This window comes from Microbacterium tumbae (assembly GCF_054780175.1).
On record NZ_BAAGWV010000001.1, the window covers coordinates 875,763 to 1,104,385 of the forward strand.

The window sequence follows — 228,623 nt, forward strand, 5'->3', positions numbered from 1 at the left end:
CCTGCGCGGATCAGCAGATCGGTGACGCGCTCGGCTTGGGCTTCTTGGGCGATGGTCTCGTACTGATCGGCAAGATGCTTGATTGAGGTCCAGGCGTCCTGCTCCGCGCTGATGGTCTCGTGGGCTGACTTCTCGGCCCCCTCGTGCTGGAGAACTCCGTAGAGGACCGTTCTGGCGGTGACCTCGGTCTCGGTCTGCTGGTGGCGTTCCAAGTGCGCTTCGTCTGTGGCGACGTAGGCGATGTTCGATTGGCGGCCGCGGGTCATGGAGACGTAGAAGGTCTCTCGTGTCATCGAGGAGGAGTGCACGATCGCGTGCGCGGTGTCGACCGTGGAGCCCTGAGCGCGGTGGGCGGTGATCGCGTATCCGAGATCGACGTGCTCGGCAACGTACCCGGCTGGGAGTGTGACGGTTCCGCCGAGGCGTCGTCCTTGCCTGCGTACCGTGAGCGACCCGTCGTCGTGGTGGCGGACGACTTGCCACCGGTCGCCGTTCTTCACCCACGATCGCCCGGTGCTCAGGCGGCGGTCGTTGTCGCGGGTGATGACGAGGTCGCCCGTGCCGGCGAGGTTCCCATCTCGCAGCGCCACTCCGTGGAGGGAGACTGCACCGGCCAGGACCCGGTCGGTGCGCGCGCGACTGTTCAGGCTGGTCACAGTGTCCAGGGTTTCGGCGATGAGGACGCTGGTCTTCCCGTCTGCACGATCGGCCTGCCACGCCCGGTAGGCGGCATCGAGGATGTTCTCGTAGTCGCCGCCGACGATCCTGCCCTGATCGTCGTAGGTGTCGATGACGCTGGTGTGCCCGAGTCGTAGCGCGAGGGATGCGCTCCTCTCCCAGTCATTGTTGAAGCGGCGCACGTCGATGAGTTCGGGGGCATCTCCACGGTCACGGACCAGCATCCCGAACGCGCCGCCCGCATCGACGGCGGCGAGCTGGCCCCAGTCTCCGACCAGGACGATCTTGGCACCCACCTCACTGGCATGAGTCGCGAGCCTGTCCAGCGCGAGGGTGCCCGCCAGGGACGCTTCATCGACCAGGAGCAGTTGGCCGGGTTCGAGGTTCCAGCGGCCCTTGCGGTGCTCGTAGAGCCACTTGGCGGTGTTCTCCGTCGAGATCCCGAGGTCACCGGCGAGGACATCGGCTGCCGCTGCCGAGGGCGCCAGACCGATCACCGATCCGGCCCCGTGCTCGCGTTCCCACGCGCGACGCAACGCCCCCAGCGTGGTCGTCTTCCCGGTCCCGGCCGGGCCGACCATCAAGTCCAGGGTGCGGGCGGACGTGGCGATCTGCTGCACGACGCGGGCTTGATCCTCCGACAGGCTGCGGCCCTCCGGGTCGGGCCGGCGGGTGATGCGCGTGACCGTTGCCAGCGCCAGTGAGGGCGCGGTGTCGGTATGGGACAGCTCGAGAAGCCGGTCCTCGGCGTCCAGCAGCATCGTCGAGGAGAACACGGCGTGGTGCTTGGGCCGGAACACGCTGGACCCGTCCGGGCGCTGGAACATCGCCGGGGCGCTCGTCAACTCCAGCGGCGACAGCCGCAGGGAGGCGTTCTCGGCGGCGTCGACGATGAGCCCGATGACCGCTTCGCGATCCGTGGTGGATGCGAATCGCAGCCCCATCGTCTGGCGGGCTGCCTCGGCGTAGAGATTCCACCGCCGCCAGGTCGACCGCTTCTCACCGACTCGGACGACCACGACGTCTGCGACTTCCCGCAGATGCTCCAACGGAAAGTCGTCCGCCCGGAACACCAGCGGTCGCGGGTTGTCGGCGGTGAGATGCTGCGCCCAGGTCGGTGCGTCCTCGCCCAGCACGGCAGTCGCTCTGGCACGCCAGTCCTCGGTCAGCTCGGCCAGAGACTTGACCTGCTTGTCGGGCCTGGTGGCGAGCGTCGCCTGCTGGCGGAGGCGGATGATCGTCTGTGTCGAGGGTTGCCGGCCGTGCTCGGTGACGTAGGCGTCGATGAGGCGTTCCTTCTCAGCCTCGATGTCCCGCGTGCGTGAGGAGAACTCGGTGATCAGCGCGTCCGAGACGCCGGTGATCTCCCACGCCGGGTTACGGTCCTTGCCGCGCTCGCGTGCCTCCCACCCGACGCCGAACATGCGGGTCAGGTGATCAGCGAGGACCGCGTTGTAGTGCTCCGAGAGCGCCACCACCGCGGCGTGCATCGGCCGGCCGTCCAAGGTTCGCCATTTCCCGTCGGCTGCCTGCACTCGGTTCGCGATCACGACATGCGTGTGCAGCTGAGGGTCGGCCGCGCGGGAGTCGTAGTGATCGAACGCGGTGGCGACAACACCGCGCACATCGACCTGTGCGACACCGCCTGCCCCGGTCCGGGTAGCGGCGACGTCGCGTTCGATCAGGTCGATCACTTCCGCGATCGCCGCGTGGTGCGCCTGCGCGATCAACGCCTGCGTGCCGCCATCGGCGACCGCCCATACCGTCGAGACGGACTTCGGCACGGAGAACGTGAAGTCGAACCCTGCGACCGTGCGCGGTCGGCCACGCTTCGCTTCCTCAGCCCGGATGCGCGCAACCGCGGCAGTACGTTCCTCATCAATGAGTCGCGGGTCCAGTTGAGCGATCCGGATCTCGGTGCGCTCCGCGACGGTCTTGAAGTGCGAGTACGCGCGGCCCAACGGCGCACCCGTGATCGGATCACACCCCTGCCCTAGCAGGCGGCGCAGCTGGTCCTCGGTCACCTCGTCCCCGCTGCCGAGAGCACCACCGCCCATCGCCGTCAGCCCCGAACCGAGCCAGCGACCGGGAGGCGTACCCTTCTCCGCGTAGTACCGAGTCAAGGGCGATGCCATGTCCCGATCACCGTCCCCAGCGGCGACGGACTTGAGCAAGTAGCGGTATCCATCGCCCGCGCTGAGTACCCGCATCGACACCGTCACACAGGACAGGTGCGCGGCGACGATCGCAGGAAGAGTGGAACCGCTAGATCGGCATCCGAGCTAATACCGACGTCACCACGGTCACACGAACGCGCGGTCTTCGGCCAGCACCTCGGCGCGGACTTCACCGACGAGTTGGCGACGGCGTGCGCGGGTCCAGACCTGGCGTGGCGCCCCTTCGTCCAACGCGGCCACACGCGCCTCCGCCTGGATAGCGCGGCGCACGGCCCGGCTCTCCTGCGCGCGGACGATCGGGAGCATGACGGTGGCGTAGAGACCGTGACCGACCAGTTTCAGCGCAGTCCACCAGCACACCGCGACGCCGATGTACCACCAGCCCGGCCCACCGAGCTGGACGGCGCCAACGCAGCCGACTCCGGCGATGAAATACACCAGACCGAGCAGCGCGAGGGGAATACCCCACCGCAATCCACGCCGGGTCAAAACGCGGCGGACGAGGATGTTGCTCGGCAACCAGCGCTGGCACCAGTTAAAGACGGCTGCAGCGGGTCGCATGGCGAGGCGGACGAGGAACATTGGGGACCTCCCGATGTGAGAGCGAACACGCGTGCTCGCTACCTGATCACTGGGTGGCTTGGCCCCACCGCTCCGAACGGAGCGTCCTAGAACTGAAGAAACTGCCCGCCGGGACGCTTCTTATTGTACCTCCGCCACAAGGCCCTGGCCAGACTGGCCTTCCTCCGTCGCACAGCTCCTCAAGGGTGGGGATAGCGAGCACGTGATCTTCTCCGCGCTGCTGACGCACTCCCGGAGCCGTGGACGAGCTGCTAGTCCGTTGCACTTTCACAGACGCCACACTCTGAGACGCATTTTCCGAGGTCCGCGAGACCGACGATCGCGTGTCGGAGGTGCTCGGTCAAACCGGTCGTCATGCCCGGCAAGCTGTTCGCGGATAGCGGCCGAGACTGGCGCACCAGTCACCGGTGGCGAGCACGCCTCATGCGGCGGTTCCTGTGGGGTCACACCGATGAGCTCGTCGAGGCGTGGCATCGGGCTTGCCGGCGAGTGCCAAGAACGCGTCCGGGCAATGTCCGCGCTCAGGGGACGGGGCTGGTGGTGAGCGTGTGCAGCCGCCGTCCAACGCCTTCGGCAAGGGCGTGCCGGCCCTCCCCGTTGTTGAGGTACTGGAGCGTGCGAATCGGGCGAAGGTCGAATGGTACGTCGTCGAGGGCTTGCGTCACGAGGATCACGTCGCGGCCGAGGGTGTGAGCGATGCCGGTCTCGTAGAAGACGTTCGGGTTCTTTCCGCTGAGGTCGGCCACGACGACCCGCGCCCGCCAGATCAAGCTGAGCACGTCGTCCATGATGTGGTCTCGCTCCCAGATGTCGTCCGCCCGGAGGCATCGCATTCCGGCGGCCTCGACGCCTGCCTTGAGTGCGTCGTAGACGGGCTGGAAGGAGGCGCCGAAGGGCATCATGACAGCAACCAGGTCAGGCTCGACGAGCTGATGCGTCGGGAACTTCAACACCTCCGGCCGGGGCCGGGCTATGGACATTTGCTCATCGAGGACACGGTAGAGGTCGACGTCCTTCACGGCCCAGTGGGTCCGGTGGAACTCCCAAGCCGAGATGTCGAGCTCTTCGCGCGCCGCCTCGATTCGTGCGGTCGGGATCGGGCCGATCGCCGGGTTCGGGGTGAAGGTGTATCGATAGTTCCGCCCGCTGGGGACGATGTCGCTGATTCTGCCGACCCGGGCGATCTGCGGGGCCTCGCCGTCCCCGGTCTCCGGCATGACGAGTGTCGGCAGGTTGAGTAAGCGCTCGGTCCGGATTGGGCCGCGCGTGCTGCCGCCGTCGGTCGAGGGCGCGATGTACTGGCGCACCACATCACTGGTGTGCTCCAGCATTCGGTCGGCGCCGGCCTCGCCGACGGTGTAGCCCATGAGCAGGTTGTACACGGAATCGCCCCTTCATCGTTCACGCGAGACCGTCTGGGCCGCGATGAAGGTCTCGTGTTCCTCGGTGCCATCAACCGCGATGCCTTGGAGCGGGATGCAATACCGCCCGGCAACGCCGAGGCGCAACGCAACCCACTCTGAGCCGCGGGCTCGTCACCGCAACGTTACCGCGACGAGAGCGTGGCGCGCCGACACACCCAGGGTGCTAACTACTCTGAACAGCATGACTCAGCCCGTCACGCGATCTTTTCGGAAGTCGCCGCCTCCGGACCAGAACCCGGATCGGCCGCGCGCCCTGGGGTGGGCCGAGTACGCAGACAAGGCGCTCTCGGACTGGTACAAGTTGCTGAGCGAAAACCCGGAAGAGGATGCGGTGCAAGAGTTCCTGGAGCTGCATCCGGCGATGGTGCCAGGCGGCAGCGGCGACATCGGCCCGGGCGGCCATCACGGGTCTGATTTCGGCGCAGTGTTCCGCAGGCCAAAGCTGACCGGCGCCGGCAGGTCGTTCGAGCCAGACTTCCTGTGGGTGACGCGATCCTCGAGCCTCATCACGCCGATCCTCATCGAGATCGAGAAACCATCGTAGCCGTGGTTCACGAAGGCTGGCCGCCCAACGCAGGAGTTCACCGCCGCCCACGATCAACTCAACGACTGGCGGGCATGGTTCGACCTTGACGGCAACTCCGCCATCTTTCGAGAGAAATTCCTCATCGCCGGTGACCGCTTCACCGACCGACCGCTGAAACCGCAGTATGTCCTCGTCTACGGCCGCGAGTCGGAGTTCACCCGCGGAGGTGGGCACCGGGACCCCGACGAGCTCCGACGCAAGCGCAACGGGCTCCGCGCCGAAGACGAGACAATCTTGACGTTCGACGCGCTCCGCCCTAGATACGACCACGGTCGTGCCATCACCTTGACGATGACCTCCTCCGGACCGCGGCTCCACGCCTTCTCGCCTGTGTTCGAGACCGGTCCAAACGTTAGCGCGGCCGCGGTCCGGCTGGATGACCCCACGGAAGCCCTGGCACGATCGGTGCTTATGTCGGCAGAGCGAAGAGCGTATATCGCCGACCGCTGGGCGTTCTGGAAGACTCATGAGCACGAGAAGACCGAGAACCCGGGCACGGTCTATGCCCGCGGGATGGGCGGGGAGTAGCACCGGCGCGACGAAACAGTCCGCCCAGGTGCGTCATTGTCGGCCGACCCCGGAGCCTTTCGTCAGGCAAGTGCAAGACGTGTGTCAAAGCTCAGGGCGGGGTCAGACGAGGGTCTGAGGCGTGGCGCGGTGACCGGTCCGGCGAGAGAACGCGGGAGGCGCTGGTGACGAGTCAATCGGGGCGGGCTGGTCCGGCATGGCACTCGGCAGCAAGGTGGCGCTGTTCGCGGGAGCTGCTGGCTCCGAGGGGCCGGTCCGGCTCGGGATGGTGCGGCTGATCGGGCTCGTTCGGTGTTCGCCCTCTGTCGGCGGACACCGAACCGGCCTTCGGGCTACTCCGCTCGAGTCTTGGGCATGAGAGAAGGCCCGGCCACCTGTGATGGCGACCGGGCCTCACTTCCCCCTGTGGCGGCGGTGGCGCTATTCGGTGTCGGGTTCAGTCAGCGCAAGCACGTCGCGGGCGCTGGTGACTAGCCGCGTCTCGCCGTCTTGGATGAGACGGTGGCAGCCCGCGCTGCTGATGCTTGTGACGGGGCCGGGAACGGCCGCGACGGCGCGTTGCAACGCGATGCCGTGGTGCGCGATGCACAACGCCGATGAGCGGGCCGAAGCCTCCACGATGACGACCGTTGCGCTGAGCGCGGCGAGCAGGCGTGCGCGTTGCAGGAACCTCGTGCGCGTCGGCGCAACGCTCGGCGGCGTTTCGGACACGATGAGTCCCGCCGATGCGACCTGTTGGAGCATGTCGGCGTTGCCGACCGGATACGCCCGGTCGATGCCGGAGGCGAGGACGGCGATGGTCGCTCCCTCTGCCGCGAGCGCGGCCTTGGTAGCGGCGGCGTCGATGCCGTACGCGGCGCCGGTGACGATCACCCGGCCTGACCGTGTGAGGTCGTGGACGATCTCGGATGCCGTGTGGACGCCGTACTGTGTCGCGGCCCGCGCGCCGGTGACCGTGACCCGCTCGGTGAGGTTCCGGGACAGGAGTGTCGCGTCCCCTCTGGCCCACAGGGTGATCGGTGCGGTGTCGCCGAGAGCGTCGAACTCGACCGGCCAGTCCGCGTCGCCGGGGATGAGCACGCGGTGGCCGGGGGCATGAGCGAGGGCGAGCGTCTGGCGGAGTGTCTCCACGGTGACGGCAAGACCGCCCGTCTGTGTGAGGTGGTCGAGCACGGCGGCGGCACTGCTGGTGCGCAGAAGCGGGCTGATGCTGGCGTCTCCGGGCACGAGCGCGTAACTGAGGGCGATTCGCGCGTTGCGCTCGACCTCGCGTGGGTCGTCGGTGGCGATGAGGTCAAGGACAGGGTTGTTCTTCATGATCGGTACTCCTGAGATGTCTGAGACGGGCGTGAGTGGGCCGGTGGCCGGACGCTCAGCAAGGGGCGTCCGGCCACCGGGATGAGGGAGACGGCTACGCGGCTTCCGCGTCGAACTCAGAGGCGTCGTCGTCCGCGCCGCCGGTCGTGTCGTCGGTCGTGTCGTCGTCGGTGTGCTCCACGGATGCCTCGCCGTCGTCGGGTGCCTCGACCGGCTCGCTGTCGGCTTCGCTCGCCTCGGCGGTCGTGGTGTCCCCCGTGTCCTCGCTGGCGGTGTCCTCAGCCACGTCGGCCTCGGCATCCGCCACGTCGGTCTCGGTGGCGTCCTCGTCCTCGGTCGCGTCCTCGTCCTCAGTCACGCCGTCCTCGGTCGCGTCGTCGGTCGGCGCGCCCTCGGTGGCCTCGTCGTCCACGTCGTCCACGTCGTCCACGTCGTTGGTGGTGCCGGTGACGATCTGCTCGACGTCGGAGAGGGTGTAGCCCCACGCGGCCAACTGCTGGAAGTAGCGGCGCGCGCCCGCGCCGGGGTCGCGCCACGTCGCGCGGGACGTGGCTCCCTCCAGCGCGGCCAGCGCGACAGCGAGGGTGACGTGTGCGGCCTTCGTCGGCGTCGCGACGACCTGCGCGGCCAGAGGATGCACGGCCCCGTAGCGGTACTCGGTCGAGAGCAGTTCGCAGGCGAGGGTGTGGTGGTCCTGCACCGCCCGTCCGACCTCGAACGTGGCGGTGGTGAGGGTGATCGCGGCGAACGCGGCGGCGTCACCGGGGAGGCGCTTGCGGCCGAGGAACTTGGTCAGCCACGCGCGGCGCACCTTCTCCGCGCTGTCCCACGCCTTGTTGTTCGCCACGACGCGGCGGCGCTCGGCCTTCTGTTCCTCGGTCATCTTCCCGCCGCTGGGCGTGCCGGTGCTGCTGATCTTGCGCAGGCCGTGGGTCTTCCAATCGACCACGACGTGCCCGACCGAGACGCTTCCCCAACGCTCACCGATCGCCACGGCGTGTCCGGGCTTGCCCGCGTAGTTCTCTTCGGTCAGCCGCTCTCCCTCGGCGTCGGTCAGGTCGCGCAGGAACAGGGTGTCGGTCTCGTCCCACGACGGCCACCCGACGACGGTGAATCCCTGGGCCTCGTAGTCGGCGGTCAGGGCGGCGATTTCCTCCTGCGTGGCCTTGGCGTCCAGGAGCCGCTGGGCGTGGTGGTCGAACCCGTCCGGGTTGCGCTTGGCGGTGTCGCTGAGCGCGGCCAGCGCGTCGGGGTCGTCCTCGAACTCGATGAGCACGAGCGCCTGATCGAGCGTCAACTCGTGCTGAGTGACGGCCTTCTTGGCGATGTCGTGTCCGGCGACGGCCAGCCCGGTCTTGATCTGGTCGCGCTTGGCTCCGGTCTGCTTGGCAATCGCGGTGACGCTCATGCCGTCCAGAGCCAACTGCCGCCACGCCTCAGCCCGGTCGGCGTCAGTCAACTGGTCGCGGTGCTCGTTGGTGATGTACTGCTGGATGATGCGGATGCGCTTCTCGTCCGCCGCGTCCACGACGTAGACGGGGACGGTCGCCGTGCCCGCCTCGCGGGCGGCGAGGGTGCGGCGCTGGCCGTCGCGGACGACGACGTTCCCGTCCATGTCGGGGTGGGCGAGGATCGGCACGATCACGCCGTGTGTGCGGATCGACGCGACGAACTTGCGGTCGATGTTCACCTGCGAGCGGATGTTGTCCTCGACCACGAGCGCGTGCGGGTCGATGTGGCGCACTTCCGCAACCACGCGGGCGGTGTCCTGCACCGCCTCGACGGCCTGCACGTCGGCGTCAGTGGAGTTGTCGATGATGGTCATTTCGGTTCCCTTGCTCGGATCGCCGGGAGGCAGACACACCGGGTGCGTGTCAGTCGTTCCTCCCTGCCATTGCCTTTCGGCAAATGCCGAGAAAAGGGGCCAGGAATGAATCCACAAGGCCGAAGAGTCGAAAAGTTTCCCGCCCACGCCGGGTCAGGAAATGCGGCTCCGGGGAAAGTTTTCGCGTGCCTTGTGGAGAAAGGAATGGCCCCGCATAATCAACAGCCGAAAGGCAATCCGCAGGATTGCCACCGACGAATGCAGTACCGCGAAGCGGTTCCCCTCAGCGTCGAGTTCGAAGGTCAAGCGGCCGTCTCGCGGAAGCACAGTCGCGCGCCGGACAGCGGCACCCCGGCGCGAGCGAGGGAGCTGGCCCGCTGCGTGGGCGTGGCGCCAGGACTACATGCCGGAGCTGCTGCTGGAGAAGTCTGAGCCCGGTGTCGTCCGCGAGGAGTAGTGGAGCTTGCCCCGACGTCGCAGGGAACGTACCCAGCGGCCGAGGATGAGGAGGACGCCCATCACGACGACCAGCCCCGCCAACGGCAGCAGGACCATCAACGCGATCACCGCGGAGCCTCCCATGTTCTGATCCTCGCACCGCAGGTAGCGCGCGTCCCGTCACCGCAAAGGGACGACGCTGCTGGGGTCGCCGTCGCGCACCTGTCTGCATGAACGGCACCGATCCGCCGGTGCCGCAGGCGGGAGGCGGTGCGTCATGGCGAGGGTCAGGCGAACGGCGGCGGAGGCGGCCGAGGCACGCGAGGCGAAGCTCGAGCTGATGGGCGAGAAGCTGGAGGCGGCCGTCGAGGCGCTGACCACCGGCGAGGACTGGACTCGCGCGATGGAGTTCGCCGCCCGGTTCCGGTCACGGTCGTTCCGCAACACGCTGCTGATCTACGTGCAGCATCTCGACGCCTACGAGGCCGGACGGGTGCCGGAGCCGATGCCGACCTATGTGGCCGGGTTCAACCAGTGGAAGGAGCTGGGCCGCTCGGTCGACAAGGGCCAGTCCGGGTACATGATCTATGCTCCCGTGCTGGGACGGTTCGCTTCACCCAACCCGCAAGATCCGATGTCCTGGCGCAGGCTCGCCCCACGCGAGAAGCCCGCCACCGGGGAGGTGGTGCGGTCGAAGATCGTGAACGTCAAGCCCGCCTACGTGTGGGATGCCTCCCAAACCTCCGGCGCGGACCTTCCCGAACGCCCGATGCCGCGCCTGCTGGAGGGACAAGCACCCGAAGGGCTGTGGGACGGACTGGCCGCGCAGGTCGACGACGCCGGGTTCGCTCTGACCCGCGCCGAGTGCGCTGCCGCGATCGGCGGCGCGAACGGCGTCACCTACTACGACACACGCATCGTCACCGTCCGCGGCGACATGGACGAAGCCGCACAGGTCAAGACCCTCGCCCACGAACTCGGGCACGTACGCATGCACGACCCTGCGCAGGACACCCGGGACCATCATCGGGGTGTTCGCGAGGTTGAAGCCGAATCGGTCGCCATGATGATCGGCGCCGCGCACGGCCTGGACACGACCGGCTACACGATCCCGTACGTCGCGTCCTGGGCGAACGCGGTGCCGCACAAGACCCCTGTCGAGGTCGTCCGTGACACTGGCGAACGCGTCCGCAAGATCGCACTGGACATCGTCGACCGACTGCCCGACACCGGTGTCGGTGACGGCTACCCGCCCGGGCTGACCCGCGAGACCGGCCGGGAGGGCGCGACCCGGGATACCCCGCAATCAAGGGAACGCGTCGGGCACCTCGGGACTGCCGAACCGACCTATGCCGCGCCGTCGGCCGAGCCCGTCGCCGTCGCCCGCTGATGGGCGACACCGAAACAGAGGTCGGCCGGTGGGTGGTGCTGTCGGCCGTAACCGGGACGGTGTTGATCGGACTTGGGGCGTTCTGGCTGTCGTTCACCGCCCTCGCCGATCTTGCCCACCGCGCAGGCACCGCAGCGCAATTGAGCTGGGTGTGGCCGCTGATCGTCGACGGCGTCATCGTCGTCGCCACCATCTCCGTCGTCGCCCTCTCCCGCCACGGCGCACGGGCTACGCGGTATCCGTGGCTGCTGCTCGCCGGCGGTGCGGCGGTATCGGTCTCCGCGAACGTCACACACGCTTTGGTCGCCGCTGACACGACCGTCCCACCGCTGCTCGCGGCTCTGGTGGCGTCCGTCCCTCCGGTGGTGCTGCTGGCGATCACGCATCTCACGGTCGTGCTCACCCGCTACCAGGGCACTGTAGGAACCGAGGACCACGCGGCGACCTCGACGTCGGCGACCTCCGCACCCGATGAGGCGCAGGCAGTCCAGAAGCTGGAAGCCTTGCGAGCGCAACCCGGCGTGCCGGCACGGCCGACGCGCCGGCAGATCGACCCCGCGACGCCGGTCGCGTTGCGGCAGGGTGCCGGTGGAGAACGGGAGGCGGCGGCGCGGCAACTCCGTGGGGAGGGGATGTCGAACCGACAGATCGCCGCACAGCTGGCGGTGCATCCCTCCACAGTGGGCCGCTGGCTCACCCCACGAACCGGGACAGCCCTGAACAATGCTCCCGCACCGGGTAAGGGCCAGAGCACCGCCCGGGCCGGCGACAACGAAGGAGAACACGATGTCCACCACCAATGAGGCGCACAACGGCCCTGCCGCCTACGACCACGAGGACTTCGACCACTACGAGCCCGAGCCCACCGGGTTCGAGCCGGACGGGCTGGCGAATGATGAGTTTGACCGCTACGAGGCCGTCTCCGCGCCGGAAGGTCGCCTGGAGCTGCACGGGGCAGGCGTGGAGCCTGTGATCCGCCGGGACACGGCACGGGCACAGGAACATGCACGCACTGATGAGGTGTCGGCGCTGGCGCGGCACAGGGACCCTTCGATGGCGGCCGAGGAGCGCCGTGCCCGGCTGCGTCGGCAAGTCCGTGATCGTGCCGGGGCGCGGTGGGTCCCGGCATCTGAGCTGATCCGACATGGCACGGCTCGAGTCGCCGGCACGAGCATGGATGTTCAGATGCGGGTCCACCGGGGAATCCGGAATGGGATGGGACGGGCTGTCGTCCGTGCTGGGCGGACGGCGCAGGAACGGGCACGGCGGCTCGGGCAGCCCCGCCCGCTGCAGGTGGGCGCCAACCGTTCGGCGGCTCGGACTGCGGCCGGTCTGTAACCGGTGGAGACGGTCAGCTCACCCGATGCGCGTGGATATTGCGGATCGGTACGGGAGCCTCGTCCCATACCGGGTCGGTGAACTCGAGAGTGGCGTCCTGCTCTGCGTAGAAGCGTTGCCCGGCGGCGGTGAAGCCCGTGATGGCGATGGAGTTGACGATCTCACCACCGGGCGCCATGTCGTCGACCGCGAGGACATATGTCGCGACATAGCGCTGCCGGGCACCGGGCTCGAGCACGTCTGGGCTCCCCTCGGCGCGTTGCCACGGGATGTCGTACTCGAGGTGGTCCAGGGAAGAGTTGGTGAAGCCGCGTTGAATCAAGTGGGCACCGTAGAGGGTGGTGGGGGTGTTGTTGCTGAGCGTGACGGTGAACGTCACCAGGTCACCGGACGCGGCAGGATTGTTGCAGTCGGCGATGTGAGTGACGTCGACCGTGCCGCTCTCGGAGAACCAGAGCGGACGCTCGTCGAGGTCGCGAGAGAAGGTTGCTTTGACGCGGTCGCACCAGCCGAACAGCTGCCCTGGCGGCAGACGAAGGACGGTCGCGGCATGTTCGACGCTGGCCAGGCCGGTGAGGACGGCGACGATGAGGTCACCCGTTTGCGAGGGGGTCAAGGTTCGAGACATGTGGGTTGCCTGCTCTTGGGGGGTGGGGTGGCCGGCCATACAGGGAGCCGGTGGCCGAGCCCGTCGAGGAGGTCGAGGCGGGACAGGTCCGAGGAGGGGTCTTGACGGGCCGATGCCGCCTGACAGCCATAGTCAGTGGACGATCCGACGGCGAGCGGGTGGTCCCGGTCATAGATAGTCGGCAGTTCAGGTGGGTCATTGCCGGAATCGAAGGTCAGGCGGGCGATTCGGCGCGCGGCCCTGGCACGCGCCCGACGCAACGAGAAGGCGTAGATGTGGCCGCTGCGGAGGACCTGAGCGGGTTCGAGGACGTACCAGTCGAGGCGGTGGAGCCAGAACGGGCCGACAGCCCACTGCGCGTAGAGCTCGTAGCGGATCAGACGCCGGTGCCCGGCGCTGCCGGAGTCATTCGAAGGCATGGGCGGCGGTGTTCTGCGGGGCGGGCAGGAGACCGAGGCGGTGTGCCTGCAAGAGGGCCGCGGAGCGGTCATGGACGCCGAGCTTGGTGTAGATCGCGATGGTCTGCTTCTTGACCGTGTGGATTGACACTGTGAGAGCTTTCGCGATGTCGGCGAGGGTCGCATGGTCGACCATTTCGTAGAGCACGACCGCTTCACGTGGTGACAGGACCACGAGGTTGCCCGACTCGGGGTAGATGTCACGACAGGCCGTGATCCGGGCGTCATCGGCACTGGGCAACCGCAGCCTGGACAGACTGAACAGGTCTTTCCTGCTCTGCGTCGGGATTCCTAGGTACGGGATGAGCGTGCCGACCTGGAGGGCAAGGGTGTGGGCGCGTGAGAACACGCTGGCGGCAGACTCGTCGTCTCCCATCGCCAACGCGGCAGCGGCTTTGATCATGAGCAACTCCGCCCTGTCGCGTGGCAGCGTGTGACGGTCCCACGCCTGGGTGGAGGCGATGCTGCGGGCCGCGTGATAATCGCCGGAGATGAAGGCGAGTCGTGCCTTGGGCACGGCAAGCAGGAGGTCATCTGTGCCCGCATCGGTGAGGAATCGTTCGGCCCGGTTGAGCTCGCCGAGGGCGAGCATCAGGTCGGTGGTGCACCGATTCAGCAGGCGCGGTGCAACGCCGTGGGAGAACGTGTCGGGGTGAACGGCAACCAGGTGCGTGAGGTGGTTGAGCATCGCGACCGGTTCGCCGAACATGAGGGCGTGCTGGGTGGCTGTCCACGCAACGTGCGGCCAGATCTCTACTGCGTCGGTCCCGTCGCCGGCAGCAGCCAGGTGTTCCTCGGCGGTGCTCTGGTCGAGTCGGTCGAGGGCGAGCAGTGCTTCGGCGAGGCGGGCAGGAAGAGTGACCATGTGATGTAGCCACGTCCCTGTGGTGTCGAACCCATGATGGGCGTCTAGCCAGGCGGCCGTGTCGCTGGTGGCGCCAGAGATCGCATGGATCAGGGCAAGCTGAGAGGCTGCGTGCGAGGAGATGAAGTCAGCCCCGGCTGCCCGTCCGCTGTTGAACGCCCTCGTCGAGAGAGTCAGGGCTTGGGAGCATCTGTTCGCCATGAGGGCGGTTAGCGACCATTGCAGTTCGAACCAGGCGAGGTTTGTCGGGGTGATCGAGCGCCGCTCGGCCGGGGTGTCTGTGTGCAGGACTTCACCGAACCGGTCAGCCAACTCGAGCGCATCCGACGGGTCACCGTCGGCGCGGCGCGCGACGATCGCGGCGGTCAGGCCGAGGAGGCGGGCGTCACGGCTGGCGAACAGGGATGCATCATCCAAGGATGTCCAGCTGGCGTCGACGAAGCTGCGCACGATTGAGAGTTGGTCGGTGTCGCGGTCGTGGTGACGCAGGCACACTACGACCGCTTCGGCGAGCGCGAGTACCGGGTATTCGCGGACGACGATGTCAGGCAGGTGCTCGAACGCGGCGATCACCGCGTCCGGGCACATGAGGTTCAGGTTGAGGCTCTGCTCCGACCAGAGGCTCTGCTCCGACCAGTGCCCACCCGCGCGCGCGTGGCGCAGCACCGCTCCCATCTGGGCGCCCGTAGGTGAGGCAGCGTCGAGGGACGCGGCGATCACCCGATGCACGTGAGCGGCTTCCTCCGGATGCTGCGTGGTAAAGGTCTCGGCCAGCACGCGGCGGACCAGGGTCGGGAACCGCCACTGCGGCGCTTCCTCGTCGGTTGGCGCTGGTTCGAGGAGGCCGTGCCGTTCGAGGTGAGCGAGGAGGTCGGCAGGGCTCAGCGTGCCGAGTAGTCCCAGCGTGTGAGGGTTGTCGATGAACACGGCACGGACGAGGTCGACATCGATGTACTCGGCCGGCGCGAGGTTCATTGCCAGGCGCAGCCCGGCTTCGTCGGTGATCTGGGGAAGGATCACTTCGCGGAAAAACGCGCGGGCACCGGCGGTGCTGAGGGTGTCCTGGCCCGGTGGAGTGTCGTCGAGAACGCGTTGCGCGGCCGACGGCCAGCCGCCCACCGCCTCGTGGATCTGTTGCGCCCGGACGGGCGAGATGCCGTGTCCCCAGGCTGCGGCGAAAGCCGGCAGTTCGTCCGGGCTGATCGTCAGGTCGCGACTAGTAAGCACCGTAACGTCGAGTCCGTGGGAGCGGGCAAGCTCTTTCAGCGGGTGATATACGCGGGTGCACAGCACCAGGTGCAGACTCTGGACACGTAGCAGCAGGTCGCACAGCTCCGTCACGATCTGAGGCGCGATTGTGTGGTGGGCGTCGTCGATGACCACGATGATGCGCTGGTCGATCGACGCCAGGGACTCCGCGATCTCCTCGGCCCAGCCGGTCGCCTCACGCGTCCCACTCAGCAACTCGGACAGAGGCGGGACAAGGCATGCGTCTGCGAGCGCACCCAGAAGATGTGTACCGAACGCCTCCGGGGAAGAGGTGGCCGTGCTGGCGGTGTGCCACACGACATGTGCCCCGTCGTGCCGCTGGCTGCGAGCCCAGTCGGCGACCAGAGTGGTCTTGCCGGTCCCGGTGACGGCGCGGACGACGCTCAACGGTGCGAGCCGGTTCAGGCGGCGTTGCAGAACGGTTCGACTGACAGCGCGGTCAGAGACTCGTGGGATGGACGCAGAGACCTGGCGGTGTCGTCTGGGACTCCTGGGGTCCTGGAGGAACGTCACGTTCGCTGCTCCTTCCCGCCGACCGGGTGGATGAAAGAGGCCGGTGGTGTCCCCGCCGGCCAGACCCCACGGTTGGGGACCCGAATGCCTGACGTGGCGGGGACACCGCCGGGTTGTGAACTCCCACCGACATCCCGGGGCCGTGACGTCGAGGGAGGGGGCGGCCCCGGGTGCCGTCGTGGGGAGCGGCGGCACCCGGGGTTTCATGGGCTAGAACAGGTCGTCGATACCGACGTCTCGCACCTCACGATCACTGATGGCTGCCGTCTTGCGACGACGACCGACGACCACCAATCCGCCGCCTGCACCAAGGAGCAGCAGCGCGGCGAGGATCACCGCAACGGAGATCTGAGCACCCGTGTTGGGCAGGAACCCTCCCGGTCCCGGGGGCGTTCCGGGGGTCGGAGGCTCCGGAACCTCGTGCTCGGTGCACAGCGGCGAGTCCGGCACGCACAGCGGCTCTTCACCGGTGATGGCGACGACGTTGCCGAGCTGATGGTTGCCCTGCGTGTCGTAGGCGTTGACCGTGACGGTGTAGGTGACCGTGTAGATCTGGCCGGTCGGCACGGCTCCGGTGATCCGGATCGTGTCGCCCTCGGCGGTGGCCGTCAGGTTCCCGTTCGAGACCGTGGGTCCGCCGGTGAGAGTCGCGTCGTCGAGCACGTCGGCCATGTGGTCGGTGTAGTCGACAGCCACGTCCGCCGCGTCCGGATTGGTGCCCCGGTTGGTGAAGGTCAACGTGTAGGTGACCTCCTCACCCGGGCTCACCTCGCTGCCGGACTCGGGATCGCTGGACTTCTCCACACTTACGTCGCTGACGTGGTTGTAGGTGCAGTCCGGGCGCTCGCCGTCCGCGGGGACACAGGTCTCCGGAGGCTCTTCCCCGTTCGGCACGAGGAAGTTGTCCAGCCGGTCATCGCCACGCTGCCCGTCGGCCTTCACGGTCACTGTGTAGGTCACCGTGGCCTGCTCACCCGGCTGCAAGGTTCCGGTAATGGTGAACCTGCCGTTCTCGATCGCCGACACCGTCAGCGCGTCGCTGGATGCGACCGGCTGGGCGGTGACGTCGGCATCATCGAGCACCTTCGTGAGGACGTCGTCACGGTTCACCTCGACCGGCGCGTTGCCGGTGTTCTCGAAGTGCAGCGTGTACGTCGCCGTCTCACCCGGGCGCAGCGTCGATCCGGTGGTCGGGTCGACCGTCTTCCAGTCATCCAGCTCTCCCACGGGGTGCTCGGTGCACGAGACACCGTCGTCCCCGCATTGCGGATCTTCGGTGCCGGTCTTGGCGACCACGTTCCGCAGCCGGTTGTCTCCGCGGTCGCCGTCGGGCTTGACGGTGACGGTGTAGGAGACAGTGACCGTCTGGTCCGGCGCGAGCGTCCCAGTCACACGGACCAGACCATCCTCACCTGAGCTCGGCACCAGCGCCGGATCGCTGCTGACCGGTGCCCCGGTCAGGTCGGCGTCATCGAGGACCTGCGCGAGGTTGTCGGTGTAGTCGACCGGACCCGCCGCATCACCGCTGTTGGTGAACGTCAGTGTGTAGGTGACCTCCTGGCCGGCCTGCACATCCGAGCCCGTCTCCGGGTCTGCCGACTTCGACACCTCGACCAACGGCAACGGCGTGACCGTGCAGTTCGGGTCTCCCTCGACGCAATCCTCCGGCGGCTCCTCACCGGTGGGGACCAGGAAGTTGTCGGCCGTGTTGTTCCCCCGATCGGCTTCCTCCTTCACCGTCACCTGATAGGTCACCGTGACCGTCTGGCCCGCGGCCAGCTCACCGGTCACCGTGAACGAACCACTCTCCACCGCCGTCACGCTGAGCGCATCATCTGAGGCGACCGGGTCGCTGGTCAGGTCGGCATCGTCCAGCACATCGGTGAGGATGTCGGTGTGGTCCACCGCGATCGGGCCTTCACCCTGGTTGTCGAAGGTGAGCGTGTACATCAGCACCGTGCCTACATCGACAGGGTCAGAGTCCGCCGAGACGGACTTGCCCGTCAGCAGCATCCCGATCGGGGTGACCGTGCAATCCGGCCGCTCCCCATCTTCGGGCTGGCAGACCGGGTCTGTCGGCGGCTCCTCGTCCGGCGGCAGCAGGAAGTTCGCGGCGATGTCATCGCCCCGCTCCCCGTCGGCCTTGACCGTCACCTGGTACGTGACCGTGTAGGTCTCCCCGGCAGGCACTTCGCCGGTGATCGAGATGCGGTTGCCGTCCCGGGAGACCGTCAGCCCATCGGCACTGGTCGGCTCCGCGGTGACATCAGCGTCGTCGGTGACGTGCGTGAGGTCATCGACCTCATTCACCGTCCCCGCACCCTCTCCCACGTTCTCGAAGTACAGCGTGTAGGTCAGCACCGTGCCGGCCGCGACCGGGGTGGTGTCGACCTCGACGCCCTTCCAGGACTCGAGCTCCGGAACGGGATGCTCGGTGCACGACACACCGTCATCACCGCACTCCGGATCGGTGGTCCCGGTGGGGGCGAGCACGTTGCCCAGGCGGTTGTCACCGCGCTGCCCATCGGGCAGCACCGTCACCGTGTACGACACCGTCACCGTCTGACCGGCACCGAGGACACCCGTCACATGCAGGGTGTCGTCACCGTTCAGGGCGGCGGTGAGCGCCTCATCGCTCGCGGTGGGGCCAGCGGTCAGGGTCGCATCGTCGAACACGCCAGTCAGGTTGTCGGTGTAGTCCACCGTGCCCGAACCATTGCCGTTGTTGACGAAGGTCAGCGTGTAGGTGACCTCCTGACCCGCGGTCACGGTGGTGCCGGACTCCGGGTCGGACGACTTCGACGCGTCGATCTCGGGCAGCGGCGTGACCGTGCAGTCGGGCAGCTGACCTTCTGTTGGCACACACTCCTCTGGAGGCGTCTCGCCGGGCGGGACCAGGAAGTTGGCCGCGGAGTTGTTGCCGCGATCGACTTGCTCGTTGACCGTCACCTCATAGGTGACGACCGCGGTCGCGCCCCCGGCGAGTTCGCCGCCGATCTGGAACCTGCCATCGGTCACGTCGGAGACGGTCACCGAATCGGTGTCCGAGACCGGGTCGCTGATCAGATCGGCGTCGTCGAGCACGTCGGTCAGGACATCCTCACGCGACACCGTGATCGGGCCTTCACCGGTGTTGCGGATCGTGATCGTGTACGTCAGGACCGTGCCCGCTTCCACCGGGTCGGACGAAGCCGAGACAGCCTTCTCGTACGTGGCAGCACCGATCGGCGTGACTGTGCAATCAGGACGCTCACCGTCCGCAGGCTCACACTCCGGGTCCGTCGGCGGCTCCTGATCCGGCGGCAGCAGGAAGTTCGCGGCAATGTCATCGCCCCGCTCCCCATCGGCCTTGACCGTCACCTGGTAGGTGACCGTGAAGGTTTCGCCAGCCGGAACATCGCCTGTGATCGAGATGCGGTTCCCATCCCGGGTGACGGTCAGTCCATCGGCACTGGTCGGCTCCGTAGTGACGTCGGCGTCGTCGGTGACGTGAGTAAGGTCATCGACCTCGTCCACGGTCGCCGCTCCTTGGCCGGTGTTCTCGAAGGAGAGCGTGTAGGTCAGCACCGTCCCGGCCGCAACCGGAGTGGTGTCGGCTTCCACGGCCTTCCACGAGACGAGTTCCGGGATCGGGTGCTCCGTGCAGGACACCCCGTCATCACCGCACTCGGGGTCAGTGATATCACTGTCGGCGAGCACGTTGCCGAGCCGGTTGTTCTTCCGATCCGCGTCCGCGCTCACCGTCACCGTGTACGTCACCGTGACCGTCTGATCCGGGTCCAGCGAACCAGTGATCAGGAGGGCATCGCCATCCTGAGTGACCTCCAGCGCGTCATTCGAAGCGGTCGGCCCAGCAGTGAGGGTGGCGTCGTCGAGGACGTCGGCGAGGTTGTCGGTGTAGTCCACCGGACCGGCCGCCTCACCGCTGTTGGTGAACGTCAGCGTGTAGGTGACCTCCTGGCCCGCGGTCACAACCGAACCGGACTCTGGGTCAGACGACTTCGACGCCTCGATCAGCGGAATCGGGGTGCTCGTGCACGTCGGGTCGTTCTCTTCACAGGGGCCCTCGGGCGTGCCGCCCGGCGGGACCAGGAAGTTGTCCGCCTGGTTGTTTCCCCGCTCCGCGTCGGGTTTGACGGTCACCTGATAGGTGATGAGCGCGGTCTGGCCGGCGGCGAGCTCCCCAGCAATCGAGAACCGACCATCGGTGACCGCCGAGACCGTCACCGAGTCCGTGTCGGACACGGGATCGCTCGTGAGGTCCGCGTCGTCGAGCACGTCGGTCAGGACGTCCTCGCGCGAGACCGGCGACGTCGCCGTGCCGGTGTTCTCCACCGTGACCGTGTACGTCAGGACCGTTCCGGCGACGACCGGGTCAGAGTCGGCCGACACCGACTTGGAGTAGACGACCGCAGCGATCGGCGTTGTGGTGCAATCCGGGAACTGCTCGTCCGAGGGCTCGCACTCCGGGTCCGTCGGCGGCTCCTCATCCGGAGCCAGCAGGAAGTTCGCCGCGGTGTCATCGCCACGCTCCCCATCGGCCTTGACCGTCACCTGGTACGTGACCGTGTAAGTCTCACCCCCCGGCACGGAACCAGAAATCGAGATCCGGTTCCCGTCCCGGCTGACTGCCAAGCCATCCGCGCTGGTGGGCTCGGTGGTGACATCAGCATCGTCAGTGACATGGGTCAGGTCATCGACCGCATCCAGGTCAGCGGCAGCCTCGCCGTCGTTATTGAAGAACAGCGTGTACGTCAGCACAGTCCCCGCAACCGCCGGCGTCGCGGACGCCTGCACCTGCTTCCACTGCGTCAGCCCGGCACCAGGGATCTGCACGAAGTCGCAGCTCTGCTCACCCGGCGCAGTCTCCGAGGTCGGCACGCACGCGAGGTTGCGGAGGTTCTGATCCCCCTCACCGGTGTATGTCACCGTGTAGGTGATTGTCGCCGATTCGTTCGCCTCCAACGCACCCGACCACGACAGCGTCGGCTCGTCATACGACACCGTGCCCGTCGAGGAAGTGGCGTCGTCGTTGAACGTGGCGGCATCCAGCACGTTCAACAGGTCGTCCGTCGCCGTAGCGGGAGCGTCCGCGGTGTAGACACCGGGACCGACGTTCGTGACCGTGACCGTGTATTCGACGGTCTCACCGACGGCCGGAAGCTCCGTGCGGTCTGCGGTCTTCTCAATCGTCAGCCTCGGGAGCGGGAACTCAACCTCGGCGCACGGCTCGCCCGTCACCGGGTCGATGCCATCTTCTGGCGGGTCACACACCGGGGGCTCCGGGTTCTCCGGGTCGTTCGGCGCCCAGGCGACGTTGCGGACCACGCCGTCGCCGCCAGCCTTCAAGGTGACCGTGTACGTGAGCTCCACCGACTCGCCCACGCCCAATGCGCCCGTCCACGACAGCAACGGCGAAGCGTATGACACCGGACCGGGTTGGTTCGCCGATCCGTTGTTGTTGTACGTCGCGTCGTCCAGGACCGCGGAGAGGTCGTCGAAGACCACCGCCGGGAAATCACTGGTGTAGTCGCTCTCACCGGTGTTGGTCGCCGTGACGGTGTAAGTCACCGTGTCGCCGGGGCGGGCGTCTGCGGTGGCGTCCGAGGACTTCTCGATCGACAGCGCCGGCAGCGCCACGTTGAGCGCGTAGTCCTCGACCTCGCCGGAGGTCGTCATGCCTGTGGGTGAAGAGACCGCGACGTCGTCTGCGGCGATCCGAAGGCGAAGGAACGTCTGATCCGCGCCGACAGCAGGCACCGTGTCCGCAGGCACCGTCCAGGTCAGGTCGACAGGCGAACCGGTGCACTGGACGACTCCGGACTGCTCGCCCTCGTCGAACGTGCCGTTGTGGTTCCAGTCGATCCACCCGGTGACGTAGCCGGGTCCCGTGCACTGCACGTCCTCAAGCGTGTACGTCTCGCCGGGTGTAACGGTGATCGTCCCCGGAGGCGAGATCGCATCCTCATCAGCGCCACCATCGGTGTCGTCCGCGCTCGCATCCGGCGACGGGGTGTACACGGATTCAGCATCGACGGTCGCGCCCAGCCGGGTCGCTGGCTGCCCCGGCACACCCAACGCGAAGCCGGGACCGGAGACCGGTGTCGTCCCGACGGACAGCGTGCCGCCCTGCCAAGCTGGCTCGAAGAGGGCACCCGCGGCACCGTAGCTCGCCGGCGCGTCGCCAAAGTCCGTCTGCAGGACCACGCCCAGCGCGATAGCGCTGACGCCACCGCCCTGCAGCGCCACCTGTGCGCTGGTGGCACCCTGCATGAACCCGATCGCCATCGGCCCACCAGCAGTAACAGAAGTGGGACATGGATTCGCACCCGGGGCACTAGGAATGCTGAAGCGCAGCGTGCTGTCTGCCGAGAGAGTCGCATTCGTCTGACTCGTGCAGGCGGAGTCGCGATACCGATCGACCACACGCCAGGTTGCCGGCTGTTCGGGGCGCGCCTGAACGTACTCGACAACGCCGCTACCTGTGACACCACTCTGTTCGGCATCCGCGATGACGAGCCCCTGGAGAGGGACGGGAACGCCGTCGAGGGTGACCGCGCACGAAAAGCGGAAGTTGACCAATGCGCCAAACGTAGTGTTGCGCAGTCCGGCGATCAGTTGATTGGCCGTACCCGTTCCTCCGATGTTGTAGAGGTCGTCAAGCCCGTCACCGCTCCAGTCACCCGAGCGGTAGGCCTGTAGCGCCCCCTGCAGGTTGGAGATCGTGCACGTCGTCGCAAGCGTCTGCCCCGCCACGGTTCGCGTATTCGTCCGGGTGAGACCAGCAGCGGGAATGGCTTCTCCCGCTGCGCCCCACTCGAACCAGTCGATCGACTCTTGGTATAGGCCTTCGCCGCCCGTCGCGTACCGGGCTTGAGCCGGCGAGGCTGTGAGAAGAGGTCCGCCCACAACGACCAGTCCGGCGAGAAGTGCGAACACCGCCGTCATTGCCGGAATCCGTCGCCGTCGCGTCGCCCCCAAACGGATGGTGCCTGTCAAGGCGTTGCCGCGGCGGTGCGACCTCGGCCGCCAAGCGCGGCGACGACGTCCGATGCTTGACCTGCGGTTTGCCGATGATTCGTTCCCCATGATGACCTCTCGTGTCGTGAGACGTGGGCATAGGCAGGTTCACTCCGCCCGCCGACCTCATGGCCTCTACCGAAGCGGGGCGACCGATGGGGCGCCATACCCGCCGGTGATGAGGCGGTGATGAGATTTCTGATCGGTTCGACGCCCGCCGGCGGGCGCACTTCAGCAGCTAGAGAGGCACTGACCTCAGGGGGTCAGACCAGCCCTGCCGCGCGGGCAGCGACGACGGCTTCGTCCCGTGAGTGGGCGCCGAGCTTCTTGTAGACAGCGCGGAGGTGCGTCTTGACGGTCGTCTCGGAGACGAAGCTGGAGCGCGCGATCACGGCGACAGGAAGATCGCGAGCGAGCATCTGCAGCATGGCTAGTTCGCGTTCGGTGAGCGTGATGATCGCGAGCTCATCAGGGAAGAATGGCGACACGTCCGCTTGGTGGAGTGCCAGTCCGATCTCGGCGAGGGCTGGTAGATGCCTGGAGGCCGCCTGGGGTGGAATGAAGAGGCCGGCGGTGTCCCCGCCGACCAGACCCTACGGTAGGGACCCGAGTGCCTGACGTGGCGGTGACGCCGCCGGGTTGTGAACTCCCAACGACGTCCCGGGGCCGTGACGCCGTCGGAGGGGCGGCCCCGGATGCCGTCGTGGGGAGCGGCGACACCCGGGGTTCATGGGCTAGAACAGTTCGTCGATACCGATGTCTTGCACTTCGCGACTAGTCGCGGCTGCCGTCTTGCGACGACGGCCGGCGATCACTAATCCCCCACCAGCGCCCAGGAGCAGCAAGGCGGCGAGGATCACCGATACAGAGATCTCAGCACCCGTGTTGGGCAGGAACCCTCCCGGTCCCGGCGGCGTCCCCGGAGTCGGAGGCTCCGGAACCTCGTGCTCGGTGCACAGCGGCGAGTCAGGCACGCACACCGGCTCCTCCCCGGTGATGGCGACAACGTTGCCAAGTTCGTGGTTGCCCTGCTTGTTGTACGCCTTCACCTTGACGGTGTAGGTGACCGTGTAGGTCGCCCCGGTCGGGACCGCTCCGGTGATCCGGATCGAGTCACCTTCTGCGACGGCCGTCAGGTTCCCGTTCGAGACGGTCGGACCGGCGGTAAGGGTCGCGTCGTCAAGCACATCGACCATGTAGTCGGTGTAGTCGACAGCCACGTCCGCGGCGCCCGGATTGGTACCCCGGTTGGTGAAGGTCAGCGTGTAGGTGACCTCCTCACCCGGATTCACCTTCGAGCCAGACTCCGGATCACTGGACTTCGCTACGGTCACGTCGGAGACGTGGTTGTAGGTGCAGTCCGGGCGCTCGTCGTCCGTAGGCACGCACGGACCCTCCGGCGGAGTCTCCCCGTTTGGCACGAGGAAGTTGTCCAGCCGGTCATCGCCACGCTGCCCGTCGGCCTTCACGGTCACCGTGTAGGTCACCGTGGCCTGCTCACCCGGCTGCAAGGTACCGGTAATGGTGAACCTACCGTTCTCGATCACCGACACCGTCAGCGCGTCGCTGGATGCGACCGGCTGGGCGGTGACGTCGGCATCATCGAGCACCCTGGTGAGGACGTCGTCACGGTTGACCTCGACCGGCGCTTGACCGGTGTTCTCGAAGTGCAGCGTGTACGTCGCGGTCTCACCGGGGCGCAGTGTCGATCCGGTGGCGGGGTCGACCGTCTTCCAATCGTCCAGCTCCCCTGCGGGGTGCTCGGTGCAGGAGACGTTCGCGTCCTCGCAGTCGGGGTCGGTTGTGCCCGTCTTCGCGACTACGTTCCGCAACTGGTTGTCTCCCCGATCGCCGTCGGGCTTGACCGTGACAGTGTAGGAGACCGTGACGATCTGACCCGGCTGCAGGGTGCCGGTCACCCGGACCAGGCCGTCCTCGCCGGAGGTCGGCACCAGAGCGGGATCGCTGCTCGTCGGTGCTCCGGTCAGATCCGCATCGTCCAGCACGGCGGCGAGGTTGTCGGTGTAGTCCACCGGACCGGCCGCTTCACCGCTGTTCGTGAAGGTCAGCGTGTAGGTGACCTCCTGCCCGGCCTGCACGCCCGCGCCGGTGTCCGGGTCGGACGTCTTGTCGACCTCGATCAGCGGCAACGGCGTCACGGTGCAGTTCGGATCGCCGTCCACACACTCCTCCGGCGGTTCCTCACCAGTGGGGACGAGGAAGTTGTCGGCCGTGTTGTTGCCACGGTCGGAATCCTCCTTCACCGTCACCTGGTATGTGACCGTCGCCGTCTGGCCCGCGGCCAGCTCACCAGTCACCGTGAACGAACCACTCTCCACCGCCGTCACGCTGAGCGCATCATCTGAGGCGACCGGGTCGCTGGTCAGATCCGCATCGTCGAGGACATCGGTGAGGAGGTCGGTGTGATCGACCGTGATGGGGCCTTCACCCTGATTGTCGAAGGTCAGCGTGTACATCAGCACCGTGCCCACATCCACCGGGTCAGAGTCCGCCGAGACCGACTTGCCGGTCAGCAAACGCCCGATCGGGGTGACCGTGCAGTCCGGCCGCTCCCCGTCTTCGGGCTGGCAGACCGGGTCCGTCGGCGGCTCCTCGTCCGGCGGCAGGAGGAAGTTCGCGGCAATGTCATCGCCCCGCTCCTCATCCGCCTTGACCGTCACCTGGTACGTGACCGTGAAGGTCTCGCCCGCAGGCACCTCACCGGTGATGCTGATGCGGTTCCCCTCCCTTGTGACGGTCAGGCCGTCCGCCGAGGTCGGCTCCGTGGTGATATCGGCGTCGTCGGTGACGTGCGTGAGGTCATCGACCTCATCCACCGTCGCCGGCGCTTGCCCGGTGTTCTCGAAGTACAGGGTGTAGGTCAGCACCGTGCCAGCCGCAAGCGGTGACTCGTTGGCTTCGACACCCTTCCACGACTCGAGCTCTGGGACCGGATGCTCCGTGCAGGACACACCGTCATCACCGCACTCTGGATCGGTGGTCCCGGTGGGGGCGAGCACGTTGCCCAGGCGGTTGTCACCGCGCTGCCCATCGGGCAGCACCGTCACCGTGTACGTCACCGTCACCGTCTGACCGCCACCGAGCACCCCCGAGACATGCAGGGTGTCATCGCCGTTGAACGCCGCGGTCAGCACCTCATCGCTCACGAAGGGTCCAGCGGTCAGGGTCGCGTCATCGAACACGCCGGTCAGGTTGTCGGTGTAGTCCACCGAACCCGCACCGTCACCACTGTTGACGAAGGTCAGCGTGTACGTCACCTCCTCACCCGCAACCACTGTCGAACCGGACGCCGGGTCGGATGCCTTCGACGAGTCGATCTCAGGCAGCGGCGTCACTGTGCAGTCGGGCAGCTGTCCTTCCGCTGGCTCACACTCCTCCGGAGGAGTCTCACCGGGCGGGACCAGGAAGTTGGCCGCGGAGTTGTTGCCGCGATCGGCTTGCTCCCTGACAGTCACCTGGTAGGTGATGACCGCGGTGGCACCGGCGGCGAGTTCGCCGCCGATCTGGAACCGGCCGTCCTCGACCGCCGAAACAGTCACCGAGTCAGTGTCCGAGACCGGGTCGCTGGTCAGGTCGGCGTCATCAAGCACATCGGTCAGAACGTCCTCCCGAGAGACCGGGGAAGTCGCGGTGCCGGTGTTGTCCACCGTGACCGTGTAAGTCAGCACCACCCCGGCAATGACCGGGGTAGAGTCCGCGGACACCGACTTCGAGTACACGATCGCGGCGATGGGCGTGGTGGTGCAGTCCGGGAACTGCTCGTCGGTCGGCTCGCAGACCGGGTCGGTCGGCGGTTCTTCGTCGGGGTTCAGCAGGAAGTTCGCCGCGGTGTCATCGCCGCGCTCGCCGTCCGGCCTGATCGTGACCTGGTAGGTGACCGTGTAGGTCTCGCCCGCCGGCACGCTGCCAGTGATCGAGATCCGATTGCCGTCCCTCGTGACGGTCAGGCCGTCCGCACTGGTCGGCTCGGTGGTGACGTCGGCGTCGTCGGTCACATGCGTCAGGTCGTCGACCGCGTCCACATCCGCGGCGGCCTCGCCATCGCTGTCGAAGAACAACGTGTAGGTCAGCACCGTCCCCGCAACAGCCGGGGTCGCCGATGCCTGTACCTGCTTCCACTGGGTCAGACCCGCGCCGGGGATCGTGACGAAGTCACAGCTCTGCTCACCCGGAGCAGTCTCCGACACAGGCACACACGCGAGGTTGCGGAGCGTCTGGTCACCCTCACCGGTATAGGTCACCGTGTAGGTGATCGTCGCCGACTCGTTCGCTCCCAGAGCGCCCGACCACGACAGCGTCGGCTCGTCATACGACACGGTGCCAACGGACGCCGAAGCGTCACCGTTGTATGTCGCCGCATCCAGCACGTTCGTGAGGTCATCGCTCGCGGTCGCGGGGGCCTCGGCCGTGTAGACGCCCGGGCCTTCGTTGGTGGCGGTGACGGTGTACTCCACCGTGTCACCGACAGCCGGGAGCTCGGTGCGATCAGCGGACTTTTCGATGGTGAGTTTCGGTAGCAGGTACTCGTTCTCTGCGCAAGACTCACCCGTGGTCGGGTCGACACCATCTTCTGGAGGGTCACATGCCGGGGGTTCCGGGTTCTCAGGGTCGTTCGGCGCCCAGGCAACGTTGCGGACCACGCCGTCACCTCCGCCGTTGAGCGTGACCGTATACGTCAGTTCGACGGATTCGCCAACGGCCAGAGCACCCGTCCAGGACAGCAGGGGCGCGGCGTACGACACCCCGCCGGGTTGGTCAGCGACCCCGTCTCCGTTGTAGTCGGCGTCATCTAGCACTGCAGTTAGGTCGTCGAGGACGACCGCGGGATTCTCGGTCGTGTAGTCCCCGTCTCCGGTGTTGGTAGCCGTGACGCGGTAGGTCACGTTATCACCCGGACGTGCATCCACGGTCGCGTCGGAGGTCTTCGTGATGCTCAGCTCCGGAGTACTGAAGAATTCGACCTCAGCGCAGTTCGGGTCGTCGATGCCGACCTGGTCGCTGATGTTCGCCGCGCAGTTCTCGTACACCTTCGGCGATGGATCCGCCCCCCGCGGGGTTTCCGACGTCACGTCCACCGTGATCGTGCAGGAGACTTCACCGGCAGCCAATACGCCGTTCGTGATCGCGATCGTGTCTCCGCCAGGCGAAGCTGCGGTGTCACCCACACAGGTGCCGCCGAGGTTGGGGTTACCTGCCACGACGAGTCCGTCAGGCAGCGTGTCCGTGAATGCCCAGCCGTTCTTGGCATAGAGGTCGCTAGTGTTCGTGACGGTGAAGGTGAGCGTCGAGACTCCCCCGACCGGCACGGACACAGGGCTGAAAGACTTGTCGAGTTGCGGAGAGACGTCGAGAACTCGGATGTTGTCGAAGGCTCCATCGTTGAGATTCGAGTTCGGTGCTTCGTTGCGCATCACGATCCCGAGCGAGTTGCCGTTCAGCAGAATCGGTGCGTTGGAGATGAAAGACCCGTAGTGGACCGTGATGCCGTTCACTTCCGGGGAGACGTTCTCAATCACATATTGCTGCGCGTCGGGGTCTGCGCAGGGGTTGATCGCACTGTTAGAAACAGCTATCTCGTTCCCGGAGTCGTCACGTAGATAAAAGCGAAGAAGCGGCGGATTGCCGCGCTCGCACTCGCTTGCGGCAGCGTCCACGGAGAACGCGACGAAACGGTTCGCCGTCGATAGCGTGAGCTGGTCCGCAGACGCGAACTGAACCATCCCAGGGGTGATCGGACCGTCAGACGAGACCTGCTCGGTGCTGTCCGCAGCACCCGAGGAGTTGCTGGACACGGCGCGGTTGGCGACGGTGTTCTGCGGCGAGTTCAGGAATCCGAGGGCGAACGTCTTGGCGCGAACCAGATCCCACTGGTACTGCAGGTTGTTGCAGTACTCCTCGCTCGGAAGCGTTGTGATGTTGTAACTGAGGATGAACCCGTTACAGCGGCGGGAGTTCAGCCAGTACGAATCCGCAGTGTACTCCAGTCCAGAATCGGAGACATAGCTCTCGAGTTCCGTCGCACCCGCGCCGTTCTCAAAGTTCTCTTCGTATAGGACTTGAGGGTCGCTGGGGACTCCGGGGTTGCCGGGAGCTGCGAGAGCCGGCACGGATGTGAGCACGCTGCCAGCCATTGTGAAGAGGCCTGCAAGCATTGCGAGCACGGCGATCACGGCAGGGGGCCGGCGAGTCAGCCCAGGAGGCCTAGTTCCTAGACGCCTAACACGCGTGTAAGTGTTGCCGCCGTGACGACGTGCGTTGCCTAGCCTGCGGTTTGCCGATGATTCGTTCCCCATGATGACCTCTCGTGTCGTGAGACGTGGGCATAGGCAGGTTCACTCCGCCCGCCGACCTCATGGCCTCTACCGAAGCGGGGCGACCGATGGGGCGCCATACCCGCCGGTGATGAGGCGGTGATGAGATTTCTGATCGGTTCGACGCCCGCCGGCGGGCGCACTTCGGCAGCTAGAGAGGCACTGACCTCAGGGGGTCAGACCAGCCCTGCCGCGCGGGCAGCGACGACGGCTTCGTCCCGTGAGTGGGCGCCGAGCTTCTTGTAGACAGCGCGGAGGTGCGTCTTGACGGTCGTCTCGGAGACGAAGCTGGAGCGCGCGATCACGGCGACAGGAAGATCGCGAGCGAGCATCTGCAGCATGGCTAGTTCGCGTTCGGTGAGCGTGATGATCGCGAGCTCATCAGGGAAGAATGGCGACACGTCCGCTTGGTGGAGTGCTTGCCTCACTGAGTCCAGTACTGGCAGTACCTCGGCGGCTTCGCAGAGGTACTGGTCTGGTGCGAATGCGAACGGAAAGAGTAAGGAACCTAGGCGCTCGGATGTGTTGCAGGCTTCCTGCCAGCACTCGATTGCAGGGTCGAGTCCCTCTGTGTCGGCGATGCAGATAGCTCGCAAGATGAGTACATCAAGCCGTACTCGATCGGTCAGCGTTCGTGAGCGGAGCAGGTCGCGGGTGATAGCCAACGCTCTTTCCGTGGCGCCAGTGATGTGCGCCAAGCGTGCTCGAGCGAGTTGAAGCCCGGGATGCTTCTTGGGTGCCTGCGCGAGGAGCCTCGATGCCCGAGTTCCTTGGCCCGTAGCAATCAGGATTTCCACTTCCGCGGCGAGCAATAGCGGCCACGCGCCGCTCTCTTCGTTGTGCCAGACCCGATGTCGCACCCTGGAAGCATCCAGACTGCGAAGTGCCCCGGAAGCGTCGGACCACGCGAGATCGTAGCGGGCCTGCGTCCACGCAGATATCGCCCACAGCTCGTCGCGAGCCTCTTGCAGCCTCAGTTCCGCCAGCACGGTCTTAGCCACATCGCGGTCAAGAACATCGACGGAGGCGATAGCGTGCGCGACCTTGTGCGCTGATGCCACGTGGGGAGTGAGCCACATGCGTGCCATTGCCCCGTTGACCTCATCGCGGCGGCTCAGCCAGGTTTCAGTTGCAATCAGGTCACCGTCGACTGCCGCCGAGACAGCGAGCATGCCGAGGATCTGGTTCAGCTCGAACTGATCGACCGTCGAAAGGCGCTCCACCGCAGCCAGCGAGAGCGCGAGCTGTTCCGTTGCCGCTGCGTGCTTGCCGACCAGCTCGTACGTGAGTGCGAGCTGAAGCCGGGCGACAGGGACGAGCGGCAACACCTGCACCGGCAGGCGCGACTCAACGATCTGACCGAGGTGATGCGCGATTCGTCCCAGGCGTGCCGAGTCCTTGAACCATCCCGATCTGCGAAGCGCGATGAACTCGAGAATCGCGATCTCTGCCGCGTTGACGGGACCGATTCTGCGGGCGGAGTCGACGACATCGACCAACGATGGATTCGCCGGAGTCGACACCTCCTCGGGGTCAACGTCAGCGGCGAGGATGATGTGCCGCGCCGCGCGCGCCTTCGGACGGGACACCAGGAACATCTCGGGAATATGCCGGAGGGTGTCAAACAAGAGAGCGTCGTCGATGAAGTACAGTTCGGGCCAAGAGTTCTCGATGACGTCAACGACCAGAGTCCACTCGTCGCTTGCGCGAGCCTGTACCAATGAGAGTTCCGGTCGTCCTTGATCGCCGTACCATCGCGCGAGCGCGGCCCGCTGCGCGTGGAGGGTCGGAGGCAGTTCCCGCCCCATTCCCGCGAGTGCGAGGCGACGGACAACGGCGAGGAACTCGTAGAGCGGTTCGTGGGTTTCGAAGTCGATCGTGCGATTCATCAGGCCTTGGGCAACGAGGTCTTCGAGGACAACACCAATCTGTTCGTGACCGGTCAGGAAACGGGCTGCGCCGATGGTGAGGTGCTCCGCGAGCGCGAGGTGGACCATGAGGTCGATTTGCTCGGGGCTGATGATCTCGTCGAGGAGCCAAGATGTGAGCGTGTCATCTGCGAGCTGTATCGCGGTGAGCAGGCGTTCGGGGGTGACGGGGTGCCTGGCGAGATGGCGGAGGACCTTGTCGATCATCGCGGGCCACGCCCCCATCGCGTCGGCCATGAGCTCGGCATCCTCCTCGCGGACTCGGACACCATGAAGTGCGGCGAGGTCGCGGACCTCCTGCGGCTGGAGCCCAAGGCTCTCGCTGTCGAGTATCCGAGTCTCGACCCTGCTCGCGAGCAGCGTCTCGAAGCCGCGACGCGCACGGGTCGCGACGATCAGCCGAAGATGCGCGTGATCGCGGAGGAGTCTCAGAAGCTGCTGGGGGACGTCACGGTCTCGGATTGTGTGGAAGTCGTCGAGGACGACCGTGACGGGTTCGATCTTCGCCCTAATGATGGCGGCGATTCGGGCCAGGTCCTCATCGTTGTTGATCGGTTCCGCTGGTGCAGATGTCTCGGTGTCGGGTGGTTGTAGCGCGGTGCAGAGGCGTGCCCAGAACGTCGGCGCGGTGCTGAACCGGATGTTGTCGACCTGGACCACGCGTGCCGTGGCTGGGAGGGTCGCGATCCACTGGTTGATGAGCGTGGTCTTGCCCAATCCGTGCGGAGCACGAAGGATAACGACTCTGGCGTCGCTGCTGAAGACATCAAGGAGGCGTGGCCGGGGAATGGCCCGCCGATCGGTCACGGCATCTGGCCGCGGCTTGGCATGAGGCATGCCCTTCCTCCCCTCTTGAACTCTCTGACGTCGGTGTCACGCTCCAGCTGTCGTCGGGTTTGTCCTCCTATTTCGGCAACTGCTATCGGTCGTGCTGGGTTCCGTCTGCATCGGCGAGGCACGCACGACGAGGCAGGACTCTGGATGTCCACTATCTTCGCATCGGCCGGTGGACGCGGGATGATCCCCCATGTTGGTGCGACTTTGGTCCGCTCGTTGGTCCACGAAAGTCTGGAGCGTGCGCGAGGGTAGCTCTCCACAAGAGTGGCTCCGGGAACTCGGTTCAGGATCGCATGGCGCTGCAGGCGGACGGCTGTGGATGGTCCGTGCACGGACCGCGCATGGCTCCAGATTTAGTGCGTAAGGCTGACAGTTACCACTTGCACAGGCTCGTTGAGAAGCGGTAGGCCTGTAGAGACCAGACGAGCATCCCCATCCCGTCGGGGTGGCGCTCGGTAGTCGAATACCCGCAGGGGGGCTGGTCACATGAGCAGGCGCACCGGAGACGAAAGCAAGCCGGTGCTATGTGTGGCGCCGGACCTGTGCCGCCTCAGGGTGGAGAGCCTGGGCGTATCGGTGATGCACGGACTCGGGGTGATCCTGCGGCGGGGAGAGGTCTGGCGGTGCGTGCGGGTCACGCACGGGCAGGGGGTGAGCCTGTGACGAATCACTCTGCTGCCCGCCGGCCCGAGGCGGCGCAGACGCCGCGCCTTGGCACCTGCTGACCGGTTGGCATGAGCGTTTCGACGCCTAGCGATGACCAGGTCCTATTGCCCTCAATGCAGGGCATCAGTTGGAGAGCGCGTCCTCGATGACGTACGCCCACAGTCGGCCTGGGTGATTGGGGTCGCGGCGACATACCTATCGGTTATTCACGAAGGAGTCGCCATGACAACCGCCATTCCCGCATTCGAGGGTTCATCGGACACTGACCGCACGCTCGACGAGGACTTCACCACCAGCGAGGGACTACGCCGCCTTCTCCATCTGCTCGCCGTGGACGGTGAACGTGCCTGGCAGACCAATCCTGTCGCGGCCCGCCTGCTCGCTCACGCGCAGGAGAAGTATCTGCCCGTCGCTCGTGCCTGGCATCGCGACCCGGCCGACGCCATGTTCGAGGCGTTCCTCGCGATGCGCTCGCCCTCTGCTCTCACCGCCGATGATCCGTGGGCGGTGGTTACCCACGCGGTTGAGCTGGGCATCGCGGCCGAGGCGCATGCGGAACGGTTGATGACGTCGGCTGACAAGGCACGTCGCCCGTCGATGCGTCCCGAGCACGAGCCGGTCCGCGCCGGTCACTACGAAGAGTTCTTTTACCACGTGCTCACAGCCGCCGCGGCAGGCGATGAGCCGGGACCGGTGAGGGTGGATCAGGTGGTCCACTCTTCGTCGACGTTCTTAGTAATGACGGGGTGGAGTGCTCGCACCGTAGAGACAGCGGTGGAGTACATCTGCCATCGGCTCACGACGCTGTCGACAGCGCAGTCCGCGTTGGACGTGCTGCGTAAGGACCACGCCATGCGCGTACGTCTCGGGTACAGCGCGCACGCGTGGAACGGACTGCTGCGGCTGCTCATCGGCCCGCGGTCGAAGAAGCCGCCGACGGCAGGTGACTGGTCGAGACTCGGGATCTTCGCGCGCCTGCTACTCGGTGATCGCGCCCGGGATCTGTTGGCGGACAAGCGGCTGTCGGCGGCGTCGCGGAAGATCGTAGGGAGGACCCTATGAGCGGGTCCGGGGGCAGGAGAAACGGCGCGGGGCGTGGACATCTGGTTCTGGAGCACGCGATCGACCAGATCGTCGAGACCCGCTCGTATCGGACGGAGCTTGGTGATCTGAGCGAGCTGCGCGCTTCCATCGAGAAACTGGGCCTGTTATGCCCGATCGTGATCACTGTCGACGGGGTGCTCATCTCCGGACGGCGGCGGCTGGCGGTCATGCGGAAGCTCGGGCGAACGACGGTGCCGGTGTGGGTCGCCGCTGGTGTGTCGGACGAGCTGCGGACGCTGCTGGCAATCCAGGACGACAACCTGCTCCACAAGGAGTTCACGACCACGGAGAAGGCAGCCCTCTACGAGGAGTACAAGGCCGTGCTGGCCGAGGAGAACGCTCGCAGGCAGGAGGCAACCCGGTTCGGTTCCACGGTGCTGCCCGGCACGGGCGAGGACGCCGACGACTCGGCCGTCCCTGGTGACGGCAAAGGCGGTGGGAGCAACGGTGGTTGGGAATCACAACCACCGTCGAAGCGGAAGTCCCGCGTGCAAGCCGCACAGGCAGTAACAGGCAAGGATTCTTCACAGCAGTTGGAAGAGGTGCTCGAGTTGCAGCGCCTCGCCGTCGACGACACCCAGGACGACCGAGTGCGGCAGGCGGCGGCGGAAGCGCTGGTGGAGATCAACGCCGATGGGCCGGTGCATGGCCTGTTCCAGAACCTGAAGATCCTGCAGGTGCAGTGCTGGCTGGAGCGTGTCTCCCTGGACGAAGGCCTCCGAGCCGACGTCCGGGATGCTGCCGCGAGCGAGATCCAAGAACTACAGGCCGTGGAACACCGCGCGGAACGGGCGCGGGCGGCGAACGCCGCAGCGCGCCGGATCGCTGAGCTCCTAGATCGCCCCGCGCACCCGCAGCAGACGCGCGACGACCCGGACAGTGGGGCAGCGCCAGAGACAGACGGGACGCAGCTTCGAGGTGTCTACCAGACACGTCGCCTGGTAGACACCTTCGCCCGTGTGGAGGGCTGGTGGACCACCCACGATCCAGCCCTGATCGGCGTGCATGCGACCGATGAGCAGTGGCGGCAGATCGTCGAACATCGCCGCCGGGCGGCCTCGTTCCTTGATACCGCCGAAGCGGCACGGGCCGAGCTCGCCCAAGGCCAGCAAGCAAGCTAACGAGAATGCTCCCGGGGTCGGGACAGCACACCTGTCAGGTGACCGTGTTCCCGACCTGGAGGGGCGTTCTCCTGATGTCCAAGCGTGCAGACCTCACCCTGACACCGCATGATCCTCACCGGCGGCGCGTGATCATCGCCGCGATCGCCGGAGCCGTCGCACTGGTGGTTCTCGTCGGTGTCGGCCTCTACGGGCTGCACGCCGGCCCAGACGCCAACCGGAGCGATGATGCGCCGGCTCAGCCGGGTAGCCCAACATCACCACCGACGCCCAGCCCGGCGCCGACCACGACGCCCGGCGAGCTTCCGACATTGCCGGTGCTGCCAGTGACGACCGACCCGGACGCCTACTCGCAGGCGGTCGCTGCCGCCGTGTTCACCTGGGACACCGCGGACCGGTTCTCACCGCTCGACTACACCGCCGTGGTCCTGGCCGGAGCGGACCCGTCCGGGGAGGAGTCGGCGGGCCTGGCGGCGGATCTGGCGTTGTATCTTCCGACGACGCAGGTCTGGCGTCAGCTCACCGACTACGCCACCTCTCAGACCCTCACGATCACGCGCTCTTTCGTCCCCGACTCGTGGGCAGGCGCCGTCGAATCCTCCGGTGGACGGATCGTGCCCGGGACCGTGGCGGTCACGATCGAGGGAACCCGCCACCGCTCCGGAGTCTGGAACGGAAGCCCGGTCGTCAGCGAGCGCCCGGTGGCGTTCACGGTGTTCGTGGCCTGCCCGCCCGCCTATGACGCATGCCATGTGCTGCGGCTATCCGAACTCGACAACCCCCTGCGATAGGCGGGAGTTGTCGTGCTCAAGAAGATCCTCGTCGGGCTTGTGGCTGCCGCAATCGGCTTCGGCCCCGCCGTCGTCCTGCTGGGGATGGCCGTGTTGATGAACCCCGCAGCGAACGCGGCCTGCCTGCCCGGTGGGAGCCTCACCGTCGGGACGATCCCGGACTCACTCACGGTCACAACGAGGCAGGGCGTGACGTTTACGTTGAACAAGACTCAGCTGACGCACGCGGCCACGATCATCACGGTCGGCGGGAGCATCGACGGTGTCGGCCGGGACGGTGTGACGATCGCGCTGATGGCCGCGCTGACCGAGTCCACGTTGCGGCAGCTCGCGAACACGGGTACCTACCCCGAATCGGGCTCGTATCCGAACGACGGCAACGGCAGCGACCACGACAGCCTGGGGCTGTTCCAGATGCGCCCGCAATCGGGATGGGGCACCGTCGCGGAGCTGATGGACATCACCTACCAGGCGCGGGCGTTCTACGGCGGCCCGTCTGGCCCGAATTTCCCCAGCCCGCGTGGGCTGCTCGACATCCCGGGCTGGCAGGGCATGGACAAGGGCGAGGCCGCGCAATCGGTGGAGGTCTCCGCCTACCCCGACAGGTATCAGAACTATCAGCCGGTCGCCGAGACCATCCTGTCCACGCTCACCCGGCCCGCCCCCGGCGGAGGAACCGGCAGTGGGGCTGGCAGCGGTGATCCCGTGGTGCCGGAGACATCCGGGGTCGTGTTCCCGCTCCCGTCGGGAACGTGGGTGCGCACTGGCGGCTACGGGATGCGGCTGCATCCGATCACCGGCGAGTACAAGCTGCACACGGGCACCGACCTGGGCGCCCCGGCCGGGACGCCGATCCTCGCCGCCGCCGACGGCGTGGTCGCCTTCGCTGGCATCACCGACGGGTACGGCGGGCTCATCACGATCGAGCACACCGTGGGCGGGCAACGGTTCGCGACCGCTTACGCGCACTCGTGGGAGGACGGCATCCACGTCCACGCCGGGGACACGGTCACCGCAGGCCAGCACATCGGCGACGTCGGCTCGTCGGGCTACTCGACCGGCCCGCATCTGCACTTCGAGGTCCGTCCGGGTGGCGCAAACCAGCCTGCGATCGACGCAGAACCGTGGCTTGCCGAACACGGCGCGCTCGACCTCGACGATCCAACCGGAGGCGGTCCTGCGAGCTGTTCTCCGAGCGGGTCCGGCGCACCGGCGGCGCCGTTCACCGGGGACGATCCGGACGGCATGGTGCCCGACCCGACCGGCACCGGCGGCCAGGTCACAAAGAGGACCGCGCACATGATCGCGCAGGCCCGCGCCGCCTACCCCGACACCGGGTGGGCCTGCTGGTCCCCGCGACCCGGCACGACTTCGGAGCATCCGCTCGGGCGCGCCTGCGACGTGACAGTCGGGAACCAGATCGGCACCCGGCCCACGTCGCCGCAACTGACCTACGGGTGGGAGCTGACGAACTGGCTCAAGGCCAACGCCGACGCGCTCGGCGTCGAGTACCTGATCTGGCAAGGGAAAATCTGGTCGCCCGCGCGTGACGCCGAGGGGTGGCGTCCCTACGACGGCGGCGGGATGCACGACCCCGGCAACGTCACCGGCGGCCACTACGACCACATCCACATCACCGTGAAGGCCGGGTCAGCGCCATGAACTCGACTCTCCTCATCGGCCTCCTCCCGCTGGACACGGGCGTGTTCCCCGACTTCGGCGGCGTCGGCGGCTCCGCCGATCTGAAGTCGATCGTCGGCGCGCTGCTGACGATCGTGCTGATCCTCGCCGTACTGATGCTGCTGATCTGCGCTGTCGTGTGGGCCATCGGATCAGCGAACGGGAACCACCATGCCGCCTCCCGCGCCAAGACGGGGTTGTGGGTCGCGATCGGCGCCGCCGCGCTGGCCGGCGCGGGCTTGACGTGGGTGAACTTCCTCATCGACCTCGGCCAACGGCTCTAGGCCCTACGGCTTGGGGTCGCTCTGTCGGCCAGTACCCACACCGGGTGCTGGCCGACCGCCACGTATGCGGGGTGCGCGAGGCGCACCTGAGTTGTGGCCCGCCGACCGGTGCGGGCCGCAACGCCCCGTCCGCAAGGAGCCCGCATCGTGTCTGCCGTCCTCGACCTGACCACCACTCTCACCGCCGCCGCACCCTCGTTCGCAGGGCTGCTGCCGATGGACATCAACATCAACCCGAACGACTCCGGGCTGCCCGGCATCGCCGCGCTGCGCACCATCGTCGGCGCGGTCATGACCATCGGCCTGATCCTGTCCGTGCTCGCGTTGATCATCTCCGCGATCGTGTGGGGCTTCGGCGCCAACAGCTCCAACCCGCACCTGGCGGGCAGGGGCAAGGTCGGCGTCCTGGTGTCCTGCGGTGCGGCGATCATCTGCGGAGCCGCGGTGACCCTCATCAACTTCTTCTGGAACGTCGGCCAGACCGTCTCCTGACCACACCCAATCTGGAAGGAGGTTCGTTCATGGGTGTCTGCGACGTCCCGGTCATCTCCAGCGTGTGCAACGCCGTCGGCGAGGGCGCGGCCTCCCTCGTGGCTGCCCCATTCGACTGGCTCGCCCAAGCGATCGGCCAAGCCGCCGCGTGGATGTTCGAGGGCGTCTGGGCGATCTTCGACACCACCACCCTCGTCGACGTCCAATCACCGGAGTACGTCGGCGTCTACAACATCCTGTTCGGCGTCGCGATCTTCGTGATGCTGATCTTCTTCTGCTTCCAGCTCATCTCCGGCCTCATACGCCGCGACCCCACCGCCCTGTCACGGGCGGCGCTCGGGCTCGCCAAGAGCATCCTCGGCAGCTTCCTGGTGATCACGCTCACCGCGACCCTGCTCGAGATCGTCGACCAGCTGTGCGTGGGGATCGTGCAAGCCACCGGGAACTCGATGGAAGACATGGGCGACAAGATCGGGCTCATGGCCGCCGGACTGACCGGCATCAACATCGCCGCCCCCGGCGTCGGAGCGATCATCACGATCTTCCTAGCCGGCCTCGCTATCAGTGCCGCCGCGATCGTGTGGTTCTCCCTCCTCATCCGCAAAGCGCTGTTGCTCGTCGCGATCGTGTTCGCACCGATCGCGCTGTCCGGGTCGTCCTGGGATGCGACCAAGGGCTGGTTCCCGAAGTGGGCCGCGTTCGTGCTCGCGCTGATCTTCTCCAAGCTCGTCCTGGTGGTGGTGTTCCTCGTCGCGATCACGCAAGTCTCCCAGCCGATCGACTTCGACCTGGCCTCGATCAGTGACCCGATCGCGGGCATCGTGCTGATGTTCGTCGCGGCGTTCGCGCCATACATGACGTATAAGTTCATCTCGTTCGTGGGCTTCGACATGTACCACGCGATGTCGGCCGAGCAAGAAGCCAAGTCCGCGATGAACCGCCCTCTGCCGACACCGGTGAACCCGGGTGGGGACGCACCCAAGAAGGTTCTCGACGCCAAGAGCGACGGCGGCGGCTCCCAGCCCGGAGGCGGCGGTGGAGGCGGTGGTGGCCCGACTCCCCCGAGCGCAAGCGGTGGGGCGGCCGCGAGCGGAGGCGGCGGAGCCGCGAGCGCTGGGGCTGGTGCGGGCGGCGGGGGCGCTGGGGCCGCCGCTGGCAGTGGCGCAGGGGCCGGTGCGGGAGCGGCGGGTGCGGGAGCGGCCGCTGGGCCGGTGGGTATCGCGGCTGTCGCTGGAGCAAAGGTCGCCGGCACCGCCGCGACGGCTGGCCCGAAGGCGGGTGCCGCGATCGGTGGTGCGGCGGATCAGCACGCGAGCGCCGCGGGCGAGACACAGCAGAACACGCCGCCGACGCCACCGCCGTCCCCGTCACCGACTCAAGCCCCGTCGACGCCGCCAGCGCAGTCGGCACCGCCGGCGCAATCGGCGCAGTCGGCACCGGCCACGCGATCGGCACCAGCTCAGTCCGGGTCTCCCGCGCAGTCGGCGCCGCCTGCGCAGCGCCCGCAGGGCGGATCTGCGTCCGCGCCGCAGCCACCGGCGAGGCAGGACGCCGCGCCGGTGCCGCCCGCCCCCACGAAGCCAAAGGAGTGAACAGGTGAGCACGCACGCGGAGAAGTCGTACCCGTTGACGGCGGTGAAGTTCTCCCGCCTGACCCGGCGGGGAGTGATCCTCGGGCTGTCCTTGCCGCAGGTGGTCACGCTCGCGGTGGCGATCCTTACTTTCGTCGGGTCGCTGTATGCCGGGGGCGGGATGATCCTGGCCTGGAGCGCACCGGTCTGGGCCACCGCGCTCGGACTAACGTGGGTTCCGGTCGCAGGCCGGAAGGCGATCGAGTGGCTGCCGCTGTCGCTGCACTGGCTGTGGCGGGTGACCGTCCGGCAGACGCTCTTCCGCCGCCGGGTCGTGAAGCCGCGTCCCGCCGGGACGCTGTCGCTGCCGGGCGACATGGCAGCGTTGCGGCAGTACGAGGACCCCGAGACGGGTGCGGTGATGGTCCACAACCCGCACGAGCAGACCCTCACGGCGCTGCTGGAGGTCACTCATCCGGCGTTCGTTCTCTTGGACCCGGGCGAGCAGGAACGTCGCGTGTCCTCGTGGGGTCGGGTGCTCGCGACCTGTTGCCGGTCCGGGCGCATCGCCCGCCTGCAAGTCCTCGAACGCACCCTGCCCGACTCCGGCACGGGGCTGGCGCAGTGGTGGGCCGAGCACGGCACGCACGACGACTCGTGGACCTCTCGCACCTACGCCGAGCTCATCGACCGTGCCGGCCCTGCCGGGGAACGGCACGCCACCACCCTGTCGCTTTCCCTGGACATGAAGGCGGCCGGTCGAGCGATCCGCACCTCGGGCGGCGGGATCAAGGGCGCCGCCGCGGTGCTGCGGCAGGAGATGACGACCCTGGTCACCGCGCTGCGGTCCACGGACCTGAAAGCCTCCGACTGGTACACGCCCGGCCAGCTCGCGATCGTGCTCCGCTCCGCCTACGATCCGGCGATCGCCGCCACCCTGGAGCGTGCCGGGGACGTCGGCCAGGATCTCGCCACCGCCGGTCCCGTCGCGGTCGAGGAGACCTGGAACGAACTGCGCTCGGACTCCGCGCACCACGCGGTGCTGTGGATCAGCGGATGGCCCCGTTCGATGGTGTACCCGGGGTTCCTGGCCCCGATCCTTCTCGCGTCCGGGGTGCGGCGGGCGTTCTCGTTGATCTGCACCCCGATCCGCTCCGACCAGGCCGCCCGGGACATCCGCAAGAAGAAGACCGAGTACATCTCCGACGCCGCCCAGCGGGCGAAGATCGGGCAGATCGAGGACGCCCAGCAGTCCGCCGAATACCAAGACGTCCTCCAGCAGGAGGCGGATCTGACCAGCGGGCACGGCATCCTCCGTTACACCGGGCTCATCGCGATCAGCGCCCCGAGCGTGGACGAGCTGGAGGCGGCGGTCTCCGACCTCGAACAGGCCGCGATCCAAGCCTCGTGTGAGACCAGAAGGCTCGTCGGACAGCAAGCACAGGCGTTCACCGCCGCCGCGCTCCCGCTGGCACGGACCGTCTGAGCAGAACGCGACGGCGTCGCCCGCGCCTCCAGGCAAAGAGATGGAGTCGCGGACGATGTCTGCCGTCGTCGGCCGTGATAGGGCGCGTCCTAATCCCACACGAGAAACACGATGCGATGGTGTCCCCTCACTTCGGGAACGTCGCACACGTCGTCGAGCGAATCCGGCCCGGACTCCACGATCCCGTCGCTGTGCAGCCACGCGGTGTCGAGGCGAGCCTCCAGCTCGGCGGCGGAAGCGGTAGCGCAGATCACGACGGACTCGCCGTAGACACGGCCGTCAGGTCTTTCCACTTCGGTGTCGTCGTGCAGTTCGACGCGAACCCACAAGACGTCGGAGAACATCGACAGGGCACGAAGGCGCTCGGCGATCTCGGAGAGTCGCGGGCGACCGTCGCCCCACCGGTTCGGCGCGAAGGAGTCCTCGACGTCGTTGTCGACGAAGAACTCATCAACGCGCAGCAGGGGCAACCTCGTCCCGTCCATCCGGGCGGCGATCTCAGCAGTCGTGATCATGATGGTCCCAGTCTGTCGCGAAGCCGGCAGAGCATGCACGAGCAGGCGTTGGGGCGATCTATCTCAACTCGGGTCTAGTCGATGACCTCCGCTCACTCACGTCTAGCAATGGCCCCACGTAGCACCCAATAGATCGGTCTGGGTGGCCGCGGTGCCCGGCTCTGCGCTGCACCAGGGTCACCACACCCGCACCTTCCCCAACGAGGGCATCGCGTTGGCGCCGATGCCACGGCGACGGGAGACGACTACATGGGTGCGCACAGCCAGAAGAAGCTCTACTCGACGGTGCTGATCGGGCCGGAGGCGGACAAACGACGGCAGCGCCAGGCACGCCGGAAAGCGGCCGCACGCATCCACGCCGAGGACGCCGCCGCGCGGAAGGCCGAAGCACAGGCCCGCTACGACGCGGAACGCGCCGAGCGCCGCGCCACGATCTACCTGCCGCGAGGCGGCGAGCCCGGTCCGGCGGCGCTGCGGTCATACCGGCGCTTCCGGGTGCCCGCGCATCAGGACACCTCCGCCACGTTGGCGGGCGCGTATCCGTTCCTCGCCGAAGGCGGCCTGGGGTCCGCCGGCGTGTTCGTCGGCCAGGATCTCTACTCAGGCGGGTCGTTCGTCTACGACCCCTGGGTGCTATATCAGCGGGGCATCATCACCGCACCGAACATCGTCCTCGCCGGGATCGTGGGGGCGGGCAAGTCGTCGCTGGCGAAGTCGCTGTATACGAGGTCGATTCCGTTCGGACGGCGCGTGTATGTGCCAGGTGATCCGAAAGGTGAGCACACCGCCGTCGCCGAAGCCGTCGGCGGCAGGGCCATCGTGCTGGGCCACGGGCTGTCGAACAGGCTCAACCCTCTCGACGAGGGACACCGCCCCTCCGGCCTGTCGGACGCGGAGTGGGCGTCTTCGGTCACCTCGCGGCGCCGGGACTTGATCGGTGCGCTCGCGGAGACGGTGCTGGATCGGGTGCTCTCCCCGTTGGAGCACACCGCGATCGACCTCGCCCTGACCGCGACCGTCCGTTCCTCAGACGTGCCGATCCTGCCGATGGTCGTCGATCGCATCCTCGCCCCCGACGCCGGTGCCGATGAGCGTCTCGCCGAGGACGGTCGGCTCGTCGGCCACGCCCTGCGCCGCTTGGTCGCCGGTGACCTGCAAGGGCTCTTCGACGGACCGAGCACGGTCCGGTTCGACCCGTCGCTGCCGATGATCTCGTTGGACCTGTCGCGGGTCGCGGAGAACTCCACACTCATCAGCGTGTTGATGACGTGCTCCAGCGCGTGGATGGAATCGGCACTGCTGGACCCGGCCGGCGGGCAACGGTGGGTGATCTACGACGAGGCGTGGCGGCTCATGTCCCACCCGGCCCTGCTGCGACGGATGGATGCGCAGTGGAGACTGGCACGTCACTTCGGGATCGCGAACATGCTGATCTTCCACAAGCTCACCGACCTCGACAACGTCGGGGACTCCGGCACCGCCATGCGCGCTCTGGCCGGGTCGCTGCTGGCGAACGCGGAGACCCGGATCATCTACCGACAAGAGTCTGACCAGCTCGGCACCACCGGGGCCACGCTGGGGTTGACCGGCACCGAGCAGAAGCTGCTTCCCGGTCTGGGGACAGGCCAAGGGCTGTGGCGAATAAAGGACCGCAGCTTCGTCGTGCAGCATCAGCTGCACCCAGACGAGCTGGCCGCGTTCGACACGACGGGCCGGATGATCGGGGGGCAGAAATGAGCCTCCCGCGACCGCGCTACAAGCGCTCTACCGGCAAGGATACGCCGGAGGCGGCGGCGCCACTAGTGGTGCCCGTGGTGCTGCCCCATGTCGTCGCGACCGTCGGTGAGGACGGGCGGCTCAGCGTCGAGATCGACGGCTCTGAACTGACGAAGGCGCCGATCGGCCGGCACGCGTTCGGGAAGCTGCTGGACGAGATCATCCGCAAGCGCCGCACGGCGTTGCGCGTGGACCTCATCGAGGCCGACGGCACCGCCTACACCGACATCCTCACCCCACCGGCCGCCGCCGATCAGGACGAGACGAGCGAGCCAGATCCCGCCCCGGCACACGCAGCCCCGTCAGAGACACAGGGTCCGCGCCTGGTCGAGGTCACCGGCGAGGGGTACGTGCCCGGTGAGGACGTCGCCGTCGCCGTGGTGATCCGGTCCGGCTCGGCCACCGGCACCGGTCATGTCCGGCACCTGGTCGAGCTCGACGAGCTCGGATCTTCCGGTGAGGTCGTGCTGTTCGGTCGGATCTCGGGCACCACGACACTGATCGACCGTCTGACCTGAGCCGGCGGGCGTGCCCGCGCACCTGTCCTTCGAGACCCAACCCTCGAAGGACAGGAGCCCCGCGCCATGTCGACGCCAGCGACCCGATCACCCAACGACGTCTTCCTCAACCTCGGCATCGGCCTGCTCATCGCCGTCACCGCCCTGGGCGGCGTGCTCCGTCTGGCGGGGACGATCGCCGCGTTCCTCACCGGACACGCGCAGCCGACCGGGCCGCTGACCGCTGGCATCGCGGTCCTGGGGAGCCCCGGCGACCCGGGGCGCGTGCTCGGCGCGGCGGGGCTGAACCCGGTCGCCTACTGGGTTGTCGTCGCAGTCCTGCTGGGTGGGCTGACCGCGATCGGTCTGTGGGTGTGGCGGACGGTCGCCGCACATCGCTCGAGTTCGGACCCGCGTCGTCTCGCGGGAACCGCCACCGGGCCGGACATCGCCGCTGTCGCGTCGGCGCGGGCGCTGGTGAAGCGGGCCGGGACGTTCCGCCCGTCGCTGGCGAGCCCGCAGGCATCCGATGTCGGCTACCTGCTGGGCCGGTCGCGCGGCCGGGAGGTGTGGGCGACCGTCGAGGACTCCATCCTGCTGATCGGTCCGCCCCGATCCGGGAAGGGGCTGAACATCGTCATCAACGCGATCGTGGACGCACCCGGCGCGGTCGTGACGACCTCGACCCGCCCGGACAACCTCACCGTCACGCTGCGAGCACGCCAGGAACGAGGGCCGGTGGCGGTGTTCGACCCGCAACGCATCGCCCCTGGCCTCCCGGCCGGGCTGCGGTGGTCACCGGTGCGCGGGTGCGAGGACCCGCTGACGGCGATGATCCGCGCCGCCGGCCTGTCCAGCTCCACGAACTTCGGGTCCGTGTCCGGCGGGGACTTCTGGCAGGGCAAGACCACCTCGGCGATCCAAGGGCTGCTGCACGCCGCTGCGCTCGACCACCGGGACGCGGCGCAGGTGTATCAGTGGGCGTTGAACCCGACCGCCGCCGGCGACGCGGTGCGCATCCTCCAGTCGAACCCGAACGCGGCCGAAGGGTGGGCCGAGTCGCTGGAGTCGATGCTGCAATCCGACCCGCGCACCCGCGACTCGATCTGGCAGGGCGTGTCCTTGTCGTTCTCCGCACTGGCGGACCCGCGTGTCCTCGACGCCGTGTCACCGCGGCCGGGTGAGGAGTTCGACCCCGAGACGTTCCTGACCCAGCACGGCACCCTGTACCTGCTCGCCACCGGCGCGGGGGCCGGCGCGTCCGCTTCGCTGGTGGCCGCGTTCATCGAAGACCTCATCGAGGTCGCCCGCAAGATCGCCGCCCGCTCACCCGGCGCGAGACTCGACCCGCCCCTGTTGCTCGCCCTGGACGAGATCGGCAACCTCGCGCCCCTGCCGAGCCTGCCGACGCTCATGGCCGAGGGCGGCGGCACCGGGATCACCACGCTGCCGGTGCTCCAGTCACTGGCGCAGGCTCGGGAGAAGTGGGGCGAGAACGCGGCGGCGGCGATCTGGGACTCCTCGATCGTGAAGATCGTGCTCGGTGGGGCGTCGAACTCCCGTGACCTGCAAGACCTCTCCACACTCATCGGAGACCGCGACGAAGCGACCGACTCGATCACCTACGGCGACCAAGGCTCCCGGTCTGCGCAGCGCTCCATCCGCAGAGTGCCGATCCTGCCCCCGGATGTGCTGCGCACCATGCCGTTCGGGGTCGGCGTCGTCCTGCTGCGCACCGCGCGCCCGATCATCACCGACCTGCGCCCGTGGACGAAACGGCCCGACGCGAAAGCGCTCACCGAAGGGCGTCGCGCCGTCGAGGCACAACTGCGCCCCTGATCTCCCCGGCCGGTGGGTGCCGTGCGCGAGTGGGGGTGCGGGGCTCGCACCTGTGTCGTGGAGGCAGCCACAGGTGGCGCCTCAACGACAGTTGAAGGAGGTAGCCCGTGGCTATCAAGACATCTGCGGCGATGAACGGCTTCATCTCCGACGATCCGCGCCTGACCTACGGCGAGGACAGGACTCCGCGCTTCTACGCGCGGGTCGGAGTGAAGCACTTCGAGCGCCTCGGCGACGGAAAGTTCAAGCGACTCGCGAACACGTACCACGACCTGATCCAGTTCGGCACCGCGGCAGAGCTGTCCTACGAGCGGTTCAGCAAGGGTGACGAGTTCGTGGCGCAGGGACAGGTCCGTGACTACACCCGCGAGGTGGACGGGCAGGAGCGCACCGACGAGCAGTTCGTCGCGACGCGCATCTCGCACGACCCGAACACCACCACCTACACCGTCGAACGTCGCCCGCCGGCCAGTGAACGCGACGCCACCCAGCGCGAGAGCGTCGACCGTGACAGCGCTGAGCGTGACGGTCCTCAACGTGACGGTGCTGACCGGCAGGCGCGGCTCGGCCCGGCCGAGCCGGTCGCGCAGGAGGCGCCCGGCTCCGAAGCGCTCGCCCGGTAACCCGGCGAGCCACTGACCGCTGACGGTGGCCGGGACACCAGCCGGCCCGTTTCGCCCGCCCCGACTCCGCGGGCCAGACGAACCGGCCACCGTCAGCACCCCTCATCCCTGTTCTCTCGTCGCCTCCGGCGACACGCATCACGAGGAATCCGATCATGGCGAACGACAGCATCAGCACTCCCGGTGAGGAATCGGGCGACGAGACGATCGCGCGGCCCGAGGAGGAGATCCTCCACGACGCACCCGACGCAGACGAGCCCGAGGACGTGACCGTCGAGCCGGACACCGACCTCGACACCGACGAAGAGGGCGACGGATACGCCGACGGCGGGTATCCCGAGCCGCCGCGCCCGGTGAACTGGCGCACCCTGACCGCCGAGGACGCCGAGCACGAATGGCTCGCCCTCAACGAGTGGGTCAACTGGCTGCGCACCGAGTTCGGGCTGCCCGCCGCGATCATCCCGCCGTACTGGCATCGCCACCCTGAGCTGGTGTGGGAGCTGTCCGCGCTGCACCTGCGGTGGCTCGGCGCGTACGACCCCCAGCAGGACGCGGCCGGTCCGCTCGCGTTCATGACCGACTTCCACAACGCCCAGCAGCGTCTCCGTGAGTGGGTCACGATCTCCGGCACCCGACTGGACCGGGACCGTCCGACCCGACAGACGACGTGGCCCGGCGAGGAGGCCGCATCGGAGACGAGCGAGACGCCGATCACCGACCGAGACGCGGACTTCGTCCAGCACGTCCTGGACGACACCGCCCGCCGCGCTGACGCCGAGGCCGCGTTCCTGCGTGGCGAGGTCACCGACCTGTGAGCGGTCAAGACAACCGCTCCGCCGCGCCCCGCCAGAACGGAGGCGGGAGCCTCGGTGTACGGACCGTCGACATCAAACCGCCCGAGGTCCGCGCACTCGCGAAGGCGTTCATCGGCGTCGTCATCGCACGCCGCTACGAGGACCGCGACACGGCGAACACGCAGATGGCGTCCTACCCCTCCCGACACACCCCGACTCCGAGACGGCGCGGCACCGACCCGGTAGAATAGACCCCGAACACACCACCCGAACGTGTGTCGCCGACTCATCAGTTCATGCCCTCGGGCATCGCCCCGGCCGATACCGGCCGGGATCTCTCGTTCTCACCAGGAAACCGCGCGGCACGCGGCGACCACGAGGACGAAACTGATGATGAATCTCCTGATGCCCAGCGCTCTGCTCGGGCCGAACGAGTTCCTGTGCGCGGTCACCTATCTGCGCGTCTCCACCAAGGAGCAAGCCCACCGCGGCGGCCGCGAAGAGGGCTACTCGCTGCCCGACCAGCGCAAGGCCGTCAACCGGAAAGGTGAGGCACTAGGCGCGGTCGTCGTCGCGGAGTTCATCGAACCCGGCGAGTCCGGCAAGTCGCTGAAGAACCGCAAGGCGTTGCAGGAACTGCTCGCCTTCGTCGCCGAGCACAACATCACCTACTGCATCGTGCCCAAGGTCGACCGGCTCGCCCGGAACCGGTTGGACGACGCGCTCATCCACGCCGAGCTCGTCGCTCACGGCGTCACCCTCGTCTCCGCCGCCGAGCACATCGACGACACCCCGGCCGGGACGCTCAACCACGGGATCATGGCCGCGATCGCGGAGTTCTACTCCGCGAACCTCGCCACCGAAGTCACCAAGGGACTGCGCACCAAGGCGACCACCGGCGGCACGATCGGCAGAGCACCCATCGGCTACCGCAACATCCGCGTGCTGACCGAATCCGGCCACGAGCTGCGCACCGTCGAGTTCGACCCCGAACGCGCGCCGCTGATCAAGCTCGCGTTCGAGTCCTACGCCACCGGCGAGTGGACGCTGAACACGCTCCTTGACGAGCTGACCGTGCGCGGACTCACGTCGTCGCCGACCCCGAAGCGACCCGCCAAGCCGATCCACGTCTCGACGCTGCACCGCACGCTGCAGAACCCCTACTACAAGGGCGTCATCGTCTACGACGGACTCGAATACGACGCGGCCCACGAACCCCTCGTCCCCGCCGACGTGTGGGACCAGGTCCAGTCCGTGCTCCGCGCGAACAACCTCGCCGGCGACAAGACCCAAGCGCACGACCACTACCTCAAGGGGTCGCTCTACTGCGACAACTGCGACTCGCGGCTGCTGCTCACCCACGCCAAGAACAAGCGCGGCGTCGTTTACCCCTACTTCATCTGCGCCGGCCGTCACTCGAAACTCACCGACTGCCGACGCAAGGCCATGCACGTCGACCGGATCGAACAGCTCGTCATCGACCACTATGCGCGTGTCCAGCTCGACCCCGCCACGCTCGGCGCGCTCCAGGCGACGATCAGCGAGGAGTTCGCGGTCATCAACGCGCAAGCCAAGTACGAGGCCGAAGACCTGACCCGGCAACAGCGAGACCTACGCAATCAGCGCGACAAGCTCATGCAGGCTCACTACGCCGGGGCGGTGCCCCTCGATCAGCTCAAGACCGAGCAAGAGCGCATCACCGGACAGCTCGACTACATCACCGACAGGCTCGATGCCGCGAACGCGAACTACGCCGCCGCCCAAGCCGAGCTCGGCGACTGCCTCGACCTGCTCACCGACTGCCACACGGTCTACCAGCAGGCACCCGACACTGTCCGGCGCCTGTTCAACCAGGCACTCTTCGCTCGCATCTACATCACGAACACCGACGACGTCCGAACCGAGAAGGCTGGACCCTTCGCCGTGCTCCTCGACGAGGAAAACCAACGAAACGCCCGGCTCCAACAGCGCGACAGCGACCAGCCCGATGTTCAAACACCCGCCCACCTTCTGGCGGACGGGTGTTTGAACATGAAGCGTTGGGTGGAGCCTAGGAGATTCGAACTCCTGACATCCTGCTTGCAAAGCAGGCGCTCTACCAACTGAGCTAAGGCCCCGGGAAGGGTGTTCAGTTGGAGTGGGAGTGGGGCTACCAGGACTTGAACCTGGGACCTCTTCATTATCAGTGAAGCGCTCTAACCGCCTGAGCTATAGCCCCGTCAACCTCCAAGACTTTACCCGATCCGACGGGCGAAAAGCGAATCGAGGCTAACCCTCGGCGACCGCGGTCGCCATCCGGGATTCCACCCTCCACGAGGGCCGGTGCCCGGTGAGCGCCCAGGCCGCCTGCCGCGCCGCGCCGGCGGCGACGTACTCCCCCGGGCTGGGGATCTCGATGTCGCGCGCGAACATCCGCGCGGCGATGCGCGCCACGGCGTCGTTGCGCGCCGCGCCGCCGATCAGGAGCAGGCGCTCGGTCTCGAGGCCGCTCTCCTGGACCGCGGCGAGGCCGTCGACCAGGGAGCGCAGCATCCCCTCGATCGCCGCGCGCGCGAGATGCGTCCGCGTGGTGGTCTGCGGGGTCATCCCGTGCAGCGATGCCGTGGCATCGGGCAGATTCGGGGTGCGCTCGCCGATGAAGTACGGGACGAGGAGCAGTCCGTCGGCTCCGGCGGGCGCACGCAGCGCGAGCTCGCCCAGCTCCTCGTGCGTCACCGAGAGCAGTTCCGCGACGATGTCGAGGATGCGAGCGGCGTTCAGCGTCGTGACGATCGGCAGACGCCCTCCAGCCGCATCCGCGAATCCCGCGACCGTTCCGGACGGATCGGGACGGGACACGGCACTCACGCCGAAAACGGTCCCGCTCGTGCCCAGAGAGATCGCGACATCCCCCGTGCCCAGCCCCAGACCCAGCGCCGCCGCGGCGTTGTCCCCCGCTCCGACGCCGACAAGGAGGCCGCTCGGGACGAGCGCGTCGTCGGGAAGCGGTACCTCCTGCAGGATGCTGCCCACACGCTCTCCCGCGCCGAGGACGCGGGGCACGATCACGGCGGAATCGGGTCGGCCGGACCCACCCGCCTCGCGCAGCGGCCGCCCGAACGCCAGCGCGAACAGCTCGGCGTCGTACTGCCCGCTCTGCGGGTCCCAGTAACCGGTGCCCGAGGCATCCGAGGCATCCGTCGTGAGCGCCTCCAGATCGGGACCCTGCACGCTCTCCCCCGCAGGGCCATAGCCGCGCAGCCGCCAGGTGAGCCAGTCGTGAGGCAGCGCGACCGCCGCCGTGCGCGCCGCGCTCCCCGGTTCGTGCCGCGCGAGCCAGCGCAGCTTCGTCGCCGTGAACGAGGCCACCGGGACGATGCCGGTACGACGCGCCCAGACCTCGGCGCCGAGCTCGTCGACCAGGTCCGCCGCCGCCTGAGCGCTCCGGGTGTCGTTCCAGAGAAGGGCGGGCCGGATCACGCGTCCTTCCTCATCCAGCACGATCAGACCGTGCTGCTGCGCGGCGATCGAGACCGCCTCGACCCCGCCGAGTCCGCCGGCATCCGCGATCGCGGATCCCAGCGCCGCCCACCACGCCTCCGGATCGACCTCCGTGCCGTCCGGGTGGCTGCTCCGCCCCGATCGGACAAGGCGTCCGGTGTCCGCGTCGTGGATGACGACCTTGCAGGACTGCGTCGAGGAGTCGATCCCCGCGACGAGACGGGCGCTCACTTGCCGGCCCCTGCCGTGAGACCCGCGACCAGCTGACGACGGGCGAGCAGATAGAGCACGAGGATCGGCAGCGCGGACAGCACCACCGCTGCGAGCGTGGCGGGCACGTTGATGCTGAACTGGCCCTGGAAGTTCCACAGCGCCAACGGCAGCACGCGCTTGTCGTCGCTCTGCGTCAGCACGAGGGGGAGGAGGAAGCCGTTCCACACCTGGAGCGCGTCGTAGATGGCCACCGTCGCGATCGACGAGCGTGACAGCGGCACGACGAGGCGCCAGAAGGTGGCCCACTGCCCGGCGCCGTCCACCCGCATCGCCTCGAAGAGCTCCCCGGGGACGTCGCGGATGAAGTTGACGAGGATCAGCACCGTGATGGGGATCGCGAAGGCGATCGAGGGCAGGATGATCGCGGCCAGGGTGTCGTAGAGCCCCACGCGGCCCAGCACGAAGAACAGGGGCACGACCGTGGCCTGCAGCGGGATGGCCAGGCCGAGGAGGAACAGCGAGTATGTACTGCGCACGATCCAGCGCCGCGATCGGACGATCGCATAGGCCGCGAGGAGGCAGACCATCACGGTCACGGCCACGGTGACCACCGTGACGATCAGGCTGTTCGCGAAGTACCGCCCGAAGCCGCTGCCGAGCACCAGGCCGTAGCTGTCCAGGGTCGGATCCGCGGGGGGCAGCAGGGGGTTCCGGGTGTAGTAGGAGCCCTGATCGGTGATGCTGGTGATGACCACGTAGTAGACGGGCACCAGGATGACGACCAGCCAGATCCAGGCGGCTGCGCTGCCAAGGACGTTCGGGCGCGGCCTGCCGGTGCGCCGCACGGATCCGCTCCTCCCGATGCCGGCGGGGGCCGGGGCCGTCGTCTCGATCGTCGGCGCGGTCATCACGCACCCTCCTGTTCGCTGGTCATGCGGTTGAACCCGCTGAATCGAGTGAGGGCGAGGGCGATCGCCAGGCCGATGACGACGAGGATCACCGCCAGCACGCTCGCGTTCCCGAAGTCCCCGGCCGAGAACCCGGTGAGATACATGTCGATGGGGAGGATGCGCGTCGCGTATCCAGGGCCGCCCTGGGTGAGCACGTACACGATGTCGAAGTACGTCAGGGAGCCGACGATCATCAGCGTCGAGGAGGTGATGATCGTGTTCTTGAGCTGCGGGACCGTGACGCTGAAGAACTGCCGAATGCGACCGGCGCCGTCCAACTGGGACGCCTCGTACAGCGAGGACGGGATCTGCCGCGCCCCCGCCTGGTAGAGCAGCGCGTGGAAGGGGATGAACTGCCAGGCGATCACGAAGATGACCACGTACAGCGCCAGCGCGGGATTGCCGAGCCAGTCCTGCGACAGGAAGTCCAGCCCGAACGAGTTCCCGATGCCGTAGTTCGGGTCGAGCAGCGCCTTGAACGCGATGCCGATCGCCGCAGACGACAGGATGAGCGGCAGGAAGGACAGCGCGGCGAGGACCGCACGATGGCGCTGGCGTCCGGCGATGAACACTCCGATCAGGAGGCTCATCGGCGTCTGGATCAGCCACGACAGGACGATCACCTGGAACGTCAGCCACAGCGCCTGGTAGGTCAGCGGGTCGCCGAGGCTTTCGACCCAGTTGGAGACCCCGATGAAGACAGGAGCGGCGAGACCGTCCCAGCTCGTGAAGCTCAGGCCGAACGCGACGACCAGAGGGATGATCGCGAAGGCGAGGAACATCACGAGTGCGGGTGCGATGAACCAGCTGCTGGGAGCCGATCGATCGTGGACGGTCCCACCGTTCCGTTTCGTCATCGTGCTCTCGTCACTTCCCGATCGTCTTGTTCATGTTGTCCGCGAACTCCTGCGGCGTGACCGAGCCGTTGAACAGCAGGTCGAGCTGCGTCCAGAACTCCGTGGAGGCCGCCGGCGAGAGCGCGAGGTCCCAGGACTGCTGGAACGCGGGAGCATCCGTGATCATCTGCTCCACCTGCTGCGAGAAGTCGCCCTCCAGCTTGTCCGCGACGCCCTGGACCGGCGGGATCTGCCCCTGCGCGATCATGGTGTCCACGTAGGAGTCGTTCCAGACCTCGGTCGTGATGTAGTCCAGAGCGGCCTCGGCCTGCTCGTCGGAGGCCTTGGCCGAGATCGACCAGTAGACCGAGGGGTTGCCGGCGATGTTCTTCGGGTCGCCCTTCCCGCCTTCGACGGTCGGGAACGGAGCGACCTCGAGCTTCCCGTCCGACACGAACGCCGGATCGATCGACTCGATGCCGGAGTATGCCCACGTCCCCTGGAGGAGGAACGCCGCGCGTCCGGTGACCATCAGCGCCAGGTCGGCGTTGGTGTCGGCGGACACCGACGCGAACCCGTCGGCGAAGCCGCCGGCGTCGATGAGCTCCTGGATCATCGTGGTCGCCTCGATCACGGCAGGATCGGACCACGCCTCGGGCTCGTCGTCGAGGATCGCCTGGAAGACCTCGGGCCCGCCGATGCGGTCGACGAGGTACTCGATCCACATCAGATAGGGCCACTTGCTGCCGCCGCCGAGGGAGATCGGCGCGATGCCCGCGTCCCGCAGCGTGCTGACGTCGTCGAGAAGCTCATCCCAGGTGGCGGGCGCTTCGGCGATGCCGGCCTGCTCGAGCACGTCCTTGTTGACGTAGAGGACGACGGGCGCGGTCGAGCTGTTCGGGATCGCGTACGTCTTCCCGTCGATCTCGCCCGTCTCCGCGATCGACGGCACGATCTTGTCCATGAACTCCGTCTCGTCCGCCAGGTCGTCGGACAGATCGCGGAGGAGTCCGGCCTCGACGTAGGACTTCAGCGTTCCGCCGCCCCAGTTGTAGATGAGGGTGGGCGCCTGCGGGGAGTTGATCGCGGTGCGGATCTTGTCCTTGAAGTCGTTCGTGCCGAAGTACTCGGCGGAGATCGTCTGATCGGGGTTCGCCTCGTTCCAGCTCGCGATCGAGGGCTCGATGTTGGGCTGGTCCGCCGTGGTGCCCCAGGCGGTGACGCCCGAGCCCTGCTCGCCGGCGCCGCTGCACGCGGCGAGGCCGAGCGCGACCGTGGCGGTCAGCACGAGCGCTGCCGCTCGTCGCATCCCTCCCCCGCGCGCGATCGACGGCGACTTTGCGGTGATCTTCATTGCTGCTCCTTGGTGTCGATGAGGTGAATGCTGGATGGATGTCCGGATGCCGGACGATGACCGGTCGTCGCGAGAGGCGCGCCGGAGTGCGAAGGTCAGGGGATGACGACGGCCTTGAGGGTCGCGGGCAGACGCGCCGCCTCGAGGGCGGCCTCGACCTCGTCGAGTCCGAAGCGACCGGTCACGAGCGCATCCACGTCGACCAGCCCGGAGGAGATGAGGGTGATCGCGGTCGGCCACGTGTTCGCATAGCGGAACACGCCCGTCACCTCGAGCTCTCGTCCCTGAATGCGCGCGACGGGGAGGGACACGTCGTCCGCGCCCATCCCGACGAGCACGACGCGGCCGGCGGGTCGGACGGCGTGGATGCCGGCCCGGATCGCCGCCTCCGCGCCGGAGGCGTCGATGAACGCGTCGACCTCGAGGCTCCGTGCGGCGATGTCGGTCGAGATCGGGTCGATCGCCTCGGTGGCGCCGAAGCGCATGACGGTCTCCCGGCGCTCCGCCACGGGATCACTGACGATGATCCTGGTGGCCCCGAATGCCCGCGCCACCTGCGCGATGACGATTCCGATGGGGCCGGCGCCGGCGATCAGGACGGACCCGCCCGGCCCGATGCCAGCCTTGCGGACGGCCCAGATCCCCACGCTGAGCGGTTCGCAGAGCGCTGCAGCTTCGATGGACATGGAGTCCGGGATCGGATGCGCGTAGTCCGCCTGGATCGCGGCGTACTCGGCGAAGGCCCCATCGATCGGAGGAGTCGCATAGAACTCCATGTCCGGACAGAGGTTGTACCGGCCGCTCTTGCACTGATCGCAGCGTCGGCACGCCCGCTGCGGCTCGATCGAGACGCGCTCGCCGACCCGGGAGGCGGGCACCGCCGCGCCCACCGCCACGACGGTGCCGGCGGACTCATGCCCCAGGATCATCGGCTCCTCCACGACGAAGGATCCGATCCTCCCCTCGTGGAAGTAGTGGACATCGGAGCCGCAGACTCCGACCGCCTCCACCCGGACGAGAACCTGGTCGTCCTGCAGGGTGGGCACGGCGACTCTCTCCGTGCGCACGTCGCCTGCGGCATGCAGCACACTGGCCCGCATCATCGGATCGGCCATCGCGTTCATGGGAACCTTCCTGCCGCGTCCTCGCGGTGTCCTTCAGGGCGAGAATACTCGCGTGAAAAGTGGTAACGGTTCCAACTTTGCGTACGAATCGGTCGTTTGTCAACTCCAGCTCTTTGTTTCACTGGATCGTTTGACAGCCTCCAGACGTCCCGTCTATCTTTTGTTTGGAAACGTATCCAAATTGATTCTCTGAAGGAGCCGCCGTGATCGCTCGACGATGCGCCGCCTCCGCCCGTCGGACATCGGCCGAGTCCGGCATCCGCGAGTATCGACATAGCCGTCGACCGGCGATGGCCTCACGGGCAGGAGAATGCAGATGAGCGATCGGAACCCTGTTCCGCACGTCACCATGAAGGATGTCGCCGCCACCGCCGGCGTCGGCATCGGAACCGTCTCCCGGGTGTTCTCGAACGTCGGATCCGTCTCCCCCAGGACCCGTGCGCTCGTCGAGGAGGCTGCGAAGCGACTCGGCTATCGCCCGAGTGCTCTCGGACGCGACCTCAAACGCCGATCGACGAACAACATCGGCCTGATCGTCACGGACATCTCCAACAACTTCTACGGCGAGTTCGCGCAGGGCGTGCTCGCCGGCGCGAAGGAGCTCGGCTGGCATGTGATCCTCTGCGCGAGCGGCGAGGATCCCGCCACCGAACGCGAGTACATCGATCTGCTGGTCGAGCAGCGCGTCGGCGGGATCATCGCCTTCCCGACCGGGGAGAACATCGACGCCTGGCGGGATGCGCGCCGGCTCGGGATCAACGTGCTGTTCGCGGACCGGGAGATCGAGCAGCTCGGATTCCCCTCCATCCTGGTGGACAACCTCACCGGTGCACGGCGCCTGACCGAGTACCTTCTCGCTCTCGGTCACGAACGCATCGGATACCTGGGCGGGCCGGTGCATCTGACCACGGGAGGCATGCGGGAGAAGGGGTTCCGCATCGCGCACGCCGACGCGGGGGCGACGATCGACGAGGATCTGATCGTCCGGACCCGCTTCACCCGGGACACCGCCTATGCCAGCGCCATACGCCTGCTCGAGTCGCGGCGCCCGCCGACCGCCCTGTTCGCCGCCAACAACATCCTCGGCGAGGCGGCGCTCAATGCAATCCGCGATCACGGGCTCGCGATCCCCGGCGACATCTCCGTGGTGATGTTCGACGACGCGCCCTGGGCTCGACTGGTGGATCCGCCGGTGACCACCGCGGCGCAGCCGACGTGGAGCATGGGGCAGTCCGCCCTGCGCCTCGTGCTCGCCATGGATGAGGACACCCGGTCCCAGACTCTCCCGGTCGAGATCATGATCCGCCGCAGCGCTGCGGCGAGGAACGTATAGGCCCCCGGCCCTCCGCGGCAGCATCCGACGCTGCCCTCCGCAGACCCCACCGCGGTGGGAGAAAGAGTGAATCAATGGAACGCGGCGTCTACTTCGACGGGTGGTACCCGAACGAGCACTGCTACCACCCCAGCCTGCCTCCGCGACGCCTGACGATGGCGGACGACATCGTCGAGATGGGGGGAACCATCCTGGTGTGGGCCGGCCTCGGCGGAGGGGTCATCAGCCTCCCCTATCTCGAGGACGAGGCCTTCGGCCGCATCCCGCAGCGCTTCCGCCAGCACGGCTACGTCAACGAATCCGAGTTCATCGCCTACACGAAGCAGCGGGGCATCGATCTGTTCGGGATCGTCTTCGAGGCCCAGGCATGGGAGTTCCCCGCGGAGGTCGCCGACGGCGAGGTGCTCGCGCAGAACCAGCTCCGCGGCGCCGCGTCCCCCACCACCATCGGCCTGCGGGAGTTCTCCACCGACACCGGCCCCGCGGACTGGAAGCCGTTCCGGCACTACTTCCCCGACGGCCTGGTCAACAGCGACGGCGAGCAGGTCACCGATCTCTGGGAAGAGGTCGTCTCCCGCGATCTCGAGGGCCGCCCGCTGCACGCCCACTGGGTCGAGGTGGACGGCAAGGGCCAGTCCTGCTATCTGGCCGACCGCAACAATCCGGTCTGGCGGGAGTATCTCAAGGCGATCGTGCGGATCCAGATCGACGCGGGCGCGCCGGGCGTTCAGCTCGACGAGACCGACGTCCCCTTGCTCTCGCTCCGCTACGGCGGATGCTTCTGCAAGGACTGCATGAAGGGATTCCGGAGCTTCCTGCAGGGGCTTCCCGCGGTTCCGGCCGAGCTGACGGGCATCGACCTCGCCTCCTTCGACTACCGGACATGGCTTCTGGACCAGGGCTTCCGCGCGGGGACGGCGCCCCAGCGGCTGCCGCTCTACCCCGAGTACTGCCGCTTCCTGCAGACGTCGATCACCGAGACGTTCGAGGAGATCGCATCGTATGTGAAGGAGTACGCCGCCTCCCAGGGCAAGGAGGTCCGCGTCGCGGGCAATTTCTACGACTGCGCCCCCTTCTACGAGGCGATGGTCGAGCACGTCGACGTCCTGGTGACCGAGATGCGCGAGACAAAGTACCAGCAGCCCTGGTACTTCCGTCACGGCGTCGGTATGGCGAAGGGCCGTCCGCTCGTCGCGGTCGAGAACCCGTACGGCGGCATCACCGAGGAGCTCCTCGGGCGCATCCGCCGCGGCCGCGGGTACGACCTCTTCCGGCTGTCGATCTTCGAGGCCAGCGCGATGGGCGCCAACATGTCCCTGCCCTACGGATCCTGGCTCGGCACCGAGGTGAAGGACTCCTACTGGGTCCCCAAGGAGCTGGCGGTGGAGACCGGCCAGTTCCTCGTGTCCATCGACGACGTCACCTCCCAGAGATCGGCGCACAGCACCGCGGTCGTCTATTCGATCGCCAGCGTGATGCGCGACATGATGGACTCCGACATGTTCAGCGACGACGGCCGCTGGTTCGAGCCCGTCGTCGCGCAGGACGCCCGGCCCGCCTCCTACTGGGAGACCATCGAGGGCCTCAGCAGGTCCGGACGCACCTTCGACACCATCATCCTGCCCGACGACGGCCTCCGTACGGACGACATCTCCGCGGCCAGCTTCGCCTCGTACTCGACCGTGGTCGTGCCGGACGCCTGGAACGTCAGCCGACGTCAGCACGACGCCCTCGTGGAGTATCTCGCCGGCGGCGGAACGGTCGTCGTCAACGGCGCATACGGCACCGAGCTTCCGGAGGGCGTCGCGGACGAGCTCCTGACGCACGAGCGGACCCGGCGTACCGACGGCGTCGCGTCGATACCCGCCTACGTCCCCCGAGACGTCGAGGGCGACTTCGATGCGAGCATGGCGACCAGCGTGCATCGGCTGGAGGACGGCAGCATCTCGGTTCACGTCGTGAACTTCGCGTACGACGAGGATGCCGATGCCGTGGTACCCCGCGAGGGATTCGCCCTCGGCATCCATGTCGAGCAGCACGTGAGCATCGCCACGGTCTATCGCCCCGGCGAGAGCACCGTGACCGTCCCCGTGCGGTACGAGGACGGCGTGGCCCACGTCGTCGTCGATCGGATCGATCTGTACGCGGTGGTGCATCTTGGCTGAGGCCTCCATGGACCATGCGGTCGTCGCCCCCGACGCTCCTCTTCTTCTCGACGCGAACCAGCCGCTCGAGCGGCCGTACCGCGGCGGCGCGGGCATCGCCCGGTTCCGCGGGACATCGCAGCCCGGCGAGTACGCGCCCGAGGACTTCGTCGGCTCGATCACCGAGGTGCACGGCGGAGGACACGGTCTCACCCGGCTGCCGGACGGACGGCTGCTGCGGGATGCCATCGCCGCCGATCCGATCGGGTTCCTCGGCGAGGATCACACCCGCCGGCACGGTGCGAACACACTCCTGCTCGTGAAGCTGCTCGACACTGCCGAACGACTGTTCGTGCACTTCCACCCGGACGACCGGTTCGCGTCGACGGTGCTGCACGAGCCGCGCGGCAAGACCGAGGCGTGGGCGATCGTCGACGTCGAGGACGGCGTCGACGGCTATGCGGCCGTCGGCTTCTCCCGGCCGGTCTCGCCGATCGAGGTCGGCCGATGGTTCGACGGCCAGGACGTGCCCGACATGCTCGGCGCCATGCACCGGGTGCCCCTGCAGGCGGGCAGCACGCTGCTCGTCCCCGCCGGCATCCCGCATTCGATCGGACCGGGGATCACCCTCGTCGAGCTGCAGCAGCCCGCCGACCTCTCGATCCTACTCGAGTACCGGGGATATCGGGGTCTGGATGCGACCTCCGCCCTCATGGGCCTGAACCTCGACGAGGCGATCGACGCGCTGGACCGCCACGCGTGGTCGGCCGAGGAGATCGCATCGCTCATGACCGCCCCGCGTCTGGACGACTCCGGTCGCGAATGGCTGTTCCCCGAGCAGGCCGATCCCTTCTTCCGTGCGGAGCGGATCGTGGCGGGCGATCGCCGGGAGCTCGAGGCCGCCTTCTCCCTCCTCGTCGTCCTCCGTGGAGAGGGCGCCCTCGAGTGGGCGGGGGGACGCCAGGAAGTGCGCCGAGGCGACACCGTCCTGGTGCCGCACGGCGCCGGTCCCGTCTCGCTCTCCGGGAGCTTCGAGGCGCTCCGCGCCCTTCCGCCGGCGTGAGGGGCTCCCCCCTGCGGGCCGAAGACGCTCAGTCTCCGGCCCGCAGGGTCGCGGAACCCGCCGACACGGTCGCCTCGATGACGTGTCGGGAGTCGCTGGAGGTCTGCAGCCCGTTGTCGAGCGAGCCCGCGCTGACCTCCTGCCGCACGTCGTAGACCTCATCGGGGAGCGTCAGCTCCAGCGAGCCCGCACTGACCTCGAACGTCACCAGGTCGGGCGCGGAGTTGGCGAACTCCGCGGTCAGCCGGCCCGCCGAGATCGTGAGATCCGCCTCGCGCACGGCGAACAGGTCCAGATCCGCCCGTCCGGCGTTGATCTCCGCGTCCACGGATTCCGCCGATCCCTCCAGGGAGAGCGCGCCCGCCCCGACGATGACGTCCACCTCGCCGAACGTGCCCGTCACGTCCAGGCTTCCCGCGTTCAGGTCGATGTCGGCGTCGATGCCCTGAAGGCTCTGCGGAAGCGTCAGCACGACGCGCTCCTCGTCGCCGAACCAGCCGCCGAACCACCAGCCGAAGCCGCGGTTCGGGCTGTTCACGACGAGCTCCTCGCCCTCGCGCTCGAGACTCCACGAACCGCTCCGTCCGCCCTGCACCGCCAGCTCCGCCTGGACGACGTCGGCGAACTCTACCGTGACGTCGCTCGCGTCGACGTCGAGGACCAGGCCGCGGATACCGTCGACGCCGAGGCTCGTCCGCGAATCGTTCTGCGACAGCTGACCGGCGGCGGCGAACGCGGCTGTCGTTCCCGAGACCGCCAGGGCCACCCCGCCGATCGCGGCGAGGACGATCCCGATGGGGCGCCCCGCCCCGGCACCGCGGACGGGTCCCGTCGGGTCAGCGGAAGCGACGACGGGCGGCGAAGGCGCAGCGGGCGGCGGGCCCAGCGGGACGTCGTGTCCTCCGGTGTTCTCGGTGCTCATCGCGTGACTCCTGTCTGTTCGGCGGCGGGACCGCCGGTGTTCTCGATGTGGGCGAGCGCGGCGAGCACCCGCCGGTTCCCCGACTCGTCCGGCTCGAGTCCGAGCTTCTGGAAGATCGAGGTGATGTGCTTCTCGACGCTCGCCTCGGAGAGGAAGAGCAGTCCGGCGATCGCCTGGTTCGACTTGCCCTCGGCGATGAGCGAGAGGACGGTGCGCTCCCGCTCCGTGAGGCGGAGCATCCGGTCGTCCTTGTTGCGCCGCGTCAGCAGCTGCGCGACCACCTCGGGGTCGAGCACGGTCGCACCGCCCGCGATGCGCTGCACCGACTCGACGAACTCCGAGACATCCGCGACCCGATCCTTCAGCAGGTACCCGAGCGGGCCGCCCTGCGCCGCGATCAGATCGCTGGCGTAGCGCTCTTCCACGTACTGCGACAGCACGAGGATCGGCAGCTGCGGGTGGGCGGCTCTGATCCGAAGCGCCGCCCTGATCCCCTCGTCCGTGAAGGTCGGAGGCAGCCGCACGTCCAGGATGCAGAGCTCCGGCCTCTCCTCGGCGATCGCGGTGTCCAGCCCGTCGGTGTCCGCAAGCGCAGCGACCACCTCGTGACCGGCATCGTCCAGAAGCCGGACCAGACCCTCGCGGAGCAGGACCGAGTCCTCGCAGATCAGGATGCGCATGGCACGCTCACCTCCAGGCTCGTCGGACCGCCCTGCGGGCTGTCGAGACGGAACGTGCCGCCTGCGGCGAGCACGCGGTTCGAGATCCCATCGAGTCCGCCGCCGGGCTGCACCTGGGCGCCGCCCATGCCGTTGTCCTCGACCCTCGCCCACAGCACCCCGTTCTCGCGTCGACGCACGATCACGCGGCAGTCGCTCGCACGGGAGTGCTTGGCGGCGTTGGTCAGAGACTCTGCGATCGCGAAGTACACGGCGGCCTCGGCGTCTCTGCTGCATCGTCCATCCATGCGGACGTCGAGATGCACGGGGATATGCGAGCGGCCGGCGAGCGCGGACAGCGCGGCGTCGAGCCCCCTGTCATCCAGAACCGAGGCGTGGATGCCGCGGGCGAGCTGGCGCAGCTCCGTGATCGCCGCCTTCGTGGACGTGTGCGCCTCGGAGATGAGCGCTTTCGCGGCGGCCGGATCGTCGTCGATCTTCTGCTGCGCGAGGCCCAGCGTCATCCCGACGGAGACGAGCCGGGGCTGCACACCGTCGTGGAGGTCGCGCTCGATGCGGGTGCGCTCGACGTCCGCGGCCCGCACCGCTCCCTCCCGCTGGGCGCTCGTGGTGCGCACCTGCTCGGTGAGCTCGGCCTCGCGGCTGGGCACGATCAGCGCCTTGGCGATGACCCGGTGCAGGAGCGCGAGCCCGACGATGGATCCCGCGGAGGCCAGGATGCCGAGCAGGCCGATGACCGGTCCCCACATCGCATCCACGCCTTCGCCGAACGGGCCGAGGACGGTCTCCACCGGGGACAGCGGTGCGAAGGAGATGACCGCCGACCAGATCACCGCCCAGAAGAGCCGGATGACGACGGCGCCGAAGATGCACGCGATCGCGAAGTTCACCAGCGCCCGCCACATCGCTCCGTCGATCGCCTGGCGTCCGACCGATCGGAGCCATCCGCCGAAGCCGGGACGTGCGCGCGCCCGCCACCGCAGCGGGGCCAGGTCGAGACGGTAGAGCCCGCTGATGCGCTGCTGCTCGAACCAGCCGACTCCGTACATCGCGTACACGAGGCCGACGAGGAAGACGAGGCCGAGACCGAAGACGAACAGCAGTCCGAGGCCGGCGCCGAAGAGTCCGCTCAGGACGCCGACGACCCCGCCGCCGAGGACGCCGAGCGCGGCGAGCTGAAGGATCGTGAGGAACAGCCGCACGGGCGGGCGCTGCGTGCCCCCTGCTCCGGCAGAGGCAGTCTGATTCGTCATGCCCCCACGCTACGGCGGCGGCCATCCGCAGGACACCGTGTCATCCGGACGACCGGCTTCGGGTTTTCCCTACCCCGGCGCCTCACGGAACGGTGTCGAACTCGTCTGGCAACGTCCGGCCGGATCCTGTTCGGTCAGAAAACCGAGGAACCATGCGGCTCTCGGCGATCCGTTCGCGGCGTGAATCAACGCCCGATCTGAATCGTTTGTGGGCAAATTGTGGCACGGCTACGGCGCTCCGCAGCACTACCCGCCCGGGACCTCGATCATCATGTCGACCGCTTCGACGAGGCCGTATCGATCTCGCAGGATGTTGAGGATCTCGTCTACCCCGAGTTCTGGCCCGTGGCGACCCGTCCGTCTCGAGATCTCGCGTACAGCGACCATAGCCTGGGCAGGATTGAGCGCCACCGTGTTCTTCGCGAAGTCCCGCGCTCTGAGGATTTGGATGCCGGGTGGAACGTTGCCGAGCGGGAAGTCCTTGACGTTCTCTGTCACGATCGCTCCCGCGCTCGCGATGACCGCCGCGGCGACGACGTGCTCATCTTCGGGATCCGGCAATCCGAACGTGCCCTCTAACGGCTCCCAACCGAAGACCTCCGCGTCAGCGAACTCCCGACGCATAGCGGCGACGAGGCCTGCGGCACGCGTGGCAGCATCTACTTCCGATGACCCGCGTTTGACGAGCTTGGCCGCTTCATGGAACTCGAGCTCTTCAAGGATCACTGAGCTCCATGTCGGGCGATAGGCACCCTCGATTGCCAGTGACAACAGGAAGTCCCGCTGCAGACTCGGCCACAGCACGTTGGTGTCGAGCGTCGCCGTGAACACGAGTTCATGATGGCATGACGAGGAGGCTCAGCTCCGGGCGGCTCGCCTAGCAGCGACGGCCTTCCTCGCGACTTTAAGGTCTTCAAGCGTCTGTGCCACGTTGTCCTCGCCGACCGCGTCGCGTGTAGCGGCCAGCATGTCGTACTGACTCGCACGCTTGCGCTCCCGATAGTCGAGCAGATCTGCGAGCAGCACCCGGCGGTGCGTGCCCGCTCGCTCGAATGGCACCTGTCCGTCGTCCAGGAGCTTGACTACGGTGGGCCGACTCACGTTCAACAAGTCAGCCGCCTGCTGTGTGGTCAGACGCGTCGTCTGCGGCACGACAGAGACCGCCAACCCGCTCCGCATGGCGTCCACCACCTTCCGCAACGCCAGGTAGACCTCCTCAGGCAGCTCGACCTGATCGCCGGGCGTTGTTCCAGCGAGAAAATAGCGGGGCTCCCGAGGAACCCGGCCGGCCGCCTCATGGGCGGCGAGGAAATCGAGGATGGGCGCAAGCTCGTCACCGGGACTCGGCAAGTAAGTCGCTTCGGCAGTCGCGGCGGGGGACATGGAAATCACCTCAATAGGTCAAACGCAAACCATTTTCGTTTGTTTCGTTTAGGATACCACGGCGAGATTTCTTCACCTCACGGCCGTCTCACGGGAAGCCACACGGCATCCGCCTGAGCTCACGCATTGTCGAGTTGACTCGCGCGTCTCGCGTTCGTACGAGCGATGATCTCGTCGGTCACGGAGGATCTCGCGGGGTCATCATCGAGATGCACGAGCCTCAACTCAGGGTCGGCTTGGTCGCCCGTTCCTGCCGATGCGCGGGCCTTCATCAGTGGAAGTGCACCGATGTCCATCGCGGACTTGACCAGCTCATGGAACGTCTCCGAGTGTGCTTCCGGGAGGTATCCCGCAACGGTGCGTTCGCGACCCACGAGGAGATCAACGCGTACCGCGTGGGAGATGAGGGGGTTGAGAGGTTCGGCGACCAGCAGGGCCATCAGCTCCCCGTCCTCGTCCTCCCGCCACGCACGGAGTGCGTCCCGCACCTGCGCTTGATATTCGCTGGTCCGAGCGACGTGCATGTCGGCGCCACCGGTTAGGCCCATCGCCTGCGTTGGCACGATGGGCGCGTATGCCCAACCGCCCAGAGGCGCCATGGGTTCACCCTGGAACTCGAACGCGTCGATCCGTGCGTCAGTCTCCACATCGCTCGTAGGAACGGTGGCAACGGCATGAGCGGCGGCGAACGCGTCCCAGATCTCGCTGGATATCCGACCACGCACACCTACGGTGAACCCATTGGCGAGTGCCCAGGTTCGCACGACGCTCGGCGAGGTCCCGCCAGCCGGGCTTTCTCCATTGGGCTCTGGCTTCACCGACGCGACGGCGGGCCGGGGTCCCGTGGCAACGCGTGGGCGGTCCTCGGCGAGAGTTGCTGGTTGAAGATGTTCGAGCAGGATTGCGAAGGTGTCGGGATGAACGATTCGAGTTCCGACTTCTCGCGCCTTGGCGAGCTTGGTGCCAGCCATCGTCCCATCGGTGACCAGCATCGACGTGAACCGGGAGACGTTGTTCATGACCCGAACGCCGAGTTCGGAAGCGCGTCTTTCCAGCCGCTCTCGCTGTCGGTCGTCGCACCCCGTAAAGGCGACCTTGTCGCCGACATGTAGGGGAACCCCGAGATTCCAGTCGTCGGGGAGCGATCTCAGACCCGCACTCATTCGCGCAGTGCGCGCCGCGACTGCATGGGCGATCAGCCCATTTACGGTTTCGCGGGGCACGTCGAGCGCGTCACAGAGGGTGTGCAGCTCTTCGCGTTCGGCCGGGGAGATATGACCGTCGTCGACGGCCTTGTGCGCGAGCGCAAGGATGAACGCCCGATGTGCGGCGTGGAGGTCGACGTCGTCGAGATCATAGACACCGATCAGTTCGCCCAAATCGCCCGCTTCTTCGTCACTGATGTGGCCATCCTCGAGCGCGTCGAGGAGCGTTTCGAGATACGCAAGAGTGCCTTCCGGTGCTCCCTCTTCTAGGGCCTCGAATAGGCTGACGTCGGTCAGCTGCCGAAGAAGTAGCGGCTGCTTCGGTCTGGCCGGCGTGATCCGCTTCGGACGATCCCGTGATTCATCCGAGGGGTCCGAGAATGCGGTGCGGGGTGCGCGCGAAGGTGCCTGAGGCCAGCGGGCATTGCGAGCGTCGCTGCGAAGGGCGTCCAGGGCATGATTCTGATGGCGCTGCGCCCGGGTGAGGTAGTAGCGAAGAAGTCCGGCCGTCGCACGAGCGTCCCCCAGCGCGGAGTGGGCATTCTCGAGGGGGACGCCCGCCGCCCAACAGCAATCCACTAGCCGACGCCGATCCAGATCAGGAAGATACTCGCGACTGCGGTCCAGCGTGCAGAACGCTGGAAGCCATGGTGCATCCCACCCAGCGCGCTGGAACTCTGCTCGCAAGAAGGCGAGGTCAAACTTCGCATTGTGCGCCGCGATCGGAACACCAGCGATGAACGAAATGAGTTGCGGCGCAATATCCCGAAAAAAGGGGGCGTCTGCGACATCGGCCTCGGTGATTCCATGGATATGCGTCGCACCGACCGGACCCTCAGGATTGAACCGCGTCGACCACTCGTCGAGTACGTTGCCGTCGCTGTCGATACGTACCACCGCGAGTTCGACGACGCGGTCGCGGCGCGGCGAGAGCCCGGTCGTCTCCACATCGACAATGGCAAATTGTGGCATGCGGCGGTGGGGCGGGGTCGCCGGGCGCGCGGGCGCGGCTGTCCGAGTCGCAGGTGCATCCTGCTTGCCCAACAGCCAGTCAAACAACCCCATATGTCCTGATCCGATCCCGATCGAGTTCCGTCCAAAGACAGGGACCCGAAGTCGACCGGGCCCAGCTCGCATCCTGCCCGATGCCAGCGACACTCGGCGTTCTTCCCGGGCCCACATAACCACTCGTGCGGCGTCCGCGATCCTCGGCGCCCGCCGGATAGCTGCCGATTCAGTGGTCGATGCTCCGCGGAGTGCCGTGTCGTGGAATAGCGACCGAGCGCAGCGGGCGGCGGCGCGTTGCGCCTTCCGGGCCGCTGTTCTGCAGGAGTTCGACACCCCCGGACGCACGAGCAGACGCCAAGCAGACGCCGGTCAGGGCTCGCGCGAGCCGTCAGTTCGAGGTGAAGCCGACGAGGATGCCGCCGGTGACCTTGACCGCGAGGTTGTAGATGCCTGCCACCACCGCGCCGAGCACGGTGAAGACGATGAGGTTGAGGATCGACACCACGGCGGCGAAGGCCATGACCTGCGGGAGGCCGACGGTGTCGGCCAGCGAGAAGCTGCCGTCGGTGAAGCCCGAGACGACCTCGTCGGCCTGGGCCAGCACGCCGGTCGCCTGCAGCACCATGTAGACGAGGAAGAACGACACCATCGTCACGATGGCGAGGGCGATGGAGCCCAGGAACGACAGCTTCACCGCCGACCAGAAGTCGACGTAGACGAGGCGCAGGCGGACCTGCTTGCCGCCGGTCTTGCGCGTGGACTTCTTCGCCAGCTTGTCGGCTACGGTGCTCATGCGTCTTCCTCGGGGGTCTGGGTGGTCTCGGAGGCGTCGGTGTCTTCCTCATCCGCTTCCTCGGAGAGGCCCCGCTCTCCGTTGCGGGCGATGGCCAGGATTCGATCGTCCTCAGACGTCCTCGCGAACACCACTCCCATGGTGTCGCGGCCCTTCGCCGGGACCTCGGCCACGGCAGAGCGTACCACCTTGCCGCTGGACAGAACCACCAAGACCTCGTCGTCCTCGCCGACGATCAGACCGCCCGCGAGCGTGCCCCGATCGTCGTTGAGCTTGGCGACCTTGATGCCGAATCCGCCGCGTCCCTGGACGCGATACTCCTCGACCGCTGTGCGCTTCGCGTAGCCTCCGTCGGTCACGACGAACACGAACCGGCCGGCGGCCGCGACGGATGCCGAGAGGAGGTTGTCGCCCTCCCGGAACTTCATCCCGCGCACGCCGGCGGTGGCGCGGCCCATCGGGCGCAGCGCATCGTCGTTCGCCTGGAAGCGCACCGACATGCCCTTGCGGCTGATGAGGAGGATGTCGTCCTCGGCCCCGGCGAGCAGGGCGCTCACGAGCTCGTCGCCGTCGTTCAGACGGATCGCGATCACGCCGCCCTGGCGGTTGGTGTCGTACTCGCTCAGACGCGTCTTCTTCACCAGGCCCTCGCGGGTCGCGAGGACGAGGTAGTCCGCCACCCGGTAGTCGCGGATGTCGAGCACCTGCGCGATGCCCTCGTCGGGCTGGAGCGCGAGGAGGTTGGCGACATGCGTGCCCTTGGCGTCGCGGCCGGCCTCTGGAATCTCGTATGTCTTGGTGCGGTAGACGCGACCCTTGTCCGTGAAGAACAGCAGCCAATGATGCGTCGTCGTCACGAAGAAGTGCTCGACGATGTCGTCGGCGCGCAGCTGTGCGCCCTTGACCCCCTTGCCGCCGCGGTGCTGCGAACGGTAGTTGTCGCTGCGTGTGCGCTTGATGTAGCCGTCGCGGGTGACGGTGACGACCATCTCCTCCTCCGCGATGAGATCCTCCATCGACACGTCGCCGTCGAAGCCGTAGAGGATCTGCGTGCGGCGCTCGTCGCCGAAGCGCTCGACGATCTCGCCGAGCTCGTCGCGGATGATCCCGCGCTGACGCTCGGGACTGGCGAGGATCTCGTTGTAGTCGGCGATGAGGATCTCGAGGTTCTCGGCCTCCTCCAGGATCTTCTGGCGCTCGAGGGCGGCGAGACGGCGCAGCTGGAGATCGAGGATGGCCTGGGCCTGGTCGAAGTCGACGCCGAGCAGCCCCTGCAGGCCCTCGTTCGCCTCCTGCGCGGAAGGAGAACGGCGGATGAGCGCGATGACCTCGTCGAGCGCATCCAGCGCCTTGAGGTATCCGCGCAGGATGTGCATTCGCGCCTCCGCCTTGCGCAGCCGGAAGGCCGTACGGCGGACGATCACGTCGATCTGATGATCGATCCAGTTCGTGATGAAGCCGTCGATCGCGAGGGTGCGCGGCACGCCGTCGACGATCGCGAGCATGTTCGCGCCGAAGTTGTCCTGCAGCTGGGTGTGCTTGTACAGGTTGTTCAGCACGACCTTCGCGACGGCGTCGCGCTTGAGCACGACGACGAGCCGCTGGCCGGTGCGATCGCTCGTCTCGTCGCGGATGTCCGCGATGCCGGTGATCTTGCCCTCGCGGACCAGGTCTCCGATCTTCACCGCGAGGTTGTCCGGGTTCACCTGGTAGGGCAGCTCGGTGATCACGAGGCAGGTGCGGCCCTGGATCTCCTCGACGCCGACGACCGCACGCATCGTGATCGAGCCTCGGCCGGTGCGGTACGCCTCGTGGATCCCCTTGGTCCCGAGGATCTGAGCTCCGGTGGGGAAGTCGGGACCGGGGATATGCCGGATGAGTCCCTCGACGAGCTCCTCGCGGGACAGGTCGGGGTTGTCCATCGCCCAGAGCGCGGCGACGGCGACCTCGCGGAGGTTGTGCGGCGGGATGTTCGTCGCCATGCCGACCGCGATGCCGACCGATCCGTTGACGAGCAGGTTGGGGAAGCGCGACGGGAGGACCGTCGGCTCCTGGGTCTGACCGTCGTAGTTCGGCTGGAAGTCGACGGTCTCCTCTTCGATGTCGCGCACCATCTCGAGCGCGAGCGGAGCCATCTTCGTCTCGGTGTAGCGCGGAGCGGCTGCGCCCATGTTGCCCGGCGAACCGAAGTTGCCCTGTCCGAGAGCGAGGGGATAGCGCAGCGCCCACGGCTGGACGAGACGGACGAGGGTATCGTAGATCGCCGAGTCGCCGTGCGGGTGGTACTGCCCCATGACCTCGCCGACCACGCGAGCGCATTTCGAGTACGACTTGTCCGGTCGGAAGCCGCCGTCGTACATGCCGTAGATCACGCGGCGGTGCACCGGCTTCAGACCGTCGCGCACATCCGGGAGCGCACGGCCGACGATGACGGCCATCGCGTAGTCGAGGTAGCTGCGCTGCATCTCCGACTGGAGGTCGACCTGATCGATCCGGCCGTGCTCATGGGCCTCGGTGATGTCGGGGCGTTCTTCGTCAGTCATGTCGTCTGTCTTTCAGTTCCGGTCGTTGAGCGACTCTTCGTCTCGCTGCGCTCGCTCTGTGCGGGTCTCCGTGATCAGTGACGCGCTCAGATGTCCAGGAAGCGGACGTCCTTCGCGTTGCGCTGGATGAACGTCCGTCGCGACTCGACGTCCTCGCCCATCAGCACGCTGAAGATCTCGTCGGCCGCCGCGGCGTCGTCGATGGTCACCTGGCGGAGCGTGCGGGTGGTGTGGTCCATCGTCGTCTCCCACAGCTCCTTGGCGTTCATCTCGCCGAGGCCCTTGTAGCGCTGGATGCCCTCCTTGGGGATGCGCTTGCCGTTGTCGACGCCGTGCTTGAGCAGCGCATCGCGCTCCTCGTCGGAGTAGACGTACTCGTGCGGGGAGTTCGACCACTTCAGGCGATACAGCGGCGGCATCGCCAGGTAGACGAAGCCGGCCTCGATGAGCCCGCGCATGTAGCGGAACAGCAGGGTCAGCAGCAGGGTCGTGATGTGCTGGCCGTCGACGTCGGCATCCGCCATCAGGACGATCTTGTGGTACCGGGCCTTGTCGATGTCGAAGTCCTCGCCGATGCCCGTCCCGAAGGCCTGGATCATCGCCTGGACCTCGCGGTTCGCCAAGGCCTTGTCCAGGCGCGCCCGCTCCACGTTCAGGATCTTTCCGCGCAGCGCCAGGATCGCCTGGGTGTGCGGATCGCGCCCCTGGACCGCCGAACCGCCGGCCGAGTCGCCCTCGACGAGGAAGATCTCGCTGATCGACGGATCCTTGCTCGTGCAGTCCTTGAGCTTGTCCGGCATCGCGGCCGACTCGAACACGCTCTTGCGTCGCGCGGTCTCGCGTGCCTTGCGGGCGGCGAGACGCGCCGTCGCCGCGTCGATCGCCTTGCGGATGACGTTCTTCGCCTGCGCGGGGTTGCGGTCGAACCAGTCGCCGAGCTGATCGCCGACGACCTTCTGGACGAAGGCCTTCGCCTCGGTGTTGCCGAGCTTCGTCTTCGTCTGGCCCTCGAACTGCGGCTCGGAGAGCTTCACGGAGATCACCGCGGTCAGTCCCTCGCGGACGTCGTCGCCGGAGAGGTTGTCGTCCTTCTCCTTGAGGAGGTTGTTCGCGCGGGCGTACTTGTTCACGAGGGTCGTCAGCGCAGCGCGGAACCCCTCCTCGTGCGTGCCGCCCTCGTGCGTGTTGATGACGTTGGCGTACGTGAAGACGTTCTCGGTATAGGAGGTCGTCCACTGCATGGCGATCTCGACGGAGATCTTGCGCACGGTGTCCTCCGCGGCGAAGTCGATGACCTCCTCGTTGACGACCTCGGCATGGCGCACCTTGTTCAGGTACTCGACGTAGTCGACGAGGCCGCGCTCGTAGTGGAAGTCGTCGCTGCGCTGCTTCGCGACGGTCGTCCCCTCCTCCTCGACCTCGTACTCCGAGGACGGCCGCTCGTCGACGAGCTTGATGCGCAGCCCCTTGTTCAGGAACGCCATCTGCTGGAAGCGCGTGCGCAGGGTGTCGTAGTCGAACTCGACGGTCTCCTGGAAGATCTCGGCGTCCGGCCAGAACGTGATCGTCGTGCCGGTCTCGCTGGTCGCCTCGCCCTTCTCGAGCTGCTGCTGCGGCACGCCGCCGTCGGCGAAGCTGTGCCGCCAGACGAAGCCCTTCTGCCTGACCTCCACCTCGAAGCGGGTGGAGAGCGCGTTCACGACCGAGGAGCCGACGCCGTGCAGCCCGCCGGAGACCGCATAGGCGCCGCCGCCGAACTTCCCGCCGGCGTGCAGGATGGTGAGGACGACCTCGACGGTCGACTTGGCCGGATCCGAGGAGTGCGGGTCGACCGGGATGCCCCGGCCGTTGTCCACGACGCGGACGCCGCCGTCCTCCAGCAGCGTCACGAGGATCGTGTCGGCGTAGCCCGCCATCGCCTCGTCGACCGAGTTGTCCACGATCTCCTGCACGAGGTGGTGCAGGCCGCGCGGCCCGGTCGAGCCGATGTACATGCCGGGTCTCTTGCGGACGGCCTCAAGCCCTTCGAGGATCTGGATGGAGTCGGCGCCGTACTCGACGTCCGCTCCTACTGCCCCCGAGCGCACCTGAGGGTCGGGGGTGCCCCCGGTGGTCGATTCCGTCTCGTCAGCGGGGGATTCAGGCGTCATCAGAGGGCATTCTCCACATCGATCTTGTGGATGCCAGTCTAGCCTGCCCGGAGGGCTTTCCTACCGCTGAAAGGCCGTGTATGGCCCTCAAATCGATCCGGATGCCTCAGATGATGCCCTACCCGTAGGTATCGCGCGGGCCCCGCCCTGGGACGGCTCTCGGCCCCCATTTCCAGGAGGGGACGTCCGGGCCGATGAAACGGAGGTTGTCCACGCCCGCGGCCGGATACCGACGGCCGATCTCGGTCAGGATGGTCCCGCGCATGTACTGGAGGTTCTTCGCCCACGCGGTCGAATCGCACTTCACCGTCAGCATCCCGCTCTCCAGGGACACGGGATCCGAGTGCTTCGCCGTGTCGGCGCCGGCGAGCTCCGCCCACTGCCTGACCAGGTCCTCGCGGGCCATGGTGGACTCCCACCCGGCCTCCTTCGTGAGGACGTCGAGCACCGCGCCGAGGGAGCCGGGATCGCGGCCGGGGGAGAACGGCGCGTTCTCGTCGTCGTCGGCGACGCGGCGCTTGCGCCTCCAGTTCTTGTTGCTGGGCTTCAGTCCGCGCAGGCGGAGATAGGTCGCGATCGTCTCGGGCACGTCGGACGCCGCATGGGTGATGTGCTCGGTCACCGATCGCTCCCCTCTTCCCGCTCATCGCTGATGGTACCCGCGTCGATCCGCACGACGTGCCGGTGCAGGACATCGGGGATGTCCTCCTCGACCGCCGCCGTGACGAGGACCTGCTCGTAGCCGCTGGTCAGCGAGGCGAGCCGTCGGCGTCGCTCCGCGTCGAGCTCCGCGAAGACGTCGTCGAGGATCAGGACGGGGTCGCCGGCCGGGGACTCGGCGCGCAGCAGCTCCGCCGACGCAAGCCGCAGCGCGAGGGCCACCGACCACGATTCGCCGTGCGAGGCGTAGCCCTTCACCGGCAGGCCTCGCACCCGCATGAGCAGATCGTCGCGATGCGGGCCGACGAGCGTGAGGCCGCGATCGAGCTCCTGCGTGCGCTTCGCGAGCAGCGTCGCCCTGAAGAGCTCCGCGGTCTCGCCCCGGGCATCGGACGCCGCCGCCTCACCCTCCTCCGGGTCTCCGCCGCGGACGGAGAGCGCCCATTCCAGCTCCGGACGGTGGTCGGCGCCGGCGATCGCCGCGTACGCCTCCGCGAGCGGAGGATGCAGATCGGCCGCCAGTCTCTGACGGGCGACGATGATCTCGCTGCCCAGCGCGATCAGCTTGTCGTCCCAGACGTCGAGGGTCGTCAGGGCCTCGCCGCGGATGCCGCGCGCCCTGGCGGACTTCAGCAGCGCGGTGCGCTGCTTGAGCACCCGGTCGTAGTCGCCGAGCACCGCTGCCATGCGCGGCGCGCGCTGGATGAGCAGCTGATCGGCGAAACGACGCCGGGACGAGGGATCGCCCCGGACGATCTGGAGATCCTCCGGGGCGAAGAGGACGACATGGGCGTAGCGGGGGAGCTCGCCGGTCTTCACCGGGGATCCGTTGATCCGCGCCTTGTTCGATCCCGTGCGGTTCAGCTGCACTTCGACGAGGACCCGGCGCTCGCCGACGCCGAGCCTGGCGCAGACGACCGCGAACTCGCAGCCGTCGCGCACCATCGGGGCGTCGGAGGAGACCCGGTGCGATCCGAGCGTCGCCAGGAAGACGATCGCCTCGGCGAGGTTCGTCTTTCCCTGGCCGTTGCGGCCGACGAGGACGTTGGGACCGGGGTGCAGGGTGAGATCGGCTGTCGCGTAGTTGCGGAAGTCGACCAGGTTCAGGTGCTCCACGATCACGATGCTCAGCCTAGCCGCGGGGTGCGACAGCCGACGTCCCCGCCGAAGCCGACGGATCGCCTCTTCTCATGCGGCGGAGGTTGCGGCAGTGGTCCGAACGCGGTATCCGATCAGCGCAGCAGGAGGTTGGGCTGGAGCAGGTACTTGAAGGAGTCGCTGCCGGCCTGGTCGACCGAGGTCTGACTGGTGACGAGGATCGGGCTGAGCTTGTTCGCGTTGTCGCTCGAGGTGAACGTCACCCGGACGAACTCGCTCTTGACCGCGCCCAGCGCCTCGATCAGGTACTGCGGGTTGAGTCCGAGCGTGACCTCGTCCCCGCCGGCGAGATGGGCGTCGACGGATTCGGATGCCCGTGCCTGCTCGCTGCCGGAGGCGTCCATCGTCACGTTGTCCGCGGAGAAGGTGAAGCGCAGCGGCGCCGCACGGTCCAGCACGAGGGACACGCGGCGGACCGCCTCGATGAGGTCGGCGGTGTTGACCACCGCGTAGTGATCGGTCTGCTCGGGGAACAGCCGGCGGACCGGAGGGAAGTTGCCCTTGATGAGAAGGGAGGTGACTGTCTTGTTCCCCGCGGTGAAGGCGATGATCTCGCGATCTCCCTCCCCGGAGAACGCCACCTCGATGTTCCCGGCGTGCGCGAAGGTCTTCCCGACCTCCTGCAGCGTGCGGGCCGGAACCAGAGCGGTCCCCTCGCCGGCCTCGCCGTCCCAGGGGACGTCTCGGAGCGACACGCGGTAGCGGTCGGTGGCTACGAGGCTGAGGCTGTGGCCGGAGACCTCCAGCTGCACACCTGTGAGGACGGGCGTGACATCGTCACGGGACGCCGCGAACCCGACCTGCGCGATCGCCGTCCCGAAGTCCTCAGCGGGGACGACGCCCGAGGATCCCGTCACCTCCGGGATCGAGGGGTATTCCTCGACCGGCATCGCCGCCAGGGTGAAGCGTGCGGAGCCGCAGGTCACGGCGATCCCGCCGTCCTCGCCGACGGCGATTTCGATGGGAGCGTTGGGCAGACGGCTGGCGATGTCGGAGAGCAGCCGGCCGTGGACGAGGATCGTTCCCGGTGTGTCCACCGTGGCATCGATCGTGGTGCGCGCCGAAGCCTCGTAGTCGAAGGCGGAGAGCGTCAGCCCGCCGTCGCCGGCCTCGATGAGCACGCCGGCCAGGATCGGCTGCGGATTGCGCTGCGGCAGGAGCTTGACGACGAAGGACACAGCCTCGCTGAAGACATCGCGGTTGACCTGGAACCTCACGGGCGCTCCCTCGTCGTGATGACAGAAACCTGATCCGGGTGTGGGCCCACGTCAGGGCTTCCCATCGTAGCCCCAGAGTGCGGCCGCTCTGTAAGCCCGGGTTTCCACACCACGAGGTGATCGGATCGCCCTCTCTCAGAATTAACTCCTTAACGGTGTTAACAGCTGTGGATACTGTGGATAAGTCGGTGGATAGCAGTCGAGAGTAGGAAACTACACGGCTGTGAGATGTGGAATCGCTGAGGAATCCGCGGGTTTCGGCGTTCTCGAGGATGGTTCATGCCTCCCGAGTTATCCACAGGATGCCGTCCGGGGAATCGATTCGTCCCGTTAACTTCGGGATTCATCCACAAGTTATCCACATGTGCAAACGGCCATATTCGATGCCGTGCGGGTGCGTCAAGTCAGCCGTTCGGGGGACATCCGTTCGGTGGCGGGTCGGCGGCGAGCGCGTGGCGGCGGTGCCGCGGAGGATGATGCCGGGCGCGCGCTCAGCGGCGGCCGAGCTGGGTGGTGATCTCGGTCACCTGGTTGTAGATCGAACGGCGCTCCTTCATGAGCTCGCTGATCTTCTTGTACGCGTACATGACGGTGGTGTGGTCGCGGTTTCCGAACAGCTGGCCGATCTTCGGCAGGGACAGGTTCGTCCGCTCGCGGCACAGGTACATGGCGATCTGCCGTGCCGTCGCGATCTGCTGCGACCGGCTCGAGCCGTACAGGTCGTCGACGGTGAGCTTGAAGTAGCCGGCGGTCGCGGTGATGATGTCGGTCGGCGAGATGATGTTGTCCTCGGCCGTGTCGACGATGTCGCGGAGCACGGTCTGGGCCAGGGCGATGTCCAGCGAGGAGCGGTTCAGGCTCGCGAAGGCGGAGACCCTGATGAGAGCGCCCTCGAGCTCGCGGATGTTCGAAGAGACGACCGTCGCGATGTACTCGAGCACCTCGTCGGGGATGTGCAGCGACTCGCTCTGCGCCTTCTTGCGGAGGATCGCGATGCGCGTCTCGAGATCGGGAGCCTGCACGTCGGTGATGAGACCCCATTCGAAGCGACTGCGCATCCTGTCCTCGAATCCGGTCAGATGCTTGGGCGCGACGTCGCTGGTGATCACGACCTGCTTGTTGTGATCGTGCAGGGTGTTGAACGTGTGGAAGAACGCCTCCTGGGTCTCCGCACGTCCCTGCAGGAACTGGATGTCGTCGATGAGGAGGATGTCGACGTCGCGATAGCGCGCCTGGAAGGCGGAACCGCGGTTGTTGGCGATCGAGTTGATGAAGTCGTTGGTGAACTCCTCGCTCGAGACGTATCGCACTTTCACCCCGGAGTAGAGGGACTGCGCGTAGTCGCCGATGGCGTGCAGGAGGTGGGTCTTGCCGAGACCGGAGTCGCCGTAGATGAACAGCGGGTTGTAGGCCTTGGCCGGGGCTTCGGCCACTGCGACCGCTGCGGCGTGGGCGAATCGGTTGGACTGGCCGATGACGAAGTTGTCGAAGGTGTACTTCGGGTTCAGGCGCGATTCGTGCCGGACGGCCGTGGGCTGCTCGATCGGCGAGTCGGGTCGGGGCGAGTCGACGCGGCCGAAATCCGGAACCGCGATCGGAGCGGTGGGCTGGTCGGCGAGCTCGTGGTTCACGACGACCCGGAAGGAGGTCACCTCGTCGCCCACGCTGCCGAGCGCCTCCATCATGGGCACGCGGAGGCGCTTGTTGATCTGGGCCGCGGTGAGGTCGTTAGGGACGTCGAGGTAGAGCGTCGCGCCCATCACTCCGGCCGGGACGGCGAGGGAGAGGAACCCGTGCAGCTGCGGGGTGACGCGATCGTCGTCGGCCAGGGCTTCCAGGACCTCGTTCCAGACCGGGACGTCGGGGTGGGCGGGAGAGGACATGGCGCTCCGGTCAGGGAAGGGCGGAGAGTCGCCGATCGCCGGACCCCCCTGTGGATAACTTCGTGTGCCACGGTAGTCATCGCGGCACGGAAGGGCAACCTGCGCCCGGAAAATCAACGGGCGTGTTGCATCGGCGGAGTTCGTCCCGCTTGTGGATAATGGCTGTGCGGATCGGTCGGGCATCACCGTGCGGAGATCCGGCGATTTGCCCTGCGCGCGGGTCTGACGTACCCTAAATCGGTTGACTTATGCCCATTCGGGCAGTATCCATTTGTCTCCGGTTGAACGCATCCGGTGACAGTCGTCCCCGGAGTGAACTCATGAGCAAGCGCACCTTCCAGCCCAACAACCGTCGCCGCGCCAAGAAGCACGGCTTCCGCGCCCGCATGCGCACCCGCGCCGGCCGTGCCATCCTCTCGGCTCGCCGCGCGAAGGGCCGCACCGAGCTCTCCGCGTAACGCGCTGTGCTCGCCCGTCCGCATCGACTCACCCGCGGCAGCGACTACCGGCTGGTGGTCCGACGCGGTGCCCGGTGCGGCGGCTCTCGGCTCGTCGTCTCCATGCTGAAGACGGCTGAGACGGAGCGAGCGGCCCGATTCGGGTTCATCATCAGCAAGCAGGTGGGTACCGCAGTGATCCGCAACACCGTGCGACGTCGGCTCAAGGCGGTGTGCGCCGAGCTGATCGCCGAGGTTCCTCAGGGCACGGATGTCGTCATCCGTGCCCTTCCTGCATCCGCGACGGCGTCCTTCGCGGATCTGCACGCGGACGTCACCCGCTGCATCGGACGCCTGCATCGAACGGTGGCGTCGTGAGCGCCCTGCCGTCCTACGCCTCCGGCACCGCGCATCTGCACGCGGAGGACGCCCTCCGCGCCCTCCCGCTCATTCCCCGCAATCTGGTCCTCGGCTTCCTGACCGCGTACCGCGCGGTGATCTCGCCGCTGTACGGGGACGTCTGTGCGTACTATCCGTCCTGTTCCGCCTACGCTGTAGGTGCGGTCCAGCAGCACGGCGCCGTCAAGGGGAGTCTGCTCTCCGCATGGCGCATCCTGAGATGCAATCCCTGGACGGCAGGCGGCGTCGACGACGTCCGCCCCCACGACCATTTCCGATACGACTTGACCGCCCGAGGTTTCGTCGTCCCCGTACGAAAGGACTGATCAGTGGGCCTGGACCTTCTGCTCGCCTCTGCGACACCGACCCCCGATGCGTCGGCCGGCGGCTTCGACCTGCTCAGCACCATCCTGTGGCCGCTGAAGTGGGCGGTCGAGCTCATCCTCGTCGCCTGGCACTGGCTGTTCACCGCCGTCGGCCTGGGCGAAGCGTCAGGGATCACCTGGATCCTCTCGATCGTCGGCCTCGTCATCGTCGTCCGCGGAGCGGTCTTCCCGCTGTTCGTCCGACAGATCAAGAGCCAGCGGAAGATGATGGAAATCGCTCCTGAACTGCGTAAAGTTCAGGAGCGGTACCGAGGCAAGAAGGACCAGCTCTCTCGCGAGGCGATGAGTCGCGAGACGATGGCGCTGTACAAGAAGCACGGCACGACGCCGATGTCGAGCTGTCTCCCGCTGCTCGTGCAGATGCCCATCTTCTTCGCCCTGTTCAGCGTGCTCAACGATGTCACGAAGCACGCCGCCGCCGGCATCGGCGGCGTCGGCCTGCTCAGCGCGGACCTGACCAAGCAGTTCTACGATGCGACGATCTTCGGCACCGTGTCGCTGCACGGCACCCTGGGCAACGCGGTGGAGACCCAGAACGTCACGGCGATCGTCCTGCTCGTGATCCTGGTCGTCCTCATGATCGGCTCGCAGTTCTTCACGCAGCTGCAGATCATCTCGAAGAACCTCTCGCCCGAGGCCAAGACCGGCCAGGCGTACCAGATGCAGCGGATCATGCTCTACGTGCTGCCGCTGGGCTTCATCTTCTCCGGCGTCTTCTTCCCGCTCGGCGTCGTCGTGTACTGGTTCATCTCCAACCTGTGGACGATGGCGCAGCAGTTCCTCGTCATCCGTGAGATGCCGACCCCGGGCTCCGAGGCGGCCAAGGCGCGTGAGGAGCGTTTGGCGCGCAAGGGCAAGGCGATCGATTCGTCCGGAAAGGTCGTCTCCCTCGCCACCTACGAGGCGGAGCAGCAGCGCCTTCTCGAGGAGGCGGAGCGCGTCAAGGCGGAGGCGCCGAAGCGTCAGCAGCCGGTGGGCAAGAGGCGCGCGAAGAAGAAGGGCGGCAACTGATGAGCATGGAGAACGTGACCGAGCGCACCGAGCCCTCTGACGCGGAGCTCGAGACCGAGGGCGACATCGCGGCGGACTTCATCGAGGAGCTGCTCGACATCGCCGACATCGACGGCGACCTGACGCTCGACGTGCGCCAAGGGCGTGCCTACGTCTCGGTCGAAGCTGAAGGGGATGGCCTGTCCCTGCTCTCGGCGCCCGACACGGTGCAGGCTCTGCAGGAGCTCACCCGCCTCGCGGTGCAGAGCAAGTCGGGCTCCTTCTCGCGCCTGATCCTCGACATCGGCGGATCGCGCGATGCGCGACGTCGTCAGCTGGAGCGGTTGGTGGATGCCGCCGTCGTGAAGCTGGACGAGGGGTCATCGCAGGCATCGCTCCCCTCGATGTCCAGCTACGAGCGCAAGCTCGTCCATGACATCGTCTCGGAGCGCGGGCTCGTCTCGGAGTCGTACGGCGACGGGGCCGACCGGCATACCGTGATTCGCCGCCGCTGAATGTTTCACGTGAAACATCGCGGATGATGAGCGTGATCGAGACGGAGCCCGATGCTGCGGCGACGCTCTTCGGCGGCCGCCTCCACCTCGCCAGGGAGTTCACGTCGGCTCTGGCGCAGCAGGGGGAGGAGCGCGGGCTCATCGGTCCGCTGGAACTTCCTCGACTCTGGACTCGGCATATTCTCAACTCGGCTATCGCAGCGCCGCTGTTCCATGGCTCGGCGGCGGACGTCGGCTCTGGCGCGGGCCTGCCCGGTCTCGTCATCGCCATCGCGCGTCCGGACGTGCAGCTGACGCTCATCGAGCCGATGGAGCGTCGCGTGGCGTGGCTCACCGAGCAGGTCGCGGAACTGGGGCTCGAGAATGTCGAGGTGCTCCGCGCGCGTTCGGAGGAGGTCGCCCGCCCTGCGTCCTTCGACGTCGTCACCGCTCGCGCTGTGAGCGCGCTGCGTACGCTCGTGCCCATGACCGCGCCGCTGGCGCGCGACGGCGGAGAGCTCGTCCTGCTGAAGGGCAGGAACGCGCCCGTGGAGATCGCGGCGGCGGAGAAGCAGGTCAGGAAGTTCCGTCTGAGCGATGTGCGCGTGGAGGTTCTCGGGGAGGGGATCATCCCGGAGGAGACGCGTGTCGTCCGGGCACGGGTGAGGGCGTCGTCGGCGCAGGTCTGACAGGGGCGATGCGGATCCGCGGTCCCGGGGTCGGTGTCACCGGCGCGACATGGGTGTACGGGCGTCCTGTGGGAGAACGTCCGCTTCGGGCGCGGGCCGTCGCCGGCTTCACCTCACCTGAACTCGAAGTGCTTGCGTCGATGTGCGACTGAGGCGGACGGCGTTCTGACACTGCATCGCGCGTCTGGAGATCCGCTCGTGGCCGGGGCTCGCGACAGGAGGCGTTTCACGTGAAACATCGATTGTGGTCACTGGGCACGTGCCGGGTGGACGTGGCAGGGTTTCGGAGCCGTCGGACATGGGCACCGTCGTCATCGCCCTGTGCCTCCGGCTCCGTTTCACGTGAAACGGAGCCGATCTGTAGACGACCGACCGAGCCTCCCGTCATCAGCCTTTGAGGCCGATGTTTCACGTGAAACGCTTCGTCCTCGGAGTCGGCGACACCGCAGTCACGGCGCGGTGCTCCCGGCATCCCTTCCATGACGTCGCGTCCGTCTCGTCGCGTCCGTCACCGTCGGCTTCGCTCCTGAGTGTCCGCGAACCGCCGGGTTCCCGTCGTCGTGCTCGTCGTGGCCAGTGATCGGTCCACCTCGCCGTCCTGGTCGGGAGGAGTGGTGGGGAACGGGAAGGCGGGCGGGAAGTTCCCGGAGGTCCTCGGGGAAGGGATGCGCAGTGACGAAGGCCACGCCGCGGGCGAGGATCCCCGCCGCCCGGATCACAACGGAAGAGACGAGATCGAGGCGCGAGCGGTGGACGTCCCCGACCTCGATTAGAGTGGAACGCGGCCCCGAAAGGAGTGGATGTTTCACGTGAAACAATCCGAACAGGCATCACCGAGCCACGGCTTCGGGACAGACACCCCCCTGGCACGCGAGCTCGCTGATCTCAGCGCACGGCGCCGCGCTCTGGAGTCGGTGCATCTCCGTTTCGACACCGCGAAGACACGTGTCCTCACGATCTCCAATCAGAAGGGCGGTGTGGGCAAGACCACCACGGCGGTGAACATCGCATCCGCTCTGGCAGGTCTGGGGGCGAAGGTCCTCGTCATCGACCTCGACCCGCAGGGAAACGCATCGACGGCTCTGGGAGTGCCCCACAGCGCGGAGGTCCCCAGCGTCTACGACGTGCTCATCGATGACTTCCCGCTCGCGGACATCATCCAGCAGAGCCCGGAATCGGAGAACCTGCTCTGCGCTCCGAGCACGATCCATCTGGCCGGCGCTGAGATCGAGCTCGTCGCACAGGTGGCCCGCGAGCATCGGCTCGGACGGGCGTTGGAGGCGTATCTCGCCGATCACCCGCTGGACTTCGTCATCATCGACTGTCCGCCCTCGCTCGGGCTTCTGACGATCAACGCCTTCACCGCGGCATCCGAGGTCTTCATCCCGATCCAGTGCGAGTACTACGCGCTCGAGGGCCTGAGTCAGCTGCTCGGCAGTATCCAGATGATCCAGAAGCACCTCAACCCGAAGCTGCATCTGTCCACGATCCTCCTGACGATGTACGACGGCCGGACGCGCCTCGCGCAGCAGGTCGCGGACGAGGTCCGCAACCACTTCCCGGAGCAGGTGCTTCAGACCGTCATCCCGCGTTCGGTCCGGGTGTCGGAGGCGCCGAGCTTCGGACAGACCGTGATCGGCTATGACGGCGCCTCGGCCGGCGCGATCGCCTACCGCGAGGCGGCCGTCGAGATCGCGCAGCGGACGGCCGCGCAGAGCAGCACCCAGAGCAAGGAGAACTGATGGCCAAGCGAACCGGACTCGGTCGGGGGATCGGCGCCCTCATTCCCACGACGGATCAGACAGAGCGTCCCGTCGACGTCTTCTTCCCCGGGGCGAAGATCACGTCGCCATCGACGGAGCAGGACGCCGCACCCGAACTCGCCGCGATCCCCGGTGTCCGCCTGATCCAGGTGGATCCGAACGCGATCGTGCCGAATCCGCGTCAGCCGCGCACGCACTTCGATCCGGAGGATCTCGCGGAGCTGGTGCACAGCGTCCGCGAGTTCGGCGTCCTCCAGCCCGTCGTCGTCCGCCTCAACGTCGAGGGCTCCTACGAGCTGATCATGGGGGAGCGGCGCACCCGTGCGGCGCGTGAGGCCGGCCTGGAGACGATCCCCGCCGTCGTCCGCGAGACGACCGACGAAGACCTGCTCCGGGATGCTCTGCTGGAGAACCTGCACCGATCCGAGCTGAACCCGCTGGAGGAGGCGTCCGCCTATCAGCAGCTGCTGGAGGACTTCGGCATCACGCAGGAGGAGCTCGCAACCCGCATCGGGCGTTCGCGGCCGCGGATCAGCAACACGATCCGCCTGCTCAAACTGCCGATCCCCGTGCAGCAGCGCGTCGCCGCCGGTGTGCTGTCCGCCGGGCACGCCCGCGCGCTGCTCAGCCTCGAGGACCCCGAGGCGATGCAGAAGCTCGCCGACAAGATCGTCAATGAGGATCTCTCCGTCCGCGCCGCGGAGGAAGCAGCGAAGAACGCTTCGGCGGGGACGGCGGGAAAGACCTCCAGGCCGCAGCCCGGCGCGCGCCGGGCCTATCTGGACGAGGTGGGAGCGAAGCTCGGCGATCGTCTCAACACGCGCGTGAAGATCAATCTGAGTGCCCGAAAAGGCCAGGTCGTCATCGATTTCGCCTCCATCCAGGATCTCAACCGCATCCTGGCTGAGATCGGCGAGGAGGGCTACGCCTCGTAAATCGCGCAAGGGCTCTCCCGTGCCGGCATCCCGCACCGTAGACTCGCCCGGAGAGCGGGGGAGCATCCATGTCGGAGGACAGGTCAGCACGGCCGGCCGGGCGCATCAGCGGCAGGGTCATCGGGATCAGCATCGCGGCGGCGCTCGGAGGATTCCTCTTCGGCTTCGACACGGCGGTGATCAACGGCGCGGTCGACGCTCTGGCCGGCGCCTTCGACCTGGGTGCGGCGCTGAAGGGCTTCGCCGTCTCCTCGGCCCTGCTCGGCTGTGCCGTCGGCGCCTGGTTCGCCGGGTCGCTCGCGAACAGGTGGGGACGCATCCCCGTGATGGTGATCGCCGCGATTCTGTTCCTGGTCTCCTCCATCGGCTCCGGGCTCGCGTTCAGCGTCGTCGACCTCATCGTCTGGCGCGTCATCGGCGGATTCGGTGTGGGCGCGGCCTCCGTCATCGCGCCGGCGTACATCGCCGAGGTGTCTCCGGCCCGCATCCGCGGCCGTCTCGGATCCCTGCAGCAGCTCGCCATCGTCCTTGGCATCTTCGCCGCGCTGGTCTCGAACGCCGCGCTGGCAAACACCGCCGGCAGCGCGGCCGCGCCGCTGTGGTGGGGGATCGACGCGTGGCGATGGATGTTCATGGCCGAGGCGATCCCCGCGATCGTCTACGGCGTCATGGCGCTCCGGCTTCCCGAGTCGCCGCGCTTCCTCGTCGCGAGGGGAGACCTCGACAAGGCATCCCAGGTCCTCTACGACTTCAGCGGCGAGACGGACGTCAACCTCAAGATCGAGGAGATCCGCTCCACTCTGAACACCGAGCGGAAGGAGTCGCTCAAGGATCTGCGGGGCAGCCGACTCGGACTGAAGCCGGTGGTGTGGGTCGGCATCCTGCTCAGCGTCTTCCAGCAGTTCGTCGGGATCAACGTGATCTTCTACTACTCGACAACGCTCTGGCTGTCGGTGGGCTTCGACGAGTCGAGCGCGCTGTTCACCTCGGTGATCACCTCGATCACGAACATCGCGGTCACGATCGTCGCGATCCTGCTCGTCGACAAGGTGGGCCGCCGTCCGATGCTGTTGACCGGATCCGTCGGCATGGCGGTGACCCTGGGTCTCATGGCCGTGGCGTTCTCGTTCGGGACCCTCGAGGACGGCAGCGTCGTCCTCCCGCAGCCGTGGTCGCTCATCGCCCTGATCTGCGCCAACGGCTTCGTGGTGTTCTTCGGGGCGACCTGGGGGCCGCTGGTGTGGGTGCTGCTGGGGGAGATGTTCCCCAACTCGATCCGTGCCGGCGCGCTGGCGGTCGCCGCCGCGGCGCAGTGGATCGCGAACTTCTTCATCTCCACGACCTTCCCCGCGTTCGCGGAGATCGGCCTCACTTTCGCCTACGGCTTCTATGCGTTCTTCGCCCTCCTGTCGTTCTTTTTCGTCCTCTTCCAGGTGCCGGAGACGAAGGGCAGGGAGCTGGAGTCCATGACGGATACGGTGGACGTCGTGCGCCGGGGACGTCCGAAGCGCGCGTAGGCTTGACGGGTGACCGAAGCCATCCCCCGCAGAGCGAGCCTGGAGGTCCTGCGCGCCGAAGCGGCGGACGAGCTCGCCGTGCTGGTTCAGGAGCGGCTGCTGGGCGGTGAGGATCCCTGGGACTTCATGGAGGAGCTGCCGAGCGTCGACGAGCTCGTCGTCTACCTGCTCCGCGCGGACAACATCGCCGCCAACGACGGCGTCCGTCCCAATGCCGCGCGGCACTACCGCGTCATGCGGCAGATCGCGCTGGAGTACCCCGAGCTCACGCCCGCCGTCTGGGGGCTGCTCGACGAGTCGCAGCGCTACCGGCTATGGGACCCCCGGGTGGCCGACGCGTCCTGATCGCGCACCGCACGGTGAGGGTGAGGTCGCATCATGCGATCGAGTGCGTGAACTGCGTGCGAGACGCGCCCGCCGCGGGCGAGGATCGCGTGCGGGCGGCGGGCCGCGAAGAGGATCGTCGCGGCGTCCGAAGCCGCGCGCATGCGTGAGGTCTCCGCTCACGTCCTTCCCCTCGATCGAGGAGAGGGTCCATGCTCAGAATGAACATGATTTTCGTAAATCGTTTGGAAGTGGTAAAAAGGTGACATAGGCACGGCGGGCGGGTCGATGGGCCGCCGCGGACGCGTGTTCATGACCACGAGGGAGTTCGCCATGACGTCACGGATTCGCATCGGAGCGGAGCGCGCGGCCGCAGAGCCGGAGCTGATCACGGGAAGCCGTGTCGGACTCCTCACCAACTTCACCGGCACGATGCCGGATCTCTCGCGCAACATCGACGCCCTGATGAGCGCCGGCGTCCGCCTGCATCACCTCTTCGGACCCGAGCACGGCCTCGACGGAGCGGTCCAGGCCGGCGAGAGCACCTCGATCGCGCGGGACGAGCGCTCAGGTCTGCCGTTCAGCGACACCTACCTCGTCGAGGGCCAGAAGCTCGATGAGATGATCATCGCCTCGGGCGTCGATGCGCTGGCCTTCGACATGCAGGACATCGGCGTCCGCTTCTACACGTACATCTGGACGATGTACGACGCCATGCGCAGCGCCGCGCGGCTGGGGCTGCCGTTCACCGTGCTGGATCGGCCGAACCCGCTCGGGGGAGCCGTCCTGGCCGGGCCCGGCGTCTCGGCAGAGCGATTCACGAGCTTCGTGGGGCGCAGCGACATCCACCAGCGCCATGGGCTGACCGCGGGAGAGCTCGCCGGGCTCTTCGCCGCGCGGGATCTCGCCGCCGATGGCCTGAGCATCGATCTGCGCGTCGTCGAGCTCACGGGCTGGAGTGCGACCGAGGACTGGACGGCGACCGGCCTGCCCTGGGTGCCGCCGTCGCCGAACATCCCCACCCTGGACTCCGTCTATGCGTTCTGCGGCACCGGACTCGTCGAGGGGACCACCCTCAGCGAGGGGCGCGGCACCACCCGCCCGTTCGAGACGATCGGCGCGCCGTTCCTGTCCGCCGATCTCGCCGCCGATCTCAGGGCGCGGGACCTGCCGGGCGTGCTCTTCCGGGACATCGCCTTCCAGCCGACCTTCCACAAGCACGTAGGGCGGACCGCACGCGGCATCCAGCTCCACATCATCGATCACCGGGCCTACGACGCCGTCGGCACGGCGCTGGCGATCCTCGATGCTGCGCGATCCGTCGCCCCCGAGAGCGTGCGCAGTCTCGACGCCGGTGAGCGGCTGGACCCCGGCGACACCGGCTACGCCCTGGACCGGCTCTGGGGCTCGACCTCTCTGCGCGATGCTCTCGATGGCCGAGGACGCTTCGGGGCTCTCCCGCACGCAGCGCGCCCGGTCGCCGACGTCTACGGCGACGACATCCTGCTCTACACGCGCTGAAAACTATTTCCGCAGTGTTAAAGGTGTTCAAAACTTATTGACATATCTGCGACGGTGAATGTACTTTCGATCCATCGCCCGAACGGCCCGACCCCTCTCCAGGAGACATCAATGGACAGCCTCATCAGGACCTTCCGCGCGGGCGACGGCCCCGAGATCGCACGCGCCTGGACGGAAGCGGCGCCCGCAGACGGCATCAGCTACGACCGCTTCCGCGACCTGATCCTGCTCGACCGCAACTTCGACGCCGATGGCCTTCTCCTCGCCGAGTCCGAGGGCCGCATCCTCGGCGCCGTCTACGCCGTCCGTCGACGGATCGCGGCGGATGCCGATGACCTCGAGCCCGCGTCCGGGTGGATCCCCTTCTTCTTCGTCGTGCCGTCCGCCCGTCGTGCCGGCATCGCCACCGCCCTCATGACGGCGGCCAAGGCCTGGCTGCACGGGCACGGCGTGGAGACCGTGTACTTCTCCTCGTACACCCCGAACTACTTCCTCCCCGGCCTCGACGCCGACCGCTATCCCGAAGCCGACGCGTTCCTGCGATCCATGGGCTTCCAGACCCAGTACACATCGGTGGCGATGGACCGGACCCTCAACGACTACGCGATGCCGGACGACGTGCGCGACCGCATCGCCCGGATGCGGTCCGAGGGCTGGACGTTCTCGAACCCGACCGGCGACGACCTCGTCGACCTCATCGAGATCGCCGACACGTTCAACGCCGACTGGTCCCGAGGCATCCGCGAGGGCGTCCTCGGCGGGCAGTCCCTCGAGCGGATCATGGTGTGCCGCAGCCCGGAGGGGGCGATGCTCGGCTGGGCGATGCACGGCACCTACGAGAACGTGCTGGAGCGCTTCGGCCCCTTCGGAGTCCTGCCGGAGAGCCGCGGCACCGGGCTCGGGAAGATCCTGCTGCACCTCACCCTCGAGCGGATGCGGGCGCTCGGCGCCCACAGCGCGTGGTTCCTCTGGACCGAGGAGACTTCGGCCGCCGGGCACCTCTACCTCAGCACCGGGTTCGAGATCACTCGCACCTTCACGATCCTGCACGCCCCCACCGCCGCTTGACGCGGAACCACCCGAGAGGAATCACATGAAGTCTGCAGCACAGAGTCGTCACCGGCGCGTGATGGCCGCCGCCGCTCTCGCCGGCGCGGCATCCCTGGCCCTGGCCGGATGCACCACGGGCGCGGAAGGCGGCGGAGACGACGGCGTCGTCGAGCTCACATTCCTCAGCCACTACGGCAGCGACCCGTTCAAGACCGGCATCGGCGAGCTCATCGATCAGTGGAACGAGGAGAATCCCGACATCCAGGTCACGTCCCAGGCCGTCAACTTCGACGAGCTGCTCACCACGCTCAACGTGCGCCAGACCGGTGGCCGCGGCGCGGATATCGTGAGCTCCTACTCGCTCTGGGGCGGCCAGCTGCAGGCCAATGGCGTGCTCTCCGCTCCGCCCGAGGACGTCGCCGCCGACATCACAGACAACTACAGCCCTGCCGCCCTCGCCTCGGTCACGACAGGCGACGGCCAGATCCTCGGCTATCCCACCGAGTTCAACACCTATGCGCTGTTCTACAACAAGCAGATCCTCGCGGATGCCGGCTACGACGCGCCTCCGGCCACCTGGGACGAGCTCGTGGAGATCGCCGACGCCACCACCGAGAAGGACGGCTCCGGCAACACGATCGTGCAGGGCCTGTCGCTGATCCAGGACGGCGACAACCACACCGTGCATCCGTTCCTCTCGCTGCTCGACTCCGCCGACGGGGAGTTCCTCGCCTCGGACGGCACTTCGGCGATGGACGACAGCGCCGAAGAGGTCATGCAGCTCGAAGCGGACCTCGCCGAGACGGGAGCCACGTCGACCTCGATCATGCCGACGAAGGCCTTCCCGACCGGCGGCGTGGCCATGGCCGTGCAGGCCGGCTGGTGGATCGGCAGCCTCAAGGCATCGATGGGCGACGACTACGCCGATGTCGGCGTCGCCCCGATCCCCGGGCCCGAAGCGGGCGACGTGGGCTCGCTCGCGTACAGCTTCTTCACGGGAGTGAACTCCGGCAGTCAGCATCAGGAGGAGGCCTGGGAGTTCCTCAGCTGGCTGAACTCGCACGAGAACGCGGACGGCGTGACGGCGCTCGGCGACTTCCTCGCCACCCAGGGCCTCATTCCGCCGCGCACCGCCGACGCGGAGATCCTCGGGCCGAAGTACCTCGCCGAGGAGCCCAACCTGGAGGCCATCTACGCGGCGGCGGACTATGCGATGGCCGAGTCGAACGCCTCGAACGCCTACGAGGCCAAGACGTCGACGAACACCGCGCTCAACGACATCATCGTCAACGGCGCCGATGTGAAGGACACCTTCGACAAGCTCGTGAAGGAGATCGACGCCCAGTAGCCGGACCGGAGGGCGGGGACATCCGAGTCCCCGCCCTCCGCACACACCACACGGAGGGGCCGATGGCCAACCCCACACTCATGACGGCGGCTCAGGAGGCCGCCGGGGAGACGATCGCCGTGACGACGGTCGGGACCAAGGCGAATCCGCGCTCGCGACGCTTCCGCCGCGAAGCCAGAGCCGGCTACCTGTTCCTGGCGCCTTCCCTGCTGTTCTTCACCGTCTTCCTCATCCTCCCCACGTTCTTCGCGATCTTCCTGTCGCTGTCGACCTGGGGCGGATTCGACCTCACGAGGATCGAGTTCACCGGCTTCCAGAACTACGCCGAGATCCTGCGGCTGGACAGCACCTTCGTCCAGCCGATCCTGGTCAACACGTTCCTGTTCGCGATCATCGCCGTGGTGCTCGCCGTCGGGGGCTCCGTCGTCGTGGCGCAGCTCATCGAGCGTCTGCGGTTCCAGGGCTTCTGGCGCTTCCTCTACTTCCTCCCCGTCGTCGCCACGGTCGTCGCGATCGGCAACGTGTGGAAGATGCTCTATCAGCCGGCCGGACTCATCAACGCGGTCCTCAACGCCGTCGGCGTGAACTCGATCGGCTTCCTCTCCGATCCCACCCTCGCCCTGCCCTCCGTGGCGGTCGTGCAGGCGTGGGCGTCGATCGGCGCCGCGGTGCTCATCCTCACCGCCGGCATCAAGGGCATCGACAAGACGATGTACGAGGCGGCCGAGATCGACGGGGCGAACTCCTGGCGCACGTTCTGGAGCATCACGCTGCCTCTGCTGCGTCCCTCGCTGGTGTTCGTCTTCATCACGCAGTGCATCGCCGGACTGCAGTCGTTCGCGCTCATCATCGTGATGACCAAGGACGGCGGACCCGCGAACGCCACCAATGTCGCGGCCTTCGAGATGTACCAGCAGGCGTTCAAGTTCGGCGCGTGGGGAACGGCCAGCGCGATGGCGATGGTGCTGTTCCTGATCATCTTCATCATCACGCTGCTCCAGCTCTGGATCAGCCGTCGCAGCGGAGGAGACGACTGATGGGCTTCCGACAGCGCAAGCGTCACCCGTTCCCCTGGATCTCCTACCTCGTCGTCGCGATCGGCGGCGTCATGATGGTGGTGCCGTTCTTCGACACCGTGTTCAGCTCGCTCAAGGGACCGGGCGAGTACGGGATCTTCCCGTACCGCTTCTTCCCCGACACGTGGACGTGGGACAACTACGCCGCCGCGTTCGAGCAGCTCCAGCTCGGCCAGCTGTTCCTCAACAGCACGGTCGTGACGCTCGTGGTCACGGCATCCGTCCTCATCACCTCCGCGATGGCCGGCTACGCCCTGGCGAAGCTGCGCTTCCGCGGACGGGACGTCATCTTCCGGTTCGTGCTCGCGACGATGATGCTGCCGCCGTTCCTGCTGCTCATCCCGGACTTCCTGATCATGCTGAACTGGCCGCTCGTCGGAGGGAACAACATCCTCGGCCAGGGCGGTTTCGGCGGGATGACGAACAACATCGTCTCGCTCATGCTGCCGTTCCTGGTGAGCGGTTTCGGCATCTTCCTGATGCGCCAGTTCATGGTCGGAGTGCCGGACGAGATGCTGGAGGCCGCCCGCATCGACGGCGCCGGCGAATGGCGTCTGTTCTTCAACATCGTGCTGCCGCAGGCGACGCCCGTGGCCATCACCCTCGGCGTGATCACGTTCGTCGGCCAGTGGAACGAGTACATCTGGTCGTCGTTGATCGCCTCCGCCAACCCCGACCTGATGACGCTGCCCGTCGGGATCCAGATGCTGCAGAGCTTCATCGACCCGAACCGGACCATGCCGATCGTGATGGCCGGCATCGTGATCAGCACCCTGCCCGTGCTGCTGATCTTCCTCTTCCTGCAGAAGTACTACGTCCGCGGCGTCATGCTCAGCGGCATGAAGTGACCTCGGCCCCCCACGAAACGGAGTGATGACAATGAGCAGGACCGTACTCGCCATCGGCGGGCACATCGGCGACATGGACCTCACCGCGGGCCCGACGCTCGCGAAGATGGTGCAGGAGGGAGATCGCGCGATCATCCTCGCGTGCACCTATGGCGAGCGGGGGCACCCCACCGTCAGCCCGGACGACTACCGGAAGCAGAAGGTCGCCGAGGGCGAGGCGTTCGCCGCCGCGATCGGCGCCGAGTTCCGCGTGCTGGACTACTCGGACGGATTCCTGCCCGATGACGACTCCGCCGCGGAGCAGATCGCCGACATCATCCGGCAGGAGAAGCCCGAGATCCTCATCACGCACTGGACGAAGAGCATCCATCGCGATCATGCGCGCGCGGCCGTCCTCGCCGAGCGCGCCCGCTTCCTCGCGTCGCTGCCCGTGGACAGCCCCCACGGCAGGCACGGCATCTCGCAGTTCCTGCATGCCGACAACTGGGAGGATGCGGAGGGCTTCACCCCGGACGTCTACGTCGAGATCCCGGATGCCGCCTACGAGACGTGGCGCGCGGCGATCCAGGGGCAGGCATTCGCGCGCGGCGAGACGTACGGCTTCCGGTACATCGACTACTACAGCGCCAACATGCTCGCGAAGGGATGCCTCGCCGGCACGACGCGTGCGTGCGGGTTCCGTCGCGGCGAGAAGGGCGCGGAGCTCGCGGGACCGTGAGTCGCACCGCGTCGTCCTGGTGAGAGACCGCGTGCCGTCCTGGTGAGCGCGCACGAGGGGCCGCACTCCACGGAGTGCGGCCCCTCGTCGTCGTGCGGTCTCAGCCGAGGAACTCGGCGAGGTCCTGCTCGAGGGCGAACTTCGGCTTGGCGCCGATGATCGTCTTGCGCTCCTCGCCGGCGGCGAAGACCTTCATCGCCGGAATCGAGGTGATCTGGTACTTCATCGCCAGCTCGGGGTTCTCGTCCACGTTGAGCTTGAGGATGGTGATCTTGTCGGCGTTCTCGGACTGGATCTGGTCCAGCACGGGAGCCACCATGCGACACGGGCCGCACCATTCGGCCCAGAAGTCGACCAGGATGGTGCCCTCGGCCTGCAGCACGTCCTGATCCCACGTCGCCTGGCTCGTCGCCTTAGCAGTCATCAGAAATCTCCTTGATTCTTCGGTGTCGCCTGCTACAACAGCGGGCGAGGGGAAAGTGTTCCGCCGACCTCAGGCCACGATGATCTCGGCAGCGGGCTCCTCCACCGAGGCGTCCTCGAGATCCGCGAGGAAGTGCTCGGCGTCGAGGGCGGCCACCGTGCCGGATCCCGCGGCCGTGATCGCCTGACGGTAGTGCGGGTCGATGACGTCGCCGGCGGCGAAGACCCCGGGGATCGAGGTCACCGAGCTGCGCCCGTCGACCCAGATCGTGCCCTCCGAGGTGAGCTTCAGCTTGTCGTGCACGAGGTGCGTGCGCGGGTCGTTGCCGATCGCGATGAACAGGCCGTCCAGCGGAAGGTCGCGCAGGGTGCCGTCCACCGTGGAGCGCAGCTGCACGCCGGTCACGCTGTCTCCGCCGAGGATCTCGGCGACCTCGCTGTTCCAGATGAACTCGATCTTCTCGTTCGCGAAGGCGCGCTCCTGCATGATCTTCGAGGCGCGGAGGGAGTCCTTGCGGTGGATGACGTAGACCTTGTCGGCGAAGCGCGTGAGGAAGGTCGCCTCCTCCATCGCCGAGTCGCCGCCGCCGACGACGGCGATCGCCTTCTCGCGGAAGAAGAACCCGTCGCAGGTGGCGCACCAGGAGACGCCGTACCCGGAGAGCCGCTCCTCGCCCTCGATGTGGAGCTTGCGGTAGGCGGAGCCGGTCGCGTAGATGAGGGTGCGCGACTCGTGCTCGGCCCCCGATCCCAGGACGACCTTCTTGACCGGCCCGTCGAGCTCCAGCGAGGTGACGTCGTCGTAGACGACCTCGGTGCCGAACTTCTCGGCCTGCTGCTGGAGCTTGGCCATGAGGTCCGGACCCTGGATGCCGTCGGGGAAGCCGGGGAAGTTCTCCACCTCCGTGGTGTTCATCAGCTCTCCGCCGACCTCCACGGAGCTCGCGATGAGGAGCGGGGCGAGGTTCGCCCGAGCCGCGTAGATGGCGGCTGTGAATCCGGCGGGACCGGAGCCGATGATGATGACCTGACGCATGTGCTCTCCGTCGATGGAAGGTGTACTCCTGCTCCAACAATGGTAGCCGCGAGGCATTCCCGCGGGCGGGACGTCGGCGGGTATCGTCTGTGGAGCGCGCATGCGCGCTGTCGGAGACGGACGCGACTGATCGGCCCCGAGCTCGTCGCCCGCCGTCTGGCCGAGGAATGGCTCGACGACCGTTTCGACCCCGCCAGCCCGTCCGATGCAAAGGCGCAGGCCATCGAGGACTTCGAGGAGAAAGCATGAATGGCAGGGAACAACCGGTCGACGTCGTCGTCGTCACGGGGTCCGCCAGCGGCATCGGCTACAGCGTCGCCCACCACTTCGCCGCCCGCGCCGCCCGCATCGTCGGCTTGGACCTGAGCGAACGCGTCGTCGAGCTGACCGCCGCCCTGCCGGGCGGCCCGCATCGCGGCATCGCCCGCGACCTCACCGCCCCCGCCGCCGCAGCGGAGATCGTCGCAGAGGTCGTCGAGGACATCGGCACCCCCACGGTGCTCGTCAACTCGGCCGGTGTCGCGCTCCTGGACCCTGCCGTCGATGTTCCCGCCGCACGCTGGCAGGCGACCCTCGACGTCAACCTCAGCGCCAGCTTCTACATGGCCCAAGCCGTGGGCCGCGTCATGACCGCAGCCGGCTACGGCCGCATCATCAACCTCGCGTCTCAGGCAGCGCTCATCGGCCTCGACCAGCACGCCGCCTACAGCGCGAGCAAAGCCGCGCTGATCGGGCTCACGAAGGTGCTCTCGAAGGAATGGGCGCCGCTCGGCGTGACCGTCAACTGCGTCTCGCCCACCGTGGTGGAGACCCCGCTCGGCAAAGCCGCCTGGGCGGGCGAGAAGGGTGAGCGGGCCAAGGCGGAGATCCCCGTCGGCCGCTTCGCGCAGCCCGAGGAGATCGCCACCCTGATCGCGTACCTCGCAAGCCCCGAGGCCGCGATGATCACCGGCGAGAACGTCGTCATAGACGGCGGCCGCACCACCGTCTAAGGTGCGTCCCCGTGCGGGGATCCGAGCGATCGCGCCCGAGTGATGAATCAGCGCCCTGGCAGCATCCTCCGAACCAGGACGGAGGCGACCTGCAGCTCCGGCGTCCGCAGCGCCCACAAGCACACGACGTAGACGAGCAGCACCGCAACGCCGATGATGCCGGCGCCCAGGGCGCCGAAGATCTTGTCCCCGACGGTCCAGCCGTCGATGCCGCCGAGCAGGAGGAACACGCCCCATCCGGCCGCCGCCGCCGGGATCGCGGCGAGCGTGAAGCGGCCGAGCGCCCGCATCCACCGTTCGGTCTCGAGCGATCCGAGCCGCCGGCGCAGCAGGACGGTCGCGACGATGGTCTGCACGGTTCCCGCGAGGGACTGACCGAGGGCGACGGCCGCCGCGAGGAGCGTGATCGGCAGGATCCCGGCGGCGGACAGGCCCCATGCCACGGTCGCCGTCGCCGCGACGAGCAGGCACTGGAACAGGGTGAAGAAGAACGGGGTGCGGGTGTCGCCGTAGGCGTAGAACGTCCGCTGGATGATGAAGAGGACCGCGAGCGAGAGGAGCCCGACGAGATAGCAGATCAGCACGACGGCCGCCTCGACGGCATCCGCGGCGGAGTTCGTGAAGATGCGGGACAGCGGGATGCAGGCGGCGGCCACGGCGGCCGTCGCCCCGAGCAGGAAGAAGCCGAGGGTGCGGATGCTGCGCGAGATGTCGGCGCGGACGTCGTCGTCGCGGCCGGCGCCGGCGTGCTCCGAGAGCTGGGTGAAGTACGGGGTGCCGATCGAGTGCACGATGATCGAGTACGGCAGCATGAAGATCAGCCAGGCGTTGTTCATCACCGTGACGGCCGCTCCTTCACCGGAGGCCTCGTTGGCGACCCAGTTCTGGTAGAAGCCCGCTGCCATGCTGGACAGCGCCATGAGCAGCGTCCAGCCCGCGACGCGGCCCACGTCGCCGAGGCCCACTCCGCGCCAGCGGAAGTCGACCTTCAGGGCGAGTCCGGTCCTGCGCCAGAACACGAGCAGGATGAGCGCCTGCACCGCGATGCCGGCGGTCGCGACGCCGCCGAGCCAGGCGACCATGTCGGGCGTCCAGTCGTCGAGATGCACGAGGTTCTCGCCGAAGATCGCGCCGATGATGAGGAAGCCTGCAATGGAGATGAGGTTGTTCGCGATCGGCGCCCAGGTGAACGGACCGAAGATGCGCCGGGCGTTCAGCGTCTCGCCGAGCAGTGAGTAGAGGCCGTAGAACAGGATCTGCGGCAGGCACCAGTACGCGAACGCGGTGGCGAGGGCCTGCTGGTCGATGTTCTCCGGCTTGAGCTGCAGCGAGACCAGCCAGGGCGCGGCCAGCATCGCTATGGCCGTGGCGCCGACGAGAACGACCGTGCCGAGCGTGAACAGCTTCGAGATGAAGGCGTTCCCGCCGTCCGCATGGCCGGACGCCTTGACGATCTGCGGCACGATCACCGCGGTCAGCACGCCGACCGAGATGAGGTTGAAGACGCTGTTGGGCAGCTGGTTGGCGACGGCGAACGCATCGGCCGCGGCGGACGCGTTCGACCCGATCACGCCGACGAGCACGATCGTGCGCAGCAGACCGGTCAGACGGGAGACGAGGGTGCCCGCGCCCAGGAGTGCGCTCGCGCGTCCGAGACTGCTCATCGTCCCCCCTCGTCGGCTGCCCCGGCGGGATCCGCCGTCCCGGCGTCCGATGTCATCGCCTCGCGATGTCTGCGGCGGACGGTGCGCACGACGCCGAATCCGAGCAGGAGCACGATCACCCCGCCCAGCACTCCCAGGCCGATGTTCTCCCACTCCGCCCGCACGGTGACCTCCGCGCTGCGCGACTGTCCGATCGGCACGCCCGTCGGGCTCGTCAGGCTGAAGCGCACGTCGAGCTCGCCGCTGGCGACGCGGGCCGCGACGGGCAGCTGCACGCGGGTGTTCCCCGAGGCCGTGGCCTCGACCTCGGTGTACGGCTCGATGTCGATGCGCGGGTCGGACGGCCGCACCTCCAGGGTCAGCCGCACCGGCCACGGCAGATCGTTGCGGATCCACACCGGCAGCGCCACGTTCGCGCTGATCAGCTGGATCGGCCCGGTGTACGCCTGGATGTCGACGGCGTCCAGCGTCGCGGCCGTCTCCGCGCGATGCGCGGTCACGGCGGGGGCGAAGTCCGATTCCGGCGTCCCCACGGCGAGCAGCCGCAGGATGCCGATCCGCTCCGGTGCGAGCAGGACCTGCGGGTCCGCGAGGATGGTGGCGAAGGCCTCCAGGCGGTCCTCGTCGTCCAGCAGCTGCGTCAGCCTGGCCGCCCGCGCATCGGAGGGCTCGGAGGTGAGCGTGGCTCGCCCGGGGGCGGTCGCTCCCAGCGAGGTCAGCGTTCCCGGGCCTGCGGTGTCGATCACCTCGCGAAGCGCGTCGGCGGTCCGGGTCTCGTCCCGGTCCAGCCCGATGAGGATCCCGGACTCCGGAGTCCCGGCGAAGTGCAGGGCGGCGGTCGCCTCGGCCAGGATCCCCGCCCGCGCCGCAGGCGACGTGGCGGCGATCGCCGAGGAGAGCAGATCGGACAGCGCGCTGTCGGCGACGAGCACGCGGGAGTCGCCGATGCGGGCGTTCGCACCCGTGCTGTCGGCGGAGGCGGACGGCAGCACCGTGACCGTCTCCTCGCCCAGGTAGCCGGAGAACGCGGCGAGGTCCTCCGCGGACACGTCCCCTCGAGGCCAGAGGACGCCGGGGAGCTCACCGGCGACGGCGGTGAGCTCGGAGACGGAGGGCAGGGTCGGCTCGGCGTCCGCCGGGGTGGGCGAGGGCGTCGGCTCATCCTCGGGCGCGAGGGCGGTGGCATCGAGGAACACGTCCAGCGTGGTCGGCTTGAGCAGGCCCGTGAGTCCGGCCTGTGCCTGCGTCGTGGCATCCGCGTCGGCGAACTGGAGCGCGAAGACCTCGTTCGACAGGGTCTCCAGCCGGCTCAGCCATTCGACGGCGGATGCGGGAGCCGACGTCCCGAGCACGCGGATGGCCGCGACGATAGCCGGATCCACTGCGATGACCGCCGCCGTGCCGGCGACGCCGTCGAGCTGCGCGGTCAGGGCGCCGTCGGCGGCGGTGAGGGCGGTGAGCTCGTCGGAGCTGAGCAGATCGCCGGACGCCGGCGTCGCGGTGATCGGGACGAGGAGGGCGACCCGGGGCGCGGCATCCGATCGGATCGTCAGCACGGAGCGGACCGAGATGTTCCAGGCGGTGCCGCTTCCCGCGCTCTCCGCCCCGGCGAGCGTCGCACGCACGGGGTAGACGCCGGGGGCCAGCCCCTGCAGCAGCTCCGCCGTGACGAAGACGGGCGCCTCGATCGCCGTCTCGGCGGCGATGACGGCGGTCGGAGCGGAGTAGACGGCCGTGAACGTCCCCGCGGCGTCACCGGTGTTGATCCACGCGGAGACCGCGTCCTGATCGGCCAGAGCGGCGCGGGAGAGCTCCAGCGAGATCTGCCCGGCCGTGAGCTCCTCGGCGACGCCGTTCTCGACCGTGATGGCGCCGGACAGCGGGGCATCGGCGGACGCGGCTCCGCGGTCGCCGAGATCGACAGCGATCTCGACGGTGCCGTCCTTCTGCTCCTCCTCGTCGACGACGGAGGCGGAAGCGGGTGCCGCGATCCCGGCGAGCAGCGTGGCCAGGATGCCGACGACGAGCGCCGCGAGCACGCGGGCACGGGGGCTCCTGCGCACGCGCGGGACGGTTCGGGGGATGATCACGGTCTTCGGGTCTTCCTCGAACGCCGCGAAGCGAGCGGTTCGTGAGTACGGACCTTGTGATTCTAGGCGGGGTGACGGAGCCCAGCCTGAAGGCGCGTAGAGTGACGGCCGTGTCCGACACCCCCGCGTCCGCGCCCGATCCGCACCTGACCGCCGCTCTCGCGGCCGATCTCGATGCCGCCGACTTCCGCTCGGAGCCGCTGCGGCGGCTCTGGGGAGAGGAGGCGGACGACGCTCTCGGCAGAGGGATGCGGACGCCGATCCTGCGTGCGATCGACGGAGATGCGGGGCCGCTCGCGACGCTCGGACGCCTGCTCGTCCTCGGGATGCCTCAGCCGAGGTCCTTCGTCGATGCGGCGCTCCCGCGCCTCACTGCCGCCGGTCTGGCGGGTCTCGGGCTGGCGGCTGTCGACGCCGACGAGGTGCGTCCGCTGGCGCTGCTGCGGCCGCAGTCCTTCGTCGACGCCGACGGTGTCGGGGAGTGGTGGATCGCCAGCGACCTGGACGAGGTGGCGCTCGGGGGACCCTTGCCCGCCGATCACGTGCTGGGTGTGGGCGGCGCTTCGCGGACGCTCGCGGAGCTCGTCGTGCCCGCCCCCGTCGCGCGCGCGCTGGACCTCGGCACCGGCTGCGGCATCCAGGCTCTGCTCGTCGCCCGGCACGCCGGCGCGGTGGTGGCGACGGACATCTCGGCGAGAGCGCTGGCGTTCGCGAGGCTGAACGCCCGGCTGAACGGCGTCGGGAACGTGGAGTTCCGGCTGGGGAGCATGTTCGAGCCCGTCGCGGAGGAGGCCTTCGATCTGATCGTCTCCAACCCGCCCTTCGTCATCACGCCGCGGGGGGAGGACGTGCCCGCTTACGAGTATCGCGACGGCGGGCTCGTCGGCGACGCGCTCGTGGAGCAGTTCCTGACCACGGCGCCCGCTCATCTCGCCCCTGGCGGCGTCGCCCAGCTGCTGGGCAACTGGGAGTCGCGCGCGCAGGCGGGCCTTGATCGCGTGCGCTCCTGGGTCGCTGACGACCTGGACGCGTGGATCGTCGAGCGCGAGGAGCTCACGCCGCTCGGCTATGCGGAGCTGTGGATCCGCGACGGCGGGACGACGCCGAGGGATGCCGCCTTCGCCGTGCTGCTGGAGGCGTGGCTCGACGACTTCGCCGCGCGCGGCGTGACCGCGATCGGATTCGGATACGTCCTGCTGCGGCGACCGGAGACGTCGTCCGGCGCCGGAGCACGGCTGCGCCGGTTCGAGCGTGTCGCGCAGCCGATCTCGCAGCCGGGACGCGCCCTTCAGGGCGGGCTGGCGGCGTACGACGCGCTCGCGGACGGCATCCCGTCGACGCTCTTCGTCGCCGGCGATGTGACCGAGGCCAGGCATCTGATGCCCGGCGAGGACGATCCGAGCGTGATCGAGCTGCGTCAGGGCGGCGGCTTCGGGCGGACGGTGGGCGTGGATCCCGCGCTCGCCGCCTTCGTCGGCGCCTGCGACGGAGAGCTGACGGTGGCGCAGATCGCCGCCGCGCTCGCCGACCTGTTCGAGGTCCCGCTGGCGGAGCTCTGGGCGGATCTCGAACCCCGCATCCGGCAGCTGGTGCTCGACGGGTTCCTGCACGGCTGAGGGTCTTCCGGAACTTCGCCCGATGGGGAGGACTTCGCACGATCCGGAGGAGCGGATGCCGAAGCCGGATCCTCCGCTTCGGGTGTTCTCCTCCCGTCCGGTCGGTGGTCTGAGCGGAGACGACGGCGCGCGGCCGGAGGAATATCCCGGCATCCATGCGGTTGAATGAAACCATGAAGGCTTTCGGATTCCTCTCGTTCGGGCACTACGCCCCTGTGCCCGGTTCGGCGACCCGCACCGCGGGCGACATGCTGCACCAGACCATCGATCTGGCGGTGGGCGCGGACGAGATCGGGGTCAACGGGGCCTACGTGCGCGTGCATCATTTCGCGCGTCAGGCGGCGTCGCCCATGCCGCTGCTGGCCGCGATGGCGGCGAAGACGCAGCGCATCGAGGTGGGCACCGGAGTCATCGACATGCGGTACGAGAACCCGCTGCAGTTCGCCGAGGAGGCGGCGGCGCTCGACCTCATCGCGCGCGGCCGGATCGCGCTCGGCGTCAGCCGCGGCTCACCCGAGACCGCGCTGCGGGGCTACGAGGCGTTCGGCTATCTCGGCAGCGAGGACCCGCGCGGCGCCGACCTCGCCAAGGACAAGTTCGAGCTCTTCCTCGAGGCGATCGACGGGGCGGGCGTCGCCGAGGGCGACCCCCGCCAGGTGGGCCCGAACCACTACCTCGCCGTCGAGCCGCGCTCCGCGACCCTGCGCGATCACATCTGGTGGGGCTCCGGTTCCCGGGCGACGGCGGAGGACACCGGCAGGCGCGGACTGAACCTGATGAGCTCCACGCTGCTCACCGAGGCGACCGGCGTCCCCTTCCATCAGCTCCAGCGCGAGCAGATCGACCTGTATCGCTCCGCCTACAAGGAGGCCGGCCACACCGGAACGCCTCGGGTCTCGGTGAGCCGCAGCGTCTTCCCGCTGGTGAACGACATGGACAGGGCGTACTTCGGCCTGCGCAGCGAGGAGAACCACGACCAGGTGGGCATCATCGACGGCTTCCGCTCCACGTTCGGGAAGACCTATGCGGCCGAGCCCGACGTGCTCATCTCGCAGCTCAGGCAGGACGAGGCCGTCATGGCCGCGGACACGCTCATGCTGACCATCCCGAACCAGCTGGGCCCGGAGTACAACCTCCACGTGCTGGAGTCCTTCGCGAAGCACGTGGCCCCCGCGCTCGGCTGGAAGCCGAACACCGAGGGGCCGGTGCAGGGCGATCCTGCCTGAGCGATCAGTCTGCGCCCGGAAAGCGGCCGCGGGATCACCGGCCGGCCGACGGCGCCTCCGCGTCATCGATCGCCGGCGACTCGCGATTGCGCACGACGATCTCCCTGGCGGTGGCGGACGCGGCGTCCCCGTCGCGGCGCTGGATATGGTGCGCGAGGTCGACGTGCAGCTGCCGGTCCACCTCGTTGACCGGCAGCTGGACGAGGTGGTGAAGCGCGCGTTCGCGCAGCGCCTCCGCCACGACGTCGGAGAGCCGCGCGAACAGCGGATTCCCCGAGGCCTGCATCACGAGACGGTGGAACTCGGTGTCGTGCGTCACGAAGGTCCGCTGATCGCCGCCGGCCCAGAGCTCGCCGGCGGTGCGCATGATCCTGCCGACCGTCTCGGGGTCGCCCCGCTCGGCGGCGAGGCGTGCGGCCTCCGGCTCGATCGCGATGCGGATCTCGAGGAGCGACTGCACGAGGCGGTCGTGGTCGGGGGTCCGCAGACGCCAGCGGATCACCTGCGCGTCGAGGTGGTTCCACTCGCTCTCGGGGAGGACCTGGAAGCCGATCCGCTGACGGGCTCTGAGCAGGCCCAGGGAGACGAGCACGCGCGTGGACTCGCGGACCGTGCTGTGCGAGGCGCCGATGGCCGCCCCCAGCTCCTCCGCGGAGATCACCGTGCCCTCGGAGAGCACGCCGCCGCAGATGGCAGAGCCCAGCTGATCCTGGACCTGCTGATATCTGCTGCCGCCGCGCGCGCCCGCCGGCCCGTGCTTGGTGACGGGCGTCAGACCGGGGATCGTGCTCATCCGGCAATCCTAGGCATCGTCGTCATCGCAGGATCCCGGTCGGGGAGACGACCAGCTCGTCCACGCGCACATGCGGCGGTGCGTCCAGGATGAACTGCACGGCCGCGCCGACGTCGTCGGGGGTGAGCATGTACTCGCGCGCGGCGGCGTCCGGGACGCTCGGACGCATCTGGAGGAAGTCGGTGTCGACGTCGCCCGGGCAGATGTTGGAGGCGCGGATGCCGTTCTGCCCCTCCTGGGCGTTGAGCGTCCTGCAGAGCGAGGACACCGCGGTCTTCGAGGCGCTGTAGGCCACCCCCGCGTCGGGGGAGAACTGCCACCCCGAGAAGGAGGAGATGACCACGATCGTTCCTCGGCCGACCGCGCGCATGTCCGGAAGGACGGCATCGACCGCGCGCGCGACGGCGACGAGGTTGGTCTCGGTGACCGCGGCGAACTCCGCGATGCTCTGATCGCGCCAGTAGCGCCGTGGCGTGTTGAGGCCGGCGGCGTAGACGAGGTCCGTCGTCGGACCCCAGGCCGCGGCGATCTCGGCGTGGGCGCTGCCCACCTCCTCGGTGGAGGCGACGTCCAGCGGGAGCGGCAGGCACGAGCCCCCGGACTCTTCGATCTCCTCCGCGAGACGTCGGAGCTCGTCGGACCGGCGGCCGCTCACCGCCACCCGATAGCCGCTCCGTGCGGCCGAAAGCGCCGCGGAGCGCCCCATGCCGCTGCTCGCACCGATGACCCACAGCGTCCTGCCGCCGCCGGCACCCTCGTCCTCCGCCACCTTCGCCCCTTCGCGTCTGCCGTCTCGGCAGTTTTAAATATGGGAAATTACACTTCGATCTGATTGTAATATGTTTTTATCCTCATCACCTACGAGCGGAGATTCCGTGCTGCTGGATCTTTCGGACAGGGTCGTCGTCGTCACCGGCGCGGCCAGGGGCATCGGCCGAGCGCTGGCGGAGGCCTTCCTCGCCGAGGGGTCGACCGTCGTCGCCCTCGACCTCCCTGGTGAGGAGCTCTTCTCCTTCGGTCCGCATGTCGCCGACGGCGGGGGCACGGCCCTGTACCACCCGTGCGACGTCAGCGACTCGGCGCAGATCGATACGGCGATCGGCGCCGTCGTCGGCAGGCTCGGTCGCATCGACGTGCTCGTGAACAATGCCGGCGTGAACGCGCTCGGCCTGGTAGAGGAGATCAGGGACGATCTCTGGGACCGCTGCTTCGACGTCAACGTCGGAGGGGTCTTCCGGATGTGCCGCGCGGTGGTCCCGCACATGAAGGCCCGCAGATCGGGGCGCATCATCAATGCGGCGTCGTTCGCGGCGATCGTGCCCAGCGTCGGGGCGAGCGCCTATGCCGCATCCAAGGCCGCGGTGGTGCAGTTCACCCGCACGCTGGCCGGGGAGCTCGGCCCCTGGGGCATCACCGCGAACTCCTACGCGCCCGGCATGGTCCCCACCGCGATCAACGGCTTCACGTCGATGCCGCAGCAGGCTCAGGAGGAACTGCTCGACACGCTGACGCTGCGGCGCTGGGAGACTCCGGAGGACGTCGCGCGGCTGGTCTGCTTCCTCGCGAGCGATGCCGCCGCGTACATCACCGGAACGCTGGTCGACGTCAGCGGCGGCAAGCTCGCCACCCAGATCCCCTCCCGCGCCTACGCGGGAGGGTGATCAGGAAATACCGCGCCGGGGGCGCGCCCGACGGGCCTCGCCGGACACGGTCCAGGCCGGGACCTCGCCGACCGGGCAGGACCGCACCGCCCGATCGCTCAATCGGCCCGCTGCTTCTCCGGCACGGGCCGCGGACGCAGCCAGGGGCCGAACAGCCGGGTGAGCAGCGGCATGACGACGAAGCTCAGCAGTGACACGAGGACGACCGTGAGGATGAGCGTCATCAGCGGCGTGGGCAGCCCGATGATGAGCGGACCGACGGCGAAGAGCAGCAGCGTGATGATGGGATAGACGCCGATCCACGTGACGATCGCCATCTTCCAGCGCGGCGGGGTCACTTCGTATACGCCCCGTTCGCGATGTCCTCGAGCAGCGTCGGACCTGCGGGGTTCCAGCCGTAGGCGGATCGCGTCGCCTCGCTCGACGCGGTCATGTCCGCGGAGAAGAACCTCCCGATGAAGCCGAAGTGCTCGACGGCGTCCGAGGGGTCGATCGAGGTGGTCCTGAGCCCCAGGGCCTCGGCGACGGCCTCGGCGATCCGCCGGGTGGAGACGCCTTCCTCCGCGACCGCGTGCAGTCGTGCTCCCGCCGGCGCCTGTTCGATCGCGAGTCGGGCGAGCCGTCCGGCGTCGCTGCGGTGCACGGCGGCCCAGCCGTTCGACCCGTCGCCCACGTACCCGGATACGCCCGTGCGCCGGGCGGCCTGGACGATCTGCGCGATGAAGCCGTGATCGCCCTGTCCGTGCACGGTCGGAGCGAAGCGGAGCGCGATGCTCCGGACGCCGCGCGGCACGTAGTCGAAGGCCAGGTTCTCGCTGCCGCCGCGAAGGGAATCGGGGCCGACGGCAGGACTGGGGTCGCTCTCGAGCGCGGGCCGGCCGGTGTCGGGCCGGAGCAGCCCCGAGGCGAGGGCGAGCGGCTTCCCGCTCCCCGCCAGCGCCTCCGCGAGGGTCTGCACCGCGGTGCGCTCCGCGCGGTTCGACTCGCCCGGGTCGGCCCAGTCGTGCTTGTTGGCGAGATGGAGGACCGCGTCCGCCTCCTGGGCGCCGCTGCGCAGCGAGTCCAGATCGTCCAGGTCGCCGCGGCGCACCTCGGCGCCGCGGGCGCGGAGAGCGGATGCCGAGGCCTCACTGCGGGCCAGGCCCAGGACCTCGTGTCCTGCGGAGAGGAGCTCGCCGACGGCGGCGGAGCCGATCCAGCCGCTGGCGCCGGTAACGAAGATACGCATGTTCATGACCTTTCATGTCAGAGTCTGACATCAGAGTATCACAGCGATGTCAGACTCTGACATCGCTAGCATGGGGACATGACCCGATGGCCGGCAGATACGCAGGAGCGCCTCAAGAGGACCGCCATCGACCTGTTCTCCTCCCGGGGATTCGACGCCGTGACGGTGGCGGAGATCGCCGAGGCGGCCGGGGTGACGGAGCGTACGTTCTTTCGCTACTTCGGCGACAAGCGCGAAGTCCTGTTCACCGACCAGAACGCGTACAACGCCCTGTTCCTCGACGCCCTGGCGGATGCCGATGCCACGTCGCCGCTGGCGCTCGTCGAGGCCGCGCTGCGCGGCGGGGGGACGTTCTTCCCCGAGCAGCGGCGTCCGATGTCGCGTGCGCGCCAGAAGGTCATCGATTCCAGCACCGCGCTCCTGGAGCGCGACTCCCTCAAGCGCGGCGCGCTCGTCGATGCGCTGACCACGGCCCTGGTGACCAGAGGCGTGCCTCCGGTCGCGGCCTCGCTCGCTGCCCAGAGCGGCTCCGCCGTGTTCCACGTGGCCTTCACCGCCTGGGTCTCGGAGGGAGAGGACCGGTCCTTCATCGAGCTCCTCGACGATGCGCTCGCCGCGCTGAGGAGCCTGCTCGCCTGACGTCGTCTCACGCCCGGTCGCTGTCAATCCGGCGGCTCGGATCGCACGGGGAGGGACGGCTCGAAGGATCCCGCATCGATGCGCCGCCGCGCCGGGAAGCGCGTCGGGCTGTGAGATCCCCTCGAGCGCTGAGCCCGGCGCGTCTCAGAGCGCCCGATTCAGCGGATGGCGTCTCTCAGCTCGCCCGGATCAGAGCGTCGCATCGATGCGGGCCCGCTCCTCTTCCGTGAGCACGAGCTCCCGTGCGGCGGCGGAGTCGACGATCGTCGCCGGACGGGTGGAGCCGGCGATCGGCACGATGACCGGTGACAGACCGAGGAGCCAGGCGAGCGCGACGCGGCGGGCGCTCGCCTCGCGCTCCCGGGCGATCTCCGCGAACACGGCGAGCGCCCGGTCTGCCGAGCCGTCGGCCGGGGCGCCGCCGGGCGAGTAGGCCAGGAAGAGTCCGCCGTGGCGTTCGAGGTCGGCGGCGACGTCGATGCTGGAGCGGTCGAAGGGCGACATCCGGTTCTGCACCGCGTCGATTCTCGTGACCGCTCGGGCCCTGGCGAGCTGAGCGACGTCGAAGTTCGAGACTCCGACGTGCTCGACCTTGCCCGCTTCGCGCAGCTCGGCGATCGCCCCGACGCTCTCCTCGAGGGGCACGTCCGTATCGATGTGGTGCAGCGAGTAGAGGTGCACGCTGTCCATCCCGACGGCCCGCAGCGTGGTGTCGAGATTCCGGCGGATCGTCTCCGGGCGCCCGTCGACCGGGAAGCCGGTGGCGTCGCGATAGTGGCCTCCCTTGGCGGACACCACCGGGTCCGCATCCGCCCCTGCGCGCCGGAGGGCCTCGCCGACGAGCTCGTCGCTGTGGGCAGGCCGGTCGGCGGTCGTGTAGGCCAGCGCGGTGTCGAAGAGCGTGACACCGGCCTCGAGTGCCGCCGCAGCGGCCTCCAGCGAGCGCTCGTCGTCGCGGTCCTCGGCGAACGACCAGCCGGCCGTGCCGATCGCGATCGGACCGATCCTGTGCTCGCCGAGCAGGCGATCGGGGTGCACGTTCGGGGGTGAGGAGGTCGTCACGTCGTCTCCTTCGGACATCGTCGGCCGGGAGAATCCCGGTGCTGAAACGTTACATCACCCCGTGTGGCCGCGCGATCGCCGCACGGCGCGACGGTCCGCCGGGGATCCCCGGCTGCCGTCACCGGATCGAGGGGCCGAGCGGGCTCCATTACGCTGGAGACCATGCTGAACATGGCCGAGGGGATCGCTCGTCTGGGCACTCTCGCCGAGGGTCCGGTCGTCGCCGCGCTCGCCGCGGCCTTCGCGGATGCCGGCCATGAGCTCGCGGTCGTCGGCGGTCCCGTGCGCGACGCCCTGCTGGGGCGTCCCATCCACGATCTCGACTTCACGACGGACGCCTCGCCGGACGAGATCCTCGCGCTCGTGAAGCCGATCTCGACCGCGCAGTGGGACATCGGCCGCGCCTTCGGGACGATCGGCGCCCGCGTGCGGGGCGAGCAGGTCGAGATCACGACATATCGGGCCGACAGCTACGACGGCGTCACCCGCAAGCCCACCGTCGAGTTCGGGGACGCCATCGACGGCGACCTCGTGCGCCGCGACTTCACCGTGAACGCGATGGCCCTGCAGGTGGCTCCGCCGGCGCAGCGGGCGGGATCGACGGCGGGGCCGAGGCTCGTCGATCCGACCGGCGGCGTGGAGGATCTCGTGGCCGGTGTCCTGCGCACTCCGAGCGATCCGCAGGTGTCCTTCGGAGACGATCCGCTGCGGATGCTCAGGGCGGCCCGCTTCAGCGCGCAACTGGGCTTCGGCATCGACCCGGCCACCGAGCAGGCGATCGCCGAGCTGCGCGGGACGCTGAGCATCGTGAGCCCCGAACGGGTGCAGGGCGAGCTCGTCCGGCTCATGCAGACGGAGGACCCGGTGCGCGGCATCCGCGTGCTCGTCGACACCGGGCTCGGCGAGGAGTTCCTCCCGGAGGTGAGCGCGCTGCGGCTCGAGGTGGACGAGCACCACCATCACAAGGACGTCTACGAGCACTCCCTCACCGTGCTGCAGCAGGCGATCGAGCTCGAGCACGTCCGTCACCCCGGGGCCGCCCCCGACGTGCCTCTGCGCATCGCCGCCCTTCTGCACGACATCGGCAAACCCCGCACCCGCAAGCTGGAGTCCGGCGGCGTGGTGACGTTCCACCACCACGACGTGGTCGGCTCGCGCATGGCGCGCAGGCGACTGCAGGCGCTGCGGTTCGACGGCGAGACGACGGATGCCGTGGCGAAGCTCATCGAGCTCCACCTGCGCTTCTTCGGATACGCGGAGGGCGCCTGGACCGACTCGGCTGTACGGCGCTACGTCAGGGATGCCGGCGAGGCGCTGGAGCGTCTGCACATCCTCACCCGTGCCGACGTCACGACGCGCAATCGCCGCAAGGCCGCACGCCTGGCGGCGGCGTACGACGACATCGAGCGCCGGATCGACGAGCTGTCCGCGCAGGAGGAGCTCGACGCGATCCGTCCGGAGCTCGACGGCAACCGCATCCAGGAGATCCTGGGCATCCGGCCGGGCCGCGAGGTCGGCGAGGCCTACCGGTTCCTGCTGGATCTGCGCCTCGACGAGGGGGTCATCGGCCCGGAGGCTGCGGAGCTTCGACTCCGGGAATGGTGGGCGGCGCGTTCCGCATCCTGAGCATGCGGCTCCGCCGAGCGTGCCGAACTCCTGCAGATCCGTCGCGACGCGTGGAATCCGCCGGCGCGTCGCGACTTCGGAGTCGACGAATGCAGGAGTTCGGAACACGCCGAGCGCATGACCGCTCGCCGGACGATCGGGCGCCGGGCCGGCCTTTTCAGCCGCGGACGACCAGCCGCGGGACGACGAGCACGTGGGCGAGGCCGGCATCCGCGGGACGAGGAGAGACGATGCTGCCCGTCGGCCCGAGGAGCAGCTCGAGTGCCCCGGCCGCGACCTGCTCGGGAAGCTGCTCCACGCTCGACAGCCCGAGCGCCTCGGCCGCCGGCGTGTTGTCGAAGCCGTAGACGGGCAGCCGCGGCCGCCCGTTCTCCGTGGCCGCCATCTGGGCGCCGATGGCGAGGAGGTCGCTGGCGCACACGATGGCGTCGACGTCCGTGATCGCGGGTACGGCGGCGGCTCGTGCGCTCTGCACGTCCTCCTCGGCGGTCAGCCGGGGTCCCGGCGCCTCGGGGCGGCTCTCGCGCCATCCGCGCTCGCGATCGTCACCCGTCCCCGAGCCCGCGGGCCATCCCAGGAAGGCCACGCGCGGACCGGCGTGCTCCAGCGCATGCTCCGCCGCCTGGCGTGTGCCCGCTGCTCCGTCGACGTCGACCCACAGATGCGCGGGGTCGGACACGTCGTCCTCGCCCCAGGGCCGGCCGAACGACACGAAGGGCAGTCCGTGATCGGTCAGCCACTGCGTGCGGGGATCGCCGTGGAACGTGCCGGTGATGACGGTCGCGTCGATCTCCCCGCTCTCGGAGAGCTCGGCGAGGCGCAGGATCTCCTCATCGGGGCTCCTGGCCGCATAGACGAGGATGCGCATGCCGCGGGCGCTGGCGCTCTCCGTGAGGGCGTGCACGAAGCGGTCGAGCACGACACCGGACACCCCTCCGGCGTAGGGATCGAGGTGGATGCCGATCGTGGAGCTGCGGCGGGTGCGCAGGCGCCGTGCCGCGGCGTGCCTGCGGTAGCCGAGCGCGTCGATCGCGGCCTGGACGCGATCACGGGTCGCCGGGCGCACGATCTCCGGACTGTTCAGCACGTTGGACACCGTCTGACGGGACACCCCGGCGCGCTCGGCCACGTCCTCCACAGTCGGCGCCTTCGGCATCCTCGTACCTCCTCGAACTCCTGTCATTGTAGGCGTCGGCCGGTGGTCCGCCGCGAGGTGGGGACCTCTTGACGTCGGGACGCGCGTCGCCTAGATTTGCGGATGAAGCAAGAATTTGATCGTTCAAAATCTCAGCACCAGAGACCATCCTCAAAGGAGAGAGACATGACTCGCCACATGACCAGGGCGCTCGTCGCCGCGGGAGCGACGATCGCCGCGGGAGTGCTCGTCCTGACCGGCTGCGGATCCGGCTTCGAGGAGCCCCCCGGGGAGACCGGCGAAGGGCTCACGAGCTCGGACGACGCTCTCAGCATCCTCATCGGCTCCTCCGGAGACGCCGAGACCACCGCGGTCGAGGAGGCCGTCGCGGCGTGGTCGGCGGAGTCCGGCATCGACGCGGAGGTGCAGGTGGCGAACGACCTTCCGCAGCAGCTCTCCCAGGGGTTCGCCGCCGGGTCGCCGCCCGACCTCTTCTACCTCTCCACGGACGCGATCGCCGGGTACGCGGCGAACGGCTCGCTGCAGGCCTACGGCGACGAGCTGTCGAACAAGGACGACTTCTACCCCTCGCTGGTCGAGAACTTCACCGTCGACGGCCAGTTCTTCTGCGCGCCGAAGGACTTCTCCACCCTCGCGCTCGTCATCAACGACGACCTGTGGGCCGAGGCGGGGCTCACGGAGGCCGACATCCCGACCACTTGGGACGAGCTGGCCGACGTCGCCGCCACGCTGACGGTCGACGGCAGGGTCGGCCTCGCCTTCGGCGCCGAGTACCAGCGCGTCGGCGCGTTCATGGCGCAGGCGGGCGGAGGACTGGTCGTGGACGGAGAGGCCGTCGCCGACAGCGACGCCAACGTCGAGGCCCTGGAGTACGTCGCCTCCCACCTGCAGGACGGCACCTTCGCCTACGCGGCCGACATCGGCGCTGGATGGGGCGGCGAGGCCTTCGGCAAGCAGCTGGCCGCGATGGTCATCGAGGGCAACTGGATCACCGGCGGCCTGGCCGCGGACTTCCCCGACGTCTCCTACTCGGTGGCGGAGCTGCCCTCGGGCCCCGGAGGACAAGGCACGCTGCAGTTCACCAACTGCTGGGGGATGGCGGCGGACAGCCCCAACCAGCAGGCCGCTCTGGACCTCGTCGAGTACCTGACGAGCTCGGACGCGCAGCTCGCCTTCTCGGAGGCCTTCGGCCCGATGCCGTCCATCCAGTCGGCCGCTGACGCCTGGACCGACGCGAACCCGGAGCTGGCGGCGTTCCTGGCCGGTGCGGACTACGCGCAGTTCATGCCGAACCTCGCCGGGGTCACCGACGTCGTGGCCGACTTCAACGCGCAGCTCGAGTCGCTGAAGACCGCCGATCCGGCGACGATCCTCGGATCGGTCCAGCAGAACCTGACCGCGCTCACCGACTGACGTCATGACCGCACAGGCCCTCCGGTCTCGTCGCGACGGCTCCCGCACCACGGGCATCCGTCGCGGCGAGGCCGCCGCCGGATGGATCTTCACGCTGCCCGTGCTCGTCATCCTCGGCGTGTTCCTCCTCATCCCCGTGCTCATGGCGCTGTGGGTGAGCTTCTCGGACTGGTCAGGTCGCGGCAGCCCGCTCTCCGGCGCCGTCGGCTTCGTCGGGCTCGACAACTACGCCGACATCACCACGGGTGGCGGCCTCGCCGAGCGCAACTTCGGCATCTCGCTGCGCAACAACGCCTGGTACGTGCTCCTCGTCGTCCCGCTGCAGACGGCCCTCTCGCTGTTCCTCGCGGTGCTCGTGAACCGGGCGGTGCTGCGCGGACGGGGCTTCTTCCGCACGGCGTTCTACTTCCCCTCGGTCACCAGCTCGGTCGCGATCACCGTGCTGTGGCTGTTCCTCTTCTCGGCATCCGGAGTCGTCAACCGCGTCCTGGCCGCGGTCGGGATCGCCGGCCCGAACTGGTTCAACGACCCCTCCGGCGTCGTCCACAACGCCCTCGCCGTGGTCGGCGTCGAGCAGGGCCCCGCCTGGCTCACCGGATCCGGCCTGCTCGGCGTCACCTGGTGGGACTGGCTGGCCGGGCCTTCGGTGGCGATGAGCGCCTTCATCCTCATGGCGGTGTTCACGACCAGCGGCACGTTCATGCTCCTCTTCCTCGCGGGCCTGCAGAACATCGGCGGCGACGTCGACGAGGCGGCGATGATGGACGGCGCGAACGGATGGCAGCGCTTCTGGCGGGTCACGCTCCCGCAGCTGCGCCCGACGCTGTTCACGGTGCTGACGCTGGGCCTGATCGGCACGTGGCAGGTGTTCGACCAGATCTACACCGGTACGCAGGGCGGTCCGGGCAAGACCACGCTCACGCCGGCGTACTGTCGTACCAGGCGGCGTTCAACGGGCAGGAGTGGGGTCAGGGCGCGGCGATCGCCTTCATCCTGTTCGCGATCATCGTGATCTTCACCCTGTTCCAACGCTGGGTGCTGCGGGATCGGCCGGTCTCGCGCCGCCGGATCCGCGCCTACCAGGTCGGAGAGGAGGCTTCGCGATGAAGACTCTCGCTCCGCGCCGGATCGCCGCCCAGAGCCTGCTCTACGCGATGCTGATCGTCCTGGCCGTGATCTACATCTATCCCTTCCTCGTGCAGGTCGCGACCTCGTTCAAGAGCGATGCCGAGGCGACCCAGAACGCGATCTCGCTGATCCCGTCGACCTTCACCTGGGCGGCTTACGAGCAGCTGTTCACGCGATCGGCCTTCCCCACCTGGTTCGCGAACACCGCGATCGTCACGGTGTTCGTCACCGCGGGAAGGGTGTTCTTCGACTCCCTCGCGGGATACGCGCTCGCGCGACTGCGCTTCCGGGGCCGCGGCGTCGTGTTCGCCGCGCTCGTCGCGGTCATGGCGGTGCCGGCGGTGGTCCTGCTGATCCCGAAGTTCCTCGTCATCAACCAGCTCGGCATCTACGACTCCTACGCGGGCATGATCCTGCCGCTGCTCGTCGACGCGGCAGGCGTCTTCATCATGAAGAACTTCTTCGAGTCGATCCCCGTCTCGGTGGAGGAGCAGGCGCGGATCGACGGTGCGGGCACGTTCCGGCTGTTCTGGTCGGTCGTCCTCCCGATGGCGCGACCCGCGCTCATCACGATCGTCATCCTGTCCTTCCAGGGATCGTGGAACGAGCTGAGCCACTTCATCGTCTCCACGCAGTCGCCCGAGCTCACCACGCTGACCAAGGGCGTCGCCTCGCTCGCGAGCGGACAGCTCAGCCAGGGGAACCAGTTCCCGATCAAGCTGGCCGCGGCCGCGATCATGACCATCCCCGTGGCGGTCATGTTCTTCATCTTCCAGAGACACATCATGAACGCCAGTGAAGGAGCCGTCAAGGAATGACCGATGCCCCCCGCCAGCCCCTGCTGCACGATGCCGTGATCGCGTTGCACGCCCCCACCCAGGTGTGGTCGGCGTCCGACGGCGACCTGGGCTCCGCCCCGATCCACGGGATCTATCACGGCGATGTGCGGCACGTCAGCACCGTGCGGCTCGAGGTCGACGGCGAGATCCCGGAAGCGCTGTCGAGCGCCGTCGTCGACGCCAGGCACGTGCGCTTCGGCGCCGTGCTGCGCGCCCTCGACGACGATCTGCCCGATCCCAAGGTGCGGCTGCGGCGGGAGCGGTCGGTCGCGGACGGGGAGGTCGCCGAGTCGATCGAGATCTCGTCCGCGCGCGAGGTAGCGGTGCCGGCGGTCGTGACGGTGCGGATCCGCCCCGACTTCGCACCTCTGCAGGAGGTCAAGTCCGGCTCGGTGTCCGTGCGGACCTGGGAGGGGGACGGCACGCACGCGCGGGCGGGATCGGCCGCGTTCACGATCGAGGCGCCGGATGCCGAGGTGCGGAGGGACGGCGACGAGATCGAGCTGCGCTGGAGCGTCCGGGTCCCGCCGCGCGGGAGCGCATGTGTGCGATGGATGCTCCGGCTCGGCGATCCCTCCCTCGTGGTCCGCGGCGCCGGCGAGTGGCGCACCGAGCCGGTCGCCTCGGGCGACGCGCGCGTGACGCGCTGGCTGGAGCGCGCCCTGGACGATCTCGGAGCGCTCCGCCTCGCGCTGCCGGATCACCCCGAGGACGAGTTCTTCGCCGCCGGGGCGCCCTGGTTCCTCACGCTGTTCGGCCGCGACTCGCTGTGGGCGGCACGGCTGGCCATGCCCGCGGCGCCGCGGCTCGCGGCATCCACGCTCCGCGTGCTCGCGCGCCTGCAGGGGGAGCGCACCGACCCCCTGACCGCCGAGGCGCCGGGCAAGATCCTGCACGAGCTGCGCAGCGACGAGCTCGCGATGCCGAACGAGGGCATCGTGCTGCCGCCGCGCTACTTCGGCACGGTCGATGCGACCCCGCTCTGGGTCTGCCTGCTCGCCGACGCCCGTGACGGCGGGCTTCCCGAGGACGAGGTGCGCGAGCTGCTGCCCGCGCTGCGCGCGGCGCTGGGCTGGCTGACCGAGCACGGCACCGCCTCCGGCAGCGGGTTCATCGACTACGTCGACGAGAGCGGTCACGGGCTGGCGAACCAGGGCTGGAAGGATTCCGGCGACTCCATCCAATGGCGCGACGGATCGCTCGCGCAGGGGCCGATCGCCCTCTGCGAGGTGCAGGGATACGCCTATGAGGCGGCGACCCGCGGTGCGGAGATCCTCGAGGCGTTCGGCGAGGATGCGGGTGGGCTGCGCGCCTGGGCGGAGGATCTGCGCCGCCGCTTCCGCGCATCCTTCTGGGTGTCGACCGAGGAGGGCGCCTACCCCGCGATCGCGCTGGACGCTGCCGGCCGGCCCGTCGACACCCTGACGAGCAACATCGGGCATCTCATCGGCACCGGCATCCTCGACGAGGAGGAGGAGCACCGGTGCGCCGAGCTGCTGGCCGGCCCGACCATGGCCTCCGGCTACGGCGTCCGCACGCTGTCCACCGCGGCCGGAGGCTACTGGCCGCTCAGCTATCACGGCGGGAGCGTGTGGACCCATGACACGGCGATCCTCATCCACGGGATGAGGCGCGCCGGTCTCGTCGATCGGGCGCGGGCGCTCGCCGTGCAGCTCGTCGACGCGGCGGAGCGATTCGGCTACCGCGTGCCCGAGCTGCACTCCGGAGACCCGGCGGCGCAGGAGCCGGTGCCCGTGCCGTACCCCGCGGCCTGCCGGCCGCAGGCCTGGTCGGCCGCAGCCGCGGTGGTGTGCGCGGAGGCCTTGGGCTGAGCGCAGACGGACGCGTCGGGGAAGAAAAGGTTGCACCGGGTTGCATCGGCTCTACACTGGGCTTAGCTTCGTCGCCGTCGATCGGAGGCGCCTGTGTCATCGCCGTGGTCTGCCTCACGCGAGGGAACTCTGGAGACCTCGCGTCTGATCATCGAGCGTGCGCACGAGGAGCTCGTCTCCGGGAACTTCGAGGATCGGCGTCTCGACCAGGTTCGTCAGGTCGTCCGGGAGTCCTGGGAGCGATCCTGGAAGAGCAGAGCGGTCACCGAGGGCATCCCGCCGCTGGCCATGTTCGAGGAGGAGCTCGAGGCCTACCGTCGGACGCACCCGCTCGCCAGCGTCATGGAGATGGTCCGCGCCCTCCTGCTTCCCGGCGATGCCGAGCACGCCGGGGTGATGGTCGCGGTGGGCGACGAGGCAGGGCGTCTGCTCTGGGTCGAGGGCGATCTGCACCAGCGCCTCATGACGGGGGACGTCGGGTTCGTGGCCGGGGCGAACTGGGCGGAGGACGCGATCGGGACGTCGGCTCCCGGCACCGCCCTGCGCATCGGCGAATCCGTGCAGATCCGTCAGGCCGAGCACTACAACCGGCTCGTGCAACCCTGGTCGTGCACGGCGGCTCCGGTCTTCGATCCGGAGACCAGGAAGATCCTCGGCGTGATCGATGTCACCGGAGGGCCGGAGGTGACCACGCCGCAGGCGCAGCTGCTCGTGGACGCCACCGCGCGTGCGGTGGAGACCCAGCTGCTCGTGTCCCGGCTGAAGGCGCGCGCATCCGCCCCGCCGGTCTCCGGCCCTCGGAGGCGCAAGGGGACACCGACGCGCGCGACGCTGCACGTGCTCGGACGCGACCGCGCCCGTCTGGAGGTGAGCGGCGAGGAGGCCGAGACCGTCATCGATCTCAGCGCACGCCATGCCGAGATCCTGCTGATGCTGGCGGTGCATCGTCAGGGGCTGTCCGCCGAGCGGCTCGCCGAGCTCGTGTACGGGGAGGGCTCAGCCGCCGACACACTGCGGCCCGAGGTGGTGCGTCTGCGCAAGGTCCTCGAGCGCGTCGCGCCCTCCCTCGTTCCGGAATCGCGTCCCTATCGGTTGGCGATCGAGCTCGAGACGGACGCCCACAACGTCCTGGCGCTGCTCGGACGCGGCGCGCACCGCGTGGCGCTGAGCGCGTACCGCGGCCCGGCGCTGCCGGAGTCGACGTCCCCGGGCGTGGAGGAGTTCCGCGAGAGCGTCCGAGCCGCCCTGCGCGAGGCGATGCTCACCGAGGCGAGCATCGAGGTGCTGCTCCTCTACGCGGACATCCCCGAAGGTGCAGAGGACGAGGAGATCCTTCGGCTGTGCCTGGAGATGCTGCCGGCCCGGTCGCCGAGGCGCGCCTCCCTCGTCACGCGGATCGAGCGGCTCGCGCAGGTCTGACGGCGCCTTCTGCCCGGCTCCTGCCCGTCGCCCGCTCGCCGTCCCCCTTCGCCCGTCCCGCCCCTGGCCGGCTCCCTTGGGTACCTCCGATGCACCGGGGGGGGTACCCAAGGGAGCCGGCATCGGGTGCGCGGCCCGGCGGGCGAGCGCGAACGCAACCGGATGCAACGTTGCGCACCGGCGTGCAACGGGCCGGCTCCTACCGTCGAGGCAAGGACGCAGCAGTGACGCTGCGCCTCCCCCGTCGAAGGAGACAGCGATGACCATCGTCGAAGAGACCGTGTCGACCACGTATTCCGCCCCAGGGCAGCCGGGCGCGGTCGCGAGCTACCGGCCGCGATACGGCCATTACATCGGCGGGGAGTTCGTGGAACCCGTCAAGGGCCAGTACTTCGAGAATCTCAGCCCCGTCAACGGCAAGCCGTTCACCGAGGTCGGGCGCGGCACCGCGGAGGACATCGACCGCGCGGTCGAGGTCGGCTGGAAGGCGTTCGAGTCGTGGAAGAGGACGACGCCGGCCGAGCGCAGCGCGATACTCAACAGGATCGCCGACCGGATCGAGCAGAACCTCGAGGCGATCGCCGTCGCCGAGACCTGGGAGAACGGCAAGCCGGTGCGCGAGACGCTCGCCGCGGACATCCCGCTCGCCGTCGATCACTTCCGGTACTTCGCCGGCGTCCTGCGCGCCCAGGAGGGCGGGATCAGCCAGCTCGACGAGAACACCGTCGCCTACCACTTCCACGAGCCGCTCGGCGTCGTCGGGCAGATCATCCCGTGGAACTTCCCGATCCTCATGGCGACATGGAAGCTCGCGCCGGCGCTCGCCGCAGGCAACTGCGTCGTGCTCAAGCCGGCCGAGCAGACGCCGGCATCCATCCTGTTCCTCTTCGAGATCATCGGGGATCTGCTGCCCGCCGGCGTCGTGAACATCGTCAACGGCTTCGGCATCGAGGCCGGCGCCCCGCTCGCGCAGCACAAGCGGATCCGCAAGGTCGCCTTCACCGGGGAGACCACGACGGGACGGCTCATCATGCAGTACGCCTCGCAGAACCTCATCCCCGTGACCCTCGAGCTCGGGGGCAAGTCGCCGAACGTGTTCTTCGAGGACGTCGCGCGCTCGACGGACGATCCCTTCTACGACAAGGCGCTCGAGGGGTTCACGATGTTCGCCCTCAATCAGGGGGAGGTCTGCACCTGCCCCTCGCGCGCGCTCATCCAGCGCTCGATCTACGACGGCTTCCTCTCCGACGGCCTGGAGCGGGTCGGCAAGGTCGTCCAGGGCAACCCGCTCGACAAGAACACGATGATCGGAGCCCAGGCGTCCAACGACCAGTTGGAGAAGATCCTCAGCTACATCGACATCGGCAGGCAGGGCGGCGCGAGGCTGCTCACCGGCGGCGAGCGGGTCGATCTCGGCGGCGACCTCAGCGAGGGCTACTACGTCGCCCCGACGGTCTTCGAGGGCACGAACGACATGCGGATCTTCCAGGAGGAGATCTTCGGGCCGGTGCTCTCCGTGACGAGCTTCGACGGCTTCGACGACGCGATCTCCATCGCCAACGACACCCTGTACGGACTCGGCGCGGGCGTGTGGAGCCGCAGCGGAGACATCGCGTATCGCGCCGGTCGAGCGATCGAGGCGGGCCGGGTGTGGACGAACACCTACCACCAGTACCCGGCGCATGCGGCGTTCGGCGGGTACAAGCAGTCCGGCATCGGCCGGGAGAACCACCTGAAGATGCTCGATCACTACCAGCAGACGAAGAACCTCCTGGTCTCCTACGCGGAAGGGCCGATGGGCTTCTTCTGAGCATCCCTCCCCCTCGTTCGTTGAGCGGGGCGCATCCTTCCCTCCCGTTCGCTGAGGGGGGAGTGGATCCCTCTCCCCCCGTTCGTTGAGAGAGGCGGATCCCTCTCCCTCCCGTTCGTTGAGGGAGCGGCCCCTCCCGTTCGTTGAGGGAGCGGCCCCTCCCGTTCGTTGAGGGAGCGGCCCCTCCCGTTCGTTGAGCGAGCGGCCCCTCCCGTTCGTTGAGCGAGCGAAGCGAGTCGAAACGCAGTTCGCCGTGAAGCGCGTTTCGACTCGTCGCTCCGCTCCTCGCTCAACGAACGGGAGGAAGAAGGAGCCGGTCCTCGCTCAACGAACGGGAGGAAGAGGATCGCTCAACGAACGGAGAGATCGAACGCCGAAGGGAAACACGTCATGGTCAGCATCGGCACATACCACCGCGTCGACGTCACGGACGCCGCCGCCGCGCTGCTGCGCGAGCTCACGGCGCAGCACGGCCCGCTCATGTTCCACCAGTCCGGCGGGTGCTGCGACGGCTCGAGCCCCATGTGCTACCCCGTCGGTATGTTCCTCACCGGTCCGAGCGACGTGCTGCTCGGCACCCTGGACGCCGGGCTCGACGCGCCGATCGAGGTGTACATGTCCGAATCGCAGTTCGAGTACTGGAAGTACACGCATCTGACGATCGACGTCGTTCCGGGCCGTGGCGCGGGGTTCAGCGTCGAGGGGCCGACCGGGATGCGCTTCCTCATCCGCTCCCGGATGCTGAACGAGGCGGAGCTGGAGTACTTCGGACTCCGGGGACGGGGAGATCACGTCGACGGATGAACGGCGCGCATCCGCGTTTTCCGGGGTGGCAGCTCGGTTCGGCGCGTCCGCGTGATCCTTCCGGCGCGGAGAACGGCGAGCAGGGCATCCCGGGGTGGCGGCGGACGGGCCGGGAACGGACGTCAGGCATGCCGCCGCAGTCGCCTCACCACGATCGCGAAGCCGACGGCGAGAAGGACGTTCAGGAGCACGCAGCCGGCGAACCCCGCACCGCCGGCGTTCGAGAAGACGTCTGCGAGCACGGCGATCACCGCCACGCCGAGTGCGAGGCCGACCTGCTGAACGGTCGAGAGGAGTCCGCTCGCGGTGCCCGTGAGATCGGGCGGCAGCGAGCCCATGATCGTCCCAATGAGGGGCGTGTACACGAGCGCCTGCGCGAATCCGAGCACGAGCAGCACCGGTTGCAGTCCGAGCAAAGACGGCGTGGGCCAGCCGAGCCAGACGATCAGGCCGACGGCGATCAGGGCGAGAGACTGCACCACGGCAGCAGCCTGCATCAGACGAGCCGACCCCTGCATCCGAGTCAGCCGCGGTGACGAGAGCGTGCCGGTGATGAAGGCGAGGGCGAAGGGCGCGAGCGAGATGCCGACGGCGAGCGGATCGAGATCCAGCCCGGAGGATGCCGTCAGCGAGAAGAGGAACACGAACGCGCCGTAGCCGGTGAAGAACAGGAGCGTGAGCAGCAGCCCGATCCGCAGGATCGGGGTGCGCAACGCGTCCGGAGGGACCAGTGCATTGCGGGCAGGAAGCCGACGCTCCCACCAGACGAGCATCAGTGCCGCGAGCAGGGCGAGGACGAGCGATGCCCAAGTCCACCACGGCCAGCCCGCGCCTCGGCCCAGTCCGACCGGAACGAGGAACGACACGATGGCGATGGCGAGCAGCGAGCTGCCGACTGCGTCGATCCCCGATGCGGTCGGCGGCATGGTCTCCACGATCAGGCCCGTCAGCAGGAGGACGGCGAGGGTGAGGACGCCGACGGCGGCGAAGGCGAGTCGCCAGGTGCTCGGCCCGAGCGTCGCCAGCGCGCCGGCGCCGATCTGTCCCGCTGTCGTGCCCACCCCGAGCACGGCGGCGTACACCGACATGAGCCGGAGGCGTCGCTCCCCCGTGGTGGTCGCCTGAATGGTGGTGAGGGACTGCGGCAGCATCAGGCCCGCCGCCACGCCCTGGACGGCGCGGACCAGGAGCAGTCCCGACAGACCGGGGACGACGCTCACGCCGAGCGACGTCACGGCGAGCAGCCCGAGGCCGATCCGGAACAGCCGTCGTCGTCCGAGCCGATCGCCGAGCCGTCCGCCGAGGACGAGAACGGCGGCGAAGCCGGCGGAGAACAGCGCCACGAACAGGCCCGCCGCCCCGGCATCGGCATCCAGGTCAGCGGCCGCTGTCGGCGCGACGATCGTCGCCGTGCCGAATATCACATTGGCGAGCGCGGTGCCCGCGAGCAGGGCGGTCGCGCCGGCGGTCGTCAGAGTCCCTGGCGAGGTGCGGGAAAGGGGTTCGGTATCGGTCATGCATCCAGGATCGGACGCGTTGATCCGGGTATACAGAGCGTGGTTATCCTGGTATTCGTGATGACAGTCGACGGTGCGACCGTGGTGCGGCGTGAACTCGGAGCGTTCCTGCGCAGCCGAAGGGAGCGTTTGAGTCCCGCACAGGTATCCCTGCCTGCAGGCGGTCGAAGGCGCACTCCTGGACTGCGCCGTGAAGAGGTCGCGACCCTCGCGGGCGTCGGGGTGACCTGGTACACATGGCTCGAACAGGGACGCGATATCCGTCCCTCGCCGTCCGTGCTGGACGCCATCGCCGGAGCACTGCGACTCGACCTCGACGAACGCGAGCACCTGTGGATCCTCGCGACGGGCCACGCCGCACCCGGTGCGCCGCTGTCCTCCATGTGCGAAGTGGTCACGGCAGACCATCTCGCCCTGCTGGCCACGCTGATGCCGCTGCCGGCGTGCATCCAGACCGCGACGTACGACATCCTCGCCAGCAACGCGTCGTACCGGTTTCTCATCGATGATCTGGACGACGCGCCCATCGCCGACCGCAACTGCATGGTGCGTGCGTTCCTCGATCCTGCCTGGCAGCGTTCCTATGGGGATTACGACGGCGTCACCACGCGGATGGTCGCACGCCTGCGAGCGGCGATGGCCGAGCATCTCGACGATCCCGCCTGGACCGGGCTCGTCGATCGCCTGCGCACCGAGTCGCCCCGGTTCGACACCTTGTGGCGGACCGGCGCGCTCGCCCACGACGGAGTGCATGAGCAGGTATTCCGGTACACCCGCGCCGGCACCGTGCACGTGCGCTTCGTCCCGCTCTGGATCGATCGGGTGCGCTCGGTGCACATCAAGGTCCTGCAGCCGGTCGATGCGTCCGGCGCCGAAGCTTTTGCCCGGATGGCGGAGCAGTTCGACGGTGCGCCCCTCGTGACCGCGCGGCCGAAGGTCAGGGAACGACTGGATTCTGCGCTCGCCGCCTGACGCGCGAGATGGTGCCGAGTCCCGCTGTCAGCGGGTTTCGGTCTCGTTACGAAATCGGGCTCGCGCTCCGCATCCGCTCTCATGCGTGTGCATGATGGTGCCTTGAGCCCGTCCACCCGACGAGGCTGCAGCACCTTCACAGATGGGGAGATTCATGTCTCTGCAGAACAGCACGCGAAGCCGCCTCGGCCTCGCGATCGGCGCCATCGGCGTCACCTCGCTCGTCCTCGCCGGTTGCGCGAACGGCGGCGGCGGGAACGGCGGCGGCGACGCCGCCGGTGGCGACATCATCGTCGGCACCACCGACAAGGTCACCACGCTCGACCCGGCCGGCTCCTATGACAACGGCTCGCTCGCGGTCCAGATCCAGGTCTTCCCGTACCTGGTCAACACGGACTACAACAGCACGGAGGTCGTCCCCGATCTCGCCGAGTCGGCGGAGTTCACCTCGCCGACCGAGTACACGGTCACCCTTCCCGAGGGCCTGACCTGGGCCAACGGCAACGACCTCACCTCGTCGGACGTCAAGTTCTCCTTCGACCGCAACGTCGCGATCGCCGACCCGAACGGCGCCTCGAGCCTGCTGTACAACCTCGACAGCGTCGAGACGCCGGACGACACCACCGTCGTCTTCCACCTGAAGACCGAGAACGACCAGGTCTTCCCGTTCATCCTGACGAGCTTCCCCGGGGCGATCGTCGACGAGGAGACGTTCTCGGCGACCGAGCTCACCCCCGACCAGGACATCGTCGACGCGAACGCCTTCGGCGGACCGTACGCGATCTCCTCGTGGGACTTCAACAAGGCGGTCGAGTTCACCCCGAACGAGAGCTACCAGGGACTCATCGACGCGCCGGCGAACGACAGCGTCGTCCTGCAGTACTTCGCCGAGTCGTCGAACCTGAAGCTCGCCGTCCAGGAGGGCGACGTCGACGTGGCCTACCGCAGCCTCTCGGCCACGGACATCGAGGACCTCGCCGGCAACGACGACGTCCAGGTCATCGACGGCCCCGGTGGCGAGATCCGCTACATCGTGTTCAACTTCAACACGCAGCCCTACGGCGCGAGCACGCCGGACGCGGATGCGGCGAAGGCGCTCGCAGTCCGGCAGGCCGTGGCCGACCTCGTCGACCGCGACGCGATCTCCGAGCAGGTCTACAAGGGCACCTACACCCCGCTGTACTCCTACGTGCCCGAGGGCTTCGCGGGCGCGACCGAGGCGCTGAAGGGCCTCTACGGCGACGGAGACGGCGCACCGGACGCCGATAAGGCCGCCGCGACCCTCGAGGCCGCAGGCGTCGAGACCCCGGTCAAGCTGAGCCTGCAGTACAGCCCGGACCACTACGGTCCGTCCTCCGGCGACGAGTACGCGCTGGTGGAGGCGCAGCTCGAGGAGTCCGGCCTGTTCGACGTCGACCTGAAGTCGACCGAGTGGGTGCAGTACTCCGAGGACCGCACCGCCGACGTCTACCCGGCGTATCAGCTCGGCTGGTTCCCGGACTACTCCGACGCGGACAACTACCTGACCCCGTTCTTCCTCAAGGAGAACTTCCTGGGCAACCACTACGACAACGCGGAGGTCAACGACCTCATCCTGCAGCAGGCCGTCGAGACGGATCCCGACACCCGCACCGCGGACATCGAGAAGATCCAGGAGCTCGTCGCCCAGGATCTCTCCACGATCCCGCTCCTGCAGGGCGCTCAGGTGGCGGTGGCCGGCACGAGCGTGGACGGCGTCGTTCTCGACGCCTCGTTCAAGCTCCGCTTCGCCTCCATCACCAACTAGCAGTCCGGATGCCGGACCCGTCCGCGTCGCACCGCTCATCGAGCCGGCGGCCGGGCGGGTCCGGCATCCCCCGCGAAGGGTCCATCCCATGACCAGCGACGTTGCCTCGTCGCCCGCCGACTCCGCGTCGGCCGGCGACCATCCCCCCACCCGCACCCGCCGCCGCACCGGCGGAAGCTCCCTCGGCCGGTACATCCTCATCCGGTTCCTGCTGATGATCCCCACCGTGCTGATCCTCGTCACGGTGGTGTTCTTCCTCATCCGCCTCACCGGCGACCCGATCACCGCGGCCCTGGGCGGGCAGCTCACCCCCGATCAGCTCGCCGAGCGGATCCACGCGGCCGGCTACGACCGACCCGTGCTGGTCCAGTACGTCGAGTACCTCGGCCAGATCCTCACCTTCGACTTCGGCAACACCCTCACCGACAACCGTCCGGTCGTGGAGGTGCTGCTCACCTACGGCAGTGCGACGCTCGAGCTCGTCGTCTACGCCCTGATCGTGGCCTTCGTCGTCGGCATCCCGCTCGGCATGATCGCCGCCGCCAAGCGGGACCGCTGGCCCGACGCCGGCCTGCGCGTCTCGGCGATCCTCTTCTACGCGACCCCGGTGTTCTTCTCCGGCCTGGTCGCGAAGCTGGTCTTCTCGGTCTGGCTGGGATGGCTGCCCGTGTCCGGCCGTGCGAACGTGCGCACCGAGATCGCGCTGGGCCGCGAGGGCGGCACCGGCATCTACCTCATCGACGCGATCGCCTCCGGGAACCCGGCGTACATCCAGGACGTGCTCCTGCATGCGATCCTGCCGGCCGCGACCCTCGGCCTGCTCACCGCCGGGATCTTCCTGCGCCTCGTGCGGACCAACCTCATCGGCACCTACAACATGCCGTACATCGACGCCGCCCGTTCACGGGGCGTCGGCGAGGGACGGCTGGTGCGCACGCACGCGTATCGTCCGGCGCTCATCCCGATCATCACGGTCATCGGCCTCCAGATCGCCCTCATGCTCGGCGGCGCCGTGCTGACCGAGACCACCTTCGAATGGAAGGGCCTCGGCTTCCAGCTGGCCGCATATCTGGGATCGCGGGACTTCGTCGCCGTGCAGGGCATCGTGGCGATGATCGCGGTCATCGTCGCGGTCACCAACTTCGTGGTCGACATCATCGCGGCCTTCGTCGACCCGAGGGTGAGGTACTGACATGGCGAAGACCTCTCTGTTCAGCAGACTCCCCGTCGTCCATCAGCTCCGTCAGAGCGTCGGGCTCCAGCGCGGGATGCTGGTCGCCGGCCTCGTCCTGACCGGGATGTTCCTGCTCACAGCGCTCCTCGCACCGTGGATCGCCCCGTACGGCTTCAACCAGCTCAAGGACGCCGACGGGAACTTCGGCGCCCAGCAGGCGCCGAGCGCGGCGCACCTTCTCGGCACCACGGTCGGCGGCTACGACGTGCTCTCGCGCGTCATCTGGGGCTCCCGCACCGCGCTGCTCGTGATCGTCGTCGCCGTCGCGCTCTCGGTCGTGATCGGCGTGCTCCTCGGCCTCGTCTCCGGCTACCTCGGCGGATGGGTCGACCGCGTCCTCGTCGTCGCCGCTGACGCCATCTACGCCTTCCCGACCCTGCTGCTCGCGATCGTCGCGGCGATCGCCATCAGCGGCGGTCAGTCGGGGCTGTGGCCAGGCGTCCTCGCGGCGGCGATCTCGATCACGGTGGTCTTCGTGCCGCAGTACTTCCGGGTGGTGCGCTCCGAGGTGCTCCGCGTCAAGGCGGAGGCCTTCGTGGAGTCCGCGCGCGTGATCGGCGCGCCGACGAGCAGGATCATGTTCCGCCACGTGCTGCGCAACTCCACTCGCACCCTGCCGCTCATCGTCACGCTCAACGCGGCGGAGGCGATCTCGACCCTGGCGGCCCTCGGCTTCCTCGGCTTCGGCATCGAGCCGACCGCCGCCGCCGAGTGGGGCTTCGACCTGAACAAGTCGATCAGCGACGTCGCCGCGGGCATCTGGTGGACGGCGATCCCGCCCGGACTCGCGATCGTCCTCGTGGTGCTGGGCATCACGCTCATCGGCGAGAGCCTGAACGACTTGGCGGACCCGCGCCTGCGCGCCAGACGACGCGCCGGTCGAACGCCGGCGGACGCCGTCGCGGCCACGCAGCCGGTGACCCGTGAAGACCTGGGAGAGGTGCAGTGATGGCATCGGCAGTGGAGATCCGCGACCTGGACATCACCTTCGCCACCGACGGCGGCGACGTGCATGCCGTGCGCGGGGTGAGTCTCGATGTGCGCGCCGGGGAGGTGCTGGCGATCGTCGGCGAGTCCGGCAGCGGCAAGACCGTCACGGCGCGCTCGATCCTCGGTCTCCTGCCCGAGACCGCGATCACCTCCGGCGCGGTGGTGCTGGAGGGCACCGACGTGACGAAGCTGGATGCCGCCGGCCTTCGCGCCGTGCGCGGAACGGCGGCGGCGATGGTCTTCCAGGAGCCCTCCAGCGCGCTGAACCCGGTGTTCCCGGTCGGCTGGCAGCTCGCCGAGGGCCTGCGCGCCCACGGCGGCGTGTCAAGGCGGGAGGCGAGGGCGGTGGCCGTCGACATGCTGCGCCGGGTCGGCATCCCCGAACCGGAGCGCCGCGTCGACGACTACCCGCACCAGTTCTCCGGCGGGCAGAAGCAGCGGATCGTCATCGCGATGGCGCTGGCGCTCAGGCCGGCCGTGATCATCGCGGACGAGCCGACCACGGCGCTGGACGTGACCGTGCAGGCCGAGATCCTCGACCTGCTGCGGACGCTGCGCGACGAGGAGGGCACGGCCATCGTGCTCATCACCCACAACATGGGCGTCGTCGCCGATCTGGCGGATCGCGTCGCGGTCATGCTGAACGGCGAGCTCGTCGAGACCGCGCCGGTCGCCGACCTGTTCGCCGCGCCCCAGCACGAGTACACCCGGCGGCTGCTCGCGGCCGTGCCTCGGCTGGAGATCGTCGAGCGTCCCCTCGCCGTCGCGCAGGACACCGCCCCGCTGGTCGTGGCCAGGGATCTCGTCATCGAGTATCCGGGCCGCCTCGGTCGTGCGCCGTTCCGCGCGGTGAAGGGCGTCAGCTTCACGCTCTCCCCCGGTGAGGTGGTCGGCCTCGTCGGCGAGAGCGGATCGGGCAAGACGACGATCGGCAGGGCCATCGCCGGCCTCGCGCCGATCTCCGATGGTTCGCTCGAAGTGCTCGGGATGCAGATGCTCGGCGTGAAGGAGCGGCACTTCCGACCGTTGCGGCGGGACATCGGGTTCGTGTTCCAGGATCCAGGCACGAGCTTCAATCCGCTGCTCACGATCGCGCAGAACGTCGCGGAGCCGCTCATCGTGCACCGTGTCGCGAAGGACGCCGCCGCGGCGCGCGGCCGGGTGGACGAGCTCCTCGAGGCGGTTCAGCTGCCCGCCGCCTTCGGGGATCGGTACCCTCATGAGCTCTCCGGTGGTCAGCGCCAGCGGGCCTCGCTCGCGCGTGCGCTGGCGCTGGATCCGAAGCTCCTCATCGCGGACGAGCCGACGAGCGCGCTCGATGTCTCGGTGCAGGCGAGGGTGCTGGAGCTGTTCGGCGAGGTGCAGGAGCAGTTCGGTTTCGCCACGCTGTTCATCACGCACGATCTGGCGGTGGTCGACATGCTCGCGCACAAGGTGGTCGTCCTGCACCAGGGTGAGATCGCGGAGTACGGGCGGACCGCTGACGTACTCGGCGCTCCGAAGGACGACTACACCCGTCGCCTCATCGCCTCGCTGCCCGTGCCGGACCCTGCGCTGCAGGCGAAGCGCCGGAAGGAGTGGGAGGCGCTGCGCGGCGCGTGACGCCGCCTGAGGACTGATGACGTTTTCCGTTCAGCGGCCATGATGCAACCCGGTGCAACGTAGCCGTGAATATTCTGTACGCATACGCCAAGCACTGCCGAACCCCAGTCGGCATTGGCGTCGGGCGGGTGACCGCCTATGCGGAGGGGGCTCGCTTCTTCCGATCCCGAGGGGGGATGGGGTGGGAGCTGAATCCCCAGAAACAGCGCCCACCCCCATATGCCGCTTTCCGGCCGGGCTCAGTGCCACCTCGACCAGAACCAGAACAGTCCGACGACGATCATGAAGACGATCGGCACCCACCTGGTTCCCCGCCGCAGCCGTCGTCCCTCGCGCGCGACTCCCGGCGGCGGCGCCAGCAGACCGGCCGGTGCCGCGAAGGGCAGCGCAGACGAGGGCGCGGGGGCGGCCGCATCCGGTCCTCTCTCCGCGATCAGCCGCTCGTCGCGCCAGCGCGCCCACTGATCGAACTTCGCGATCAGCGCGCCGACCGCGCCGAAGAGCCACGCCCAGGTCGCGGGGTCGAGAGTGGACGCCTCGCGCTGGGTGTAGAGGAACAGCCAGTCGTCCACGATCTCGACGTCCAGCTGCGCCGCGTTGTCGACGAAGCGCGCCATGATGTCGGGCGTGAACAGATACAGTGCGTCCCGCTCGTAGCCCTCCGGGCAGTAGAGGGTGAAGTACCGGTCGAAGTCCCCCTCGAGGGAGAGCCTCTGGTCCTTGCGGAAGGAGGCGGGCAGATTCGACCCGAACACCGAGTTGTTCCCGGTGGCGTCGAGGACGATGTTCGGGAGAGGAACGTCGAGCTTGACGGCGACGTAGCCCCAGCGATAGGTGGTCGAGTTCTTCCCCGACTTCACCGTGTACTGGTAGTTCCCGAACTCCACGAACCGGGGAGAGTGCCCGCGCACCAGCTCCCGTGACTGCCGTCCCGATCCGATCCCGAAGATCATGCCGGGAAGACCCGGTGCGTCGATCCGGTCCTCATAGGTCATCCCGTTGGCGACGGCGAAGCGCGAGAGCCGGTACCGTTTCACCCGGTTCCTGCGCCACGCGGCGACGCCGAACGCCCCGCCGATGACGACGGTGGCGAGGATCAGCAGGAAGGGCAGGATCGCGGCGGGCGGGAATCCCTGCGTGGCGACGCCGATCCCGATCATGAGCATCATCGGGAGCAGCACGACGGCGGCCAGCACGACCGCGACGATCGCGATGACGGCGCCGGCCGTGACGCTCGTCGTCCGCCGCGCGCGCATCTCCGCGACGAAGGCGCTCACGGCGCGCGGGTCGACGGGCTCGGTGAGGGGGTGGGCGTCGAAGGCGATCGCGGGGGAAGGCGGGCTCACGGCATCCACGCTAATCCCCGGGTGGGAAGATCGAGGGGTGACCACGCATATCGCCCTTCCCTCGCTCGACGGACGCACCTTCCGGATGACGTCCTCCACGACCTCCGTCGTCGACCCCGACGCTCCGAGCGTCTTCCGGTATCGCGAGGAGTCCGGCATCGTGTGGGGCGACTACACGGGGGACACGGTCACCTTCGGGCGCTTTCTCGGAACGCGCAGCGGCGATCGCATCAGCATCCGCTTCGCGCATGTGCTCGTCGCCGACGGGTCCGTGGTCACGGGCGAGGGCGAGAGCGACATCGAGCAGGATGCCGAGGGCCTGCGTCTCGTGGAGCACTACGAGATGCACGGCGAGCCCCAGCTCAGCATCTGCGTCGAGGTCGTCGACGCCTGATCAGCGCGGCGGCAGCGCCTCGCGCGCGCCGGGCGCCGGCGTCCAGCGGGTCATCCCGAGCGGCGTCGACTCCGAGGTGCGCTCAGGGATGTCGGACGGCAGCACGTACGGGCGACGGATCACCTCGTCGAGGATCACAACGCTGACCACGGTGCGCACCTCCGGCAGCTGGGCGATCACGCCCGTGGAGAACTCGTGCACCCCTCCGACATCGGTCGCCCGGATGAGCAGCATCGCGTCGTGCTCCCCGGTCGTCACGGCGCAGTACTCCACATCGGGCATCTCCAGGACGTGCTCGCGGAACGCCGGCCAGGACTGCGGGTGCACCGTGACGAACACCAAGGCGCCGATCGAGAGACCGGCCCCCGCAGGGTCGACGGAGGCCGAGAAGCCGGTGATGACCCCGCTCTGCACGAGCGCCTCCATCCTGGCGTAGGCGTTCGCGCGCGAGATGCCGACCCGTTCGGCCAGCGCGGCGATCGACACCCTGCCGTTCTCGCGCAGCACCTCGAGGATGCGCAGTCCGATCTCGTCGACGGCGGACGCACTTCGTCCAGCGGATGCCGAGTCGTTCGGTCGTTCGTTGGACATAATCTCCCTCAATCCGGTGTTGATCTGCGATGTGTGTGGGATGCGCTGTTCTCATTGGACAGATCGTCACGCAACATGTCAATCTGAACACGGTCGTCCACAGCAGCTCGGCCGCATCCCGAATCACTCCTCTTCCCTAGGAGGGTCTATGTCCTCGTCATCCCGCAGGTCCCTGGTCGCGGTGGGAGCCGCGGCGCTCCTCGTGCTCACCGGCTGCTCCGGCGGCAACTCCGCGAACAACGGCGGCGAGGGCTCCTCCGACTCCCTCGTGATCGACACCGCCTTCTCGATCGAGACCGCCGACCCCGGTCACACCTATGACCCCACCGGCAACATGGTCGCCAAGGCGATCTACGAGACGCTCGTCGACTTCGAAGGATCGGATGTCTCCACCCCCGTTCCCGGGCTCGCCTCCTGGGAGCAGAACGACACGGCCACCGAGTTCACCTTCACGCTCGAGGGCGATCGCGTCTTCTCCGACGGGACGCCGATCGAGGCGAAGGACGTCGTCTTCTCGCTGCAGCGCATCCAGGGCATGACCGAGGCCAAGCCGAACTTCCTGCTCGCGGGCGTCACGATCGCGGAGGTGGACGACAAGACGGTCTCGTTCACGACCGAGACGCCGCTGCTGCAGCTCCCCGCGATCCTCGCGAACCCTGCGCTCGGCATCGTGAACTCGGACGTCGTCATCGAGAACGGCGGCACCATCGACGGAACGGACACCGCCCAGGCGTTCCTGGACGGCGCCTCGGCCGGCTCCGGTCCCTTCGTCCTGGACACGCTCGACCTCTCCTCGCAGGTCGTGCTGACCAGGAACGACGAATACAACGGCGACGAGGAGAGCGCCTACGACCGCGTCGTGATCCGCAACGTCACCGAGAGCGCGACGCAGCTCGCCAACCTCTCCGGCGGCGACACCATGGTGGCGATGGACCTCAACGGCGACCAGGTCGCAGGCCTCGGCGACGACGTGAACATCGACTCCGTCCCCTCCGGGCAGACGATCTTCCTGCTGCTGAACCAGTCGAGTGACATCGCAGGCCCGCTCGCCAACGTGAAGCTCGCCGAGGCGATCCGCTACGCGCTCGACTACGACGCGCTCCTGGAGCTCGCCGGCGCCGGCTCCGCGCAGGCCACCGGCGTCATCCCGCCCGGGTTCGAGGGCGCGCTGCCCGAGGGCGTCGCGCAGGACCTGGACGCCTCGGCCGCGGCGCTCGCCGAGTCCGGCTATAACGGCGAGACGCTGACCCTGCAGTTCCCGAACGACTACCCGGTCGGCGGCGTGGAGTTCACCCCGCTCGCCGAGCGCGTCCAGGCGCAGCTGGCCGACGCCGGGATCACCGTCGAGCTGGCTCCTGCGCCGTTCGCCACCGAGCTGGACGCCTACGTCGGCGGCGCCGAGGGCTTCGGGCTCTGGTTCTGGGGCCCGGACTACGCCGACTCGGCGAACTTCCTGCCCTTCGCCCCCGGTCTGACCGTCGGCCTGCGTGCCGGCTGGACCGAGGATGCCAACCCGGAGATTGCCGAGCTCGCCGCCTCCGCCGCGAGCTCGACCGACGCCGACGAGCGCACGGCGGCCTTCACCGCCTTCGCCGAGGCGATGCAGGCTGAAGGGCCCTTCGTCCCGCTCATCGTCCCCGGCCGGAACATCGCGGCCGCCGGTGACGTGGACGGCGCCGTGTACAACTCCGTGTGGGAGATGGACATCGCCGAGATCGCACCCGCGAGCTGACGCATCCTGTGAGCACGACCGCAGGCGCACGCAGGCGCCCGACCCGCTCTCCGCTGGTCGGGTACCTGCTGCGCCGTCTCGGCACCTCGCTGCTGCTGCTCATCGGCGTCACGATCGTCACCTTTGCGCTGACGAACCTCGTGCCCGGCGACCCGGTGTCCGCCGCCCTCGGCGAGGGCGCGTCGCAGAATCCGGCGACGCGGGAGGCGTTCATCGCCGAGCACGGCCTCGACCAGCCGCTCGTCGTGCAGTACTTCCTCTACATGGGGAACCTGCTGCGCGGCGATCTCGGCTCCTCGCTGGTCACCGGACGGCCGGTGACCAGCGATCTGGCCACCGCGGTGCCCGCCACGATCGAGATCGCCGTGTGCGCGATCGTGGTGAGCCTTGCCGTGAGCGTGGTGCTCGGCACGCTCGCCGCGTATCGGCGTGGCATGGTCGCCGACCAGGTCGTCCGCGTCGTCACGCTGGTCGGCCTCAGCATCCCGACGTTCTGGCTCGCCCTCGTCGCCTACTACTTCTTCTTCCTGCAGCTCGGCGTCGCTCCCGGCTCCGGCCGCATCTCGCCCTCCATCACGCCACCCCCGCGGATCACGGGCTTCTACACGGTCGACTATCTGCTGAACGGCGACGGCGTCGGGTTCTTCGACGCGGCGGCGCACCTCGCCCTTCCCGTCATGGTGCTCTCGCTCGTCACGATCGGCCTGCTCACGCGGTTCGTGCGGACGTCCGTCCTCGAGGTGCTGGACAGCGACTACGTGCGCGCCGCCAGGGCGAAGGGGCTGTCCGGGACGAGGGTCGTCCTCGGCTACGTCCTCCGCGGCGCTGCGCTGCCGATCCTCACGGTCGTCGGCGTGGCCTTCGGGGCGCTGCTCTCCGGCACCGTGCTCGTCGAGTCGGTGTTCGCCTGGCCGGGGCTGGGCACGTACGCCTACAACGCGGCGGCGAACCTGGACCTGCCCGGCATCATGGGCGTCGGCCTGGTCGTCGGCGTCATCTACCTCGTCATCAACCTCGTCGTCGATCTGCTCTACGGCGTGCTCGATCCGAGAGTGAGGATCGCATGAGCGCCCTCGACGACTCCCGCGTCGCGCGGAGGTGGGCGGTCCGCTTCCGGTGGCCGCGCGCCTGGCGCACCCCGCTCGGCGTCATCGGCACCGTCATCGCCCTGGCGTGGGTGGTCGTCGCCTTCACGGCCCAGTGGTGGGTTCCCTTCGCCCCGAACGCCCAGGTGCTGCCGCGCCTCGAGGCTCCGGGGATCGAGACGCTGATGGGAACGGACGGCAACGGCAGGGACGTGTTCTCCCGGCTCATGACCGGCGCCACGGTCACGATCCCGCTCGCGCTGGCGCTGGTGGCGGCCGCCCTCGTCATCGGCACGATCATCGGCGCGGTCTCCGGCTACTTCGGCGGCTGGGTGGATGAGACCCTCATGCGCATCACCGACCTGTTCATGGCGTTCCCGACCGTGATCCTCGCCATGGTCGTCGCGGCGTCGCTCGGCCCCTCGCTGTTCAATGCGGTCATCGCCGCGGTCATCGTGTCGTGGCCGCAGTACGCGCGCGTCACGCGCAGTCTCGTCCTGAGCCTGCGCAGGCAGAACTACGTCATCGCCGGGCGTCTGCTCGGCCACTCCCCGCTGCGCAGCCTCGTCGTCGACATCCTGCCGAACATCGCCGGCCCCGTGCTCGTGCTGGCCACCCTCGACATCGGCTCGGCCATCCTGCTGCTGTCCGGCCTCTCGTTCCTCGGGCTCGGGGCGCAGCCGCCGACGGCCGAATGGGGATCCATGATCTCGGCCGCGATGCAGAACTTCGACGCCTGGTGGCTGGGGGTCTTCCCCGGCCTCGCGATCCTCACGGTCGTCATGGCGTTCAACTTCCTCGGCGACGCGATGCGCGACGTGCTCGACCCGACCGCGGAGGTCGCCCACGAGAACCAGGCCGAGCTCACCGCCTCGGCTGCGGGGGCGAAGGCATGAGCGCGCTCAGCATCCGCGACCTCCGCATCGAGATCGGCCGCCCCCTCGTGCACGGGATCTCGCTCGACCTGGAGCCCGGTCGCGTGCAGGGGCTCGCCGGCGAGTCCGGTTCCGGCAAGACCCTCACGTCTCTCGCGGTGCTCGGGCTGCTCCCGCGGCAGGCCCGCACGTCCGGTTCGATCCGGCTCGGCGACACGGAGCTGCTCGGCATGCCGCGCCGCGAGCTCAACCGCGTGCGCGGCAAGCGCATCGCCATGGTCTTCCAGGATCCCTCCGCATCGCTGCATCCGCAGATCACCGTGGGCAGGCAGCTGACCGACCACATGCGGGTGCATCTCGGACTGAACCGGAAGCAGGCCGAGGCGCGGGCCGTCGAGCTGCTCGAGAGGGTGCAGGTGCCGCGGGCCGAAGAGGCCCTCGGCCGCTATCCGCACCAGTTCTCCGGCGGCCAGCGTCAGCGCATCGCGATTGCGTGCGCGCTGGCGTGCGACCCGGAAGTGCTCTTGGCGGACGAGCCGACCACGGCGCTGGACGTGACCGTGCAGGCCGGCATCCTGCGGCTGCTGCGCGAGCTCGCCGTCGAGCGGGACCTCGCTGTGCTGCTGGTCACCCACGACCTCGGCGTGATGAGCGCGATCGCCGACGACGTCGCCGTGATGAAGGACGGCGCGATCGTCGAGCGTGCCGATCGCGCCACGCTGTTCGCGGACCCGCAGCACGCCTACACCCGGACGCTGCTGGCGGCGCTGCCCGGTTCGCGGATCGAGGGAGCAGACGATGAGTGACTCCGTTCTCGACGCCGCCGGTGTCGTCGTCCGCTATCCGGGGAGTCCGCCGGTCGTGGCGGTCGACGACGTGTCCGTCCGGGTGTCGGCGGGGGAGACCGTGGCCCTGGTCGGCGAGTCCGGCAGCGGCAAGTCGAGCCTCGCGCGCGCGGCGGCCGGCATCGAGAGGATCGCCGCTGGCACCGTGCTCTTCGACGGGATGCCGGTCGCGACGATGGGGCTCCGCCGGCGCAGCACGGCTCTCACCGGCATCCAGATGGTCTTCCAGGATCCGTCGACCTCGCTCAACCCGCGTCGTCGGGTGGGCGATCAGATCAGGGACGGCATCCGGACGGCCCTCGCCCGCGGCGACGAGGGCTCTGAGGTCTCGGAATGGCTGGAGCGCGTCGGGCTGAACCCCGCGTGGGCGAGCCGCTTCCCGCATCAGTTCTCCGGCGGGCAGAAGCAGCGCATCGCGATCGCGCGGGCGCTCGCCGCCCGGCCGAAGCTGCTCATCGCCGACGAGCCGATCTCGGCGCTGGACGCGTCCACGCAGACGAGCGTCGCGGGCCTCATGCGCGATCTCGTCGCAGAGGTCGGTGCGGGGATGCTGTTCATCTCGCACGACCTCGCCGTCGTCCGGCGCATCGCCGACCGCACGCTTGTGATGTACGCAGGACGCGTGCTCGAGTCCGGCGGGACAGCCGAGCTGTGGGCCGACCCCCGGCATCCGTACACGCGGTCTCTGCTCGCCGCGATCCCGGAGCCGGACGGCAGGGGCCGGATCCCCGCGGCGCCGAGCGCCGACGACCGTGCGAGCTGGGCCGAGGTGCCGCCGGTCGCCCGCTGACGCGGCCGTTCGTCGAGCGGGCCGCCTCCCACCGTTCGTTGAGCGAGCCGGAGGCGAGTCGAAACGGAGCTCGTGGTGGGGCGTTTCGACTCGGTCGGCTGCGCCGTCCTCGCTCAACGAGCGGGTGAAGGGGCTGCACTGTCCTCGCGCGGCGACCGGCGAGGACCCGGGGGCGCTCGAAGCGAGACGGGGGACTAGCCGTTGATCGTGTCGCCGTCCCAGGTGAGGTCGGCGCCCTCCGGGATGGGCATGGCCTCCAGGCGCGGGTCGGCGCAGATCGCGGCGACGAGCTCCGCGGAGCCGGCGACGATGGTCGAGTCGAAGTCGATCTCGCTCACCATCACCCAGGCATGGTCCTCGGGCCACAGGATGCTGGGATGCTGCGCCGAGGGCGCGAATCCGTGCTCCTCCGCGGCTCGGTCCCGCCAGGGTGCGTCGAGGATCCAGTCAGGGTCGGCGAAGGCCCGCGGCGGCGCGGAGAACAGGATGTGATTGCGACCGGGGAGCTCGAGACGCGCACCGTCCGAGATCTCGCGGGACAGGATGCCCTCCTGCCAGACGGGCTTGCGGAACGGGTTCTCGAAATTCGCTCGTACGCTGCTCCACCATCTCGGTTCGCGGGGCGGTTCGTCGGTGAAGGTGAGAAAGGCCCGCCCGTTGCCGCCATGACCCCCGAGGAGTCCACCCCAGCCCTCCCAGATCGCGACGAAACCGGCATCCGCGGATGTGGTGTGCGCGAGCAGGTGCTCGGCCACGGCCGCGAAAGCGGCGACGGGCAGGCTGCCCTCATCCGGAGACGTGAACTCGCGACCGTCGGGTGCGATGCGGGTGTTCCAATCTGCGCCCGACGGCGTCCGCACGAGATGTCGCCACTGTGCGAGCGGATGCAGCATCGTCGCGAATGCCTCAGCCGTCTCCGCCCAGGTCGCTGTCCGATCGTCGAAGAGAGCGATGAGGCGCTGTTGCTCGGTGTCTGGCATCCGCTCCCATTCGTCCATCTCCGGAACGGGACGATCAGGCAACGAACGCACGCTGGCCGGATGGAACACCCGCGCGTATGCCTCGTAGCCGTGCGGGACGACGCCGAGATAGTCGTCCAGCCTGGCTCGCAGCCAGGCGCCGGCGGGGGCAGGGTCGCTGATCCACTCCATGTCCTCACGGTACCTCGTGCGTCGAGGGGCGTTTCGACTCGGTCGCTTCGCGTCCTTGCTCAACGAGCGGGTGGGTTGGGCGGGGTGTCTCTTTCCGTCCGTTGAGCGAGCCGAAGGCGAGTCGAAACGGAGCTCGTGGTGAGGGCGTTTCGACTCGGTCGCTTCGCGTCCTCGCTCAACGAACGGGGGTAGCGGAGGGACAGGTTCGCGTCCTCGACGAACGGGGGAGCGGCGAAGGGGCGGGCTACCGGGCGTTCACCGGGCCTTCGCCATCCGTCCATGTGCGGATGGGACCATCCAGCGCGTGCGTCCCCTGGTCACCGTGATCCTCCCCGCGAAGGACGCCGCGCCTTACGTGGGCACGACGCTGGCAACCCTGCTGCGCCAGTTCGATGATCCGTCTGCGATCAAGCTCGTCGCGATCGACGACGGCTCGACCGACGGCACCGGCGCGATCATGCGCAGCCACGCCGATCGCTTCACGCATGCCGAGGTCCTCGTCAATGCCCGCCCGACCGGGCTCGCGAGCGCCCGCAACCGGGGCCTCGCGCACGTCGACACCGAGGCGTTCTGCTTCCTCGACGGGGACGACTGGATGCAGCCCCTCCGCCTCCAGGTGCTGCACGAACGGCTGCGCGGGCTCGACGTCGACTTCCTGCGCACCGATCATGTCCGCGTGGCCGACGCCGATCGCGTCCTCGTCCGCGCACCGTTCACCTGGCGGGGCGTGGCCCTGCCGCCACGCGAGGCGATCCTCCCTGCCGACGACACCACGATGGTCGACTACCCCTACGCCTGGGCGGGGATCTTCCACCGCCGGATCATCGACCGCGGCCTCGCCGCGTTCGACGACGGCCTGTTCACTGCGGAGGACCGTCCTTGGATCTGGCGCCTGCACCTGGGAGCGTCCTCCTTCGCCGTCGTCGACGCGCCCGCGCTCCTCTATCGGAGGGGTGTCGACACGTCGTTGACGCAGGTGCGCGATCGCCGTCAGCTCGACTTCCCCCGTGCGCTGTCCGCCGTTCTCGACATCGTGACGCAGGATGCCGAGGCGGAGCGCTTCCTGCCGAAGGCGGTGTGGACCGTCCTCGCCTTGAGCTCGCATCACATGGTCCGCTCGCGCCGCATGGCCCCCGCTCTCCGGCGAGAGATGCGCGCCGGCATCCGGAACCTGCTGGCACGCCTGCCCGAGAAGGAGGCAGCGGAGGCGCTGGAGCGCTTCGACGGACCGCGGCGCCGCGTGCTGGCCCGGACGCTGCGCCGGGCGGGGCGGGCGACGTGACCCGGCTGTTCGTCCTGCACAGCGCCTACGGCCTGGCGACCGCGGCCGCGGCCATCGACGAGGGTCTCCTGGACGGCGGGGGCGAACGCGTGCTGGTGGCCGTGAACTCCGCCCGCATCCCCGAGACGACCGTCGGCATCGACGTCCAGGGGAACCTCGCCTCCCTGCGTGGGCGCTTCGATCGGAGCGAGTCCCTCGACGCGCTGCTCTCGCCCGCGCACCCCGGCTCCTGGCAGCCCGAGGACGCCGACCTGCCGCTGCTGCGCAGGCTGCTCGCGCGCGCGTGGCGCCTCGACGACGACCTCGAGCTGTGCGTGCAGAGTCCGCAGGCGGCGCCGGCCAGGACGCTGCTGTCGCTGTTCCCGGATGCGCGGATCACGATCATCGGAGATGGCCTCATGACCTACTCGCCGATCCGGGTCACGCTGCCGAGGACGGTCGTGGAGCGCGTCGGCCGGGTCGTGTACGCCGACGTCTTTCCGGGCGTCGTGCCGGCCCTGTTCACGGAGGCGGGGGCGTCGCGGACGCCGGTTCCGCCGGCCGCCTTCCGCACCGCGCTGGAGGAGACCGACGTCGCCGACGGGCAGCTCGACGCCCTGTCCGACGGGACGCCGAGCGCCCTCGTGCTCGGTCAGTACCTCTCGGCGCTGGGCCTCGTCTCCGCGGCTGAGGAGATCGCGATGCAGCAGGAGATGGTCGATCGCGCCGCCTCCTGGGCTCCGGGGCGCATCGTCTTCAAGCCGCATCCGTCCGCCCCGCCGGCCGTCACGGACGCGGTGCGCGAACGGGCCCGCCGGCGGGGACTGTCGTTCGCCGAGTACCGCGGCCCTGTGCCCGCGGAGCTCGTGGCGGAGCGGTTGGATGCCGTCGGGGTCGTCGCCGGCTTCTCGACCGCGCTGCCCACCGTCCGTACGCTCTACGGGCGCCCGGTCGCGGCGGTCGGCGTCGGGGCGGTGCTGCAGCGACTGCATCCGTACGAGAACAGCAACAGGGTCCCGGCCGCCCTCGTCGACGCGCTCACGCGCGAGGACACGCCCTATGCAGAGCCGGAGAGCATGCAGCTGCTCGTGGACGCCGTCGCCTACGCGATGCAGCCGCAGATCGCGGCGCACCTGCGACCGCGTGCCGAGCGGCTCCTCCGGGAGATGCCTCCCGCGGAGCGCGAGCGGTACTTCGGAGCGCGCCGTCTCGCCGAGCTCGCCCTGCCCGGCGCCGCGCCCGACGGCCGTCTGCGCAGGGTGCTGCGCTCGCGCGGGGGAGTGGGCCGTGTCGAGGAGCTGCGGCTGACCGTCGCCGGTGCCCGGCGCCGCGCCGCTCGGGCGTGGAAGGCGGTGCGCGGCGAATGAAGGACGAGAAGGTGCAGAGCGTGACGGTGCCCGGCCTGACCGTGGCGATCATCCCGGCCCGCGGCGGCTCGAAGCAGGTGCCGCGCAAGAACCTCCGCAGGGTCGGCGGCATCCCGCTCGTGGAGCGCGCGGTGCGATCGGCGGCTGCGGCGTCGGGCGTGGATCTCGTCGTGGTGTCGACGGATGACGACGAGATCGCCGGCGTCAGCACGGCATCCGGTGCGAAGGTCATCCGCCGTCCGGCGGACATCTCCGGCGACACGGCGTCCTCCGAGAGCGCGCTCTTGCACGCGCTCGACGTGCTGGCGGGAGAGGGCCTGGATGTCGGCACCGTCGTCTTCGTGCAGGCGACGAGCCCCTTCGTCCCGTCCGCCGGCATCGACGAGGCCGTCGAGCTTGTGCGGACCGGACGCTACGACAGCGTGTTCTCCGCGCACGAGACCTATGGGTTCCTCTGGCGGCGGGACGAAGGGGATGCCGCGGAGGCCGTCAACCACGACGCCGCGCATCGTCCTCGTCGCCAGGACCGCGAGCCCCACTATCTGGAGACGGGCGCGTTCTACGCGTTCTCCGCCGAGGGGTTCCGCGTTGCAGGGCACCGGTTCTTCGGAAGGATCGGGATCGTCGAGGTCCCGGAGTGGTCGGCCGTCGAGATCGACGACGCGCAGCACCTGACGATCGCCTCCGCCGTCGCCGGCCTCGTCGGCTCGCCGGAGGCCATCGACGCCAAGGCCGTCGTCACCGACTTCGACGGGGTGCACACCGACGACACCGTGCTCGTCGACGCCGAGGGACACGAGTTCGTCCGGGTGAGCAGGGAGGACGGCATGGGCGTGGGGATGCTGCGCCGCGCCGGCATACCGATGCTGATCCTCTCCACCGAGACGAACCCGGTCGTCTCCGCGCGGGGCGGCAAGCTGCGCGTCCCTGTGCTGCAGGGAATCGACGACAAGGCGCAGGCGCTCGCCGACTGGGCGGCTGAGGCGGGCATCGCCCTCGGCGACATCGCCTATCTCGGCAACGATGTGAACGACCTCGGCGCGATGCGGATGGTCGGCTGGCCCGTCGCCGTCGCCGATGCGCATCCCCTCGTGCGGGCGCAGGCGCGCATCGTGCTGCACAGGTCGGGTGGCGACGGGGCCGTGCGCGAGCTCATCGAGCGGGTGCTGGCGCGCTGAGGCCGGCCGCGGTTCAGCGCACCCCGGCGTGCCTGTTCTCGTCTCACGTCCCGGCCCCGGCTCAGGTCCATATATCCAGATCCAGGTCGCGAATTCTGTCGCCTAGCGGCGATCTTCGCGCTGCGGGTCGCAAAAGATGTCGCTATCTCGCGGTGATAGCGACATTCTTTGCGACCCGGATGGGGGAGGAGGGCGCCTAGCCAGGGACGGGCATCCGACAGCATCCGGACCGTCGCGGGTAACCCGCCGGCCCGCCGGCGTTCACCCTCACGGCGTACTCAGGAGGGATAGGGGTTCCACGAGGGGAGGACACATGACCGTCAGCATCGGATCGCGCGTCATCGGGGGCGGTCGTCCCGTCTACGTGATCGCTGAGATCGGCCTGAACCACAACGGCGACGTCGAGCTCGCGAAGCGCCTGATCGACGTCGCGGCGCGCAGCGGCGCTGACGCCGTGAAGTTCCAGAAGCGCACCCCGGAGATCGCGACGCCCGAGCACATGCGCGACGTCCAGCGCGAGACGCCGTGGGGGACGATGAGCTACCTCGACTATCGGCGCCGCGTCGAGTTCGGTCGCGATGAGTACATCGAGATCGGCGATCACGCGACGATGCGCGGCCTTCACTGGTTCGCGTCGCCGTGGGACGTGCCGAGCGTCGCGTTCCTCGAGGATCTCGGCGTCGTCGCGCACAAGGTCGCCTCCGCGAGCCTCACCGACACCGAGCTGCTCGGCGCGCTGTGCGAGACGGGCAAGCCGGTCATCCTCTCCACGGGCATGTCGACGCTGGAGCAGATCGACCGGGCCCTGGACGCCCTGGGCACCGACCGCGTCGTGCTCATGCACGCCACCTCGACCTATCCGATGGAGCCGGAGGAGGCGAACCTCCGCGTCATCGCCGCGCTGCGCGACCGCTATCCCGGCGTCCCGGTCGGCTACTCGGGCCATGAGCGCGGTCTGCAGATCTCCCTCGCCGCCGTCGCGCTGGGCGCCGTCGCCGTCGAGCGGCACATCACGCTGGACCGCACGATGTGGGGGTCGGATCACGCCGCCTCCCTCGAGCCGGGCGGCATCGACCACCTCGTCCGCGACATCCGCGTGATCGAGACGGCGCTGGGCGACGGCATCAAGCGCGTGTTCCCCGGCGAGCTCGCCCCGATGGCGAAGCTGCGCCGCGTTCCCGCATGAGCTCTCCGCTGCGCGTCGTCGCGATCGCCGACGCGGACTCCTTCGTGAAGTGGTCGGCGAACCTGCTCGACGCCGTCCCCGGCATCCGCGCCCATCTGCTCCTCGTCCGCACGCCGCTGACGGTGAGCGCGGCGCAGGAGGTCACGGCGCTCGCCGGCACCCGATTCGGAGCGGATGCCGTCACGCGCCTCGGGTTCGGCGAGCTGGAGGGCTGGCTGGGTGGCCACCTGCCGGATGCCGTCGTGATCGCCGGCCGAGGGCCGTTCGTGCGCCTGGTCGCCCGCCGGATCGACCGGCTGAAGCGCAGGCCCGTCGTGATCAGCGGACTGCCGGGCATGTCGATCCCCGCGCAGCGCGGCACGCTGGAGTACCGACGGGAATCGGATCTCCTCGTCGTGCACTCGCATCGGGAGGAGCGGGCGTTCGCCGAGCTGGGCCGGAGGGTCGGCGTGGACGTCCCCCTCGCGCTGGCCACCCTGCCCTTCGCCGCGGCGGAGGAAAGGGTGCGCGCGGGCTCCTCCCCGTTTGTTGAGCGGTCCGACTCCTCCCCGTTCGTTGAGCGGTCCGACTCCTCCCCGTTCGTTGAGCGGTCCGACTCCTCCCCGTTCGTTGAGCGGGCGGAGCGAGTCGAAACGGAGTTCGGTGGAGCGCGTTTCGACTCGGTCGCTGCGCGTCCTCGCTCAACGAGCGGAGGAGGCGGCGCCGTCGCCCTCGCCGAGCGCCCGGCGGACGCGGCGGTCCTCCGCCCGCGCGCGACGGATCTCGTCTTCGCCTCCCAGGCCCTCGTTCCCGTGGACCGCGCCGACCGTGCTGCTCTCGCCGGCATCCTGCGCAGCGCGGCCGAAGCCGACCCCTCGCGCCGCGTGGTCGTCAAGCTGCGGTCCCGTCCCGGCGAGGTGGAGACCCACCTCGAGCGCGACGCATACGCGGATCTGCTCGTCTCCCGTCCGCGCAACCTGGTGTTCTCGCACGAGTCGATGGCGCAGGCGCTCGACGGCGCAGAGGGGCTGGTCACGATCAGCTCGACGGCTGCGATCGAGGCGGTGGCGCGCGGCGTCCCGGTCATAGCGCTCGACGTCTTCGGCGTGCGGAAGGCCCTCCTGAACACGGTCTTCGTCGGCAGCGGCCTGCTGGGCGGCGCAGAGGAGGTCATCGGGCGCCGATTCCGGCATCCGCACCCCGGCTGGCTGCACGACAACTACTTCCACCCCGCGGCGGAGTCGGACTGGTGGGATCGTGCACAGGAGCTCATCGCGGCCCGACGCGCCGGCGTCCTCCCCGCGCGGCCCGTCCCCTCCGGCCGGGGCGGAGCGCTGCAGGCGGCCTGGCATCGCAAGAGCGTGCTCGGCTCGGAGGATCGCAGCATGGCGGGGGCGATGGCCCTCGGCATCGGAGCGCCGCTGGTGCGGGGCATTCTCGCCATCCGTCGTGCGCGCGGCCGCGCCGGACAGGACACCTGGGCGGATCCCTCCACCGACTTCACGCTCGAGCCCACTCCGCACCGCGATCCGATCCGACGCTGAGAGCCTCGGCGTCGTCGCGTTCGCGCGTTCCGGGAGGCTCGCGCGAACCGGAGGATTTCGTCCGAATCGGAGGGGAGGATGCCGAGAAGGCATCCTCCGTATCGTGCGATCTCCTCCGATCCGGCCTCGCCTCCACCCCGATGCGAGGGTGCGCCGACGTCGGAAGCCTGGGTAAGCTGAGGCAACCCTTACCTCCATGAACGGGACTTCCATGCCTCTCACCCGCACCCGGATGCTCGCGGCGGTCATCGCCGTCGCGGCGACCGCATCCCTCCTGGCCTCCTGCGCCTCCGACGAGGACGCCGAGCCCGTGGGCTCCGGGGATGCCGGCGCCTTCCCGCTCACCGTGGAGCACGCCTACGGCGAGACGACGATCCCCGAGGAGCCCACGCGCGTCGTCTCCGTCGGCGTCACGGAGCAGGACACCCTGTGGGCGCTCGGCGTCGAGCCCGTCGGCGTGACCGAATGGTACGGCGGGTACGACTACGCGTCCTGGCCGTGGGCCGACGAGGCGCGCGGGGACAGTGAGCCCGAGGTGCTGACGACGAGCGACGGGCTGGACTTCGAGGCGATCGCGCTGCTGGATCCCGACCTCATCATCGGCACCAACGCGGGGCTGACGCAGGAGGACTTCGACCGGCTGAGCGAGATCGCGCCCACCGTCGCGCACTCGGCCGACTATCCGATGTACTTCGAGCCGTGGGACGTGCAGACGCTGCAGATCGGCGAGGCCGTCGGAAGGCTCGACGAGGCCCAGGCGCTCGTCGACGACGTCGAGGCGCAGCTCTCGGATGCGGCCGAAGCCCACCCCGAATTCGCCGGCGTTCCGGTGGTGTTCCTGCAGAACGCGATCTACGACGGCAGTGCGATCGCCTACCAGGACGGGCTCAGCACCGACTTCCTCACCGATCTGGGGCTGACCGTGCCGAGTGAGATCGACGAGTACGCGCCCGATGACGCCTCGGGCGGGCAGGCGTACATCCCGGTCGAGAACCTCGACGTGCTCAACGCCGCGGACGTGCTCATCTGGGGTGCGGAGTCCGAGGACGACATCGCGGCCCTCGAGGCGGAGCCCTTCGTGACGGCGCTGACCCCCATGCAGGACGGGTCCGTCGTCTACACCGACGGCATCACGGCCGGCGCCATCTACTTCTCGTCACCGCTGAGCCTGCCCTACGTGATCGATGCGCTCGTGCCGGCGCTCACGACCGCGGTCGCCGGTGAGGGCCCGGCCCGCACCGGGGAGTGACCGGAACGCGGACGATCCGGCGCGACCCGTCCACGGCATCCGCCGGACGGGTCGCGCTCGCCGTGGCGCTCGCGCTGATCGCCCTGCTCGCGACCGCAGCGATCGGCCTCACCGTCGGCACCCGGTTCATCGGCCTGGACACGGCGCTCACGGCGATCCTGGACTTCGACGGGAGCGATCTGCAGCTCGACGTCCGGGAGTCCCGCGTTCCACGGACGGTCCTCGGCCTCGTGGTCGGCCTCGCACTGGGCGCTGCCGGCGCGATCATGCAGGGGCTCACCCGCAACGCGCTCGCGGATCCGGGCATCCTCGGGGTGAACGCCGGCGCCTCGGTGTCCGTCGCGATCGCGGTGGCTGCGCTCGGGCTTTCCGACTTCCCCGCGCTGATGGCGTTCGCACTCGCCGGCGCCCTCGTGGCCACCCTCGTCGTCGTGCTGCTCGGCAGCGCGGGCGACGGCAGCCCTGTCACGCTCGTGCTGGCCGGGGTCGCGCTCGCCGCCGTCCTCGGCGGGCTCACCACGGCGCTCGTGCTGCTGAACCCGACCGCCTTCCTGCACATGCGCAGCTGGGAGTCCGGGGCGCTCGCCGGCCGCGACCTGGAGGTCCTCGTGTTCGCGGGCCCGGCGGTCGCCGCCGGACTCGTGCTCGCCCTCATGCTCACGCGCAGCCTCGACCTCCTCGCTCTCGGCGACGACACGGCCGTGTCTCTCGGCGTGCCCGTCCGCGCCGTGCGCACGGGCACGGTGGCCGCGGTCACCCTCCTCGCGGGCACCGCGACCGCGGTCGCAGGGCCGATCGCCTTCCTCGGCCTCGCCGCTCCGCACATCGCGCGCGGGTTCGTCGGAGCGTCGCAGAAGGCCATCGTGCCGCTCTCCGCAGCGGTCGGTGCGATCGTCGTCGTCCTCGGAGACGTGATCGGGCGTGTGATCATCGCTCCCCAGGAGGTGCCGGTGGGCATCGTGATGGCGTTCGTCGCGGCGCCGTTCATGGTCTGGCTGGGCCGTCGCCGGAGCCTGACGCAGCTGTGAGAAGGACGGAGATGCGGCGCGGCGTCGACCGGCGGATCGGGATCCTCGCAGGGGTCCTCCTCCTGGCGCTGCTCGCGAGCCTGTGCATCGGCGACACCGTGATCGATCCGCTGCGCGTGATCGAGGCGCTGTTCAGCACCGACGGCGGCATCCGCAAGGTCGTCGTCGACTGGCGGATGCCCCGGGCGCTGGCCGCGATCGTCTTCGGGGCCGCGCTGGCGCTCTCCGGCACGATCTTCCAGACCATCACGCGCAATCCGCTCGGCAGCCCGGACGTCATCGGCCTCACCGCGGGGGCATACACCGGAGCGCTCCTGGTCATCACGACCGGGGGATCGTCGGGCGCCGCCGTCGCGATCGGAGCGCTCCTGGGCGGCTTCGCCACGGCCGGGCTCGTGGCGGCGCTCGTGCTCGGACGCGGCGCCCTCGGCTACCGCATCGTCATCGTCGGGATCGGCGTGAGCGCCGTGCTCGAGGCCTTCAACGCCTGGATGCTCCTGCGCGCCAGGCTCGAGGTGGCGGTCTCCGCGGCGATCTGGGGAGCGGGGTCCCTGGGCGGTGTCGGCTGGACGCAGGTGGGACTGCCCTTCCTCGTCATCGCGGCGCTCCTGGCGACGCTCGTGCTCGCGCGCCGCGGACTCTGGCTCGTCGAGCTCGGCGACGACATCGGCGCCGGGCTCGGCGGGCGGATGGGACTCATCAAGATCGGCCTCGTCGCGCTCGCCGTCGGCCTCACCGCCATCGTCACCGCCGTCGCGGGGCCCATCGCGTTCGTCGCGCTCGCCGCTCCGCACCTCGCCAGGCTCGTCGCCCCTTCGGGCACGCGACACCTCGTCGCGACGGCGCTGATGGGGGCGACGCTGCTGTGCGCGGCCGACGTCATCGGTCAGAACGCGGTGCCCAAGCACGCGCTCCCGGCCGGAGTGGTCACCCTCGTCCTCGGTGGCGGCTATCTCATCTGGCTCGTCGTGCGGGGCGCGCGCCGGCATCGCTGAGGCGGCCGTGCGGTGGCGTTCGGCCAAGCCGGCGCTCCGGTGCCTCCTCCACGCGCGTGGCCTCTCGCCCTGTCTCGCTGCGTGGCCTCTGGCGTCCGATCCGGAGGAGTTCGCACGAAGGGGAGAAGAGGATCCCGTGGGGGATCCTCCGGATCGGGTGATGTCCTCCGGATCGGGCGGGTGCAGATCGGGCGTGCGCGGAGGACGAACGGAGCGACCGCGCTGCCCGCCCGGCTCCTGTTCGCGACACGCCCGGAACTCCGCTAGACTGTCCAGGTTGTCTGCCATCCGGCATCCGATGCCCCGGCGGACACGTGCACCACACCCTCCTGCTTCCGGGAAAGTCCCGGAAGCCGTTCTAGTCCGAAGGAGGTGGGTAAGTGACGCACCAGTACGAACTCATGGTCATTCTGACCCCCGAGATCGACGAGCGCCAGGTCGCCCCGACGCTCGACAAGTTCCTCAAGGTCATCACCAACGATGGCGGCACGGTGGACAAGGTCGACATCTGGGGCAAGCGCCGTCTGGCCTACGAGATCCAGAAGAAGAGCGAGGGCATCTACGCCGTCGTCAACTTCACCGCGACCAGCGAGGCCACCCAGGAGCTGGACCGTCAGCTCGGCCTCAACGAGCAGATCATGCGCACCAAGGTGCTGCGGGCCGAGGAGGCTCAGGCCATGGTCGCCGCCGAGGCGAAGCGCGCCGAGGAGAAGGCCGCTCGCAAGCCCAAGGCTGCGAAGGCCTGAGCTCATGGCCGGCGAAACCGTCATCACCGTGGTGGGCAACCTCACGGCCGACCCCGAGCTGCGGTACACGCAGAACGGGCTGCCGGTGGCCAACTTCACCATCGCCTCGACCCCGCGCAACTTCGATCGCGCATCGAACGAGTGGAAGGACGGCGAAGCGCTGTTCCTCCGCGCGTCGGTGTGGCGCGAGTTCGCCGAGCACGTGGCGGGATCGCTGACGAAGGGCATGCGCGTCATCGCGCAGGGCCGTCTGCGTCAGCGCTCCTACCAGGACCGTGAGGGCAACAACCGCACGGCCATCGAGCTCGAGGTCGACGAGATCGGCCCGTCGCTGCGCTACGCGACGGCACAGGTCACGCGCGCGGCCTCCGGCGGCGCAGGCGGCGGTCAGTCCCGCCCGCAGCAGCAGGTGTCGGAGGAGCCGTGGTCCACGCCCGGCTCGTCGACCAGCGCTGACGCATGGAGCACGCCGGGCAGCTTCGGCGACGACACTCCGTTTTGAGCCGGGTCGGTCACGGTCGCGCAGCGACCTTGACCCGACAGCGGCTCAAGGTTGAGCGAGCGCCCGCGGGGCGCGAGTCGAAACCTCACCGTTCAAGGATCTCTGGATGCGAGAGCATCCGAACTCTTCATCAAAAGGAAAACTCATGGCTGGAAAGTCGAGCGGCGACCGCCGCAAGCCGCGGAAGGGCGCGAAGAACGCCGCCCCCGCGAAGTCGATCAGGGTCGGCGTCATTGATTACAAGGACGTCGCGACCCTTCGCAAGTTCATCTCGGAGCGCGGCAAGATCCGCGCCCGTCGTATCACCGGGGTCTCGGTGCAGGAGCAGCGTCTGATCGCCAAGGCGATCAAGAACGCGCGCGAGATGGCGCTCCTGCCCTACGCCGGCGCTGGCCGCTGAGGGGTACCGACATGGCAAAGCTGATTCTCACGAACGAGGTCGCAGGGCTCGGAAGCGCCGGCGACGTGGTCGAGGTCAAGAACGGGTACGCCCGCAACTACCTCATCCCGCAGGGCTTCGCTACGGCGTGGACCCGTGGCGGCGAAAAGCAGGTCGAGCAGATCCAGGCCGCTCGCAAGGCGCGTGCGATCCACGACCGCGACGAGGCCGTGGCTCTGAAGAGCGCGCTCGAGGGCACCAAGGTCCGTCTGGCCGTCAAGGCCGGCGCGACGGGTCGCCTGTTCGGCTCCATCAAGACCGAGCACATCGCGGATGCCGTCGCGGCTGCCGGCCTCGGCGCCATCGACAAGCGCAAGGTGCACATCACCAACGCCATCAAGGCCACCGGTGAGCACGAGGCCACGGTCCGTCTGCACGACGACGTGACCGCTGTCATCACGCTGCAGGTCGTCGCCGCCAAGTAAGGCGCGACATCCTCGGAACGCCGTCCTCCTCCGGGAGGGCGGCGTTCGGCGTTCTCGGCGCCCCGCGTCGCGTCTCAGTCTTCTCCGAGGAGACGTCGCAGGCCGGTCTCGGGGGACGCACCGCGGTCGATGACGCGGCCGCGCCGCGCGGCGCGCAGGACCCGGGGATCGATGTAGCTGGCCCTGGCGACGGCGCGGGTGTTGCCGAGCACCGCCGCGACAGCGTCCACCGCATGCCTCTCGCGCTCGTCCGGATCGAGCGCGCCGCCCGCCGTCTCCGCGAGATCCCTGGCCGCCGTGGTCGTGCCGCGCAGCGTTCTGAGGTCCTTGGCTGTGAAGGATCCCGCGGTGACCTCGGCGATGTACGCGTTCAGCTCGCCGGGCATCAGCATCCGCATCCTGCGTCCGACCCGATGCCTGAGGACGATGGCCCGCCGCGGGTGCGCCGACTGGTCGCGGATCCAGGAGCGGAGATCCCCGTCGTCGAAGGAGACCGTCTGCGGCCGGCCGAGCTTGCCGGTGAACTCCAGGGTCACGGTCGTGCGGCGGAGATCGAGATCCGCCCAGCGGAGGGTGAGCAGTCCCCGGCTGCCGTACCGCTGCAGGTAGCCGGGCGACCCGATGCGGACGGCTCCCCGGTCCAGCATCCGGAACGCCGCGGCGAGCACGCGCCGGTGATCGTCCTCGCCGCGGAGATCGCGGGTGACGATCGCGCGGGCGGCGGGGAGCGCCGCCGCGAGCTGCAGGGCGCGGTCGAACTTCGCGTCGTCGCGTCGTGAACGCCAGCGCGGATGGTAGAGGTACTGCCGACGCCCCGCGGCATCCGTCCCGACCGCCTGGAGATGGCTGTCGGGATCAGGGCTGATCCACACTCTGGTCCAGGCGGGCGGGATCGCCAGCGCGGCGATCCGGCGCCTGGCCTCCTCGCCGACAGGGCGGCCATCGGGGTCGAGGTGGCGGAACCGGCCTCGGGCGCGCAGCCGGCGGATGCCGGGGGTCGATGCCGGGTCGATGCGATGGATGCGCGCCACGTCGCCTCCTCTCCTGAGCCGATCCCATCGCCCGGGAGCCCGTCCGTCAAACCCCTTGTGCGCGGTTGCGCTCTGCCGCACCCCGTCGGGGAATGACCGCTCGGAGGAGCGCCGGGTGGCGAGGACGCGCATCGTGCGCCTCCGGAGCTTCCGCACTGTCCGGCGACGTGCGGCTCCGCACGGTCCACGACGCGGGCGGATGCGGACGGGAGAGGCCGGATGCTCCGAGGACGAGATGCTCGGAGCATCCGGCGGGGTTGCGTCGGCGGGACGGGGTTCCGCGGCTGGAGGGGCTCAGCAGGCGGATTCCGCACGCGCAGACGCTCCGGTCGTGGCCGGTGACTCCTCCCCCGAGGGCACCGGCCGCTCCGGGGCTACGCCGCGGGGCGGCGCAGCCGCCCGACTCGAGCCGTCGCCGCCGCGGCCGAGTCGAACCGGAAGCGCGCTTCGCCCCCTCCGGCGGTAGCGAGCGCGTCACCTCCCGGTTCGGTGGGCGCGGTGCGATGTCCGGCGGAGTCGGGGTTCAGGTCGGTCGGCGGATCGGACATCCTCTGAGGGATGCCCGATCCGCCGACCTGAGGAACGGATGCCTCCACCGCCGGAGTCGAGGCCTGGGGAACCTGACTCTGAAACGAGGCCTGGGGAACCTCTTCCGCGACCGTGGCTTGGGGAGTCCGGTCGAGCGGAGCGGCGGTGGAGGCACCGGCTGGGCAGGTCCCGGGGATCCGGGCCTGAAAGCTGGGGGCGCCGATGATCGATGACGCGGCTCGCGTGATCGAGGCGGGGTGATGCGGGCGCCGCACGGGGGCGGACGCAGAGGTCGAGCGCATGACTCAGCTCCTGACGAGAAGGGTGATGTCGGAGGGTGCGCGCAATCAGGGGTGTGCGCGCAGCACCGTCTCACCGTCCACGAGGGACGGCGACATCACCGATCAGTCGGGAGCGACGTCGGTGTCGGCGACCGGAGACGACGGCAGAGCGTCATCGGCGGCGCCGGATGCCCGCTGCCAGGAATGCAGCGGGCTCGGAGAGAGCGAGCCCGGACGGGCGCCGTCACCGGATGCGCCCGCGCCGTTTCCGGCGGAGGACGAAGGGGCGGAGGCGGGAGCCGCGGGGGGAGCGGTGCCGACGGGATCGTCGGCGGGGGTCGATGCGGGTGCGGCGATGTCGTGCACCAGGACCGCCGCGGCTCCGGGGACGGCAGCATCGTCGCTCATGCGCGGCTGCTGCCAGGGCGGAGGCGCGGGGACGCTCGACACAGTAGCGGCGGCCGATGGGACCGCGGGCTCCGAGGCGGGCTCCTGCACGATTCCGGGGTCCGCGTCGGGAGTCTGGGGACCGGTCGGCTCCGCATTCGGCGGTGTCGAGGAGCCGGGCTCGGGGGAGATCGCGTCGACGATCCCCGGGACCGGGGCGACGACGACGTCGTCGATCACGCCGACGGCGCCGTCCACGATGTCGACCACGCCGTCGACGACATCGGTCAAGCCGGAGTCGTCGAGCACGGAGCCGACGACGGGAAGCCCCGTGACGAGATCGAGCACGGGGCCCGTGATCTGGGAGATCGGGTCATTCTGCAGGAGGTCGGAGATCGGTGCGACGACATCGCCGACGGTGCCGGACACGGTGTCGAGCACCGGCGTGGTGACCTGTCCGACTACCGGGATGCCGGAGACGACGTCCCCGACGGTGCCGACCGCCGAGGGAAGGGCGTCGACGACGGGCTTCGTCACGTGCGTGACGACCGGTTCGACGACCTGCGTGACGACGGGCTTGACCACCTCGGTGACGACGGGCTTGACCACCTCGGTGACGACGGGCTTCACGACTTGTGTGACGACCGGCTTCACGACCTCGGCGACGACCGGCTTCACGATCTGCTCGACCGGCTTGGTGACCGGCTTCACGACCTCGGCGACCGGCGAGACCACGTTCGAGACGGTGGCGGTCACGGTGCCGACGAGAGAGCTGAGCGGGTTCTGCGGCTGCGATGCGTCGTCGTCGGCGGCGTGCGCCGTTCCCGTTCCCGTGAGGAGCGCGATGCCCGTCCAGGCGAGCACGCCGAGAGCACCCCAGAGGACACCCGCGGAAATGCGGTGCCTGGATGCCGTGGCGTTCACGCTTACCTCCCCCTCCGAAGGGAAACGCATGCCGATGCGATGTGCATCGACCTGCCGAGAGTATCGCGGTCGTCGGGCCGTGTCCATAGCCGAGGGGGCGAACGCCCTCGGTCCGGCATATGACGCGCCCGGCCGGATTCGGACTTGACTTTCCCCAGGTTGTACACATGTCGCCGATCCGGGGGAAACCTTCAATCAGCTCTTTAAGGAGAATGTCATCCACAACCTGGGGAGACTAAAAATACCTGTTCGTGGTGCAATATTTTGGCAAAAGTCGGATGCTCCCACAGGCTTATCCACAGGTGTTCTGCACAGACACTCCGACGTTCTCCGCAACCTCTCCACAGAGTTATCCACAGGGCCTGTTGCATCGGGGGGAAGCCCCTTCTAGCGTGGTCGAGCGACACGATGTCGGAGGCCGGTGGTTCGCTGTGCTGGGTCGTAGACCATGTCGAAGCCGGGAGACCGGAACCCCATCTCGTCCACCGTCCGGAGGGAGCACTGTTGTCGATCGCGGACATCTCGGAGGAGCGTCTCGGAGGGCAGCGCCCCCCGGAGCGCACGCCTCCGCACGACCTGCTCGCGGAGCAGAGCGCGCTCGGCGGCATGCTGCTGTCGAAGGACGCCGTCGCCGATGTCATCGAGTCGCTCAAGGGTGCGGACTTCTACATCCCCAAGCACGAGCTCATCTTCGAGGCGATCCTCTCGCTGTACTCGCACGGCGAGCCGACCGACGTCGTCGCCGTCACCGATGAGCTCATCAAGACCGGCGAGCTGAGCAGGGCGGGCGGCGCGGATTACCTGCACACCCTGACTTCGATCGTCCCCACGGCCGCGAACGCCGGATACTACGCGGGCATCGTGTCCGAGCGCGCGATCCTGCGCCGTCTCGTCGACGCCGGTACGCGCATCGTTCAGCTCGGCTACGACGGACAGGGCGACGCGACGGATCTCGTCAACAACGCCCAGGCGGAGATCTACTCGGTCACGGGCTCCGAGACCGCGGAGGACTACGTCCCGCTGACGGTCGCGGTGGATGCCGCCGTCGAGGAGATCGAGGCCGCCAGCGGCCGCGACGGCACGATGACCGGCATCCCGACGGGCTTCAAAGAGCTCGACGACCTCACCAACGGCCTGCACGGCGGTCAGATGATCGTCGTCGCCGCCCGCCCGGCGATGGGCAAGTCGACGCTGGCGCTGGACTTCGCGCGCGCGGCGTCTATCGGCCACAACCACCCTTCGATCTTCTTCTCGCTCGAGATGGGCAAGAGCGAGATCGCGATGCGTCTGCTCAGCGCCGAGGGCGCCATCCCGCTGCAGAACATGCGCAAGGGAACGCTCGACCCCCGCGACTGGACCACCGTCGCGGCGACCCGCGGCCGCATCAACGACGCCCCGCTGTACATCGACGACAGCCCGAATATGACGCTTGTCGAGATCCGGGCCAAGTGCCGCCGGCTCAAGCAGCGCGTTGGACTGAAGATGGTCATCATCGACTATCTGCAGCTGATGACCAGCGGCAAGCGCGTCGAGTCGCGTCAGCAGGAGGTCTCGGAGTTCTCCCGTGCGCTGAAGCTGCTCGCCAAGGAGCTCCAGGTCCCCGTGATCGCGCTGTCGCAGCTGAACCGCGGTCCGGAGCAGCGTCAGGACAAGAAGCCGGCGATCAGCGATCTGCGCGAGTCCGGATCGATCGAGCAGGACGCCGACATGGTGATCCTGCTGCACCGCGACTCCGTCTACGACAAGGACGTGCGCCCCGGCGAGGCCGACCTCATCGTCGCCAAGCACCGCAACGGCCCCACCGCGACGATCAACGTCGCGTTCCAGGGGCACTATTCGCGGTTCGCGGACATGGCACCCGGTGACTTCGGCGGCGGAGGGGGCGGCGGGGACTTCGCCTGACACGGTTTGAGGCGGCCTACGTGGACGCTTCTCGGGAGGGACCGGGCGCTGCGGACAGGTGCTCGTGCACTGCCAGCAACCCTTCCGGGTGACGGGAGAACACGATGGTCTCCCGCTCGTGCACGGTCGACTCCTCACCCGGAGTGCCCGCGGTGGTCTCGACGAGATGCGTGAAGATCGCGGTGCTCCCGAGGATCTGCACCGTCTGTTCCGTGCTGCGGCAGTCGCTGACAGACCATCCCTCCGTGAGCCATCCCTCCCACGCCTCGCGATAGTCCGCCAGCGTCAGCACCGTCTCGTCAGCCGTGTGCAAGACGAATGAGGCGCTCAGGGCGAACGAGCTGAAATAGAGATCGGTGTCGGTTCGCGAGAACGCATCCACCAACCGGGCTGCTGCTGCGGTCACTTCAGTCGATGTCAGGTCGCTCATCATTCTCCATGCGGTCGGGGATACTGCTCCGATCATGTCCCGCCGGGTGCTATTCGGCAACCTGAGATGTCTAATAGTCATATTTAACTCACTCGTAACACGATCGAAAGATCCTCGACGGAGGGTGCGCCAACGCGGCATAAAACCCTTGAATATTGGCCCAGACCGCCCGCCTTGGCAAAGAAGGCGGAAATCTCTCGGACATATTGAGGATGCTCAAGAGACAACTTTTGATCCATAACAGTTGACTCAACCGCCTCATTGGTGGCACGGTGCTGGTACCCGACCCGAAGTGATTGGATTCCGCGTGAGCTTCCGACGATTGACTCTTGCCACCGCGACCACTGCGGTGGCCGCTCTCCTCCTCGCCGGCTGTGCTGCGGATGCATCGCCGAACCAGGAGACCGGAGCGGACACCCTGGTCTGGGGGCGTCCCGACCCGATGACCACCTGGGAAGGTGACCGGTGCGTCACCAGCGTGCCGACGAACCTCATGGTCTTCGACTCTCTCCTGCGCATCTCAGCCGATGGCCTCTCGGTCGAACCAGGTCTTGCAGAGTCGTACGAGTACGACGATTCGACCTACACCTACACGTTCGCGCTGCGTCCAGATGCCGCTTTCAGCAATGGCGATCCACTCACCGCCGAAGACGTCGTGTTCTCGATCGACCAGTGGAAGTCGGGTGAACTCAGTGGCGTGTACTACGAGCAGATCGACTCCGCGACTGCCGTCGATGACTCCGTGATCGAGGTGCAGATGAAGCAGCCCGACACGTTCCTGCCCGCCTTGCTGACGTGGTGCACGTCCAACGTCTACCCCGTCGACTTCGCAGGTCTGACCGCGGAGGAGTTCTTCGCATCGCCGATCGGCGCCGGTCCCTTCCAGATCGAAGAGACCGAGGATCTCGGAGGGGCGAACGAGCGTGTTGTCCTGTCACCGAACCCGGAGTACTGGAACGCCGATGCGATCGAGGTCGCTGGGCTCGAGATCGTCACGATCGGCGACGGGAACCAGCGGGTGCTGCGATTCCAGTCGGGCGATCTCCAGATCGTAGAGGGACTGGGAGATGCGGAACTGCGTCAGCTCGACAGCGGGGATCTGGTTCGTACGACGCCGCAGATCTGGAACGGCATCGCACTAAACACGCGCAGTGACATGCTCGGGCAGTCCGATGTACGCCGGGCGTTCGCTCAGGCGATCGATCGCGAGGCGATCGTGTCGGCACTGGGTGAGGGCGCCATCCCCACGCAGGGAATCCTGCCGACCAACCTCCCAGACATGGTCGGACCGGACGACCCGGCGGGGTACGACCCTGAGGCCGCCAGGCGGACGCTCGAGGCGGCGGGGATCGACCGACCGCTTCAGTATCTGTACAACCCCTCGGATGCCGTCGCCACGACGATCGCGAATGTCGTTCAGGCGCAGCTTTCGGAGATCGGCGTCAAAGTGGAGCTGATCGGTGCGGATGCGGCGACCATCCGCACCCTCGGCGACGAAGGGACCTCCTGGGACCTCGTTTCGACGTCTGCGAGCGCCATCTCTCCGAGCGCATTCGATCCGATCGGCTTGATGCTCGCCGACCACTACCCGAAGACCGCATCCGACACGACCGTACTCGCGGAGCAGCTGGCCATCGGAATGGCGGCGAGCGATTCGGAGGCGCGCACAAGCTCGATCAAGGAGATCCAGAACGACGCCGCAGCTCAGGCCGCGCTCATCGGAATCGCCGACATACCGCAGGTGTACGCGGTGTCGTCCGCCGTGCAGGGCTTCGCCCCGCTGCCAGAGCAGCTCTGGTATCCGGACGGTGTCTCGTACTGATCTCACGGCGTCACGAAGAAAGGGCCGAGGAGCATGCACGTCTCGTACTGGGTCGGTCGCATCGCGATACTGCCGCTCATGTGCCTGGCCATCTCGTTCATAACCTTCGCGATGGTGTACCTGGCCCCTGGCGATGTCGCTGCACTCATGGCGGGGCCACGAGCGGATGCTGCACAGATAGACCGGATTCGACAGGAGATGGGACTCGATCAGCCCTTCCTCGCCCAGTTCTCCGCGTATATCGGACGCGTCGCGACCGGTGACCTTGGGACGACGGCCGCGGGGACGCCGGTCGCGACGGTGATCGCCACGAATGCCGGCCCGACGGTTCTGCTGATCTCCATAAGCATCGTTATGTGCGTGGTGCTGACAGTGGGAGCCTCCCTTCTCGCGGCCCGCCGTCCGGGCGGGATCGCGGACGGGGTCATCCGGATCATGTCGACGGCGCTGCTCGGCATGCCCGCGTTCTGGACCGGGATCATGCTGCTGCTCTTCCTCGCACTGCCGACGGGGTGGTTCCCGGTCGGCGGCTGGCCGGATTCATTCGGCGGACAGGTGCGCGCGACAGTGCTCCCTGCCCTCGCGCTGACGCTCACGATCATTCCGGTGCTCATCCGGGGGCTGCGCTCATCGCTGATCGGTGTCCATCGATCTGACTACGTTGCGTTGGGCCGCTCGCTCGGCCTGCACGGTGCGCCGCTCACGGCACGCTACGTCTTCCGTAATGCGACGGTGCCGATCATCCCCCTCGTGGCCGTCATGCTCGCAACCCTGATCGGCAGCACCGCCGTCATCGAGGCCACCTTCGGGCTGCCAGGCCTCGGTCAGGCACTCGTGAACGGCGCGGTTCAGCGCGAAGCGTCTCTTGTACAGGGCATCACGCTCATTCTCGGAGTGTGCGTCGTCCTCATCCAGTTCGCCGCCGATCTCGTGCTGGCCCTGGTCGACCCGAGAGTGCGGCTGCGATGAGCTCGACGTCAGCCGCATCGGCATCGCGGTGGCGCACTCTCGCGCCGGGGCACCTCAGGAGGCGAGCGGGTTCGAGCCGAGGTCAGGGCATTACGAAGATGCTCGCCGGTGGCAGTCTCGTCCTCATCATCGTCGGTGCAGGACTTCTCGCGCCATGGCTGGGCCTTCAGGACCCCATCGCGCAGAACCTCGGCGAGCGCCTTGCACCCCCGTCCGTATCGCACCTGCTGGGGACTGATGCATTCGGACGAGATGTCTTCAGCCGGGTCGTCTACGCCGCGCGCATTGATGTGCCCCTCGCCGTTCTCGGCGCCCTCCTGCCCGCCCTCGTCGGGACGGCGCTGGGGACGCTCGCCGCCGTGGGGGGACGTGCGGCCGACTACGTCATCATGCGGGTCGGGGAGTTGGCCCAGGCCTTCCCCGCCTACATCTTCTTCATCGTCGCGGCGTTCGTCGTAGGGCCAGGAGTTTCGACGTTCCTCGCTGCGGCTCTCCTGGTGACGTGGGTCAGCTATGCGCGGATCGTACGAGCCCAGACTCTGGTGACCCGAGAGGCGGACTTCATGAAGGCAGCACACACATCGGGCATCGCGAGATGGCGTGTGGTGGTGCGGCATCTCGTGCCCAACGCCATACCGCAGGCTGTCGTCTACCTGGCCTCGGACGTCGTGTTCGCTCTTGTCGCGCTCTCAAGCCTCTCGTATCTCGGACTCGGCATCGCTGAGCCGACGCCCGAATGGGGGAATATGATCGCCGCCGGGCAGCCGTATCTGCGCTCGGCGTGGTGGCTCTCGACGGTTCCCGGGATCATGATCGTTCTCGTGGGCATCGCGTTCGTCCTCCTCAGTGAGGGCCTTGATGACGTACGGAGGATCGAACGATGACCCTCTTCACCCCACGGTCGGAGGCGCACGAAGCACCGGCGCTGGAGCTGTCGCACCTCGCGATCTCAGTGCCACGTGCGCGTGGAAGGGCGGAGGGCGTGAGCGACGTCTCCCTGACGATCGCGCCGGGCGAGCGCCTGGGCGTCGTGGGCGAGTCGGGCAGCGGTAAGAGCCTGACGATGCGCGCCGTACTCGGACTCCTTCCCAGCAGAGCCGAGGTCGTCCGTGGCGAGGTCTCCTATTTCGGTCGTCGGCTGAGCTCGCAGCGCGAGATCCAGCACATCTGCTCGGTCGTCTTCCAGGAGGCGCTGAGCGCGCTAAACCCCACCAGGCGCGTCGGCGATGTGATCGCGGACGGCGTGCAGGCGTCAGCGGGTCTGAACCGCCCGAGGGCGCGCGAGCGCGCCCTCGAACTCATGAACGAGGTCGGGATCCCTGAGCCGGAAACGCGGTATCGGCAGTATGCCCATTCGCTCTCGGGCGGGCTGCGCCAACGCGTCATGATCGCGGCGGCGCTCTCGACGGATCCGCAGGTGCTCGTCTGCGACGAGCCGACCACCGCGCTGGACGTGACGATCCAGAAGCAGATCATCGACCTGCTGATGCGACTCACGCAAGAGCGCGGTATGACGCTCGTCTTCATCAGCCACGATCTCGGCGTCGTCGACGAGCTGTGCGATCGTGTCGCGGTCATGTACGCCGGCCAGGTCGTCGAGATGGGGCCGACCAGCAAGGTGCTGCGAGCGCCACGGCATCCCTACACCCGCGCCTTGATAGACGCCACGCTGCCCGTGACCCACCGGGTTCCGTTCCGCCCCATCCCGGGGTCCGTGCCCGATCCGGTAGACAGCATACCGGGATGCCGGTTCGCGCCGAGGTGCTCCTTCGCGAGGGACGAATGCAGAGCGGCCGAGTACGCGCTTGATGCCGCAGGAGATCGCGCCAGCGCATGCGTCCGGCGAGCGGGGCTCGTAGAGGAGGGCGTACTGTGAACGTGCCGCTGCTGAGCGTGCAGGATGCATGCGTAACTTACCGGACTCGTGGCGGGTCGGGATCGCTGACCGCGGTGGATCGCGTCTCCTTCGATCTGGAGGCGGGCGGGAGCCTCGGCATCGTCGGCGAATCGGGCAGTGGCAAGACGACGCTCGTCTCCGCTGTGATCGGTACGGTCGCCCTCACGGGTGGGCGTATCCTGCTGGACGGTGCGCCGCCGACGCGCCGATCCCGCAGGCGTATGCAGATGGTCTACCAGGATCCCGTCTCGTCTCTCAACCCGCGGATGAGGATCGGCTCGATGCTGTCCGAGATCGTCGCCGCCCATCGGCCAGGCATCCAGCGATCAGCTCGCCGCGATCGCGTCGCCGAGCTGATCGAGCTGGCAGGGCTGCCTCAGGCGGTCGCCAGTCGTCGACCTCACGAGATCTCGGGGGGACAGCGTCAGCGAGCCGGCATCGCTCGGGCGCTGGCGGCCGAGCCGGCGCTGCTCATCCTTGACGAAGCCGTCGCGGCCTTGGATCTGTCCGTTCAGGCGGCGGTCCTCCGCACGATCCGCTCGCTGCAGGAGTCCCTCGGATTCGCGCTGCTGTTCATCTCGCACGATCTGTCCGTCGTTCGCCACACATGTGACGACGTGCTGGTCATGACCGCCGGACGAATCGTCGAGTCCGGCACTGTCGACGATGTCTTCGGCAGTCCGGCACACGACTACACGCGACGTCTTCTCGCCTCGACGCCGGAGATCGGCGCGGGCGGGCGAGCGATCACCGGCTCTTCATCCACCACCCACTGAGAAAGGCATGCCCCACAATGAACGAACCCGTCCTCACGTACCCTGAATCTGCCGTCGTCGGCGCCACGGATCTCCCGGCCATGGCGCTGTTCCTCGGAGCCCTCGGAATGCTTCCTCGCCCGATCCGCGAGGTGGACTCCGACGTCGCCCGCGCGCTCTACGGGCTGGACGCAGGAACGCGCGAGCTCGAGATGTACACCCCTGGCTCGGATCGCAGGGTACGCATCGTCGAGACCCCCAACGCCGCGATCCCGTTTGCGCCACTGGTCGCCGCTCCCTACGGCCTCGACTTCTTTTCGCGTGACCTCGATGTCACGATCGGAATGGTGACTGCGGCCGGGGGACACAACTTCACCGAGCTGGTCGGATACGGACTCGAGCCGAGCATGCATCCGGATGCTTCGGGCAAGTCGCTCAATTACGAGATACTCTTCCAGGGGCCGGATGAGCTGACGGTCTACGTCACGGACGTCAACAAGACCGACGAGCGCTATCCCACTCTGCTCGACGACGATCCAGCACTGGTGAACTCCGAACTGGTCATGCTCTGCTGGGTCACCGAGACCCCGGATCGTGAGCGAGAGTTCTGGGAGCAGGAGGTCGGAGTCGACGTCGTTTTCGACGGATACGCCTCGAACGACGGCATGGTGGATCTGATGTACCACCCGCATCCCACGCTGCTGCGCTGCATCAACATCACGGATACCGAGCGCAATACGAAGATCGAGCTGATGTCCTATCCGGATGAAGAGGTCGAGGTGCAGCCCGTCTGGCCGTTGCGCGGCGGATTGTTCGCAGGTCAGTTCGCCGTCGATGACCTGTCCGCCGCGATGGCAGCGCTTCCTTCCGCAACGTTCGGAGACGTGGTCGAGTTCTCCGAGGGTCAGACGAAGCTCAGAGCGGTCACGGCGCTGTCCCCTTCGCGAGTGCGCTTCGAGCTGCGCGAGACGGTTCGCTGAGCACGAGGCGCCGGCGGTGAGCCGGCGCCTCGTCCATGCTCAGGTGGCGCCGCTCCACGCGGCAGGCACGAGTACCCACATCAGCTCGGCACCTGTCTCGCTGCGCCACTGGTGCGGCTCGCGGCCGTCGAAGGTGACGGAGTCACCGGACGCGAGTTCCAGTTCGCCGTCGCTGAAGATAACGGTCACAGTGCCCTGCACGACGTGCAGAAGCTCGAGGTCGGAACTGATGGTGTAAAGGTCGCCGCCGCCGTTTCCTCCTGGCTCCACAGACGACCGGATGACCTGGAAGCGGCTGTTGTGCCGAGGACTCAGGAGCAGTTCCGTGGCGTCCACGCCGCCGAGGTTGATGCGCGGAGCCTCGCCGATACGGACCAACGTGGCATCGGTCGTGGCGAAGAGGCCGCCGATCTCCACGTCGATCACCTCGCATATCGCGATCAGGGTCGAAACGCTAGGAGAGGTCTCGTCGCGCTCAATGCGACTGATGAACCCCTTCGTCAGTCCCGTGCTCGCGGCCACTTGCGCGATCGTCAGGCGGCGTGCCTGCCTTGCAGCCCGCAGACGGCTCCCGATCGCGGCTTTCGAGGCCGGGGATTCTATGGGAAGGCCTCTGACCACTCGTCTCTCCGTTCGTTCCGCCGCGCCGTGGCGGCAACTTGGGTACTCCAGATTGATACCACGTTGGGCGTCACGCTTGGGTCGTATCATCAGTCGCGGGGGCGTAACACAGACTTAACAAGCGCGTTGTGCGCCTGCTGGGGATGCACATTGACAACTATTGTTTGCAGATGCTTTCCATTCTGCGCAGCGTAACCGGGACAGATCGCTCTCCTCGGTCATGGGGACGTCTCCGGGCAAATTGCATAGCAGACAACTTTGGATGCATAACAGTTGACATCCGAGGAATCCGGCAGACACAATTGGCTCACGGAGGACGGCACCCGGCCATCTTCACGAGTGCAAGGAGTCTGTATGGTAAACGACCACTTCAATGCCCCGCTCGTGAACGTACAGCTGAGCAGGCGCACGGTCGTGCGCGGCGCACTCGCTGGCGCGGGCGCTCTCGCGCTGTCGCGTCTGCTTGCTGCGTGCGCTCCGGCGGGTGGCCCCGTGGGGGCTGCGCCGACCGCGGGAGAGCCGACCGTCGCTCCTGCGGGAACCTCGACAGGATCCGTCAGCCAGATCCTGATCTCGGGAGGTGATGCTTCAACACCCAAAGGCAAAGCGATGCTCGCCCTGCGGGAGGCATGGCTCGATGCGAACCCGGATGCGGCACTCGAGCTCGAGAATCTCGCCTTCGACCAGGTGATCACGGCATCGCTCACACGCGCTCGCGCCGGCGAGCTGGCCGATCTGGTCCAACTCTATCCCGGCACTCTTCACGACGCGGCCTTCCCCGTGCTGCGTCCCTTCTCGCGCTCCATGCTCCCCGACCTCGACGGCAGTCTGTCGCTGTGGGACTACACGACCCTCGAACCCGGAGGATCGCAGATCGGTGTCCCGATCGGCAACCAGGGCGGCGCTTGGTATTACAACAAACGGCTCTTCGAGCGCGCGGGGCTTGAAGCCGACCGTACGCCGGAGACCTGGGGAGAGCTGGAGGAGATCGTTCGCGCGCTGAAGTCCGCAGGCATCATCCCCTTGGCGATGTCGCGCGGGTATACCGGCTTCTACCTCAGCGCGAGCATCACGGTGCAGTTCCTGCCGGATGTGGACGATATCGATGCCTTCCGCCGTGGTGAGATCTCCATCGAGGATGACCGGTTCCGCGTGCCGCTGACGGCGGTGTCTAGGATGGCGAAGGACGAGTGGTTCCATCCCTCCTTCCTCGACAAGGAGGACGACTCGGCGACCGGCGACTTCGCGCAGGGAAACACAGCGATGTTCCCCACGACCATCACGACCTGGGCGGACTTCGAGCGCATTCTGCCGGCGGAGGACGTCGGCGTCTTCCTTCCGCCGCCGCATCCCGAAGCGGAGGGCAAAGCCGCCTATGTCACGCCCGACACGATGTTCTGCCTCAACGCCGACGCCGCCAATCCGGACGCCGCGCTGTCCTGGGTGAACTACCTCGGTTCCAAAGAGGCGCAGGAGACCGCGCTCCGCATCGGCGGACAGATGCCCAATCGCGGCGACGTCGATGTCGAGGCGATCGCCGGGTCCGCGACGGCACGCACGATCCAGGACTGGATCGACACCGAGAAGACGAACGAGATCCCCTTCGACTTCTTCAACGGAACAGCATCCGGCACCTTCTACTCGCGACTGCCCACCGCTCTTGTTCAGGGTGAGATCGACGACCTCCTCGCCCAGCTTCAGGCCGAGCAGTCCGCCGACTGAACCCAGCCTTGACTCCCTTCTCACCCGCCGTCCCCCGAAAGGCCGTACACATGCCCGTCCTCACCTATCCAGAAACCACCATCATCGGAACCACCGACGTCGGCCGCATGGCCGCGTTCTTCAGCGTGTTCGGGGCGCAGCCCGTGCGTGTGTCGCCGATTCCGCGCGCAGCCGCCAGGGTGCTATACGGGATTGACGCCGAGCTGTCCCAGATCGTCCTCCACGAGCCAGGCATCGACACCACGATCCGCCTGATCGAGACGCCCCATTCGGCTCCGGCCTTCGAGCCTCTGAAGTACGGTCCTTACGGCATCGACTACTACACGCGTGACCTTGCCCTGAGCATGGACATCCTGCGCGCCGCCGGCGCCGACCGCTTCTCGCCCCTCGTCGGATATGGAGCTGAGGGCAATCGCAACTACGAACTGCTCTTCTTCGGTCCCGACGAACTCGGAGTGTTCCTGACCGACACGGTCGCGACCGACCAGCCTTGGCCGACGAAGCTCGTCGACGATCCTGCGCGCACCCATTCGGAGGTGCTCATGCACGTCTGGGTCGTGAAGGACGCGGAGCTCGAGCGTCGATTCTGGACGGAAGAGGCGGGCCTCCTCGTCGTGTCGGGGTCTGATGGCGACGCGTGGACCAACGAGACCCATCAGGAGTGGAACGACGAGATGCAGCGGTTGATGTACACACCGCGCAACACGCCCCTGCATGGCATCAACATCACCGACGCGGGTCGCCATCACAAGATCGAGCTTCTCGACTATCCCGAGGAGACCGTGACGGAACGCCCGAGCTGGCCGCTTCGCGGCGGGTTCTTCGCCGGAGCTTTCTACGTTGACGATCTTGACCAGGCGAAGGCGGGTCTCCCCTCAGCGACCTTCAGTGACACCGTCGTCCTCGACGAGGGGCGAGGGGAGAAGCGCGCAGTGACCGCGATGTCACCCGGCTGCGTGCGATTCGAGCTCTGGGAGCGTTGAGCTCGTGACCTCGGGCCAGGTTCTCTCACGCCGGAGCGTCCCATCGACATCGGGCGAGGGCGTGCCCGCCGAGCGGCGCGGCGGCGCGTCGGACGGTCCCCATCGGAGACGCCCTCGGCTCCGGCGGGGCGCCAACCTCGGCGCGCTCCTGTTCGTCGTGCCGGCTCTGGCGGTCGTGGTCTTCTTCATCGTGCTCCCGCTCGTGCGTCTGCTCTACCTGGCCATGACCGACTACGACGGCTTCACCACACCGACCTGGGTGGGACTCGCCAACTTCGAGTACCTCGCGACGTGGCCGGACTTCCGCCGGATCGTGTTCAACACGTTCATCCTGCTGCTCGGCATACCCGTCTGGGTCGTCGGTCCGTTCATCGTCGCGGTGGTCCTGTACGGATGGCGGACCGCCGGGGTCTTCCGCGGGCTCTTTCTGGTTCCGGCGCTCATGCCTCCGCTGGTCATCGGTCTCATCTTCCGCATCGTGCTCAGCGATCAAGGACCGGCCAATGCTTTCCTGCGGCTCATCGGGCTGGACTTCCTCGCGGTCGGCTGGGTGTCGGAGGACCCATGGGTTCTGGTGACCGTCGTGATGGTGATCCTGTGGGGGCTGTTCGGTATGGGTGTGCTCTTCTACTCCAGTGCGCTGTCGACCGTGCCGACCGAGACGATCGAGGCTGCAGTGCTGGACGGCGCGCACTGGCGGCACGTCGTCTGGCATATCCTGCGCCCCGAGCTCATTCCGGCGACACGCTTCTGGAGTGTGTTTCTGGCGCTGTCGACCGTTACGGCGTTCTTCTCCTGGATCTTCGCCCTGACCAGGGGCGGACCGGGGGTCGCCTCCACCACCGTGGACTACTCGACGTACCAGAGGGCGCTCGTGCTCGGGGAGTTCGGCGTCGCAGCGGCGATCTCCGTCGTCGGCATCCTCGTTCTGCTGGTCGTGGTCGCCGTGGTCCAGCTATTCCGACGCTTCGGAGGTGAGAAGCGATGACGCACCCGATGGCACTGACCCAGTCGCGGGTGTCCCGCACCGGTGGGCTTTTTATCATCGGTCTCGCCACTCTCCTCGTCGTGTTTCCCCTGGTCTGGGTGATCCGACTGTCGTTCCGCCCCCGCGACGCCTATCTGGCGGATCCGTCGGGTGTCGGAGGGGGTTTCACACTCGAGAACTTCATCGGTGCATGGCAGAACGGGCTTGGGCTCGGAATGCTGAACTCGATCATCGTCATACCCCTCGGCGCCGCTATCGCGACGGTGCTCGCGACCGCATGCGGATTCGCCCTCGCGAAGATGCGCGTGCCTCTGCGCCGGCTCATCATGGGCGTGCTGGCGTGCACTTTCGCCGTGCCGGTGACGTCCCTGGCCGTCCCCCTGTTCGATCAGGCGCTTCAGTTCGGATACCTGGGCACCTATACGGGACTGTCGCTGGTCTACGCCGCCCTTTTCACGGGGTGGGGCACGCTCTTCATGACGGCGTACTACCAGGGCTTCCCGGACGAGCTGCTTGAAGCGTCGGCAGTCGACGGCGCCGGCCCGCTGCGTTCGTTCGTGTCGATCGTGCTGCCGCTGGGCGCCCCCGCACTCGTCACGGTGTTCGTCATGAACTTCTTCATGATGTGGAGCGACATCATCATCGCGCTGGTCATGATGCCCGCGTCGGCGAGTCAGACGATCGCGGCGGTCGTCGCATCCATGCCGTCGGCCAGGGAGTCCAATGCGACCACTTCGGCGGCCGCGGCCGTCATCATGCTCATCCCGGTGCTCGTGCTCTTTCTCGCCAGCCAGCGCTGGCTTAGATCAGAGGTTCTGGCCGGCGCTGTCAAGAGCTGATCGCACCGAGCGTGCACCACCGCATCCAGTAAGAGAGGAAATCAGCGCGATGCTGGATAGTGACATCGAGTTCGACTCGACGATGGAGGTCTCCGACGGCAGGTTTCACCGGCTGCTGGGGCCGGAAGGCAGCCCTGGGTTCGCGGACCCCGGCGAGCTCGAGATGACGTGGGGGCGAAGATGGGGCGCGGCGGACGAGGTGGGACGTCTGCGCATGGTCCTGATGCGACGCCCCTCGGCCGGATTGGCTGACCTCACGGCAGATATGTACGACTCGGATCTCGATGCCCTGGTTGACCCGGATCGCCGCGGCTACTGGACCGGTCGTGAGGTGCCGGACATGGAGCGAATCCATCACGAGCACGACACCTTCGCCAGCCTGCTGCGGGCGCAGGGAGTGGAGGTGGTGTACGCCGAAGATCTGCCGACCTTCCATAAAGCGGTCTACACGCGAGACCCGGTTGTGACGATCCCTGGCGGAGCGATCATCACGCGGACCGCAGCTCGCATGCGTCGCGGCGAAGAGCAGACGATAGCCAAGGCCGTCGCCAATGCGGGAATGCCGATCCTCGGCACGATCACGGGGGAGGGTGTCGTCGAGGGCGGCACCTTCGTGAAGGTCCGCAGGCACACCGCCTTCCTCGGCACATCGGTGCGGACCACGGCCGCGGGCTTCGACCAGCTCGCAGTGCTTCTGAGGATTCACGACATCACGCTTCATCGAGTGTCGCTGCCGGGCTATGTCATCCACCTCGACATGTGCTCATCCATGGTCGACGACGATCTGGCCCTGGTGAATCCGCGCCTCGCCCCGTACGACTACATGTCAGCGCTCGAGGACCTGGACATCGAACTCGTCGATGTGCATCCGGAAGAGGAGTGGGCGAGCAATCTGCTGGTTCTCGACCGGCGCAAGGTGCTCATGCCCGACCACCTCCCTCGGACGGCCGATCGGCTCGTGGCTCGCGGCGTGGAGGTGCTGACGGTCCCGTACCGCGAGATCCTGAAGAACGGCGGCGGGCTGCACTGCTCGACGATGGAACTCGTGCGGGACTGGACATGAACGGCGCGAACGACGCTGCGCGGCGTGCATTCCTGGACGACTTCGCCGCCATGTCGGAATTCGGTGCGACCTCCGGCGGGGGCGTCGACCGGCAGGCGGGCACCGCGGCAGACCATGATGTGCGCACCTGGTTCTGCGCTCTTCTCGCCGACCACGGTCTCACGGTTCGCGTCGATGCGATCGGCAACCTGTTCGGTCTGTACGAGTTCATACCGGGCGCACCTTACGTGCTCTTCGGCTCTCACCTTGACAGCCAGCCGCTCGCGGGGCGTTTCGACGGCGCGTACGGCGTGCTCACCGCCGCGCATGCCGCGTTCCAGGTCATCGAATCGCATCTCGCAGCGGGCACGTCGCCGAGGTACAACGTCGCCGTCGTGGACTGGTTCAACGAAGAGGGAAGCCGCTTCAAGCCGAGCATGATGGGCTCAGCGGTGGCGACCGGCAAGCTGTCGTTGGCCGCTGCGCTCGCGACGGCAGATCCGCGCGGCACGACGGTCGCCGAGGCGCTGACGAGCATGGCGGCGGACGGCGACTTCGAGCTGCCGCAGATCGCTGCGTATGCCGAGATCCACATTGAGCAGGGGCCGTCCATGGAGGAGACGGGTGTCACGATCGGCGCTGTCGCGTCCACCTGGTGCGCCTTCAAGTACGAGATGGTCGTGCGGGGCGAGCAGGGGCACACCGGAAGCATGCGCATGGCGGATCGTCGGGATGCTCTCCTCGGGGCTGCCCACGTGGTCACCGCCGTGAACGAGCTGATCGAGGAGTTCGAGCCGGAGCAGCTCCACACGACGGTCTCAGAGCTCTACCTCGAGCCGAACTCGCCGGTGACCATTGCCCGAGAGGTGCGGATGCTCGTCGACCTTCGCGCAGAGTCCACGACTCTCCTGGAGACGGCGTTCGCCAGGCTCCAGGAGAGCCTTGCAAGGATCGAGGAGAGGACGCGGACCCGGGTGGAGATCCTCTCGAGCACGGTCTGGCGCAGTGGTCCCTTCGTCGAGGAAGGCATCGCCCTCGTCGAGCGGGCGGCGGAGTCGCTCGGCTATCGTCATGCCAGGGTGAAGACCCTCGCGGGCCACGATGCGACCAATGTCAAGGACGTGGCGCCGACTGTGCTCGTCTTCATCCCGAGTGTCGACGGGATCTCGCACAACGAGCGGGAGTTCTCGACCGACGACGACATGCTGGCGGGTCTTGGCGTTTTCACGAACGTGGTGCGCGATCTCGCGGCAGGTGCGCTGGGCTGAGAAGGCGCCTTCGGTCGGGGCGGAGCTGGAGGCTCTCGAACCTGAGGCCTCGGTGGCTGGGCCGCATCGTGCACTCCCAGAGAGACTGCCTCATATGCGGGGCGCGTGAAAAGCCCAACGTCCGTCGCTCAGCCCTTCACGCGCGCGGAGCGCCCTTCGAACGTCCAGCCGGGCGGTCGCCATCCGGCATCCGGCCAAGGGCGGCGCTCCAGAGTTCCGACCGAGGCTAGCTGATGCAATCGAGCACTGCGAGCGGTGACCCCGTCTCTCGGTCAGTTGCGGGCGCGAAGCACGATGTCGCTCGGCGTCCGCAACGGATGCCGAACGACACCCCTGACCTGCCGCGCGCCGGCGAGCACGTCGGCGGCCGCGAGCGGCCCGAACTCGATGCCCGTCGATCCGGCGATGTCCGCGACCGGCACTTGGAACGTCCGGAACCCGCCCAGCGGCGGCGGTGCGAGCACGCCTTCGCGGATGTCGACGAGCTCGGACTGATCCAGAAGGAACGCGGCGGCGGCGAGTCCGTCGCGACCGTGCCAGGCGGCGACCTTCCAGAACCGCAGCGGCACGCGGATCCCGCGATAGGGCGGATCGTCCGCGCCGTGCACGGGCGCGGTGAAGACCGAGATCCGCTGACGCGTCGCCTCGGCGTAGGCGAGCACATGATCCTCGAGGCCCAGCCAGAGCTCCTTGGACTGGTTGAAGCCGGCTGCCTGCGGCGCGGCGTTCGGGTAGAAGAACGTCGCTCTCATCGCCGCCTCGGCGTCGGCCTCGTCCCCCCATCCGGGATCGCGCCTGCGCACGAGGTGCCCACGGTCGAGATCATTCCGCGCGTAGACGGAGGCCCCGGTCTGCTCGTCCTCGCCGACTCGCGGGTCGAGCCGCCATTCGCCGGAGCGGGGCAGGCTGCGCAGGCTCGTTCCGTCGATGTTGACCGCCGTGACGGCCGCGAGCCGGCGGCCGGGATCGAGGAGCACGGAGAATCGCGGGTAGTCGAGTCGCCGCACCACGCTGCGCGGCGTAGGCAGCGGGACCGGGACCGAGAGGAAGTCGGGAGCATAGCCATCCACCATGGGTCCATGGTGCCCGGCGTCTCCGACAATCGGTTGCGCGGGTTCGGGCGCGCCACAGGGCGCGCGGGCTCCCGCCGGTTCAGATCTCGATGTAGTCGTACTCCTGGAAGGCCGCGACCTCCGGCACCCATCGTTCGGCGACGAAGGCGACGTGCAGCGGATGACCGTCATAAGCGTCGTATGCGCCCTGATCGGCGAAGCCCATGGCGAACTGGAAGGCGAGATCGCTCTTCGCGCTCACCTGGGCGTTGACGCGGAAGTCCTCCACGCCGGGGATGGAGGTGAGGATGTGACGCGCGTCGGCGAGGAATGCGCTCTCGCCGTCCGATCCCTTCGGATGGATCAGGCGGAAGTTCACGGTGTGCTGGATGCGGGTCATGCGATCATCCTCCCATCGCCGACTGCGCGTCGGACGTTCCGTCTCAGCCCGCCACGCGCGCGGAGCGCCCTTCGAACGTCACGACGTCCCCGCTCCGGAGCTGACGTCCCCGACGACGCTCCTCGACGCCGTTCACCGAGACGAACCCGTCGATGATGACCTCCTTGGCGTCGCCGCCCGAGTCGAGGAGGCCGGCGTACTTGAGGAACTGACCGAGGCGGATGCTCTCGCCGTCGATGGGGACGTCGTCGATCGGCGGAGGGGTCGTCATCCCTGAATGCTAACCCCCACGCCGGCGACCGGGTCGTGACCTCGCGGATCGGCGCGACCGGCCTTTCCGGAGCGGGCACGTCGTCAGGACCGTGAGCTCCGCGGCCTGCGCCGGACGACGATGCGCTTCCGATCGGACGGCTCCCGTCGATCGAACCAGACGTCCACCCTCTCCCCATCGACGACCGGATCGTTGACGGGGATCGCGGTGCCGAGCCGCACATAGCGCCGGGTGCCGGACTGATCTTCGAAGGCATAGGTGACCTGCGTCAGCAACGCGCTCGCCTCCGTCGGCATCACGTCGTACCCCTGGTTCGTCACGGTCCCCGTTACGGGTGGCGCCGAGCGCATGATCTCATCCTCGATCGCGAGCCGGTGAAGGCGTGAGCGCCGCGCGAATGCAGACAGGACGAGCAGCGCGATGCCGAGTACCCCGGTGATGATGCTTGCCGGGGTGGGCTGTGGCATCTGGATCCATGCGGGCGGGATAGGACTGAGGCTCGTTCCGAGCGCCACGCCGAGAAGCGCGAGGCTGGCAGGCGCCGCGATGCCCGGCAGCGCGGGATTGCGGGGCGCCAGCGCAGTCCATCGAAGGAACGCGAGGATGCCGAAGGCGGCGGCCACGACCATGGAGACGAGCGCGAGCACGCTCGCCGCATCGAAGATGTCGTTCTCGGCGGCGTTCGCGATCATCCGCGGCAGGAGGAAGGCAGGTACCGTCGGCAGGAGGAACACGCCCAGCACTGGCAGGCGCAGATCGCGCCAGCCGGGTACGCGATCGGCCTCGGCTCTGCGAACGGCATCCGGATCAATGGTGCTCATGCCCTCATCCGAACACAGATGCGTCCCTCCCGGTCACGGTTCCGGTGACGGCAAGCCGGTGTTCCTCACCCGAACCGTGACCGGATGCCGCGCGGAGGCTGCCTCAGAACCGAGGGGGCGCCGTGGTCGTCGTCCGGATCCGGTAGAGGCTCGTCGATGCGGTGATGAAGAGCTCCGTGCCGTCGTCCCCTCCGAAGCACAGATTCGCCACGATCTCGGGGATCGGCACGAAGAGCACCTCCTCGCCGTCCGGGGAGAAGACGTGAACGCCGTCTCCCGCGGAGGACCAGACCCGGCCCTCGACGTCCACCGCGATCCCGTCCGGGACTCCGACCTCGACCGAGGCGAAGTGCCGGCCTGCCGTGGCGGTCGCGCCGGTCACGTCGTAGGCGCGGATCCAGTGCCCCGGCCCGTCGTCGAGGCCTGCGGCGGTATCCGTGACGTACACGATGCGTCCGTCGGGCGAGAAGGCGATGCCGTTCGGGCGGTCGACGTCGTCGATCACCGGAGCGATCCCGTCCTCCGGCGACCAGCGGAACACTCGGCAGTCCCCGTATTCGCGGTCGCCAGGATGCCCCTCCTGCGGCTGTCGGATCCCGTAGTCGGGATCCGTGAACCAGTACGAGCCGTCCGGGGCGAGCGCCACATCGTTCGGCGAGTTCAGCCGATGCCCGTCCCAGTGCGCGACGATCTCGGTGAGCGTCCCGTCCGGCGCCTCGCGCTCCAGACGCCGGCGTCCGTGGGAGCACTGCACGACGCTGCCGTCGCGGTCCAGCATCCTTCCGTTGGTGAACTCCACGGCGGAACGGTGGACGGTGACCTCGGAGGTGGTCGCATCCCACCGCAGGATCCGGTCGCCGGGGATGTCGCTCCAGCGCAGAGCCCGCTCGTTCGGGATCCACAGCGGGCCCTCGCTCCAGGTCGCCCCGGTGGCGAGGCGCTCCAGCTCTGCCCCCGCGACGATCAAGGGTGTCTCGCTTCTCATTCGTGCTCTCCTGTCTTCTCGGCGGTCTCGGCTTCGCGATACGCCGCTCGGATCGCGCCCGCGATGCGTCCGGCGTCGGGGTGGGCGTCGATCAGCTCCGGCACGATCTCCTCCGCGGCCTGCTCCGGGGTGCGGCCCGCCAGGTGGGCATCCTCGGCGAGGGCGCGCACCTGGCGGAGGTACAGGCGGTAGGCGTCGATCAGCTCCACGCCTCCGAAGGGGCCGTGACTGGGGACGATGACCCGCGGACGCATGGCCTCCAGCTCGTCCAGGCTCTCCAGCCATCGGCGCATGCTCGACCGGGCGCTCGCGAACGACGGCGTCGGCTTCATCGCGATGTCCCCGGAGAAGAGGACTCCGTCCTCGACGACGAGGGCGACCGTGTCCCCCGGCGTGTGGTTGGGGCCCATGGCGCGCAGGAGCACGGTGACGCCGCCGAGATCCAGTTCCAGCGCATCGTCGAAGACGATGTCCGCGCTGCGGAACCGCGCTCCGTCGAGGAGCTCGGCGTAGTCGGCGGAGCGCAGCCGGAAGTCGTCGGCGACCCGCAGCCCGGTCTCCGCGATCTCGTCGAGCTGGGACCTCGCCCTGAGCATCACGGTATCGGCGGGGAACGCCTGCGCGCCCAGATCGTGCTCGGGATGCACGTGCGTGGTCACCAGGCGCAGCGGCAGGTCGCCGGCGAGTGCACGCGCCGCCCGCAGGACGGCGCTTCCGTTGCGCTCACCGATGCCGGTGTCGATCACGAGGGCGGCTCTGTCGCCGACCACGAAGCCGACGTTGGGAACGCCGGGGACGCTTCCGTCGGGGATCACGTGGACGTGCGCGGAGAGGCGGACGACGGCCTCCGGCCGCACCAGCGGCGGTGGCCATGATGTGTCGTTCATGACGGCAGCACCGAGGTCGACTCGCGCACGATCAGCTCGCACTCGTGCGCGATCGCGCCTCTGAGCTCTTTGCCCTCGAGGAGGGAGAGCACGGACTGCGCCGCGAGGCGACCCAGATCGTCGAGCCGCGCGTCCACGGTGGTGAGCATCGGGCGCGATGCCAGCGCCATGACGTCCCAGTTGTCGAAGCCGACCACCGACACGTCCTCCGGAACACGGATCGACTCCAGCTGGAGCTGCTCGACCATTCCTCGGGCGATCTGGTCGCTCCCGCAGAAGACGGCGTCGAAGGGGACACGGGAGCGGGCGAGGATGCTCGCCGCCTGCCGTCCCCAGGCCTCCGACCACTCGCCCCACATCACCGATCCCTCCTGCGGCTCGATGCCGGCCTCGCTCAGCTGTTGAAGCATGCCCGCATGCCGCAGACGTGCGGACAGATGCTTCTGCGGGCCGGAGACGTAGGCGATCCTGCGCCGCCCCAGGGAGAGCAGGTGCGCGGTCGCGAGACGTGCGCCCTGTGCGTCGTCGATGACGATCGACAGGTCCTCGGGGCGCTGAGAGGGGGAGAGCACGTAGCACACGGGCACGCGCGTGGGGATGCCGATGGGGGCGCGCGCCTCGGCGCGCCGCCCTGTGACGATGATCGCGTCGACCCGGCGGGCGAGGAAAGTCTGCAGATGGTGGTTCTCGCGGATCGGGTCGCCTCGCCCGTCGGCGAGCAGCACGGAGATCCTGCCCGTGCTCAGAGCGTCCTCGACTCCCAGCATCAGAGGGATCGCGAAGCGCGTGAAGCTGTCGGTCGTGAGCAGCCCGATCGTGTAGGAGCGCGCCGCGCGGGGCTCGCGCCGCGGAGGGCGGGCCGTGTAGCCGAGCCGCTCCGCCACCTCGGAGATGCGCGCTCTCGTCTCCTCGCGCATCCGCCCCGTCCCGCTCAGCGCCTTGGAGACGGTGCTGATGGAGACCTCCGCCTCGCGAGCGACATCCGAGATGGTGGGATGCGACGTTCCTGTCATCGTTGACCTCCTTGCGCAAGAGTTTTCCCTTTAGTTACAAGGACGTCAAGAAGGAGCATTGAGAAAGTCTGAGAAAAGTTTGGTGCTTGCGCATCCGTGCCTCGACACTGGCAACACAGCACGTCCCACTCAACGAGGAGCAACAATGACTGCAGTACGAAGGACTCTTGCCGCCGGCGCCGGTCTGCTGGCGGCCGCGCTCGCTCTCACGGCATGCGGCGGTTCGACGGAAGGCGGCGGATCGGCCGAGGCCGATGAGCTGACCATGTGGGCGCGTTCGTCCACCCAGGACTACACGCAGGCGCTCGTGGACGCCTACAACGCCGACCACGACACGCAGATCAAGCTGACGATCGTCGCCTCCGACAGCTTCCAGCAGAAGGTCGGGGCCGCGGCCGGCGCCGGATCGCTGCCCGACATCCTCGCCTCGGACGTCGTCTACGCCCCGAACTACGCGAAGCAGTCGGTGTATCTCGACATCACCGACAGGGTCGCCGACCTGCCGTTCGCGGACGATCTCGTCCAGGCCCACATCGACGCTTCGACCTTCGACGGCAAGACCTATGCGGTGCCGCACAAGGTCGACTCCAGCTTCATCTTCTACAACAAGGACCTCTTCGCCGCCGCCGGCCTCGACCCGGAGAACCCGCCGAAGACCTACGACGAGATCTACGCGGCGGCGGAGGCGATCACCGCGCTCGGCGACGACACCTACGGCTTCTACTTCCCCGGCAACTGCGCCGGCTGCAACGCCTACACGTCCTTCGGCGTCGCCCGAGCGGCGGGGGAGCTGCCGATCAGCGCAGATGGCACCACGGCCGACATCGACAGCGATGCGCTCGCCGAGTGGTTCGGCCTGTATCAGCGTCTCTACGCGGACGGACTCGTCCCCTCCGGAGCCTCGACCGGGGATACCACGACCCAGCAGGAGCCCTTCCTGCAGGGGAAGGTGGGCATCTGGCCGAACGGCTCGTACTCGATCCCCACGGTCAACGAGTCCGTCGATTTCGAATGGGGCTACATGCCGCTGGCGACCGCGGACGGCTCCGCGACCGGGACCTTCGTCGGAGGGGACGTCATCGGGGTGACGAGCACGACCAAGAGCCCTGACGCTGCGTGGGACTTCATCGAGTGGACGCTCGAGGACGAGGCGCAGGTCGAGATCGTCGCCAAGGCGGGGAACCTCCCCGTGCGCGTGGATCTCGCCGGCAACCAGTACACCGCCGAGGATCCCCGTCTCGCCGCCATCACGGCAGGCATGGAACAGGGCTACACCCCTTCCGCGCTTCCCTACGGCGAGGCGATCAACTCGCCGAACGGCCCGTGGCTCACGGCGGTGCGCGGCGTGGTGTTCAACGACGACCCCGACGCGCTCGCCACGGGGCAGCAGGCCATCCAGGCGCTGCTGGACGGAGCCAACTGATCGTGGTCGTCACCTCTGTTCCCTCGGGTCCGTCGCGCACGCGCCGGGCCCGAGGGGCGCGCAGCAGCGTCCGTCATCAGCTGGCGGGGTGGGCGTTCATCGGCCCCACGGCGGTGACCATCCTCGTGCTGTTCGTGCTGCCGCTCGCGATCGTGCTCTTCATGTCGCTCAGCGACTGGCCGCTGCTCGGCGCGCCGACCCTCATCGGGATCGGCAACTACGTCGACATCTTCACGGATCCCGGCTACATCGGCGCCATCCTGTTCACCCTCGGCTACACGGCGCTCGCGACGGTGGCGATCTTCGTCCTCGCCCTCCTGCTCGCCGCGTTCCTGAACACGCAGCGTCGAGGGGCGAAGTTCTACCGGATCGCGATCTTCGCCCCGTACGTCGTCGGCCTCTCCACCGCCAGCCTGATGTGGGTCGTGAACTACAACGACCAGGTCGGCATCTACGCCCAGGCGCTCAGATGGCTCGGCATCGCGGACGGCCCCGTCGGGTTCTTCGAGACGCCGTTGAGCGCGACGCTCGCCGTGACGTTCATGATCACCTGGAAGTTCGTCGGCTTCCAGGTGATCATCCTCCTCGTGGCGCTGCAGTCGATCCCCTCCAGCGTCAACGAGGCCTCCGTCATGGACGGGGCGAACTCCTGGCAGCGCTTCCTCTACATCACGCTGCCGTTCCTGCGCCCGACGCTGGCACTGCTGCTGGTGCTGTCGGTGACCGGATCCCTGCTCGCCTTCGACCAGTTCATGGTGATGACGCAGGGCGGCCCCGACAACACCACCGTGACGCTGGTGATGTCCATCTACAACACCGCGTTCACCTCTTTCGACCTCGGCAAGGCGGCTGCGCTGTCGATCATCATGCTCGTCGCGCTCGTGATCATCAACGGGCTGCAGCTCAAGTTCGTGAAGGGCTCGGACAAATGACCACGATCGACCGCACCCCCACCTCCACGACGCGCACCCAGCTGCTCACGACGGCTCAGGGCCGACGGACCCGGAGCGGGCGACGCACCCTGATCGGCATCCCGTATCACATCGTCGGAATCGCCCTGGCCTTCCTCTTCCTGTTCCCGCTGCTGTGGTCCACACTGAACTCGTTCAAGACCCCGGCCGAGGCGAGCTCCTCCCCGCCCACCCTGTGGCCGCAGCAGTGGAGCGGGGAGAACTACGCCGAGCTCGTCGCCAACGGCGAGGGCCTCGGCCAGTACGTCGGCAACTCGCTGATCGTCGCCGGCGTCTCGGTCCTGCTGACCATCGTCATCGCGACCCTCGGCGGCTATGGTTTCGCCCGTTTCCAGTTCCGCGGCAAGAACATCGTGTTCCTCGCCGTCATCGCGGTGCTGATGGTGCCGCATGCGACGCTGGTGCTCCCGCTGTACTTCATGTTCGCGAGAGCCGGCCTGCAGGACAGTCTCGTCGGCGTCGGGCTCGTGCTGACGGTCTTCCAGCTGCCCTTCAGCATCTTCCTGATGCGCAACAGCTTCGAGGCGATCCCCGTGGAGCTGGAGGAGGCCGGCCGCGTGGACGGCGCGAGCTCGCTGGGCGTGTTCCTGCGGATCTCCCTGCCCCTGGTCCTGCCCGGAGTGGTCACGGTGGCGCTGTTCGCGTTCCTGGTCTCGTGGAACGAGTTCTTCATCCCCCTGCTGCTGCTCAACGACGGCGCGAACTTCACGCTGTCGGTCATGCTCGTCAACATCCGCACCGGGGCGTACGGCTCCATCGACTGGGGGCTGCTGCAGGCGGGCACGACCGTCGCCATCCTCCCCTGCCTCGTCCTCTACCTCGTGCTGCAGCGCTTCTACATCGGTGGCCTCACCGAGGGCGCGCTGCGCGGCTGATTCCATGTCGACCCCAGGAGAACACATGCCATCCATCCACACCGCCTTCTCCCCCCTGCCGCTCGGGGCCGTCATCCCCTCGGGATGGCTGCGCCGGCAGCTGCGGATACAGGCCGACGGCCTGTCCGGATCCATCGAGGAGCTGTGGGACGACCTCGGCCCCGACTCCGGCTGGCTCGGCGGCACGGGCGAGAGCTGGGAGCGCGGCCCGTACTATCTCGACGGGCTGGTCCCGCTGGCGCATCTGCTCGGCGACGCCGAGCTGATCGAGCGGGCGCGCAAGTGGATCGAATGGATGCTTCAGAGCCAGCAGCCCAGCGGCCAGTTCGGTCCTGCGTCCAACGAGGACTGGTGGACGAGGATGGTCGCGGCGAAGGTGCTGCAGCAGCATGCGGAGGTGACCGGCGACGAACGCGTGCTGCCGTTCCTCGAGCGCTACTTCGCCTTCCAGCTGCGCGAGCTGCCCGGGCGGCCCCTCCAGGGCTGGGCGGCGGCGCGCGCGGTCGACAACGTCCTTGCTCTCGCCTGGGTCCACGAGCGCAGCCCCCGTGCGGAGTGGATCGAGCTGGCACGGCTGCTGTTCGCGCAGGGACTGGACTGGGAGCACGCGCTGGGCGAGGGGCTCATCACGGGGAGGGCGATGGGCTTCGACCATCGCACCCACGGCCCGAACGTGGCGATGGCGCTGAAGAACCCGGCGGTGCGCGCGATGATGCTCGGCGAGGGGGACCCGCACGAGGAGACCCGGCGCGCGCTGGAGAACCTGGATCGCTGGCACGGGATGGTGCACGGCATGTTCTCCGGCGAGGAATGGCTCGCCGGGCGGGAGGCTGTGCGCGGGGTGGAGACCTGTCAGGTCGTCGAGTACATGTTCACCATGGAGATCGCGGCGCGCGTCACGGGCGATGGCTCCTACTCGGATCTGCTGGAGGGCGCCGCCTACAATCTGCTTCCCGCGTCGTCCGATCCGCTCATGCGTGCGCACCAGTACCATCAGCAGGCCAATCAGATCGAGGCGTCGACGGCTGATCGAGACTGGGCATACAGCACCAACGGCGCGAACGTCTTCGGGCTCGAGCCGCACTTCGGATGCTGCACGGCCAACTACCACCAGGGGTGGCCGAAGTTCGTCGCGGCGCTGTGGATGACCGCGGACGACGCTCTGGCGGTGACCGCCTACGGGCCGTCGACGGTGACCGCCGAGGTGGGCGGTGGGGTGGTCACGATCGAGGAGGTCACCGACTACCCCTTCGACGAGACGATCACCTTCCGCGTCACGGGGACGACGGCCACGCGAGCGGTCGCGCTGCGCCTGCGGATCCCGGACTGGGCGGATGACGCCGATCTCGTGCTGAACGGGGAGCGGGTGGAGGTCGACGCCGATGCGCAGCGGTACGTCGACCTCACGCGCCGGTGGGAGGCGGGCGACGAGGTCGCGCTGACCCTTCCGATGCGCCCCCGTCGTGTCAAGCGGGAGCGGCAGGCGGTCGGCGTGCGACTCGGTCCGCTGGTGATGGTCGCGACAGCCGGTGAGCGCTGGCGTCCCGTCCCCGATGCCAGGGGCATGGGCGAGTGGGAGGTCTTCCCGGAGCGCAGTTGGAACTTCGGGCTGTACCCGGACGCGCCGGTGCCGCTCGAGGAGTGGCAGGTGCAGCGGCATCCCGTTCCCGAGGTGCCGTTCGGGCGCACGGGAGTGCCGGCGCGCGTCACGGGCGTCGGCATCCGCACGCTCTCCGAGTGGCGCCGGGACGGCGGCAACGCCGGGAACCCTCCGGACGGACCGGTTCCCGCACGCTGGGCGAACATCGTCGAGCTCGTCCCCTATGGCAGCGCGACCATCCGCATCGCGGAGTTCCCGACGATCGTGCCGGTGCTCGGGGCCAAGATGCCCGCGGAGTTCCTGCGGTGAGCGCGGCCGTCGCGCTCACCGCAGGCGACCCGGCCGGCGTCGGCCCTGAGCTGCTCGTCCGCCTGCTCCGGGAGCTCGGGGGACAGGATGACGAGCCGGTCGTGATCATCTCATCGAGGGCGGAGCTCGCCAGAGGGCTCACGCAGGCGGGGATCGACGCGGACGTGGATCGGCTGCTCGACACTCCCGGGGTCGTCCTCGAGGAGATCGACATCGAGTATCCCGAAGAGGTCGGCGCGGTCGGCGAGGCGAACGGGCGCTGGGCGCTGGCCGGGTTGGAGCGCGCGCTCGAGCTGCGCGCCGATGGTCGCGTGTCCGGCCTGCAGTTCGGTCCGCTGAACAAGACGTCGCTGCATCTGGGCGGGATGACGGAGCCCGATGAGATGCGCTGGTTCGAGGCGAGACTCGGCGCGGCGGCGAGCGCATCGGAGATCAACGTCAGCACGACGTTCTGGACCTCCCGGGTGACCTCGCACGTCGCGCTGAGGGATGTGCCGGATCTCGTCACGCCGGAGTCGGTGCGCGACTCCGTGCTCCTGCTGCACGGTCTGCTCGTCTCCTCCGGCGTCGCAGCGCCGCGCATCGCGGTGTGCGCGCTCAACCCGCACGCGGGGGAGCACGGCCTCTTCGGAGAGGAGGAGATCACGGCCATCGGACCCGGCGTCGCGCTCGCCGCGGCCGAGGGCGTGCAGGCGTCGGGCCCCTTCCCCTGCGACACGCTGTTCCTCCGCGGCTTCGACGGAACCTTCGACGGCATCGTCACGATGTATCACGACCAGGGGCAGATCGCGCTGAAGACCAGGGCCTTCGACGGGGGAGTGACGCTGGAGGCGGGGCTCAAGCTGCCGATCTGCACGCCGGCGCACGGCACCGCGTTCGACATCGTCGGGACGGGGCGGGCGAGTCTCGGATCGACCCGCAACGCCCACCGGCTGCTGCGCCGGCTGGCGGCGGACGCGACATGAGCACGCGGCAGTGCATCGTCGTCCTCGACGACGACCCCACCGGCACGCAGATGGCGACGGACGTCACGGTTCTGCTGACCTGGGACGCGGATGCGCTGGCCGAGGTGCTGGCGGACGAGGACCGCGTGTACCTGCAGACCAACAGCAGGGCGCTCGCGGAGGCGGAGGCGGTCGCGCTCGTGCGCGGCGTCAGGGACATCGCGGACGAGGTGTCGAGGCGCCTGGGCGTCGAGGTGAGACTCGTGCTGCGCGGCGATTCGACTCTGCGCGGCCACGTCTTCGCCGAGTCGCGCGCGGCGTCGGAGACCGGGGCGGTGACGCTCTTCGTGCCGGCCTTCCCCGACGGCGGGCGGATCACACGGGCCGGGGTCCATCTCGTCGCACAGGGCGGTCGGCTCGTCCCGGTCGCCGAGACGGAGTACGCCCGCGACCCGGTGTTCGGATTCGGGACCAGCGAGCTCGCCGCCTTCGTCGAGGAGGGATCGGATGCCATGGCGATGTCGGTCGGCATCGAGGCCGTGCGTGCGGGCGACGTGGAGCGGATCCTGCTCGATGCGCCGGACGGGGCGTTCGTGCTCCCGGACGCCGAGACCGGTGACGACATCTCCGCCATCGCCTCCGCAGTGCAGAGCGCATGGGATCACAGGCCGGTGACCGTCCGCTCTGCGGCGCCGCTGGCGGCCGCCCTCGCCGGGGTTCTCAGCGCTTCGCCGCTCGCTGTCGCCGAGCTGTGCAGCTCGCGCCCCGTGCTGGTCGTCTGCGGCTCGCACACCGACGGCGCGCGTGAGCAGCTGTCGCATCTGACGGAGCGGTTCGGCGAGCCCACCGTGATCGACACCGTCCGTGCGCTGCGCAACCCGGAGGCTGAGGGCGCGCGAGCGGCCTCGGCGGAGGCGGCGCTCTCCCGCCCCGGAGGACTGCGCCTCGTCGCGACCGAACGGCACAGGCGCAGCGCGCACGGCACCCTCGCCGACGGCGCCGCCGTGATGAGCGCGCTCACGACCGCCGCCGGTCTGCTCGCCGATGGGGTCGACCTGGTCGTCACCAAGGGCGGCATCACCTCCGCCGACGTGATCAGGAGCAGCCTCGGAGTCCGCCGTGCCCGCGTGCTGGGCCAGGTCGCCCCGGGGATCAGCGTGTGGCAGGTGGACGGCCGTCGCCGACACCGGTGCGTCATCGTGCCGGGGAACATGGGAGACCCGCGCATCCTCGCCGACATCGTCGCGTGGGCGACCGATCGGTCATGAACGGAGGCGGCGTCTCGCGCCGTTCGCGTTCAGCTGCGGATGGCCGCGACCGCGCTGTCGTAGAGGCGTTCCATATCCGCCTCTCCCTCGGAGTCGACCCACGCGTCGGACGCGACATCGACGCAGGCCAGCATCGCGGACACGATCGCGGCCGCGCGCAGCTCGGCATCCTCCGCGGGAATGCGCCTCGCCACGAGGGGGGTGAGAACTTCTTGCCAGTACTGACGCTTCTCCGAGCGGCGGGCTCTGAGCGACGGGGTGTCCCGCATCATGCGCGCGACGGCGAGATCGGAACGGGCATCGTGGAACGTCTCGGGTTGAGCATCCACCATCGCCCCGCGAAGGGCCTCCCAGGCGCCCTCGGTGGCCGGGCGTGCGGCGAGGGCACGTGCGACGGCGTCCCCCCTCGTATTCAGGTCGCCGAGCAGCACATCCTCCTTCGTGCCGAAATAACGGAAGAACGATCGTCGCGAGATGCCGACTGCATCCACGATGGCATCCACCGTCGTCGTTTCGAAGCCATGCCGAACGAACAGCTCCAGAGCCGCGTCGGCGATTTCTTGGCGGAGCGCCGCCCGCTGTCGATCCCACGCTGTCGCTGTCCTCATCAGGCCATCCTACGATGCCTATCTGGCATGCAGTGCCAGGTAGGCATATAGTGACAAGTATGACCATCGACTATGCGTCCCAGACCGTCCTCATCACCGGTGCGAGCTCCGGCATCGGCCGGAGCTTCGCCGCAGCGCTGGCCTCCCGTGGAGCGCGGCTCGTCCTCGTCGCCCGGCGTGTGGGCCGCCTCGAGGCGCTCGCCGCCGAACTGCGTGCCGATCACGGCGTGGAGGTCGCCGTGGTGCCGCTCGACGTCTCCAGCCCCTCTGCCGGGGCGCAGCTGAAGGCCGCCGTCGATGGGCACGGACTGGCCGTCACGAGTGTCATCAACAACGCGGGGTTCGGCACGTTCGGCGCATTCGAAGACGAGGACCCCGACCGTCTCGCCCAGGAGATCGCCGTCGACGTCGCGGCTCCGGTCCAGATCGCCGCCGCCTTCCTGCCGGATCTGCGGACGGCGGGCGGGGGATTCCTCATCAACGTGGCGAGCATGGCCGCGTACACGCCGACGCCCCACATGGCGGTGTACGGTGGCGCCAAGGCCTTCGTCCTCAGCTTCACCGAGTCGCTCTGGGCGGAGCTGCGGCAGACGGGCCTCACTGTTTTCGCCCTGTCGCCGGGGGCGACGAGCACGGAATTCAACGAGGTCGTCGGCACCGACGACGCGACCGCGGGTGCACGGATGCGCGCGCCCGAGGAGGTCGTCGCCACCGCCCTGCGCCATCTCGACTCCCGCAATCCTGGCCCCAGCGTCATCGACGGCGGCATGAACCGGGTCCTGGCCGCGGCATCGCGGCTCATCCCGCGCCGGACGGTGGCGTCCGCGATGCACCGCCTCACGGACCCGCGACGGCGCCATGGACGCTCCTGAAATGACCCCCGATCGGGGTGCCATTTCCGCCCATCCGCTGCCTGAGCATTCTGCGAGAGCCGTGGGCCGGTATGCCCTCCCGGCCCACGGCTCCGATCCCGGGACCCCGCCCGAGGGGGTCCGGGCACCCCGTGCGGGCGGTCCCAGCGACATAGGCTGGGATCATGACGAAGAACACCCTCTGGACCGTCGTCGGCGTGATCGTCGCCGTGGTGATCGCCTGGTGGATCGTCGGCGCGCTGTTCTCCCTGCTGTGGTTCATCGCCAAGCTGGGGATCGTGGCGGTCGTCGCCGTGGTGGTGTTCTTCGGGCTGCGCAGCGTGTTCAGCCGCGGCGACGACTGAGGGCGGCTCGGTCGACGGCCGCCTTCGCGATAGCATCCGCGGTATGACCAGACGTCCTCCGACCGCCGAGCGCCTCGATCTCGAACCGCATCCGGAAGGCGGCTGGTTCCGGCGGACCTGGACCAGCGCCGTCGCCGTCGAGACCCCGGGCGGCGCGCGCCCTGCGGCCACCTGCATCCACTACCTGCTGCAGTCGGACGAGGCCAGCGCCTGGCATGTCGTGACCAGCGACGAGATCTGGCTCTGGCACGGGCCGGGGCGTCTCGAGCTCAGCCTCGGCGGCGACGCGGCCTCTCCCGGTGTCGTGACCCCGATCGTCCTCGGACCGGGGGAAGCGGCCCAGGTGCTCGTCCCCGCCGGCGTGTGGCAGGCGGCGCGCCCGCTGGACGACGAGGAGGTACTGGTCTCCTGCGTGGTGTCGCCGGGGTTCGACTTCGCGGACTGGCGGCTCGCTTAGCCGCTCTCCGCCGGCCGCGGCGCCGGAGCCGGGCACGATCGTCTCCTGCCCCGAGGCCGGCATCGCCGCGCAGGAGGATGTCCGCCCGATCGTGTCTCCTCCTGCGCGCTCGGTCTCGTCGTCAGACAAGCCGGATGCTGCTCTTCAGCCGCGTCCTGACGTCGAACAGCTCGTTGCCGCCGACGGTGCGCGCGCCGGGGACTCCGGTGCGCAGGGTCGTGCGCAGAGCACTGCGGCGCACCGCCACGACCGGGAGGCCCGACACCGCACCGAGGGGGATCACGGGCTCGGCGAGGTCATCGTCGGGGAGTACGAAGACCGCCCCGCCGAAGCGCACGCGCGCGGCGCGGGACACCGAGCGGATGCGGGTGAGCAGATCGGCCACGGGCGTCGGCTCGCCGATGACATCACCGCCGCGGAAGCCGACCGGCCGGCCGAAGTCCTCGCTCGTGAGGCCGTAGAGGCCGGTGGGGCTCAGGACGACGTGATCGAGCTTCTCCTCGGCATCCGATGACGTCGCGACGTCGTGCCAGGCCGTGAACCCGATCCCGAGGTCGGCGATCGCCTGCGCGGTGTCCTCCTCGGCGAGGGCGTCGGCCAGCATCCTTCGCATCCCCCACGGCGCGGACCGGACGAAGGCCGGCGCGTAGGGGTCGGCGATGCCGCCCTCGGCCCGCTGCCGCGCCATGGCCAGGTAGCGTTCGCGTCGCCAGGCGCCTGCGACCCCGTAGGACCTCGCACGGGGCCGTGTGCCGGAGGATGCCGCGGCTCTCCGTCCCGCCCATTGCAGATCGTCCGCGCTCTCGCTGCCGCGATCGTAGGCGGCCCGCAGCTCGGGGGAGCCGATGAGCTCCCAGGCCAGCTGCACCTGGATGAACGCCGCCGCATCCCCGCCGGTGTCCGGATGCGTCTGCCGCAGCCGCAGCCGGTACGCGCGGCGCAGCTCGTCGTCGTCGACGTGGGAGGCGACGCCGAGCACCTCGTACGCCGATGCGGAGAGAGGACTGTCGAACACGACCTAGGCGTCCGGGGCCCGGCGCTCGTCGAGGACGAGCTGGAGGAAGGTGAGATCCAGCCAGCGGCCGAACTTCGCGCCGACCTGCGGAAGAGTGCCGACGCCGGTGAAGCCGAGCCGTTCGTGCAGCCGGATCGAGCCGACGTTGCCGCTCTCGACGGCCGCGACCATGACGTGCTTGCCGATCGTGCGGGCCCGCGCGATCAGCTCGACCATGAGGGCCTTCCCGATGCCGCGGCCCTGCTGGTCGCCGCGCACGTAGACGGAGTGCTCGACCGTGTGCCGATAGCCGTCGAAGGCCCGCCAGTCGCCGAACGACGCGTAGCCGAGGACCTCCGGACCCTCGGCGGCGACGAGCACCGGATAGCCGGACCGTGCGCGGTCCACGAGCCAGGCCGCCCTGTTCGCGACATCGACCGTGGTCTCGTTCCAGATGGCCGTGGTGTTCGCCACCGCGTCGTTGTAGATCGCGGTGATCGCCTCGAGGTCGGCGGAGGTGGCATCCCGGATGTGCACGTCGTTCTCCTGGTCTGCGCCGTCGGGTGCGCAGGATCGACGCTAGCAGGGCGCGGTGCGTCGTGATCGCGGCCGGACGGCGGCCCTCTCAGGCCTCGTCGTCCGCCCAGCCCGCGATGTCCACGCCGTGGTTGTCCGGGGAGGCGATCGTCCACCAGCCCTGCTCCGCGTTCCCGCCCACGAGCCGTGCGCCGGCTGCGACGGCGGCATCCACGCGGGCGCCCGCCTGATCGGCGGGGACCGATACGTCGATGTGCGTGCGGCCCCTGCCCGGCCGCGGCGGATCCAGCTCGTGGAACCACAGGTGCGGGCCTCGCCGGAGCGGATCGATCAGATCCTCGTCCCCGACCCTGACGTACCCGAAGGCCGCCTCCCAGAACGGGCGGGTGTCGATGCCGGCATCCTGGGCGACGGCGATCCCGACGACCTGGAGCATGCTCGGATCCGCCTGCAGGCCCAAGCCGTGCGCCGCCGCGCTGATCGAGGCGGCGAGCTCTGCGTCCTTGGAGCTCAGCGCCCCGTCCGCGCGGCTGCAGGAGCGGACCACGACGCCCTCCGGGCGCAGATCGACGTCCGGCTCGTGACCGACCGCTGCTGCGGCGTCGGCGATCGCGCCGACGAAGCGCGCGCCTTCGGCGAAGGACGGCGTCCGATAGAACACGTGAGCGCCCCAGAAGAGCACCCTCCAGTCCTCGACCCCGCCGGCGGCATGGAAGTCGCGCGGGTGCAGCTGGACGAAATCGGACATCTCGACCTCCGGATCTCGGAACCCATCCTCACGCGTGAGCGTACGCTTGAGGAGGAGTCTTCGACAGGGCGGCGCGGAGCGATCGACAGCCGCCTCTCAGGCATCCGGGACCAAAACGACGCCCTCGTTCGTTGTCCTGGATGACGCCGCGATCCGCGGCGCAGAACAAGGAGCAGCGATCATGACCGACACCGGAGCCATCACCCGCACCCCCGGCACCGAGACGGCCGTCCTGGCCGGCGGATGCTTCTGGGGCATGGAGGATCTCACCCGCCGTCAGCCCGGCGTCCTGGACACCCGCGTCGGCTACACCGGCGGTCAGAACGACCACGCCACCTACCGCAACCACCCCGGTCACGCCGAGGCCGTCGAGATCGTCTTCGACCCTTCGCAGACGACCTACCGGGACATCCTGGCGTTCTTCTTCCAGATCCACGATCCGTCGACCCTGAACCGTCAGGGAAACGACATCGGCACCAGCTACCGCTCGGCGATCTTCCCGCTCAGCCCCGAGCAGGAGCGCATCGCGCGCGACACGATCGCCGACGTGGACGCCTCCGGCCTGTGGCCCGGCAGGGCCGTCACGACGATCGAGCCCGAGGGCCCGTTCTGGGAGGCCGAGCCCGAGCACCAGGACTACCTCATCCGCTACCCGAACGGCTACACGTGCCACTTCCCGCGGGCGGGATGGGTGCTGCCCAGGCGCGCCGAGGTCTGAGCCCTCGTATCCCGCCTTCCAGGTCGCAGATCCTGCGCTCAATCTAGTTATCGCGCGTTCCAGGTCGCGGAATGTGCTGCTTCCGCCCCCGCGGAGCGACCGAATCTGCGACCTGGACGGGGGCACACAGGCTCGGTCCGATCAGTGCACGGCGGCGGGCGACTCCCCGCCCTCGGTGAAGCTCGGCTCGCGTCCGAGCATCCGCCCGATCAGCAGCACGATGCCGACGACGACGAGTCCCACCACGAGCCCGGCGATCGCGGACATCAGGGTCTCGCCGACCCAGACGACCACGCCGCCGAGCGGCTCGAGCAGGTGCTCGACATCGTGGAGCAGGTCCGAGAAGAACGTCAGCCCGACCTCGCCGAGGTTGGCGAGCAGCAGATGCCCGCCGACCCACAGCATCGCGACGGTGCCGACGACGCTGATGACGCGGAAGACCGCGGGCATCGATCGCACGATCCTGGTGCCGGTGTGCCGCACCCGCTGCGAGGGGTTCTTGGCCATCTTCAGGCCGATGTCGTCGATCTTCACGAGCAGCGCGACCGCGCCGTAGACGACGGCGGTCATGATCAGCGCGATCACCGCGAGCACTCCCAGCGTCATCCAGATGCCCATCCCGTCCTCGAGGTTGGACAGCGAGATGAGCATGATCTCGGTGGAGAGGATGAGATCGGTGCGCACGGCGCCGAAGACGAGCCTGTTCTCGTCCCTCGCGCCCTCCTCGGCGTGGCCGTGGTGGAAGCCGAACCACTCCAGCACCTTCTCCGCCCCCTCGAAGCACAGGTAGGTGCCGCCGAGGATCAGCAGGAAGGGAAGCACCCACGGTGCGAACGCCGTGAGGAGCAGGGCGATCGGGATGATGATGACGAACTTGTTCACCAGCGACCCGAGCGCGATCTTGGCCACGACGGGCAGCTCGCGAGCGGGGGTGATCCCCTGCACGTACTGCGGCGTCACCGCGGCGTCGTCGATCACGACGCCGGCCGCCTTCGCGGACGCCTTCATCGCAGCACTCAGGATGTCATCGACGACGGCGAGCAGACCTACCGACATGTGTTCCCCCTCGTGAGTGGCCCGGGGAAAACACTAGCGGCAGGCGGTCTCGGCGCCCATGTCGGCGCTCGATCCGGAGGAGAACGTACGAACGGGAGGTCCGGATGCGGGATCGCGTCCTCCGGATCGAGCGATCTCCTCCGGATCGGGAGGCCGTGCGCCCGGGGGAACGTGCGGGCGTGAAGAGGACAGCTCAGGCGCCGATCGTCTCCGCGTCGATCACGAAGCGGTAGCGCACGTCCGAGGCGAGCACGCGGTCCCAGGCCTCGTTGACCTCGGATGCCGCGACGATCTCCACCTCGGGGGAGATGCCGTGCTCCGCGCAGAAGTCGAGCATCTCCTGGGTCTCGGCGATGCCCCCGATGTTGGACCCCGCGACCGAGCGCCGTCCGCCGATGAGGTTGCCCACCCGTACGCTCAGCGGCTCAGGCGGGAGGCCGACGTTGACGAGCGCGCCGTCCAGCGCGAGCAGGCGCAGGTGGGCGTCGAGATCGATCACGGCGGAGACGGTGTTGATGATGAGGTCGAAGGAGCCGCGCAGCTCCCGGAAGGTCGCCGGATCGCTCGTGGCGAAGGCGCGGTCCGCGCCGAGGGCGAGCGCGTCGTCCTTCTTGGCGAGCGTTCGCGTCAGGACGGTCACCTCGGCGCCCATGGCGTGCGCGAGCTTGACGGCCATGTGGCCGAGCCCGCCCAGCCCCACGACGGCGACCCTGGTGCCCGGACCCGCGTCCCAGTGGCGCAGCGGGGAGTAGGTCGTGATGCCTGCGCAGAGCAGGGGTGCGGCCTTCTCGAAGGGGATCGACTCGGGGATGCGGAGCACGAAGGCCTCGGTCACGACGACGCTGCGGGAGTATCCGCCCTGCGTGATCGTGCCGTCGACGTCGGTGGCGCCGTAGGTGCCGATCGCGCCGTTCAGGCAGTACTGCTCGGATCCGGCGAGGCAGTTCGCGCACTCGCCGCAGGAGTTCACCAGGCATCCGACGCCCACGCGGTCGCCGACGGCGTATGCCGTGACGTCCGAGCCGACCTCGGCGACGGTGCCCGCGATCTCGTGCCCGACGGTGAGCGGATAGTGCTGCGGTCCCCAGTCGCCCTTGACGGTGTGGATGTCCGAGTGGCAGATGCCCGCCCAGCGGATGTCGATGCGGACGTCCTTCGGGCCGACGTCGCGACGCTCGACGGTTCCGGGAGTGAGGAGATCGGTGGCGGAGGGCGCGACGATGGCGGAGATCGAAGTGGGCATGTCATGAGCGTACGCCGGATGCCGGCCTGCGGAATCAGGAATCCGCATCGAGATCAAGAGAGATCGCGCTGGATCCTCTTGATCCGGGCGTCTCCTCCTGAATAGAGGCGTTGAAGGGGGTGAGGAGAGGGAATATCGACGGGTGGACAGTCGTTCTGAACGAATACCCCCTGGGGGTATTCTGAACGAACGTGATCGACGCGACCAGGAGGATCTGATGAGCGATCCGCACATGCATCACCACCACGCGGCCCCCGATGGCGACGCGGCCCATGGCGAACATGCGAGTCATGATCCGCACCGCGACCCGGACACGACGCACACGCATCACGACCACGACCACGACCGGCATGAAGCGCACGACGGCCCTCTCGACGACGACCACGCGGATCCCGCAGCGCACGGCGACCACGAGCACGCGGGTCACGATCACGACCACCACGCCGGTCCCGCGAACGCGGATCGCGGCCACGGGAGTCACGCCGGTCACGCGAACGGCGGCCACGCCGGTCACGTGGCGCAGTTCCGGCGGCTGTTCTGGGGGAACCTCCTCCTCGCGGTCCCCGTCGTCGCCTTCTCCGGGATGTTCGCCATGCTCATCGGCTACGAGCTCCCCGCCTTCCCCGGCGTGGAATTCGTCGCCCCAGTACTCGGCACGGTGATGTATGTCTGGGGAGGCCGCCCGTTCCTCACGGGCGCCGTCGGAGAGATCCGCTCCCGCCGTCCCGGCATGATGCTGCTCATCGGTCTGGCCATCACCGTCGCTTTCATCGCCTCCTGGGCGGCGAGCCTGGGCCTCGTGCACCACGAGCTCGAGTTCTGGTGGGAGCTCGCCCTGCTCATCGTGATCATGCTCCTCGGGCATTGGATCGAGATGCGCTCGCTGGCGGAGACGACCTCCGCGCTCGACTCCCTCGCGGCGCTGCTGCCCGATGAGGCGGAGCGCATCGACGGAGACGCGACGGTGCGCATCGCTCCCGCCGATCTCCGTGTCGGCGACCTCGTCGTCGTCCGTCCCGGCGGACGCGTCCCCGCCGACGGCGAGATCGTCGCCGGCCGCGCCGAGATGGACGAGTCCATGATCACCGGCGAGTCCCGGGCCGTCGCACGGGAGGAGGGGGACCGCGTCGTCGCGGGGACGATCGCCACCGATTCGGGGCTGCGCGTACGGGTCGTCGCGACCGGCGAGGACACCGCGCTCGCCGGCATCCGCCGCCTCGTGGCCCAGGCGCAGGCCTCCACGTCCCGTGCGCAGCGCCTCGCCGACCGCGCGGCGGCCTGGCTGTTCTGGTATGCGCTCGCCGCCGCCGTCGTGACCGCGATCGTCTGGACGGCGGTGGGCGACGTCGACTCCGCGATCGTGCGCACCATCACCGTCCTCGTGATCGCCTGCCCGCATGCCCTCGGCCTCGCGATCCCGCTCGTGGTGTCCATCGCGACCGAGCGCGCGGCGCGCGCCGGCATCCTCGTCTCCGATCGGCTGGCGCTGGAGAGCATGCGCACCGTCGACGCCGTCCTGTTCGACAAGACCGGGACGCTGACCGCCGGTGAACCGGCTGTCACGAAGGTCGCAGCGGCCGACGGCCAGGACGAGGACGAGGTGCTCGCCCTCGCTGCCGCTGCGGAGGAGGACAGCGAGCATCCCCTGGCCCGCGCGATCGTTCGCGCGGCGGAGGCACGGAGCATCCGGACGCTCCGTGCGACCCGCTTCGCCTCGGCGCCGGCCGTGGGCGTGACGGCGGTCGTCGAGGGACGCGAGATCCGTGTCGGAGGTCCGCGGATGCTCGAGGAGATCGGTGCGGTACCGCTGCCGGAGGCGGAGGGCTGGGCCGGCGAAGGGGCCATCGTGCTGCACATAGCTGCGGACGGGCAGGCCGTCGGCGCGCTGCGGCTGGCCGACGCCGTGCGCCCGGAGTCCCGGGACGCCGTGGCAGCGCTGCGTCGGCGGGGTGTCGAGGTCGTCATGATCACGGGCGACGCGGAACCCGTGGCGCGTGCCGTCGCCGCGGAACTGGGCATCGAGCGGGTCTTCGCCGGCGTGCGCCCGGAGGACAAGGCCGCGAAGGTCGTCGAACTGCAGCACGAGGGGCGCAAGGTCGCCATGGTCGGCGACGGCGTGAACGACGCCCCCGCCCTTGCGCAGGCCGATGTCGGCATCGCGATCGGCGCGGGGACGGATGTCGCGATCGCCTCCGCGGGCGTGGTGCTGGCCGGGTCCGATCCGCGTGCGGTGGCATCCGTCATCGAGCTGTCCGCGGCGAGCTATCGCAAGATGACCCAGAACCTGTGGTGGGCGGCGGGGTACAACCTCCTCTCGGTGCCGCTGGCGGCCGGCATCCTCGCGCCGATCGGATTCGTCCTGCCGATGTCGGTCGGCGCGATCCTCATGTCGGCGTCCACCGTCGTCGTCGCCCTGAACGCGCAGCTGCTGCGCCGGCTGGATCTGCGACCGGATCGCGTCGGCCGGCGGTGAGGCGTGGCGGGAGCATCCCGTGGAACGGATCATGGCGGATCGCGTCTTCTCGATCCGCGCAGGAGTCTTTGAACGTTTCAGCCCTTGTGCCCGGCGCGCCGCGGCGCGTCATGCCGCGCGCCGCCTACCGTTGCGGGGGAGACCGCAACGAGGGAGTTCGCAGACATGGCCGCACCGAGCAGCATCGCCGTCGTCGGATCCGGGTGGCGGGCGGAGTTCATCCTGCGCATCGCGGCCGCGCTGCCGGATCGGTTCGAGATCGCGGGGCTCGTGGTGCGCGATCCGGCGAAGGCCGAGCGGATGTCGGCCGCGTGGGCGGCGCCGGCCTTCCCCTCCCTCACCGAGCTGCTGGCGTACAGGCATCCGGACTTCCTCGTGCTGTCGGTGCCGCGCGAGGCGGCGCCCGCGCTGATCGAGGAGTCGGTCCGCGCGGACGTCCCGGTGCTGACCGAGACCCCGCCGGCCGATGCGCTGGACGATCTCATCGCGCTGCACCGTGCGGTGGGCGGTGCGCGGGTTCAGGTGGCCGAGCAGTACCACCTCCAGCCGCTGATCTCCGCGCAGATCGCGATCGCGCGCTCCGGCGTCATCGGCGACGTGAGCGAGTGCCGGGTGTCGATCAGCCACGGGTACCACGCGATCAGCATCATGCGCCGCATGCTCGGCGTCGGATTCGAGGATGCCGAGATCCGCTCGCTCCGATTCGAAGCGCCGCTGGTCGGCGGTCCCGGCCGCGGCGGCGATCCGGTCGAGGAGCGCTTCCTGACCGCCGAGACGACGATCGCGCACCTCGGCTTCGGCGGACGCCACGGCGTCTACGACTGGGCGCCGGCGCAGAACCGCTCCTGGGTGCGTGCCACGAGACTGCTCGCCCGCGGCGACCGCGGTGAGATCGACGGCCGCGAGGTGCGGTACCTGGCGGACTTCCGCACCCCGGTGCAGTACACGATCCGCCGGATGGACGCCGGACACGACACCAACCTCGAAGGGCACTTCCTGCGCGGTCTGCTCGCCGGCGAGAGGTGGGTGTACCGCAATCCGTTCATCCCGGCCGGCTTCCTGGATGACGAGCTCGCGGTCGCCGAATGCCTCGTGCGGATGGCCGAGTACTCTCGCGGCGGCGACGGCCTCTACGGGCTCGCGGAGGCTTCGCAGGATCACTACCTCGGAATGCTGGTCGACGAGGCCGCCGCCACCGGAGAGGTCGTGCGCTCGCACCGTCAGGCGTGGGCCGCCTGAAAGAGCGCTCTTCTCTTCTCGAAACGATTCGATAAAATAGTCGGATCCCCGTTCCCCTCCGGACCCTGTCGAGCTCTCCGTGTCACCTTCCCTCACCACCGGTGCGCCCTGGCGCGTCATCCTCGCGTTCTCCGTGCCGCTGCTGATCGGCAACGTCGTCCAGCAGCTGTACCAGTTCGTCGACACGGTCGTCGTCGGCCGGCAGCTCGGCGTCGACGCGCTCGCGGCGGTCGGCGCGACCGGCAGCCTCCTGTTCCTCCTGCTGGGCTTCGCCTGGGGCGTGACGAGCGGCTTCGCGATCCCGACCGCGCAGGCGTTCGGAGCCGGGGACGATCGCGCCGTGCGCCGCTCGGTCGCGACCGGGACGCTCCTGACCGCGGGCATGAGCGTCGTGCTGACGATCGTCGCCCCGCTCATCGCGCATCCGGTCCTGGTTCTCATGCGGACGCCGGCGGAGCTCATGGACGACGCGGTCGTGTTCGCCCAGGTGAGCTTCCTCGGGGCCGCGGCCACGATGTTCTTCAACTACCTCGCGGCGATCATCCGGGCGATCGGCGACTCCCGGACCCCGCTGTGGTTCCTCACCCTGGCGTGCCTGCTGAACGTCGCCCTCGTGATCCTCATGGTCGGCCCGCTGGGATGGGGCGTCGCGGGGGCCGCGCTCGCCACGGTCGTGGCGCAGGGGACCTCGGTCGTCCTCTGCCTGGAGTACCTGCGCCGGCGCCTGCCCGCCCTCCACGTGCGCCGCGAGGACTGGAGGGTCGCCCGCGCGGAGGTCGGCGAGCATCTGCGCCTCGGCCTGCCCATGGGCTTCCAGGCCTCGATCATCGCGATCGGCACCCTCGCCGTGCAGGTCGCGCTCAACGAGCTGGGGTCCGACGCCGTCGCCGCCTATACGGCGGCCTCGCGCGTCGACAGCCTCGCCACCGCCCTGCTCGCGTCGCTGGGCCTTGCGACGAGCATGTACGTGGCGCAGAACGTCGGTGCAGGGCGACCGGACCGCATCCGCCGCGGTGTCGTGCAGGCCAGCTGGATCGCCATCGGCGGATCCCTCGCGCTCGGCGTCCTGCTCATCATCACCGGCGCCGCGATCGTGCGGATCTTCGTCGGCGACGGAGCCGACGGGGTCGTCGAGCTCGCGCACCTCATGCTCATCATCAACGGTGCGACCTACAGCATCCTCGGTGTCCTGTTCGTGATCCGCGGGGCGCTGCAGGGGCTCGGGCACGCGATGATCCCCACCGTCACCGGCATCGTCGAACTCGTCATGCGCGTCGTCGCGGCGGTGGCGCTGGCGGCTCTGCTCGGCTTCGCCGGCGTCGCGTGGAGCAACCCGCTCGCGTGGGTGGGCGCGGTCGTCATCCTCATCCCCGCCTACGTGCGCGAGCACCGTCGCCTGGCGCGGATGCCGATCACCTCGACGGTCCTCACCGAGACCACACCGATCCCCGTCGTCGGGCCGACGAACAGCTCGCTCGTGGTCGATGCGGTCGTGACCTCGCCGATCACGCTCCCTGGGGCGATCAACCCTCCGCGAGGAAGGCGAGGGCGGCTTCGCGGAAGGCGCGGGACCCGGGTGCGTTGAAGTGGTGCCGGTCGGGGATCTCGAAGAACCGGCCCTGAGGGGTGACCGATGCCAGGTGGCGTGATCCCGCGATGATGGCGTCCTGCGAGCCGGTGGCGAACAGCACCGGCTGCTGCGGCGCGTGCGCGGTGTCCGGATCGATCGAGCGGGAGGCCCGCATGCCCTCCGCCAGGGCGAGCAGCGCCCTGAGGTCGTTGCCTGCGACTCGCTCGGTGAGCGCGATGTAGTTCTGCGTGGTGCGGTCGGTCACCGGCGTGCCGTCGGCGATGTAGGCGCGGACCTGCGCGATGTCGAGCCGGGCCAGGGGGATGCCGTCCGGCACGCCGCCCAGCACCGCGCGTGGGATGCGGTCCCGGAGGTCCTGGGTCACCTCCCAGCCGACGCGGGCGCCGAGCGAGTAGCCGATGTAGCGCGCCTCCTCGACGAGATAGGTGTCCAGGACCGTCTCGAGGTCGGTCGACAGGGTGCGGACCGTGTACCCGTCCTGCTCGTGCGGCTTGTCGCTCAGGCCGTGGCCGCGCTGATCGACGCCGAGCACGAAGTAGCCCGCATCCTCCAGCATCCTCGCCCAGCCGGTGAGCACCCAGTTGTCGCGCGTGCTCGAGGCGAAGCCGTGCACGATCACGACGGTCGGCGCGTCCGGATCGCCCCAGGTGTAGGTCGCGAGGCCCACACCGTCGCCGACGACGACGCGCTGCGGGCTCGGCATCCTGTTCAGGTCGGAGAGGAGAACGGCCATGACTCCATCTTGGCGCTTCCGCGCAGGGGCGGGGTCGCGCCCGGACCGGCCGTGTCTCCACGGGGATCCTGGCGAATGATTGATCCGCGGACACCTGTCCGGAACGGAGGACATGACGCGAACGGGAGGACCGAGCTCGAGGATCCGCTCCTCCGGTTCGAGCGAACTCCTCCGATTCGAGCGGCACGAGCAGGGCAGGTGAGGTGCGCCAGGAGGCAGGTAAGAGGATTGCCCAGACGGGATGCAGCGTGAACAAACAATTCATCCCACGTTGGAGTCGCGGTCACCAGAGCGGCCTAGCGTGGCGGCGTCGCGCATGCGGCATCCCCTTTCAGATGCGGAGCACAGGCATGAGACTCGTCCAGATCACCGATACGCACATCAGCCGCCTCGGCGGCAGCCCCACCGAGAACGCCGAGCGCTTCGTGGAGTTCATCAACGCGATGGAGCCCGACTTCGTCGTCCACACCGGAGACGTGACCATCCTCGACCCGGACGAGGATCGCGACCGCATCGCCGCGAAGGAGATCCTCGCTGGCATCACCGCGCCGCTGCGCGTGCTCCCCGGCAACCACGACGTCGGAGAGCCCGGAGACGACCCGTTCGGCGACCGGCCCGTGACGAGTGATCGCGTCGCCGCGTTCCGCGCACACTTCGGCGAGGATCGCTTCCTCGAGATCGTCGACGGCTGGGCGCTCGTCGGCGTGAACAGCGAGCTGTTCGACTCCGGGCTTCCGGAAGAGGACGAGCAGTGGGCATGGGTCGAGACGCTGCCGGAGCAGGTCGGTCCGCGTCCTGTCGCGTTCTTCACGCACAAGCCCGTATGGGCTTGGACGCCTGAGCATCAGAACACGCACCTCGCGGTCGGGCCCGCATCGCTTCCCCGGCTGGAGGCCGTGCTCTCCCTGCTCGACGTGCGCGCCTTCGGCAGCGGTCACCTGCACCACTACGCGGTGACGGAGCGCGACGGCGCGGTCGTCGTCTCGGCGCCGTCCACCGCGTTCGTGCACCGGGGCGCCGTCTCCGCGGACATCGTCGGGCCCGGCCTCATCCAGCTCGGCATCGTCGACTGGGAGCTCGCAGAGCGAGTCCTGCCGTCCTTCCGTGCTCCGATCGGCATCGTGGAGCCGGAGTTCCTCGAGGTCGAGCAGGCGCGCATCGCGCTGGACGCCATGGGCGTCACGCTCTGACCTGCATCCATCCATCCATCCATCCGCCCGCATCGCGGCGCCGTTCACCTGGGCGTCGCGATGCGGGCATCGACACGTGATAGACCGAAACACATGAACGCGCGAATCGCCGAGCCGCCGATCGGCGGGACCATCGACCACATCCTCTCGGTGCTGCCCTCGCTCATCCCGAGCGCGCAGCGGGTGGCCCGGATCTGCGCGGAGCGTCCCGAGGAGGTCGTGGAGATGTCCGGCGCCGACCTCGCCGCCGCCGCGGAGACCTCGCCGCCGACCGTCACCCGCACCTGCCAGGCGCTGGGGTTCCAGGGCTTCCAGCATCTGCGGATGCTCCTGGTCCGCGACCTCGGTGCGGCGGCGCGCGCGACGCGCTCCCTCGAGACGGGCACGACCGGCTGGCTGCAGGGCATCGCGGAAGGCGCCGGAGAGATCCTGAGGACGTCGCTCGCCTCGGTGGACGCCGCGGCCTTCGAGGCCGCGGCAGACGCCATCGTCGCCGCACCGCGGGTCCTGCTGGCCGGGACCGGCGCGTCGGGGCCGGCCGCGCAGGCGATCGCGCTCAAGCTCACGATCAACGGCCGGCTGTGCGAGGCTCCGGTCGACGGCGTCTCCCAGCAGCTCACGGCTCGCGTGCTGCGCCCGGGGGACGTCTGCGTGGTGGTCAGCTCGAGCGGGGCGAACGCCGTGACGCTGGCCGCCGCCGCGGCGGCGGTCGAGTCGGGGGCCACCGTCATCGGAGTGACGAGCTTCTCGCGTTCGAAGCTCGCCGAGTACGCCGATCTTCTCCTCGTCGCCGGCGCGCGCTTCCAGAGCTGGGATCAGGGGGCGGTCGGCGCGGGACTCGTGCAGTACCTGCTGCTCTCCGTGCTCCAGCTCGCCGTGGCCGATCGCATGGACGGGGACGACGCGGAGCGCGCCCGATGGGCGATCCGCGACGAGCTGGGCGCCCTCGTCGCCGAGCCGGGGGGATCGCAGGACGCCGAGGACGTCGATCCGGCCGGCGACGTGTCGTAACGTTCCCCGCCGCACTGCGTGCCGTTGACCTGACGTTCTCCCGCAATTCACTTTCACTGCCCAAACTCTCTATGTAAGCGAATTCCACGGGAGGGTCCCGCGCGACAGGTCGCTTGCAGGAGGCGACCCATGGGCACCATCCAGCTCCGCGGGATCGGCCGCAGCTTCAAGAGCACCGCGGCGGTCCGCGACATCACGCTCACCATCGACGACGGCGACTTCCTCGTCCTGCTCGGCCCGTCCGGATGCGGCAAGACCACGCTGCTGCGCATGATCGCCGGGCTCCTCGAGCCCACGACCGGACGCATCCTCCTCGACGGCGACGACGTCACCGAGCTGCCGTCGAAGAAGCGCGACCTGGCGATGGTGTTCCAGAGCTATGCGCTCTACCCGCACCTCAGCGTCCGGAGGAACCTGGCGTTCCCGCTGCGCGTGCAGAAGCTCGGCAAGGACGAGATCGAGCGTCGCGTGCGCGAGGTCGCGGAGGCGCTGGAGATCGATCAGTATCTCGACCGCAAGCCGAAGGAGCTCTCCGGAGGACAGCGCCAGCGCGTCGCGGTCGGCCGCGCGCTCGTGCGCGACCCGAAGGCGTTCCTGATGGACGAGCCGCTGTCGAACCTGGACGCCAAGCTGCGCACGCAGACCCGCCAGGAGCTCACGGCGCTGCATCGCCGGCTCGGCGCGACCTTCGTCTACGTCACCCACGACCAGGTCGAGGCGATGACGATGGCCACGAAGATCGTCGTCCTGAACGCCGGCCGGATCGAGCAGTACGGCACGCCGGAAGAGGTCTACGACCGCCCTGAGTCGGTCTTCGTGGCGGGTTTCCTCGGCAGCCCGGCGATGAATCTCGTGGACGCGACCGTCACCGCGGACGCGGGCCGGATCGCGGTCGCCGCCGGAGGCCTCGTCGGGGATCTCTGGGAGGGCGAGACCGCGCCGATCGACGTGGTGCTCGGCTTCCGCCCCGAGCACCTCGAGATCACGGATGCCGTCACGACCACGCCGGGGGTGAGCATCGCCGTCACCGTCGACATCGTCGAGAACCTCGGCGGCGAGCAGATCCTCACCTGCCTCACGGGCTCGGGCCGCGTGCACGTGCGCACCTCGCGCGACGTCCACGTCTCCGGCGGCGACGAGCTGACGCTGCACGTCGCTCCCGAGCACGTCCACCTGTTCGAGCGCTCGAGCGGACGCCGGCTGGAGTGGGTGCCGGACACCGCCTCGAGCGCTCAGACCGTCTCCTCCGCAGACCGCGTCCTCGTCCCCTGATCCGCACGACCTCCCAGCCTGCACGACCTCCCAGAGAGAGAAATCATGAACAACCGCTCCCGCCGCGCGGGCCTCGCCGGTCTCGCCGCCCTCACGGTCGCGGCGCTCGCCGGCTGCGCCGCATCCGCCGCATCTCCCGAAGACGCCACGGGAAGCATGGCGACGCTGTCCGAGGACGACGAGGTGACCATCACCTTCGAGTCCTACAACCTGTCCAACGCCGGCATCTGGTCGGACACGATCACGACGCTGATCGACGACTTCATGGCTGAGCATCCGAACATCACGGTCAACGCGCAGCCCTCGGACTCGACCTCCACGGCCGGCAGCGTGCAGAAGCAGCTCCTGGCAGGCGGCGCGCCGGACGTCGCGCAGCTGGTGTTCAGCGAGCTGGACTTCGCCGCGACCACGCTCGGTGCGCAGGATCTCAGCACCGTCGTCGGCGCGGATGCCCTGGCGGAGGAGTTCGGCGGCGAGTATCCGTACCACGAGCGGGCCCAGGGGCTCGCGGACTGGGACGGCTCCACCTACGGCATCCCGTACGTCTTCTCGACCCCCGTGCTCTGGCTCAACGAGAGCCTCTTCGAGCGGGCGGGCCTCGACCCCGAGACGGTCGACCTGTCCACGTGGGATGCCGTCGAGAGCGCCGGAGAGCAGATCACGGCCGCCACCGGCGAGCCCTCCGTCAGCGTGACCTGCACGGTCAGCGGCGGCAACTGGTGCATGCAGGGCCTGTTCCGCTCCGGCGGCGCGCAGGTGCTCAGCGACGACCGCGCGACCATCGAGTTCGGCTCCGACGCCGCCGTCGACACCGTGCAGACGTTCCGCGACATGTTCGACGCCGGGGTGCTCGCCAACCAGGACTCCACCTCGATGTACGAGGCCTTCGCCCAGGGCAAGACCGCGATCCACGTGAACACCTCCGCGCTGCAGGCCGCCTTCATGGGCGGTGCGTCGTCGGGCGGCTGGACGCTGGACGCGCGGGCGCTTCCCGCGTTCGACGACGCCCCCGTCGTGCCGACCAACTCCGGTTCGTTCCTGGCGATGTTCTCCACCGATCCGAAGAAGCAGGCGGCGGCCTGGGAGCTGATCCAGTGGATGACGAGTCCGCACGCCTACGAGATCATCTCCACCGAGATCGGCTACCTGCCGCTGCGCAGCACGATGACCGAGGAGGGCGGACCTCTTTACGAATGGGTCGAGGCGAATCCGCTGGTCAAGCCCAACCTGCAGCAGCTCGATGCGCTCGAGCCGTGGGTGTCCTACCCCGGTGACAGCTATGTCCAGGTCGACCAGGTGCTCGCCACCGCCGTCGAGGAGTCGATCTTCTACGGAGCCGACATCCCGGCGACCATGCAGGACGCCGCGGAGCGCGCTCAGGGGCTGATCGAATGAGCATCGCCGAAGGCGCACCCGTGCGCCGTCATGCCACACCGGGGGTCTACAACCTGCGCGACACCGGTGGGTACCGTGCGGCGACCGGCACGTCCCGATGGGGCAAGCTCTTCCGTTCGGATGCGCTCCACCTGCTGGACGTGCAGGGCAGGAGCCTGATCGCGGATCTGGGCATCGCCCATGTCGTCGACCTGCGCGGCAGCGAGGAGCAGCGCACGGCCCCCAGCGCTCTGGACGGCCTCGAGCTGCAGGTGCACCACCTGCCGGTCTTCGACGACGCGGCCCCCGCATCCCGGGCCGCTGTGCGGCTCGGCCTCGCGTCGATCTACGATCACATGGCCGACGAGCGCGGCACGCAGCTGGCGGACGCCATCCGCGTGATCGCCGCCGCGGAGGAGGACGAGGCCGTGCTCGTGCACTGCACGGCGGGCAAGGATCGCACGGGCCTCGTCATCGCCTTCGCGCTGACCGCCGCGGGCGTCGATCGCGACGAGGTCGTGGCCGACTACGCCCAGACCGCGGACAACCTGCGCGGCGAGTGGGCGGAGCGCATGCTCGCGGGCTACCGCGACGGCGGCTCCGAGCTGACGCCGGAGGTCGTGGAGCTCGTCACGGCGAGCCCCGCCGACATGCTCGGCGCTCTGCTGGACCGCATCGAACGGCAGCACGGTTCGATGCGCGGCTATCTCGGGGCGCACGGCCTCTCGGCCCCCGACCTCGATCGCCTCACCGCGGTGCTGGTCGCCTGAATCGAACATCTCGAAAGGACATCCCATGAACGACTTCGACGGGCAGTTCCCCGCCCCAGAGCACTTCATCCTGCATCTGTCGGACACGCACTTCGTCGGCGACGGCGAACTGCTCCACGACCGCATCGACTCGGACAGGAACCTCGCCGAGCTCTTCGAGGGCTTCGCCGCCTCGAACGCCCGCCCAGAGGCGATCGTGTTCACCGGCGACCTCGCCGACGCCGGCCGGCCGGACGCCTATCAGCGCCTGCGCGACCTCGTCGAGCCCGCCGCCGAGCGACTCGGCGCCCAGGTGATCTGGGTCATGGGCAACCACGACGAGCGCGTCGCCTTCCGCAAGGGACTGCTCGACCAGGACGCCGACGACAGCGAGCCGGTCGACCGGGTCTTCGACGTCAACGGCCTCCGCATCATCGCGCTGGACTCGACCGTGCCCGGCCATCACCACGGCGAGATCACCGAGGGACAGCTGGAGTGGCTGGCCGGCGTCCTCGCCGCGCCCGCACCGGACGGCACGCTGATCGCTCTGCACCATCCGCCGGTGCCGAGCCCGCTCGGCCTCCTGGCGCTCGTCGAGCTCAAGGACCAGGATCGCCTGGCGGAGGTGATCCGCGGCACGGACGTGCGCGGCATCCTCGGCGGTCATCTGCACTACTCGACGCACAGCACCTTCGCGGGCGTCCCGGTCTCGGTGGCGTCGGCCACCTGCTACACCCAGGACCTCAACGTCGTCTACCCGGCGGCGCGCGGTCAGGACGGCGCGCAGTCCTACAACCTCGTGCACGTCTACGGCGATCGGGTGCTGCACTCGATCGTCCCGATCGGGCAGTACCCCACGGTGTACGAGATGACTCCGGAGATGCTCGAGGGGTTCATGAGGATGAGCTCCGAGGAACGCCTCGCCGCGGCATCCGCGTCTCTGCAGGGCTGACGATGTTCGTCGCCGTCACCGCCCCTGAGGGCGTGGCCGAGGAGGCGGATGCGGCCCCGCGCACGCGCCGCCGCATCCGCCCCAGGGCGCTCGCGCCCTACCTGTACATCCTGCCCGGCGTCGTGTTCCTGCTGCTGTGGACCTACAGCCCGCTCGTGCAGACGTTCTCGCTGTCGCTGTACGACTGGAACCTGCTGCCGACGAGCCCGAAGACGTTCGTGGGCTTCGAGAACTACGCGGAGGTCGTGCAGCTGCCCGAGCTGCAGACCGCGATCGTCAACACCGTCGTCTACATCGCCGCGTTCCTGGTGTTCTCGCTCGTGCTGCCGATCGTCATCGCGCTGGTGTCGCGGCAGGTGCAGGGGAGGGCGCGCACGATCTACCAGGCGCTGATCTTCGTGCCGTTCCTCATCACCCCGGTCGCCACCAGCGCCGTGTGGCGCTGGCTGTTCGCGGAGCAGGGCGCGATCCCCACGGTCCTCGCCGGCCTCGGGATCGACATGCCCAACGTGTTCCGCGATCCGTCGCTGGCGATCTGGGCGGTCATCGTCATCGTGGGCTGGCAGATGCTCGGCTTCGGCGTCCTCGTCGTGGCCGCCGGCTTCGCCGGGATCAGCCCCGACTACGCGCAGGCGGCTTCCCTGGACGGAGCGGGTCTCGCGCGCATCACGCGCACCATCACGATGCCGCTGCTCTCGCCCACGATCGTGTTCCTCGGCCTCATGACGATCCTGCTGGCGGCGCAGTGGACGTATCCGATCATCGACCTGCTCACGCAGGGCGGCCCGTCGAACTCCACGACGAACATCTACTACCTGCTCTACCAGTTCGGCTTCCAGAACTTCGACGCCGGCATCTCGTCGGCTGCCGGAGTGATCTTCTTCCTCGGGTTCGGTCTGATCGCGCTGCTCTTCCTCGAGCTGCAGGACCGTCTGAGCTTCTACGACAACTGAGAGGTCCTCGCATGGCTTTCATCACCGTCGCGCCCCCGGCATCCGTCGCGGGCGGAGCGAACCGCGTGCAGTCCACGACCGAGGATCTGGCGGTGGGATCCCGGCGCCGCGGCGGGGTGGTCGCCGGGCACGTCGTCCTGGTGCTGCTCGCCGTGTTCAGCATCTTCCCCGTGTACTGGATGTTCGCGACCGCCCTGCGGGCTCCGGAGGACGCCCTCGACCAGACGCTCCTGCCCTGGCCGCTGAGCTTCGAGAACTTCGCGTACGTGTGGGACACCATCCCGATCGGGAGCATGCTGGTGAACACCTTCGCGATGTCCCTGATCCTCGCCGTCGCGCAGCTGCTGATCGCCGTGCTCGCGGCCTACGGCTTCGCGGTGTGGGACTTCGCGGGCAAGAGGGTGCTGATGTTCCTCTTCATCGGTTCGTGGCTCGTGCCGTTCCAGGTCACGATGATCCCGAACTACGTGCTGGTCTCGCAGCTCGGCCTGCTCGGCACGATCGGCGGCGTCGTGGTCCCGCAGCTGGCCGGCGCCTTCGCGGTGCTGCTGATGGTGCAGCACATGAGGGCGTTCCCGCGGGAGCTCCTGGAGGCGTCCGAGCTGGATGGGCGGTCGAGCTGGTCGACGCTGTGGACGGTCGTGGTCCCGAACATGAAGCCGGCTCTCGCGGCGCTCGGGATCATGGCGTTCATCTCGGCGTGGAACGAGTACCTCTGGCCCGCCCTGATCATGCGACAGGGCGACGCGCTCGTCCAGGTGGGCGTGCGGAGCTTCCTGACGGCGGAGGGGGACAACTGGGGGGCGACGATGGCGGCCGCGGGGCTCGCCTGCGTCCCCGTGCTGCTCATCTACATCTTCCTGCAGCGATACGTCGTGGACGCCTTCGTGCGCTCGGGCCTGAAGTAGCCCGAGGGCGCGCCTGAACCGGCGCCCGGCTCGAAGCGGAGGATATGACGCGAACGGGAGGACCGAGTTCGAGGGTTCGCTCCTCCGATTCGCGCGAACTCCTCCGATTCGGGGCATGACCGATGCCGCGTACATCTCCGGGATGACGGATTTGTCCCCCTTTCGGGGGATGGCGTCTCCGGTGGTCGCGACGTACCGTTGAGGCACGGAGTGAGTGCATCGGGGGGTGCGAGATGGTGACGTCGGTGAGCGTGGTCAGGGATCTGACCGAGGTGTTCGTGCCGATCGGCGTCTTCGGCGCGGGGATCGCCGTTCTGTGCGCGGTCGTGGCGATGATCGCGATCGCGGTGGGCCGCCCCGGTGCGGTGGGGATGGCCGTCGGCGGGTGGATCGTCGGCGCGATGCTGAGCGTCGCGGCGTCCTTCGCGAAGGAGTGGATGCCGTTGACGGTGTCGGGTGCTGCGCTCGTCGCGGGGCTCCTGCTCGGGCTGGTGGCGAGAGCGATCGTCGGATCGTTCACCCGCCGCGTGACGCCGGCCGGCTGACGCCGCCGGTCGATCTGCTGCAGCGTCGTCTGCGCCGGGTCGGATGGCGGGGTTCGGATGGCGTCTCAGGCTAGGCTTGCCTAAGTAAATCGTCCTCCCTCGTGATCCCATCAACCGAAAGGGTGCCTCAGCATGCCCTCCCCTCGTCGAAGTGTCCTGCTCATCGCCGCAGCATCCGCCGTCCTCCTGCTGGCCGGCTGCGCCGCGGAGAGCGCGCCGGTGTCTCAAGAGCCCGAGACCCACGAGATCGAGCACGCTCGCGGCACGACCGAGGTTCCCGCCGAGCCGCAGCGTGTGGTCGCGCTGGAGCCGCTGGAACTCGACACGGCCGTGGCGCTGGGGATCACGCCGGTGGGTGCTGCCGTAGCGAGCAACGTGGCCGGCATCCCGGCATACCTCGACGCCTCAGGAGTGGAGCCGGTGGGCACCGTTCCCGAGCCGGACCTCGAAGCCATCGCTGCCCTGAAACCCGACCTCATCCTCGGCACCGAGGCGCGGCACTCCGAGCTCTACGATCAGCTGAACAGCATCGCACCCACGGTCTTCATCGCCACTCAGGCGGACCCATGGCGTGACAACGCCGCCCTGATCGGCCAGGCGCTCGGACGCGAGGACGAGGTCGCCGAGCTGCTCGGTGCCGTCGATGACCGCTGCGAGGACCTCGCCGGAGGGTACGACCTCGACGGCGAGACGGTGCAGCTCATCCGCCCGCGCGACGAGACCACGTTGAGCCTGTACGGCCCGGTCTCCTTCGCCGGCAGCCTGCTGGAGTGCGTCGGATTCACCATCCCCGACCAGGATTGGGCTGACGGTCTGCAGGCGGACCTCTCCCCGGAGAACATCCTCGACGCGACCGCCGACTATGTGTTCGTCACCACGGCCGATGTCGACGACGAATCCTCCGTTCCGGCCGCGATCACCGAGAACGCCGATGCGTTCGGCTCCGTGACGCTCGTGGACACCAGCTACTGGGTGTCCGGCGTCGGTCCCAAGGGGGCGCAGTCCGTGCTGGACGACATCGAGACTTTCCTCGAAGAGACCCATTGACCGCTCGCCAGGCAGGGGCGAGGCCCGCTCAGGGCCCGCCCCGGCCGCGCGCCCTCCGCGTGACAGCGGCTTTGCTCGGGCTGCTCGCCGCACTGGGCGTCGTGGTCACCCTCTCCCTGATGCTCGGCGCCAACTCCCTGCCGCCGTCGGCGGTCTGGCAGACCCTGGCGGGCAACGGAACCTCCGAGACCGACTACGTCGTCCTCGGGTTGCGGATTCCTCGCACGGCTGCCGGCATCGTCGCCGGATCAGCCCTGGGCGTTGCCGGGGCTCTCATCCAGGCGTTCACCCGGAATCCGCTGGCCGATCCGGGGATTCTCGGCGTCAACGCCGGAGCCGCCTTCGCCGTGGCGATCGGCGTCGCGTTCCTCGGGCTCCGCTCCCCCGCCGAATTCGTCTGGCTCGCCTTCCTCGGGGCGCTCCTCGTGACAGTGGCCGTCTACCTCATCGGTTCCTCCGGGCGGGGAGCGGCCGATCCGATCCGTCTCACACTCGCCGGTGTTGCCCTCGGGGCCGTCTTCTCCGGCATCACCACCGGGATGACGCTCAGCAACCCCGATGCCTTCGAGGAGATGCGCAGCTGGAACGCCGGTTCCCTGCTCGGTCGCGGCTTCGACGTGATCATCCCGCTCGTCCCCTTCGTCGTCCTCGGTCTTCTGCTCGCCTTCGTCCTGGCGCCGGGGCTGAACGCGATCGCGCTCGGCGACGACGTCGCGCGTGCGCAGGGAGCGAATGTCGCCGGCATCCGGGTCGGCGTCATCGTCGCCGTGACGCTTCTCGCCGGCGCTGCCACGGCGCTGGCAGGCCCGATCTCCTTCGTCGGCCTCATGGTGCCGCACGTCGCCCGATGGCTGTTCGGTCCCGACCAGCGCTTGATCCTCCCGCTGTCCGCGGTGCTGGCACCGGTTCTCGTGCTGCTCTCCGATGTGCTTGGCCGCCTCATCATCGCCCCCGCGGAGGTGCCCGTCGGCATCGTCACCGCCTTCGTCGGCGCGCCCGTCCTGATCGCCCTCGCCCGTCGGCGGAAGGCGAGTGCGCTGTGACCGCCTCCTCCGCGCCGCGAGCGCTCGATGTCGGCTACCGCCGCTTTCTGCTGCGTCTGGGCCCGCTCGTCGTCCCGCTGCGATGGCGCAGCGCGCTCGCCGGCCTCGCCGCAGTGGCGGTCATCCTCGTGCTCGCGGTCCTCTCCCTCGGCCTCGGCACGTATGCAGTCTCCCCGGAAAGCGTCGTGCGGGTGCTCGGCGGCGGCGGAGATGCGATGGACCGCACCGTCGTGCTGGAGTGGCGGCTGGCTCGCACCCTCGCGGCGATCGGCATGGGTGCGCTGCTGGCGCTCGCTGGAGCGCTGTTCCAGACGGCCACGCGCAATCCGCTCGCCAGTCCCGACATCCTCGGACTCGCCAACGGCGCCTTCACGGGGATGCTGCTGACGCTGGTCCTCGTATCGTCGTCGTGGCCCGCGCTGACGCTGGGCGCTCTGCTCGGCGGGATCGTGACTGCGGCGGTCATCTGGATGCTGTCGCTGCGCGGCGGCATCCAGGGCTTCCGGCTCATCGTCGTCGGCATCGGCGTCTCGGCCATCCTCGCCTCGCTGAACACGTGGATGCTGCTTCAGATCGAGCTCGAGACCGCCCTGTTCGCGTCCTCGTGGGGGACGGGATCGCTCAACGGCGTGACCGGCGGGCCGCTCCTCGGCGCCGTGCTTTGCGCGCTGCCGTTCGTCGTGGCGAGCGGCGCCCTCGCACCTCGACTGCGCCAGATCGAACTGGGCGATGACATGGCGGCGGCGTCCGGTGTGCGCCCCGACGTCGTACGGACGATGGCGTTCGTCATCGGTGTCGCTCTCGTCGCCGCCGCGACGACCGTGGTGGGGCCGGTGGCATTCGTGTCGCTGGCCGCGCCGCAGATCGCACGGCGCGTCGCCCGCACCCCGCACATCTCGCTCGTCCTGTCCGCTCTGGTCGGCGCGATCCTGCTGCTGGGCTCCGATCTCGTGGCACAGCACGTGCTGCCGGCTGCTCTGCCCGTCGGCGTCGTCACCGTCTCGGTCGGCGGCGCCTACCTCGTCCTCATGATCATCCTGGAGGTCCGCCGTCGTGCCTGAGAGCACTCCCGCCGAGTCCCGGCTGCGCGCCGAGCGCATCACGCTGTCCTACGACCGCGCGGAGATCGTCCGCGAGCTGTCCGTTCAGGTGCCGCCCGGATCCTTCACCGTCATCATCGGCCCGAACGCCTGTGGCAAGTCGACTCTGCTGCGCGGACTCTCGCGACTGCTCGTCCCGGCGGGCGGAGAGGTCGTGCTCGATGGCCGGACGATCGGGTCGTACCCTGCCAAGGAGGTTGCCCGCAGACTCGGTCTTCTTCCGCAGAGCGCGACGGCCCCCGATGGCATCACCGTCGCCGACCTCGTCGGGCGGGGGAGATATCCGCATCAGAACCTCCTTCGACAGTGGTCGGACGCCGACGAGAGCGCTGTGCACGAGGCGCTGGCATCGACCGGCACGAGCGACCTCGCGCCTCGGCCCGTCGACGCGCTCTCCGGCGGTCAGCGACAGCGGGTCTGGGTGGCGATGGTGCTCGCGCAGCAGACCGACCTGCTGCTGCTCGACGAGCCGACCACCTTCCTCGACGTCGCCCATCAGGTCGAGCTGATGGAACTGTTCGCCGAGCTCAATGCGCGCGGACGAACGATCGTGGCCGTGCTCCATGACCTCAACCACGCCGCCCGCTACGCGAGTCATGTCATCGCCATGCGCGACGGCCGGATCTTCGCGGAGGGCTCGCCGGAGGAGGTCATCACCAGCGAGACGGTGGCGGAGGTGTTCGGCCTGGCGAATGTCGTCATCCCGGATCCGGTCACGGGCGGTCCGCTCGTCGTGCCCTTGCGCGGGACCGCTCCGCGGGCGGGAGCTCGTTCGTGACCGCGGACCGCCCATGGGCGTACAGCGCCTTCCCCGTGGAGGTGCGGACGACGAGACGGCTGAGTCCTGCTTTTCTGCGCGTGACGTTTGCCGGCGATGCCCTGCGGAACTTCGCCCCCTGGGGCGTCGACCAGCGGATCAAGGTCGTGCTCCCGCTGCCGGAAGGCGGCCTCGCGGAGTTCGGGCTGCTGGATGAGCCCACCCCGCACCCCTCGGACTGGTATGCGCGCTGGCGCGCGCTTCCCGAGGCGCGGCGCAACGTCCTGCGCACCTATACGCCTGCGGCGATCCGCGCGGACGACGGTGAGATCGACGTCGACTTCTTCCTGCATGAGCCCGAAGGGCCGGCATCCGCGTGGGCGCGTGCCGCTCGGCCCGGTGATCGGCTCGTCGTCACCGGGCCGGACGTCCGCATGGGGCGCACCGGGTATGGAATCCACTGGGTTCCGGGGGAGAACGCCAGGCGTTTCCTCCTCGTCGCCGATGAGACCGCCTATCCGGCAGTCCGCAACATCCTGCAGAGTCTTCCCTCGGATGCCGAAGCGCACGTCCTGCTCGAGAACGGGGATGCTGCCGACGACGTGGTGTCCTCGAGTGCTCCCGGCCTGGCCGTGATGCGGCCGGTCTTGCGCGGACAGGGTGAGGATCTGGAGAGCGCGGTACGGGATTGGGGTGAGCGGCACGGCGCCACGGCAGCCGCGGATGAGGGATTCTACGCATGGCTTGCGGGGGAATCCGGTTCGATAACGCGCATCCGCCGCCATCTCACCGGCGATCTGGGCATTTCCAAGGAGCGGGTGGCTTTTCTGGGGTACTGGCGTCTGGGCGGTCCGCTGACGGCCTGATTCCCGCCCCGCGGGCCCCGCCGTCGAGTCGGTCGTCGGCCGGCTCAGGTTCCGGAAGGCCCCGGGGTCGAGCCGGACGGGCATCGGGCACTTGCTTGCGTCCGCATCCTCCCCGATCTAGTATCTGCATATGCGTGAAGATTCGAAGAGATGCACATTCACCGCGGAGAGCCCCTACGTGGACATGGCGGTGGAGGTCTTCAGCCTGCTCGCCGATGCCACGCGCGTGCGCATCATCCTCGCGCTGCGCGACGCCGAGCTGTCGGTGAACGAGCTCGCCGAGCGGGTGGGGAAGACGCCGACCGCCGTGTCGCAGCATCTCGCGAAGCTGCGGTGGGGGCGCATCGTCAAAGTCCGCCAGGATGGCACGCGCATGTTCTACAGCCTCGTCGACGAGCACGCCAGGCAGCTCGTGACGCATGCCGTTCACCAGGCCGAGCACGCGGTCGACGCCGACCCGCGTCATCACGCCGCGCACCGTGACGACGCATGACCGCGGTGCTCGCGGAGTCGGCGGGGCGCACGCTCGCGCGGCCTCGGTCGATCTTCGCCACCGGCTCCCGGCTGCCCGAGGTGCGGTGGGCCGCCGCCGCCCTCGCACTGTTCCTGGCGGGATGGAGCGCCCAGGCGCTCGGAGCCCCCGCGCCGCTCTGGTGGGCGCTGCTGCTCGCCTGCTACGCGGCGGGCGGATGGGAGCCGGCGCTCGCAGGGCTCAGGGCGCTCCGGGAGCGGACGCTGGACGTCGACCTGCTGATGATCGTGGCCGCCATCGCCGCGGCATCCATCGGCCAGGCGCTCGACGGCGCGCTGCTCATCGTCATCTTCGCGACCTCCGGTGCGCTCGAGGCGATCGTCACCCAGCGCACGGCGGACTCGGTCGCCTCGCTGCTCGATCTCGCGCCCGAGCGTGCGAGGCTCGTCGACGGGAGCGAGCTGGATGCTGCGGAACTCGTGCCAGGGCAGCGCATCCTCGTCCGGCCCGGCGAGCGGATCGCCGGGGACGGCCGCGTCGTCGAAGGCATCGGCGAAGTCGATCAGCAGGCGATCACCGGTGAGTCCGTGCCGGTGCTGCGGCGGGCCGGCGACGAAGTGCTGTCGGGCACGGTCAACGGCACCGGCGCCCTGACCGTGGAGATCACGCGCCCGGCATCCGATTCCGTCGTCGCGCGGATCGTCGCGCTCGTGGCCGAAGCCTCCAGGACGAAGGCTCGCACGCAGCTGTTCATCGAGAAGGTCGAGCAGCGCTACTCGGTCGGGATGGTCGTCGCGACGCTGCTCGTGCTCGTGGTGCCCCTGCTGCTCGGCGACTCCTTCGACGTGGCGCTGCTGCGTGCGATCACCTTCATGATCGTCGCCTCGCCCTGCGCCGTCGTGCTGTCGACCATGCCTCCGCTGCTCGCCTCGATGGCCAACGCAGGGCGACGCGGCGTGCTCGTCAAGACCGCGACCGCGATGGAGGGCCTCGGGCGCACCACTCTTGTCGCCTTCGACAAGACCGGCACACTGACCTCCGGCGCGCCGGAGGTCGTCTCGATCGAGACGCGGGACGAGCCGGAGCTGCTTCGGCTCGCGGCGAGCGTCGAGCGGCTCAGCGAGCATCCGATCGGTGCCGCGATCGTGCGCTGCGCCGTTGAGCGGGGCGTCCCCTTCGCCGAGGCCGGCGGTTTCCGAGCCGTCCCCGGCAGGGGAGCGGAGGGCGTCGTCGACGGTGCGCTGGTCGTCGTCGACCGCGGGGAGCCCGCCGCCGGCTCCGTGGGCACCGGCGTGCGCGTCAGCGTCGACGGGGCGGTCATCGGCACGATCCTCCTCGCCGATGCGGTGCGCGCGGATGCCGCGGACGCCGTCGCCGCCGTGCGGGAGGCGACCGGGGCGGAGCCGATGCTCCTGACCGGGGACAACGCCGAGGTCGCCGGCCAGGTGGCGGCGGCGACGGGCGTCGGCGAGGTGCGGGCCGCCCTGCTCCCGGAGGACAAGGCGCGCATCGTGCGAGAACGCGAGGCGGAGGGGGAGCGCGTCATGCTGATCGGCGACGGCGTGAACGACGCCCCGGCTCTCGCGGCCGCGTCCACGGGCGTCGGGATGGGCAGGCGGGGAGCGGACCTCGCACTCGACAGCGCCGACGTCGTGATCGTCCGCGATGAGCTGGAGACGATCGCGAAGCTCATCCGGCTGTCGCGCCGCGCCCATCGCCACGTCGTCGCCAACCTCGCCATCGCCGCGACCTTCATCTCGATCCTCGTCGTCTGGGATCTCGCCGGAACGCTGCCTCTTCCGCTGGCGGTGGCGGGTCACGAGGGGTCGACGGTCATCGTCGCGCTGAACGGCCTGCGACTCCTCCGGGCGCGCGCCTGGGAGCGCTGAGCCGCGTTCGTCCTGTGCCGCCGAGACCCCGTTCCGTCGACGAGGCCTCTGCGGCCGGAGCAGATCGGACGGGGGCCGGATGGTCGAGCGGGTCCGGATGCCCGGACGTCGCAGGCGGTCAGAGCAGCGTCCCCGCCGGCTGCAGATGATCGCGCGCATCCTTCCACGGCTTGACCCAGGTCATCTCGGCCGCGGTGAGCACGGCGCCACAGGCGCTGCAGACCTGCCCCTGCGTGGTCTCCCCACCGCAGGCCTCGTGGATCATCGCCATGTGGGCGCCGCCGTCGGGCAGCGCGGTGTGGCGTTCGCCCCAGATCGCCAGCTGCTGCAGGACGGGCAGCAGCTCCGCCGCCGCCTCGGTCGCCGCGTATCCCTGCCGGGTGCGTGCGCCGTCCCGGTAGTCGACCCGTGCGAGCAGTCCGGCGTCGATCATCGCATGCAGTCGCCGGCTGAGCACGGCATCCGCGATCCCGAGATTCTCGCGCAGCGCGTCGAAGCGCCCGCGGCCGTGCAGGACATCGCGGATGATGAGCAGCACCCAGGGGTCCCCCAGCACATCCAGGGAGCGGCGTATCGGGCAGAGGCCGTCCGACCAATCGGATCGCAGAGGCATCCGGCTTCCTCTCGTCGCGCTTCTCTGGCTACACTGCGATTCTAACTTCTCTCAAGAAAGTCACAAGCATGCCCTCATCCAGGACGCCCCGCATCCATCCCGCGTGGTGGGTCGCGGCCGTCGCGTTCCTCGCGCTGCTCGCCGCCGCCGGATTCCGGGCCGCGCCGGGCGCGCTCATGGTGCCCCTGCACGATGAGTTCGGCTGGTCGACCAGCGTCATGTCGCTCGCCGTGAGCGTGAACCTGCTGCTGTACGGCCTGACCGCCCCCTTCGCGGCGGCGCTCATGGACCGCTTCGGCATCCGCCAGGTGACCGCGACGGCACTGGCGCTCGTCGCCCTCGGCGCGGGCGGCAGCGTGCTGATGACGGCGTCCTGGCAGCTGCTGCTGTTCTGGGGAGTGCTCATCGGGCTGGGCACCGGCTCGATGGCGCTCGTGTTCGCGGCGACGATCGCGAACCGCTGGTTCGAGCGCAACAGGGGCCTCGTGATGGGCGTGCTGACCGCCGGTTCGGCCACCGGTCAGCTGATCTTCCTCCCACCGGTGGCGGCCATCGCGGAGAGCGGCGGATGGCGCTGGGCCTCGCTTCTCGTCGCCGTGGCGGCCCTGATCGCCGTGCCGGTCGTCTGGTCGGTGCTGAGGGATCATCCCTCCGACCGCGGTGTGCTCCCCTACGGCGCCGCCCCGGGCCACGTCGTGCCGCCCCGCGTCACCGGCGGCGCCGTCGCTCGCGCGTTCGACGGACTGCGGTTCGCCTCGAAGCGAGGGTCGTTCTGGGCGCTCGCCGGGGCGTTCGCGATCTGCGGAGCGACGACCAACGGTCTGATCGGGATCCACTTCATCCCCTCCGCCCACGATCACGGCATGTCGCAGACGACCGCCGCAGGGCTCCTCGCCGTCGTCGGGATCTTCGACATCGTGGGGACCGTCGCGTCGGGATGGCTCACCGATCGCTTCGACCCGCGCAAGCTCCTCGTCGCCTACTACGGCTTCCGCGGTGTCGGCCTGCTGCTGCTCCCCTGGCTGCTGTCGGATACGGTCCATCCGAGCATGGTGCTCTTCATCGTCGTCTACGGGCTCGACTGGGTGGCGACCGTGCCGCCGACTGCGGCGCTGTGCCGCGAGATCTTCGGGGAGCGCGGCACGATCGTCTTCGGCTGGGTCTTCGCCTCGCACCAGATCGGCGCGGCGATCGCCGCGCTCGGCGCCGGCGTCATCCGCGACGTGTTCGGCGCCTACACCTATGCATGGTGGGGCGGCGCGGCGCTGTGCGTGATCGCCGCCGTGCTCTCCCTCATCGTCAGCCGTTCGGCGGTCGTCCGTAAGGCGACGTCGGTCGCGGATCCGGAGTCCGAGCCCGCGGCCTGACGGCGCGCGATCTGCTGACGGGGCCCCGACGACGCGCGATCAGGCGACGACGGCGAAGCCGAGGACGGCGCTCGCGATCGCGAGCAGCGCGAGCACGATCGCGGGAGCGGCCTGCTCCTTGCGGCGCACGTGCACGACGACGGCGCCGACCATGATGATCGCGAGGCCCGTCGAGGCGAGCGGGGTGAGGACCGGCAGGATCCTGGTGAGCAGCGGCAGGATGAGGCCGATGGCCCCGACGACCTCCAGCGCGGCGACGGTCTTGACCTGTGCGGCGGTGAAGTCCGTCGTCCACGCCATGCCCCGCTCGGCGAGGGTCGCCTTGGGCGTGATGAGTTTCATGCCGCCGGCGCCGAGCATGGCGAGCGCGAGCAGGCCGTTGACGATCCAGAGTGCGATCAGCATGGCGTTCCGTTCTGTGTGCTTGTTACGATCAGTAACCAACATTGGAGCAAACGGATGCCGGATGCAAAAGGCACATCGTTGTCACCGACGCGCGTCGAGGGCGCCGCGCCCGCCGGGTTCCCCGGCTACGAGAGCTGCTGCGAGCTGAACGCGGGCGACGGCAGGGCGATCCGGGAGGTGCTCGACCGGGTCGGAGACAAGTGGTCGCTGCTGCTCATCGCGACCCTGCAGCGGGAGCGGCTGCGCTTCAGCGAGCTGCTCCGGCACATCCCCGGCATCTCGCAGCGGATGCTGACGCTGACCCTCCGCCAATTGGAGCGCGACGGGTTGGTCGCCCGCACCGCGTACGCGGAGGCGCCGCCGCGCGTGGAGTACGAGCTGACCGTGCTCGGCGGGACCCTGATCCCCATTGCGCGGGCGATCGGCGACTGGGCGGTGGAGAATCATCCCGCGATCGAGGCGTCCAGGGCGGCCTACGACGGGCGGTGAGGCCGGGGCGTCGTTCCGGATCGACGGCGCTCTTTCGCCGGCATCCGTCTGGGGGAGAGCCTCGTCCGTCGGCATCCGCGCACGGGGCGGCGTCCCGCGGCATCCCGTCTGGCGGCGTCCCGTCTGGCGGCGTCGGCCGCCGGAGCGTCCTCCGGTCTGGCGTCCGCGTCGGGAGGTGTCTCGTTCTGCCGCATCCGCTGTGCGAGGTGCCTCGTATAGTCGGTTCCCCGCCTCGGAGGCGACCATAGGGGACCCCGCTCGCCCGGGGTGAGCATCCGGGGCGGGGCGAGCGATCGCAAATAGTCAGTAGAGACTGTATAGTCATCGTGTGCTGACCATTTCCTCTCGCCTCGACGTGCTCAACCGCCTCGGCAAGGCGATGGCCGATCCCTCCCGTTCCCGCATCCTGCTCGCGCTTCTCGACGGTCCCGGGTATCCCGCGGAGCTTTCCCGCACCCTCGACCTCACGCGCACCAACGTGTCGAACCATCTGGCGTGTCTGCGCGGCTGCGGGCTGGTCGTGGCGGAGCCGGAGGGACGTCGCACCCGCTACGAGATCTCCGATCCGCACATCGCCCTCGGCATCCGGACGCTGCTCGAGACGGTCCTGGCCGTCGACGAGGGATCTGCCTGCCTCGACACGGACTGCCCGTGCTGCCGGATCGCGGAGGACGCGTGACCGTCGCGACCGACCCTGCACGCATCGGGGTGCTCCGTCGTCGAATCCGGTGGATCGTGGGATTCACGATCGCGTACAACCTCGTCGAGGGGGTGATCGCGCTGCTCGCCGGAGGCGCGGCATCCTCGGCCGCCCTCATCGGCTTCGGCCTGGACTCCTTCGTAGAAGTGCTCTCCGCGGCGGCGGTCGCCTGGCAGTTCGCGGCGCCGGATCCGGAGAAGCGCGAGCGCACGGCGCTGCGCGTCATCGCCATCGCGTTCTTCGCGCTGGCCGCCTACGTCACCGTGGACGCAGCGCTCACGCTCACCGGTGTCCGCGAGGCGGAGCGCAGCCCGGTCGGCATCGTGCTCGCGGCGGTCAGCCTGGTGATCATGCCGTTCGTCAGCTGGCTCGAGCGGCGCGCAGGACGCGAGCTGGGATCCGCCTCGGCGGTGGCCGACTCGAAGCAGACCCTCATCTGCAGCTACCTGTCCGCCGCGGTCCTGCTCGGCCTGCTCGCCAACGCCCTGTTCGGCTGGGGCTGGGCCGATCCGGTCGCCGCTCTCGTCATCGCCGGGTTCGCCGTGCGGGAGGGCGTCGAGGCGTGGCGGGGGGATGCCTGCGCCGTCCCGGTCGGCGTGCTCACGGGCGAGATCGACGAGCATGAGCACTGACGTCGCCGGCGGTGCCGGCGAACGTGCTGGATCGAGTTCGCACCTCCCGTAGGCCGCGCAGGCGCCGAATCGAGCGGGCGACGTGCGGGATAGTGCTGAATCGAGCGGGTGCCGTGCGGGAAGGCAGGGATCGAGCCGGCGACGTGCTCGTGGGTATCGAACGGAGCAGGCCGGCTGCGGGTCCGGCTCCTGCGCGCGTCGCGCTGACCCACCGGTGTCGCTCGACGGCCGATTGGCACCCCGCGTGTCAGGGAATTGGTGGGTGCGCCATCCGGTATCCCGCAGGAACCCGGACATGCGTAGAAGCGTGTCAGGGGAAGTGCGGGTCCGAGGGCTTCTGAGTCGCAAAGACCCGGACACGCCCTCGCCCACGCGACACGTGGCACACTCACGCGACACGTGGCTTGTGGCACGGCGGCACACTCATGCGGCACGCGACAAACTCACGCGGCACGCGGCACACCCACGCGACATTCAGACGCCGTCGGGATCGAAGGCTGCTGACCCGCAGCCCCGACCGGATTCGACCCGAGATCGCGGACGGCTGCCTCAAGCGATCGCGTCAGCGGTGGTCGCGGTCCAGATGCTGGCCGGCCGCATCTCCTCCGGCGACCCGTTCGGCCTCGCGGGCGCGCAGCTCGACCCGGCGGATCTTCCCCGAGATCGTCTTCGGCAGCTCCGGCACGAACTCGATGATCCGCACCCAGAGGTGCGAGGAGAGTCGTTCGCGGGCGAAGGCGTAGATCGCTCCGGCGGCGGCGATCTCGTCCCCGGCATCCGTCCGCAGGCAGACGTACGCCTTCGGCACCGCGAGCCGCGTCGGATCCGGACTCGGCACGACGGCCGCCTCGACGACGAGCTCGTGCTCGAGCAGCACGGACTCCAGCTCGAACGGCGAGATCTTGTAGTCGGATGCCTTGAACACGTCGTCCGAACGTCCGACATAGGTGAGGTAGCCGTCGGCATCCCGGGAGGCGATGTCGCCGGTGTGGTGGTAGCCCCCGACGCGGGACTCCGCCGTCTTGGCGGGATCCTGGTAGTACCCGGCCATGAGCCCCAGCGGAGCCTCCGCGAGGTCGAGTGCGATCTCGCCCTCGTCGTCGACGGGGGTCCCGGTGGCGGGATCCAGCAGCACGACGGGATATCCGGGCAGCGGGCGTCCCATCGAGCCGTCCTTGACGACCTGACCGGGGGAGTTGCCCACGCACGCCGTCATCTCGGTCTGGCCGAAGCCGTCGCGGATCGTCCCGCCCCACGCCTCGCGCACCCGTGCGATGACCTCGGGGTTGAGCGGCTCGCCGGCGCCGACGAGCCCCCGCGGAGGGATGGTGAGGCGCGACAGGTCGGCCTGGATGAGCATCCGCCACACCGTCGGCGGAGCGCAGAACGTCGAGACGCGATGGGCGTCCATGACCTGCATGAGCGTGTTCGCGTCGAAGCGGTCGTAGTTGTAGACGAACACGGTCGCCTGCGCCAGGAAGGGCGAGTAGAAGCTCGACCAGGCGTGCTTCGCCCAGCCGGGCGAGGAGATGTTCAGGTGCACGTCTCCCGGCCGCACGCCGAGCCACCACATCGTGGACAGGTGGCCGATCGGGTAGGACACGTGGGTGTGCCGTACGAGCTTCGGGCGGTTCGTCGTCCCCGAGGTGAAGTACAGCAGGCCGGTGTCGGATGCCGGTGTCGGGGCGTCCGGCTCGAAGGCGTCCGCCGCGCCCGCCGAGTCGGCGAAGTCGGCCCAGCCGGCGGGCGCGTCTCCGACCGCGACGCGCACGAGGCCACCGGTCACGGGGTCGGTCACGGGTCCGCTGGTGCGCTGCACGGAGTGAGCGGCGCGAGACGAAGCGACGATCGCGCGCGCCTCGCCGTGCTCGATCCGGTAGGCGAGATCGGATGCCGACAGCAGCGTCGACGTCGGGATGGAGACCGCGCCGATCTTGGTGATCGCGAGCATCGTCTCCCACAGCTCGATCGTGTTGTCCAGCATCACGATGACATGGTCGCCGCGGCGGATGCCGAGGTCGAGGAGCCAGTTCGCGACCTGGTCGCTGCGGCGCGAGAGCTCGCCGTAGCTCCAGGAGCGCACGCTCAGATCTGCCGAGACGATCTGCACGGCGGCGCGGTCGGGATGCTCTGCCGCGACGACGTCGAACCACTCCAGCGCGAAGTTGAAGGTGTCCAGCCGCGGCCAGGAGAAGCCGGCGCGGGCGCCGGCGTAGTCGGTGGCGTGTGCGAACAGGAAGTCGCGCATCTCGCGGATGGCGGTCGTGGCGGCGGTGGCAGGACGGCTCATCCTTCCATCCTGCACCCGGCTTACCTTCCGAGTGCGCGCCGAGCCCGCCATCCGTCGTGGTCCGGGCTCGTTATCCGTCGTGGTTCGGGCTTGTTATCTGAGGTGGTCCCGGGCGTGTTGTCCGAAGTGGTCCCGGTTCGTTATCCGAAGTGGTCCCGGTTTGTTATCCGAAGTGGTCCCGGTTTGTTATCCGAAGTGGTCCGGGCTTGTTATCCGAAGTGCGCCCGGGTCGCTATCCGTCGCGCCCGAGGTCGCCTTCTACGTAGTCCCGTCGTGCACTCGGCGTGTCCCGGTGTGCGTCGCGTTGGGGCATCCTCACCCGCGGTCACCGTCAGAACGCTCTTCGTCAGGTACCTCGCGGGGGCGCTCGCCGGCAGCGCGCTGCTATTCCTCAAGTCGTGCGGCAGTTCTGGCCGTGCGCTGCGTGGATAGTCGCCGCGCCCTTCAGAAGGAGCAGCGCGGCACGGAGAGGAGCAGCGCGGCACGGAAAGGAGCAGCGCGGCACGGAAAGGAGCAGCGCGGCACGGAAAGGAGCAGCGCGGCACGGAAAGGAGCAGCGCGGCACGGAAAGGAGCAGCGCGGCACGGAAAGGAGCAGCGCGGCGCAGGAAGGAGCAGCGCGGCGGAGTGCTCTGACCGAGCGCGGGGCTCCTCGGGGCTCCCTAGGGGGCGCCGCAGAGGGATGCCGCAGAGGGATGCCGCAGCGGGCGCCGAAGGGGGCGCCGCAGCGGGGGCTCCTCACGCATCTAGACGAGCCATGCGCCGAACGCGTCGAAGGAGTACGGGCGGCCGAGGAAGGCCTCGACCAGATCCGCGGCATCCGCCGATCCGCCCGGGGCGAGGATCCGGTCGCGGTATCGCGCCGCCACGGCGGGGGCGAACAGGTCCGTCGGATCGAAGGCGCTGAACAGGTCCTTCGCGATCACCAGGCTCCACATGTACGTGTAATACGCGGAGCTGTAGCCGGTGAGGTGTCCGAAGCCCGCCTGGAAGTGGGTGTCCTCCAGCGGGTCGATGACCGAGTAGCGCGCGGAGAGCTCGCGCACCGCGGCGTCGTGATCGGAGGGGCGCTCCAGGTGCAGCCGATACGAGACGGCGGAGTAGAAGATCTGCGTCCGCGCCCAGCGTCCCCGGTCCGCGTCCGCGGCGCGGCGCATCCTTGCGACGAGGTCGGCGGGGATGGCATGGCCATCGGAGTCCTGCGCGAAGGTCTGCAGGATGTCGGCATCCCACGCCCATTCCTCGAGCATCTGCGATGGCGCCTCGACGAAGTCCCATTCGGTGGCGACGCCGGAGAACCGCGCCCAGGACTGGTCGCCGCCGAGGATGTGGTGCAGCAGATGCCCGAACTCGTGGAAGAGCGTCTTGACCTGCTCGTGCTCCATGAGTCCACGCGGGAAGTTGCAGACGAGCACCCCCTCCGGCAGCTGCGCCCCGCGCACCCCGGTGACGAGATCGAACTGCGCCGCATGCTTGTACTTGCCCTCGCGCGGATGCAGGTCGAGGTGGATGCGGCCGATGCGCTCGCCGCCTCGCAGCACGTCGTGGCTCGTGACGTCCTCGGCCCAGGCGGCCGCATCCACGGCGCGATAGGAGAGTCCGAACAGTCGCCCGGTGACGGCCAGCAGCCCTTCGCGCACGTGCGTGAAGTCGAAGTAGCGACGCACCTCCTGGGCATCCACGTCGTGCTGCTCGCGACGCAGGATCTCCCCGTAGTAGTCGGCGTCGGCGGACGTGATCCGCGTGATCGACGGATCGTCCTGCCTCGCGCGTGCGAGGAGAGCGTCGGCGTCGGCGCGGGCCCGGTCGCCGGACAGATCGCTGATCCGGTCGATGAAGGCGGCGATCGCCTCGCCCGTGCCGATCATCTTCACCTCGGCGTCGTAGTCCGGCCAGGAGGCGTAGCCGAGGAGCCCGGCCTGCTCGGCGCGCAGGTCCAGCAGTTCGTGCAGCAGCGGGTCGTTCGCCGGCCAGCCGCGGTTCAGATAAGCGCGGGAGATCTCCTCGCGGGCGGCCGCATCGTGCGCATAGGCGCGGAACGGCCGGAAATCGGGATAGTCGGTCGTGATCTCGACGAGGCCGTCGTCGCCGGCCGGATGCGCGGCGACGAAGTCCTCCGGGAGTCCGGCGAGGCGGTCGGGCGTGACTCGGATGCTGCGCACGTCATCGCGCACGTTGCGGGAGAAGTCCTGCTCGATCACGGTCGTGCGGGCGCTGATCTCGGCCAGCCGAGTCCTGGTCGCCTCATCGCGATCGACGCCCGCACGACGGAAGTCGCGGAGCACGCGGGTGAGCAGTCGTGCCGCATCGTCGTCGAGACCCGTCGGATCGATCGCCGCGAGCACGGCGTAGAGCTCGTGGTCCTGATCGCGTTCCGTGACGAAGGCGGAGGCGTCCTGGAGCTTGTGCTCCGCGAGCTCGCGCGTCGCAGCATCCGGATGCACCTCGGCCAGCAGCTGCGTGAAGCTCGACGCGTTCGCGGTCGCCGTCTCGCCGGCGTTCCACAGCTCCAGCGTCTCCAGCGGGGTGCGTGCGGAGCCGTCCTTGAGGCGCGAGACGACGTCTCGAGCGGCGGCGAGGGAGGCCTCCGCACGATCCTCGATGAAGGCGTTCCAGTCGGCGGCGGGCAGGGCGAGAGGTTCCAGGGCCATGCGGATCAGCCTACGGCGACCGGATGCCGGCATGCGGATGGTGCCTTGGGCGAGCCCCGGAGACCGCGAAGCGCCCGAGCGGGCTGATTCGATGCCCCCGGGGTTCGATCCTCAACCGGGGTTCGTTCCTCACCGGGTTTCGATCCTCACCGGGTTTCGATCCCCATCTGGGCTCGATCCCCATCTGGGCTCGATCCCCATCTGACCTCGATCCTCGGGTCGAGGTCACCCCTCCGTGTCCGGGGTGTCGCGGGTACGTGGGGGCTGCACCGGCAACGACCCGGACACGCGGGGGACGGTGTCCGGGTCGTTGCGGGTCGGCGGTGCGCACACCCGCGATTTGTCGGACATCCGCGCGAGGGAGGAGGCGGGGCGCGAGGTCATGAGCGTCGGGCCGGTGGGGGTGAGCGTCGGGCCGGTTCAGGCCCGAGCCGGGGGTGGCGTCGGTCCGGGGCGGCGGGACAGCCCGGGGAGGGGGATGCATCGGCCGGGCAGGTTCAGGCCCGAGCCCCGACCCGACTCCTGAGCCGGCCGATCACCCCCTGCCTCGGCGCGAACAGATAGGCCAGCGCGAAAGCGCATCCCTGCACGACCACGACGAGTCCTCCCGGCGAGGCGTCCAGCCAGTAGCTGAGGTAGATGCCGAGGATGCTGCACGCCGCCGAGAGCACCGGGGCGATCAGGAGCATCCGGCCGAAGCGATCCGTCAGCAGGTGCGCCGTCGCGCCGGGGATGATGAGCATCGCCACCACGAGGACCACTCCGACGACCTGCAGGGCGACGACCGCCGTCAGGGCGAGCACGCCGAGCAGGAGCGCGCCGAGCATCCGCGGGGACAGCCCGATCGCGAAGGCGTGCGTCGGATCGAAGGCGTACAGGGTGAGATCACGACGCTTGACCAGCAGGACTGCGAAGGCCACGGCGGCCAGGATCCCGACCTGCAGCAGATCGCCGTCCGACACCCCGAGGACGTTGCCGAAGATGATGTGGTTGAGATCCGTCTGGCTCGGCGTGACCGAGATGAGGACGAGCCCCAGAGCGAACAGCGTGGTGAAGACGATGCCGATCGCGGCGTCCTCCTTCACCCGGCTCGTATCGCGGATGGCGCCGATCAGCGCGACCGCGAGCAGGCCGAAGACGAGGGCGCCGATGGCGAACGGCGCACCGACGACGTAGGCGAGCACGACGCCGGGCAGGACGGCGTGCGAGACCGCGTCGCCCATGAGCGACCATCCGACGAGCACCAGCCAGCAGGACAGCAGGGCGCACACGATGGCGGCCATGACGGTCGTCACGAGCGCGCGCACCATGAAGTCGTACTGCAGCGGCTCGAGCAGCCAGTCCCCGATCACGCGGCGTCCTCCGCATCCGTGTCCAGGCCGAAGGCCATCGCCAGCCGTGCCGGCTCCAGCGCGTCGGCGACCGATCCGTGGAACAGCACGCGTCGCAGCAGGAGCACCGCCTCGTCGGCGAGCTCCGGCAGCGCGTGCAGGTCGTGCGTCGACACCAGCACCGTCGTCCCCTCGGAGGCGAGCTCGCGCAGCAGGCGCACGATCGTCCCCTCGCTGCGCTTGTCGACTCCCGCGAAGGGCTCGTCGAGCAGCAGGATGCCGGCGCGCTGCGCGATCCCGCGTGCGACGAAGGCGCGTTTGCGCTGCCCGCCGGAGAGCCGGCCGATCTGACGATCGGCGAGGTCCGTCAGCTCGACGCGCTCCAGCGCCTCGTCCACGGCGGACCTGTCCTCGGGGCGCGGCCTTCGGGTGAGCCCCCGCCCGCCGTACCTCCCCATCATGACGACGTCGCGGACCGAGACGGGGAAGGACCAGTCGACGTCCTCGTTCTGCGGCACGTAGCCGACGAGCCCGCGTCGGCGGGCGGACGCCGGCTCCACGCCGTCGAGCAGCACCCCGCCCCCTGCGGGCCGGATGAGGCCCAGCATCGTCTTGAAGAGCGTGGACTTCCCCGAGCCGTTCATGCCGATGAGACCCGTCACCCGTCCTGCCCCGACGTCCACCGAGACGTCGTCCAGGGCGAGCACATCCCCGTAGCGGACGGTGACGTTGCGGACGGCGATCGCGCTCACGAGGCGTTCCCGGTCAGTCCGGCCGCGATGGTGTCGGCGTCGTGACGGATCAGGTCGAGATACGTGGGCACGGGGCCGTCCGGCTCGGAGAGCGAGTCCACGTACAGTGTTCCTCCGAACACGGCATCCGTCGCCTCCACGACCTGCTGCATCGGCTTGTCGGACACGGTCGACTCGCAGAAGACGGCGGGGACCTCGTGCTCCCGCACGAACTCGATGACCGCGGCGATCTGCTGCGGCGTCGCCTGCTGCTCGGCGTTGACGGGCCAGATGTAGGTCTCCGTGAGACCGGCGTCTCTGGCGAGGTAGGAGAAGGCGCCCTCGCAGGTCACCAGCGCGCGCTGCTGCTCCGGAAGAGCGGCGAGCTCGGACACGAGATCGTCCTGCACCTGCTGCAGCTCCGCCTTGTAGGCGGCCGCGTTCGCGGCGAAGTCGTCGGCGTGGACGGGGTCCAGCTCGCTGAACGCCTCCGCCATCGTGTCGACGTAGAGCTGCACGTTCGCGGGGCTCATCCAGGCGTGCGGGTTGGGCTTGCCGGCGTAGGCGTCGCCGGTGATGTCCATGACCTCGACGCCGTCCGACACGACGACGTGCGGGACGTCGACGCCCTCGATGAACTGCGCGAACCACGCCTCGAGGCCCAGGCCGTTGTCGAGGACGAGGTCGGCCTCGGACGCCGATCGGATGTCGCCGGGGGTCGGCTCGTATCCGTGGATCTCGGCGCCCGGCTTCGTGAGCGAGCCGACCTGCAGGTGATCGCCTGCGATGTTCTGGGCGATGTCGGCGAGAACGGTGAAGGTCGTCAGGACCACGGGTCTGTCATCGGCCGGACCGCCGGCCGGGGCGTTGCCGGTCGAGGAGCATCCGGCGAGGAGGAGGGCGGACACGATGAGGGTCGCAGAGAGACCAAGATTTTTAGGCATACCGAAAACCTATCTTTTAGGTACACCGAAAACAAGATGGCGACACGCCGATGACGCCGTCGCCCGAGGGGGTGGTCGACGGCGTCGCGGGGTGTGCGTCAGACGGAGGGGAGCCGGATCGTCCCGGTCCCGGGATGCTCGTGCGGCATCCGATCCCTGTTGTAGGTGATGCTCGAGTACCCGTGCGGGGCGGGATGCCCGTCCTCACCGAGACTGACGAAGACGATCTTCTCGATCGTCAGGATGCGCTTGCGCGTGATCATGTTCCGCACGACCGCCCGCATGGTGAGAGACGTACGCCCGAAGTGCGTGGCGGTCAGCCCCATCTCGATGAGATCGCCCTGCAGGGCCGAGGCCTCGAAGTTGATCTCCGAGATGAGCTTCGTCACCACCCGGTAGTTGCCGAGCTGCACGATCGCGTAGATCGCCGCCTCCTCGTCGATCCACTTGAGCAGGCTCCCGCCGAACAGCGAGCCGTTCGCGTTGAGATCCTCCGGGCGCACCCACTTGCGGGTGTGGAAGTTGATGCCGTCGTCGTGCGGATGCCATGCCTCAGCCATGTCCCCAGCCTAGGAACAGGATGCTTCCGGGGTGTTACGCCGCTGAGAGCGGAACGGCCGTCAGCGGATTCCGCCGCGGACACGGATGCCGCGGCGCACGCTGGAGCCATGACCGAAGAGAACCCCCTCCCGCAGTTCGGGCCCGAGGCCCGGCGCGCCCTGTTCCACGAGCGCGTGCTCGTGCTCGACGGCGCCCTCGACGACGACAACGGCACGCTGCTGATGACCCAGCTGCTGACGCTGTCGGCCGAGGATGCCGTCACCGACGTCTCCCTCTGGATCCACTCGCCCGGCGGTTCCGTGCCGGCGATGCTCGCGATCCGCGACCTCATGAGGCTCGTCCCGAACGACGTGTCGACGCTCGCGCTCGGGATGGCGGCCAGCGCGGGGCAGTTCCTGCTCTCGTCGGGGACCCCGGGCAAGCGCCGCGCGCTGCCGCACGCGCGGATCCTCATGCACCAGGGATCCGCGGGCATCGGCGGCTCCGCGGTGGAGATCGAGGCGCAGGCCGACGATCTGCGGCAGATGCGCGACACGGTGCTCGGACTCATCGCCGCAGACACCGGCCAGCCGGTCGACCGGGTCTTCGAGGACTCCCTGCACGACCACTGGTACTCGGCGTCCGAGGCGCAGGAGTACGGCTTCATCGACGAGCTCGTCACCTCCACCGCCGAGGTGTTCCCGCGCCGGCGCGCGCGGGTGGGACTGGGAGGACGGGCATGAGCGGCTACGCGATCCCGAATGTGATCGCCCAGCATCCGCGTGGAGAGCGGATCATGGACGTCTACTCGCACCTGCTCGCCGAGCGCGTGGTCTATCTCGGAACCGGCATCGACGCGGGCGTCGCCAACGCCCTCATCGCCCAGCTGCTGCATCTGGACGCCGACGCGCCGGAGACCGGCATCCAGTTCTACGTCAACAGCGAGGGCGGCGATCCCGGCGCGGCGCTCGCCGTCTACGACACGATGCGGCACATCCGCCCTTCGATCGCCACGACGTGCGTCGGCCAGGCGATCGGCCCCGCGGCTCTGCTCGTCGCGGCTGGCGCCACGGGGGCGCGTGCGGCGCTCGCCCACGCCAGGATCGTGCTGCATCAGCCCGCCGGCCAGTCCCGTGGAGCCATCCCCGATCTGATCCTCGCCGCCGACGAGGTGGTTCGGGTGCGGTCGGACCTCGAGTCCGTGCTCGCCCGGCACACCGGGCGCTCGGTCGCCGAGCTGCGCGCCGACACCGACCGGGATCGGGTGTTCACGGCATCCGCCGCGCTGGACTACGGGCTGATCGACACGGTGCTGGGGGAGCGAGGCGTCTGACAGCTGGCACTTTGGGGGCCGACACGCCGGATGCCGCATCGCAGGGGCCGTTCGGTCCGGCATCTGGCGTGTCGGCCCCCAAAGTGCGGGTGCGGGGGCGGCCGGGGGAAGGGGCGAGGGCGGATGCCGGACCCGGGCCGGACCCGGGGCGGTCGGTCTCGGATCAGGCTGCGAGAGCGAATGCTCCCGCAGAGGTGGATGCCGGCGCCGATCGCAGGTCGTCGGCGATCGCGCTGGTGAGCTCGATGAGGCTCGTGTCCAGCGCCCCGGCGATCGCCGCGATCATCTCGCTGGACGGCTCCTTGAGCCCGCGCTCGACCTCGGACAGGTACTGCGGGGAGACGCCGGCGACCTCGGCCGTCTCCGTGAGGGTCTCTTCGCGCTCGTGCCTTCGCCGGCGCAGCTGCTCCCCCAGCAGATGCCGCCAGAGCGGCTCCGGTGCGGAGGGACGGGGGCGGGGGAAGGGGACGAGCTCGGCCATGCTTCACGATAGGCCGCGATGCGTGAGCGCTTCGAGCCGTTCTGCTGTGAGCAGAACGTGCGTCCGAGAGCCCGCGACGGGAAGCGACCGGATCGGAGGACAACGCTCGAACGGGAGGAGCGATGCCAGCATCCGCTCCTCCCGTTCGAGCGTTGTCCTCCCGTTCGGCAGGGCGCCGGCGACGCGACGCTCGCGTCCGAGGACGGTGCTCGTCCGAGGACGGTGCTCGTCCGAGAACGGTGCTACAGGACGATCGTTCCGCGGATGCCGACGGTGGTCCTCCCGCCGACCCACACCCCTCCCGCATCATCGGCCGTGACCGTGATCTCGCCCGCCCTGTCCAGCCGCGCTCCCTGGGAGGCCGTGTACGAGGACGGCAGGGCGCCGGTCGAGGTCAGCCACTGACCGACGCTGGCGTTCATGCTGCCGCAGACCGGGTCCTCGTCGACGCCCACGCGGGGTGCGAAGCTGCGGATCTCGATGGCATGCGCCGATCCCTCGGGGTAGGCGCCGATCGCGCCGATCATCTCATCCGCGATCGCGGTGAAGTCGGGTTCGAGCGCCAGCACCTCGGCGGCGCTCGCCAGTCGCACGACCGCCCAGCCCGGACCGTTGTCGATCCACTGATGGTCGATGATCGCCGACCGCGGGATCCCGAATCCCGCCGCGATCCGCGTGACGTGCTCCTCGTCCATCGGGCCGGAGCGCAGCACCGGCGGAGCTGCGAACGACAGGATGTCGCCGTCCCGGCGGATCCGGACGAGTCCCGCGCCGCACTCCTGCACGATCACGTCAGGGGCGGACGGTGCACCCCCGGCGGCGAGCCAGGCGGCTGCCGACCCGAGCGTCGGATGCCCGGCGAAGGGCAGCTCGCCGCCGGGCGTGAAGATGCGCAGCCGGTAGTCGGCTACGGGGTCGGATGCCGGGAGGACGAAGGTCGTCTCGGAGAGATTGGTCCACCGTGCGAGGCGCTGCATCTCCTCGTCCGAGAGGCCTTCGGCGCCGAGGACGACCGCCACCGGATTGCCGAGATACGGCGTCGTGGAGAACACGTCCACCTGTGCGAAATCGTAGGTGCGGGGCATGCGGCTTCCTTTCGTCGTGGGACGAGCCTAGACCGCGGTGTCCCCCGTCCATCCCCGTAATCCCGGGCCAATCGGCCGCCATTGGAACATGCTGCGGCTCGAATCGCGCATATGGCCGCATCCTGCCCGCGGATGCGACCATATGCGCGATTCGAAGCGTCAGCGTGCCTACAGAGCCGCCGTCACCCCGGGGAGCAGCTTCGTCATGATCGCGCCGAGCTGCGCGCGCTCCTCCGCGCTCAGCGGATCGAGCACCAGCTCACGGATCTGCGCCACGTGCACGGGAGCGGCCGAGCGCAGCAGTTCGCGCCCGGCAGGGGTGAGGGTCGCACTGAGCGTGCGCTTGTCCGGGCCGCAGGACGAGCGCTTCACCCATCCGCGCTCCTCGAGCGAATCGAGGGCATGGCTGAGGCGCGATCTGCTGAGGCCCGCGATACGGGCGAGCTCGGTCATGGTGACCTGCTCCTCATCCTGGCCCGCGAGCATGATGAGGATCGCGTAGCGGGCGTGGTTCATCCCGACCTGCTCGCGCAGCGCGCGGTCCAGCACCTGCGGCAGCAGCTGGGTGAAACGGATCACGGGCAGCCAGGCGGCCATCTCCTCGTCGTCGAGCCGCCGCGGATGCCGCTCGTCGACGGACATCATGCCGCCGAGAGGTCGAGGGTGTGCGCGGTGTGGTCGCGCTTCGCCGCCAGGTAGCGCGCGTTCGCGTCGGACAGGTGCACGCCGGTCCGTACGCGTTCCGCGACGGCGATCCCGAGTTTCTCCAGCTGCACGGCCTTGTCGGGGTTGTTGCTGAGCAGGCGGATGCGCTCGACGCCGGCCGCCTTCAGCATCTGCGCGGCCGCCGTGTAGTCGCGCTCGTCCTCGCCGTGGCCGAGGGCGACGTTTGCCTCGTAGGTGTCGAGACCGGCATCCTGCAGCGCGTAGGCGTCGAGCTTGGCGTAGAGGCCGATGCCGCGACCCTCCTGTCGCAGGTAGAGGAGGAAGCCGCCCTCGGCGGAGATCCGCTCGGCCGCCTCGCGCAGCTGAGGGCCGCAGTCGCACCGCTCCGATCCGAACACGTCGCCGGTCAGGCACTCGCTGTGCGGACGCACCAGCGGCGCATCGCCCCCTGCGGCTGAGCGTTCGAGCGCGCCCTGCCAGTTCCCGAGGCCGAGCAGCAGGTGCTCCTTGCCGTCGGCCAGCCCGTCGAAGGTGAAGACGTCCGCCGTGGTGGCGTAGCCGTCCGAGAAGCGCATCGGCACGCGCACATGCGTGCGTTCGGTGGCGTCGGCGACGGTTGAACTTTCAATCATGTTGAGGTCCAACGTGCGCGGCGCCGGGCTATTCCCGGCATCTCGATGTGTCGTACTCCTGCATCCTCAAACGGGCTGACGAGTCAGTCGGCGGAATCCAGGGGCGCGACCCACGCGATGCCGGCGGATCGCAGGAGTTCAGCCCGCCTCGGGCTCCGGGCGTGGTCTGCCTCTGCGCCGGACGAGACGCAGCTCGCTGGCGAGGATGCCGACGACCACCAGGACTCCGCCCAGGAGCGCGGTGACGGGGAGGCGCTCGCCGGCGATGCGTCCGACCACGCCCGCCCACACCGGCTCGCCCGCGTAGATGATGGTGGCGCGGGTCGGCGACACCGACTTCTGCGCCCAGTTCATCGTGAGCTGGATGAGGCAGCTGGCCGCACCCAGTCCGAGGGCCGCCCCCAGCCATACCCAGGAGAACACGGGAAAGGACTCTCCGGCGACGGGCATCGTCAGCAGCGACAGGATGCCGGCGGACAGCAGCTGGATCACCGTGATGCGTCCGAGGTCGATCCTCCCGGCGAAGACGCTGACGAGGATGATCTCGCCGGCGATGGGGAGGGTGCTCAGCATCGTGACGATCTCGCCGGGACCGAGGGACAGCGCGAAGGCGTCGGGGCCGGCGATGAGGAGGAGCCCGGCGAAGGCGAGGCCGGCGCCGACGAACGCCATCGTCTGCGGGCGCTTGCGGAACACCGCCCACTGCAGCAGGGGGACCAGCGGCACGTACATCGCCGTGATGAACGCCGAGGTCGACGAGTCGACGGTCTGAAGGCCGAGCGTCTGCAGACCGTAGCCGAGGTGGATCATGAGGCCGATGGCCGCCCCTGCGCCGATGTCGATCCAGCGGATGCCGCGCAGCATCCTCCGGAAGATCACCGCGCTGATGATCCCCGCGGCGAGGAAGCGCAGCCCGACGAAGAACCACGGACCGGAGTGCTCCATCGCCCAGTGCACGACGAGGAAGGTGCATCCCCAGACCGCGGTGACGGCGATGAGGGCGAGTTCCTCGCGACCCAGGGGGATCCAGCGGAGACGAGAGGGCATCACGGCCCTTTCTCGACACTGCCTGGTCGATCATACTGCCGGGGTGAGGGCCGGATGATCTTCGGGACGACCTGTTCCCGTTCATAGCCGCACGGTTTAGGCTGAGGGGCGAGTTCCGCGCCGCCCTCCCCCTCTTCTGCGTACCGTCTGCACGGTCGCAACGCGTCAGAAAGGCTCACGCCATGAGCGACTCCCCGAACAGCGAATCCGACTTCTTCGACCAGCTGGTGCAGGGAGGGGGCGCCGCGCGCGAGCAGACGTCGTTCACGCAGGCGTTCCGCGGCTACGACAAGGGCGAGGTGGATGCGGCGATCGCCACGCTCCGCGCCCAGCTGCAGCGCGCCGAGACGGACGTCCAGCTGGCGCGCAACGGCGCCAGCGGCGAGGCGGACGCCGTGCGTGCGGAGGCGGACGCCGCCAGGGCTGGGGACCAGGAGCGCATCGCTGCTCTGGAGGAGCAGCTCGCCGCGGCGCACGCGCAGGTCGCCGAGTCGGAGCAGCAGGTCGCGACGCTGACCAGCGAGCTCGTCGACACGCCGAAGAAGGACGGTGACGACGAGGGATCCCGTCTGCAGTTCGAGGCGGTGCTGCGCGTGGCCGAGGAGCAGGCCAGCGTGCTCATCCAGAACGCCGCGATCCAGGCCGATCGTCTGCTGGAGGCCGCCCGCGAGGAGGCCGAGGCGAAGCGCGCCGAGCTCGAGGCGGACGTCGCGCGCATCACCGCTCAGGCCGAGCAGGACGCCGACCAGGTGCGTCTGCGCATCGACACGGAGTACACCGCGCACGAGGCGCGCATCGCCCGCGAGGCGGCGCACGCCGGCGAGAAGGTCACCCAGGCCGAGCAGGAGGCGGCGGCCGTCCGCACCGAGGCGGAGAAGGGCTCAGCGGCATTGCGGGCGATGGTCACGCGCGAGACGCAGCAGCAGCGTGCGGATGCCGAGCGCGAGGTGCGCGAGATGAACACCCGCGTCCTGGAGTTCGAGGAGAGCCTGACACGTCGGCAGAACGATGCGCAGCAGGAGTTCCTGACGTTGCACAATCAGGCGGTCGCCCATGCCGAGCGCATCACGGGCGATGCGAACGAGCAGGTCTCCGCAGCCCTGGAGCACGCCCAGCGCATCTCCGCGAAGGCGGACGACTACGAGCGTCTCATGCGTTCGCAGGCGCAGTCGATCGAGGCGGATGCGCAGATGCGCTCGCGCGAGACGCTGGAGCGCGCCCGCATCAAGGCGCAGAAGATCGTCGACACCGTGATCGGGCACACCACCGAGGTGCTCCGCGACGCGGAGGACCGCACGCGGCAGCTGCGCTGGCAGCAGCAGCAGCTCAACAGCTTCATGGCGGAGGTGCGCGAGCTGATCCGCCCCGACGGCGTGCTCGGAACGGATGCCGCGAAGGAGAGCGGTCTCGACATCGAGGACCTCGACTTCGATGCCGAGGAAGAGGCCGAGAAGGACGACGTCCTTGCTGCGGCCGACGAGAAGCTCGAGCCCGCGAACGAGGACTGACCCCCGTCGCGCGGAGCCGGTTTCTCCTTCGTCCGTCGGGTGAGGCCGGCGCAGCCGGTTTCCCCTTCGTTCGTCGGGCGGAGCCGGTTTCTCCTTCGCCCGTTGAGCGAGGCCGGCGGAGCCGGTTTCCCCTTCGTTCGTTGAGCGAGGCCGGCGCAGCCGCCCGAGTCGAAACGGGGTTCGTCGTAGGCCCCGTTTCGACTCGTTCGCGCTGTGCGCGTGCTCGCTCAACGAGCGGGGCGGGGTGGGGCGGTTGCGCTGCGGAGCTGGTTTCTCCTCCGTTCGTAGGGTGGTGAGGCCGGCGGAGCCGTCTTCTCCGTTCCGTTCGTTGAGCGAGGCCGGCGGAGCCGGTTTCCCCTTCGTTCGTTGAGCGAGGCCGGCGCAGCCGCCCGAGTCGAAACGGGGTTCGTCATAGGCCCCGTTTCGACTCGTTCGCGCTGTGCGCGTGCTCGCTCAACGAGCGGGGGTAGGGCACGCATGCTCGCTCAACGAACGGGGTGGGGGCGGTTGCGCCGCGGAATACGCTGGATCCATGTCCCACCTCGTGAGCGCCGCCGAGCTGTCCGAACTGATCTCCGCTGAGCCGCGGCTTCGTGTCCTCGACGTCCGTTGGCGTCTCGATCGCCCAGACGGGCGTCCCGAATACGACGCTGGCCACATCCCCGGCGCCGTCTTCGTCGATCTCGAGACGGAGCTGTCGCGCCACGGGCGTCCTGATGGAGGCCGGCATCCGTTGCCCGATACGGCGACCGTGCAGGCCGCCGC

Annotated in this window: 201 protein-coding genes, 2 tRNA genes and 3 pseudogenes (2 of these 206 cut by a window edge); 126 read left to right on the top strand and 80 right to left on the bottom strand. The window is 68.7% G+C overall.

The window, feature by feature from the left end; translation table 11 throughout:
* From mobF to ACYVGQ_RS04100, 3 genes are all read right to left on the bottom strand, one after another.
* Positions 1-2,888: the 5' portion of a MobF family relaxase gene (gene mobF, locus ACYVGQ_RS04090; protein ID WP_460783918.1), read on the bottom strand. It extends 625 nt beyond the left edge of the window; the window shows 2,888 of its 3,513 coding nt (coding positions 1-2,888); it begins with the start codon at positions 2,886-2,888; its stop codon lies off the left edge, out of view.
* Positions 2,889-2,981: 93 nt separating this feature from the next.
* Positions 2,982-3,437, bottom strand: a complete 456-nt coding sequence (locus tag ACYVGQ_RS04095) for a hypothetical protein (protein ID WP_460783256.1) — start codon at positions 3,435-3,437, stop codon at positions 2,982-2,984.
* Between the two features lie 521 nt (positions 3,438-3,958).
* Positions 3,959-4,819: a hypothetical protein gene (locus ACYVGQ_RS04100; RefSeq protein ID WP_460783257.1), complete on the bottom strand. Its 861-nt coding sequence runs from the start codon at positions 4,817-4,819 to the stop codon at positions 3,959-3,961.
* Between the two features lie 223 nt (positions 4,820-5,042).
* On the opposite strand from ACYVGQ_RS04100, the gene ACYVGQ_RS04105 reads away from it, so the two are divergent.
* Together ACYVGQ_RS04105 and ACYVGQ_RS04110 are read left to right on the top strand one after the other, a co-directional pair.
* A complete protein-coding gene (locus ACYVGQ_RS04105) occupies positions 5,043-5,405 on the top strand; it encodes a hypothetical protein (protein WP_460783258.1) in 363 nt (120 codons plus the stop codon).
* A 21-nt stretch (positions 5,406-5,426) separates the two neighbouring features.
* Positions 5,427-5,975, top strand: a pseudogene (locus ACYVGQ_RS04110) (Shedu anti-phage system protein SduA domain-containing protein); the annotation flags it as partial.
* A 420-nt stretch (positions 5,976-6,395) separates the two neighbouring features.
* Here ACYVGQ_RS04110 and dprA read toward each other — a convergent pair.
* From dprA to ACYVGQ_RS04125, 3 genes are all read right to left on the bottom strand, one after another.
* Positions 6,396-7,292, bottom strand: a complete 897-nt coding sequence (gene dprA / locus ACYVGQ_RS04115) for a DNA-processing protein DprA (protein WP_460783259.1) — start codon at positions 7,290-7,292, stop codon at positions 6,396-6,398.
* Positions 7,293-7,386: 94 nt separating this feature from the next.
* Positions 7,387-9,117, bottom strand: coding sequence for a ParB/RepB/Spo0J family partition protein (locus ACYVGQ_RS04120; protein WP_460783261.1), 1,731 nt, complete (start codon positions 9,115-9,117; stop codon positions 7,387-7,389).
* Positions 9,118-9,516: 399 nt separating this feature from the next.
* Positions 9,517-9,699, bottom strand: coding sequence for a hypothetical protein (locus tag ACYVGQ_RS04125; RefSeq protein ID WP_460783262.1), 183 nt, complete (start codon positions 9,697-9,699; stop codon positions 9,517-9,519).
* Positions 9,700-9,832: 133 nt separating this feature from the next.
* Between ACYVGQ_RS04125 and ACYVGQ_RS04130 the strand changes: the two genes are divergently transcribed.
* From ACYVGQ_RS04130 to ACYVGQ_RS04140, 3 genes are read left to right on the top strand one after another with little or no spacing between them, the layout of a single operon-like run.
* Positions 9,833-10,945 carry an ArdC-like ssDNA-binding domain-containing protein gene (locus ACYVGQ_RS04130; RefSeq protein WP_460783263.1) on the top strand — a complete coding sequence of 371 codons (1,113 nt, stop codon included), beginning with the start codon at positions 9,833-9,835 and terminating at the stop codon, positions 10,943-10,945.
* Positions 10,945-11,748: a DUF2637 domain-containing protein gene (locus tag ACYVGQ_RS04135; RefSeq protein ID WP_460783264.1), complete on the top strand. Its 804-nt coding sequence runs from the start codon at positions 10,945-10,947 to the stop codon at positions 11,746-11,748. The genes ACYVGQ_RS04130 and ACYVGQ_RS04135 overlap by 1 nt, the downstream gene beginning before the upstream one ends.
* Positions 11,732-12,283, top strand: coding sequence for a hypothetical protein (locus ACYVGQ_RS04140; RefSeq protein WP_460783266.1), 552 nt, complete (start codon positions 11,732-11,734; stop codon positions 12,281-12,283). The genes ACYVGQ_RS04135 and ACYVGQ_RS04140 overlap by 17 nt, the downstream gene beginning before the upstream one ends.
* Before the next feature lie 13 nt (positions 12,284-12,296).
* Here the strand turns inward: ACYVGQ_RS04140 and ACYVGQ_RS04145 are convergent, their stop codons facing one another.
* The 6 genes from ACYVGQ_RS04145 to ACYVGQ_RS04170 form a co-directional block, all read right to left on the bottom strand.
* Positions 12,297-12,950: a hypothetical protein gene (locus ACYVGQ_RS04145; RefSeq protein WP_460783267.1), complete on the bottom strand. Its 654-nt coding sequence runs from the start codon at positions 12,948-12,950 to the stop codon at positions 12,297-12,299.
* A gap of 366 nt (positions 12,951-13,316) precedes the next feature.
* Positions 13,317-15,890, bottom strand: coding sequence for a helix-turn-helix transcriptional regulator (locus ACYVGQ_RS04150; RefSeq protein WP_460783268.1), 2,574 nt, complete (start codon positions 15,888-15,890; stop codon positions 13,317-13,319).
* A 336-nt stretch (positions 15,891-16,226) separates the two neighbouring features.
* Positions 16,227-23,015 (bottom strand): CshA/CshB family fibrillar adhesin-related protein, encoded by a 6,789-nt coding sequence (locus ACYVGQ_RS04155; RefSeq protein WP_460783269.1) that lies wholly within the window; start codon positions 23,013-23,015, stop codon positions 16,227-16,229.
* Positions 23,016-23,299: 284 nt separating this feature from the next.
* Complete coding sequence (locus tag ACYVGQ_RS04160; RefSeq protein WP_460783270.1) at positions 23,300-23,524, bottom strand: response regulator transcription factor; 225 nt, start codon at positions 23,522-23,524, stop codon at positions 23,300-23,302.
* A gap of 246 nt (positions 23,525-23,770) precedes the next feature.
* A complete protein-coding gene (locus ACYVGQ_RS04165) occupies positions 23,771-29,227 on the bottom strand; it encodes a DUF7927 domain-containing protein (protein WP_460783271.1) in 5,457 nt (1,818 codons plus the stop codon).
* Positions 29,228-29,544: 317 nt separating this feature from the next.
* On the bottom strand, positions 29,545-32,133 hold the full coding sequence (locus ACYVGQ_RS04170; protein WP_460783272.1) for a LuxR C-terminal-related transcriptional regulator: 2,589 nt from the start codon (positions 32,131-32,133) through the stop codon (positions 29,545-29,547).
* An 888-nt stretch (positions 32,134-33,021) separates the two neighbouring features.
* Here ACYVGQ_RS04170 and ACYVGQ_RS04175 point away from each other — a divergent pair.
* The 8 genes from ACYVGQ_RS04175 to ACYVGQ_RS04210 all read left to right on the top strand — a co-directional run bounded on the left by ACYVGQ_RS04175 (position 33,022) and on the right by ACYVGQ_RS04210 (position 41,328).
* Positions 33,022-33,861: a hypothetical protein gene (locus tag ACYVGQ_RS04175; RefSeq protein WP_460783273.1), complete on the top strand. Its 840-nt coding sequence runs from the start codon at positions 33,022-33,024 to the stop codon at positions 33,859-33,861.
* The gene (locus ACYVGQ_RS04180) at positions 33,858-35,024 is read left to right on the top strand and encodes a ParB N-terminal domain-containing protein (RefSeq protein ID WP_460783274.1); all 1,167 of its coding nucleotides are present in this window, start codon (positions 33,858-33,860) and stop codon (positions 35,022-35,024) included. The genes ACYVGQ_RS04175 and ACYVGQ_RS04180 overlap by 4 nt, the downstream gene beginning before the upstream one ends.
* 74 nt (positions 35,025-35,098) lie before the next feature.
* Positions 35,099-35,815, top strand: coding sequence for a hypothetical protein (locus ACYVGQ_RS04185; protein ID WP_460783275.1), 717 nt, complete (start codon positions 35,099-35,101; stop codon positions 35,813-35,815).
* Between the two features lie 12 nt (positions 35,816-35,827).
* The gene (locus ACYVGQ_RS04190) at positions 35,828-37,477 is read left to right on the top strand and encodes a M23 family metallopeptidase (protein WP_460783276.1); all 1,650 of its coding nucleotides are present in this window, start codon (positions 35,828-35,830) and stop codon (positions 37,475-37,477) included.
* Positions 37,474-37,779 carry a DUF6112 family protein gene (locus ACYVGQ_RS04195; RefSeq protein ID WP_460783277.1) on the top strand — a complete coding sequence of 102 codons (306 nt, stop codon included), beginning with the start codon at positions 37,474-37,476 and terminating at the stop codon, positions 37,777-37,779. Before ACYVGQ_RS04190 ends, ACYVGQ_RS04195 begins: the two co-directional genes overlap by 4 nt.
* A 216-nt stretch (positions 37,780-37,995) precedes the next feature.
* The gene (locus tag ACYVGQ_RS04200; RefSeq protein WP_460783919.1) at positions 37,996-38,271 is read left to right on the top strand and encodes a DUF6112 family protein; all 276 of its coding nucleotides are present in this window, start codon (positions 37,996-37,998) and stop codon (positions 38,269-38,271) included.
* Between the two features lie 29 nt (positions 38,272-38,300).
* Positions 38,301-39,863, top strand: coding sequence for a conjugal transfer protein TrbL (locus ACYVGQ_RS04205; RefSeq protein WP_460783278.1), 1,563 nt, complete (start codon positions 38,301-38,303; stop codon positions 39,861-39,863).
* Between the two features lie 4 nt (positions 39,864-39,867).
* On the top strand, positions 39,868-41,328 hold the full coding sequence (locus ACYVGQ_RS04210) for an SCO6880 family protein (RefSeq protein ID WP_460783279.1): 1,461 nt from the start codon (positions 39,868-39,870) through the stop codon (positions 41,326-41,328).
* Positions 41,329-41,417: 89 nt separating this feature from the next.
* Here ACYVGQ_RS04210 and ACYVGQ_RS04215 read toward each other — a convergent pair whose 3' ends face one another.
* A complete protein-coding gene (locus tag ACYVGQ_RS04215) occupies positions 41,418-41,798 on the bottom strand; it encodes a hypothetical protein (protein WP_460783280.1) in 381 nt (126 codons plus the stop codon).
* Between the two features lie 294 nt (positions 41,799-42,092).
* Between ACYVGQ_RS04215 and ACYVGQ_RS04220 the strand changes: the two genes are divergently transcribed.
* The 7 genes and pseudogenes from ACYVGQ_RS04220 to ACYVGQ_RS04250 all read left to right on the top strand — a co-directional run.
* A complete protein-coding gene (locus ACYVGQ_RS04220; protein WP_460783281.1) occupies positions 42,093-43,580 on the top strand; it encodes an ATP-binding protein in 1,488 nt (495 codons plus the stop codon).
* Complete coding sequence (locus ACYVGQ_RS04225; RefSeq protein WP_460783282.1) at positions 43,577-44,137, top strand: hypothetical protein; 561 nt, start codon at positions 43,577-43,579, stop codon at positions 44,135-44,137. Before ACYVGQ_RS04220 ends, ACYVGQ_RS04225 begins: the two co-directional genes overlap by 4 nt.
* A 66-nt stretch (positions 44,138-44,203) precedes the next feature.
* Positions 44,204-45,955 carry a type IV secretory system conjugative DNA transfer family protein gene (locus tag ACYVGQ_RS04230; protein WP_460783283.1) on the top strand — a complete coding sequence of 584 codons (1,752 nt, stop codon included), beginning with the start codon at positions 44,204-44,206 and terminating at the stop codon, positions 45,953-45,955.
* A 107-nt stretch (positions 45,956-46,062) separates the two neighbouring features.
* The gene (locus ACYVGQ_RS04235; RefSeq protein WP_460783284.1) at positions 46,063-46,578 is read left to right on the top strand and encodes a single-stranded DNA-binding protein; all 516 of its coding nucleotides are present in this window, start codon (positions 46,063-46,065) and stop codon (positions 46,576-46,578) included.
* A 155-nt stretch (positions 46,579-46,733) separates the two neighbouring features.
* Positions 46,734-47,393, top strand: a complete 660-nt coding sequence (locus tag ACYVGQ_RS04240) for a hypothetical protein (RefSeq protein WP_460783285.1) — start codon at positions 46,734-46,736, stop codon at positions 47,391-47,393.
* Positions 47,390-47,623: a hypothetical protein gene (locus ACYVGQ_RS04245; RefSeq protein WP_460783286.1), complete on the top strand. Its 234-nt coding sequence runs from the start codon at positions 47,390-47,392 to the stop codon at positions 47,621-47,623. Before ACYVGQ_RS04240 ends, ACYVGQ_RS04245 begins: the two co-directional genes overlap by 4 nt.
* A 154-nt stretch (positions 47,624-47,777) precedes the next feature.
* Positions 47,778-48,800, top strand: a pseudogene (locus ACYVGQ_RS04250) (recombinase family protein); the annotation flags it as partial.
* A 183-nt stretch (positions 48,801-48,983) separates the two neighbouring features.
* On the opposite strand, the gene ACYVGQ_RS04255 reads toward ACYVGQ_RS04250, so the two are convergent.
* The 8 genes from ACYVGQ_RS04255 to ACYVGQ_RS04290 form a co-directional block, all read right to left on the bottom strand.
* Entirely contained in the window at positions 48,984-49,367 is a 384-nt protein-coding gene (locus tag ACYVGQ_RS04255) for a hypothetical protein (RefSeq protein WP_460783287.1), read from the bottom strand.
* Positions 49,368-49,416: 49 nt separating this feature from the next.
* Positions 49,417-49,489, bottom strand: a tRNA-Ala gene (locus ACYVGQ_RS04260).
* Between the two features lie 27 nt (positions 49,490-49,516).
* Positions 49,517-49,590, bottom strand: a tRNA-Ile gene (locus ACYVGQ_RS04265).
* A gap of 50 nt (positions 49,591-49,640) precedes the next feature.
* The gene (gene xylB, locus ACYVGQ_RS04270) at positions 49,641-51,083 is read right to left on the bottom strand and encodes a xylulokinase (protein ID WP_460783288.1); all 1,443 of its coding nucleotides are present in this window, start codon (positions 51,081-51,083) and stop codon (positions 49,641-49,643) included.
* On the bottom strand, positions 51,080-51,973 hold the full coding sequence (locus ACYVGQ_RS04275; protein ID WP_460783289.1) for a carbohydrate ABC transporter permease: 894 nt from the start codon (positions 51,971-51,973) through the stop codon (positions 51,080-51,082). Before ACYVGQ_RS04275 ends, xylB begins: the two co-directional genes overlap by 4 nt.
* Positions 51,973-52,872 carry a carbohydrate ABC transporter permease gene (locus ACYVGQ_RS04280; RefSeq protein ID WP_460783290.1) on the bottom strand — a complete coding sequence of 300 codons (900 nt, stop codon included), beginning with the start codon at positions 52,870-52,872 and terminating at the stop codon, positions 51,973-51,975. The genes ACYVGQ_RS04275 and ACYVGQ_RS04280 overlap by 1 nt, the downstream gene beginning before the upstream one ends.
* 10 nt (positions 52,873-52,882) lie before the next feature.
* Entirely contained in the window at positions 52,883-54,205 is a 1,323-nt protein-coding gene (locus ACYVGQ_RS04285) for an ABC transporter substrate-binding protein (RefSeq protein ID WP_460783291.1), read from the bottom strand.
* 95 nt (positions 54,206-54,300) lie between these two features.
* A complete protein-coding gene (locus ACYVGQ_RS04290; protein ID WP_460783292.1) occupies positions 54,301-55,329 on the bottom strand; it encodes an NAD(P)-dependent alcohol dehydrogenase in 1,029 nt (342 codons plus the stop codon).
* Between the two features lie 316 nt (positions 55,330-55,645).
* On the opposite strand from ACYVGQ_RS04290, the gene ACYVGQ_RS04295 reads away from it, so the two are divergent.
* The 3 genes from ACYVGQ_RS04295 to ACYVGQ_RS04305 all read left to right on the top strand — a co-directional run bounded on the left by ACYVGQ_RS04295 (position 55,646) and on the right by ACYVGQ_RS04305 (position 59,869).
* Entirely contained in the window at positions 55,646-56,662 is a 1,017-nt protein-coding gene (locus tag ACYVGQ_RS04295) for a LacI family DNA-binding transcriptional regulator (protein WP_460783293.1), read from the top strand.
* A gap of 74 nt (positions 56,663-56,736) precedes the next feature.
* Positions 56,737-58,827, top strand: coding sequence for a hypothetical protein (locus ACYVGQ_RS04300; protein WP_460783294.1), 2,091 nt, complete (start codon positions 56,737-56,739; stop codon positions 58,825-58,827).
* Entirely contained in the window at positions 58,820-59,869 is a 1,050-nt protein-coding gene (locus tag ACYVGQ_RS04305) for a class I mannose-6-phosphate isomerase (RefSeq protein WP_460783295.1), read from the top strand. The genes ACYVGQ_RS04300 and ACYVGQ_RS04305 overlap by 8 nt, the downstream gene beginning before the upstream one ends.
* 28 nt (positions 59,870-59,897) lie before the next feature.
* On the opposite strand, the gene ACYVGQ_RS04310 is transcribed toward ACYVGQ_RS04305, so the two are convergent.
* The 13 genes from ACYVGQ_RS04310 to dnaA all read right to left on the bottom strand — a co-directional run bounded on the left by ACYVGQ_RS04310 (position 59,898) and on the right by dnaA (position 76,907).
* Entirely contained in the window at positions 59,898-60,791 is an 894-nt protein-coding gene (locus ACYVGQ_RS04310; RefSeq protein ID WP_460783296.1) for a DUF4097 family beta strand repeat-containing protein, read from the bottom strand.
* Positions 60,788-61,471, bottom strand: a complete 684-nt coding sequence (locus ACYVGQ_RS04315; protein WP_460783297.1) for a LuxR C-terminal-related transcriptional regulator — start codon at positions 61,469-61,471, stop codon at positions 60,788-60,790. The genes ACYVGQ_RS04310 and ACYVGQ_RS04315 overlap by 4 nt, the downstream gene beginning before the upstream one ends.
* The gene (locus ACYVGQ_RS04320; protein ID WP_460783298.1) at positions 61,459-62,724 is read right to left on the bottom strand and encodes a sensor histidine kinase; all 1,266 of its coding nucleotides are present in this window, start codon (positions 62,722-62,724) and stop codon (positions 61,459-61,461) included. The genes ACYVGQ_RS04315 and ACYVGQ_RS04320 overlap by 13 nt, the downstream gene beginning before the upstream one ends.
* A gap of 246 nt (positions 62,725-62,970) precedes the next feature.
* Positions 62,971-63,555, bottom strand: a complete 585-nt coding sequence (locus ACYVGQ_RS04325; RefSeq protein WP_460783299.1) for a PIN domain-containing protein — start codon at positions 63,553-63,555, stop codon at positions 62,971-62,973.
* 27 nt (positions 63,556-63,582) lie between these two features.
* Positions 63,583-64,107, bottom strand: a complete 525-nt coding sequence (locus ACYVGQ_RS04330) for a helix-turn-helix domain-containing protein (protein WP_460783300.1) — start codon at positions 64,105-64,107, stop codon at positions 63,583-63,585.
* A 119-nt stretch (positions 64,108-64,226) separates the two neighbouring features.
* Complete coding sequence (locus ACYVGQ_RS04335) at positions 64,227-66,371, bottom strand: exonuclease domain-containing protein (RefSeq protein ID WP_460783301.1); 2,145 nt, start codon at positions 66,369-66,371, stop codon at positions 64,227-64,229.
* A 337-nt stretch (positions 66,372-66,708) separates the two neighbouring features.
* Positions 66,709-67,113 (bottom strand): DUF3566 domain-containing protein, encoded by a 405-nt coding sequence (locus tag ACYVGQ_RS04340; protein WP_460783302.1) that lies wholly within the window; start codon positions 67,111-67,113, stop codon positions 66,709-66,711.
* Positions 67,110-69,656 carry a DNA gyrase subunit A gene (gene gyrA, locus ACYVGQ_RS04345; protein ID WP_460783303.1) on the bottom strand — a complete coding sequence of 849 codons (2,547 nt, stop codon included), beginning with the start codon at positions 69,654-69,656 and terminating at the stop codon, positions 67,110-67,112. The genes ACYVGQ_RS04340 and gyrA overlap by 4 nt, the downstream gene beginning before the upstream one ends.
* Before the next feature lie 86 nt (positions 69,657-69,742).
* Positions 69,743-71,806, bottom strand: a complete 2,064-nt coding sequence (gene gyrB / locus ACYVGQ_RS04350; RefSeq protein WP_460783305.1) for a DNA topoisomerase (ATP-hydrolyzing) subunit B — start codon at positions 71,804-71,806, stop codon at positions 69,743-69,745.
* A gap of 118 nt (positions 71,807-71,924) precedes the next feature.
* Positions 71,925-72,428 carry a DciA family protein gene (locus ACYVGQ_RS04355; RefSeq protein WP_460783306.1) on the bottom strand — a complete coding sequence of 168 codons (504 nt, stop codon included), beginning with the start codon at positions 72,426-72,428 and terminating at the stop codon, positions 71,925-71,927.
* Positions 72,425-73,588 carry a DNA replication/repair protein RecF gene (recF, locus tag ACYVGQ_RS04360; protein WP_460783307.1) on the bottom strand — a complete coding sequence of 388 codons (1,164 nt, stop codon included), beginning with the start codon at positions 73,586-73,588 and terminating at the stop codon, positions 72,425-72,427. The genes ACYVGQ_RS04355 and recF overlap by 4 nt, the downstream gene beginning before the upstream one ends.
* A 110-nt stretch (positions 73,589-73,698) precedes the next feature.
* On the bottom strand, positions 73,699-74,841 hold the full coding sequence (gene dnaN / locus ACYVGQ_RS04365) for a DNA polymerase III subunit beta (protein ID WP_460783308.1): 1,143 nt from the start codon (positions 74,839-74,841) through the stop codon (positions 73,699-73,701).
* A 491-nt stretch (positions 74,842-75,332) separates the two neighbouring features.
* Positions 75,333-76,907: a chromosomal replication initiator protein DnaA gene (dnaA, locus tag ACYVGQ_RS04370; protein WP_460783309.1), complete on the bottom strand. Its 1,575-nt coding sequence runs from the start codon at positions 76,905-76,907 to the stop codon at positions 75,333-75,335.
* Between the two features lie 137 nt (positions 76,908-77,044).
* On the opposite strand from dnaA, the gene rpmH reads away from it, so the two are divergent.
* The 17 genes from rpmH to ACYVGQ_RS04455 all read left to right on the top strand — a co-directional run bounded on the left by rpmH (position 77,045) and on the right by ACYVGQ_RS04455 (position 91,219).
* Positions 77,045-77,182 (top strand): 50S ribosomal protein L34, encoded by a 138-nt coding sequence (gene rpmH, locus ACYVGQ_RS04375; RefSeq protein ID WP_022879826.1) that lies wholly within the window; start codon positions 77,045-77,047, stop codon positions 77,180-77,182.
* Positions 77,183-77,236: 54 nt separating this feature from the next.
* Positions 77,237-77,539 (top strand): ribonuclease P protein component, encoded by a 303-nt coding sequence (rnpA, locus tag ACYVGQ_RS04380; protein ID WP_460783920.1) that lies wholly within the window; start codon positions 77,237-77,239, stop codon positions 77,537-77,539.
* Positions 77,536-77,886, top strand: a complete 351-nt coding sequence (gene yidD, locus ACYVGQ_RS04385; RefSeq protein ID WP_460783311.1) for a membrane protein insertion efficiency factor YidD — start codon at positions 77,536-77,538, stop codon at positions 77,884-77,886. The genes rnpA and yidD overlap by 4 nt, the downstream gene beginning before the upstream one ends.
* A 9-nt stretch (positions 77,887-77,895) precedes the next feature.
* Entirely contained in the window at positions 77,896-78,957 is a 1,062-nt protein-coding gene (yidC, locus tag ACYVGQ_RS04390) for a membrane protein insertase YidC (RefSeq protein ID WP_460783921.1), read from the top strand.
* Positions 78,957-79,451: a Jag family protein gene (locus ACYVGQ_RS04395; RefSeq protein WP_460783312.1), complete on the top strand. Its 495-nt coding sequence runs from the start codon at positions 78,957-78,959 to the stop codon at positions 79,449-79,451. Before yidC ends, ACYVGQ_RS04395 begins: the two co-directional genes overlap by 1 nt.
* A 26-nt stretch (positions 79,452-79,477) precedes the next feature.
* Positions 79,478-80,119: a 16S rRNA (guanine(527)-N(7))-methyltransferase RsmG gene (rsmG, locus tag ACYVGQ_RS04400; RefSeq protein ID WP_460783922.1), complete on the top strand. Its 642-nt coding sequence runs from the start codon at positions 79,478-79,480 to the stop codon at positions 80,117-80,119.
* A 530-nt stretch (positions 80,120-80,649) separates the two neighbouring features.
* Positions 80,650-80,892 carry a hypothetical protein gene (locus ACYVGQ_RS04405; RefSeq protein WP_460783313.1) on the top strand — a complete coding sequence of 81 codons (243 nt, stop codon included), beginning with the start codon at positions 80,650-80,652 and terminating at the stop codon, positions 80,890-80,892.
* 27 nt (positions 80,893-80,919) lie between these two features.
* Positions 80,920-81,861, top strand: coding sequence for a ParA family protein (locus tag ACYVGQ_RS04410; RefSeq protein ID WP_460783315.1), 942 nt, complete (start codon positions 80,920-80,922; stop codon positions 81,859-81,861).
* Entirely contained in the window at positions 81,861-82,817 is a 957-nt protein-coding gene (locus ACYVGQ_RS04415; protein ID WP_460783316.1) for a ParB/RepB/Spo0J family partition protein, read from the top strand. The genes ACYVGQ_RS04410 and ACYVGQ_RS04415 overlap by 1 nt, the downstream gene beginning before the upstream one ends.
* 68 nt (positions 82,818-82,885) lie before the next feature.
* Entirely contained in the window at positions 82,886-84,334 is a 1,449-nt protein-coding gene (locus tag ACYVGQ_RS04420) for a sugar porter family MFS transporter (RefSeq protein ID WP_460783317.1), read from the top strand.
* Positions 84,335-84,343: 9 nt separating this feature from the next.
* Positions 84,344-84,679: a tryptophan synthase subunit alpha gene (locus tag ACYVGQ_RS04425; protein WP_460783318.1), complete on the top strand. Its 336-nt coding sequence runs from the start codon at positions 84,344-84,346 to the stop codon at positions 84,677-84,679.
* Between the two features lie 312 nt (positions 84,680-84,991).
* Complete coding sequence (locus ACYVGQ_RS04430; RefSeq protein WP_460783319.1) at positions 84,992-86,179, top strand: exo-beta-N-acetylmuramidase NamZ family protein; 1,188 nt, start codon at positions 84,992-84,994, stop codon at positions 86,177-86,179.
* A gap of 111 nt (positions 86,180-86,290) precedes the next feature.
* Entirely contained in the window at positions 86,291-87,247 is a 957-nt protein-coding gene (locus tag ACYVGQ_RS04435) for a GNAT family N-acetyltransferase (RefSeq protein ID WP_460783320.1), read from the top strand.
* Positions 87,248-87,272: 25 nt separating this feature from the next.
* Positions 87,273-88,577 carry an extracellular solute-binding protein gene (locus tag ACYVGQ_RS04440; protein WP_460783321.1) on the top strand — a complete coding sequence of 435 codons (1,305 nt, stop codon included), beginning with the start codon at positions 87,273-87,275 and terminating at the stop codon, positions 88,575-88,577.
* Positions 88,578-88,639: 62 nt separating this feature from the next.
* Positions 88,640-89,614: a carbohydrate ABC transporter permease gene (locus ACYVGQ_RS04445; RefSeq protein WP_460783322.1), complete on the top strand. Its 975-nt coding sequence runs from the start codon at positions 88,640-88,642 to the stop codon at positions 89,612-89,614.
* Positions 89,614-90,501, top strand: a complete 888-nt coding sequence (locus ACYVGQ_RS04450) for a carbohydrate ABC transporter permease (protein WP_460783323.1) — start codon at positions 89,614-89,616, stop codon at positions 90,499-90,501. Before ACYVGQ_RS04445 ends, ACYVGQ_RS04450 begins: the two co-directional genes overlap by 1 nt.
* A gap of 31 nt (positions 90,502-90,532) precedes the next feature.
* Positions 90,533-91,219 (top strand): PIG-L deacetylase family protein, encoded by a 687-nt coding sequence (locus tag ACYVGQ_RS04455; RefSeq protein ID WP_460783324.1) that lies wholly within the window; start codon positions 90,533-90,535, stop codon positions 91,217-91,219.
* A gap of 100 nt (positions 91,220-91,319) precedes the next feature.
* On the opposite strand, the gene trxA is transcribed toward ACYVGQ_RS04455, so the two are convergent.
* Positions 91,320-91,643 (bottom strand): thioredoxin, encoded by a 324-nt coding sequence (trxA, locus tag ACYVGQ_RS04460; protein WP_460783325.1) that lies wholly within the window; start codon positions 91,641-91,643, stop codon positions 91,320-91,322.
* A gap of 69 nt (positions 91,644-91,712) precedes the next feature.
* A complete protein-coding gene (trxB, locus tag ACYVGQ_RS04465; protein WP_460783326.1) occupies positions 91,713-92,678 on the bottom strand; it encodes a thioredoxin-disulfide reductase in 966 nt (321 codons plus the stop codon).
* Positions 92,679-92,923: 245 nt separating this feature from the next.
* Between trxB and ACYVGQ_RS04470 the strand changes: the two genes are divergently transcribed.
* The gene (locus ACYVGQ_RS04470; RefSeq protein ID WP_460783327.1) at positions 92,924-93,670 is read left to right on the top strand and encodes a GolD/DthD family dehydrogenase; all 747 of its coding nucleotides are present in this window, start codon (positions 92,924-92,926) and stop codon (positions 93,668-93,670) included.
* A 47-nt stretch (positions 93,671-93,717) separates the two neighbouring features.
* Here the strand turns inward: ACYVGQ_RS04470 and murJ are convergent, their stop codons facing one another.
* The gene (murJ, locus tag ACYVGQ_RS04475; protein ID WP_460783328.1) at positions 93,718-95,334 is read right to left on the bottom strand and encodes a murein biosynthesis integral membrane protein MurJ; all 1,617 of its coding nucleotides are present in this window, start codon (positions 95,332-95,334) and stop codon (positions 93,718-93,720) included.
* Positions 95,331-97,424, bottom strand: a complete 2,094-nt coding sequence (locus ACYVGQ_RS04480) for a DUF6049 family protein (RefSeq protein ID WP_460783329.1) — start codon at positions 97,422-97,424, stop codon at positions 95,331-95,333. Before ACYVGQ_RS04480 ends, murJ begins: the two co-directional genes overlap by 4 nt.
* A gap of 101 nt (positions 97,425-97,525) precedes the next feature.
* Between ACYVGQ_RS04480 and ACYVGQ_RS04485 the strand changes: the two genes are divergently transcribed.
* Positions 97,526-99,040: a class I SAM-dependent methyltransferase gene (locus ACYVGQ_RS04485; protein WP_460783330.1), complete on the top strand. Its 1,515-nt coding sequence runs from the start codon at positions 97,526-97,528 to the stop codon at positions 99,038-99,040.
* Between the two features lie 173 nt (positions 99,041-99,213).
* Positions 99,214-100,266, top strand: a complete 1,053-nt coding sequence (locus ACYVGQ_RS04490) for an LLM class flavin-dependent oxidoreductase (protein ID WP_460783331.1) — start codon at positions 99,214-99,216, stop codon at positions 100,264-100,266.
* A 34-nt stretch (positions 100,267-100,300) separates the two neighbouring features.
* Here the strand turns inward: ACYVGQ_RS04490 and ACYVGQ_RS04495 are convergent, their stop codons facing one another.
* Both ACYVGQ_RS04495 and ACYVGQ_RS04500 read right to left on the bottom strand, forming a co-directional pair.
* On the bottom strand, positions 100,301-101,059 hold the full coding sequence (locus ACYVGQ_RS04495; protein WP_460783332.1) for a FadR/GntR family transcriptional regulator: 759 nt from the start codon (positions 101,057-101,059) through the stop codon (positions 100,301-100,303).
* 22 nt (positions 101,060-101,081) lie between these two features.
* The gene (locus tag ACYVGQ_RS04500; protein WP_460783333.1) at positions 101,082-101,828 is read right to left on the bottom strand and encodes an SDR family oxidoreductase; all 747 of its coding nucleotides are present in this window, start codon (positions 101,826-101,828) and stop codon (positions 101,082-101,084) included.
* A gap of 106 nt (positions 101,829-101,934) precedes the next feature.
* Between ACYVGQ_RS04500 and ACYVGQ_RS04505 the strand changes: the two genes are divergently transcribed.
* Positions 101,935-102,720 (top strand): SDR family NAD(P)-dependent oxidoreductase, encoded by a 786-nt coding sequence (locus ACYVGQ_RS04505; protein ID WP_460783335.1) that lies wholly within the window; start codon positions 101,935-101,937, stop codon positions 102,718-102,720.
* 98 nt (positions 102,721-102,818) lie between these two features.
* Here the strand turns inward: ACYVGQ_RS04505 and ACYVGQ_RS04510 are convergent, their stop codons facing one another.
* Positions 102,819-103,058, bottom strand: a complete 240-nt coding sequence (locus ACYVGQ_RS04510; protein ID WP_460783336.1) for a hypothetical protein — start codon at positions 103,056-103,058, stop codon at positions 102,819-102,821.
* On the bottom strand, positions 103,055-103,948 hold the full coding sequence (locus ACYVGQ_RS04515) for an SDR family oxidoreductase (protein WP_460783337.1): 894 nt from the start codon (positions 103,946-103,948) through the stop codon (positions 103,055-103,057). The genes ACYVGQ_RS04510 and ACYVGQ_RS04515 overlap by 4 nt, the downstream gene beginning before the upstream one ends.
* Before the next feature lie 78 nt (positions 103,949-104,026).
* Between ACYVGQ_RS04515 and ACYVGQ_RS04520 the strand changes: the two genes are divergently transcribed.
* Positions 104,027-104,587 carry a TetR family transcriptional regulator gene (locus ACYVGQ_RS04520; protein ID WP_460783339.1) on the top strand — a complete coding sequence of 187 codons (561 nt, stop codon included), beginning with the start codon at positions 104,027-104,029 and terminating at the stop codon, positions 104,585-104,587.
* A gap of 189 nt (positions 104,588-104,776) precedes the next feature.
* On the opposite strand, the gene ACYVGQ_RS04525 is transcribed toward ACYVGQ_RS04520, so the two are convergent.
* A complete protein-coding gene (locus tag ACYVGQ_RS04525; protein WP_460783340.1) occupies positions 104,777-105,649 on the bottom strand; it encodes an aldo/keto reductase in 873 nt (290 codons plus the stop codon).
* 162 nt (positions 105,650-105,811) lie between these two features.
* Between ACYVGQ_RS04525 and ACYVGQ_RS04530 the strand changes: the two genes are divergently transcribed.
* Positions 105,812-107,275: a CCA tRNA nucleotidyltransferase gene (locus ACYVGQ_RS04530; protein ID WP_460783341.1), complete on the top strand. Its 1,464-nt coding sequence runs from the start codon at positions 105,812-105,814 to the stop codon at positions 107,273-107,275.
* A 157-nt stretch (positions 107,276-107,432) separates the two neighbouring features.
* On the opposite strand, the gene ACYVGQ_RS04535 is transcribed toward ACYVGQ_RS04530, so the two are convergent.
* On the bottom strand, positions 107,433-108,431 hold the full coding sequence (locus tag ACYVGQ_RS04535; RefSeq protein WP_460783342.1) for a LacI family DNA-binding transcriptional regulator: 999 nt from the start codon (positions 108,429-108,431) through the stop codon (positions 107,433-107,435).
* Between the two features lie 165 nt (positions 108,432-108,596).
* Between ACYVGQ_RS04535 and ACYVGQ_RS04540 the strand changes: the two genes are divergently transcribed.
* The 7 genes and pseudogenes from ACYVGQ_RS04540 (at position 108,597) to ACYVGQ_RS04570 (ending at position 117,676) form a co-directional block, all read left to right on the top strand.
* Complete coding sequence (locus ACYVGQ_RS04540; protein WP_460783343.1) at positions 108,597-109,844, top strand: sugar ABC transporter substrate-binding protein; 1,248 nt, start codon at positions 108,597-108,599, stop codon at positions 109,842-109,844.
* Between the two features lie 4 nt (positions 109,845-109,848).
* A pseudogene (locus tag ACYVGQ_RS04545) lies at positions 109,849-110,951 on the top strand (carbohydrate ABC transporter permease).
* Entirely contained in the window at positions 110,948-111,790 is an 843-nt protein-coding gene (locus ACYVGQ_RS04550) for a carbohydrate ABC transporter permease (RefSeq protein ID WP_460783344.1), read from the top strand. The pseudogene ACYVGQ_RS04545 and the gene ACYVGQ_RS04550 overlap by 4 nt, the downstream one beginning before the upstream one ends.
* Positions 111,787-113,643 carry a glycogen debranching N-terminal domain-containing protein gene (locus tag ACYVGQ_RS04555; RefSeq protein ID WP_460783345.1) on the top strand — a complete coding sequence of 619 codons (1,857 nt, stop codon included), beginning with the start codon at positions 111,787-111,789 and terminating at the stop codon, positions 113,641-113,643. Before ACYVGQ_RS04550 ends, ACYVGQ_RS04555 begins: the two co-directional genes overlap by 4 nt.
* Before the next feature lie 93 nt (positions 113,644-113,736).
* A complete protein-coding gene (locus tag ACYVGQ_RS04560; protein ID WP_460783347.1) occupies positions 113,737-115,062 on the top strand; it encodes an AfsR/SARP family transcriptional regulator in 1,326 nt (441 codons plus the stop codon).
* Positions 115,063-115,321: 259 nt separating this feature from the next.
* Entirely contained in the window at positions 115,322-116,872 is a 1,551-nt protein-coding gene (gene exaC / locus ACYVGQ_RS04565; protein ID WP_460783348.1) for an acetaldehyde dehydrogenase ExaC, read from the top strand.
* Between the two features lie 390 nt (positions 116,873-117,262).
* Positions 117,263-117,676 carry a DUF779 domain-containing protein gene (locus ACYVGQ_RS04570; RefSeq protein WP_460783349.1) on the top strand — a complete coding sequence of 138 codons (414 nt, stop codon included), beginning with the start codon at positions 117,263-117,265 and terminating at the stop codon, positions 117,674-117,676.
* Between the two features lie 122 nt (positions 117,677-117,798).
* Here ACYVGQ_RS04570 and ACYVGQ_RS04575 read toward each other — a convergent pair whose 3' ends face one another.
* A complete protein-coding gene (locus ACYVGQ_RS04575) occupies positions 117,799-119,193 on the bottom strand; it encodes an MFS transporter (RefSeq protein WP_460783350.1) in 1,395 nt (464 codons plus the stop codon).
* 60 nt (positions 119,194-119,253) lie between these two features.
* Between ACYVGQ_RS04575 and ACYVGQ_RS04580 the strand changes: the two genes are divergently transcribed.
* The 5 genes from ACYVGQ_RS04580 (at position 119,254) to ACYVGQ_RS04600 (ending at position 125,777) form a co-directional block, all read left to right on the top strand.
* Complete coding sequence (locus ACYVGQ_RS04580; protein WP_460783923.1) at positions 119,254-120,165, top strand: helix-turn-helix transcriptional regulator; 912 nt, start codon at positions 119,254-119,256, stop codon at positions 120,163-120,165.
* A 154-nt stretch (positions 120,166-120,319) separates the two neighbouring features.
* Positions 120,320-121,951, top strand: a complete 1,632-nt coding sequence (locus ACYVGQ_RS04585; RefSeq protein WP_460783351.1) for an ABC transporter substrate-binding protein — start codon at positions 120,320-120,322, stop codon at positions 121,949-121,951.
* An 88-nt stretch (positions 121,952-122,039) separates the two neighbouring features.
* Positions 122,040-123,143 (top strand): ABC transporter permease, encoded by a 1,104-nt coding sequence (locus tag ACYVGQ_RS04590; RefSeq protein WP_460783352.1) that lies wholly within the window; start codon positions 122,040-122,042, stop codon positions 123,141-123,143.
* Position 123,144: 1 nt separating this feature from the next.
* A complete protein-coding gene (locus tag ACYVGQ_RS04595; RefSeq protein WP_460783353.1) occupies positions 123,145-124,134 on the top strand; it encodes an ABC transporter permease in 990 nt (329 codons plus the stop codon).
* The gene (locus ACYVGQ_RS04600; RefSeq protein WP_460783354.1) at positions 124,134-125,777 is read left to right on the top strand and encodes an ABC transporter ATP-binding protein; all 1,644 of its coding nucleotides are present in this window, start codon (positions 124,134-124,136) and stop codon (positions 125,775-125,777) included. Before ACYVGQ_RS04595 ends, ACYVGQ_RS04600 begins: the two co-directional genes overlap by 1 nt.
* A 239-nt stretch (positions 125,778-126,016) precedes the next feature.
* Here ACYVGQ_RS04600 and ACYVGQ_RS04605 read toward each other — a convergent pair whose 3' ends face one another.
* Positions 126,017-127,123, bottom strand: a complete 1,107-nt coding sequence (locus tag ACYVGQ_RS04605) for a hypothetical protein (protein ID WP_460783355.1) — start codon at positions 127,121-127,123, stop codon at positions 126,017-126,019.
* Positions 127,124-127,160: 37 nt separating this feature from the next.
* Here ACYVGQ_RS04605 and ACYVGQ_RS04610 point away from each other — a divergent pair, with 37 nt between their 5' ends.
* Positions 127,161-127,517, top strand: a complete 357-nt coding sequence (locus ACYVGQ_RS04610; protein WP_460783356.1) for a hypothetical protein — start codon at positions 127,161-127,163, stop codon at positions 127,515-127,517.
* Here ACYVGQ_RS04610 and ACYVGQ_RS04615 read toward each other — a convergent pair whose 3' ends face one another.
* Positions 127,518-128,108 carry an Lrp/AsnC family transcriptional regulator gene (locus ACYVGQ_RS04615; RefSeq protein ID WP_460783357.1) on the bottom strand — a complete coding sequence of 197 codons (591 nt, stop codon included), beginning with the start codon at positions 128,106-128,108 and terminating at the stop codon, positions 127,518-127,520.
* Between the two features lie 148 nt (positions 128,109-128,256).
* Here ACYVGQ_RS04615 and ACYVGQ_RS04620 point away from each other — a divergent pair, with 148 nt between their 5' ends.
* Genes ACYVGQ_RS04620 through ACYVGQ_RS04640 form a run of 5 tightly spaced genes read left to right on the top strand, consistent with a single transcriptional unit; the run spans position 128,257 to position 133,435 of the window.
* Complete coding sequence (locus ACYVGQ_RS04620; protein ID WP_460783358.1) at positions 128,257-129,840, top strand: ABC transporter substrate-binding protein; 1,584 nt, start codon at positions 128,257-128,259, stop codon at positions 129,838-129,840.
* Between the two features lie 8 nt (positions 129,841-129,848).
* On the top strand, positions 129,849-130,907 hold the full coding sequence (locus tag ACYVGQ_RS04625; RefSeq protein WP_460783359.1) for an ABC transporter permease: 1,059 nt from the start codon (positions 129,849-129,851) through the stop codon (positions 130,905-130,907).
* The gene (locus ACYVGQ_RS04630) at positions 130,904-131,821 is read left to right on the top strand and encodes an ABC transporter permease (protein WP_460783360.1); all 918 of its coding nucleotides are present in this window, start codon (positions 130,904-130,906) and stop codon (positions 131,819-131,821) included. Before ACYVGQ_RS04625 ends, ACYVGQ_RS04630 begins: the two co-directional genes overlap by 4 nt.
* On the top strand, positions 131,818-132,606 hold the full coding sequence (locus tag ACYVGQ_RS04635) for an ABC transporter ATP-binding protein (protein ID WP_460783361.1): 789 nt from the start codon (positions 131,818-131,820) through the stop codon (positions 132,604-132,606). Before ACYVGQ_RS04630 ends, ACYVGQ_RS04635 begins: the two co-directional genes overlap by 4 nt.
* Entirely contained in the window at positions 132,599-133,435 is an 837-nt protein-coding gene (locus ACYVGQ_RS04640; protein WP_460783362.1) for an ABC transporter ATP-binding protein, read from the top strand. Before ACYVGQ_RS04635 ends, ACYVGQ_RS04640 begins: the two co-directional genes overlap by 8 nt.
* A gap of 194 nt (positions 133,436-133,629) precedes the next feature.
* On the opposite strand, the gene ACYVGQ_RS04645 is transcribed toward ACYVGQ_RS04640, so the two are convergent.
* The gene (locus ACYVGQ_RS04645; RefSeq protein ID WP_460783363.1) at positions 133,630-134,586 is read right to left on the bottom strand and encodes a hypothetical protein; all 957 of its coding nucleotides are present in this window, start codon (positions 134,584-134,586) and stop codon (positions 133,630-133,632) included.
* A gap of 304 nt (positions 134,587-134,890) precedes the next feature.
* Between ACYVGQ_RS04645 and ACYVGQ_RS04650 the strand changes: the two genes are divergently transcribed.
* From ACYVGQ_RS04650 to rplI, 12 genes are all read left to right on the top strand, one after another.
* Positions 134,891-135,868 (top strand): glycosyltransferase family 2 protein, encoded by a 978-nt coding sequence (locus ACYVGQ_RS04650; protein WP_460783364.1) that lies wholly within the window; start codon positions 134,891-134,893, stop codon positions 135,866-135,868.
* Positions 135,865-137,214, top strand: a complete 1,350-nt coding sequence (locus ACYVGQ_RS04655) for a polysialyltransferase family glycosyltransferase (RefSeq protein ID WP_460783365.1) — start codon at positions 135,865-135,867, stop codon at positions 137,212-137,214. Before ACYVGQ_RS04650 ends, ACYVGQ_RS04655 begins: the two co-directional genes overlap by 4 nt.
* On the top strand, positions 137,211-138,392 hold the full coding sequence (locus ACYVGQ_RS04660; RefSeq protein WP_460783366.1) for a cytidylyltransferase domain-containing protein: 1,182 nt from the start codon (positions 137,211-137,213) through the stop codon (positions 138,390-138,392). The genes ACYVGQ_RS04655 and ACYVGQ_RS04660 overlap by 4 nt, the downstream gene beginning before the upstream one ends.
* A gap of 313 nt (positions 138,393-138,705) precedes the next feature.
* Positions 138,706-139,578: an N-acetylneuraminate synthase family protein gene (locus ACYVGQ_RS04665; protein WP_460783367.1), complete on the top strand. Its 873-nt coding sequence runs from the start codon at positions 138,706-138,708 to the stop codon at positions 139,576-139,578.
* Entirely contained in the window at positions 139,575-141,101 is a 1,527-nt protein-coding gene (locus ACYVGQ_RS04670) for a DUF6716 putative glycosyltransferase (protein WP_460783368.1), read from the top strand. Before ACYVGQ_RS04665 ends, ACYVGQ_RS04670 begins: the two co-directional genes overlap by 4 nt.
* A 196-nt stretch (positions 141,102-141,297) precedes the next feature.
* Positions 141,298-142,350, top strand: a complete 1,053-nt coding sequence (locus ACYVGQ_RS04675; RefSeq protein WP_460783369.1) for an ABC transporter substrate-binding protein — start codon at positions 141,298-141,300, stop codon at positions 142,348-142,350.
* Positions 142,347-143,378, top strand: a complete 1,032-nt coding sequence (locus ACYVGQ_RS04680; protein ID WP_460783370.1) for a FecCD family ABC transporter permease — start codon at positions 142,347-142,349, stop codon at positions 143,376-143,378. Before ACYVGQ_RS04675 ends, ACYVGQ_RS04680 begins: the two co-directional genes overlap by 4 nt.
* A gap of 11 nt (positions 143,379-143,389) precedes the next feature.
* Positions 143,390-144,373: a FecCD family ABC transporter permease gene (locus ACYVGQ_RS04685; protein ID WP_460783372.1), complete on the top strand. Its 984-nt coding sequence runs from the start codon at positions 143,390-143,392 to the stop codon at positions 144,371-144,373.
* A 380-nt stretch (positions 144,374-144,753) separates the two neighbouring features.
* Positions 144,754-145,119, top strand: coding sequence for a 30S ribosomal protein S6 (rpsF, locus tag ACYVGQ_RS04690; protein ID WP_120227097.1), 366 nt, complete (start codon positions 144,754-144,756; stop codon positions 145,117-145,119).
* A gap of 4 nt (positions 145,120-145,123) precedes the next feature.
* Complete coding sequence (locus ACYVGQ_RS04695; protein WP_460783373.1) at positions 145,124-145,621, top strand: single-stranded DNA-binding protein; 498 nt, start codon at positions 145,124-145,126, stop codon at positions 145,619-145,621.
* Positions 145,622-145,766: 145 nt separating this feature from the next.
* Positions 145,767-146,021 carry a 30S ribosomal protein S18 gene (rpsR, locus tag ACYVGQ_RS04700; protein WP_040168021.1) on the top strand — a complete coding sequence of 85 codons (255 nt, stop codon included), beginning with the start codon at positions 145,767-145,769 and terminating at the stop codon, positions 146,019-146,021.
* Between the two features lie 11 nt (positions 146,022-146,032).
* The gene (gene rplI / locus ACYVGQ_RS04705; protein ID WP_460783375.1) at positions 146,033-146,485 is read left to right on the top strand and encodes a 50S ribosomal protein L9; all 453 of its coding nucleotides are present in this window, start codon (positions 146,033-146,035) and stop codon (positions 146,483-146,485) included.
* A 74-nt stretch (positions 146,486-146,559) separates the two neighbouring features.
* Here rplI and ACYVGQ_RS04710 read toward each other — a convergent pair whose 3' ends face one another.
* Both ACYVGQ_RS04710 and ACYVGQ_RS04715 read right to left on the bottom strand, forming a co-directional pair.
* Positions 146,560-147,516, bottom strand: a complete 957-nt coding sequence (locus ACYVGQ_RS04710) for a DNA topoisomerase IB (protein ID WP_460783376.1) — start codon at positions 147,514-147,516, stop codon at positions 146,560-146,562.
* Positions 147,517-148,448: 932 nt separating this feature from the next.
* Entirely contained in the window at positions 148,449-149,636 is a 1,188-nt protein-coding gene (locus ACYVGQ_RS04715) for a hypothetical protein (protein ID WP_460783377.1), read from the bottom strand.
* A 504-nt stretch (positions 149,637-150,140) separates the two neighbouring features.
* Between ACYVGQ_RS04715 and dnaB the strand changes: the two genes are divergently transcribed.
* A complete protein-coding gene (dnaB, locus tag ACYVGQ_RS04720; protein WP_460783378.1) occupies positions 150,141-151,538 on the top strand; it encodes a replicative DNA helicase in 1,398 nt (465 codons plus the stop codon).
* 16 nt (positions 151,539-151,554) lie between these two features.
* On the opposite strand, the gene ACYVGQ_RS04725 is transcribed toward dnaB, so the two are convergent.
* Positions 151,555-151,944: a nuclear transport factor 2 family protein gene (locus ACYVGQ_RS04725; protein WP_460783379.1), complete on the bottom strand. Its 390-nt coding sequence runs from the start codon at positions 151,942-151,944 to the stop codon at positions 151,555-151,557.
* Between the two features lie 331 nt (positions 151,945-152,275).
* On the opposite strand from ACYVGQ_RS04725, the gene ACYVGQ_RS04730 reads away from it, so the two are divergent.
* From ACYVGQ_RS04730 to ACYVGQ_RS04755, 6 genes are all read left to right on the top strand, one after another.
* Positions 152,276-153,790: an ABC transporter substrate-binding protein gene (locus ACYVGQ_RS04730; protein ID WP_460783380.1), complete on the top strand. Its 1,515-nt coding sequence runs from the start codon at positions 152,276-152,278 to the stop codon at positions 153,788-153,790.
* 33 nt (positions 153,791-153,823) lie between these two features.
* Positions 153,824-154,759 carry an ABC transporter permease gene (locus tag ACYVGQ_RS04735; RefSeq protein WP_460783381.1) on the top strand — a complete coding sequence of 312 codons (936 nt, stop codon included), beginning with the start codon at positions 153,824-153,826 and terminating at the stop codon, positions 154,757-154,759.
* Between the two features lie 98 nt (positions 154,760-154,857).
* Positions 154,858-155,643 carry an ABC transporter permease gene (locus ACYVGQ_RS04740; RefSeq protein WP_460783382.1) on the top strand — a complete coding sequence of 262 codons (786 nt, stop codon included), beginning with the start codon at positions 154,858-154,860 and terminating at the stop codon, positions 155,641-155,643.
* A complete protein-coding gene (locus ACYVGQ_RS04745) occupies positions 155,640-156,635 on the top strand; it encodes an ABC transporter ATP-binding protein (protein WP_460783383.1) in 996 nt (331 codons plus the stop codon). Before ACYVGQ_RS04740 ends, ACYVGQ_RS04745 begins: the two co-directional genes overlap by 4 nt.
* Positions 156,632-157,432, top strand: coding sequence for an ABC transporter ATP-binding protein (locus ACYVGQ_RS04750; protein WP_460783384.1), 801 nt, complete (start codon positions 156,632-156,634; stop codon positions 157,430-157,432). The genes ACYVGQ_RS04745 and ACYVGQ_RS04750 overlap by 4 nt, the downstream gene beginning before the upstream one ends.
* 17 nt (positions 157,433-157,449) lie before the next feature.
* Positions 157,450-158,391, top strand: coding sequence for a hypothetical protein (locus ACYVGQ_RS04755; protein ID WP_460783385.1), 942 nt, complete (start codon positions 157,450-157,452; stop codon positions 158,389-158,391).
* A 39-nt stretch (positions 158,392-158,430) separates the two neighbouring features.
* On the opposite strand, the gene ACYVGQ_RS04760 is transcribed toward ACYVGQ_RS04755, so the two are convergent.
* Entirely contained in the window at positions 158,431-159,012 is a 582-nt protein-coding gene (locus tag ACYVGQ_RS04760) for a helix-turn-helix domain-containing protein (RefSeq protein WP_460783386.1), read from the bottom strand.
* 354 nt (positions 159,013-159,366) lie between these two features.
* Here ACYVGQ_RS04760 and ACYVGQ_RS04765 point away from each other — a divergent pair, with 354 nt between their 5' ends.
* The 6 genes from ACYVGQ_RS04765 (at position 159,367) to ACYVGQ_RS04790 (ending at position 165,854) form a co-directional block, all read left to right on the top strand.
* The gene (locus ACYVGQ_RS04765; RefSeq protein ID WP_460783387.1) at positions 159,367-160,734 is read left to right on the top strand and encodes an ABC transporter substrate-binding protein; all 1,368 of its coding nucleotides are present in this window, start codon (positions 159,367-159,369) and stop codon (positions 160,732-160,734) included.
* 50 nt (positions 160,735-160,784) lie between these two features.
* Positions 160,785-161,717 carry a hypothetical protein gene (locus tag ACYVGQ_RS04770; protein ID WP_460783388.1) on the top strand — a complete coding sequence of 311 codons (933 nt, stop codon included), beginning with the start codon at positions 160,785-160,787 and terminating at the stop codon, positions 161,715-161,717.
* A 61-nt stretch (positions 161,718-161,778) separates the two neighbouring features.
* Entirely contained in the window at positions 161,779-162,705 is a 927-nt protein-coding gene (locus ACYVGQ_RS04775; RefSeq protein WP_460783389.1) for a carbohydrate ABC transporter permease, read from the top strand.
* On the top strand, positions 162,702-163,544 hold the full coding sequence (locus ACYVGQ_RS04780; RefSeq protein WP_460783390.1) for a carbohydrate ABC transporter permease: 843 nt from the start codon (positions 162,702-162,704) through the stop codon (positions 163,542-163,544). Before ACYVGQ_RS04775 ends, ACYVGQ_RS04780 begins: the two co-directional genes overlap by 4 nt.
* 49 nt (positions 163,545-163,593) lie before the next feature.
* Entirely contained in the window at positions 163,594-164,607 is a 1,014-nt protein-coding gene (locus ACYVGQ_RS04785; RefSeq protein WP_460783392.1) for a dimethylarginine dimethylaminohydrolase family protein, read from the top strand.
* Complete coding sequence (locus tag ACYVGQ_RS04790) at positions 164,604-165,854, top strand: M20 family metallo-hydrolase (RefSeq protein WP_460783393.1); 1,251 nt, start codon at positions 164,604-164,606, stop codon at positions 165,852-165,854. Before ACYVGQ_RS04785 ends, ACYVGQ_RS04790 begins: the two co-directional genes overlap by 4 nt.
* Positions 165,855-166,126: 272 nt before the next feature.
* On the opposite strand, the gene ACYVGQ_RS04795 is transcribed toward ACYVGQ_RS04790, so the two are convergent.
* The 7 genes from ACYVGQ_RS04795 to ACYVGQ_RS04825 all read right to left on the bottom strand — a co-directional run bounded on the left by ACYVGQ_RS04795 (position 166,127) and on the right by ACYVGQ_RS04825 (position 171,283).
* Positions 166,127-166,927: a DNA/RNA non-specific endonuclease gene (locus ACYVGQ_RS04795; RefSeq protein WP_460783395.1), complete on the bottom strand. Its 801-nt coding sequence runs from the start codon at positions 166,925-166,927 to the stop codon at positions 166,127-166,129.
* A gap of 79 nt (positions 166,928-167,006) precedes the next feature.
* A complete protein-coding gene (locus ACYVGQ_RS04800; protein WP_460783397.1) occupies positions 167,007-167,306 on the bottom strand; it encodes a Dabb family protein in 300 nt (99 codons plus the stop codon).
* Between the two features lie 43 nt (positions 167,307-167,349).
* Positions 167,350-167,577, bottom strand: a complete 228-nt coding sequence (locus ACYVGQ_RS04805) for an RNA-binding S4 domain-containing protein (RefSeq protein WP_460783398.1) — start codon at positions 167,575-167,577, stop codon at positions 167,350-167,352.
* An 83-nt stretch (positions 167,578-167,660) separates the two neighbouring features.
* On the bottom strand, positions 167,661-168,398 hold the full coding sequence (locus tag ACYVGQ_RS04810) for a hypothetical protein (protein ID WP_460783400.1): 738 nt from the start codon (positions 168,396-168,398) through the stop codon (positions 167,661-167,663).
* 103 nt (positions 168,399-168,501) lie between these two features.
* Positions 168,502-169,383: an SMP-30/gluconolactonase/LRE family protein gene (locus ACYVGQ_RS04815; protein WP_460783401.1), complete on the bottom strand. Its 882-nt coding sequence runs from the start codon at positions 169,381-169,383 to the stop codon at positions 168,502-168,504.
* A complete protein-coding gene (locus tag ACYVGQ_RS04820; protein WP_460783402.1) occupies positions 169,380-170,270 on the bottom strand; it encodes an MBL fold metallo-hydrolase in 891 nt (296 codons plus the stop codon). The genes ACYVGQ_RS04815 and ACYVGQ_RS04820 overlap by 4 nt, the downstream gene beginning before the upstream one ends.
* Positions 170,267-171,283 (bottom strand): LacI family DNA-binding transcriptional regulator, encoded by a 1,017-nt coding sequence (locus tag ACYVGQ_RS04825; protein WP_460783404.1) that lies wholly within the window; start codon positions 171,281-171,283, stop codon positions 170,267-170,269. Before ACYVGQ_RS04825 ends, ACYVGQ_RS04820 begins: the two co-directional genes overlap by 4 nt.
* Before the next feature lie 145 nt (positions 171,284-171,428).
* Between ACYVGQ_RS04825 and ACYVGQ_RS04830 the strand changes: the two genes are divergently transcribed.
* From ACYVGQ_RS04830 to ACYVGQ_RS04855, 6 genes are read left to right on the top strand one after another with little or no spacing between them, the layout of a single operon-like run.
* Positions 171,429-172,706 carry an ABC transporter substrate-binding protein gene (locus ACYVGQ_RS04830; protein WP_460783405.1) on the top strand — a complete coding sequence of 426 codons (1,278 nt, stop codon included), beginning with the start codon at positions 171,429-171,431 and terminating at the stop codon, positions 172,704-172,706.
* Positions 172,707-172,708: 2 nt separating this feature from the next.
* Positions 172,709-173,638 (top strand): carbohydrate ABC transporter permease, encoded by a 930-nt coding sequence (locus ACYVGQ_RS04835; protein WP_460783406.1) that lies wholly within the window; start codon positions 172,709-172,711, stop codon positions 173,636-173,638.
* The gene (locus ACYVGQ_RS04840) at positions 173,635-174,552 is read left to right on the top strand and encodes a carbohydrate ABC transporter permease (RefSeq protein ID WP_460783407.1); all 918 of its coding nucleotides are present in this window, start codon (positions 173,635-173,637) and stop codon (positions 174,550-174,552) included. The genes ACYVGQ_RS04835 and ACYVGQ_RS04840 overlap by 4 nt, the downstream gene beginning before the upstream one ends.
* Positions 174,553-174,577: 25 nt before the next feature.
* The gene (locus ACYVGQ_RS04845) at positions 174,578-176,461 is read left to right on the top strand and encodes a beta-L-arabinofuranosidase domain-containing protein (RefSeq protein WP_460783408.1); all 1,884 of its coding nucleotides are present in this window, start codon (positions 174,578-174,580) and stop codon (positions 176,459-176,461) included.
* Positions 176,458-177,426 carry a 4-hydroxythreonine-4-phosphate dehydrogenase PdxA gene (locus ACYVGQ_RS04850; RefSeq protein WP_460783409.1) on the top strand — a complete coding sequence of 323 codons (969 nt, stop codon included), beginning with the start codon at positions 176,458-176,460 and terminating at the stop codon, positions 177,424-177,426. Before ACYVGQ_RS04845 ends, ACYVGQ_RS04850 begins: the two co-directional genes overlap by 4 nt.
* Positions 177,423-178,673: a four-carbon acid sugar kinase family protein gene (locus ACYVGQ_RS04855; protein ID WP_460783410.1), complete on the top strand. Its 1,251-nt coding sequence runs from the start codon at positions 177,423-177,425 to the stop codon at positions 178,671-178,673. The genes ACYVGQ_RS04850 and ACYVGQ_RS04855 overlap by 4 nt, the downstream gene beginning before the upstream one ends.
* Positions 178,674-178,702: 29 nt before the next feature.
* On the opposite strand, the gene ACYVGQ_RS04860 is transcribed toward ACYVGQ_RS04855, so the two are convergent.
* On the bottom strand, positions 178,703-179,281 hold the full coding sequence (locus ACYVGQ_RS04860; protein WP_460783411.1) for a TetR/AcrR family transcriptional regulator: 579 nt from the start codon (positions 179,279-179,281) through the stop codon (positions 178,703-178,705).
* A gap of 59 nt (positions 179,282-179,340) precedes the next feature.
* Here ACYVGQ_RS04860 and ACYVGQ_RS04865 point away from each other — a divergent pair, with 59 nt between their 5' ends.
* The 3 genes from ACYVGQ_RS04865 (at position 179,341) to ACYVGQ_RS04875 (ending at position 180,954) form a co-directional block, all read left to right on the top strand.
* A complete protein-coding gene (locus ACYVGQ_RS04865) occupies positions 179,341-180,153 on the top strand; it encodes an SDR family NAD(P)-dependent oxidoreductase (RefSeq protein WP_460783412.1) in 813 nt (270 codons plus the stop codon).
* A 164-nt stretch (positions 180,154-180,317) separates the two neighbouring features.
* Complete coding sequence (locus ACYVGQ_RS04870; protein ID WP_460783413.1) at positions 180,318-180,497, top strand: hypothetical protein; 180 nt, start codon at positions 180,318-180,320, stop codon at positions 180,495-180,497.
* Between the two features lie 43 nt (positions 180,498-180,540).
* Entirely contained in the window at positions 180,541-180,954 is a 414-nt protein-coding gene (locus ACYVGQ_RS04875; protein WP_460783414.1) for a cupin domain-containing protein, read from the top strand.
* Positions 180,955-181,075: 121 nt separating this feature from the next.
* Here the strand turns inward: ACYVGQ_RS04875 and ACYVGQ_RS04880 are convergent, their stop codons facing one another.
* The 3 genes from ACYVGQ_RS04880 to ACYVGQ_RS04890 form a co-directional block, all read right to left on the bottom strand.
* Entirely contained in the window at positions 181,076-181,969 is an 894-nt protein-coding gene (locus ACYVGQ_RS04880) for a J domain-containing protein (RefSeq protein ID WP_460783415.1), read from the bottom strand.
* 3 nt (positions 181,970-181,972) lie between these two features.
* Positions 181,973-182,485: a GNAT family N-acetyltransferase gene (locus ACYVGQ_RS04885; RefSeq protein WP_460783416.1), complete on the bottom strand. Its 513-nt coding sequence runs from the start codon at positions 182,483-182,485 to the stop codon at positions 181,973-181,975.
* An 88-nt stretch (positions 182,486-182,573) separates the two neighbouring features.
* Positions 182,574-183,233 (bottom strand): VOC family protein, encoded by a 660-nt coding sequence (locus ACYVGQ_RS04890; RefSeq protein WP_460783417.1) that lies wholly within the window; start codon positions 183,231-183,233, stop codon positions 182,574-182,576.
* 181 nt (positions 183,234-183,414) lie between these two features.
* On the opposite strand from ACYVGQ_RS04890, the gene msrA reads away from it, so the two are divergent.
* Positions 183,415-183,951 carry a peptide-methionine (S)-S-oxide reductase MsrA gene (gene msrA, locus ACYVGQ_RS04895; protein ID WP_460783418.1) on the top strand — a complete coding sequence of 179 codons (537 nt, stop codon included), beginning with the start codon at positions 183,415-183,417 and terminating at the stop codon, positions 183,949-183,951.
* A 141-nt stretch (positions 183,952-184,092) separates the two neighbouring features.
* Here msrA and ACYVGQ_RS04900 read toward each other — a convergent pair whose 3' ends face one another.
* From ACYVGQ_RS04900 to ACYVGQ_RS04910, 3 genes are all read right to left on the bottom strand, one after another.
* Positions 184,093-185,007: a DUF808 domain-containing protein gene (locus ACYVGQ_RS04900; protein WP_460783419.1), complete on the bottom strand. Its 915-nt coding sequence runs from the start codon at positions 185,005-185,007 to the stop codon at positions 184,093-184,095.
* Between the two features lie 193 nt (positions 185,008-185,200).
* Positions 185,201-186,250 carry an NAD(P)-dependent alcohol dehydrogenase gene (locus tag ACYVGQ_RS04905; RefSeq protein ID WP_460783420.1) on the bottom strand — a complete coding sequence of 350 codons (1,050 nt, stop codon included), beginning with the start codon at positions 186,248-186,250 and terminating at the stop codon, positions 185,201-185,203.
* Positions 186,251-186,284: 34 nt separating this feature from the next.
* Positions 186,285-186,764, bottom strand: coding sequence for a hypothetical protein (locus ACYVGQ_RS04910; RefSeq protein ID WP_460783421.1), 480 nt, complete (start codon positions 186,762-186,764; stop codon positions 186,285-186,287).
* On the opposite strand from ACYVGQ_RS04910, the gene ACYVGQ_RS04915 reads away from it, so the two are divergent.
* The 3 genes from ACYVGQ_RS04915 (at position 186,765) to ACYVGQ_RS04925 (ending at position 191,547) form a co-directional block, all read left to right on the top strand.
* Entirely contained in the window at positions 186,765-188,723 is a 1,959-nt protein-coding gene (locus ACYVGQ_RS04915) for a heavy metal translocating P-type ATPase (RefSeq protein ID WP_460783422.1), read from the top strand. It abuts the gene before it with no gap.
* Between the two features lie 165 nt (positions 188,724-188,888).
* On the top strand, positions 188,889-189,962 hold the full coding sequence (locus ACYVGQ_RS04920) for a Gfo/Idh/MocA family protein (protein WP_460783423.1): 1,074 nt from the start codon (positions 188,889-188,891) through the stop codon (positions 189,960-189,962).
* Positions 189,963-190,041: 79 nt separating this feature from the next.
* On the top strand, positions 190,042-191,547 hold the full coding sequence (locus ACYVGQ_RS04925; protein WP_460783424.1) for an MATE family efflux transporter: 1,506 nt from the start codon (positions 190,042-190,044) through the stop codon (positions 191,545-191,547).
* Here ACYVGQ_RS04925 and ACYVGQ_RS04930 read toward each other — a convergent pair.
* Positions 191,486-192,286: an alpha/beta fold hydrolase gene (locus ACYVGQ_RS04930; protein ID WP_460783425.1), complete on the bottom strand. Its 801-nt coding sequence runs from the start codon at positions 192,284-192,286 to the stop codon at positions 191,486-191,488. The two genes, ACYVGQ_RS04925 and ACYVGQ_RS04930, sit on opposite strands and share 62 nt — an antisense overlap.
* 350 nt (positions 192,287-192,636) lie before the next feature.
* Here ACYVGQ_RS04930 and ACYVGQ_RS04935 point away from each other — a divergent pair, with 350 nt between their 5' ends.
* The 16 genes from ACYVGQ_RS04935 (at position 192,637) to ACYVGQ_RS05010 (ending at position 208,414) form a co-directional block, all read left to right on the top strand.
* Positions 192,637-193,476 carry a metallophosphoesterase family protein gene (locus ACYVGQ_RS04935; protein WP_460783426.1) on the top strand — a complete coding sequence of 280 codons (840 nt, stop codon included), beginning with the start codon at positions 192,637-192,639 and terminating at the stop codon, positions 193,474-193,476.
* A gap of 93 nt (positions 193,477-193,569) precedes the next feature.
* Positions 193,570-194,487, top strand: coding sequence for a MurR/RpiR family transcriptional regulator (locus ACYVGQ_RS04940; protein WP_460783427.1), 918 nt, complete (start codon positions 193,570-193,572; stop codon positions 194,485-194,487).
* Positions 194,488-194,616: 129 nt separating this feature from the next.
* Complete coding sequence (locus ACYVGQ_RS04945) at positions 194,617-195,759, top strand: ABC transporter ATP-binding protein (protein ID WP_460783428.1); 1,143 nt, start codon at positions 194,617-194,619, stop codon at positions 195,757-195,759.
* 45 nt (positions 195,760-195,804) lie between these two features.
* A complete protein-coding gene (locus tag ACYVGQ_RS04950) occupies positions 195,805-197,154 on the top strand; it encodes an extracellular solute-binding protein (protein WP_460783429.1) in 1,350 nt (449 codons plus the stop codon).
* Positions 197,151-197,903 (top strand): tyrosine-protein phosphatase, encoded by a 753-nt coding sequence (locus ACYVGQ_RS04955; protein WP_460783430.1) that lies wholly within the window; start codon positions 197,151-197,153, stop codon positions 197,901-197,903. The genes ACYVGQ_RS04950 and ACYVGQ_RS04955 overlap by 4 nt, the downstream gene beginning before the upstream one ends.
* A 25-nt stretch (positions 197,904-197,928) precedes the next feature.
* On the top strand, positions 197,929-198,834 hold the full coding sequence (locus ACYVGQ_RS04960) for a phosphodiesterase (RefSeq protein WP_460783431.1): 906 nt from the start codon (positions 197,929-197,931) through the stop codon (positions 198,832-198,834).
* A 2-nt stretch (positions 198,835-198,836) separates the two neighbouring features.
* Positions 198,837-199,787 (top strand): carbohydrate ABC transporter permease, encoded by a 951-nt coding sequence (locus tag ACYVGQ_RS04965; protein WP_460783432.1) that lies wholly within the window; start codon positions 198,837-198,839, stop codon positions 199,785-199,787.
* Positions 199,788-199,798: 11 nt separating this feature from the next.
* Positions 199,799-200,695, top strand: coding sequence for a carbohydrate ABC transporter permease (locus tag ACYVGQ_RS04970; RefSeq protein ID WP_460783433.1), 897 nt, complete (start codon positions 199,799-199,801; stop codon positions 200,693-200,695).
* Between the two features lie 245 nt (positions 200,696-200,940).
* The gene (locus tag ACYVGQ_RS04975) at positions 200,941-201,240 is read left to right on the top strand and encodes a hypothetical protein (protein ID WP_460783434.1); all 300 of its coding nucleotides are present in this window, start codon (positions 200,941-200,943) and stop codon (positions 201,238-201,240) included.
* Positions 201,241-201,372: 132 nt separating this feature from the next.
* Positions 201,373-202,287 (top strand): ABC transporter substrate-binding protein, encoded by a 915-nt coding sequence (locus tag ACYVGQ_RS04980; RefSeq protein WP_460783435.1) that lies wholly within the window; start codon positions 201,373-201,375, stop codon positions 202,285-202,287.
* On the top strand, positions 202,284-203,330 hold the full coding sequence (locus ACYVGQ_RS04985; protein ID WP_460783436.1) for a FecCD family ABC transporter permease: 1,047 nt from the start codon (positions 202,284-202,286) through the stop codon (positions 203,328-203,330). Before ACYVGQ_RS04980 ends, ACYVGQ_RS04985 begins: the two co-directional genes overlap by 4 nt.
* Positions 203,327-204,391 carry a FecCD family ABC transporter permease gene (locus tag ACYVGQ_RS04990; protein ID WP_460783437.1) on the top strand — a complete coding sequence of 355 codons (1,065 nt, stop codon included), beginning with the start codon at positions 203,327-203,329 and terminating at the stop codon, positions 204,389-204,391. The genes ACYVGQ_RS04985 and ACYVGQ_RS04990 overlap by 4 nt, the downstream gene beginning before the upstream one ends.
* The gene (locus tag ACYVGQ_RS04995) at positions 204,384-205,208 is read left to right on the top strand and encodes an ABC transporter ATP-binding protein (protein WP_460783439.1); all 825 of its coding nucleotides are present in this window, start codon (positions 204,384-204,386) and stop codon (positions 205,206-205,208) included. The genes ACYVGQ_RS04990 and ACYVGQ_RS04995 overlap by 8 nt, the downstream gene beginning before the upstream one ends.
* Positions 205,205-206,053, top strand: coding sequence for a siderophore-interacting protein (locus ACYVGQ_RS05000; RefSeq protein WP_460783440.1), 849 nt, complete (start codon positions 205,205-205,207; stop codon positions 206,051-206,053). The genes ACYVGQ_RS04995 and ACYVGQ_RS05000 overlap by 4 nt, the downstream gene beginning before the upstream one ends.
* A gap of 130 nt (positions 206,054-206,183) precedes the next feature.
* Positions 206,184-206,546, top strand: a complete 363-nt coding sequence (locus tag ACYVGQ_RS05005) for an ArsR/SmtB family transcription factor (RefSeq protein ID WP_460783441.1) — start codon at positions 206,184-206,186, stop codon at positions 206,544-206,546.
* Complete coding sequence (locus tag ACYVGQ_RS05010) at positions 206,543-208,414, top strand: heavy metal translocating P-type ATPase (protein WP_460783443.1); 1,872 nt, start codon at positions 206,543-206,545, stop codon at positions 208,412-208,414. Before ACYVGQ_RS05005 ends, ACYVGQ_RS05010 begins: the two co-directional genes overlap by 4 nt.
* Positions 208,415-208,532: 118 nt before the next feature.
* Here ACYVGQ_RS05010 and ACYVGQ_RS05015 read toward each other — a convergent pair whose 3' ends face one another.
* Positions 208,533-209,027, bottom strand: coding sequence for a winged helix-turn-helix transcriptional regulator (locus ACYVGQ_RS05015; protein WP_460783444.1), 495 nt, complete (start codon positions 209,025-209,027; stop codon positions 208,533-208,535).
* A 68-nt stretch (positions 209,028-209,095) separates the two neighbouring features.
* Here ACYVGQ_RS05015 and ACYVGQ_RS05020 point away from each other — a divergent pair, with 68 nt between their 5' ends.
* Positions 209,096-210,394: an MFS transporter gene (locus tag ACYVGQ_RS05020; protein ID WP_460783445.1), complete on the top strand. Its 1,299-nt coding sequence runs from the start codon at positions 209,096-209,098 to the stop codon at positions 210,392-210,394.
* A 39-nt stretch (positions 210,395-210,433) separates the two neighbouring features.
* On the opposite strand, the gene ACYVGQ_RS05025 is transcribed toward ACYVGQ_RS05020, so the two are convergent.
* Positions 210,434-210,799: a DoxX family protein gene (locus ACYVGQ_RS05025; protein ID WP_460783446.1), complete on the bottom strand. Its 366-nt coding sequence runs from the start codon at positions 210,797-210,799 to the stop codon at positions 210,434-210,436.
* Positions 210,800-210,877: 78 nt separating this feature from the next.
* Here ACYVGQ_RS05025 and ACYVGQ_RS05030 point away from each other — a divergent pair, with 78 nt between their 5' ends.
* From ACYVGQ_RS05030 to ACYVGQ_RS05040, 3 genes are all read left to right on the top strand, one after another.
* The gene (locus ACYVGQ_RS05030) at positions 210,878-211,288 is read left to right on the top strand and encodes a winged helix-turn-helix transcriptional regulator (protein ID WP_460783447.1); all 411 of its coding nucleotides are present in this window, start codon (positions 210,878-210,880) and stop codon (positions 211,286-211,288) included.
* A gap of 328 nt (positions 211,289-211,616) precedes the next feature.
* Positions 211,617-211,967 carry a Cd(II)/Pb(II)-sensing metalloregulatory transcriptional regulator CmtR gene (cmtR, locus tag ACYVGQ_RS05035; RefSeq protein ID WP_460783448.1) on the top strand — a complete coding sequence of 117 codons (351 nt, stop codon included), beginning with the start codon at positions 211,617-211,619 and terminating at the stop codon, positions 211,965-211,967.
* Positions 211,964-212,620, top strand: a complete 657-nt coding sequence (locus tag ACYVGQ_RS05040; RefSeq protein ID WP_460783449.1) for a cation transporter — start codon at positions 211,964-211,966, stop codon at positions 212,618-212,620. Before cmtR ends, ACYVGQ_RS05040 begins: the two co-directional genes overlap by 4 nt.
* Before the next feature lie 562 nt (positions 212,621-213,182).
* Here the strand turns inward: ACYVGQ_RS05040 and ACYVGQ_RS05045 are convergent.
* The 6 genes from ACYVGQ_RS05045 to ACYVGQ_RS05070 form a co-directional block, all read right to left on the bottom strand.
* Positions 213,183-214,910 carry an AMP-binding protein gene (locus tag ACYVGQ_RS05045; protein ID WP_460783450.1) on the bottom strand — a complete coding sequence of 576 codons (1,728 nt, stop codon included), beginning with the start codon at positions 214,908-214,910 and terminating at the stop codon, positions 213,183-213,185.
* A 745-nt stretch (positions 214,911-215,655) separates the two neighbouring features.
* Positions 215,656-217,560: a M3 family metallopeptidase gene (locus ACYVGQ_RS05050; RefSeq protein WP_460783451.1), complete on the bottom strand. Its 1,905-nt coding sequence runs from the start codon at positions 217,558-217,560 to the stop codon at positions 215,656-215,658.
* A gap of 497 nt (positions 217,561-218,057) precedes the next feature.
* Positions 218,058-218,870 carry a metal ABC transporter permease gene (locus tag ACYVGQ_RS05055; RefSeq protein WP_460783924.1) on the bottom strand — a complete coding sequence of 271 codons (813 nt, stop codon included), beginning with the start codon at positions 218,868-218,870 and terminating at the stop codon, positions 218,058-218,060.
* 38 nt (positions 218,871-218,908) lie between these two features.
* Positions 218,909-219,643: a metal ABC transporter ATP-binding protein gene (locus ACYVGQ_RS05060; protein ID WP_460783452.1), complete on the bottom strand. Its 735-nt coding sequence runs from the start codon at positions 219,641-219,643 to the stop codon at positions 218,909-218,911.
* Complete coding sequence (locus ACYVGQ_RS05065; protein WP_460783454.1) at positions 219,640-220,566, bottom strand: metal ABC transporter substrate-binding protein; 927 nt, start codon at positions 220,564-220,566, stop codon at positions 219,640-219,642. The genes ACYVGQ_RS05060 and ACYVGQ_RS05065 overlap by 4 nt, the downstream gene beginning before the upstream one ends.
* Positions 220,567-220,664: 98 nt before the next feature.
* Positions 220,665-221,126, bottom strand: a complete 462-nt coding sequence (locus ACYVGQ_RS05070; RefSeq protein WP_460783455.1) for an acyl-CoA thioesterase — start codon at positions 221,124-221,126, stop codon at positions 220,665-220,667.
* Positions 221,127-221,234: 108 nt separating this feature from the next.
* Here ACYVGQ_RS05070 and ACYVGQ_RS05075 point away from each other — a divergent pair, with 108 nt between their 5' ends.
* On the top strand, positions 221,235-221,849 hold the full coding sequence (locus ACYVGQ_RS05075; protein WP_460783456.1) for a ClpP family protease: 615 nt from the start codon (positions 221,235-221,237) through the stop codon (positions 221,847-221,849).
* Positions 221,846-222,439 (top strand): ClpP family protease, encoded by a 594-nt coding sequence (locus ACYVGQ_RS05080; protein WP_460783457.1) that lies wholly within the window; start codon positions 221,846-221,848, stop codon positions 222,437-222,439. Before ACYVGQ_RS05075 ends, ACYVGQ_RS05080 begins: the two co-directional genes overlap by 4 nt.
* Before the next feature lie 163 nt (positions 222,440-222,602).
* On the opposite strand, the gene ACYVGQ_RS05085 is transcribed toward ACYVGQ_RS05080, so the two are convergent.
* The 5 genes from ACYVGQ_RS05085 to ACYVGQ_RS05105 form a co-directional block, all read right to left on the bottom strand.
* Complete coding sequence (locus tag ACYVGQ_RS05085) at positions 222,603-222,920, bottom strand: helix-turn-helix domain-containing protein (protein WP_460783458.1); 318 nt, start codon at positions 222,918-222,920, stop codon at positions 222,603-222,605.
* Between the two features lie 242 nt (positions 222,921-223,162).
* Complete coding sequence (locus ACYVGQ_RS05090) at positions 223,163-224,005, bottom strand: PhzF family phenazine biosynthesis protein (protein ID WP_460783459.1); 843 nt, start codon at positions 224,003-224,005, stop codon at positions 223,163-223,165.
* A 168-nt stretch (positions 224,006-224,173) separates the two neighbouring features.
* The gene (locus ACYVGQ_RS05095) at positions 224,174-224,650 is read right to left on the bottom strand and encodes a MarR family winged helix-turn-helix transcriptional regulator (RefSeq protein WP_460783460.1); all 477 of its coding nucleotides are present in this window, start codon (positions 224,648-224,650) and stop codon (positions 224,174-224,176) included.
* Positions 224,647-225,303 carry a GTP cyclohydrolase II gene (locus tag ACYVGQ_RS05100; protein ID WP_460783461.1) on the bottom strand — a complete coding sequence of 219 codons (657 nt, stop codon included), beginning with the start codon at positions 225,301-225,303 and terminating at the stop codon, positions 224,647-224,649. Before ACYVGQ_RS05100 ends, ACYVGQ_RS05095 begins: the two co-directional genes overlap by 4 nt.
* Positions 225,304-225,441: 138 nt before the next feature.
* Positions 225,442-226,350, bottom strand: a complete 909-nt coding sequence (locus tag ACYVGQ_RS05105) for a DMT family transporter (protein WP_460783462.1) — start codon at positions 226,348-226,350, stop codon at positions 225,442-225,444.
* A 182-nt stretch (positions 226,351-226,532) separates the two neighbouring features.
* Here ACYVGQ_RS05105 and ACYVGQ_RS05110 point away from each other — a divergent pair, with 182 nt between their 5' ends.
* Together ACYVGQ_RS05110 and ACYVGQ_RS05115 are read left to right on the top strand one after the other, a co-directional pair.
* Positions 226,533-227,858 carry a DivIVA domain-containing protein gene (locus tag ACYVGQ_RS05110; protein WP_460783463.1) on the top strand — a complete coding sequence of 442 codons (1,326 nt, stop codon included), beginning with the start codon at positions 226,533-226,535 and terminating at the stop codon, positions 227,856-227,858.
* Positions 227,859-228,390: 532 nt separating this feature from the next.
* A protein-coding gene (locus tag ACYVGQ_RS05115) for a sulfurtransferase (RefSeq protein WP_460783464.1) crosses the window boundary here: on the top strand, positions 228,391-228,623 show its 5' portion. Its footprint extends 604 nt past the window's final position; only the first 233 of its 837 coding nucleotides appear in the window; its start codon is at positions 228,391-228,393; its stop codon lies beyond the right edge, outside the window.

What these genes read in the sequence shown, in the direction of transcription:
- ACYVGQ_RS04095 (WP_460783256.1), bottom strand. Translation starts at nt 3,437, where the DNA reads ATGTTCCTCGTCCGCCTCGCCATGCGACCCGCTGCAGCCGTCTTTAAC.
- ACYVGQ_RS04105 (WP_460783258.1), top strand. Translation starts at nt 5,043, where the DNA reads ATGACTCAGCCCGTCACGCGATCTTTTCGGAAGTCGCCGCCTCCGGAC.
- dprA (WP_460783259.1), bottom strand. Translation starts at nt 7,292, where the DNA reads ATGAAGAACAACCCTGTCCTTGACCTCATCGCCACCGACGACCCACGC.
- ACYVGQ_RS04120 (WP_460783261.1), bottom strand. Translation starts at nt 9,117, where the DNA reads ATGACCATCATCGACAACTCCACTGACGCCGACGTGCAGGCCGTCGAG.
- ACYVGQ_RS04125 (WP_460783262.1), bottom strand. Translation starts at nt 9,699, where the DNA reads ATGGGAGGCTCCGCGGTGATCGCGTTGATGGTCCTGCTGCCGTTGGCG.
- ACYVGQ_RS04130 (WP_460783263.1), top strand. Translation starts at nt 9,833, where the DNA reads ATGGCGAGGGTCAGGCGAACGGCGGCGGAGGCGGCCGAGGCACGCGAG.
- ACYVGQ_RS04135 (WP_460783264.1), top strand. Translation starts at nt 10,945, where the DNA reads ATGGGCGACACCGAAACAGAGGTCGGCCGGTGGGTGGTGCTGTCGGCC.
- ACYVGQ_RS04140 (WP_460783266.1), top strand. Translation starts at nt 11,732, where the DNA reads ATGTCCACCACCAATGAGGCGCACAACGGCCCTGCCGCCTACGACCAC.
- ACYVGQ_RS04145 (WP_460783267.1), bottom strand. Translation starts at nt 12,950, where the DNA reads ATGGCCGGCCACCCCACCCCCCAAGAGCAGGCAACCCACATGTCTCGA.
- ACYVGQ_RS04170 (WP_460783272.1), bottom strand. Translation starts at nt 32,133, where the DNA reads ATGCCTCATGCCAAGCCGCGGCCAGATGCCGTGACCGATCGGCGGGCC.
- ACYVGQ_RS04175 (WP_460783273.1), top strand. Translation starts at nt 33,022, where the DNA reads ATGACAACCGCCATTCCCGCATTCGAGGGTTCATCGGACACTGACCGC.
- ACYVGQ_RS04180 (WP_460783274.1), top strand. Translation starts at nt 33,858, where the DNA reads ATGAGCGGGTCCGGGGGCAGGAGAAACGGCGCGGGGCGTGGACATCTG.
- ACYVGQ_RS04185 (WP_460783275.1), top strand. Translation starts at nt 35,099, where the DNA reads ATGTCCAAGCGTGCAGACCTCACCCTGACACCGCATGATCCTCACCGG.
- ACYVGQ_RS04195 (WP_460783277.1), top strand. Translation starts at nt 37,474, where the DNA reads ATGAACTCGACTCTCCTCATCGGCCTCCTCCCGCTGGACACGGGCGTG.
- ACYVGQ_RS04200 (WP_460783919.1), top strand. Translation starts at nt 37,996, where the DNA reads ATGGACATCAACATCAACCCGAACGACTCCGGGCTGCCCGGCATCGCC.
- ACYVGQ_RS04205 (WP_460783278.1), top strand. Translation starts at nt 38,301, where the DNA reads ATGGGTGTCTGCGACGTCCCGGTCATCTCCAGCGTGTGCAACGCCGTC.
- ACYVGQ_RS04220 (WP_460783281.1), top strand. Translation starts at nt 42,093, where the DNA reads ATGGGTGCGCACAGCCAGAAGAAGCTCTACTCGACGGTGCTGATCGGG.
- ACYVGQ_RS04225 (WP_460783282.1), top strand. Translation starts at nt 43,577, where the DNA reads ATGAGCCTCCCGCGACCGCGCTACAAGCGCTCTACCGGCAAGGATACG.
- ACYVGQ_RS04230 (WP_460783283.1), top strand. Translation starts at nt 44,204, where the DNA reads ATGTCGACGCCAGCGACCCGATCACCCAACGACGTCTTCCTCAACCTC.
- ACYVGQ_RS04240 (WP_460783285.1), top strand. Translation starts at nt 46,734, where the DNA reads ATGGCGAACGACAGCATCAGCACTCCCGGTGAGGAATCGGGCGACGAG.
- ACYVGQ_RS04275 (WP_460783289.1), bottom strand. Translation starts at nt 51,973, where the DNA reads ATGACCGCGCCGACGATCGAGACGACGGCCCCGGCCCCCGCCGGCATC.
- ACYVGQ_RS04280 (WP_460783290.1), bottom strand. Translation starts at nt 52,872, where the DNA reads ATGACGAAACGGAACGGTGGGACCGTCCACGATCGATCGGCTCCCAGC.
- ACYVGQ_RS04285 (WP_460783291.1), bottom strand. Translation starts at nt 54,205, where the DNA reads ATGAAGATCACCGCAAAGTCGCCGTCGATCGCGCGCGGGGGAGGGATG.
- ACYVGQ_RS04290 (WP_460783292.1), bottom strand. Translation starts at nt 55,329, where the DNA reads ATGAACGCGATGGCCGATCCGATGATGCGGGCCAGTGTGCTGCATGCC.
- ACYVGQ_RS04295 (WP_460783293.1), top strand. Translation starts at nt 55,646, where the DNA reads ATGAGCGATCGGAACCCTGTTCCGCACGTCACCATGAAGGATGTCGCC.
- ACYVGQ_RS04300 (WP_460783294.1), top strand. Translation starts at nt 56,737, where the DNA reads ATGGAACGCGGCGTCTACTTCGACGGGTGGTACCCGAACGAGCACTGC.
- ACYVGQ_RS04310 (WP_460783296.1), bottom strand. Translation starts at nt 60,791, where the DNA reads ATGAGCACCGAGAACACCGGAGGACACGACGTCCCGCTGGGCCCGCCG.
- ACYVGQ_RS04315 (WP_460783297.1), bottom strand. Translation starts at nt 61,471, where the DNA reads ATGCGCATCCTGATCTGCGAGGACTCGGTCCTGCTCCGCGAGGGTCTG.
- ACYVGQ_RS04320 (WP_460783298.1), bottom strand. Translation starts at nt 62,724, where the DNA reads ATGACGAATCAGACTGCCTCTGCCGGAGCAGGGGGCACGCAGCGCCCG.
- ACYVGQ_RS04330 (WP_460783300.1), bottom strand. Translation starts at nt 64,107, where the DNA reads ATGTCCCCCGCCGCGACTGCCGAAGCGACTTACTTGCCGAGTCCCGGT.
- ACYVGQ_RS04340 (WP_460783302.1), bottom strand. Translation starts at nt 67,113, where the DNA reads ATGAGCACCGTAGCCGACAAGCTGGCGAAGAAGTCCACGCGCAAGACC.
- gyrA (WP_460783303.1), bottom strand. Translation starts at nt 69,656, where the DNA reads ATGACTGACGAAGAACGCCCCGACATCACCGAGGCCCATGAGCACGGC.
- gyrB (WP_460783305.1), bottom strand. Translation starts at nt 71,806, where the DNA reads ATGACGCCTGAATCCCCCGCTGACGAGACGGAATCGACCACCGGGGGC.
- dnaA (WP_460783309.1), bottom strand. Translation starts at nt 76,907, where the DNA reads ATGCCCGACCGATCCGCACAGCCATTATCCACAAGCGGGACGAACTCC.
- rpmH (WP_022879826.1), top strand. Translation starts at nt 77,045, where the DNA reads ATGAGCAAGCGCACCTTCCAGCCCAACAACCGTCGCCGCGCCAAGAAG.
- ACYVGQ_RS04395 (WP_460783312.1), top strand. Translation starts at nt 78,957, where the DNA reads ATGAGCATGGAGAACGTGACCGAGCGCACCGAGCCCTCTGACGCGGAG.
- rsmG (WP_460783922.1), top strand. Translation starts at nt 79,478, where the DNA reads ATGAGCGTGATCGAGACGGAGCCCGATGCTGCGGCGACGCTCTTCGGC.
- ACYVGQ_RS04410 (WP_460783315.1), top strand. Translation starts at nt 80,920, where the DNA reads ATGTTTCACGTGAAACAATCCGAACAGGCATCACCGAGCCACGGCTTC.
- ACYVGQ_RS04415 (WP_460783316.1), top strand. Translation starts at nt 81,861, where the DNA reads ATGGCCAAGCGAACCGGACTCGGTCGGGGGATCGGCGCCCTCATTCCC.
- ACYVGQ_RS04420 (WP_460783317.1), top strand. Translation starts at nt 82,886, where the DNA reads ATGTCGGAGGACAGGTCAGCACGGCCGGCCGGGCGCATCAGCGGCAGG.
- ACYVGQ_RS04430 (WP_460783319.1), top strand. Translation starts at nt 84,992, where the DNA reads ATGACGTCACGGATTCGCATCGGAGCGGAGCGCGCGGCCGCAGAGCCG.
- ACYVGQ_RS04435 (WP_460783320.1), top strand. Translation starts at nt 86,291, where the DNA reads ATGGACAGCCTCATCAGGACCTTCCGCGCGGGCGACGGCCCCGAGATC.
- ACYVGQ_RS04440 (WP_460783321.1), top strand. Translation starts at nt 87,273, where the DNA reads ATGAAGTCTGCAGCACAGAGTCGTCACCGGCGCGTGATGGCCGCCGCC.
- ACYVGQ_RS04445 (WP_460783322.1), top strand. Translation starts at nt 88,640, where the DNA reads ATGGCCAACCCCACACTCATGACGGCGGCTCAGGAGGCCGCCGGGGAG.
- ACYVGQ_RS04450 (WP_460783323.1), top strand. Translation starts at nt 89,614, where the DNA reads ATGGGCTTCCGACAGCGCAAGCGTCACCCGTTCCCCTGGATCTCCTAC.
- ACYVGQ_RS04455 (WP_460783324.1), top strand. Translation starts at nt 90,533, where the DNA reads ATGAGCAGGACCGTACTCGCCATCGGCGGGCACATCGGCGACATGGAC.
- trxA (WP_460783325.1), bottom strand. Translation starts at nt 91,643, where the DNA reads ATGACTGCTAAGGCGACGAGCCAGGCGACGTGGGATCAGGACGTGCTG.
- trxB (WP_460783326.1), bottom strand. Translation starts at nt 92,678, where the DNA reads ATGCGTCAGGTCATCATCATCGGCTCCGGTCCCGCCGGATTCACAGCC.
- ACYVGQ_RS04470 (WP_460783327.1), top strand. Translation starts at nt 92,924, where the DNA reads ATGAATGGCAGGGAACAACCGGTCGACGTCGTCGTCGTCACGGGGTCC.
- murJ (WP_460783328.1), bottom strand. Translation starts at nt 95,334, where the DNA reads ATGAGCAGTCTCGGACGCGCGAGCGCACTCCTGGGCGCGGGCACCCTC.
- ACYVGQ_RS04490 (WP_460783331.1), top strand. Translation starts at nt 99,214, where the DNA reads ATGAAGGCTTTCGGATTCCTCTCGTTCGGGCACTACGCCCCTGTGCCC.
- ACYVGQ_RS04495 (WP_460783332.1), bottom strand. Translation starts at nt 101,059, where the DNA reads ATGAGCACGATCCCCGGTCTGACGCCCGTCACCAAGCACGGGCCGGCG.
- ACYVGQ_RS04515 (WP_460783337.1), bottom strand. Translation starts at nt 103,948, where the DNA reads ATGCGTATCTTCGTTACCGGCGCCAGCGGCTGGATCGGCTCCGCCGCC.
- ACYVGQ_RS04520 (WP_460783339.1), top strand. Translation starts at nt 104,027, where the DNA reads ATGACCCGATGGCCGGCAGATACGCAGGAGCGCCTCAAGAGGACCGCC.
- ACYVGQ_RS04530 (WP_460783341.1), top strand. Translation starts at nt 105,812, where the DNA reads ATGCTGAACATGGCCGAGGGGATCGCTCGTCTGGGCACTCTCGCCGAG.
- ACYVGQ_RS04535 (WP_460783342.1), bottom strand. Translation starts at nt 108,431, where the DNA reads ATGCCGAAGGCGCCGACTGTGGAGGACGTGGCCGAGCGCGCCGGGGTG.
- ACYVGQ_RS04540 (WP_460783343.1), top strand. Translation starts at nt 108,597, where the DNA reads ATGACTCGCCACATGACCAGGGCGCTCGTCGCCGCGGGAGCGACGATC.
- ACYVGQ_RS04550 (WP_460783344.1), top strand. Translation starts at nt 110,948, where the DNA reads ATGAAGACTCTCGCTCCGCGCCGGATCGCCGCCCAGAGCCTGCTCTAC.
- ACYVGQ_RS04555 (WP_460783345.1), top strand. Translation starts at nt 111,787, where the DNA reads ATGACCGATGCCCCCCGCCAGCCCCTGCTGCACGATGCCGTGATCGCG.
- exaC (WP_460783348.1), top strand. Translation starts at nt 115,322, where the DNA reads ATGACCATCGTCGAAGAGACCGTGTCGACCACGTATTCCGCCCCAGGG.
- ACYVGQ_RS04570 (WP_460783349.1), top strand. Translation starts at nt 117,263, where the DNA reads ATGGTCAGCATCGGCACATACCACCGCGTCGACGTCACGGACGCCGCC.
- ACYVGQ_RS04575 (WP_460783350.1), bottom strand. Translation starts at nt 119,193, where the DNA reads ATGACCGATACCGAACCCCTTTCCCGCACCTCGCCAGGGACTCTGACG.
- ACYVGQ_RS04580 (WP_460783923.1), top strand. Translation starts at nt 119,254, where the DNA reads ATGACAGTCGACGGTGCGACCGTGGTGCGGCGTGAACTCGGAGCGTTC.
- ACYVGQ_RS04585 (WP_460783351.1), top strand. Translation starts at nt 120,320, where the DNA reads ATGTCTCTGCAGAACAGCACGCGAAGCCGCCTCGGCCTCGCGATCGGC.
- ACYVGQ_RS04590 (WP_460783352.1), top strand. Translation starts at nt 122,040, where the DNA reads ATGACCAGCGACGTTGCCTCGTCGCCCGCCGACTCCGCGTCGGCCGGC.
- ACYVGQ_RS04595 (WP_460783353.1), top strand. Translation starts at nt 123,145, where the DNA reads ATGGCGAAGACCTCTCTGTTCAGCAGACTCCCCGTCGTCCATCAGCTC.
- ACYVGQ_RS04600 (WP_460783354.1), top strand. Translation starts at nt 124,134, where the DNA reads ATGGCATCGGCAGTGGAGATCCGCGACCTGGACATCACCTTCGCCACC.
- ACYVGQ_RS04615 (WP_460783357.1), bottom strand. Translation starts at nt 128,108, where the DNA reads ATGTCCAACGAACGACCGAACGACTCGGCATCCGCTGGACGAAGTGCG.
- ACYVGQ_RS04620 (WP_460783358.1), top strand. Translation starts at nt 128,257, where the DNA reads ATGTCCTCGTCATCCCGCAGGTCCCTGGTCGCGGTGGGAGCCGCGGCG.
- ACYVGQ_RS04630 (WP_460783360.1), top strand. Translation starts at nt 130,904, where the DNA reads ATGAGCGCCCTCGACGACTCCCGCGTCGCGCGGAGGTGGGCGGTCCGC.
- ACYVGQ_RS04635 (WP_460783361.1), top strand. Translation starts at nt 131,818, where the DNA reads ATGAGCGCGCTCAGCATCCGCGACCTCCGCATCGAGATCGGCCGCCCC.
- ACYVGQ_RS04640 (WP_460783362.1), top strand. Translation starts at nt 132,599, where the DNA reads ATGAGTGACTCCGTTCTCGACGCCGCCGGTGTCGTCGTCCGCTATCCG.
- ACYVGQ_RS04645 (WP_460783363.1), bottom strand. Translation starts at nt 134,586, where the DNA reads ATGGAGTGGATCAGCGACCCTGCCCCCGCCGGCGCCTGGCTGCGAGCC.
- ACYVGQ_RS04660 (WP_460783366.1), top strand. Translation starts at nt 137,211, where the DNA reads ATGAAGGACGAGAAGGTGCAGAGCGTGACGGTGCCCGGCCTGACCGTG.
- ACYVGQ_RS04665 (WP_460783367.1), top strand. Translation starts at nt 138,706, where the DNA reads ATGACCGTCAGCATCGGATCGCGCGTCATCGGGGGCGGTCGTCCCGTC.
- ACYVGQ_RS04670 (WP_460783368.1), top strand. Translation starts at nt 139,575, where the DNA reads ATGAGCTCTCCGCTGCGCGTCGTCGCGATCGCCGACGCGGACTCCTTC.
- ACYVGQ_RS04675 (WP_460783369.1), top strand. Translation starts at nt 141,298, where the DNA reads ATGAACGGGACTTCCATGCCTCTCACCCGCACCCGGATGCTCGCGGCG.
- ACYVGQ_RS04685 (WP_460783372.1), top strand. Translation starts at nt 143,390, where the DNA reads ATGCGGCGCGGCGTCGACCGGCGGATCGGGATCCTCGCAGGGGTCCTC.
- ACYVGQ_RS04695 (WP_460783373.1), top strand. Translation starts at nt 145,124, where the DNA reads ATGGCCGGCGAAACCGTCATCACCGTGGTGGGCAACCTCACGGCCGAC.
- rpsR (WP_040168021.1), top strand. Translation starts at nt 145,767, where the DNA reads ATGGCTGGAAAGTCGAGCGGCGACCGCCGCAAGCCGCGGAAGGGCGCG.
- rplI (WP_460783375.1), top strand. Translation starts at nt 146,033, where the DNA reads ATGGCAAAGCTGATTCTCACGAACGAGGTCGCAGGGCTCGGAAGCGCC.
- ACYVGQ_RS04735 (WP_460783381.1), top strand. Translation starts at nt 153,824, where the DNA reads ATGCACGTCTCGTACTGGGTCGGTCGCATCGCGATACTGCCGCTCATG.
- ACYVGQ_RS04740 (WP_460783382.1), top strand. Translation starts at nt 154,858, where the DNA reads ATGCTCGCCGGTGGCAGTCTCGTCCTCATCATCGTCGGTGCAGGACTT.
- ACYVGQ_RS04745 (WP_460783383.1), top strand. Translation starts at nt 155,640, where the DNA reads ATGACCCTCTTCACCCCACGGTCGGAGGCGCACGAAGCACCGGCGCTG.
- ACYVGQ_RS04755 (WP_460783385.1), top strand. Translation starts at nt 157,450, where the DNA reads ATGAACGAACCCGTCCTCACGTACCCTGAATCTGCCGTCGTCGGCGCC.
- ACYVGQ_RS04765 (WP_460783387.1), top strand. Translation starts at nt 159,367, where the DNA reads ATGGTAAACGACCACTTCAATGCCCCGCTCGTGAACGTACAGCTGAGC.
- ACYVGQ_RS04770 (WP_460783388.1), top strand. Translation starts at nt 160,785, where the DNA reads ATGCCCGTCCTCACCTATCCAGAAACCACCATCATCGGAACCACCGAC.
- ACYVGQ_RS04780 (WP_460783390.1), top strand. Translation starts at nt 162,702, where the DNA reads ATGACGCACCCGATGGCACTGACCCAGTCGCGGGTGTCCCGCACCGGT.
- ACYVGQ_RS04785 (WP_460783392.1), top strand. Translation starts at nt 163,594, where the DNA reads ATGCTGGATAGTGACATCGAGTTCGACTCGACGATGGAGGTCTCCGAC.
- ACYVGQ_RS04790 (WP_460783393.1), top strand. Translation starts at nt 164,604, where the DNA reads ATGAACGGCGCGAACGACGCTGCGCGGCGTGCATTCCTGGACGACTTC.
- ACYVGQ_RS04795 (WP_460783395.1), bottom strand. Translation starts at nt 166,927, where the DNA reads ATGGTGGATGGCTATGCTCCCGACTTCCTCTCGGTCCCGGTCCCGCTG.
- ACYVGQ_RS04800 (WP_460783397.1), bottom strand. Translation starts at nt 167,306, where the DNA reads ATGACCCGCATCCAGCACACCGTGAACTTCCGCCTGATCCATCCGAAG.
- ACYVGQ_RS04805 (WP_460783398.1), bottom strand. Translation starts at nt 167,577, where the DNA reads ATGACGACCCCTCCGCCGATCGACGACGTCCCCATCGACGGCGAGAGC.
- ACYVGQ_RS04810 (WP_460783400.1), bottom strand. Translation starts at nt 168,398, where the DNA reads ATGAGCACCATTGATCCGGATGCCGTTCGCAGAGCCGAGGCCGATCGC.
- ACYVGQ_RS04815 (WP_460783401.1), bottom strand. Translation starts at nt 169,383, where the DNA reads ATGAGAAGCGAGACACCCTTGATCGTCGCGGGGGCAGAGCTGGAGCGC.
- ACYVGQ_RS04820 (WP_460783402.1), bottom strand. Translation starts at nt 170,270, where the DNA reads ATGAACGACACATCATGGCCACCGCCGCTGGTGCGGCCGGAGGCCGTC.
- ACYVGQ_RS04825 (WP_460783404.1), bottom strand. Translation starts at nt 171,283, where the DNA reads ATGACAGGAACGTCGCATCCCACCATCTCGGATGTCGCTCGCGAGGCG.
- ACYVGQ_RS04830 (WP_460783405.1), top strand. Translation starts at nt 171,429, where the DNA reads ATGACTGCAGTACGAAGGACTCTTGCCGCCGGCGCCGGTCTGCTGGCG.
- ACYVGQ_RS04840 (WP_460783407.1), top strand. Translation starts at nt 173,635, where the DNA reads ATGACCACGATCGACCGCACCCCCACCTCCACGACGCGCACCCAGCTG.
- ACYVGQ_RS04845 (WP_460783408.1), top strand. Translation starts at nt 174,578, where the DNA reads ATGCCATCCATCCACACCGCCTTCTCCCCCCTGCCGCTCGGGGCCGTC.
- ACYVGQ_RS04855 (WP_460783410.1), top strand. Translation starts at nt 177,423, where the DNA reads ATGAGCACGCGGCAGTGCATCGTCGTCCTCGACGACGACCCCACCGGC.
- ACYVGQ_RS04860 (WP_460783411.1), bottom strand. Translation starts at nt 179,281, where the DNA reads ATGAGGACAGCGACAGCGTGGGATCGACAGCGGGCGGCGCTCCGCCAA.
- ACYVGQ_RS04865 (WP_460783412.1), top strand. Translation starts at nt 179,341, where the DNA reads ATGACCATCGACTATGCGTCCCAGACCGTCCTCATCACCGGTGCGAGC.
- ACYVGQ_RS04870 (WP_460783413.1), top strand. Translation starts at nt 180,318, where the DNA reads ATGACGAAGAACACCCTCTGGACCGTCGTCGGCGTGATCGTCGCCGTG.
- ACYVGQ_RS04875 (WP_460783414.1), top strand. Translation starts at nt 180,541, where the DNA reads ATGACCAGACGTCCTCCGACCGCCGAGCGCCTCGATCTCGAACCGCAT.
- ACYVGQ_RS04890 (WP_460783417.1), bottom strand. Translation starts at nt 183,233, where the DNA reads ATGTCCGATTTCGTCCAGCTGCACCCGCGCGACTTCCATGCCGCCGGC.
- msrA (WP_460783418.1), top strand. Translation starts at nt 183,415, where the DNA reads ATGACCGACACCGGAGCCATCACCCGCACCCCCGGCACCGAGACGGCC.
- ACYVGQ_RS04900 (WP_460783419.1), bottom strand. Translation starts at nt 185,007, where the DNA reads ATGTCGGTAGGTCTGCTCGCCGTCGTCGATGACATCCTGAGTGCTGCG.
- ACYVGQ_RS04905 (WP_460783420.1), bottom strand. Translation starts at nt 186,250, where the DNA reads ATGCCCACTTCGATCTCCGCCATCGTCGCGCCCTCCGCCACCGATCTC.
- ACYVGQ_RS04920 (WP_460783423.1), top strand. Translation starts at nt 188,889, where the DNA reads ATGGCCGCACCGAGCAGCATCGCCGTCGTCGGATCCGGGTGGCGGGCG.
- ACYVGQ_RS04930 (WP_460783425.1), bottom strand. Translation starts at nt 192,286, where the DNA reads ATGGCCGTTCTCCTCTCCGACCTGAACAGGATGCCGAGCCCGCAGCGC.
- ACYVGQ_RS04935 (WP_460783426.1), top strand. Translation starts at nt 192,637, where the DNA reads ATGAGACTCGTCCAGATCACCGATACGCACATCAGCCGCCTCGGCGGC.
- ACYVGQ_RS04940 (WP_460783427.1), top strand. Translation starts at nt 193,570, where the DNA reads ATGAACGCGCGAATCGCCGAGCCGCCGATCGGCGGGACCATCGACCAC.
- ACYVGQ_RS04945 (WP_460783428.1), top strand. Translation starts at nt 194,617, where the DNA reads ATGGGCACCATCCAGCTCCGCGGGATCGGCCGCAGCTTCAAGAGCACC.
- ACYVGQ_RS04950 (WP_460783429.1), top strand. Translation starts at nt 195,805, where the DNA reads ATGAACAACCGCTCCCGCCGCGCGGGCCTCGCCGGTCTCGCCGCCCTC.
- ACYVGQ_RS04955 (WP_460783430.1), top strand. Translation starts at nt 197,151, where the DNA reads ATGAGCATCGCCGAAGGCGCACCCGTGCGCCGTCATGCCACACCGGGG.
- ACYVGQ_RS04960 (WP_460783431.1), top strand. Translation starts at nt 197,929, where the DNA reads ATGAACGACTTCGACGGGCAGTTCCCCGCCCCAGAGCACTTCATCCTG.
- ACYVGQ_RS04965 (WP_460783432.1), top strand. Translation starts at nt 198,837, where the DNA reads ATGTTCGTCGCCGTCACCGCCCCTGAGGGCGTGGCCGAGGAGGCGGAT.
- ACYVGQ_RS04970 (WP_460783433.1), top strand. Translation starts at nt 199,799, where the DNA reads ATGGCTTTCATCACCGTCGCGCCCCCGGCATCCGTCGCGGGCGGAGCG.
- ACYVGQ_RS04980 (WP_460783435.1), top strand. Translation starts at nt 201,373, where the DNA reads ATGCCCTCCCCTCGTCGAAGTGTCCTGCTCATCGCCGCAGCATCCGCC.
- ACYVGQ_RS05005 (WP_460783441.1), top strand. Translation starts at nt 206,184, where the DNA reads ATGCGTGAAGATTCGAAGAGATGCACATTCACCGCGGAGAGCCCCTAC.
- ACYVGQ_RS05010 (WP_460783443.1), top strand. Translation starts at nt 206,543, where the DNA reads ATGACCGCGGTGCTCGCGGAGTCGGCGGGGCGCACGCTCGCGCGGCCT.
- ACYVGQ_RS05015 (WP_460783444.1), bottom strand. Translation starts at nt 209,027, where the DNA reads ATGCCTCTGCGATCCGATTGGTCGGACGGCCTCTGCCCGATACGCCGC.
- ACYVGQ_RS05020 (WP_460783445.1), top strand. Translation starts at nt 209,096, where the DNA reads ATGCCCTCATCCAGGACGCCCCGCATCCATCCCGCGTGGTGGGTCGCG.
- ACYVGQ_RS05025 (WP_460783446.1), bottom strand. Translation starts at nt 210,799, where the DNA reads ATGCTGATCGCACTCTGGATCGTCAACGGCCTGCTCGCGCTCGCCATG.
- ACYVGQ_RS05045 (WP_460783450.1), bottom strand. Translation starts at nt 214,910, where the DNA reads ATGAGCCGTCCTGCCACCGCCGCCACGACCGCCATCCGCGAGATGCGC.
- ACYVGQ_RS05050 (WP_460783451.1), bottom strand. Translation starts at nt 217,560, where the DNA reads ATGGCCCTGGAACCTCTCGCCCTGCCCGCCGCCGACTGGAACGCCTTC.
- ACYVGQ_RS05055 (WP_460783924.1), bottom strand. Translation starts at nt 218,870, where the DNA reads ATGGTGCGCGCGCTCGTGACGACCGTCATGGCCGCCATCGTGTGCGCC.
- ACYVGQ_RS05065 (WP_460783454.1), bottom strand. Translation starts at nt 220,566, where the DNA reads ATGCCTAAAAATCTTGGTCTCTCTGCGACCCTCATCGTGTCCGCCCTC.
- ACYVGQ_RS05070 (WP_460783455.1), bottom strand. Translation starts at nt 221,126, where the DNA reads ATGGCTGAGGCATGGCATCCGCACGACGACGGCATCAACTTCCACACC.
- ACYVGQ_RS05075 (WP_460783456.1), top strand. Translation starts at nt 221,235, where the DNA reads ATGACCGAAGAGAACCCCCTCCCGCAGTTCGGGCCCGAGGCCCGGCGC.
- ACYVGQ_RS05080 (WP_460783457.1), top strand. Translation starts at nt 221,846, where the DNA reads ATGAGCGGCTACGCGATCCCGAATGTGATCGCCCAGCATCCGCGTGGA.
- ACYVGQ_RS05085 (WP_460783458.1), bottom strand. Translation starts at nt 222,920, where the DNA reads ATGGCCGAGCTCGTCCCCTTCCCCCGCCCCCGTCCCTCCGCACCGGAG.
- ACYVGQ_RS05090 (WP_460783459.1), bottom strand. Translation starts at nt 224,005, where the DNA reads ATGCCCCGCACCTACGATTTCGCACAGGTGGACGTGTTCTCCACGACG.
- ACYVGQ_RS05095 (WP_460783460.1), bottom strand. Translation starts at nt 224,650, where the DNA reads ATGATGTCCGTCGACGAGCGGCATCCGCGGCGGCTCGACGACGAGGAG.
- ACYVGQ_RS05100 (WP_460783461.1), bottom strand. Translation starts at nt 225,303, where the DNA reads ATGATTGAAAGTTCAACCGTCGCCGACGCCACCGAACGCACGCATGTG.
- ACYVGQ_RS05105 (WP_460783462.1), bottom strand. Translation starts at nt 226,350, where the DNA reads ATGCCCTCTCGTCTCCGCTGGATCCCCCTGGGTCGCGAGGAACTCGCC.
- ACYVGQ_RS05110 (WP_460783463.1), top strand. Translation starts at nt 226,533, where the DNA reads ATGAGCGACTCCCCGAACAGCGAATCCGACTTCTTCGACCAGCTGGTG.